The organism is Thalassobaculum salexigens DSM 19539, from assembly GCF_000423805.1.
GTDB lineage: Bacteria > Pseudomonadota > Alphaproteobacteria > Thalassobaculales > Thalassobaculaceae > Thalassobaculum > Thalassobaculum litoreum.
In genome coordinates this window covers 1,140,043-1,310,569 of record NZ_KE384093.1, presented here as the reverse complement: position 1 = coordinate 1,310,569, position 170,527 = coordinate 1,140,043, and the positions used below count along the sequence as shown (strand labels likewise).

At 68.5% G+C, this 170,527-nt stretch carries 155 protein-coding genes, 2 tRNA genes and 1 other RNA gene (1 of these 158 cut by a window edge); 79 read left to right on the top strand and 79 right to left on the bottom strand.

What is annotated here, in order from left to right; translation table 11 throughout:
- The 7 genes from G578_RS29875 to G578_RS0110480 all read right to left on the bottom strand — a co-directional run.
- Positions 1–2,822: DUF4347 domain-containing protein (locus tag G578_RS29875; protein ID WP_038013979.1), on the bottom strand; the 2,822-nt coding region annotated here is incomplete at its 3' end.
- Positions 2,823–3,163: 341 nt separating this feature from the next.
- Entirely contained in the window at positions 3,164–4,258 is a 1,095-nt protein-coding gene (locus G578_RS28365; RefSeq protein ID WP_156907266.1) for a helix-turn-helix domain-containing protein, read from the bottom strand.
- 385 nt (positions 4,259–4,643) lie between these two features.
- Positions 4,644–5,741 carry an NAD(P)/FAD-dependent oxidoreductase gene (locus G578_RS0110500; protein WP_028794196.1) on the bottom strand — a complete coding sequence of 366 codons (1,098 nt, stop codon included), beginning with the start codon at positions 5,739–5,741 and terminating at the stop codon, positions 4,644–4,646.
- Positions 5,742–5,772: 31 nt separating this feature from the next.
- Positions 5,773–6,846 carry an ABC transporter ATP-binding protein gene (locus tag G578_RS0110495; RefSeq protein ID WP_028794195.1) on the bottom strand — a complete coding sequence of 358 codons (1,074 nt, stop codon included), beginning with the start codon at positions 6,844–6,846 and terminating at the stop codon, positions 5,773–5,775.
- Positions 6,847–6,915: 69 nt separating this feature from the next.
- Positions 6,916–8,070, bottom strand: coding sequence for an extracellular solute-binding protein (locus G578_RS0110490; RefSeq protein WP_245565592.1), 1,155 nt, complete (start codon positions 8,068–8,070; stop codon positions 6,916–6,918).
- A gap of 40 nt (positions 8,071–8,110) precedes the next feature.
- The gene (locus G578_RS0110485; RefSeq protein ID WP_211228886.1) at positions 8,111–8,914 is read right to left on the bottom strand and encodes an ABC transporter permease; all 804 of its coding nucleotides are present in this window, start codon (positions 8,912–8,914) and stop codon (positions 8,111–8,113) included.
- On the bottom strand, positions 8,914–9,780 hold the full coding sequence (locus G578_RS0110480; protein WP_028794192.1) for an ABC transporter permease: 867 nt from the start codon (positions 9,778–9,780) through the stop codon (positions 8,914–8,916). Before G578_RS0110480 ends, G578_RS0110485 begins: the two co-directional genes overlap by 1 nt.
- Positions 9,781–9,874: 94 nt before the next feature.
- Here G578_RS0110480 and G578_RS0110475 point away from each other — a divergent pair, with 94 nt between their 5' ends.
- Positions 9,875–10,843, top strand: coding sequence for a LysR family transcriptional regulator (locus G578_RS0110475; RefSeq protein WP_028794191.1), 969 nt, complete (start codon positions 9,875–9,877; stop codon positions 10,841–10,843).
- A 23-nt stretch (positions 10,844–10,866) separates the two neighbouring features.
- Here G578_RS0110475 and G578_RS0110470 read toward each other — a convergent pair whose 3' ends face one another.
- Positions 10,867–11,445, bottom strand: coding sequence for a TetR/AcrR family transcriptional regulator (locus tag G578_RS0110470; RefSeq protein WP_028794190.1), 579 nt, complete (start codon positions 11,443–11,445; stop codon positions 10,867–10,869).
- Between the two features lie 194 nt (positions 11,446–11,639).
- On the opposite strand from G578_RS0110470, the gene G578_RS0110465 reads away from it, so the two are divergent.
- Positions 11,640–12,188 carry a carboxymuconolactone decarboxylase family protein gene (locus tag G578_RS0110465; protein WP_028794189.1) on the top strand — a complete coding sequence of 183 codons (549 nt, stop codon included), beginning with the start codon at positions 11,640–11,642 and terminating at the stop codon, positions 12,186–12,188.
- A 109-nt stretch (positions 12,189–12,297) separates the two neighbouring features.
- Positions 12,298–12,762: a nuclear transport factor 2 family protein gene (locus G578_RS0110460; protein ID WP_028794188.1), complete on the top strand. Its 465-nt coding sequence runs from the start codon at positions 12,298–12,300 to the stop codon at positions 12,760–12,762.
- A gap of 26 nt (positions 12,763–12,788) precedes the next feature.
- Here the strand turns inward: G578_RS0110460 and G578_RS0110455 are convergent, their stop codons facing one another.
- Positions 12,789–15,704, bottom strand: a complete 2,916-nt coding sequence (locus tag G578_RS0110455; RefSeq protein WP_028794187.1) for a beta strand repeat-containing protein — start codon at positions 15,702–15,704, stop codon at positions 12,789–12,791.
- Between the two features lie 258 nt (positions 15,705–15,962).
- Positions 15,963–16,961, bottom strand: a complete 999-nt coding sequence (locus G578_RS0110450) for a helix-turn-helix domain-containing protein (protein ID WP_169400849.1) — start codon at positions 16,959–16,961, stop codon at positions 15,963–15,965.
- Positions 16,962–17,664: 703 nt separating this feature from the next.
- On the opposite strand from G578_RS0110450, the gene G578_RS0110445 reads away from it, so the two are divergent.
- From G578_RS0110445 to G578_RS0110435, 3 genes are all read left to right on the top strand, one after another.
- The gene (locus G578_RS0110445; protein WP_028794185.1) at positions 17,665–18,636 is read left to right on the top strand and encodes an ABC transporter substrate-binding protein; all 972 of its coding nucleotides are present in this window, start codon (positions 17,665–17,667) and stop codon (positions 18,634–18,636) included.
- Positions 18,637–18,735: 99 nt separating this feature from the next.
- On the top strand, positions 18,736–19,776 hold the full coding sequence (locus tag G578_RS0110440) for an ABC transporter permease (RefSeq protein WP_028794184.1): 1,041 nt from the start codon (positions 18,736–18,738) through the stop codon (positions 19,774–19,776).
- An 11-nt stretch (positions 19,777–19,787) separates the two neighbouring features.
- Positions 19,788–20,861, top strand: a complete 1,074-nt coding sequence (locus G578_RS0110435) for an ATP-binding cassette domain-containing protein (protein WP_028794183.1) — start codon at positions 19,788–19,790, stop codon at positions 20,859–20,861.
- Positions 20,862–20,976: 115 nt separating this feature from the next.
- Here G578_RS0110435 and G578_RS0110430 read toward each other — a convergent pair whose 3' ends face one another.
- Positions 20,977–22,734 (bottom strand): hypothetical protein, encoded by a 1,758-nt coding sequence (locus G578_RS0110430; RefSeq protein ID WP_156907264.1) that lies wholly within the window; start codon positions 22,732–22,734, stop codon positions 20,977–20,979.
- Positions 22,735–23,394: 660 nt separating this feature from the next.
- Here G578_RS0110430 and G578_RS0110425 point away from each other — a divergent pair.
- Positions 23,395–25,014 (top strand): dihydroxyacetone kinase subunit DhaK, encoded by a 1,620-nt coding sequence (locus G578_RS0110425; RefSeq protein ID WP_028794181.1) that lies wholly within the window; start codon positions 23,395–23,397, stop codon positions 25,012–25,014.
- Positions 25,015–25,059: 45 nt separating this feature from the next.
- On the opposite strand, the gene G578_RS29480 is transcribed toward G578_RS0110425, so the two are convergent.
- Positions 25,060–25,215 carry a hypothetical protein gene (locus tag G578_RS29480; protein WP_156907262.1) on the bottom strand — a complete coding sequence of 52 codons (156 nt, stop codon included), beginning with the start codon at positions 25,213–25,215 and terminating at the stop codon, positions 25,060–25,062.
- A 48-nt stretch (positions 25,216–25,263) separates the two neighbouring features.
- Between G578_RS29480 and G578_RS29475 the strand changes: the two genes are divergently transcribed.
- On the top strand, positions 25,264–25,434 hold the full coding sequence (locus G578_RS29475) for a hypothetical protein (RefSeq protein WP_156907260.1): 171 nt from the start codon (positions 25,264–25,266) through the stop codon (positions 25,432–25,434).
- A gap of 458 nt (positions 25,435–25,892) precedes the next feature.
- Positions 25,893–27,857, top strand: a complete 1,965-nt coding sequence (locus G578_RS25770; protein ID WP_051244542.1) for a cache domain-containing protein — start codon at positions 25,893–25,895, stop codon at positions 27,855–27,857.
- 48 nt (positions 27,858–27,905) lie between these two features.
- Here the strand turns inward: G578_RS25770 and G578_RS0110405 are convergent, their stop codons facing one another.
- From G578_RS0110405 to G578_RS0110375, 7 genes are all read right to left on the bottom strand, one after another.
- Positions 27,906–28,442 carry a superoxide dismutase family protein gene (locus tag G578_RS0110405; RefSeq protein WP_028794180.1) on the bottom strand — a complete coding sequence of 179 codons (537 nt, stop codon included), beginning with the start codon at positions 28,440–28,442 and terminating at the stop codon, positions 27,906–27,908.
- A 165-nt stretch (positions 28,443–28,607) separates the two neighbouring features.
- Complete coding sequence (locus G578_RS25765) at positions 28,608–30,500, bottom strand: hydantoinase B/oxoprolinase family protein (protein WP_211228885.1); 1,893 nt, start codon at positions 30,498–30,500, stop codon at positions 28,608–28,610.
- Positions 30,500–32,575, bottom strand: coding sequence for a hydantoinase/oxoprolinase family protein (locus G578_RS0110395; RefSeq protein ID WP_028794179.1), 2,076 nt, complete (start codon positions 32,573–32,575; stop codon positions 30,500–30,502). The genes G578_RS25765 and G578_RS0110395 overlap by 1 nt, the downstream gene beginning before the upstream one ends.
- Positions 32,576–32,648: 73 nt before the next feature.
- On the bottom strand, positions 32,649–33,956 hold the full coding sequence (locus G578_RS0110390; RefSeq protein WP_028794178.1) for a TRAP transporter large permease: 1,308 nt from the start codon (positions 33,954–33,956) through the stop codon (positions 32,649–32,651).
- A 68-nt stretch (positions 33,957–34,024) separates the two neighbouring features.
- Positions 34,025–34,540 (bottom strand): TRAP transporter small permease, encoded by a 516-nt coding sequence (locus G578_RS0110385; RefSeq protein WP_245565591.1) that lies wholly within the window; start codon positions 34,538–34,540, stop codon positions 34,025–34,027.
- Positions 34,541–34,720: 180 nt separating this feature from the next.
- The gene (locus G578_RS0110380; RefSeq protein WP_028794176.1) at positions 34,721–35,692 is read right to left on the bottom strand and encodes a TRAP transporter substrate-binding protein; all 972 of its coding nucleotides are present in this window, start codon (positions 35,690–35,692) and stop codon (positions 34,721–34,723) included.
- A gap of 211 nt (positions 35,693–35,903) precedes the next feature.
- Positions 35,904–36,266: a hypothetical protein gene (locus G578_RS0110375; RefSeq protein ID WP_028794175.1), complete on the bottom strand. Its 363-nt coding sequence runs from the start codon at positions 36,264–36,266 to the stop codon at positions 35,904–35,906.
- A gap of 112 nt (positions 36,267–36,378) precedes the next feature.
- Here G578_RS0110375 and G578_RS0110370 point away from each other — a divergent pair, with 112 nt between their 5' ends.
- The 7 genes from G578_RS0110370 (at position 36,379) to G578_RS29470 (ending at position 43,091) form a co-directional block, all read left to right on the top strand.
- Entirely contained in the window at positions 36,379–36,666 is a 288-nt protein-coding gene (locus G578_RS0110370; RefSeq protein ID WP_028794174.1) for an amidohydrolase family protein, read from the top strand.
- A 454-nt stretch (positions 36,667–37,120) separates the two neighbouring features.
- Positions 37,121–38,326: an MFS transporter gene (locus tag G578_RS0110365; RefSeq protein WP_028794173.1), complete on the top strand. Its 1,206-nt coding sequence runs from the start codon at positions 37,121–37,123 to the stop codon at positions 38,324–38,326.
- 65 nt (positions 38,327–38,391) lie between these two features.
- A complete protein-coding gene (locus G578_RS0110360; protein WP_051244538.1) occupies positions 38,392–38,913 on the top strand; it encodes a putative pterin-binding protein in 522 nt (173 codons plus the stop codon).
- 55 nt (positions 38,914–38,968) lie between these two features.
- The gene (locus tag G578_RS28360) at positions 38,969–41,677 is read left to right on the top strand and encodes a hybrid sensor histidine kinase/response regulator (RefSeq protein WP_084618809.1); all 2,709 of its coding nucleotides are present in this window, start codon (positions 38,969–38,971) and stop codon (positions 41,675–41,677) included.
- Between the two features lie 64 nt (positions 41,678–41,741).
- Entirely contained in the window at positions 41,742–42,137 is a 396-nt protein-coding gene (locus G578_RS25755; RefSeq protein ID WP_051244531.1) for a response regulator, read from the top strand.
- Positions 42,138–42,192: 55 nt separating this feature from the next.
- Positions 42,193–42,852 (top strand): GTP cyclohydrolase I FolE, encoded by a 660-nt coding sequence (gene folE / locus G578_RS25750; protein WP_245565590.1) that lies wholly within the window; start codon positions 42,193–42,195, stop codon positions 42,850–42,852.
- Entirely contained in the window at positions 42,849–43,091 is a 243-nt protein-coding gene (locus G578_RS29470) for a hypothetical protein (RefSeq protein ID WP_156907257.1), read from the top strand. The genes folE and G578_RS29470 overlap by 4 nt, the downstream gene beginning before the upstream one ends.
- Positions 43,092–43,260: 169 nt before the next feature.
- On the opposite strand, the gene G578_RS0110340 is transcribed toward G578_RS29470, so the two are convergent.
- The 3 genes from G578_RS0110340 to G578_RS0110330 form a co-directional block, all read right to left on the bottom strand.
- Positions 43,261–44,271, bottom strand: a complete 1,011-nt coding sequence (locus G578_RS0110340) for an NAD(P)H-binding protein (RefSeq protein WP_156907255.1) — start codon at positions 44,269–44,271, stop codon at positions 43,261–43,263.
- A 93-nt stretch (positions 44,272–44,364) separates the two neighbouring features.
- Positions 44,365–45,318: a site-specific integrase gene (locus G578_RS25745; protein ID WP_051244529.1), complete on the bottom strand. Its 954-nt coding sequence runs from the start codon at positions 45,316–45,318 to the stop codon at positions 44,365–44,367.
- Between the two features lie 100 nt (positions 45,319–45,418).
- A tRNA-Val gene (locus G578_RS0110330) sits at positions 45,419–45,493 on the bottom strand.
- 253 nt (positions 45,494–45,746) lie between these two features.
- On the opposite strand from G578_RS0110330, the gene G578_RS25740 reads away from it, so the two are divergent.
- Positions 45,747–46,865, top strand: a complete 1,119-nt coding sequence (locus G578_RS25740; protein WP_245565589.1) for an N-formylglutamate amidohydrolase — start codon at positions 45,747–45,749, stop codon at positions 46,863–46,865.
- Positions 46,866–46,926: 61 nt separating this feature from the next.
- Positions 46,927–47,832 carry a lysozyme family protein gene (locus G578_RS25735; RefSeq protein ID WP_051244527.1) on the top strand — a complete coding sequence of 302 codons (906 nt, stop codon included), beginning with the start codon at positions 46,927–46,929 and terminating at the stop codon, positions 47,830–47,832.
- Between the two features lie 345 nt (positions 47,833–48,177).
- Here the strand turns inward: G578_RS25735 and G578_RS0110315 are convergent, their stop codons facing one another.
- Positions 48,178–50,619: a GcvT family protein gene (locus G578_RS0110315; RefSeq protein ID WP_028794170.1), complete on the bottom strand. Its 2,442-nt coding sequence runs from the start codon at positions 50,617–50,619 to the stop codon at positions 48,178–48,180.
- Positions 50,620–50,951: 332 nt separating this feature from the next.
- On the opposite strand from G578_RS0110315, the gene G578_RS0110310 reads away from it, so the two are divergent.
- The 5 genes from G578_RS0110310 (at position 50,952) to G578_RS0110290 (ending at position 56,444) form a co-directional block, all read left to right on the top strand.
- Positions 50,952–52,040 (top strand): ABC transporter ATP-binding protein, encoded by a 1,089-nt coding sequence (locus tag G578_RS0110310; RefSeq protein ID WP_028794169.1) that lies wholly within the window; start codon positions 50,952–50,954, stop codon positions 52,038–52,040.
- Positions 52,041–52,152: 112 nt separating this feature from the next.
- Positions 52,153–53,223, top strand: coding sequence for an ABC transporter substrate-binding protein (locus G578_RS0110305; protein WP_051244525.1), 1,071 nt, complete (start codon positions 52,153–52,155; stop codon positions 53,221–53,223).
- A 108-nt stretch (positions 53,224–53,331) separates the two neighbouring features.
- Positions 53,332–54,936, top strand: a complete 1,605-nt coding sequence (locus tag G578_RS0110300; RefSeq protein WP_028794167.1) for an ABC transporter permease — start codon at positions 53,332–53,334, stop codon at positions 54,934–54,936.
- A 16-nt stretch (positions 54,937–54,952) separates the two neighbouring features.
- Positions 54,953–55,816, top strand: coding sequence for an ABC transporter permease (locus tag G578_RS0110295; RefSeq protein ID WP_028794166.1), 864 nt, complete (start codon positions 54,953–54,955; stop codon positions 55,814–55,816).
- 94 nt (positions 55,817–55,910) lie between these two features.
- Positions 55,911–56,444 (top strand): transcriptional regulator, encoded by a 534-nt coding sequence (locus G578_RS0110290; RefSeq protein ID WP_028794165.1) that lies wholly within the window; start codon positions 55,911–55,913, stop codon positions 56,442–56,444.
- 6 nt (positions 56,445–56,450) lie between these two features.
- Here G578_RS0110290 and G578_RS0110285 read toward each other — a convergent pair whose 3' ends face one another.
- From G578_RS0110285 to G578_RS0110270, 4 genes are all read right to left on the bottom strand, one after another.
- Complete coding sequence (locus G578_RS0110285; protein WP_245565588.1) at positions 56,451–57,101, bottom strand: LysE family translocator; 651 nt, start codon at positions 57,099–57,101, stop codon at positions 56,451–56,453.
- A gap of 87 nt (positions 57,102–57,188) precedes the next feature.
- Positions 57,189–57,983 (bottom strand): helix-turn-helix transcriptional regulator, encoded by a 795-nt coding sequence (locus tag G578_RS0110280; RefSeq protein WP_051244523.1) that lies wholly within the window; start codon positions 57,981–57,983, stop codon positions 57,189–57,191.
- Positions 57,984–57,992: 9 nt separating this feature from the next.
- Positions 57,993–58,733, bottom strand: coding sequence for a glutamine amidotransferase-related protein (locus G578_RS0110275; RefSeq protein WP_028794162.1), 741 nt, complete (start codon positions 58,731–58,733; stop codon positions 57,993–57,995).
- 13 nt (positions 58,734–58,746) lie between these two features.
- Positions 58,747–59,487 carry an SDR family NAD(P)-dependent oxidoreductase gene (locus tag G578_RS0110270; RefSeq protein ID WP_028794161.1) on the bottom strand — a complete coding sequence of 247 codons (741 nt, stop codon included), beginning with the start codon at positions 59,485–59,487 and terminating at the stop codon, positions 58,747–58,749.
- Positions 59,488–59,675: 188 nt separating this feature from the next.
- Here G578_RS0110270 and G578_RS25730 point away from each other — a divergent pair, with 188 nt between their 5' ends.
- Complete coding sequence (locus G578_RS25730; protein ID WP_051244869.1) at positions 59,676–60,122, top strand: MgtC/SapB family protein; 447 nt, start codon at positions 59,676–59,678, stop codon at positions 60,120–60,122.
- Here the strand turns inward: G578_RS25730 and G578_RS0110260 are convergent.
- From G578_RS0110260 to pdxH, 4 genes are all read right to left on the bottom strand, one after another.
- A complete protein-coding gene (locus G578_RS0110260; protein WP_038013977.1) occupies positions 60,109–60,363 on the bottom strand; it encodes a hypothetical protein in 255 nt (84 codons plus the stop codon). The genes G578_RS25730 and G578_RS0110260 overlap by 14 nt on opposite strands.
- A gap of 5 nt (positions 60,364–60,368) precedes the next feature.
- Entirely contained in the window at positions 60,369–60,740 is a 372-nt protein-coding gene (locus G578_RS0110255; RefSeq protein ID WP_028794160.1) for a hypothetical protein, read from the bottom strand.
- Between the two features lie 28 nt (positions 60,741–60,768).
- Positions 60,769–61,623, bottom strand: coding sequence for a universal stress protein (locus G578_RS28355; protein ID WP_051244518.1), 855 nt, complete (start codon positions 61,621–61,623; stop codon positions 60,769–60,771).
- A gap of 118 nt (positions 61,624–61,741) precedes the next feature.
- Positions 61,742–62,356, bottom strand: a complete 615-nt coding sequence (gene pdxH, locus G578_RS0110245) for a pyridoxamine 5'-phosphate oxidase (RefSeq protein ID WP_038013975.1) — start codon at positions 62,354–62,356, stop codon at positions 61,742–61,744.
- A 274-nt stretch (positions 62,357–62,630) separates the two neighbouring features.
- Here pdxH and G578_RS0110240 point away from each other — a divergent pair, with 274 nt between their 5' ends.
- Positions 62,631–63,104: an RT0821/Lpp0805 family surface protein gene (locus G578_RS0110240; protein WP_028794158.1), complete on the top strand. Its 474-nt coding sequence runs from the start codon at positions 62,631–62,633 to the stop codon at positions 63,102–63,104.
- Positions 63,105–63,264: 160 nt separating this feature from the next.
- On the top strand, positions 63,265–64,254 hold the full coding sequence (locus G578_RS0110235; protein WP_028794157.1) for a DnaJ C-terminal domain-containing protein: 990 nt from the start codon (positions 63,265–63,267) through the stop codon (positions 64,252–64,254).
- Positions 64,255–64,289: 35 nt separating this feature from the next.
- Here the strand turns inward: G578_RS0110235 and G578_RS28350 are convergent, their stop codons facing one another.
- Positions 64,290–65,696 carry a YihY family inner membrane protein gene (locus G578_RS28350; RefSeq protein ID WP_084618808.1) on the bottom strand — a complete coding sequence of 469 codons (1,407 nt, stop codon included), beginning with the start codon at positions 65,694–65,696 and terminating at the stop codon, positions 64,290–64,292.
- Positions 65,697–65,800: 104 nt separating this feature from the next.
- Here G578_RS28350 and fabI point away from each other — a divergent pair, with 104 nt between their 5' ends.
- The 4 genes from fabI to G578_RS0110210 all read left to right on the top strand — a co-directional run bounded on the left by fabI (position 65,801) and on the right by G578_RS0110210 (position 70,178).
- Complete coding sequence (gene fabI, locus G578_RS0110225) at positions 65,801–66,613, top strand: enoyl-ACP reductase FabI (RefSeq protein ID WP_028794156.1); 813 nt, start codon at positions 65,801–65,803, stop codon at positions 66,611–66,613.
- Positions 66,614–66,634: 21 nt separating this feature from the next.
- Complete coding sequence (gene aroC, locus G578_RS0110220; protein ID WP_028794155.1) at positions 66,635–67,726, top strand: chorismate synthase; 1,092 nt, start codon at positions 66,635–66,637, stop codon at positions 67,724–67,726.
- A 148-nt stretch (positions 67,727–67,874) separates the two neighbouring features.
- Positions 67,875–69,632 carry a signal peptide peptidase SppA gene (sppA, locus tag G578_RS0110215; protein WP_028794154.1) on the top strand — a complete coding sequence of 586 codons (1,758 nt, stop codon included), beginning with the start codon at positions 67,875–67,877 and terminating at the stop codon, positions 69,630–69,632.
- A 75-nt stretch (positions 69,633–69,707) separates the two neighbouring features.
- Positions 69,708–70,178 carry a hypothetical protein gene (locus tag G578_RS0110210; protein ID WP_028794153.1) on the top strand — a complete coding sequence of 157 codons (471 nt, stop codon included), beginning with the start codon at positions 69,708–69,710 and terminating at the stop codon, positions 70,176–70,178.
- 168 nt (positions 70,179–70,346) lie between these two features.
- Here G578_RS0110210 and G578_RS25715 read toward each other — a convergent pair whose 3' ends face one another.
- The 3 genes from G578_RS25715 to G578_RS0110195 all read right to left on the bottom strand — a co-directional run bounded on the left by G578_RS25715 (position 70,347) and on the right by G578_RS0110195 (position 73,286).
- Positions 70,347–71,318 carry a hypothetical protein gene (locus G578_RS25715; RefSeq protein WP_156907254.1) on the bottom strand — a complete coding sequence of 324 codons (972 nt, stop codon included), beginning with the start codon at positions 71,316–71,318 and terminating at the stop codon, positions 70,347–70,349.
- Positions 71,319–71,498: 180 nt separating this feature from the next.
- Positions 71,499–72,500 carry a DUF2806 domain-containing protein gene (locus tag G578_RS0110200; RefSeq protein ID WP_084618807.1) on the bottom strand — a complete coding sequence of 334 codons (1,002 nt, stop codon included), beginning with the start codon at positions 72,498–72,500 and terminating at the stop codon, positions 71,499–71,501.
- 51 nt (positions 72,501–72,551) lie between these two features.
- The gene (locus G578_RS0110195) at positions 72,552–73,286 is read right to left on the bottom strand and encodes a TlyA family RNA methyltransferase (protein WP_028794151.1); all 735 of its coding nucleotides are present in this window, start codon (positions 73,284–73,286) and stop codon (positions 72,552–72,554) included.
- Positions 73,287–73,705: 419 nt separating this feature from the next.
- Here G578_RS0110195 and G578_RS0110185 point away from each other — a divergent pair, with 419 nt between their 5' ends.
- The 3 genes from G578_RS0110185 to G578_RS0110175 all read left to right on the top strand — a co-directional run bounded on the left by G578_RS0110185 (position 73,706) and on the right by G578_RS0110175 (position 76,612).
- Positions 73,706–74,215 (top strand): extensin family protein, encoded by a 510-nt coding sequence (locus tag G578_RS0110185; protein ID WP_245565587.1) that lies wholly within the window; start codon positions 73,706–73,708, stop codon positions 74,213–74,215.
- A 228-nt stretch (positions 74,216–74,443) separates the two neighbouring features.
- Positions 74,444–75,106, top strand: coding sequence for an extensin-like domain-containing protein (locus G578_RS0110180; protein WP_051244508.1), 663 nt, complete (start codon positions 74,444–74,446; stop codon positions 75,104–75,106).
- A 210-nt stretch (positions 75,107–75,316) separates the two neighbouring features.
- On the top strand, positions 75,317–76,612 hold the full coding sequence (locus tag G578_RS0110175) for a tetratricopeptide repeat protein (protein WP_028794147.1): 1,296 nt from the start codon (positions 75,317–75,319) through the stop codon (positions 76,610–76,612).
- Positions 76,613–76,853: 241 nt separating this feature from the next.
- Here G578_RS0110175 and G578_RS0110170 read toward each other — a convergent pair whose 3' ends face one another.
- The 7 genes from G578_RS0110170 to G578_RS0110140 form a co-directional block, all read right to left on the bottom strand.
- The gene (locus G578_RS0110170) at positions 76,854–77,801 is read right to left on the bottom strand and encodes an N-carbamoyl-D-amino-acid hydrolase (RefSeq protein ID WP_028794146.1); all 948 of its coding nucleotides are present in this window, start codon (positions 77,799–77,801) and stop codon (positions 76,854–76,856) included.
- A 98-nt stretch (positions 77,802–77,899) separates the two neighbouring features.
- Positions 77,900–79,048 carry a hypothetical protein gene (locus G578_RS0110165; protein WP_028794145.1) on the bottom strand — a complete coding sequence of 383 codons (1,149 nt, stop codon included), beginning with the start codon at positions 79,046–79,048 and terminating at the stop codon, positions 77,900–77,902.
- 5 nt (positions 79,049–79,053) lie between these two features.
- The gene (gene hydA / locus G578_RS0110160) at positions 79,054–80,529 is read right to left on the bottom strand and encodes a dihydropyrimidinase (RefSeq protein WP_028794144.1); all 1,476 of its coding nucleotides are present in this window, start codon (positions 80,527–80,529) and stop codon (positions 79,054–79,056) included.
- A gap of 79 nt (positions 80,530–80,608) precedes the next feature.
- Positions 80,609–81,214: a cyclodeaminase/cyclohydrolase family protein gene (locus tag G578_RS0110155; RefSeq protein ID WP_028794143.1), complete on the bottom strand. Its 606-nt coding sequence runs from the start codon at positions 81,212–81,214 to the stop codon at positions 80,609–80,611.
- Positions 81,214–82,056 (bottom strand): bifunctional 5,10-methylenetetrahydrofolate dehydrogenase/5,10-methenyltetrahydrofolate cyclohydrolase, encoded by an 843-nt coding sequence (locus G578_RS0110150; RefSeq protein WP_028794142.1) that lies wholly within the window; start codon positions 82,054–82,056, stop codon positions 81,214–81,216. Before G578_RS0110150 ends, G578_RS0110155 begins: the two co-directional genes overlap by 1 nt.
- 112 nt (positions 82,057–82,168) lie before the next feature.
- A complete protein-coding gene (locus G578_RS0110145) occupies positions 82,169–82,669 on the bottom strand; it encodes a hypothetical protein (RefSeq protein WP_028794141.1) in 501 nt (166 codons plus the stop codon).
- 147 nt (positions 82,670–82,816) lie between these two features.
- Positions 82,817–84,271 (bottom strand): amidohydrolase family protein, encoded by a 1,455-nt coding sequence (locus tag G578_RS0110140; RefSeq protein WP_028794140.1) that lies wholly within the window; start codon positions 84,269–84,271, stop codon positions 82,817–82,819.
- A gap of 202 nt (positions 84,272–84,473) precedes the next feature.
- Between G578_RS0110140 and G578_RS0110135 the strand changes: the two genes are divergently transcribed.
- On the top strand, positions 84,474–85,064 hold the full coding sequence (locus G578_RS0110135) for a biotin transporter BioY (protein ID WP_028794139.1): 591 nt from the start codon (positions 84,474–84,476) through the stop codon (positions 85,062–85,064).
- Between the two features lie 183 nt (positions 85,065–85,247).
- Here the strand turns inward: G578_RS0110135 and G578_RS0110130 are convergent, their stop codons facing one another.
- Entirely contained in the window at positions 85,248–86,876 is a 1,629-nt protein-coding gene (locus G578_RS0110130; protein ID WP_028794138.1) for an amidohydrolase, read from the bottom strand.
- Between the two features lie 159 nt (positions 86,877–87,035).
- Complete coding sequence (locus G578_RS0110125; protein WP_028794137.1) at positions 87,036–87,812, bottom strand: class II aldolase/adducin family protein; 777 nt, start codon at positions 87,810–87,812, stop codon at positions 87,036–87,038.
- Between the two features lie 204 nt (positions 87,813–88,016).
- Here G578_RS0110125 and G578_RS29465 point away from each other — a divergent pair, with 204 nt between their 5' ends.
- On the top strand, positions 88,017–89,213 hold the full coding sequence (locus G578_RS29465) for an SPOR domain-containing protein (RefSeq protein ID WP_028794136.1): 1,197 nt from the start codon (positions 88,017–88,019) through the stop codon (positions 89,211–89,213).
- 9 nt (positions 89,214–89,222) lie between these two features.
- Here the strand turns inward: G578_RS29465 and G578_RS0110115 are convergent, their stop codons facing one another.
- Genes G578_RS0110115 through G578_RS0110105 form a run of 3 tightly spaced genes read right to left on the bottom strand, consistent with a single transcriptional unit; the run spans position 89,223 to position 91,544 of the window.
- Positions 89,223–89,558, bottom strand: coding sequence for a cupin domain-containing protein (locus G578_RS0110115; protein ID WP_028794135.1), 336 nt, complete (start codon positions 89,556–89,558; stop codon positions 89,223–89,225).
- Between the two features lie 32 nt (positions 89,559–89,590).
- Positions 89,591–90,802 carry an MFS transporter gene (locus tag G578_RS25710; protein ID WP_084618804.1) on the bottom strand — a complete coding sequence of 404 codons (1,212 nt, stop codon included), beginning with the start codon at positions 90,800–90,802 and terminating at the stop codon, positions 89,591–89,593.
- Between the two features lie 22 nt (positions 90,803–90,824).
- Positions 90,825–91,544, bottom strand: a complete 720-nt coding sequence (locus G578_RS0110105; RefSeq protein ID WP_028794134.1) for a hypothetical protein — start codon at positions 91,542–91,544, stop codon at positions 90,825–90,827.
- Positions 91,545–91,734: 190 nt separating this feature from the next.
- Here G578_RS0110105 and G578_RS0110100 point away from each other — a divergent pair, with 190 nt between their 5' ends.
- Entirely contained in the window at positions 91,735–92,673 is a 939-nt protein-coding gene (locus G578_RS0110100; RefSeq protein ID WP_028794133.1) for a DMT family transporter, read from the top strand.
- A gap of 186 nt (positions 92,674–92,859) precedes the next feature.
- On the top strand, positions 92,860–93,162 hold the full coding sequence (locus tag G578_RS0110095; protein WP_028794132.1) for a GIY-YIG nuclease family protein: 303 nt from the start codon (positions 92,860–92,862) through the stop codon (positions 93,160–93,162).
- Positions 93,163–93,345: 183 nt separating this feature from the next.
- Here G578_RS0110095 and G578_RS25705 read toward each other — a convergent pair whose 3' ends face one another.
- Positions 93,346–94,611: an MFS transporter gene (locus G578_RS25705; protein ID WP_051244503.1), complete on the bottom strand. Its 1,266-nt coding sequence runs from the start codon at positions 94,609–94,611 to the stop codon at positions 93,346–93,348.
- A 142-nt stretch (positions 94,612–94,753) separates the two neighbouring features.
- On the opposite strand from G578_RS25705, the gene G578_RS0110085 reads away from it, so the two are divergent.
- The 9 genes from G578_RS0110085 to G578_RS0110045 all read left to right on the top strand — a co-directional run bounded on the left by G578_RS0110085 (position 94,754) and on the right by G578_RS0110045 (position 102,200).
- Positions 94,754–95,161 (top strand): hypothetical protein, encoded by a 408-nt coding sequence (locus G578_RS0110085; protein WP_028794131.1) that lies wholly within the window; start codon positions 94,754–94,756, stop codon positions 95,159–95,161.
- The gene (locus tag G578_RS0110080; RefSeq protein WP_028794130.1) at positions 95,158–95,790 is read left to right on the top strand and encodes an HD domain-containing protein; all 633 of its coding nucleotides are present in this window, start codon (positions 95,158–95,160) and stop codon (positions 95,788–95,790) included. Before G578_RS0110085 ends, G578_RS0110080 begins: the two co-directional genes overlap by 4 nt.
- Before the next feature lie 68 nt (positions 95,791–95,858).
- Positions 95,859–97,019: a DEAD/DEAH box helicase family protein gene (locus G578_RS0110075; protein WP_028794129.1), complete on the top strand. Its 1,161-nt coding sequence runs from the start codon at positions 95,859–95,861 to the stop codon at positions 97,017–97,019.
- Positions 97,020–97,042: 23 nt separating this feature from the next.
- Complete coding sequence (locus G578_RS0110070; RefSeq protein ID WP_028794128.1) at positions 97,043–98,410, top strand: hypothetical protein; 1,368 nt, start codon at positions 97,043–97,045, stop codon at positions 98,408–98,410.
- Between the two features lie 129 nt (positions 98,411–98,539).
- Entirely contained in the window at positions 98,540–99,481 is a 942-nt protein-coding gene (locus tag G578_RS0110065) for a branched-chain amino acid transaminase (RefSeq protein ID WP_028794127.1), read from the top strand.
- Between the two features lie 92 nt (positions 99,482–99,573).
- Positions 99,574–100,395 (top strand): alpha/beta hydrolase, encoded by an 822-nt coding sequence (locus tag G578_RS25700; RefSeq protein ID WP_169400848.1) that lies wholly within the window; start codon positions 99,574–99,576, stop codon positions 100,393–100,395.
- 27 nt (positions 100,396–100,422) lie between these two features.
- Positions 100,423–100,507 (top strand) — tRNA-Leu (locus tag G578_RS0110055).
- Positions 100,508–100,735: 228 nt separating this feature from the next.
- Positions 100,736–101,065 (top strand): hypothetical protein, encoded by a 330-nt coding sequence (locus G578_RS0110050; protein ID WP_028794126.1) that lies wholly within the window; start codon positions 100,736–100,738, stop codon positions 101,063–101,065.
- Between the two features lie 97 nt (positions 101,066–101,162).
- Positions 101,163–102,200, top strand: a complete 1,038-nt coding sequence (locus tag G578_RS0110045; protein ID WP_028794125.1) for a TerC family protein — start codon at positions 101,163–101,165, stop codon at positions 102,198–102,200.
- Positions 102,201–102,221: 21 nt separating this feature from the next.
- On the opposite strand, the gene G578_RS0110040 is transcribed toward G578_RS0110045, so the two are convergent.
- Positions 102,222–103,811 (bottom strand): MBL fold metallo-hydrolase, encoded by a 1,590-nt coding sequence (locus tag G578_RS0110040; RefSeq protein ID WP_156907252.1) that lies wholly within the window; start codon positions 103,809–103,811, stop codon positions 102,222–102,224.
- 17 nt (positions 103,812–103,828) lie between these two features.
- Complete coding sequence (locus G578_RS0110035; protein WP_028794123.1) at positions 103,829–104,149, bottom strand: hypothetical protein; 321 nt, start codon at positions 104,147–104,149, stop codon at positions 103,829–103,831.
- A gap of 185 nt (positions 104,150–104,334) precedes the next feature.
- On the opposite strand from G578_RS0110035, the gene G578_RS0110030 reads away from it, so the two are divergent.
- From G578_RS0110030 to G578_RS0110015, 4 genes are read left to right on the top strand one after another with little or no spacing between them, the layout of a single operon-like run.
- Positions 104,335–105,315: an HlyD family secretion protein gene (locus tag G578_RS0110030; protein WP_028794122.1), complete on the top strand. Its 981-nt coding sequence runs from the start codon at positions 104,335–104,337 to the stop codon at positions 105,313–105,315.
- The gene (rbbA, locus tag G578_RS0110025) at positions 105,305–108,124 is read left to right on the top strand and encodes a ribosome-associated ATPase/putative transporter RbbA (RefSeq protein WP_051244500.1); all 2,820 of its coding nucleotides are present in this window, start codon (positions 105,305–105,307) and stop codon (positions 108,122–108,124) included. Before G578_RS0110030 ends, rbbA begins: the two co-directional genes overlap by 11 nt.
- Position 108,125: 1 nt before the next feature.
- Positions 108,126–109,253: an ABC transporter permease gene (locus G578_RS0110020; RefSeq protein WP_028794120.1), complete on the top strand. Its 1,128-nt coding sequence runs from the start codon at positions 108,126–108,128 to the stop codon at positions 109,251–109,253.
- A 60-nt stretch (positions 109,254–109,313) separates the two neighbouring features.
- A complete protein-coding gene (locus G578_RS0110015) occupies positions 109,314–110,027 on the top strand; it encodes an SDR family oxidoreductase (RefSeq protein WP_028794119.1) in 714 nt (237 codons plus the stop codon).
- On the opposite strand, the gene G578_RS0110010 is transcribed toward G578_RS0110015, so the two are convergent.
- From G578_RS0110010 to speB, 22 genes are all read right to left on the bottom strand, one after another.
- Positions 110,024–111,427, bottom strand: coding sequence for an amidase (locus G578_RS0110010; protein ID WP_051244499.1), 1,404 nt, complete (start codon positions 111,425–111,427; stop codon positions 110,024–110,026). The two genes, G578_RS0110015 and G578_RS0110010, sit on opposite strands and share 4 nt — an antisense overlap.
- A gap of 131 nt (positions 111,428–111,558) precedes the next feature.
- Entirely contained in the window at positions 111,559–112,023 is a 465-nt protein-coding gene (locus G578_RS0110005; RefSeq protein WP_028794117.1) for a DUF3237 domain-containing protein, read from the bottom strand.
- Between the two features lie 29 nt (positions 112,024–112,052).
- Positions 112,053–113,777 carry a dihydroxy-acid dehydratase gene (locus G578_RS0110000; RefSeq protein ID WP_028794116.1) on the bottom strand — a complete coding sequence of 575 codons (1,725 nt, stop codon included), beginning with the start codon at positions 113,775–113,777 and terminating at the stop codon, positions 112,053–112,055.
- 79 nt (positions 113,778–113,856) lie between these two features.
- The gene (locus tag G578_RS0109995) at positions 113,857–114,132 is read right to left on the bottom strand and encodes a sulfurtransferase TusA family protein (RefSeq protein ID WP_084618802.1); all 276 of its coding nucleotides are present in this window, start codon (positions 114,130–114,132) and stop codon (positions 113,857–113,859) included.
- Positions 114,122–114,838, bottom strand: a complete 717-nt coding sequence (locus tag G578_RS25695) for a DUF1194 domain-containing protein (protein ID WP_211228884.1) — start codon at positions 114,836–114,838, stop codon at positions 114,122–114,124. Before G578_RS25695 ends, G578_RS0109995 begins: the two co-directional genes overlap by 11 nt.
- Before the next feature lie 365 nt (positions 114,839–115,203).
- On the bottom strand, positions 115,204–116,127 hold the full coding sequence (locus tag G578_RS0109985) for a LysR family transcriptional regulator (RefSeq protein ID WP_169400847.1): 924 nt from the start codon (positions 116,125–116,127) through the stop codon (positions 115,204–115,206).
- 115 nt (positions 116,128–116,242) lie between these two features.
- Positions 116,243–117,031 (bottom strand): hypothetical protein, encoded by a 789-nt coding sequence (locus G578_RS0109980; RefSeq protein WP_028794113.1) that lies wholly within the window; start codon positions 117,029–117,031, stop codon positions 116,243–116,245.
- Positions 117,022–117,528 carry a hypothetical protein gene (locus G578_RS29460; protein ID WP_156907251.1) on the bottom strand — a complete coding sequence of 169 codons (507 nt, stop codon included), beginning with the start codon at positions 117,526–117,528 and terminating at the stop codon, positions 117,022–117,024. The genes G578_RS0109980 and G578_RS29460 overlap by 10 nt, the downstream gene beginning before the upstream one ends.
- 399 nt (positions 117,529–117,927) lie before the next feature.
- A complete protein-coding gene (locus G578_RS29455) occupies positions 117,928–118,389 on the bottom strand; it encodes a hypothetical protein (RefSeq protein WP_028794111.1) in 462 nt (153 codons plus the stop codon).
- Positions 118,386–118,931 carry a hypothetical protein gene (locus G578_RS28345; protein ID WP_051244497.1) on the bottom strand — a complete coding sequence of 182 codons (546 nt, stop codon included), beginning with the start codon at positions 118,929–118,931 and terminating at the stop codon, positions 118,386–118,388. Before G578_RS28345 ends, G578_RS29455 begins: the two co-directional genes overlap by 4 nt.
- Entirely contained in the window at positions 118,931–119,326 is a 396-nt protein-coding gene (locus G578_RS25685; RefSeq protein WP_051244495.1) for a hypothetical protein, read from the bottom strand. Before G578_RS25685 ends, G578_RS28345 begins: the two co-directional genes overlap by 1 nt.
- A 19-nt stretch (positions 119,327–119,345) precedes the next feature.
- Complete coding sequence (locus G578_RS29450) at positions 119,346–120,167, bottom strand: hypothetical protein (protein WP_028794110.1); 822 nt, start codon at positions 120,165–120,167, stop codon at positions 119,346–119,348.
- Between the two features lie 77 nt (positions 120,168–120,244).
- Positions 120,245–120,802 carry a hypothetical protein gene (locus tag G578_RS0109950; protein WP_028794109.1) on the bottom strand — a complete coding sequence of 186 codons (558 nt, stop codon included), beginning with the start codon at positions 120,800–120,802 and terminating at the stop codon, positions 120,245–120,247.
- A gap of 60 nt (positions 120,803–120,862) precedes the next feature.
- Positions 120,863–122,071 carry a hypothetical protein gene (locus G578_RS28340; protein WP_028794108.1) on the bottom strand — a complete coding sequence of 403 codons (1,209 nt, stop codon included), beginning with the start codon at positions 122,069–122,071 and terminating at the stop codon, positions 120,863–120,865.
- Between the two features lie 60 nt (positions 122,072–122,131).
- Positions 122,132–122,647 carry a hypothetical protein gene (locus G578_RS0109940; protein ID WP_028794107.1) on the bottom strand — a complete coding sequence of 172 codons (516 nt, stop codon included), beginning with the start codon at positions 122,645–122,647 and terminating at the stop codon, positions 122,132–122,134.
- Positions 122,644–124,284, bottom strand: coding sequence for a hypothetical protein (locus tag G578_RS0109935; protein ID WP_028794106.1), 1,641 nt, complete (start codon positions 124,282–124,284; stop codon positions 122,644–122,646). The genes G578_RS0109940 and G578_RS0109935 overlap by 4 nt, the downstream gene beginning before the upstream one ends.
- A gap of 98 nt (positions 124,285–124,382) precedes the next feature.
- Positions 124,383–125,135, bottom strand: a complete 753-nt coding sequence (locus G578_RS29870; RefSeq protein ID WP_051244493.1) for a lytic transglycosylase domain-containing protein — start codon at positions 125,133–125,135, stop codon at positions 124,383–124,385.
- Positions 125,136–125,149: 14 nt separating this feature from the next.
- A complete protein-coding gene (locus G578_RS29865; RefSeq protein WP_169400846.1) occupies positions 125,150–125,539 on the bottom strand; it encodes a hypothetical protein in 390 nt (129 codons plus the stop codon).
- Positions 125,540–125,677: 138 nt separating this feature from the next.
- A complete protein-coding gene (locus tag G578_RS0109920; RefSeq protein ID WP_028794104.1) occupies positions 125,678–126,646 on the bottom strand; it encodes a hypothetical protein in 969 nt (322 codons plus the stop codon).
- A 114-nt stretch (positions 126,647–126,760) separates the two neighbouring features.
- Positions 126,761–128,380, bottom strand: a complete 1,620-nt coding sequence (locus G578_RS0109915) for a hypothetical protein (RefSeq protein ID WP_028794103.1) — start codon at positions 128,378–128,380, stop codon at positions 126,761–126,763.
- Positions 128,377–129,723 carry a caspase family protein gene (locus G578_RS28330; protein WP_028794102.1) on the bottom strand — a complete coding sequence of 449 codons (1,347 nt, stop codon included), beginning with the start codon at positions 129,721–129,723 and terminating at the stop codon, positions 128,377–128,379. The genes G578_RS0109915 and G578_RS28330 overlap by 4 nt, the downstream gene beginning before the upstream one ends.
- 113 nt (positions 129,724–129,836) lie before the next feature.
- On the bottom strand, positions 129,837–130,784 hold the full coding sequence (speB, locus tag G578_RS0109905) for an agmatinase (RefSeq protein WP_028794101.1): 948 nt from the start codon (positions 130,782–130,784) through the stop codon (positions 129,837–129,839).
- Positions 130,785–130,912: 128 nt separating this feature from the next.
- Here speB and ygfZ point away from each other — a divergent pair, with 128 nt between their 5' ends.
- The 5 genes from ygfZ to G578_RS25665 all read left to right on the top strand — a co-directional run bounded on the left by ygfZ (position 130,913) and on the right by G578_RS25665 (position 137,255).
- Positions 130,913–131,839: a CAF17-like 4Fe-4S cluster assembly/insertion protein YgfZ gene (gene ygfZ, locus G578_RS0109900; protein ID WP_028794100.1), complete on the top strand. Its 927-nt coding sequence runs from the start codon at positions 130,913–130,915 to the stop codon at positions 131,837–131,839.
- A gap of 159 nt (positions 131,840–131,998) precedes the next feature.
- Positions 131,999–133,303: a sarcosine oxidase subunit beta family protein gene (locus G578_RS0109895; protein ID WP_051244491.1), complete on the top strand. Its 1,305-nt coding sequence runs from the start codon at positions 131,999–132,001 to the stop codon at positions 133,301–133,303.
- Between the two features lie 17 nt (positions 133,304–133,320).
- Positions 133,321–133,623 (top strand): sarcosine oxidase subunit delta, encoded by a 303-nt coding sequence (locus G578_RS0109890; protein WP_028794098.1) that lies wholly within the window; start codon positions 133,321–133,323, stop codon positions 133,621–133,623.
- Position 133,624: 1 nt separating this feature from the next.
- Complete coding sequence (locus G578_RS0109885; RefSeq protein WP_084618793.1) at positions 133,625–136,663, top strand: sarcosine oxidase subunit alpha family protein; 3,039 nt, start codon at positions 133,625–133,627, stop codon at positions 136,661–136,663.
- Positions 136,656–137,255, top strand: a complete 600-nt coding sequence (locus tag G578_RS25665; protein WP_038013969.1) for a sarcosine oxidase subunit gamma — start codon at positions 136,656–136,658, stop codon at positions 137,253–137,255. Before G578_RS0109885 ends, G578_RS25665 begins: the two co-directional genes overlap by 8 nt.
- Positions 137,256–137,276: 21 nt before the next feature.
- On the opposite strand, the gene G578_RS25660 is transcribed toward G578_RS25665, so the two are convergent.
- From G578_RS25660 to G578_RS0109850, 5 genes are all read right to left on the bottom strand, one after another.
- A complete protein-coding gene (locus G578_RS25660; protein ID WP_051244489.1) occupies positions 137,277–138,290 on the bottom strand; it encodes a hydroxyacid dehydrogenase in 1,014 nt (337 codons plus the stop codon).
- A gap of 11 nt (positions 138,291–138,301) precedes the next feature.
- Positions 138,302–139,471, bottom strand: coding sequence for an iron-containing alcohol dehydrogenase (locus G578_RS0109870; RefSeq protein ID WP_028794096.1), 1,170 nt, complete (start codon positions 139,469–139,471; stop codon positions 138,302–138,304).
- 502 nt (positions 139,472–139,973) lie between these two features.
- Positions 139,974–140,735 (bottom strand): DUF3750 domain-containing protein, encoded by a 762-nt coding sequence (locus G578_RS0109860; RefSeq protein ID WP_028794095.1) that lies wholly within the window; start codon positions 140,733–140,735, stop codon positions 139,974–139,976.
- Complete coding sequence (locus G578_RS0109855; RefSeq protein WP_028794094.1) at positions 140,732–141,190, bottom strand: GlcG/HbpS family heme-binding protein; 459 nt, start codon at positions 141,188–141,190, stop codon at positions 140,732–140,734. Before G578_RS0109855 ends, G578_RS0109860 begins: the two co-directional genes overlap by 4 nt.
- An 11-nt stretch (positions 141,191–141,201) precedes the next feature.
- Entirely contained in the window at positions 141,202–142,611 is a 1,410-nt protein-coding gene (locus G578_RS0109850; protein ID WP_028794093.1) for an FAD-binding oxidoreductase, read from the bottom strand.
- Between the two features lie 354 nt (positions 142,612–142,965).
- Here G578_RS0109850 and G578_RS0109845 point away from each other — a divergent pair, with 354 nt between their 5' ends.
- The 3 genes from G578_RS0109845 to G578_RS0109835 all read left to right on the top strand — a co-directional run bounded on the left by G578_RS0109845 (position 142,966) and on the right by G578_RS0109835 (position 146,028).
- Positions 142,966–143,310 carry a PilZ domain-containing protein gene (locus tag G578_RS0109845; RefSeq protein WP_028794092.1) on the top strand — a complete coding sequence of 115 codons (345 nt, stop codon included), beginning with the start codon at positions 142,966–142,968 and terminating at the stop codon, positions 143,308–143,310.
- A gap of 108 nt (positions 143,311–143,418) precedes the next feature.
- Positions 143,419–144,150, top strand: a complete 732-nt coding sequence (locus G578_RS0109840) for a TerB family tellurite resistance protein (protein ID WP_028794091.1) — start codon at positions 143,419–143,421, stop codon at positions 144,148–144,150.
- Positions 144,151–144,174: 24 nt separating this feature from the next.
- A complete protein-coding gene (locus tag G578_RS0109835) occupies positions 144,175–146,028 on the top strand; it encodes an ATP-binding cassette domain-containing protein (protein ID WP_028794090.1) in 1,854 nt (617 codons plus the stop codon).
- Between the two features lie 21 nt (positions 146,029–146,049).
- Here G578_RS0109835 and G578_RS25655 read toward each other — a convergent pair whose 3' ends face one another.
- Positions 146,050–146,520, bottom strand: a complete 471-nt coding sequence (locus tag G578_RS25655; RefSeq protein WP_051244486.1) for a c-type cytochrome — start codon at positions 146,518–146,520, stop codon at positions 146,050–146,052.
- Positions 146,521–146,566: 46 nt separating this feature from the next.
- Positions 146,567–147,034 (bottom strand): c-type cytochrome, encoded by a 468-nt coding sequence (locus G578_RS0109825; protein WP_245565586.1) that lies wholly within the window; start codon positions 147,032–147,034, stop codon positions 146,567–146,569.
- Between the two features lie 556 nt (positions 147,035–147,590).
- Here G578_RS0109825 and G578_RS0109815 point away from each other — a divergent pair.
- The 21 genes from G578_RS0109815 to lpxC form a co-directional block, all read left to right on the top strand.
- Complete coding sequence (locus tag G578_RS0109815) at positions 147,591–148,481, top strand: DMT family transporter (protein WP_028794087.1); 891 nt, start codon at positions 147,591–147,593, stop codon at positions 148,479–148,481.
- Positions 148,478–149,185, top strand: coding sequence for an N-acetylmuramoyl-L-alanine amidase (locus tag G578_RS25650; protein ID WP_051244484.1), 708 nt, complete (start codon positions 148,478–148,480; stop codon positions 149,183–149,185). Before G578_RS0109815 ends, G578_RS25650 begins: the two co-directional genes overlap by 4 nt.
- A gap of 262 nt (positions 149,186–149,447) precedes the next feature.
- Positions 149,448–150,590: a type III PLP-dependent enzyme gene (locus G578_RS0109805; RefSeq protein WP_028794086.1), complete on the top strand. Its 1,143-nt coding sequence runs from the start codon at positions 149,448–149,450 to the stop codon at positions 150,588–150,590.
- A 125-nt stretch (positions 150,591–150,715) separates the two neighbouring features.
- Positions 150,716–151,122: RNase P RNA component class A (rnpB, locus tag G578_RS28530), an RNA gene on the top strand.
- Positions 151,123–151,545: 423 nt separating this feature from the next.
- Positions 151,546–152,013: a division/cell wall cluster transcriptional repressor MraZ gene (mraZ, locus tag G578_RS0109800; protein ID WP_028794085.1), complete on the top strand. Its 468-nt coding sequence runs from the start codon at positions 151,546–151,548 to the stop codon at positions 152,011–152,013.
- Positions 152,010–153,026, top strand: a complete 1,017-nt coding sequence (gene rsmH, locus G578_RS0109795) for a 16S rRNA (cytosine(1402)-N(4))-methyltransferase RsmH (RefSeq protein ID WP_028794084.1) — start codon at positions 152,010–152,012, stop codon at positions 153,024–153,026. The genes mraZ and rsmH overlap by 4 nt, the downstream gene beginning before the upstream one ends.
- On the top strand, positions 153,026–153,433 hold the full coding sequence (gene ftsL / locus G578_RS28325; RefSeq protein ID WP_051244481.1) for a cell division protein FtsL: 408 nt from the start codon (positions 153,026–153,028) through the stop codon (positions 153,431–153,433). Before rsmH ends, ftsL begins: the two co-directional genes overlap by 1 nt.
- Positions 153,430–155,142: a peptidoglycan D,D-transpeptidase FtsI family protein gene (locus tag G578_RS0109785; RefSeq protein WP_028794083.1), complete on the top strand. Its 1,713-nt coding sequence runs from the start codon at positions 153,430–153,432 to the stop codon at positions 155,140–155,142. Before ftsL ends, G578_RS0109785 begins: the two co-directional genes overlap by 4 nt.
- Positions 155,129–156,592 (top strand): UDP-N-acetylmuramoyl-L-alanyl-D-glutamate--2,6-diaminopimelate ligase, encoded by a 1,464-nt coding sequence (locus G578_RS0109780; protein WP_038013966.1) that lies wholly within the window; start codon positions 155,129–155,131, stop codon positions 156,590–156,592. Before G578_RS0109785 ends, G578_RS0109780 begins: the two co-directional genes overlap by 14 nt.
- Entirely contained in the window at positions 156,589–158,022 is a 1,434-nt protein-coding gene (locus G578_RS0109775; protein ID WP_028794081.1) for a UDP-N-acetylmuramoyl-tripeptide--D-alanyl-D-alanine ligase, read from the top strand. The genes G578_RS0109780 and G578_RS0109775 overlap by 4 nt, the downstream gene beginning before the upstream one ends.
- 3 nt (positions 158,023–158,025) lie before the next feature.
- Positions 158,026–159,114 carry a phospho-N-acetylmuramoyl-pentapeptide-transferase gene (gene mraY / locus G578_RS0109770; protein WP_028794080.1) on the top strand — a complete coding sequence of 363 codons (1,089 nt, stop codon included), beginning with the start codon at positions 158,026–158,028 and terminating at the stop codon, positions 159,112–159,114.
- Positions 159,115–159,118: 4 nt separating this feature from the next.
- Entirely contained in the window at positions 159,119–160,534 is a 1,416-nt protein-coding gene (gene murD / locus G578_RS0109765) for a UDP-N-acetylmuramoyl-L-alanine--D-glutamate ligase (protein WP_028794079.1), read from the top strand.
- On the top strand, positions 160,531–161,658 hold the full coding sequence (locus G578_RS0109760; protein ID WP_028794078.1) for an FtsW/RodA/SpoVE family cell cycle protein: 1,128 nt from the start codon (positions 160,531–160,533) through the stop codon (positions 161,656–161,658). The genes murD and G578_RS0109760 overlap by 4 nt, the downstream gene beginning before the upstream one ends.
- Positions 161,655–162,833, top strand: coding sequence for an undecaprenyldiphospho-muramoylpentapeptide beta-N-acetylglucosaminyltransferase (murG, locus tag G578_RS0109755; protein WP_028794077.1), 1,179 nt, complete (start codon positions 161,655–161,657; stop codon positions 162,831–162,833). The genes G578_RS0109760 and murG overlap by 4 nt, the downstream gene beginning before the upstream one ends.
- Complete coding sequence (gene murC / locus G578_RS25640) at positions 162,830–164,323, top strand: UDP-N-acetylmuramate--L-alanine ligase (protein WP_051244477.1); 1,494 nt, start codon at positions 162,830–162,832, stop codon at positions 164,321–164,323. Before murG ends, murC begins: the two co-directional genes overlap by 4 nt.
- Before the next feature lie 32 nt (positions 164,324–164,355).
- On the top strand, positions 164,356–165,273 hold the full coding sequence (gene murB, locus G578_RS0109745) for a UDP-N-acetylmuramate dehydrogenase (RefSeq protein ID WP_028794076.1): 918 nt from the start codon (positions 164,356–164,358) through the stop codon (positions 165,271–165,273).
- Complete coding sequence (locus tag G578_RS0109740) at positions 165,270–166,190, top strand: D-alanine--D-alanine ligase (RefSeq protein WP_028794075.1); 921 nt, start codon at positions 165,270–165,272, stop codon at positions 166,188–166,190. The genes murB and G578_RS0109740 overlap by 4 nt, the downstream gene beginning before the upstream one ends.
- Entirely contained in the window at positions 166,178–167,056 is an 879-nt protein-coding gene (locus G578_RS25635) for a cell division protein FtsQ/DivIB (RefSeq protein ID WP_051244475.1), read from the top strand. Before G578_RS0109740 ends, G578_RS25635 begins: the two co-directional genes overlap by 13 nt.
- Before the next feature lie 19 nt (positions 167,057–167,075).
- Positions 167,076–168,371, top strand: coding sequence for a cell division protein FtsA (gene ftsA, locus G578_RS0109730; RefSeq protein ID WP_028794074.1), 1,296 nt, complete (start codon positions 167,076–167,078; stop codon positions 168,369–168,371).
- Between the two features lie 234 nt (positions 168,372–168,605).
- Positions 168,606–170,258, top strand: coding sequence for a cell division protein FtsZ (ftsZ, locus tag G578_RS0109725; protein WP_028794073.1), 1,653 nt, complete (start codon positions 168,606–168,608; stop codon positions 170,256–170,258).
- 171 nt (positions 170,259–170,429) lie between these two features.
- Positions 170,430–170,527, top strand: the 5' end (the start) of a protein-coding gene (lpxC, locus tag G578_RS0109720) for a UDP-3-O-acyl-N-acetylglucosamine deacetylase (RefSeq protein WP_051244868.1). Its footprint extends 832 nt past the window's final position; the window shows 98 of its 930 coding nt (coding positions 1–98); it begins with the start codon at positions 170,430–170,432; its stop codon lies beyond the right edge, outside the window.

Sequence of the window (170,527 nt, the reverse complement as noted above, 5' to 3'; positions counted from 1 at the left end):
ACGGCCGTGACGGTGATGGCGACCGACTGGGCGGTGCTGGTGTTGGTGCCGTCGCTGGCGGTGACCTCGATGTCGTAGATGTTGTCGGTGCCGCTATCGGTCGGGGTCTCGAAGTCGGGCGCGGTCTTGAAGGTGACCGCGCCGGTATTGGCGTCGATGTCGAACAGCGCCGCATCGGCGCCGCCGGAGATCGCGTAGGTCAGGCTCGCCCCGGCATCCGGGTCGGAGCCGGTCGCGGTGTAGACTGTGCCGGTCGCGTTCTCCGCCACGCTGGCCGTGCCGCCGGAGGTGACGCTCGGCGTGTCGTTGATCGAGGTGGAGACGACGGTCGTCGTCGCACTGCTGGCGGTCGTGGTGCCGTCATTCACCGTGATGGTGAAGGTGGTCGTCTCGGTCGATCCGGGGGCGACGCGGTTCTCGGCGGGATCGAAAACCAGTTGGCGGATCGCCGCCTGGGCGCTCGCCGGGTCGGTCGCCGTCAGGCCATAGACCCCGGCGGAGGTTTCCGTGAACCCGGAGGCGGTCAGCGAGGCGGCGGTGAAGGCGCCCTTGCCCGCGGTGTCGAGCTGAATGCTGACACTGACGGTGTCGCCGTCCGCATCCGCCAGGGTGACGGCGGAGAACGGCGTGATCGTCGCCGTGTCATCGACCGTCTGGCCGGCGGCGGCGCCGCCGATGGCCGGCGCGGTGTTGGCCGATCCGAGCGTGATATAGGTGTTGCCGCCGCTCTCGGTGACCGAGGCGATGCCCAGCGCGGACAGGTCGCCACCGGTCGCGAAGGTGGTCTCCACCGCGCTGAAATCGGTCGCGTCGGTGTCGACCTCGATGTTCGAGCCGTTGATCCGCACGTTCGCGGCGGTCAGCCCGGTGACGCCGGTCAGCTCGATGGTCTGGCCGCTGGCCAGCTCGGGGATCGAGAAGCTGCCGTTGCCGCTGAGGGCGAAGTTCTCGAAGCCGCTGACCGTGGCGCCGGACAGGTTCGCCCCGGCGCTCATCACAAGCGTGTCGTCCCCGGCCCCACCGGCGAGGGAGCCGGTCACCTCGTAGGTTCCCACATTGACGGTGTCGGCGCCGGTCCCGCCGGTGACGCTCTGGCCGGCGGTCCCCAGGGTGAAGGCGTTGCCGCCGTCCGCCAGGGTATAGGCCTCGACCGTGGCGCTGCCGGTGACGGTCCCGGCATCGGCGAGGACGACCGTGTCGCTTCCCGTGCTGCCCTGGAGATTCGCGGCAGAGAGATCGTTGTGCTGCGCCACCGTCATGGTGACCGAGCCGGAGAAGCTCAGGTTTCCCGCGGTGGTCGCCGCGCCGCCGTTCACCCCGCTGATGTCGGCGCCGTCCGTGGCGGTTATTTTGTCGCCGGAGTCCAGAACGTAGGTCCCGGTCGCCGTCAGCCCGCCGACCTGGACCGTATCGTTATGGCCCTCGCTGGTGACATTGGTCGCCGCCTGGACGTTCAACGTCACGGCGTGACTGCCGATGTCGTCCGTCAGCACGTAGGTCTCGACCTCGGCATGGGCGGCTACCGGGGTCGAATTACCGACGACCAGGGAGACGGTGTTGGTACCCGGCGCCGAGTTGACCAAGTCATGGTATGAATCGAACATAGTAACGCTGGCGCCGTCGCCGAGCGTCAGGTTCTCGATGTTGTTTATCATGCCGGTCTGGGCGGCCGACACCAGACTGATGGTTCCGTTCAACACCAAGGTGTCGTTCCCGGCCCCGCCGTCGATTTTCGCAGGCTGTTCGGGTGACAGGTCTGAGAGAACGAACGTGTTGTCGCCACTGCTGCCCGTGACCTTCTGACTCGCGAAACCAAGCGTGAAGGTGCCGCTATAATTTTCCGAAAGAACGTAGGCCTCGATGACGGACGAACCGGTCACCGCCTCGGTGCCGGCACCGAGCGTGATGGTCTGCTGGATGGCCGCACCGGGCCTCAGCCCGGCATCTCCAATGGTGAAGGCGTTGTGCTGTGCGGCGCTGACCGTCGCGGAAGCGACGGCCGCAAAGGGGTTGGAGTTCTTGACCAGGAGCGTCTCGAAGGACGTCACGGTGGCGCCGCTGATATCCACGCCGCCATCGAGCTGTAGCGTGTCGGTACCGCCGCCGCCGTCGATGGTGGAGCCGGAAATAAAGGTCGGGTCCGAGATGTACAGCGTGTCGTCGCCGTCGGCGAAGATCGAGCCGCTGGTGAGGTTGGTCCCGTCGGTGGTGTCGAAGCCGGCGCCGGTCACAGTGTCGGACACCAGGACGTGGGGATAGCTCTCGAGGCGTCGCGGGTCGAACGGCAGGAAGGCGGCATCGAAGCTCTGCCACCCGGCACCGGGGCCGAGCAGTTCGGACGCACCCTCCACCCGGGCGGCCAATGCGTGGGACAGCGTATCGACGAAGGTCGCCCCCACCTCGCCGACGCAGACCGAGCAGGCGTACAGCCCGATCGCCGCCTCGTCGGACAGCGCTGCGCGGATCACCGTCAGCAGGTCTTGCGACGCCCGCAGGGTCTCGGTGTCGACCATCCGGCCGGCGAGCCGCAGCGCACCCGGCGCGCCGTGACAGAGGATATGCAGCCCGTCGATCCCCCGGGCACCGGCGAGCGCCACCGCGATCTGGCGCAGCGGGTCGCGATGGCGCTTCAGCCGGACGATTGTCACCGGGCGGACGAGGCCGTCCAGCAGGATGCGCGGATCGCGAATGTCGGGATCGAGGAACAGGAATTCGCGGGGCCGGGCAGGCACGGCGGCCCGGTCGCCCGATCGCCGGGGCTCGGCGGTCCCGTGATCCCGCACAAGCGGACCGCGGAACGAGAGCGCTGCGTCGCCGGTCATGCGGCCCGGACCTCCGCGCCACGCCTGTCGCCGGCAAGGCGGACCGATACCGGGTCGCTTCCGGAGCGTTTGTCCAAAGACGTCATGTCCAGGCCTCCCCCGCGAGAACCGCATCGGGGAGGACCTGGTGCGCTCGACATGACCGACTCCCGGTCCACCCCCGGGAGAACCTTGCCGCCTTCGGCGCAAATCAACTTTTCAGGGAGTCCCAGAAATCTTTCGATTGCGTCCCAATCGCGTCGAAATCCGCGCAACGGGAATCGCCGGGCCGGATCGTTTCGATCTGCCCCGGTCGTGCTCTATCTTATTGCCTTTGAACAAAGTCGCCGACCATATCGGCTCTAGGACGATCCGAGCTGACGGCTCCACAGACGCATCTGTTCGGGGATGCTCAGCCCGGTGCCGTCGGGCGGACGCCATGCCGTGCCATCTTGCGTGAACTGGTCGCCGGCCGCCTCGCGAACCTCGCTCGGCGACATGCCGAAGTGGCTGCGGAACAGAACGCTCAGGTGGCTCGGGTTGCTGAAGCCGTAATCGAGCGCGATGTCGAAGATCCGGCGCGTCCGGTTGCGCGGCTCGCTGAGCGCGCGGAAGCAGGCCATCAGCCGCCGTCTCTGGATGTATCCCCGCACCCCGCCCAGCTCCTCGAACATCCGGAACAGCGACGTTCGGGACAGGCCGAATTCGGCGCAGAGGCTGTCGGCGCCGAGGTCGAAATCGCCGAGCCGCTGGTCGATATGCCGCTGCACGGCCATCAGAACCCCGCGGCTGGCCTCGGCCGAGGAGGTGTCCTCCTTCGACAGCAGCGATGCCATGAGGCCGATCGCGGCGTCGGTCAACACGGGCGCATCCGCCCTCGACGCGTCCGGCAGATGCCGACGCAGCGAGATCAGGAAGTCGGCGAATACCTTGCCGGCCGCCGCACCCGGCGCAAACAGCGGGCCGCGCACATCCCGCAGAACCGGCAAGTGCTCCTCGATCACCTCCGGCGGGACGACCAGGGTCAGGATGTGGCTGTCGGTGAGAACCGCGTCCAGCTCAAAGCACATGTTCGCGGCGACAATGCCGTTCGGGACGGTCCTGTACTCCCGCCCACCATGCAGGGAGGCGCCGCCGCCGGTGATGAACGCCTGGACCAGCACATGGCCGACGTCGTTGCGGCGGATCCACCCGGCATCGCGGCGCGACCGCTGGTGAATCATGCGGGTCTCCGCGAACAGCAACCGCCCCATGTGATACTGATGGATGAACGGCAGCTCGGGCATCCGGGAGACGTCGCGCAAGGGTGTCGAGTCGACATACGGCTCCACCGCCTGCCGCAGGCGCGCGAAGTGCTCCACTGGCGTTACTTCGCCCGGCACAATCGAGAACCTAGGAATTCCCTGGTCAGCCATAGAACCTTCGGTTTGATTTGACCCGGCGGTTCCAGATGTCACGCCGGATGGCCTATCAGCAACTCCGACGCGCGATGCTGTCGTCGCATGCGGACATTTCACGGCAGCTCATTCTGAAGATCATGAATGAGATTTCCACTATGAACTCCCGCGCCTGGACAGGATTTTACGAAACTTGCCCCAAAAGAATAATAGGTAAAGTCACCGAGCCGTGGAACCGGTCAACCCGGGTGCCATGCTCACAGGCTGCCATGGGCAGCGCCCCGCGCTCTGCGCCGGCGGCAAGGATTGGAGGGCGGCGAGCCTGCGTCAGGTCAAACGGCTGTCCGGCACTCCGGCCCGAATCGGCGGCGCGCATCGATGACGCGCATCGACGGCAGTGGCGCGGAAGAGCGGCCCGTCGGGATCCTGGGCCAACCTTAGAAACCTAGGAGAAGCGGCCCGGCGAGAGGGCGTCGACGACCCCCGTGGCGAGGCTCGTCGGGCCGCCGAGGATCAGTTCCGACGCCAGCGTCGACAGGGCCGGCGCGGTCTGGACGCCGTAGCCGCCCTGCCCCGCCAGCCAGAAGAACCCGTCGGCGGCCGGGTCCATGCCGACCACCGGGCTTCGGTCGGGAGCGAAGGTCCGCAGCCCCGCCCAACTGGTCTCCACCCGGGTGACCGTGTAGTCGACGGCGCGCTCGAACCGGTCCAGACCTTCGGCCAGCACCATGTCGTCGGCCCAGGCGTCATGCGGTTCCACCGGGTCCTCGTCGGCCGGGCTGACCAGCAGCTTGCCGGCCTCCGGCTTGGCGTACCAGGCCTCGGTCGCCGGGGCGAAGAGCGGCCAGCGGGAGATGTCATGCGCCTCCGGAGCGGGCAGGATCGCGGCCGAGCGGCGCAGCGGGGCGAGCGGAACCTCGGTGGCGCCGGCCATCTGCCCTATGACACCCGCCCAGGCGCCGGCGGCGTTGATGACGATGGCGGAAGAATAGGTCCCGCGATCGGAGGTGACGGTCCAGTGGCCGGACTCGCGGCGGATCTCGCGCACCGTCACGTCGGTCTCCACGACACCGCCGCGCCGGCGCAGCAGCCGGGCATAGCCAGACAGCATCCGGTCCACGTCGATATCCTGGGCGTCCCATTCGATCGCCGCCTTGACGATCGCCTCGGCCCGCAGGATCGGCACCAGTTCCTGGGCCTGTCGGCCGGTCAGGATCTCCATGCCGGTCGATCCCTCGACATAGGCCGTCAGATCCGCCAGTTCCTCCTCGCCCGCCACCAGCATCTCGCCGCGTGGGCTGAGCAGGCTCGCGTCGCTGACCTGCTCGGGCGCTTCCAGGAACGGGGCCGAGGCCAGGTTCAGCGCCCGCAGGGTCGCGTTGCCGTAATTGCGGATCAGGATCGCCGCCGAGCGGCCGGTGGCGTGGTAGCCGATGCGGGACTCGCCCTCCAGAACCAGGACGGAGAGGTCGCGGGCCAGGCAGGCGCCGGCGGTGATGCCGGCGATCCCTCCGCCAACGATGATGACATCGGCCGTGGTCATGAGACGATCCACTTGGGTCGGTGAGAGGGTGTCAGCCCGGCAGCGCCGCGCAGTCCTGCGACCGGAACGCGATCTTGACCGCGCTGCCTTCCGGGAACGGACGTTCGTTGATCATGTTGATCGCCTGGAAGGACCGGTCGCCGGCCCGCACGAAATAGCGCACGGTCTGGCCCTGGTAGTCGACGGTCTCCACAGTCGCGTCGGCGGCGATCATCCCGGTGATGTCGGCGCGCGCGTCCATCAGGGTCAGCTTCTCCGCCCGCAGCACCAGCTTGGCCGGTCCGTCGGAGACGCCGGCCGCCTTGTCCTGCGGCACCGGTACCGTGCCGAACAGCGGAACCTCCAGCGTTGCCGTCTCCGCCCCGCGCTCCCGGCAAACGCCGTCCAGGATGTTGGACGCGCCGAGGAAGTTGGCGACGAACTCGCTGCGCGGCCGGTTGTAGACCTCCTCCGGCGTGCCGACCTGCTCGATCCGCCCGCCGCTCATCACCACGATGCGGTCGGACATGGCCAGCGCCTCGGACTGGTCGTGGGTGACGAAGACGGTGGTCACGCCGATCTGGTGCTGGATGCGCTTCAGCTCCACGCGCATGTCCTCGCGCAGATTGGCGTCCAGGGCCGACAGCGGCTCGTCGAGCAGAAGCACGTCCGGCTCGATGACGATGGCGCGGGCCAGCGCGATGCGCTGCTGCTGGCCGCCGGACAGCTCCTTGGGATAGCGCCCGCCCACATGGGGGAGCTGGACCAGGTTCAGGGCCTCCTCGACCCGGCGGGCGATCTCGTCCTTCGAGACATTCCGGTACTTCAGGCCGAAGGCGACGTTGTCGGCCACCGTCTTGTGCGGGAACAGCGCGTAGTTCTGGAACACGATGCCCAGGTTGCGCTTGTGGATCGGGACGTCGTTGACCCGCTTGCCGCCGATCAGGATCTCGCCCTCGCTCGGGTCGAGCAGGCCGGCGATCATCCGCAGGGTCGTCGTCTTGCCGCAGCCCGACGGGCCGAGCAGGGTGACGAAATCCCCCTCCTGGATCTCCAGGTCGGACGGATGGACGGCGGTGTAGCTGCCGAACCGCTTGACGATGTTCTTGAGGACTACCGAGCTCACCTGGACACTCCCGCCCGTTCACTGGATGCGTGAGGCCCCCTCCGGCAGCTACCGGAGGGGGCTGTCGTCTTAGTAGCCCTTCTGGACCCGGCCGAAGGTCTTGGACCAGTCGGCCTCGTTGCTGTTCCAGTACTGCGGATCGGCGAAGGTCAGGCCGGCAAGCTTGCCGGTCGGATCGAAGGCCGGCAGGGTCGGGATCTTGTCGCCGAGATCGACCTTCTGCGGATCCAGCGCCGGCGGGTAGTTCTGGCCCTCGGCCACGGCGATCGAGGTCTCCGGCGCCAGCATGAAGTTCAGCAGCTCCTCGCAGGGCTCCATCGGCGAGCCCTTGATGACGAACAGGCATTCCTGCCAGCCGTAGCCGTTCGGCGGGTCCATGTAGCCGATGTCGTGGCCCTGCTCCTGCAGCGCGTAGATCCGGCCGGACCAGCCCTCGGTGACGTAGATCTCCTCCTCGGCCAGCAGGCTCATCAGCTCCGCGCCCGAGCCCCAGTACTTCAGGGACAGGTCGCGATGGGCGCGGATGGCGTCCCAGATCGCGTCCATGTCGCTCGCGTTGTTCGGGTCCTGGCCGGTCTGCAGGGCGCCGAACCAGATCCGCGTGCGCCAGTCGCCCCAGCCGGAGATCTTGTCCTTCAGGCGCTCGTCGATGAGGATCTTGGCCCCCTTCTCCTTCATCTCGTCGTCGGAGATGTGCTTGCGGTTATAGGCGATGCCCGTGGTGCCGTAGTCGTAGGGCACGCAGGACAGCTTGCCGTCCGTCACCGCCCGGAACACGTCGACCAGCTTGGGGATGACGTATTTCAGGTTCGGGATGTTGGCCTCGTTCAGTTCCGAGGACAGGCCGAGATTGTGGTAGCGGGCATAGTCGAACACGCCGGACAGATGGGCGATGTTGTACTCGCCGGTCTGACTGGCCTTCACGCGGGACAGATACTCGTCGCCGCCGCCGAAGGTGCCGTCGACCACCTCGATGCCGGTCTGCTTGGTGTAGGGATCGAAGGCGTACTCGCGGAACGCCTCGGAGACCACGCCGCCCCAGCCGTCGAACCGGACCTGGCTGACATTGGCGGCAAGGGCATGCCGGGCGAACGGCGTGTGGACGCCGTAGGCGAGACCGGCGGCGCCGATCAGTCCAAGGAAGCCGCGACGATCCAGGTCGCCGTTCATGTAGCGCTCGCGCAGCCGCTCCAGGCGGGTGGTGGTGTCCATCTTGTCGGTCATGAAACTCTCCTGTTTGCGTCTTGGTGTTCCAAAATCGGTGTCAGCCCCCGCTGCGTTGGGCGAGGCGCCGGGCCACCGCCACTCCCAGCAGCGGCAGGCCGACGGTCATGACGATCATCACCGTGCCGAGCGCGTTGATCTCCGGAGAGATCGAGTTGCGGAGCATGGCGAAGATCTGGGTGGGGATGGTCTCGACCCCACCGGGCTTCCAGAACAGGGTGCCGGTGATGTCGTCGAAGCTGATGGTGAAGGCGAACAGGGCGCCCGCCAGCACCGCCGGCAGCATCAGCGGCAGGGTGATCTGGAAGAAGGTCTGGACCGGGTTGGCGCCCAGGCTCAGGGCGGCTTCCTCGACCTCGCGCTTGATGCCGACCAGACGGGCCTGCACCACGAGAATCACGAAGGGCAGCGTGAAGATGACGTGGCCGAAGAGCAGCAGCGCGAAGCTCTTGTGGATGCCGAGGAAGTTGAGGAACAGCAGCAGCGCAACCGCCAGCACCACCTCCGGCACCAGGATCGGCGCGATCAGCAGGGTGGAGATCGCGTTGGCGCCCGGCACCCGGTAGCGCACCAGGGCGAGGCTGGCGAGCACGCCCAGCGTGGTGGAGATGATCGAGGTCAGCAGGCCGAGCACGATGGAGGTCTCGAACGCTCGCAGGATCGCCTCGTTCTCCGCCAGTTCGACGAACCAGCGGAACGACAGGCCGGTCATCGGGAAGCTGCCGAACTGGCTGGCGTTGAAGCTCAGCAGCACCACCACCGCCACCGGCAGGAACATGAAGACATAGACCAGCAGCGCCCAGCCGCGGATCAGATGCCACCCCAGGCCGCTCGCGCTCCGCATCACCCGAGCCCCTTCATGAGCTGGGCCATGCCCAGGTAGCGGTTGTAGATCGCCACCAGCAGGCCGAGCACGGCCAGCAGCATCAGGCTGAGGGCCGAGCCCAGCGGCCAGTTGAGCTGGGTGATGATGGCCTCGAAGACCAGGTTGGCGAACATGGCGTCGCTCGGCCCGCCCAGGACCAGCGGCGTGATGTAGGTGCCCGCGCCGAGCACGAAGCAGAGCAGCCCGCCGGCGGCGAGACCGGGCAGCGACAGCGGCAGGGTGACCTGCAGGAACGCCTCCCACCGGTTGGCGCCGAGCGAGGTCGCCGCCTCCTCCAGCGTCTGATCGATGCCGTCGAGGCTGACATAGACGTTGAGGATCATGAACGGCAGCAGGAAGTGGACCAGGCCGAGGATCACCGTCGGCTCGTTGTAGAGCATCTGGATCGGCTCGGAGATCAGACCGGTCCACATCAGCGCGGTGTTGAGCGCGCCGGACACCCCGAGGATGTTGATCCAGCTCATCGTGCGGATGATGTAGCTGATCCAGAACGGCAGCATGAGCAGCAGCAGCAGGATCGCCTTGTTGCCGCGCGACCGGGCGATGAAATACGCCGCCGGATAACCCATCAGCGCGCAGACCAGGGTGGTGATCGCCGCGATCCGCAGGGTCGAGAGCAGGATGTCGCGGTAGAACCGGTCGGTGAGCGCTTCCTGCCAGTTGTCGAGGAAGAAGCCGACCTGATCGGCGCCAGAGGCCGTCCGCAGCCAGAAGCTGTAGACCACGATGAAGATAAGCGGCACGAACAGCAGCAGCCCCACCGCGGTCAGGGCCGGCGACAGAAGGATCCAGGGCTGGCGGGCTTCGCGCGCTTCAACCGACATGCGTCAGCCTTCGTTGCTGTGAGCACGGAAAGCTTGCGAAGTCCTTAACCATAGTTCAAATAGATATGACGTATTCTGATTATCGATGAAATCTATGCTCGACATCGACAGGCACCATCAACCGGAGCGGATCGCCCGCGAGCTCGACTGGAACCTGCTGCGCACCTTCGTGGTGCTGGCGGAGAGCCGGTCGGTGACCGAGGCCGCCCAACGGCTCAGCCTGAAGCAGCCGTCCGTCTCCACCGCCCTGAAGAAGCTGGAGGACCGGCTCGGCCGCCGGCTGATCGACCGGTCGCCCGGACATTACGCCCTGACCGACGCGGGGCAGCTGCTCTATCAGGCGGCGCTGGAGATCCACGGCTCTGTGCTGCGGCTGTCGACCCTGATGCGCGAGATCACCGACGAGATCCGCGGCCATGTCACGATCGCCGTGGCGAGCCATGTGGTCTGTCCGCTGTTCGACCGGGTGCTGGCCGAGTTCCACCGGGCCAATCCGGGGGTCAGCCTGTCGATGGATGTGCTGTCCAGCGCCGACGCCGTCGCCGAGGTGATGGCCAAGCGCGCCTCCTTCGCGATCTGCCTGGTGCGCGAACCTAATCCGCAGCTCGAGTACGAGCAGCTCTACCGCGAGTTCTTCGGCCTGTTCTGCGGGCCGTATCACAGCCTGTTCGGCCGCACCGACCTGACCCTGGCCGATCTCGCCGGCCACAACACGGTCAGCTTCGAGACCGACCGGCTGCACGACGCCCTGAAGCCGGTCACGCTGATGCGGGCCCAGGCCGAGCTCGGCCAGCGGATCACCGGCATGTCGAGCAACCTGGAGGAGGTCACGCGGATGATCTACACCGGCATCGGCATCGGGCCGCTGCCGGTGCACGTGGCCGCCCGCGACGTGGCCGACGGGCGGCTGTGGCAGGTTCCGCCCTACGATCCGCTGCCGGCGATCGACGTCTATCTGGTCTGGAACCGGAAGACGGCGAAGAACCGGGCTGAGGAGATGCTGCTCGCCGCCCTGCGCGACGCGATCGCCACGACGCCGCTCGAGGACCGCACCTACCGGTAGGCCCGTGCCATCATGCTGGAGACTTACGCCGCCAGCGCCGCGTCGATGATGCCCTGCGCCATGGCCTTGGCGGTCTTCGCGGCGTCGGGGATGCCGCGGACCTGGGCGGTGACGATGGCGCCTTCCTTCAGCAGGGCGAGCTGTTCCGCCAGGGCGTGTGGATCGCGGGCGCCCGCGTCGGCGCAGAGCTTCGCCAGGTAGTCGACGATCAGCCGCTTGTGCTCACAGGACGACCGGTGGGCCGGGTGATCGGCATCGGCGAACTCGCCGGCGGCGTTGATGAAGACGCAGCCGGAAAAGCCCATTCCCTTGAAGGCGCGCCCCTCGAACCACTCCTCCAGCGCGTCGAACATGGCGAGCAGCCGCTCGCGCGGGTCGGCGGAGGCCCGCTCCATCTCGCCCATCAACCAGTTGCGGAACTGCTCGTCGCGCCGGTGCAGCGCCGCCAGGATCAGCTCGTCCTTCGAGCGGAAGTGCTTGTAGAGGGTCATCTTCGCCACCCCGGCCTCGGCCAGGACCTTGTCGATCCCGGTGGCGTGGAAACCCTGGGCATAGAACAGGCGCAGGGCGGTATCGACGAGCTCGTCGCGGCGGGACTTCACGGGAATCGCTCCTTGTCTCGGGCGTCCATCAATGATGCAGACAGGTCTGTATATAATTCACATCGACGTGATGGGAAGCGGAATCGGAAAAATTCGCAGATGCCTGAGAAAATCGGGCCTTGATAATAGACAGACCTGTCTGTATATATTCGATCACCGCAACGGCGCATCGACGCCCATCAAGGAGATCCGACATGACCCGTATCCCGCTTCCCGCCTCGATCGACGACGCCCCCGCCGCCTCCCAGCCGCTGCTGGAAGGGGTGAAGAAGATGCTCGGCAGCGTTCCGAACCTGTTCCGCCTGACCGCCAACAGCCCGGCGGCGCTGGAGGGCTATCTCGGCTTGAACGGTGCACTGGCCAAGGGCGCGCTGAAGCCGCAGACGCGCGAGCGGATCGCGCTGGCCGTGGCCCAGATCAACGGCTGCGACTACTGCCTGTCGGCCCACACCTATCTGGGCAAGAACCTGGCCAAGCTGGACGACGCCGAGATCGCGGCGAACCGGGCCGGCGCCTCCAACGATCCGACGGCCGACGCCGCCGTCCGCTTCGCGGTGAAGCTGGTGCAGCAGCGCGGCAAGGTGAGCGAGTCCGATGTCTCCGCGGTCCGGATGGCCGGCTACGGCGATGCCGAGATCGTCGAGATCGTCGCCCATGTCGCGCTGAACACGCTGACCAACTACGTCAATGAGGCGTTCGGCACGCCGATCGACTTCCCCGCGGTCCGCGCGAGCGCCGCCTGATCCCCGGCCATGCCGCGGGCCGCCCCTCCCCTCGCGCCCGCGGCATGCCTTCCCATCCGGCGAAACAAGGACCGGCGAAACAAGGACCGGCGCAACAAGGAGACGACCGATGAGCCGACCACCCCTGCCGCCCTTCGACGCGGAGACCGCCGCGCTCAAGGTGCGCAAGGCCGAGGACGCCTGGAACGGGCGGTCGCCCGAGCAGGTATCGCTGGCCTACACCCCCGACAGCCAGTGGCGGAACCGTGCGGAGATCTTCAGCGGACGTGACCGGATCGTCGCGTTCCTGACCCGGAAATGGGCCCGGGAGCACGACTATCGGCTGATCAAGGAGCTCTGGGCCTACACCGGCGACCGCATCGCCGTCCGCTTCGCCTACGAGTACCGCGACGACAGCGGGTCCTGGTTCCGCGCCTATGGCAACGAGAACTGGGAGTTCGCGTCCGACGGCCTGATGCGGCGGCGTGTCGCCTCGATCAACGACCTCCCGATCGCTGAAGACCAGCGGCTGTTCCGCTGGCCCCAGGGCCCGCGCCCGCAGGATCACCCCGGCCTCTCTGCCCTCGGCCTGTAGCGGGCGTCTCTGGCGGGGCCGCTGCGTCAGATCACGTCGAACATGGAGAGGTTCAGGTCGTCGGGGGCGATGCCGACGAACCTCACAATGGCGCCTTGGCCGAAATCCACCTCGCTCTCGCCGGCCTCGTTGACCGTCGCCCCGGCAAGCAGGGTCGCCAGCCTGTCCAGCGTCACCGGCACGGCCACCACGTCGCCCTCGGCGGCCGAGAAATCGGCGATGATGTCGATGCCGTCCTCGCCGACCTGGAACCGGTCCGCCCCGGCGCCGCCGGACAGGACGGCATTGCCCGTGCCGGCGACAAGCGTGTCGTTCCCCAGGTTGCCGAACAGGACGTCGGCGCCGGCGTCCGGCGCGCTCGAACCGGCATACAGAACGTCGTCATCCTGGCCGCCGTAGAGCGTGTCCGCCCCGAGATTGCCGTAGAGCGTGTCTGCGCCGAGATTGCCGTAGACGATGTCGGGATGCTGGCCGCCGAACGCGACATCCGCCTCCTGCCCGCCATAGAGCGAGTCCAGCCCCTGGTTGCCGTAGAGGACATCGCGTCCCTGGTTGCCATAGACCACGTCCTCGTTGACGCCGCCCAGCACCGTGTCGGCCTCGGCGCCGCCGAAGACGATGTCGTTACCGCCGTCCCCCTGCAGGAAATCCGTCCCGGCGCCGGAGCCGACGATGTCGTTCCCGCCGCCACCGGCCAGGGTGTCGTCGCCGATCCCCAGCGAGATGTACTGGGCCGCGTCGTCGCCCACCACGTAGTTGTCTCCGTCCCCGCCGACGATCGAGGCGCTGCCGATCACCGAGACGAACTCGATATTGTCGAGCTGCACGACGCTGCCGCTCGGCAGCGACGAGACGTCGAGCACGAAGGCTTCCGCCTGGGAGCCCGCGCCGGATGGGGTGGTGCCCGAAATGACGAAGGGATCCGGCGGCGCCGTGCCTCCGGCCGACGGCACGATGGTGCGGATGTCGAGCTTGGTGCTGCCGGACAGCATGTCGAGATAGCCTCGCGCGCTGTCCAGCACCGGGTCCGGGCCCAGCGGCCCGCGGGCCTCGATCGCCGTCAGCAGGGTGGAGAGCGCCGAACTGCCGCTCACGGCGGCGGCCGGGCCGGACGCGGTCAGGGAGGTGCCGCCCGGCAGGCTCGCCGTCACGGTGTTGCCGTTGTTGCCGGTGTTCTCGACGATGGCGGCCGAGCCCGTCGTCTGGCCGTTATTGGTCAGCACGCGGCTCGGGTCGCCCGTTCCCGCCTGGGCCGGATTGTCGTCGACCGACAGGCCCGAGCCCCCGCCGCCGCCGGACGATCCGCCCGAGGGAGCCGGGGCGGTGTAGGTGACGCTCCGGTATCCGGTCTCGGGCGTGACCGTGAAGCTTGCGCCCGACGCCAGGCCGGTCGCGGTGATCGTCACATCGGCACTGCCGTTGCCGTCGGTATCGAAGGATAGGGTATCGCCGTTCCGCGAGATCCCCGCGGCGGTCAGACCGGACGCGCCGATCAGGGCCAGACTATCGCCTGTCCCCCAGTCCGCCACCGTGTCGCCGTCGCCGATCACGAACCAGTCCGCGCCGGCCCCGCCCGACAGGGTGTCGGAGCCGGCGCCACCGGTCAGGGTGTCGTTCCCCGCGCCGCCGGAGAGCAGGTCCGCGCCGCCGCCGCCGCCGATATCGTCGGCTCCCGAGCCGCCCGCCACGGTATCGCTGCCGCTGCCGCCGCACAGCTCGTCGCCACCGGCGCCCCCGACGACCCGGTCGTCGCCGGCCTCGCCGCAGAGCACGTCGGAGGCGGCCCCGCCGCTCAGCACGTCGTTGCCGTCACCGCCCGAGAGCGAGTCCTCCCCCGCCTCGCCCAGCAGGGTATCCGCACCGTCGCCCCCCGTCAGGAAGTCCGTGCCGGTGCCGCCCATGAGCCGGTCGTCGCCGGCCTGGCCCGAGAGATCGTCGTCGCCGCTGCCGCCGCTCAGCACGTCGTTGTCGGCGCCGCCGCTCAACACGTCGTTGCCGGCGCCGCCATAGACCAGGTCCGCGCCGGCACCGGCGGTCAGCCAATCTTCGCCGCCGGCCCCGCTGATCGTGTCGCCGCCGGCGCCGCCGGTGACGGTGTCGCCCTTGGAGCCGCCGCGCAGCAGATCCGCGCCGGACTTCCCGCCGATGGTCACGGCGAACCCGGTCGGCGCGATCAGCGTCGCGGCATCGGCGTCGAAGGCGGCCAGAGTGACGCTGGCGGTGCCGGCCGTCAGGCCGCTGACGTCGAGGTTGCTGAGGTCCAGGCTCGTGCCGCTTCGGACATAGAAGCCGAAGCTTCCGCCGCCGACCAGGGCGGTGGTGGTGCCGCCGAAGGTATCGGCGAAGACCGCCGTGGCGCCGTTGGAGACCGAGATCACCTCGAACCCGGTGATGGCGCCCGCATCGCTGAAGTCACCGTAGTTCGTGACCCGGATCATGTCGGTCCCGGCGCCGCCGTCCAGGGTGTCGTCGTCCGCCGCCTCGTTGCCGTAGGTCACCGTGTCGTTGCCGGCGCCGCCGCTCAGCCTGTCGCCGCCGACATTGCCGGACAGCAGATCGTTGCCGGCACCGCCGATCAGGGTGTCGGTCTGATCGGAGCCGATCAGGGTGAAACTGCCGTCGCTCTCCGCCGAGCCGTCCCAGGAGAGGGTCGCCGCACTGGCGGAGGCATCGACGGCCAGGCTCTGGCCGGCGGCCACCGTCCCGTCATGGGTGGTGATGCTCTGCGCGCCGGCGGTGACGGTCACCGTCTCGACATTGGTCAGCGTCGAGGCCCCGAAGGTAACTGTCTGCGCCGCCGACAGGGTCAGCGTGTCGGATCCGGCCAGGCCGTTGATCGTGTCCGTGGCGTTGAGGCTGCCGGCCTGCGACCCGGTGACCGTATCGTTCCCGGTGGACAGGGTCGGCGCGTCGGCGCCCGTGGTCAGCGTGAAGGCTACCATCGAGCCGCCGCCCGACGGATATCAGGATGGTGGCCCTTCTTGCGGCCGACGACCGCGCCAGGCCATGGCCCGGCGCCGCGGAGCGGCCAATTCTCCCAGGTCTGTTCCGACATTGTCCGGTCTGATCGTTATCGGGTCTCCGGACAAAATTGCCCGCATCCGGAGCCCGGCGCCGTACCGGGCGTTTCGGATTTGCGACCGTGCGTCTGTTTTTTGCAGAAGGACGGGCAAGAGCGGGGCTCTCGGCGGGCGGTTCGCTCAGACCGACAGATGATGCAGCCAGCGCTCGTAGCGGCGATCGACATTGTCGAAGTCGCCGATGGCGTCGCCGTAGACATACGGCGTGCGGCGAATGTCCCGGGGCGCCACGCCGTAGCGCGAGCGGAACGCCCGACTGAAGGCTGCATCGCTCGAATAGCCGGCGTCCAACGCGATGTCGTAGATCGGTCGATGGCGTTCCCGGCTGTCGCTCAGGGCGAGCAGCGCACGGCGCAGGCGGCGGTCGCGGATATAGGCGACGACCCCGCCGAAAGGATCGAAGAGCCGGTAGAGTTTCGATCGCGACACCCCGACACGGCCGGCGATCCAATCGGCGGAGAGCGCCGGTTCCGCCAGGTGCGTCTCGATGAAACGCCGGATCACGGTAAGTTGCGCCATGGCCACCCCGGCGGCCTGGGACGGGGCCTCCTCGTCCACGACCGTGTTGAGACACGCCGCCGCCAGTCCGACGGTCGCAGGGGCGATCTCCACCGCCTGCTGAAGGCTCATCTGATCGGCCAGGTTCTTGAGCGAGACCATGTGGTCGCGCAACAGGGTGACGATCGGCTCCTCGCCGCTCAGCACGCGCATATGCTGGTCGTTGGGCGATTGAAGCGCCCCATCGAGCATCTCGCGCGGGATGATGAGGGAGAGGTTCCGAAACTCCGACGATCTGGATTCGAGCGGTTGCGCGAGGTCGACGATGAGCAGGCCGCGCTCCGGCAGAGTCTGGTCGCCGAGCCCCCCACCCCACTGCAGCTGGCCGCGCTCGTAGGCCTGGATCATGTAATGGTCCATGCCGTCGCGCGCCATGATGCCCGAGGTGCGTCGCCAGACGTGCTCGTGGCTTTCGGTCCGCGCGAGCATGAGGGGCCCGAACATGTTGGCGTCGACAAGGGCGTGGAAATCCTGCCCCCTCGCCTCCTTGTCCGCATCCGCTTGAAAAATGCACGAGATGCTGTCGCGCCAGACGTCATACCGCTCCGGGCGGGCCACCATGTCCACGTCGAATACGGTGTTGGGGACCCGCTGAACGCCTGTTCCGCCGTCGGTGACTGGATGCCTCTGCAACTGATGCTCCTGCGTCGTTCCCCGCCCCGAGGAATACGCAGACGCTGGTCCGGGACTTCGTGGTTGGGACCGGCGCCCCATTCTTGTTTTTTTCTAGATAAGAACGTCGTCGGACGGTAGTCCGCCGCCCACCGTGAATACAACCCTATGAGCGCCGTCCGCGATCAAACTGCACGGAACGGCACAGAATCGGGGACGTCCGGCAAAGCCCTGCGCACGTGCGCCGGCCATCGCCCCGATCAGGCTTTTTGATCGTGCGGTCTTGAGCGCTCCGACACCGGGCGTTTCGCGCGGGTAGAGGCGCCGGACCGGGGGAGCCGGTGCCGCGCGAATGGCAAAAATGTGGCAGCGCCGGTTGACACCCGACGGATCAGACTAAAGTGTTAGCCATTGGCGGCGGTCGGGCGCTGTCATGTCTTCCGGGGGCCATCCGTGGCCTCGGAGGCTGCTCAGGCCCCTCGCACGTAATTGCGGCGGCCGCCATGCGCCATCGGTCCAACAGCGGCCGTATCCGGCGCCCCGACGATTCCAACGGTCTCTGCTTGGATGCTTGAGATGTCGGCGCGAGTCAGCGCCCCGGACTCCATCGGGCTTTCAGGCATCGGCCGGAACTGAGTGCAGGAGAATTTACATGAGGAAGTTGGCAATCGGTCTCGCGGCTGGTGCATTCATGGTGCCCGCCGCGGCGAACGCCGACTGCGGCGAGGTCTCGATAACCGAGATGAACTGGGCTTCGGCCTCGGTTGTGACCAGCGTCTCGAAGTTCATCATGGAGCAGGGCTATGGCTGTGAGGTCACGGTCGTGCCGTCCGACACCGTGCCCGCGGTGACCTCGGTCGCCGAGAACGGCGAGCCGGACATCGTCACCGAGCTCTGGCTGAACTCCACCGGCGATGCCTATGCGCGCCTGGAGGACCAGGGCAAGATCGAGCGGGTCGCCAAGGTCCTGTCGCCGGGTGGCGTCGAGGGCTGGTGGATCCCGACCTACCTCGCCGAGGAATATCCCGAGCTGAAGACCATCGAGGGGATCATGGAGAATCCCGAGCTGGTCGGCGGACGCTTCAACAACTGCCCGAGCGGCTGGGGCTGCCGGGTGGTGAGCGATAATCTGGTCCGCGCCCTCGACCTGGAATCCTCCGGTATCGAGGTGTTCAACCACGGCTCCGGCGAGACGCTGGCCACCTCCATGGCCGCGGCCTATGAGAACGAGGAGCCCTGGTTCGGCTACTACTGGGGCCCGACGGTTCCGCTCGGCAAGTACGAGATGACCCGCGTCGACCTCGGCGAGTACAAGAAGGACGTCCACGCGGCGAACCAGAATCAGGATACCGCCGATCCGGGCGTCTCGGATTTCCCGGCGGCTCCGGTCCTGACCTCGGTGACGTCCAGCTTCAAGGAGCGTGAGCCCGAGATCGCCGAGCTGATGAGCAACATCAGCTTCAAGACCGCCACCATGAGCGCGCTTCTGGCGTGGATGGACGAGAACAACGCCTCCGCCGAAGAGGCCGCCGTCCACTACCTGACGACCAACAAGGACACCTGGTCGTCCTGGCTCAATGACGACGCCCGCGAGAAGCTTGCCTCGGTTCTGAGCGCTAGCTGATACGCCGATCCTACGAGCGGGGTCGCGCATGGCGCGGCCCCGCTTTTCTTTTTGTTATCAAGGTCCGACGCCGCGTGAGTGGCGGGAAAGGCATTTTTCGTGGCCACCTATGACGGCATATTCGAAGCCCTGGGGCTTGAGGACTGGTGCGGTTCCTCGGCCAGCTCCGCCCCGATGTCCATGTCCGATCTGGTCGCGCAGAGTTCCGGCGACGGCGGGGGCGAACAGCAGGTCTCGCTATGGGATACGCCGTTCCCCTCCCTCGACGCCCTGAACGACGCCTGCGCGGCCATGCCCCAGTCGCGCGACGTGACCAAGGGTCTGGAACAGGGGTTTCTCAGCATCAAGGACAGCCTGAAGGTCGTCCTCGACCCGGTGACCCAGCCGCTGAGCTGGATGCTCGACGGCGCGCTCTACGGCATGCTGGCCACGCCATGGTGGATCGTCATTCCGGCCCTTCTGCTTGTCGTCTGGCTGGTCTCGCGGTCGGCCGCCCTGGTCACCTTCGTCGGCGTCAGCCTCGCCGGCCTCGCCTTCATCGACCAGTACGACTACGCCATGCAGACGCTGTCGATCATCTTCGTCTGCGCCTTCCTGTGCGTCCTGATCGGAGTGCCGATCGGCATCCTGATGTCGCGCAGCGATTCCATGCGGCGGATGACCACGCCGGTGCTGGACATGCTCCAGACCCTGCCGCCCTTCGTCTATCTGATCCCGCTGATCTTCCTGTTCAGCGTCACCGAATCCAAGCTGTTCGGCATCGCCATCATCCTCTACGCGATCGTACCGGTGATCCGGCTGACCGATCTCGGCATCCGTCTGGTCGACAAGGACGTGATCGAGGCGGCCGACGCCTTCGGCATGTCCCAGCGCCAGAAACTCTTCGGAGTCCAGATCCCCCTCGCCCTGCCGACCATCATGGCCGGCGTGAACCAGACCATCATGATGTCGCTGGCGATGGTGGTGATCGCGTCGCTGGTCTCCGCCCCCGGCCTCGGCGTTCTTGTGCTGCGCGGAATCCGCAACCTCGAGCTCGGTGTCGGCCTCGTCGCCGGCCTCGGGATCGTGCTGCTGGCGGTGATCCTCGACCGGGTCACCAAGTCGGCGCTCCAGCGCATCAACTCCGTCCAGCAGCATTGAGGGGACCCGTCATGACCGAGCAAAAATCTCCCGAAACCCGGGTCGCGCTGAAACACCTCTACAAGATCTTCGGAGACGATCCGGAGAGCGCGATGGAGCACGTCACCCAGGGACTTTCCAAGCCGGAGCTGTTGGACCAGCACAATCACGTCCTGGGCCTGAGCGATATCAACATCGATATCCCCGACGGCAAGATCACGGTCATCATGGGCCTGTCCGGCTCGGGCAAGTCGACGCTGATTCGCCACCTCAACCTGCTGATCCGGCCGACCGCCGGGACGGTCGAGGTCGACGGCGAGAACATCCTCGACTTCGGCGAGAGCAGGCTGCGGACCCTGCGCCAGGAAACCATGTCGATGGTGTTCCAGAAATTCGCCCTGCTGCCGCACCGCACGGTGCTGGAAAACGCCGCCATGCCGCTGGCGGTGCGCGGGTTCGCCAAGGACGACCGGCAGGCCGAAGCGAACAAATGGCTCGACCGAGTCGGCCTCCAGGGTCAGGCCAACCAGCACCCGAACCAGCTCTCCGGCGGCATGCAGCAGCGTGTCGGCCTGGCCCGGGCGCTGACGTCGAATGCGCCGATCATGCTCATGGACGAGGCGTTCTCCGCGCTCGACCCGCTGATCCGCACCGACATGCAGAACCTGCTCCTGGAACTCCAGGAGGAACTGCACAAGACCGTGGTGTTCATCACCCATGACCTGGACGAAGCGCTGAAGCTCGCCGACAAGCTGGTGATCCTCAAGGACGGCTTCATCGTCCAGCAGGGCGAGCCGCAGAAGATCCTGATGAAACCGGCCGATGCCTATGTCGAGGAGTTCATCACCGACATCAACCGGGCGCGGGTGCTGCGCGTCCGCTCGGTGATGCGCCGCGATGCCGACCTGGAGGGCGTGGACGACGCGGTCGACGCCGAGGCGACGCTGGAGGACGTGATCGCGCAGTCGCGGGGCGACAGCTCGGCCTGCTTCAAGGTCGTGCAGGACGACCGGGTCGTCGGTCGCCTCGACATGACCGACCTGGTCCGGGCCCTGGTGCCGGCGATCCCGACCGCCGAAGAGGACGCCCCCCGGCCGGCGGCCTGACCGGCGATCCCGCCAACGAAAGCCGCCAGGTCGACGTTCCGATTGACACGGATACGAACGGCCCTGCGCCGGCAACCGGCGCGGGGCCGGTCCCGACGCCCGAATTCAAATCCCCTCAGGTTGCGGCATGGGCGTGCTCGGCGCCGTCCCGCTGGCCTTGCCGCGGAGCCGCCCGGGACGGATCCTCGAGGTACGCATAGAAGATGCCTTGCGGCTGCCGGTGCGCGTGCGGCGCCCGCATGGCCACCATCCGGCACACTTTTTCGTCGCCATCCCGGGTGACTGCCTTCAGGCAGACATTGGCTTCACCGGACGTCCGGAGGCGGTCCAGGAATTCGGTGGCGGCAACCTTGTCGGTCTCGCCGGCATAAAGCGCATGCATCGGCTTGCCCGCCAGCTCGTCCGGCGCATAGCCGAGCAGGTCGTCGATGCCTTCCGAAAGGAGCTCGAAGCGCGGAACACCACCGTCGTCAGCGCTGATCGTGGCGAAAGCGACATCGAACTTGGCCGCAATCCGTTGCCAGGTCTCGACATCATGGCCGTTGAACTTGGCGTATACCAAAGCGGTGCTGGTCGGCAGGCTCATTTCCGAGACCGGATACTGATAGGCCGACGGCAGTTGATCGAACGGACCGCCGAACAGCGCGCCGACGAAGAAATTCGCGCCTTCCCGCTTCCACATCCGCTGGGTTTTCAGCAGGGCGACATTGCTCACGCCGAAACGAATCCCACTACGCCGCAGCGCCGCGATCATGTTGCGCATTGCGGCCGCGGAGACCGGCGACGTGCAGTCCGGCAGGCGGATGACCACACAACGGAGGCCGGCCGCCCTGAGACGGGCCAACTGGCCGGCCGAGGGTGACTGCGCGCCGGTCAGGTCGATCAGGGCGACCACGTCACGGGCATAGCCCTGAAGCGGCCGGATAATCTCCGCGAGCCGACCCTCCGTCACGCCCTCGGGAATGCCGACGATCTGGAAAAGCAGCGTCTCGCAGAGCTCCCGTGGCGCCTTGTCGAGCAGCGCGATCGCTTCGTTGCGCCGCCGGGTCGTGCTGAGGGTCTCGAAGTGCAGGTTGAAGGACACCATCTGCCGACCGCCCTGCGCCAGACGCCGGCTTTGCGCCAGCAGCGCGACTTCCATGGCCCCGAAATCGAGTTCGGCGATCTCGTCCCGGCCCGGATCCGCGCCCAGTACCCGGTAGTCCTCGTAGGGCTCGCCCTCGATCAGACTGTCCTTGAGCGGAACGCAGTGGAAGACCGCGTTGCGCTCCATCTTCGGCTGCCAGACCGGGCGGAAAGCGAACCGGACCGTACCGGCCGAGAGCGAGGTGAATTCCTGCAGCAGGGCCTCGCGCACGTCATTCGGCCGGGCGAATCTGTGGCCGCCGCCATGCAAGGCGTCGCCGCCATCGGCCGGCGCGCCGCGCGCCTCGTTCCCCTTGTCCGCCCGGACCCCATCGCCCCTGGCGCAGGCCGGCTGTCGATGATCGTCCGACATCGACATATGCTGGGCCTTGGTCAACAGCGCTTCGATGATGGATGCCGGGTTGCGACTCTCGCCCCCCTCCAGGCCTTCCGAGGTGGCGACGACGTTCTGGACCATGAGTCCATCGGCATCGTCCTCGCCGAACAGCCTCCGGTTCACCAAGGTGGCGATCCGTGCCGCTCTGGCTTCCGCAATGTCCGGATTGCCGGAGCCGAAGACGATGAGGTAGGAGCCGTCCCGCGATCGCATGAAGGAATCCTCGGGGCCGAGGATCTCCTCGACCGCCGTTTCGATCAGATGGACGACCAGTTCCTCGGTTCGGCGCCACCGCTGATGGCCGACCCGCGCCTTGAGATCCTCGAGGCCGAGACAGACCACCTGGCCCAAGGTCAGGCTGTCCTTCGCCGGATGGCGCGCGACCCGTGCCTGGACATCCTCGATCGATTTTAGCCTGGCACCCATTGGGCAACCTTCATGTTTTCTTACGGAACGTCACCCTATGAGCCCCGCAATTAACAACCACTTAAAGATAACATTCAGAATAAATTCACCGCTAATGGAGCAATTAACCAATAAAACCCACGTCATTATATGAGATCGATCACAAGAGAGCGCGTCCTGCAGCCCGCTTCACGTCGATCCCCGTCACCGGTTCGGATACCGGATTCCTTGCGGGTGATCTTTCAGGTCCATCTGATCAGCCGCGCGGCCGCGACACCCCGTCGAGCGGGCTCCTCCCGATGACGGACGACACGGATGTCGATGCCGTGACGGTGCCGGAATACGGAAAGCTGTTAGGAAGTGTCGTCCGAATCGATTTGGTCGCGGCCATGGCACACAGCCTCGCGGGAGCACCACCTGGCCGACCAAGATCTCCCCTCGGCACCGGTCGAGATCGATCTGCGACGCGGCGCACGGAACCGCCTGGACACCCCTGTGGGGTCCGCCATAGTGCAACGGATCCCCCGAGTCGCGTCTACCGACTGGGCTTGGCGGCGCTCTGTTTCAACGATCAGGGCGAACGTATCCCATCATGAGGAGGTCCCCGTGAGCCAGTTCATCAACGCCAAGGACGCCATCGTCACCGAGGCCATCGACGGCCTGCTCCGCACCTCCGGCGGCGCCTTGTCCAGGCTCGACGGTTACCCGCACATCAAGGTGGTGATGCGCTCGGACTGGGACCGTTCCAAGGTGGCGCTGATCTCCGGTGGCGGGTCGGGTCACGAGCCGTCGCACGCCGGCCTGGTGGGCCAGGGAATGCTGACCGCGGCGGTCTGCGGGGAGATCTTCGCCTCGCCCTCGGTCGACGCGGTGTTGGCGGCGATCCTGGCGGTGACGGGCACGGCGGGGTGCCTCCTGATCGTCAAGAACTACACCGGCGACCGTTTGAACTTCGGTCTGGCGGCCGAGCGGGCGCGCGCCTTCGGGCTCAAGGTCTCGATGGTGGTGGTGGATGACGACATCGCCCTGCCGGAGCTGCCGCAACCCAGGGGGGTCGCGGGCACCCTGTTCGTGCATAAGATCGCGGGCGCCCTGGCCGAGCGGGGGCGCGATCTGGAGGCGATCACGGAGGCGGCGAACCGGGTGATCGCCGGAGTGGCCTCGATCGGAATGTCTCTCGATACCTGCACGGTTCCGGGCTCTCCCAAGGAGGAGCGGATCGCCCACGGCAAGGCGGAACTGGGCCTCGGCATTCACGGCGAGGCGGGCGTCAGCCAGGTCGATTTCGACGGCGCCCGGCACGCGATGCAAGTGGTGGCCGACAGGCTCGCCCCCTATCTCGGCAAAGGGCCGCACGCGGTCCTCTTGAACAACCTGGGTGGGACCACACCGCTCGAGATGTCGATCCTGGCGGAAGAGCTGATGCGCTCGCCGCTCGGTCGCCACATCAAGCTGGTGATCGGTCCGGCGCCCTTGATGACGTCGCTCGACATGCGCGGGTTCTCGGTCTCGATCCTGCCTCTGACCAGCGACGACGAAGCCGCGCTCTTGGCCCCGGTGGCCCCCGTGGCCTGGCCGGGTGCGGTCGCGCCGGCGGCGGTCGAGGCGATCCCGCTGCCCGACGGGCTGACGCCGATCAAGCCGACGCCGTCGGCCCATGGAGAGCGGCGGGCCTTCATCGAACGCTGCTGCCAGGTGATGATCGCCGCCGAGGCGGAGCTCAACCAGCTCGACGCCAAATCCGGCGACGGCGATACCGGATCGACCCTGGCGACCGCCGCGCGGGCGCTGATCGGCGCGCTCGACCGGATGCCGCTGGCGGACATGGCCCAGCTCTACCGGGCGATCGGCCTGGAGCTGAGCCAGACCATGGGCGGGTCCTCCGGGGTACTCCTGGCGATCTTCTTCTCCGCCGCCGGCGACGCGGCGGCCGACGGCGCGGACTCCGCCGGCGCGCTCATCCGCGGGTTGGAGCGGATTCAGGAGGTCGGCGGCGCCGTGCCCGGCGACCGCACCATGATCGATGCGCTGGCCCCCGCGCTTGCGGCCTTGCCCAACGGCCTGCCCGCCGCCGCGGCGGCGGCGCGCGACGGGGCCGACCGCACCGCCTCGATGACCAAAGCCAAGGCCGGCCGCGCGGCCTATGTGCCGGAGCACAGCCTGCGGGGCGTCCGGGACCCGGGGGCCGAAGCGGTCGCGCGCCTGTTCGAGCATCTGGCGTCTTGAGGGAGGACCGCTGCCCCGTCCCCACTCGGCCCCGTGCAGCTGCGGTCAGCCGATAAGCCGACCTGTCAGGGCGCCGATCGTTGCCTTGTCGAGGCCGAGGATGCCGCCCTGGCAGCCCGCCAGCAGATAGGTGCATACGCCGCCGGCGATATCGGTGGCCAGCGCGGGCTCGGCTCCGGCCTTTTCCAGCTGCGCACGCACCGCCTCGGGTTCCGATCGGCAATAGGGATCGGCACGGACCGGATCGCCGTGGCCGCCGACGTCAACGGCACCGTCGTGTCGAGCGCGAGCGATCTGCTCTCCCGGCTCGGCTCCGACGCCGCGGGCGATACCGTTCTGGAGCTCGGATCGGGCAACACCGTCACCCTGATCGGTGTCTCTCACACCGACGTGACCGTGGATAGCTTCGTACTGACCTGACAGCCTGGTTCGCCGAGCCGCCCCTGACGCCGCCAGATGCCTCGGCGCCCCCCGCCATGTCCTCGTTCCGACCTCGGTTCTGAGCAAATTGGGCATGCTCCCGACCGTAGCCGTCGTCATCGTCTCGGCGTTCTTTACGATCTTTTAATCGCACTCATGCTATTTCAACGTCCGTCAATCGCGTAGGTCTCTTTTAAATACACGCGCCCGCACTACCCCTCAGAGACCACGTTGACCAAACACCCCCAATACGAATTCATGACAACGCACTTCCGAAAATTCGAACTCGAATAATCAAATACACTATTACATTAAAATTTTGATTAGATTTCCACCTAAACGGATTTTTAATTGTTTATGCATGAATTTAAATACTCGTGATTAACATGCAAGCACTACCGACCAAGAACTGACAAATAACCTCGGCCTCTTTGCGCACGCACCCCTAGGATCACGCCATGAACTTCAAGAACCTGCCTCTCACTCAAAAGATGGTGGCTTTCGTTGCGGCCGTCACCATTCTGAACCTGATCTGGGGTGCGTGGACTCTGTTCTCCCAGAAAGACATGCTGACCGACGGCAAGCGGCGGCAGATCACGGCCGTTGTCGAGTCGGCCTACACGATCGCCGCCGGATACGAGGCCCGCGCCAAGGCCGGCGAGATGCCGGTGGACGCGGCCAAGTCGGCGGCGCTGGATGCGATACGAGCACTGCGCTACGCCGACGGCGACTATGTCTGGATCAACGACATGAACCACGTTGTCGTGATGCATCCGATCAAGCCGGCGCTCGACGGCCAGGATGTGTCCGACCTGAAGGACCCGGCGGGCACGTATGTCTTCCGCGAGTTCGTCAAGGCGGTCCAGACGGGCGGTTCCGGGTTCGTCAACTACCTGTGGCCGAAGCCGGGTTTCGAGCAGCCGGTCGAGAAGACATCGTTCGTCAAGCTGCTGCCGGGATGGGGCTGGGTCGTCGGCAGCGGCCTGTACCTGGACGACGTCCAGGCCGAGTTCCGCTCGATCGCGCTTCAGGTCGGCCTGTCGGTGCTTGCCGTCACCGCCGCCATGCTGGGCTTCACCTGGCTGTTCGCGCGAAACGTCGCCCGCCCGCTGACAGCCTCGGTGGCCGCGGTCCAGCGCCTCGCCGAGGAGGATCTGAGCGTGGAGGACGGCGACGGCCAGCGCAAAGACGAGATCGGCGACCTGTCGCGCGCCATTGCCAGTTTCAAGGCCAAGCTGCGCGAGCGTCAGGAACTCGCCCGCCAGCAGGCCGCCGAACAGTTGGAGAAGGAACGGCGCCGCGAGGCCAGCGAGCGGCTGGTGCAGGACTTCTCCGCCACCATGGCCGGCGTCCTCGAGAGTCTCACCGAAGCCTCGAATGAAATGTCCACCACCGCCGAAACGGTGAACCACAGCGCCTCGACCACCACCGACCAGGCCGTCACCGTCAGTGCCGCCGCCGAGCAGGCCAGCGTCAACGTGCAGACCGTCTCTTCGGCCGCCCAGGAAATGGCGGCGTCCATCGCCGAGGTCACCCGCCAGGTCGGCGCCGCCAATTCGGTCGCCGGCGAGGCCCAGGTCCAGGCCAAGGACATCGTCGATACGGTCAGCCGACTGCAGACCGCGACCAGTCAGATCACCGAGGTGGTCGAACTGATCAGTTCGATCGCCGCCCAGACCAATCTGCTGGCCCTGAACGCGACCATCGAGGCAGCCCGGGCCGGCGACGCCGGCAAGGGTTTCGCCGTGGTCGCCGGCGAAGTGAAGGGGCTCGCCACCCAGACCGCCACAGCCACCTCGGACATCACGCGGCAGATCCAGGAGATGCAGGAGGTGTCCGGCGAAGCGACCTCGGCGATCGCCGAGATCGCGGAGGTTATCGAGCGGATCGGGTCGATCAGCACGTCCGTCGCCGCCGCGATGGATCAGCAGAACGCCGCTACCCAGGAGATCGTGCGGTCGGTGGAGGAAGTCGCGGGCGGCACCACCATGGTCGCTGAGAGCATCGCCTCGGTGCGCACGGCGGCTGCCGACTCCCGCGGTGCCTCTGAAAGCGTCGCGAACACAGCCTCCCGCCTAGCCGACCAGACCGCCACCCTACGCTCGGAGATCAAGAGCTTCCTGGCCGAGATCACCCGGGCCGGAGAACGACGGAACTTCGACCGCAAGAAATGCGATCTCGCAGCCACCGTCGAAACCGCCGCCGGTCCGACGACGGGTCGGCTGGTCGATATCGGCCTTGGTGGTGCGCTGTTCGCCGGCCGCGTCACCGGTCGCGTCGGTGACAGCGTCACGCTCGTCGTCGAGGGCCAGCGCCTCGCGGCGCAAATCGTGGAAACCGGGGACTCGACCCGCCTGAGATTCTCCCTCGACGCCGCCAATCAACGTGCCGTCGAGACCGCGGCGGCCCGGATTGCCCTCTGACCCCAGGGGGTGAGCCGGAGATGCTGAACCCGAGAGCCAGGCGGGAACCTATCTCTCGATCACGCCACAGAGGATCCGGTTCCCGGCATCGCCGGAAGGCTGCGACGTGTAGTCATCCGCTCCCGAGTGGACGACTACCGCAGAGCCATCCTCGTCGAACAGGCCCGCCTCCTCGAACCATCCGCCTTCGACCGACAGCCGACTGACAAAGAACTCGGCGTTCAGCGACCCGTTTTCTGCGACGGTGACGTTGGGCAGGTCGCCCGGATGGGGGCCTCCCTCGTTCAGCACGCCGTGCTCGGCGTCGCCGGCCAAATGGCCGCCGGCCGATTTGAACCCGTCCGCTGCATCGCATTTTCCAGTTTCATGGATGTGGAAGCCGTGCTTGCCCTCCGGCAGTCCCTCCGCACTGGCCGCAATCCACATCATGCCGGACGGCGTTGCCTGGAATTCGACGGTGCCGGCCTGTTTGCCGTCGGCGTCCATGAGCGCCGCCGTGGCCGTCGGCCGTTCCGCCGCCAGGGGGGAGGCGACCGTGGCCGCGATGGCCGCGGTACATAGCAGGGTGGAGAAGGTTCTGATCATCGTACTCACCTTTCGTCGGACCGCCCCCCGGGTGCCGTCGCCGACGCTGTCCTGAAGCGGGTGAGGCGTGGTCACCACACCTCCTCCTCTCAAGCCCGCTCCTATCAAGCCCGGCGGCCGGCCGCTCTGTAACGACGTAACAGACTGGACGCCGCACGGTTCCGGCTAGAATGGCCCGACGTCACCTTGAGCCGACGGACTGGTCTGGCGCCGCTTATCGCGCAGAGCCCGTGTCGCTTCGGCATCGACGGTGTCGAGGCTGGAACTGGGATCGTCCGGGTCGCCGGAGAACACCACCGCGTATGCGTCCCGCGCCGCCTCGGTCGAGATCAGCCCGTCACGCCAGTCGCGCCAGACCTCCGCCACCGGCCTGTCCTCCGGCCGCCCCCATCCGCCGCCGCCGGGCGAACTGGCGCTCAGGCGGCCGGCGTCCAGGCGCCTCAGGCCGAATTTCGGCGCCAGCTCCGGCGCGCTCCCGGTCTCCTGCACATGCATCTCGCCCGCGGCCCCCCAGTCGCCGCCGGCGACCCCGAAGCCGGTCTGATAGCGCAGCCCCTCGCCACGGAACGAGTACAGGGCCGGGGTCATCACCTCGACCTCGTAGTCGGCACCGGTGCCGCCCCGCCAGCGCCCGGCGCCGCCGCCGTCGCAGCGAAGATCCTGGCGCACGAACCGCACGGGGTAGAGCCGCTCGTAGGTTTCCACGTTGGAGATCGTGAGTCCCCCGAGCGTGCACAGATGGCCGATCTGGTTGAAGCCGTCGCGCCCCTCGACCGCACCGGCCCCGGCGGCGGCAAGGCCGTGATAGAACACATAGGGCTTGCCCGTGGATCCGTCGGCGCCGATCTCGCGGCCCGACGTCACGCCGAAGACGTTCTTGGCCCAGCCGGCACAGGCCCGGTCGGGTGCGGCCTGATTCAGCGCCCGCCAGACCGCGTGGATGATCTCGTGGGCCACGAAGACCGTGTTCATCGTCGTCGCAGCCCCCTCGGTCGCGTTCACGATGGTGCCCTCGGGGGCGACGATCTCGAGGCTGGAGAACGTGCCTTCGTTGCGCGGGATCGCCGGATCGAAGAACGAGGCGAAGGCGGTGAAGACGGCCGAATGGGTGTTCGCCAGCGTCGAGTTCTTGAAGCCGCGGATCTGCGGATCGGTGCCGGTGAAATCGACCTTCGCCCGCCCGCCGCCGATCGTGAGAGACACGCGCACCCAGACGTCGCGCAGCTCGAAACAGTCGTTGTCGGACCGGTCCTCGCCCCGGTAGATGCCGTCCGGAAGCTCGGCGATCGCCGCGCTCATCCGGCTGGCCGCATGGGCCAGGATCCCGTCGAAATAGTCCATGGCCGTGTCGACGCCGATCTCCTCGACCAGGGCCGCCACCTGCTCGGCGCCGATCCGGGTCGAGCCGAGCATCGCGCCGAGATCGCCCTCCAGCAGGTCGGGCGTCCGGGTGTTCAGCATCAGGAGCTTCCAGAGATCCTGCCGGACCGTGCCGGCCTCGACCAGCTTCAGCACCGGCAGCCGCACCCCCTCCTGCCAGACCTCGGTCGCCTCCGGATTGTAGGTCCCCGCCGCGCCGCCGCCGATATCCGACTGGTGCGCCCGGTTGCAGACGAAGGAGACGAGCCGGCCGCCGACGAAGACCGGGCGGGCGATCACCCAGTCGGGCAGATGGTTGCCGCCGGCCTGCCAGGGATCGTTCAGCAGGAAGACATCGCCGTCGGCGATCGATCCGCCGTGATCGCGCAGCACGGCGCGCACGGCGAACCCGCCGCCGCCGGTGTGAATCGGGATGCCGTCGGCCTGGGCGGTCACCCGTCCGTCGGGCCCGGCGATGAAGCAGGAGAAATCGTGCGCCTGGCTGAAGATCGGGCTGCGGGCCGTCCGCACCATCACATGCCCCATCTGCTGGGAGATGTGGTCCAGCCGGTTCTGGGTCAGAGCGAGCAGGACCGGGTCGTTCGCCTTCGCCGCCTTGGTCGGGCCGTCCTGTCCCTGCGCCATGTTCTGTCCCTGCGCTTGGTGCTGTTCCGGCGTCTTATCTTGTCCCTGCGCCATCACGCGTCTCCCTCCCGGTCCAGGTGGATCAGATAGTTGCCCGCCGGATCGACCTCGACCCGGTCGCGCGGGCCGGCGAAGATCGTCGTCGTCGCCTCCTCGATCAGCAGCGGCCCCTGCAGCGTATGGCCCGGCCGCAGATCGGCGCCGTGATAGACCGCGCAGCGCATCGCCCCGTGCCTGTCGTCGACATAGGCCTCGCGATGATCGATCGCCCGGACATCGTCCGTCGCCGCCGGCATGGCGGCCTCGTCGAGCGGCGGCATCAGCCCTTTGCCCACCACCCGCAGGGCGGTGATCAGAATCCGCCCGCCCGGCACCGTGTGACCGAATCGGCGGTCGTATTCGCGCTCGAAGGCGCCCCGGATGTCGCCGGCCCCCGCCCCCGCCGCGATCGGTATCCGCAGATCCCATTGCTGACCATCGTAGCGCAGGTCGACCTCGCGCTCGGTCGCGGTGTCGGCCGGGTCGAACCCTTCCCGGGTCAGCATCTCCGAGGCGTCCCGTTCCAGGGCGGCGAACCGGTCCTCCACCGGCGCGTCGGCGAGCGTGTCCAGATCCTGGAAATGCACGTCCATGAAATCCTGGCGCACATCGGAATGCAGCATGCCGAGGGCGCAGAACGCGCCCGCCTGACGGGGAACATACACCGCCCGGCACCCCAGACGCCGCGCCACGGCCGCGCCATGCATCGGCCCGGCACCGCCACAGGCGACCAGCATGAAGCGGGCGGGATTCTGGCCGCGCTGGATCGAGATCCGCTCCACCGCCTGGAGCAGATTCTGCTCGACCAGTCGCAGAATACCGGCGGCGGCCTCGGTCTCGCTCAGGCCCAGAGGGTCCGCGACCCGACTGCGCACCGCCTCGGCGGCCAGCTCACGGTCGAGGGTGACCGAGCCGCCGGCATAGGCGCCCGGTTTCAGGCGGCCGAGCACCAGATTGGCATCGGTCACCGTCGGCTCCGTCCCACCGAAGCCGTAACAGGCCGGGCCCGGACGCGCACCGGCGCCGCGCGGCCCCGCGAACAGCATCCCGGCGGCGTCCACGCCGGCGATCGTTCCGCCGCCGGCGCCCACCGTGTGGATGTCGACCGACGGGATCATCAGGTCGTAGTCGGCGACCGACAGCTCGTCCGTGATGGCGATGCGTCCCTCCGCCATCAGCATCACGTCGCAGCTCGTCCCGCCGATCTCCATCGAGATCAGGTTGTCGTGGCCGGCGGCCCGGGCGAAATGGCGCATCGAGCCCACGCCCGCGGCCGGCCCGGAGAGGATCAGGTTGACCGGCCGTTCCGCGATCTGCCGGACGGACACAGCACCGCCGTTCGACTGCAGCATGAACAGACGGTGCGGCAGCCCGCCGTCGATCAGCTCCCGCTCCAGCGCCTGGAGATAACCGACGACCCGGGGCGCCACGTAGGCGTTGACCACGGTGGTCGAGGTCCGCTCGTACTCGCCGATGATCGGAACGATGGCGCTCGACAGCGCGATCCAGTCTCCGCCCCAGGACCCGGCCACCGCGTCGGCCACCAGACGCTCGTGCTCCGGATTGGCGAAGGCGTTCAGCAGACAGATCGCGACGGCCTCGACGCCCTCGGCGCGGAACCGCGCGCCGATCTCGCGGGCCTGGTCGAGATCGACCGGCGCCAGTTCCCGCCCGTGGGTGTCCAGCCGGCCCGCCACCGGACGGCGGAGGTAGCGGGGGACCAGAACCTCCGGATACGGCGTGCGGTGGTCCCATGGATTGGCGCGGATGCCGCGCCGGATCTCCAGGCTGTCGCGAAAGCCCTCGGTCGTCACGAGACCGACCTTGGCTCCCTTGCGTTCCAACAGGGTGTTGGTGGCGACGGTCGAGCCGTGGGCGAAGAACGCGCAGTTCTCCAGAAAGATCCGCTGGTCGACGCCCAGATCCTGCGCCGCCTTGCCGACCGCGTTCATCACGCCCCGCGCCGGGTCTTCCGGCACCGACGGGACCTTGAAGACGTGGAGACGGCCGTCGGCATCGGCGATCACCATGTCGGTGAACGTGCCTCCGACGTCAACTCCAACGCGCCACGGCGCCTTGAGCGAGACCATGCGTTCTCTCCCGTTTATCTCAGCATCGGGCCGGCTCGGCGATCGCCGCCGGCCGCCCTCCAGGCGGAAAGGTTCAGTTCCGGGACGTGGCCACTTCAGGCAGCCAGGTCACCACTTCGGGAAACACGATGAGCAGCACCACCGCCGCGCACATCAGAAGGAAGAACGGCAGCGCCGCCTTCGCGACATAGAGGATGTTCCTCCCCGTGAGTCCCTGGATCACGAAGAGGTTGAAACCCACGGGCGGGGTGATCTGGGACATCTCGACCACGAGGACGACGTAGATGCCGAACCACAGCTTGTCGATGCCCGCCGCCTCGATCATCGGCAGGATCACCGCGACGGTCAGGACCACCACGGAGATACCGTCGAGGAAGCAGCCGAGAACGATGAAGAACACCGTCAGCGCGGCGAGCAGCGCATAGGGCGACAGCTGCATGTCGCGGATCCACTCGGCCAGCCCGCGCGGGATGCCGGTGAAGCCCATGGCCGTCGACAGGAAGGCGGCCCCGGCCAGGATGAAGCAGATCATGCAGCTGGTCTTGGTCGCGCCGATCAGGCTGTCGACGAATGTCGACCACGTCAGGGTCCGGGACAGCGCCGAAAGGGCGAGCGCGCCGACGACGCCGAGACACGCCGCCTCGGTCGCGGTCGCCAGTCCGGCGTAGATCGACCCGATCACGAACCCGATCAGCAGGATGACCGGAAGCAGCCGACGCGAGGCGGCGATCCGCTGCCACAGGGTGTACTGCTCGGTCATCACCGGGACCTTCGCCGGGTTCATCAGCGACCAGACGGCGACGTAGCTCATGAACATTCCGGCAAGCAGGATGCCGGGGATGATGCCGGCGATGAACAACCGGATGATCGACTCCTCGGCGGCCACGCCGTAAACGATCAGAATGATGGAGGGCGGGATCAGCAGCCCCAGGGTGGCGGAGCCGGCGAGCGAGCCGATGATCTGCTTCTCGTCATAGCCGCGCTGGCTCAGCTCCGGGACCGACATCTTGCCGATCGTCATCGCGGTGGCGGCGGAGGAGCCGGACACCGCGGCGAACACGGCGCATCCCAGAATGTTCACATGCATCAGTCGGCCGGGCAGCCGGGTCAGCCAGGGCGCCAGTCCGCCGAACATGTCCTCCGACAGCCGCGTTCGAAACAGGATCTCGCCCATCCAGACGAACAGCGGCAGGGCGGTCAGCGTCCAGGTCGAGATCGATCCCCAGACCGTCGTCGCCATGATGGCGCCGGCCGGCGCGCTGGAGAACATGCTCATGGCCGCGAGGCCGACGATCAGCAGGGCGATCGCGACCCAGAGACCGGCCGCCAACAGGACGAGCAGGCCGATTGCGAGAATGATGGAGGCGGTGGCGATGTCCACGACTGGAAGATCCTCGGGGCTTGGCGGTAACCGGAAAGAGTGGCGTCACGTCAGACCGGACGCCGACGTCAATCCAGAACGGATTCGGTGTTTTCCTTGAAACTGGGCTCGCGCCCGCGCAGGACCCGGACCAGCTCGTCGAAACAGGCGATCGTCATCATGACCAGCCCGAACGCCATGCTGCTCTGCGGAATCCACAGCGGGACGCCGACCAGACCGTCCGACAGGTCGCCGTAGCGCCAGCTCTCGGCGGCGAGACCGTAGGCGTAGTATGTGAAGTACCCGCTGAGGATCGTGGCAACCGACAGCGCCAGAACGACCGACGCGTTATGGAGGTGTTTCGGCAGATGCGACACGACCAGCGTGACGCGGATATGGGTCCCGCCCCTGAAGCTGTAGGCCAGCGCCAGAAAGGTCGAGGTCGCGAGGAAGAAGCCTGAAATCTCGTTGGCCGACGGCACGACGATCCCGAAGAACCGACCGACGATCTGCGCCAGGATCAGGACCCCGATTCCCGCCAGCAGCATCGCCGCGAGCGCGGCACTGGCCAGGTAGAGCCCATCGAGCACACGGCGTATCAGCATTGTAGGACTCCTGTCCCGCGGAGGGTTTCCTGAGGTTCCGGGCCGGACCGGCGACCCGCGCCCCGTGCAGGCGCTGCCCCATCGGACCGCGCCTGCAGAGCGCCGCCCCCCGCCGGAACGGGGGACGGCCCGGGCATCGCGGCCCGCAAGGCAACGTGCCTGTTGGACGGCGTTGGGCGATCACATGCCGCGATAGGCGTCGATCAGCGTCTTGCCGCCGTCGCCGGCGCGCTCCAGCCATTCGCCGGTCATGGTATCGCCGACACCCTTGAGACCCTCCACCAGGGCGTCGCTGGCTTCCGGCACCTTCATGCCGTTATCGGCCAGGGTCTTGACCGTATCGGCCGCGACCTTGCGGGACTCGTCCCAGCCGCGCTTCTCGGCCTCCTCGGCGGCCTGCAGCAGCGCCTTCTGCACCTTCTCGTCCAGCGCGTCGAAGGCCCGCTTGTTCACGAACACCATGTTCTTCGGGTGCATCGCCTTGGTGTCGTAGTAGACGTTCAGGAAGTCCCACGCCTTGACGTCGACACCGGTCGCGCCGGAGGTGAGCATCGCCGAGACCAGGCCGGTCGAGAACGCCTGCGGAACCTCGGCATACTGGACGGTGGTCGGGATTGCGCCCATGAGTTCGGCCATCCGCGACGTTGCCGCGTTGTAGGCCCTGAACTTCATGCCCTCCATCGCGCCGAGGTCCGAGAGCTCCTCCTGCACATACAGGCCCTGGCCCGGCCAGGCGACGGTGTAGAGAGGCATCAGCCCCTCTTCGGCCATCAGCTCCGTGATCAGCGGCTTCTGGGCCTGCCACAGATTCCAGGCGTTGTCGTAGCCGGCGGCGAGGAACGGGATGCCGTCGACCTCCCACAGGGCGTTCTCGTTGCCGTGAACGCTCATCAGGACCTCGCCGATCGGCGCCTGCTGGGAGCGGACGGCGCGCTTGATCTCGGGCATCTTGAAGAGCGACGCGGCGCTGTGGACGTTGATCTCCAGCTCGCCGCCGGACAGTTCCTTAACCCTGTCGACGAACCAGTAGACGTTCTTGGTCTGGAAGTTGCCGTCCGGGTAGGGCGTCGGCATGTCCCAGGTCTCCGCGACCGCGGGAGCTGAAATGCCGAGAATGGCGGCGGTCAGCGCAGTGGATAGCAGCTTGCGCATGATAGGCCTCTCCTTTGCGTGTTCTTTTGTTTCACCGGTGATCGGCTAACGCGGCCGTTGGCCGGCCGCGTGTCGTAGCCGTAACAGCCCAAGGATGAACTTGGAACCTGTCGAACGAGGAACACCGGCCTGGGCAGGTTAGAGCGCCAATTTAACGGATATGAGTGCGGGCACAAGGTGGGGACCGCCAGTCGCGGAACCGATCCTCCCTTCACTGACTTGGTCCACCGCCATGTTTGTGGGAACGCAGGACCGCGGTCGGCCGGCGATCGTGGTCGTGTGTTCGGACCGCGCCCGCGAGGGTCATCGACCGGCGGAACAAGGCTTCGGCCTCGGCGGCGCTCCGGTCGTCCCCGTCGGCCAGGATCCGCTCGCCCAAAATCCGCTCACCCTGGGCACGCAACACCTCGGGGGCGCACCAGTTGTCCGCGCCGGCCTCGATCCGGCTCAGCAGATCGTCGTCGAGAAAGCCCGGATGGAAGGTCGCCATCAGTTCGGGAAGCTGCGCGCCGCATATCGGGTTGCGCCATGCGTAGCGGTCCGGATGCAGCGCCGGGTCGCCGCCGTCGAGCATAAGGCGCTGGCCCCGGTCGCCGCCGACTGACGCGCTCCCCCGGCGTCGCGTCGTCCGCTTCGCGGCGCCGGGCCCCCTCGCCCGCTCAATGCTCACCCCCGAGAGGCCCCCGATGACCCCTGATCCGATCCTGACGAACGGTCGGGTGACGACCCTGGATCCTTCCAATCCGGAGGCCGAGGCGGTCGCGATCGTCGGTGGCGTGATCCAGGCGGCCGGGATGGAACGGGACGTGATGCCCCTGGCCGGGCCCGAGACGAAAACTGTCGATCTCGGCAACAGGCGGGTCATTCCCGGACTCAACGACAGCCATACCCACCTGATCCGCGGCGGGCTCTACTACAATATGGAGCTGCGCTGGGAGGGCGTGTCTGACGTCAGCGTTCGTGGGACGGATTGAAGGGTATTCGCAAGGGAGGGTTTCTGGGGACCGGTCTCGCCCTGAATACCTGGAGTGGCAAGACCACGGGCACCGCCCAGGCTGGCGTCAAATGAGCCGCGATCAGGCTCTCCTGTTCTCCCGTGTCGCCCGGAGTGGCGTCCTTTTCTAAAGCGGCATCGACAAGCTTGTCGGCTGGTCGGTTGCTGTGCAGGAAGGGTGGGCGGTTGCGGCGTACCGGCCGGCCGACCCTCAACCCGGATCGGGGCCGCTCCCATTCTCCAACAAGCCGATCAAATTTAACGATAGTTAACTCATTTTTCATACATGCCCTCCACGTTGATGCAATCAGGGGAGAGGGTGCATCAGACAAATGAGTCAGCAGGAAAGCGTCGAACGGACGGTCGGAAGTGTGCTCTCCTGGGCGCGCCACTCCGCGGGGATGTCTGGCCTTCGGGTCAAGCGGGTCACGGTCATGCTCTGGACCATGATCGTTCTCGCCGTTCTAAGTCAGTTCTACAGATCGTCCAACGGAGTGATCGCCCCGCAGATCATGGCGGACATGCATCTGGACGCCGCCGTGATCGGTCTGTCATCCGGTGCGTTCTTCCTGATCTTTGCGGCTCTCCAGATCCCGATCGGCGTGCTGTTCGACAAATACGGCGCGCGACTGGTCGTCTCGAGCATGTTGGTTTTCTCGATCATCGGCTCGGCCCTGTTCGCCATGGCCCATTCGGTCGAGGCACTGGTCGCCGGGCGGTTCCTGATCGGCCTCGGACTAGCCGGCGGCATGGTCGGTTCGCTGGTGATTCTGGCACGCTGGCACAGCCCCAGCGACTTCACCCGCGCCATGACGATCCTGTTCGCCACCGCCAATCTGGGCAGCCTCCTCGCCACGTCGCCGCTGGCCGCGTCGGCCGACTGGATCGGTTGGCGATCGACATTCCTGGTCCTGGCGGCACTCACCGCCGTGATCGGAATCGTGTTCTACGCCGTGGTGCGGGACACGCCCGCGCCGGTGCACGCCGCGGACAGCAACCGGGAATCCCTGGGCGCCAAGTTCCGCGGGGTGGCGCAGGTCTTCCGGGTCCCGGGACTGTTGTACGTGCTGCCGATGGTGGCGCTCGGCTACTCCTCGGTGATCACGATCCTCGGACTCTGGGGCGCGCCCTACCTGCATGAGGTTCACGGCCTGGACAACCTGGACAGCGGCAAGCTGCTGTCGGTGTTGGCCGTGGCCTTCGTCGTCGGGACGCTGGCGTTCGGACCGATCCAGCGCCGGGCCGGAGGGTTCAGGCGTGTCGTCGTCGCCAGCGCGTCGCTGACCGGACTGATCCTGCTCGCGCTGGCCGCCTTCATCGACTCCCCGCTCGTCGTGACGGTGTCGCTGCTGATCCTCGTGTGCCTGGTCGGCGCGTTCAGCGTCGTCCTCATGGGGCATGGCGTCGCCCTCATCCCCAAGGAGCTCGTCGGCCGCGGAACGACGACGCTGAACTGCGTCCTCATGGGTGGAACCGCGATCCTGCAGATCGGCAGCGGTGCCATCGTCGAGGTTGCCCACGCGTGGTTCGGAACGGCGACGGCGGGCTATGCGGCGTTCTTCGGCGTCCTCGGTGCGCTGATGCTGGGCGCAACCTTGCTGTATCTGCGCGCGCCCGAACCGAAACCGAAATCTGACTGACCCTGTCTACCCGTTCGCAAGAACGGACGGACCCTCGTGCAAGAACCTCGACCAGGAGATCCAAAATGACCGGCACTGCTAGATTTCTGAGCTTCCTTTGCTCACTGAGTGTGGCCGTCCTCGTTTTCAGCGGACCGTCGGGCGCCGCCGAGCTCGCCAAGCCGAAAGGAGAGGTCCTGCTGACCCTCAGCGGGAATGTGTCCAACCAAAATGCCGGCGACAAGGCAGAGTTCGATTTCGACATGCTGCACGCGCTGGGCGTCACCAAGATCGAGACGGCGACGGCCTGGACCCAGGGCACCAAGACATTCGAGGGGATCCTGCTGAAGACCCTCGTCGACGCGGTCGGCGCCGAAGGCTCGACTGCCGAAGTGATCGCGCTCAACGATTACAAGGTCGACATCCCGATGAAGGACTTCACCGACTATCCGGTGATCCTTGCCTATCAGATGGATGGAGAGCGTCTGAAGATCCGTGAAAAGGGTCCGCTTTGGGTCGTCTATCCCGAGGATGACAATCCTAAGCTGAAGAACAAGCAGACCCAGGCCAAGTGGGTTTGGCAGGTAAAAGAGATCCACTTCAAGTAAATCCATGATCCGCTCCAGGCTTTCCAGCGATCAAAGCGAAATGGGGTGAGTCTCAATGGCCACGATGCGCGAATTCAAATGGTTCATAGTTCGCCACAGCCTATTAATCGTGGCATTCACCGCCTGTCTCGCCGGTGTTTTCTTCTCGATTCAGGGGCTGATTCAGCAGCGGGAGCTGATCGAAAAGGAAAGCCGGATCAACATCTGGTTCCTGGCCCAATCTGAAATCGAGTTCCTGCGCTTCACCGAGTCCCTGAAGGACTATGCCCTTGCCCCCGGCTCGGATACCGCGGGCGAAACACGCGAGCGGTTCGAGATATTCTGGAGCCGCCTGATACCGCTGCTCGAAGGAAGGCAGACGGCCGATCTGCGGGCGATCGAAGGGCTTGTCCCTCTGGTCGAGAATATGATCGGCGAACTTGAGGCGCTCGAGCCGTTAATCTATGGGCTGGAAGAGCTTTCCGATCCGCAATTGGCGGGGATCGCACAGAAACTCGACTATCTGCGGACCCCCGTTCACGACATGGTCCGGCGCGGGCTGCTGTATGAGTCGGACGAGGTCAGCCGCGCCCGGGACCTCCACAATGCGCTGTACTACAAGCTCATCGGCCTCTTCGCACTGATTCTGATCGGCGTCTTCACCATTCTCTGGATGCTGTGCAGCCAGATCTTGAAGACCAATCGCGCGGTCACGGAAAAGGAACAGGCTGCCACCCAGGCGATCCGTGCGCGCAACGAGCTCGAACTGGCGATCAATAGCATTTCGGAAGGCTTCATCATCTTCGATCAGAACGATCGGGTGGAGCTGTTCAATCAGCGATATGTCGATCTGCATCCCATGCAGGCCGATGATCTCGCCATCGGCGTGAGTTTCCAGGATCTGCTGCGGAGCGCGGTCCGCAACGGCGGCGTCAAGATACCGGCCGATGAAGTGGAGGACTGGGTCGCCTCGGTCACCGAAAAACGCAGGGCGACCGAGTCGACCAAGTTCGAGAGCCGACTGTCGAATGGCATCTGGCTGCATATCAGCGAGCGGTGGACCAGCGACGGCCGGCTGGTGGGCGTGCATACCGACATCACCGAGTTGAAGGAGCGGGAGCGGCTGGTCAGCGAGAAATCCGAGTTGCTGCGCACGACTCTCGACAACATGAAACATGGCATCGCGGTCTTCGACAGCGACATGCGGTTGATGCTGTTCAATCAGCGCTTCCTCGAGATCAACGAATATGCTGATGACCTGGTCACCGGCAGCCTGGACTATCGCGAACTGATCAAGCACGCCGCCGGCCGCGGGGACCTGGGGCCGGGCAAACCCGACCAGATAGCCGAAGCCCAGATCTCCTCGATCCAGAAGCTGCTGCGCACCCGCACCGGCAGCCAGCGCCAGGTTCGCCATATCGGCGACGGTCGGATCGTGGAAGCCATTGTCGCAGCCCTCCCCACCGGCGGCTTCGTGAAGACCTACGAGGACATCACGGAACGCACAGATGCCGAGGCCGAACGCGCACGATTGACCGAGATGTACCACGCGTCCCAGCGCACCCAGGCCCTCGGCACCCTGGCCGGCGGAATTGCCCACGATTTCAACAACATCATCGGCGGGATCCTGGGCAATTGTTCGCTGATGATCAGCGACCTGCCCAAGAATTCGCCGATACAGCCCCGTCTGACCCAGATCATGGAAGCGAGCACGCGGGCTCGCGATCTGGTGCGCCAGATCTTGACCTACAGCAGAAACGCCGGCTCCGACCGCAATCCTCTGGATCTGCAGAAGGCCGTCAAGGACGGTCTAGGATCTCTGGACCTCCAGTTGCCGGCGAATATCTCGCTGAAAATCGGTCAGCTCCAGCCGTGCATCGCCGAAGCCGACGCGGCACAGATCCATCAGTTGCTCGTCAATATCTGCCAGAACGCCGCCCAGGCGATCGGCGAGCTTACGAGCGGTACAATCACCATCTCGATGGAGAGCTGCTTCCTCGACGGGTCGGCCGACGCGTTGAACCAAATGCAGAGCGGCCACCAGATTTCGATGGGCCGAGGGATCAGCGGACAGGTCAGTGACCTGAAACCGGGAGAGTATGCCCGCATCGGCATCACCGACACGGGACCCGGCATTCCAGCCGAGTTGATCCCGCGGATCTTCGAACCGTTCTTCACGACCAAGCGTATCGGCGAGGGCACCGGCCTCGGACTCGCCGCCGTGCAGGGCATCATCCGCAACCACGAGGGGGCGATCGTCGTCGAAAGCCTCGAGGGCGTCGGGACCCGTTTCGACATCTATCTGCCGATCCTGGAGAAGACGCGCGTTGCCGCAGTCGCGAAACGCTCCGTCGTATCCCCCGCCTCCCCTGGAACCGAGCGACTGATGCTGGTCGATGATGACCGGATTTTGCTCTCGGTGAGTCAGGAGATCCTCACGCGTCTCGGTTACACGGTAGACGGTTTCGTCGATCCCGAGGAGGCCATACGCGCCTTCCGCCGGGATGCCGGGACCTGGGATCTGGTGGTCACCGACCGGAAGATGCCGAAGATCACGGGAGAGGATTTGGCGCTCTCCCTGCGCGAGATCCGAACGGACATCCCAATCCTGATGCTGAGCGGGTTCGTGTCCAACGAGGAACACGAGCAGATCATGTCCTGCGGCGTGACCGCCATCGTCGGAAAGCCGGTCCTTCCCGATGAGCTGCTGAACGCCGTGATGTCCGCCCTCGGACATCGCACCGATACCCCTGAGCGACCGGGACTGGAACGCAAGACGGGCTAGTGCCCGTGACCATCGAGATGACTGTCTGTGACGCCCTGAAGCCGCTTATCGGAGCACCGGGAGAATGACGAAAATCTGTCTGGTCGAGGATGACCCTGATCTACGCGAGAACCTGGCTGTCGTTCTGGGGCGGGCCGACTATGACGTCCGCACCGCGAGCAACGGGGTCCACGCCATTCCGATGCTGCTCGACTGGCGACCGGATATGGTCGTCTGCGACATGCTGATGCCGGACGGCGAGGGGTTCGAGGTCCTGCGCAGCGTCCAGTCGACTCTCCCGGATACCAGCTTCGTGATGATGTCCGGGGCGATCGGAGAGGTTGCGGACGTGCTGGAGGCGGCGCGACTTCTCGGCGCCGATGCAATTCTGCGCAAGCCGTTCACGCCTGACGAACTCCTGGAGACCTTGGCGCAGCTTCGGGATCAAGCCCGAACCGCCGTGAACGTTTCCGCAACGTAAACCACAGACGGCGGCCCGGGTCCGCGCGAGTCTCAAAAGGGATGGAGTGCCTAAAATGACGGATATGCCCGTTTCGATCATGCGCAGTGGCGGTCTTGCCGCACACCAGCTCTCAGACGACGGCGAGTTCGTCGGCGAATCAGGAGAAGACCGGCTCGCCGCTGCGGAGTCGGGCATTCGCGCCTTGCTGCGCGGGATCGGCGAGGATCCGGGCCGCGATGGGCTGCTGGAGACCCCGGCCAGAGTCGTGCGCGCTTTCTCCGAGTATTGCGCCGGCTATGCCGTGGACGCGAAGGCTCTCCTCACCACCACGTTCTCCGAAGTGTCGGGGTATCAGAACCTCGTCATCTTGACCGACATCGATTTCGTTTCCCACTGCGAGCATCATCTGGCGCCGATCGTCGGCAAGGCCCATGTGGCCTATCTGCCGGCGAGTTCGGTCGTCGGCATCAGCAAGCTGGCCCGCGTCGTCGATGCCTATGCGCGCCGCCTGCAGATTCAGGAGCGGATGACGTCGCAAATCGCGCAATGCATCGAAGACGGCCTGAACCCGCAAGCTGTGGGTGTCATCGTCGATGCGGAGCACGGGTGTATGACCCTCCGAGGAGTCAACAAGCGGAGCCCGCGCCTCCGCACCCAGGATTTCAGGGGACTTCTCGCGGAAGACCTGACCATGCAGCAGCGATTTCTCGACGCGATCGGCGCGCGTCCATGACGGAAACGGACGCCGGCCAGTGCCGACCGAATGGCGATACGAACGACGCAGAACCCAGCCCTCAGGCACTCGTGCACGATATCAACAACGTCACAGGGCGCCTTCTGTCGACGCTGTACCTCTGCCTGTCCGACATCGAGCCCGATCACCCTGTTCATGGCCGATTGCAGGTCGCAAATTCGACGTCGCTCGAACTCCGCTCCCTGATCCAGCGCCTGGAAAATGCCCTGTCGGGTTAGAGGCCGTTTGGAAAATCGGCGGTTTGACGTTTCACGCAAGCCCGGGCTGAGGCTTGCGCCTCAATCTCCTTGGCAGCATTCACCGCAGCTGCGAAGCCGCCCGAAAGGAAGCGCGGAAGGTCGCCTTTTGAAGTCACTGGTGATCGGCTGCGACCCGAGACGCTGAACGTCAAAAAACCGCGTGTTCCCCAAGATCGACCGACTCCTCTTGGGCCACGATCTTTGCGTAGAAATCGAAAAGCGTGTCGGCGCCCGTGGACGGTGTCGCATCTGCGTCGTAGCGACCCGTCGCCGGATCGAGCACCAGCATCGACTCGGTTGCGTAGTATCGCCCGATCCGAGCCAGTTCTGCCTTGTCGCGCAGACGCCGCGACACTGTTCCGAGCACACTCAGGCCCACGATTATGGCGTCGAGCAGCCCGACCGGCACCCGCCGCACGCGCGGCGCCTCATTGAGCAGCTCGAAGAGCCGTTCGGCTTGCGCAAGGGGCGTTATGGCGGGGCCCGGACCGCCAATCGGAAGCACCCGGTTCCAGAGAGACGCGTCGTCGAGACAGTCTGCGAGATAATTTCCCAGATCCCTGTCGCTGATCGGCTTGCAGGCCGTGAGCTCACCGTTCCCGAACACAAGATACGGCTTTCCGCGACGAACCCGGTCGACCTGCCCCGACAGCGATTTGAAATACGCGGTCGGCCGCACGATCGAGAATGTCAGGCCGGACCCGATCAGCTCCTCCTCGAAGGCAAGCTTGGCCTTCTGGAACGCCAATCGGGGTCGCTGCACGCAGATCGCCGAGAGCAGGACCATGTGCGAGATGCCTGAGCTGCGCGCAACGCCGAGGGCCTGCGAATGCGCCGTGTAGTCGATGGCCCACGCATCCCTCGGTGCGCCAGAACGGGAGGCAAGACAGGAGACCAATGCGTCGAAGGTCTCGCCGCGAAAGCCATCGCGGGCCAGCGCGGCGGGATCGGTGATTTCGCACGGCCGGATGTCGGCGTCCGGGGGGAGCTGCAGGCGCGCCGTGTCGAGGCTCGCGGGGCGCACAGGGCATATCACCCGGTGCCCTCGCGCAAGAATGGCGCTGACGGTCGCGCGTCCGATCGTTCCGGTGCCGCCGAGCACGACGACCCGCTTGGACCCGCGCGGGACATCGGGGCTTTTGGATGTCGCCTGATCCATCGCAGCAGTGTGAAGGAAGGCAGAGGACATTGGTAGCGAAGCAAGTGCCGCACCGACCGGCAGTCGCTGCGTGAAGGCCTTCGTGGCGCCGGCCTATCTTGCGGGATTACGCAGCGACGGATCCCGGTCGGCAATTATCTCTCGCCCTCCACAGTCCCGCCGTCCGGTGACGGCAACTGACCTACTGATCGCTTCGTGCCGCAGGTCGTGGAAATGCAGGTCTTCAAGGCCTGCGCGCTTCAGGGCGCGCCGCCAAGCGAGCTTCACCGACATTGCCGTCAGCGGGAACACCCGCTCTTCCCCGGAGCGGCTGGTGGCGTCCCTGGCGGCCGATCGGGCCGTCTCACTCAACGGCACCAAGCGGCTTCGCCCGTTCTTCGAGTAGCGCACCAGCGCCAGCCGGCGCCCCATGTCGATATCTCGCTTCTGCAATGCCAGGATCTCGCCCTGGCGCATCGCCGTCTCCAGGGCGAACCTCACCACCAGCGGGACAAACTCGTTCCGACATTTCGCGCAGGCCGCTTCGAGGCGGGCCTGCTCTTCCACGGAGAGCCGACGTGCGCGTCCGGGCGCTGGGCTGGGCCTCCGCACCAGCCGGAAGGGGTTATCAAGCCCCACCAGGCCCCAGGAGCGATGCGCGACGTCCCAGACATGCTGCAACGTGCCGAGATCCCGTCTGACGGTATCGACGGACACCTCAGCCATCCTGCGGTCACGGTAGTCCGACACCACCGAGGGGGAGAGCTTTGACAGCACCAAACCTGAGATCGCGTCCCGTCGCATCTTTCCCAGGCGCAGCGCCTCGACCTCTGAACTGCGCTTGGCTGGTGTGATCTCCCGCTGGTACCGGTCGATCAGGTCACCTAGGGTCGTCTGCGCGACACGGATGCCGGTGTCGTTCGCGAGTGACCGGCGGACGTTCTTCTCCGTCTCGGCCGCCCAGGCGACGGCGTCCTGGTAGCGGTCGAAGGTCTTGGTGATGGGGGCCTTGTTGGCGACACGTACCTGGGCCTGCCAGCGGCGGTTCCGCTTGCGGATGGTGGGCATGGGTGGACCTCACTGTGACACGAAGTGTGACAGCAACGGTCTCCGTCGAGTTTTGGACCTAGCCTGAGCCGGAAAATGTCAATGACATCAACCGGATGCGTGGTGGGCGCGGCTGGGATTGAACCAGCGACCCCTACGATGTCAACGTAGTGCTCTCCCGCTGAGCTACGCGCCCACTGTGCCGGTCTGATCGGCCCCGGGAGGGACCTGTCGGCGGCGGCACTGACGGGAATTCCGTGCCGCGAGCGGCTGGTCTTAATGCCCCTCTCCAAGCTTGGCAACCCTATTTTCACATCCCCGCCTCGCGCCCCGTCCGGCCGACCCTCAGGTGCCCTGGCCGCCCCACCGGACCGTCCCCTCGCCCCGGCGCCGGCGTCCCCGGACGCCCCGGCGACGCGGGTCGCGCTCAGACCGGTGACAGGGGCGCCGTGTTGCTCTATCTGAATGTCATGGACGAGCGCGTCGACAGCCTGCCCGAACCCGCCGAGACCGGCATGCCGGCGAGCGTGGCCGCTTCCGACTCAGCCCCCGGCCCGACCCGCGTGGCAGCCGTCCCTCAGACCGCCTCCCGCGCCGTCTCAACGGTGGTCCCCGCCGTCCCGGACCCCGCCGCCCCCCGCCCCGCTGCCGCCATCGCGGCCGCCGCCTCAGTCACCGCCACAGCCGCCGCTGACGCGCCGCCGCCGCCGGTCACGGTGCGCCGGCCGGTGCGCCAGACCCTGCCGATCGTCGTCTCCTCGCCCCATTCCGGGCGCCACTATCCCGACGATCTGCTGACCCGCACTGGGCTCGACGAGCGCACCCTGCGCTCCAGCGAGGACAGCTTCGTCGACGAGCTGTTCGCCGCCGCCCCCGAGCTCGGCGCGCCGCTGGTCGCCGCCACCTTTCCGCGGGTCTATGTGGACGCCAACCGCGAGCCCTACGAGCTCGACCCGGCGATGTTCTCCGACCCGCTGCCCGACTACGTCACCACCCGCAACGCGCGGATCGCCGCCGGACTGGGCACCATCGCCCGGGTCGTCTCCAACGCCGTGCCGGTCTATGCCGGCAAGCTCGCCTTCGAGGACGCGGTGCACCGGATCGAGGGCTACTGGCGGCCCTATCACGCCGCCCTGACCGAGGCGATCGAGGAGACCCGCAGCCGCTTCGGCTACTGCATCCTGGTCGACGCCCATTCCATGCCGTCCAACGTGCACACCATCGGCGCCGACGGCCGCAGCTATCCGGTGAGCGACATCGTGCTGGGCGACTGCCACGGCACCAGCTGCTCGCCGGTGCTGACCGGCCGGGTCGAGCGGCTGCTCGGCCACCAGGGCTACCGGGTGCGGCGCAACAGCCCCTATGCCGGCGGCTACGTGACCCGGCATTACGGCCGCCCGGATCTCGGCATCCACGCCCTGCAGATCGAGGTCAAGCGCGGCCTCTACATGGACGAGCGGCGGCTCGAACGCACCGCCGGGCTGCAGCGCCTGGCCGCCGACATGCGCCGGGCGATCGCCGGGCTCTCCACCTTCGATCCGCGCCGTCCCCTGGGCGACGCCGACTGACACCTCCCCTCCGAACGATCTGGCACGGCACTTGCTTTACCTTCGGCAAAGGAGGTCCGCCATGCCGATTGCCAAAGCCCTGTTCGCCAAAGCCCTGTCTGCCAAAGCCCTGTCTGCCAGGGCCGTTCTTGTCGCGCTCGCGGCGCTGCTCGTTCCGGCCCTGCTCGGCCCGGCGCTGATCGGCCCGGCCCAGGCCGCACCCGCCGCCCCGGTGACCCCCGAGGCGCATGGGCTCTGCGTGGCCGCGACCCGCCAGGCCGAGATCGACAACCGCCTGCCGCCGCACCTGCTGGCGGCGATCTCGCTGGCCGAGACCGGACGCTGGAGCAGCCCCCACAAGGCAAGCTTTTCCTGGCCGTGGACGGTGATGGCGGAGGGCGTCGGGCGATATCTGCCGAGCAAGGCGGCGGCGATTGCCGAGGTGAGGCGGCTGCAGGCCCGCGGCATCACCAACATCGATGTCGGCTGCATGCAGATCAACCTGTACTACCACGGCGACGCGTTCCGCGACCTGGAGCATGCCTTCGATCCGGGTGCCAACGCCGAATACGCCGCGGCCTTCCTGGCCGACCTGAACGAGACGACCCAGTCGTGGCCGAAGGCGGTCGCCTATTACCACTCCCGCGACGAGGAGCGCGGCCCGTACTACCAGAAGAAGGTCTACGACCTGTGGTACGGCCAGCGCGAGCACCTGGTGGCCAGCGCGGCCGGCCTGCCGATCGTGCACAGCGCCGTCGCCCGCCGGCATATGGAAGACCGCCAGGAGATGCTCAAGGAGCGCGCCAGGCAGACGGAGCTGCAGCGGGTGCGCGCCGCGGCCCGGGCGGCGAACGTGGCCTTCCTGCAGCGCCAGGCGGACCTGACCGAAGCCCGGATGATGTCAGAGTTCGAGGCCCGCAAGGCAAAGGCGCTCGCCGCCTTCCGCGAGCGCAAGGCCAAGCGCGAGGCGCAGCAGCAGGGCGGGTGATCGCTGGCAAGCGATCGTTGGCGGATGACCGCTGGCGGGTGAGGCCGAGCGGACACCGGCCTCGCCCTCTCCCTTCCCTCTTCTCTCTCACCACCCGGATTTAGTCCGGGGCGAGCGCATCGGAGCGCAAGGGCGGCACATCCAGGAACACCCCGGGCGTGGGCCCCGGACTAAATCCGGGGAGTGGGTGTGGGGAGGAAGAAGAACAAGAAACCGAAACGGTCAGATGACGATGCCGAACCGGCGGCGACCTCCGTGGCCGCCGGCCGTCTCATCCCGTCGGAAGCGCCGCCGCCCGTCTCGTCTGCCACCTCGTCTGCAACGCCGCCGCCGGCCGCGCGCGCTTTACGCCCGGAGCATCTCGTTCTCGGGATCGTAAGGGCTCTCCGGGACGATGCGGGCCGGGCGGAGTTCGCCCATGACCCGGACCTGGCATTCGCGGCCGATCTCGGCGAACTCGGTCTTCACATAGCCCAGCATCAGCGACTTCTTCACATGATGGCCGTAGCCGCCCGCCGTGCCGCGGCCGACCACCTCGCCGTCCATGAACACCGGCTCGTTGCCGAAGCTGTCGGCGTCCCCGGCATCGATCTCCAGGGTGCAGTAGGTGTTCGGCACCCCCGCCTCCTGCTGGCGGGTGAGCGCGTCGCGGCCGACGAAATCGCCCTTGTTCAGCCGCACGAAGCGGTTCAGCCCGGCCTCCAGCGCCGAGTTCTCGGCGTTCAGGTCGGTGCCCCAGAGCCGGTAGCTCTTCTCCAGGCGCATGCTGTCCATCGCCCGCAGGCCGACCAGCCCGATGTCGAACTCGCGGCCCGCCTCCATGATCGCGTCGTAGAGATGGGCCTGGTACTCGATCGGGTGGTGCAGTTCCCAGCCCAGCGAGCCGACGAAATTGACCCGCAAGGCGCGCACGGTCGGGCACCAGCCGACCGGGATGTCCTGCACGGTCAGCCAGGGGAAGGCCTCGTTGGAGACGTCGGCATCGGCCAGCTTCTCCAGCACCCTGCGGGCCATCGGACCGGCCAGCACCAGCACGCCGTACTGGGTGGTCAGGTCGGACAGGATCACCGAGCCGTCGCGCGGCAGCTGCTTGGTGAGGAAGTCCCAGTCGTAGTCGTGACCGGCCCCCGGGCCGACCAGGTAGAAGCGCTCGCCGTACAGCCCGTCGGGCAGCCGCGAGATGGTGAATTCCGAGCGGATCGAGCCCGAGGGGTTCAGCGCGTGGCTCAGGCTCATGCGGCCGATCTTCTTCGGGATGATGTTGGCGACCATGTGGTCGAGCCAGGCCCGCGCGCCCGGCCCCTCGACCATGTACTTGGCGAAGGAGGACAGCTCCAGCAGGCCGACGCGTTCGCGCATCGCCGCCACCTCGTTGCCCACATGGGGGAACCAGTTGGAGCGGCGGAACGAGTATTCGTCTTTGCGGGCCACGCCCTCCGGGGCGTACCAGTTCGGGCGCTCCCAGCCGAAACGCGCGCCCCAGACGGCACCGGCGGCATCGAGCCGGCCGTGGATCGGCACGGTCTTGGCCGGCCGCCCGGCCTCGCGCTCCTCCATCGGGAAGTGGTTGACGAAGACGTGCTCGTACGCCTCCTCGTTCTTGATCTTGGCGAAGTTCTTGGAGACCACGCCGAAGCGCCGGGGATCGACGCCGATCATGTCGACCGAGGGCTCGCCGTCGACGATCCAGTTGGCGAGCTGCCAGCCGGCGCCGCCGGCCGCGGTCACGCCGAAGCTGTGGCCTTCCGAGAGCCAGAAGTTCGGCAGGCCGAAGGCCGGGCCGACCATCGGGTTGCCGTCCGGGGTGTAGGAGATCGGGCCGTTCACGATGTCCTTGATGCCTGCGGTCTCGAACGACGGGACCCGGCTCATGCAGGCCTCCACATGGGGCATCAGCCGCTCCAGGTCGCCCGGGAACAGGTCCTTCTCGAAGGTCGAGGGCACGCCGTCGACGAAGCAGGCCGGGGCGAATCGCTCGTACGGGCCGAGGATCCAGCCCATGCGCTCCTCGCGGAAATAGTACTGGCTGTCCGACTCGCGCAGCACCGGCAGCTCCGGGTTCCCGGCCTCGCGGTATTCCTTCAGCGTCGGGTCGACATCGGTGACGATGTACTGGTGCTCGACGGGAATCGCCGGGATCTGCAGGCCGACCATCAGCGCCGTCTGGCGCGCGTAGTTGCCGGTGGCCGACACCACATGCTCGCAGCGGATCGAACCTTTCGAGGTGTGGACGATCCACTCGTTGTTGTCGCGCTCGATGCCGGTGACCTCGGTGTGCTGGTGGATCGTGCCGCCATGCATCCGCGCCCCCTTGGCCAGGGCCATGGTCACGTCGACCGGGGCGATATGCCCGTCGGTCGGGTGCCACAGCGCCCCGATCAGCCCCTCGGCATTGATCAGCGGCCAGAGCTTCTTGATCTCGTCGACGCCGACCAGGTGGCAGTCGACGCCGATGGTCTCGGCCGTGCACTGGTAGTTGCGGTACTCGTCCATGCGGTCGCGGTTGGTCGCGAGCCGCAGGTTGCCGACGCCGTGGAAGCTGACGTCCTGGCCGGTCTCCGCCTCCAGGGTCTTGTACAGCTCGACCGAGTACTGGTGCAGCTGGCCGACCGAGTAGCTCATGTTGAACAGCGGCAGCAGGCCGGCGGCATGCCAGGTGGAGCCGGCGGTCAGCTCGGTGCGTTCCAGCAGAACGCAGTCCGACCAGCCCTTCTTGACGAGGTGGTACAGCGTGCTCACCCCGACCACGCCCCCGCCGATAACGACGACCCGAGCCGTATCCTTCATATCCGTCTCCCGCAACCGCACCGGGCACGCGCCCCGCCACCGACATCGGGCCGGCTCGCCCGTCATGAGCCTCGCCCGTCATGGGCGCAGAGTGCCGTCGATCGCAAAGCCGTCCCGACCCGTAGGCGACGGTCGCGTGTCGCATTTGTGGCAATGTCGCAGGGTTCCGCCGTTCCTGGGGTCCTTCCTTTCGCACCGCAACGACGCGCTTTACAGGCCGCGCACCGTTGTCTTAGGGTTTTGCGAAACAAAGGGCGCGCAATGCCGCGCCGAACAGGGCGTGTTGCTTTAGGGAGAGCGGCACGGCGCGAGTCTAGGGTGGCAAGGGGGACATGGCGGAAAAAAAGACGCCGTTCGTCCAATTCGTAGAGGTCCAGAAGACGTATGACGGGGAGATCCTCGTCGTTAAAGACCTCAATCTCGATATTCAGGCTGGCGAGTTCGTGACCATGCTTGGACCTTCCGGGTCCGGCAAAACGACTTGTCTGATGATGCTGGCCGGTTTCGAGACGCCTACGGAAGGGACGATCATGCTCGGCGGCCGCGAGCTCAATCACGTGCCGCCGCACAAACGTGGAATCGGGATGGTTTTCCAGAACTATGCCCTGTTCCCGCACATGACCGTTGCCGAGAACCTCGCGTTCCCGCTGCAGGTCCGAAAGCTGTCCAAGGCGGATACCGAGGCGAAGGTCCAGCGGGCGCTCGACATGGTCGAGCTCGGCGCCTTCGGCGGCCGGCGGCCGGGCCAGCTTTCCGGCGGCCAGCAGCAGCGCGTCGCCCTGGCCCGCGCCCTGGTGTTCGAACCCGATCTGGTGCTGATGGACGAGCCGCTCGGCGCGCTCGACAAGAACCTGCGCGAGCAGATGCAGTACGAGATCAAGCACATCCACGAGCAGCTAGGGATGACGGTCGTGTACGTGACCCACGACCAGTCCGAGGCGCTGACCATGTCGGACCGGATCGCCGTGTTCAACGACGGCAAGATCCAGCAGCTCGCCACGCCGCCGGACCTCTACGAGCGGCCGGACAACGCCTTCGTCGCCGAGTTCATCGGCGAGAACAACCGCCTGCGCGGGACGGTGAAGGAAGTCAACGGCACCAGCTGCACGGTCGATGTGGACGGCCACATCATCCAGGCGCTGAGCGTCAATCACAACGGCACCGGCTCGCAGACGACCCTGTCGCTGCGGCCCGAGCGGGTAGCGCTCGATCCGGCGCCTGGCAGCATGCCCAACGTATTCGATGCGAAGGTCGAGGAACTGATCTACCTCGGCGATCACATCCGTACACGGGTGAGCACCTGCGGCGATGACGAGTTCATCGTCAAAGTGCCGAATTCCCACGCCCATGCGTCGCTGAGCCGTGGACAGAAGGTTCAGGTCGGCTGGGCCCTGGACGATTGTCGGGCGCTAGACGCCTGACGGTCGCCATTCGGGAGTACGGGCCGGTCGCGACCCCCGTCCGGTCCTCGAACACAAAGACTTCAGGGGCAGTCGCCGGAAACTTCCGGCACAACACAGGGAGACTTGTTCAATGAACCATCTATTGAAGTCGGCGGGAGTCGCGGCGGTCGCGCTTGCGGCGATCGGCTACGCGGGGACCTCCTCCGCGGAGACCCTGACCATCGTGTCCTGGGGCGGTGCCTACACCAAGAGCCAGGTCGAGGCGTACCACAAGCCGTGGATCGCGCAGACCGGCGACACCATCAACTCCGAGGACTACAACGGCGGTCTCGCCGAGATCCGCGCCCAGGTCGAGGCCGGCAACGTGACCTGGAACCTGGTCGACGTCGAGCTGTCCGACGCGGTCCGCGGCTGCGACGAGGGCATCCTCGAAACCCTCCCGACCGACGATCTGCCGGCGGGTGACGACGGCACGGCGGCGGCCGAGGACTTCATTGCCGGTACCGTGCACGAGTGCGCGGTCGGCACCATCGTCTGGTCGACCGTCTACGCCTACGACACCACCAAGTTCGACACCGGCCCGACCACGATCGCCGACTTCTTCGACCTGGAGAAGTTCCCGGGCAAGCGCGGCATGCGCAAGACCCCGAAGGCCAACCTTGAGATGGCCCTCCTGGCGGACGGTGTGCCGTCCGACGAGATCTACGACCTGCTGGCGACCCCGGAAGGTGTGGAGCGGGCGTTCGCCAAGCTCGACACCATCAAGGACGACACCATCTGGTGGGAAGCCGGCGCCCAGCCGCCGCAGCTTCTGGCCGACGGCGAGGTCGTGATGACCACCGCCTATAACGGTCGCCTGTTCAACGCGATCGCCAAGGAGAACAAGCCGTTCGAGATCGTCTGGGACGGTCAGGTCTGGGACATCGACCTCTGGGTCATCCCGAAGGGTGCGCCGAACATGGAGCGTTCCTGGGAGTTCATCAAGTTCTCCACCGACACCCAGCGCCTCGCCGACCAGGCGAAGTACATCTCCTACGGCCCGGTGCGTAAGTCGTCCTTCGACAAGATCCTGCCGGAGATGCAGCCGCACATGCCGACCGCGCCGGACAACTTCAAGAACCCGCTGCAGAACGACTTCGAGTTCTGGGCGGACTACGGCGACGAGCTGAACGAGCGTTTCAACGCCTGGCTCGCCAGCTAAGACCTTTCGGGGAGAGCGGTGCGCCGCTCTCCCCTCCCCATTCATTCGTTTTGCACTTTTTCTCCCCGCTCGTTTGAGCGGCCGACAACCCGATTGCGGGAGACCCCGATGGCGCATGCGGTAGAAGAGGCAGGCCCGGCACGGCCGTTGACCATGGCCGACGGCACGCCCCTGAAGGTGGCTCTGGCCCGCGCCACAAGGCGCAGCAAGATCCGCGCCTTCCTGCTGGTCGCCCCGCTGCTGCTGTTCATCCTGGTCACCTTCATCTTCCCGATCGTCGACATGCTGATGCGCAGCGTCGACAACCCGGAAGTGAACGAAGCCATCCCGCAGACTGTCGCCGAACTGGAGAACTGGGACGGCGAGGGCCTGCCGCAGGACGCGGTCTTCGCCGCCTTCATCCAGGAGATGGGCGACCGCAGCGAGGGGCAGCGACGAAATATCGGCCGCATGGGCGCCCGCCTGAACTACGAGGACGGCGGCTTCCGCTCCCTGATCAACAAGTCGCAGCGCGCCGCCGCCAAGATCCAGGACGACCCGATGCAGTTCGCCCTGGTCGGTTTCGACGAGCGCTGGGAGGACAAGGCGACCTGGCCGACCCTGGACGCCCTGGCCGAGACGCCGGAATTCGCCGAGGTACTGCCGGAGACCGCCGCCCTGCTGCGCAAGTGGGAGACCGGCAACTCGCCCTTCGCCGAGAAGACGCCGAAGCCGGAGACCTACCCCACGCTTCTGACGGAACTGGAGAGCGCGCTGGCGGACGGTTCGCTCGACCGGCTGCTGCCGCTGGTGCAGGCCGAAAGCGCGAAGCTCGCGGCCCTGCTGGAGAAGACCGCCGCCGGCGCAGGCGAGATCCGCGAGAACCCGCTGCGCTTCGCCCTGGTCGGGGTCGACCCGGACTGGGGCAAGCCGAGGACCTGGACGATCATCAAGCAGGTCTCCTCGCCGATCACCTTCAGCTACTACCTGAACGCGGTCGACCGGACGTATGACATCGAAGGCAACATCGTCATGCAGCCGGAGTGGAAGCAGATCTACGTCCAGCTGTTCATGAAGACGATCTACGTCTCCATCGGTGTGACGGTCGCCTGCCTGATCCTGGCCTATCCGATCTCCTACCTGCTGGCGACGCTGCCACCGTCCAAGGGCAACCTGCTGCTGATCCTGGTGCTGCTGCCGTTCTGGACCTCGCTGCTGGTGCGCACGACGTCGTGGATCGTCCTGCTGCAGACCCAGGGCGTGATCAACGACACGCTGGTCTTCCTCGGGATCCTCTCCGACGATAACCGGATCGAGATGATCTACAACATGACCGGCACGATCATCGCCATGACGCATATCCTGCTGCCGTTCATGGTGCTGCCGATGTACTCGGTGATGAAGACGATCTCGCCGAGCTACATGCGCGCCGCCCGGTCGCTGGGCGCCAACCCGCTGATCGCCTTCGTGCGGGTGTACATGCCGCAGACCGTGCCCGGCATCGGCGCCGGCTCGATCCTCGTGTTCATCCTGGCGATCGGCTACTACATCACCCCGGCCCTGGTCGGCGGTCAGGACGGCCAGCTGATCTCCAATTTCATCGCCTATCACATGCAGAAATCGCTGAACTGGGGCCTCGCGGCCGCGCTCGGCACGATCCTGCTGGCCGGCGTGCTGGTGATGTACTGGCTGTACGACCGCCTGGTCGGCATCGACAACATGAAGCTCGGCTGAGCGGAGGGACGGCGATATGGCAATTCCCAGCTACGCAGGTCCCCTCGAGCGGGTCTGGTACTATCTCTATCGGCTGATCTGTGCGGCGATCTTCTTCTTCCTGATCGTGCCGATCCTCGTGATCATCCCGTTGTCGTTCAACGCGGAGCCGTACTTCACCTTCACGCCGGAGATGCTGCGCTTCGAGGCGGAAGCCTTCTCGCTGCGCTGGTACGCCGACATCGTGAACAACGAGCAGTGGCTGCACTCGATCAAGAACAGCTTCATCATCGGCATCGCCTCCACCCTGGTCGCGACCTCGCTCGGCACCCTGGCCGCATTGGGTCTGTCGCGGGCGGAGCTGCCGGCCAAGAGCCTGCTGATGGGCATCCTGATCTCGCCGATGATCGTGCCGCTGATCATCACCGCGGCCGCCATGTTCTTCTTCTACTCGGCCCCCTTCGGCAGCGATTTCGCGCTGGCGCAGACCTATACCGGCGTGATCCTGGCGCACGCCGCGCTCGGCACGCCGTTCGTGGTGATCACGGTCACCGCCACCCTGGTCGGCTTCGACAAGAACCTGATCCGGGCGTCGAACAGCATGGGCGCGGACATGCCGACCACCTTCTTCAAGGTGATCATGCCGCTGATCCTTCCGGGGGTGATCTCCGGTGCCCTGTTCGCCTTCGTCACCTCGTTCGACGAGGTGGTCGTGGTACTGTTCATGGCCGGGTTCGAGCAGCGCACCATCCCGCGACAGATGTGGGCCGGCATCCGCGAGCAGATCAGCCCGACGATTCTCGCCGTGGCGACCCTGCTGATCATCATCTCCACGATGCTGCTGGCGACCATCGAGCTCCTGCGGCGGCGCAACGAGAAGATGCGCGGCGTGACCTACTGACGGCGTTTTCGCGAATCATTCGCAACAAGCTGCTGGACTTTTGGTCCCGGACGCATCATATGAATGGGGAACCGCCACGCCTGGAGGCAGGGGCATGTACCGCGACAATTCTCTCGTTCCCAAGGAAGCCATTCGTCTCGCCGCGCTCGGCCTGCTGGCGGAGGGCGAACGGGTCTATAGCGACCTGTCCGCCGAGGTTCGGGAATTCGCGGCCCGCATCGTCGGCCCGTCCCTCGACCTGCTCGGCACCTCCATCGAGCTGCTGAAGTTCGAGGGGCTGATCGAGGCGGTGCCCGGTCAGGGCTCCGGCGACAACGCCCTGCTCCGGCTGAGCGACGAGGGGCGCGAGGCGCTGTCTGGCTACCTGACCTCGCCGCTGCGCCCGGGCGTGTCCGACCTGAACAAGCTGGTGCTCGCCCTCAAGCTGCGCTTCATCGACCAGCTCGACACCGAAGGCCGCGGCGAGCAGCTGCACGCGCTGGAGGTCATGTACCAGGGCGAGCGCGCCCGTCTGGCCGATCTGGCCGCCCATGAGGAATGGGGCGGCGGCCTGCTGGACGACTGGCTGGGCCACGAGATCGACCAGATCGACCGCCGCATCGAGTGGGTGCGCGGGCTTCGGGGTTAAGCCGGGCTACCGCTCGCTCAGCAGCAGGCGCAGGCCGAGCAGGCCGAAGGCGCCGGCAAATCCGTATCGCAGGATCTTCATGACCGACGGTTTCGCCAGGACGTAGGTTCTGGCGGCCGACGCGCAGAGGCCATAGACCGCGAAGACCGCGAAGGTCATCGCCATGAACACCGCCCCCAGCACCAGGATCGACAGCGCCGGGGCCGGCGCGTCCGCCGGCAGGAACAGCGGCAGGAACGCCAGGAAGAACAGCGTCAGCTTCGGGTTCAGCAGGTTGAGCAGGATGCCGCTCAGGATGATGCGATGGGCCGGGCGCCCGTCGCGCTCGGACGTCACCTCCAGCGCCCCGCCGTCCCGCAGAATCCCCCAGGCCATGTAGAAGAGATACGCCACGCCGAGCAGCTTCACCGCCTGGAAGGCCGCCGCACTGGAATGCAGCAGCGCCGCAAGCCCCACCGCGCAGGCGACCAGATGCGGCACGATGCCCAGCGTACAGCCGAAGGCGGCGATCAGGCTGGCCCGGCTCCCGCGTCCCAAACCGTGGGCCAGCGTGTAGATCACCCCGGTCCCGGGCATGACGCAGACCGCCAGCGACGTCAGCAGGTAGTCCGGTGCGAGTGCAGACGCCAGGGCGGCCCTCAATGCGTCGTCGATCACGATCCCTCTCCTCTCGACGGCTTCAACGGCCGTCAGAAGAGCGGAATCCGCGTTCCCCGGTCTTGAACGAAGTTGCAGGCCCGACGCTCAGGTGCCGGCATAGGCACCGGGCGGGTAGCCGAAGCGGCGGGTGAACAGCCGGGTCATGTGACTCTGGTCGGAAAATCCGCAGGCCGCCGCGACCTCGGCCAGGGGCAGACCGCCGCGGATCTGCCGGCGGGCCAGCTCGATCCGCCGCCACAGCAGATAGGCATGGGGGGTGAGCCCCGTCGCCCGCGCGATCCCCCGCACCACCTGGAACCGGCTGAGGCCCGCCGCCGCGGCCAGCTCGCGCAGGCCGAGGGGCGCCGTCGGATCGTCATCGATCAGCTCCAGCGCACGGCGGATACCGCCGACGGGACCCGGCCCCGCCGCGCGAACGCCGAGCAGCGGCGCCAGCGCCAGGAGGCTCCGCTCCTCGCTTTCCAGGCCCTCGCCATCCGATGCCGCCCAATGGATCGCGGCGATCATGGCCGCGACACGGGCGGCGACCCGCCGGTCGGTCACAACGGGGGCGGTGAATTCGCGGCCGGTGTCGGCCCGCCCATCCACCTCGTCAACCAACGACGCCATTCGGCTCGGCTCGACATACAGCATGGACCAGCGGCGCCCGCCGCCGATCGGTGCGCCGTCATGCACCTCGCCCGGGTTCACGGTGATCACGTCGCCCGCCTCGGCCTCGACCTGGCCGCGTCCGCTGGCGGAGATCTGCGCGCCGTCGAGGATCACGCCGACGCCGAACTGGTCGTGGCAATGGCGGGGAAAGCTGCGGTCGGTATCGGCCAGGACCGCGTCGACCCCGTCGATCACGTCGCGGCGGATCGTGACGGAGCCGCGCTCCACCGGCCGCCCCTACTCCGCCGCGACGGTCTTGCCGGCCGACGCGTCCAGGGCCCGGCGGATGAACCCGGCGATCCAGGCGCCCATGGCGTCGTGGTCGAGCGGCTTCTGCAGCGACGCCTTACCGGCGGCGAACACCTCAGCGCCGACCCGCTGCTCGCGCAGATCGAGCAGGCGGTCGACGATGGGAATGGTCATTTCCGGATGACCCTGGAAGGTCAGGATCTTCCCACCGATCCGCAGCATGGCGTTGGGGCAGAACTCGGTGCCGGCCAGCACCACCGCGCCCTGCGGCGCCTCCACCACCTGATCCTGGTGGCTGACCACCACGTTCGGGCGATCGGGGCCGCCGTCCATCCAGGCCTCGCGCCTGAGCACCGGATGGGTGTGCACGCCGATGCCCCAGCCCTTGTCCGACTTCACCACCGTGCCGCCCAGCGCCTGGGCGATGAGCTGGTGGCCGAAACAGCCGCCGATCAGCACCTTGCCGGCGGCCGCCGCGTCGCGCACGAACTGCTCGGCCCGGCGGATCCAGTCGAGATCCTCGTAGACCCCGTGCGGGCTGCCGGTGAAGACGTAGACGTCGTGATCCTCGACGGAAGCCGGGAACGTGCCCTCGATGATCATCGAGCCGGTGATGGTCGCCTCCGGCAGATGCGGCGCCAGCAGCCGGCGGAACATCTCCAGATACGGATCCAGCACGTCTGCCAGATCCGGCCCGACATGGGCGCATACCATCACGCAGATCCGCATCTCGACTCTCTCCCTAGAGGATGTGCTGGCCGCCGGTCACGAAGATCTCGGTGCCGGTGACATACTCGCTGTCCTCGCTGCACAGGTAGTAGATCGCCCCGGCCACGTCCTTCGGCTGGCCGAGTTTCTGCAGCGGGATGCGCGGGATCAGCACCTCGGTCTCCGGCGACAGCATGGCGGTCTCGATCTCGCCCGGCGCCACCGCGTTCACCCGCACGCCCAGCTCGGCGAACTCGTTGGCCATCTCCCGGGTCAGCGCCGACAGGGCCGCCTTGGAGGTGGAATAGGCCGAGCCGGCGAAGGGATGGATCTCGTGGCCGGCGATGGAGGTGATGTTGACGATCGCCCCCTTGCCCTTGTGCAGCGAGGCGGCGAAGCCGCGCGCCAGCTTCAGCGGCGCGAAGAAATTCACCTCGAACACCCGGTGCCAGGCCTCCAGATCGCCGTTCAGCACGCCGAGCCGCTCCTTGAACGACGATTTCGGCGACCAGCCGGCATTGTTCACCAGGGCGTGCAGCGGCCGGTCGCCCAGCCACTCGTTCGCCTCGTCGATGAAGGCGTCCAGGCTCTTGGGATCCGACAGGTCGGCGGAGATGTGCCAGGCCCGGTCGGGGTCGCGCAGGCATTCCGCCGGCGGCGCGTCGCGCGAGCAGGTCAGCAGCCGCCAACCCCGGCGCACGAAGATCTGAACGGTGGCGTGGCCGATCCCTCGGCTGGCGCCGGTGAGAAGCATGAGTTTTGAGTCGTCTGACATGGGTCGGAGCCTATCCCCATCGGCGCAGGGCGTCACCTGCGCAGACAGGGTGCAACGGCATTTCCCACGGGTTGAGGAACCGGCTCCGAGCCGGACCGTTTCCCGACGATGCGCCACTAGCCGGGAAAGGACGCCCCGTGCAGGATCTCTTGCCGACCATCGGCCAATTCACCAGCAGCGACACAGCCATGTACGCTGAAAGACTGGGCCTCGCCCTGCTGCTGGGGATGGTCATCGGCCTCGATCGGGAGTTGCACCGCAAGCCGGCCGGCCTGCGCTCGCACATGCTGGTGTCGCTCGCCTCGGCTTCCTTCGCGCTGATCGCCATGGAGATCGTCGACTCGGTCGACGGCTGGGACGAGCATGTCCGCATCGACCCGACCCGCGTGCTGGAGGCGGTGGTCACCGGCATCGCCTTCCTCGGCGCCGGCGCCATCATCCGCAACAAGGGCGAGGTGGAAGGCATCACCACGGGCGCCAGCCTGTGGCTGACCGGCGCCCTCGGCGTGGCCTGCGGCGTCGGCCAGCTCTACCTCGCCGGCATGACGGCGGTACTGGGCGTGATCGTGCTGGTGGTGATCGGGCTCATCGAGCGCCGCGCCGAGCGGCGACGGGATTGCGTCAGCGACGAGTGAGCGCCTCGGCCAGCCAGGGCACCTGTTCCGTGGCGGCCGCCGATGCGGCCGCCGCCGTCTCGAACCGGGCGGCGGAGTGGTAGGCGACCGGCGTCCAGCCCCCGCCGTCTTCCGGGTCGCGCCGGAACTCCTCGAAGCCGTAGCTGCCGTCCGGTCGGGAAAACAGATCCACACACCGGTCGTGCTGGCGGTTCTCGACGCTGTCGAAAACCAGCCAGCCCTCGTCCAACCGGCGCGACACCCGGTTCAGCGGACGCTGACGACGCGGAAGGTGTGTTGCTCGCCGTCGTGTTCGGTGATCGACACGTATTCGCCTTCGACGAAGTGATGACGGTCGAACTTGAAGATCATGTCGTCCTCCTCGTCTTCCTCGTGGGTCACGCCGTCGTAGTGGAACAGCCAGCGGTTGCCGCGGCGGTGGACCAGATGACCGGTCTCCTCCGCCGCACCGTCCCAGAACCGCCGGAAGGTGCAGTCGCTGCGCACCTTGGACCACGCGTCATGGTCCAGCGTACCGTCCGCGGTCAGCGGCGCCTTGAACTCGTAGCCGCGAGAGGCGCTGCCCTCGGGAAACTCGGGGCCGCGGGCCAGCTCCAAACGAATGGTTCGCACGCTCATTCCGGTGATTCCTTCACGTTTTTCGTTGTTATCGGGCCAGCATCATGGGCACCGATCCTTCGGTCAAGGCATCGTCCGTGACGCCGCCCATGACGAATTCGCGGACCCGGCTGTGGCTGTAGGCGCCGATCAGGATCAGGTCGGCCTTCTGCTTGCCGGCCTCGACCTCGAGGGTCGCCGCCACGCCGGCCTTGTCCATCGTCGCCTTCACCGCCTCAGCCTTCACGCCGTTGGCCCGCAGGGTATCGGCCAGGGGTTCGGGATCGGCCGACACGTCGCCGTCATCGACTGTCACGACGACCACCTTGCCCGCCTGCAGCAGCAGCGGCATCGCCATCGAGACCGCCCGTGCCGCCTCGGCCGAGCCGTTCCAGGCCACCAGGATGGTGGTGGCGATGCTCTCCAGCTCCGCGTCGGGAACGACGATGACCGGCCGCCCGGCCTCCATCACCGCCACTTCCAGCAGGGCCGCCCGGTCCGGGCTGACATCCCGCGGGGCGCGGGCGCAAATCACCACATCGCTGACGCGCTCCGCGGCCACCTCGACGCCCGGCACTGGGCCGACCAGTTCGCCGAAGGTCGCGCTCAGGCCCTCGGCGCCGGGGGCCGCGCCGACATTGGCGCCGGCTGCCGTTGCCCACTCGTCGAAGTTCTTCCTGGCTTTCGCCGCCTGTTCCTGGGAGCCCTTCTCCGCGGCGGCCATGACCTCGTCGATCATCGCCGCGCCGAAGCCCTCCCCGACGATCGGCAGGACATCGCGCGGATCGCGGCGCAGCACGCGCGCATCGACAAAGCCGCCGGACGCCGCCAGCAGCTTGCCCGCGGCATCCAGGGCCGCACGGTCGCCAAGCTCACCAAGCAGCGGAACGAAGATCCGTTTCATCTCATGCCTCCATGGCCGGTAGTCGATCGGGCGGTCGCCCTCTCGTATGTGGAGGCTAGGTCAGGCGATGCAAACCGACCTTGATGCAGATCAAGCGATATGCGGCCCGTTTTCCGGTTCAGGGATACAGGCGCTGCACGCTCCAGGGCTGGCCTTCGGCCTGGCGGGTGAAGACGAAACGGTCGTGCAGCCGGAACGCCCCGTCGTGCCAGAACTCGATGCGCAGCGGCGACAGCCGGTAGCCGGACCAGTAGGGCGGGCGCGGCACCGCCTCGCCGGGATATTCGCCGCTGAAGCGCTCGACCGACTGCATCAGCGTCGCCCGGTCGGCGAGCGGACGCGACTGCTGCGAGGCCCAGGCGCCGATCCGGCTGTTGCGCGGACGGCTGTCGTAATAGTCGTCGGCCTCGGCCGCGGTCACCGGCGTCACCGCCCCCTCGAAGCGGACCTGGCGACGCAGGGACTTCCAGTGGAACAGCAGAGCCGCGAACGGGTTCACGGCAAGCTGCAGACCCTTCTGGCTCTCGGTGTTGGTGTAGAACACGACACCGCTCTCGTCGTAGTCCTTCATGAGCACGATCCGGGCCGAAGGACGGCCGTCGGAACCGGCGGTCGCCAAGGTCATCGCGTTGGCGTCGTTGACCTCGCTGGCCTCTGCTTCGGCGAACCAGAGCCGGAACTGCTCGAACGGATCGTCGGTCTGCGGCTCGAAAATGGCCTTGTCGTCACTCATGTCACATCCCCTCGATGCCGGTGTCCGGCCTTCAATATGGCGAGAGCGACGCCATATCCAGTTCCGAATTGCCGACCGGAGCGGCGTGGCGATGGAATATCGGTGCGCAAAAAAGAGTTGAAGGAACCGACGGATCGTCGTGGCCGTTACGTTTCTAGCTGCGAGTTCCGCGATCTCCATCGTCGAAGGCGTCGCTGCCCCGGCTTTGGATGGGGAATTCAGGGGAATCAGTCCGGCCGGAAAATGCCGGGCTCATGCGAAAGGTAAGAAGATCATGTTCCGCAAGACCGCAATCGTCTCCGCAATGGCGCTCAGCCTCGGCCTTGCCGCCTGCGCGGACACCGGGGCCAAGCAGACCGGCGGCGCCGTTCTCGGCGGCCTCGGCGGCGCCGTCGCCGGCTCGCAGTTCGGCCAGGGCAAGGGCCAGCTCGCCGCCGTCGCGGCCGGCACCCTGCTCGGCGCGCTGATCGGCAGCGAGGTCGGCAAGTCGCTCGACCGGGCCGACAAGGCCGCGCTGGCCTCGACCACCCAGAACACGCTTGAGAACCAGCCGAGCGGCGCCAGCTCGACCTGGAGCAACCCCGATTCGGGCAATTACGGCACCGTGACGCCGACCCGGACCTATCAGACGAACAACGGCCAGTACTGCCGCGAGTACTCGCAGACGATCAATGTCGGCGGCCGCACGGAAGAAGCCTTCGGCACCGCCTGCCGCCAGCCGGACGGCACCTGGAAGGTGGTCAACTGAGGTCGGTCTGGCGACCCCCTTTACAAAGTCTTGATCCGGGACGACCTCTGGTCGGACACTCACGCTTCGAGTTTCCTGACGAGGTATCTGCGGCAATGGAACGGCCAACGGCCAGGTTCCCGATCATGTCGATCCTTCATCCGCCGACGGGAGTCGGCGGATGAGCGATCCGTATAAGGTTCTCGGCGTCAGCCCGTCGGCCTCCCAGGACGAGGTCAAGGCCGCCTACCGCAAGCTCGCCAAGAAATACCATCCCGACCTGAACCAGGGCGACGACGACGTCGCCCGCAAGTTCCAGGAGGTCAGCTCGGCCTACGACCTGCTGGGTGACCCGGCCAAGCGCAAGAAATACGACCGCGGCGAGATCGATCCGGACGGCCGCGAGCGTCGCGGCCGCGGCAGCTTCTGGTCCAAGGGCTGGAAGTCGCGCAGCGGCCATGCCACCGGCGGCACCGGCTCGGGCCGCGGCAGCACCTTCGATTTCGACGACACGTTCGACGGCGACGGCAGCGGCGATCCGATCGAAGAGATCCTCAAGCAGTGGCGCGCCGGACGGTCCGGCACGGCCGGTGGCCCCTCCGCCGGCGACGCCGGCCCGCGCAGCTCGCCGCGGCGCAACTCCCAGGACCTGCGCTACCGCCTGAAGATCCCCTTCGTGGAGGCGGTGAGCGGCATCAAGAAGCGGGTGACGCTGAGCGACGGCAAGGTCGTCAACCTGACGATCCCGCCGGCGACCGAGGACGGTACCGTGCTGCGCCTGAAGGGCCAGGGCAAGCCGGCCAGCGGCGCCCTGCCCGCCGGCGACGCCTATCTGGAGCTGAATGTCGAGCCGCACGCCCATTTCACCCGCGAGGGCGACGACATCCTGCTGGACCTGCCGATCACCCTGCAGGAGGCCATTCTCGGCGCCAGCGTGACGGTGCCGACCGTGCACGGCTCGGTCTCGCTGAAGATCCCGAAGGGCTCGAACGGCGGCAAGCGCATGCGCCTGCGCGGCAAGGGCGTGCCGGCCAAGGGCGGCGGCGAGCCGGGCGACCAGTACGTCACCCTGCGTGTGATGCTGCCGGAAAACGTGGATGCCGACCTGACCCAGTTCATCGAGAAATGGGGCGCCACCCACGCCTACAACCCGCGCAAGTCGCTGGGCTGAACTGCCGGGTTAGAGTCCCGGGCTGAGGCGACCGGCTACTCCGCCGGCGCGCTTCCGTCGGTCCGCGGCAGCATGGTGATCACGCCCTTGGCCTCCCATTCCGACGCGCGGTCGCGGATCGACTGGTCGATCACGTCGGCCAGCGACACCCCGAGCAGCCGGTCCTCGGCATCGGCCAGTTCGCGCAGCAGGGACGGCACCGGCCCCAGCCGGCCGTCCAGCACCCGGGTCATCATCTTGTTCACTTCCAGCTTGCGCACCAGACCGAGGGTCACGCCGAGGTCGCGGGCCAGTTCGGCCACCGTGGCGTGGCGCAGATCGCGGGTCAGGCTGTAATTGTCCTCGTCGGTGGCGGCGACATAGCCGGTCACCCGCAGGTCCTCTATCACCGAATCCCGGGCGTCCAGCGGCAGGGCGTCGGCCAGGGATTCCGCATCCACCGCCCCGCCGGTCCGCGCCTTGGCCGAGATCACCGCCAGCAGCGCGACCGCCGCCTCCAGCCGCAGGGCCGGCGACAGGGCGGCCGTCACGCCCGGCACCCGCGAGCGCCACCATTCCGGAAACGAGGCCGCGAAGACCGCGCCGAACAGCACGATGGTCCAGGCCATGTACAGCCAGATCAGGAAGATCGGCACCACCGCCACCGCGCCGTAGATCGTCTGATAGGTCGGAAACGAGGAGAGATACCAGCGGAAGCCCCACTTCAGCAGCTCCAGGGCAATCCCGCTGACCGCCCCGCCGATCAGCGCGTCGCGCAGCCGAACCTGGCGCGCCGGCACCAGCATGAACATCACGGTGAAGGCGGCGGTCTGGATCAGCGCGGCGAACAGCCGGTTGAAGAAACCGAGCTGGCCGGTCAGGTCGATCGGCATCACCCCGGCCCCTTCCCAGGCCAGGCGCTGGATCGCGACGAACATGTCCGTGGTCAGCGTGAAGCTGACGGCCAGGAGCAACGGCCCCAGGGTCAGCATGGTCCAGAAGATCAGCAGCCGGGAGACGAGCGGCCGGCTGCGCTGTACCCGCCAGATCCGGTTGAAGGTCGCCTCGATGGTCGCCAGCAGCAGGACCGCCGTCACGCCCAGGGCCACCACGCCGACCGCGGTCAGGTTGGTGGTGTTCTGGGTGAAGTCGGCGATGTAGCTGCGCACCTCCAGGCCGACCTCCGGCACCAGATTCTCGAACAGCATCGCCTCGAACCGGTCCTGGATCGCCTCGAAAACCGGGAAGGCGGAAAAGATGGCGAACGCGATGGCCAGCAGGGGCACCAGCGCCAGCAGCGACGTATAGGTCAGCGCACCCGCTGCCTGGGCCCCCTGATCGGCATAGAACCGGCGCACCGCGTAGAAGGCGTAGTTGCCGACATCGACCGCGATTCGCGTGGCGCGATGGGCCTTCCAGCGGTCCAACCGGCTGGAAGACTTCTTCTTATCCGGTGATTCCATGCGGCGATCCTAACACGTCAAAGCCATCGGCGCGCTTGCTTGCGGGTGTGGATCGATGGTGTAGGATGCGTCACTGCATGCTGATTGGCGATATCGAGGATTTAATGACGAAAGATCCCCGCATCATGGCGGGCAAACGCGGCCTGATCATGGGCGTGGCAAACGACCGTTCCATCGCCTGGGGCATTGCAAAGGCGGCCGCCGATCAAGGCGCCGAGCTTGCCTTCACCTATATGGGCGAGGCCCTGGAGAAGCGGGTGCGACCGCTGGCCGATCAGCTGGGGAGCAGCATGGTCGAGCCCTGCGACGTGAACGACGATTCCAGCGTCGACCGGGTGTTCAGCCGCATCGCCGAGACCTGGGGCAGCCTGGATTTCCTGGTGCATGCCATCGCCTATTCCGACAAGGACGAGCTGAAGGGCAAGTACCTGGACACCTCGCGCGACAACTTCCGGCGCACGATGGACATCTCCTGCTACTCCTTCACCTCCGTCGCCAAGCGCGCCGCCCCGCTGATGAAGGACGGCGGCAGCCTGCTGACCCTGACCTATTACGGGGCCGAGCGGGTGATGCCGCACTACAACGTCATGGGCGTGGCCAAGGCGGCGCTGGAGGCCAGCATCCGCTACCTCGCCGTCGACATGGGCGACCAGGGCGTGCGGGTGAACGGGCTGTCGGCCGGGCCGATGAAGACGCTGGCCGCCTCGGGCATCGGCGATTTCCGCTATATCCTGAAGTGGAACCAGTTCAACTCGCCGCTGCGCCGCAACGTGACGCTGGAGGATGTCGGCGGCGCCGGCGTCTACCTGCTGTCGGACCTGTCGACCGGCGTGACCGGCGAGGTCCACCACGTCGATTGCGGCTACAACATCGTCGGCATGAAGGCGGTGGACGCGCCCGACATCTCCGTCGTCTGACCGGGATCGGGAGCATAGGCCATGGCCAGCAATAGTTTCGGCCAGATCTTTCGGGTGACCACCTGGGGCGAGAGCCACGGGCCCGCGATCGGCTGCGTGATCGACGGGGTGCCGCCGCGCATCCCGTTGAGCGAAGCCGACATCCAGCACGACCTGGACCGCCGCAAGCCGGGCCAGTCGCGCCACACCACCCAGCGCCGCGAGCCGGACGAGGTGCAGATCCTGTCCGGCGTGTTCGAGGGCCAGACCACCGGCACCCCGCTGTCGCTGGTGATCCACAACCAGGACCAGCGCTCCAAGGATTACGGCGAGATCAAGGACCGCTACCGGCCCGGCCACGCCGACTACACCTACGACGCCAAGTACGGCATCCGCGACTATCGCGGCGGCGGGCGCTCCTCGGCGCGCGAGACCGCGATGCGGGTCGCCGCCGGTGCCGTCGCCAAGAAGATCCTGGCCCGGCGCCTGGGCAACGCCTTCTCCGTGCGCGGTGCGCTGGTGCAGATCGGCCCGCACGGCATCGACCGGGCGCGCTGGGACTGGGCCGAGGTGCAGAACAACCCGCTGTTCTGCCCCGACCCGGTGGCGGCCGCCGAGTGGGAGACCTTCCTCGACGGCGTGCGCAAGGCCGGGTCCTCCGCCGGTGCCGTGATCGAGACCGTGGCCACCGGCATTCCGGCGGGCCTGGGCGAGCCGGTCTACGGCAAGCTCGACACCGAGCTGGCGGCGGCGATGATGAGCATCAACGCGGTCAAGGGCGTGGAGATCGGCGACGGTTTCGCCGCCGCGTCGATCCCCGGCCATGAGGCCTCCGACGAGATGCGGATGCAGGACGGCAAGCCGGTCTTCACCTCCAACCACGCCGGCGGGATCCTGGGCGGCATCTCCAGCGGCCAGGACGTGGTGGTGCGTTTCGTGGTGAAGCCGACCTCCTCCATCCTCACCCCGCGCGCCTCGATCGACCGCTTCGGCCAGGAGGTGGAGGTGGTGACCAAGGGCCGCCACGACCCCTGCGTCGGCATCCGCGCGGTCCCGGTGGGCGAGGCGATGATGGCCTGCGTCCTGCTCGACCACCTGATGCGCCACGAAGCCCAGGTCGGGCCGATCGGGTGAGCCGGACGCCGCCGCGCGCCGCATTCGACAGGCCCGACCCACAGACCGAGAGTAGAGTCGCGCGCACTGACGCGGTCACGAAGTGATCCCGTCACCGCACGATCTGCTCTAGACTTCCGCCCTTGCTTCCGTCACCGGTCGAGACCCCATGCGTCGTTTCTTCGTCGGATTTTTCGCCACCATCGGCGTCCTCTGCCTTGTCCTGCTGGTCGGCACGCTCGCCGCCGGGATCTGGTTGGCCGACAGTTTCCAGACCGACGAGCCGCTGCCCAAGCGGATCGTCCTGCAGCTCGATTTCAACGGGCCGATCGACGAATCTCCGCTGCTGCCGGAACTGGCCGGCCTGCTGGACGAGGACGCGCCGCTGTCGATGATCGACTATGTCGACGCGCTCGACCGGGCGGCGGCCGACGACCGGGTGACCGGCCTGTTCGCCGATCTCTCCACCCTCTCCCTCGGCCTCGCCCAGGCGCAGGAGCTGCGGGCCGCCGTGTTCCGCTTCCGCAGCGCCGGCAAGACCGCCATCGCCTTCGCCGACAGCTTCGAGAGCGGCGAAAACGGTCCCTACTACCTGGCCAGCGCGTTCGACCGGATCTGGCTGCAGCCCTCGGGCCTGCTGGGCCTGACCGGGCTTCAGCTCGAATTTCCCTATGCCGCCGGGCTGCTGGACAAGCTCGGCCTGCGCGCCGAGTTCGAGCAGCGCTACGAGTACAAGGGCGCCGCCGGCGCGGTCACCGAGAACCATATGCCCCGCCCGGTGCGCGAGAACATGACCCGGGTCGCGGAATCCCTGTTCGGCCAGGTGATCAGCGGCATCGCCACGGCCCGGCGGCTGGGCGGCGGCTCGGTGCAGGCGGTGATCGACCGCGGCCCGCTGCTGGCCACTGAATCGGTCTCCAACGGCCTGATCGACAGCCTGGGCTATCGCGAGCAGGCCAGGGCCATGCTGGAGGGCGAGAGCGTCGGCGTCGGCCGCTATCTCGACGGCGCCGGAGGGCCGTATGACGCCGGCACCCGGATCGCCCTGGTGCATCTGGACGGCGCCATCGTGCGCGGCGACAGCCAGGGCCTGCTGGACCGGGACAACGCCGCCTCCGGTCCGATCGTCGCCGCCCTGGACGACGTGCGCACCGATCCGGACGTCAAGGCGCTGATCCTGCGGGTCTCCTCGCCGGGCGGCAGCTACGTCGCCTCGGACACCATCCGCCACGCGGTGGAGCGGGTGCGCGAGAGCGGCCGGCCGGTGATCGTCAGCTTCGCCGACGTCGCCGCCTCGGGCGGGTATTTCGCCGCCCTGGGCGCCGATCACATCATCGCCCATCCGGGCACCCTGACCGGCTCCATCGGCACGCTGGGCGGCAAGGTCAGCGCCGAACAGCTGCTGCGCGACTGGGACGTCAATATCGGCCGGATCAGCATCGGCGCGAATGCCGGCATGTTCTCGCCGACCGAACCGTTCACCGACAGCCAGCGCGACCGGCTGCGCCGGCTGCTGGACGCGGTCTATGCCGATTTCACCGCCCGGGTCGCCGCCGCCCGCCGGCTCTCCGCCGACGAGATCGACGCGCTCGCCCGCGGCCGGGTCTGGACCGGCGAGGACGCCCGGCGGGTCGGCCTGGTCGATGCGGTGGGCGGCTATACCGAGGCCATGCAGCTCGCCCGCAACGCCGCCGGCATCGGCCCGGACGCGCCGGTGGAACGGATGCGCTTCCCGCAGGAGGAGGAGCCCTGGGAGCGGCTGATCGAGCTGGTGCGCGACCGCGACTTCACCGCCTCCCTGCGGGTCCTTGCCGGACTGGCCCGCCATGCGCATATCCTGGGAGAGAGGCTGGAGGCGAGCGGCGTGGACCTGAACGGCAGCGGCGCGCGAATCCAGACCCGGGCGCCCGCGCTCGTGGTACAATAAGCCTCGGGGACATCCCTCAGGGGACGAAGGGGACCGACCGGCAGGCGCCGGCGAGGTCCATGGAGAGAGGCTGACATGATCCGGATATCCTTGGTTGCCGCCGTGCTTGCGCTTCTGGTCGCGGGCGCGCCGATCCTGTCGGCGCCGGTCCTGGCGGAGACCAGCTCCACCAAGGAGCGCAAGGAGGAACAGAAGCAGCGCGACAAGGAACACAAGCAGTTCAACCGCGAGATCCAGTACCGCCGGGTCGTCGGGCCGAACGTGCTGCCGATCGGCCCGTTCTCGATCTCGGTCTTCGTCAAGGGCCAGCCGCTGGAGGCCCGTCTCAGGGTGGCCATCGAGGCCAAGGACGTGCAGGCCAAGACCGCCCTGGACGCCCAGAAATGGGCCGTGAACGGCATCGTCTACCCGCTGGCGGTCAAGCTCTACGAACAGGGCCGGCCGAACCGCGATCAGATCGAACTGTTCAAGATGGAAGCCCAGACCCAGCTCTCCGAGCGCTATCCGGACATGGTCGAGGCGGTCTATATCGAGTCGCTGATCTAGAGCCAAATCCGATCAGATGGAAACATCTGCTCGTGTGAATTTGCTCTATCTTTAATGGGTTAGGGGCGACCCACGAGCGGACCGAACGGTCCGCTCGTGTGAATTTGCCCAAGCGCCAGTTCGTTGGTGCACGATCGAAGGACGCGCCCGGGTCTCAGGCGGACGTTGTCAGCCTTGGGTGCCGAGCAGATCCTCGGTCGCCCGGATCGCGGTGGGCAGCCTGTCCTCGAAGCCCTGGAACCAGGGTTGCCGCTGCAGGTCCCCGGCATCGCGGATCGAGCCCAGGGTCCATCCCCGCGAGACATCGCCCTGCATCGTCCCCATGGCCGATTTGATCAGCTGGGCCAGGGGGACGTCGCTGTCCAACTGCTCGGCGAGCCCGTTGCCGCGCGGCGTACTCCATTCGTAGGCAATCTGGGCGGAGGCGCGGGCCGACGCCCAGGCGACACTGCTCTTCTCCTCGTCGCTCACCTGATCCAGGAAGGACATGGCGGCCTCCATCTGCGCCGGCGTGTCGTCGGGATTTGGATCGACGAAGGCACTCTTCTGGCTGGTCGGCCCGGAATAGAGCCCCATCGCCAAGCCCTGCTGCTGGAGCATGATGTTGCGGGCGATGTCCTGTTCCTCCTCGCTGAACAGGCCTTCGGCATTGGTGGCGACGGCATTGAGCGAGCGGCGGTCGAGATCGACCATCAAGGTGTACTGGTCGCGGCCCTCGAAGCTCCCGGCGTCGAACGGCTGACCCTCGGCCGCCATCCGCTCGTATCGGGCATCCATCCGGGTGCGGGCATCGGCGGCGACCTCGGCGCGGGACAGCCCGGACGAGCTCCCCGCCTGACCCGGGTCGGCGACGGCCGCCGCAAGCGCGGACGCCGGTTCGCCGTCGCGGGTCGGGAAGAAGCGGGAATAGTACGCGGCCGGATCGCTGTCGCGCAGGGCCAGCGCCTGGGCCTGGGGCGAGAGCTTGACCAGGACCGGGTCGCCGGCCTGTCCCGTCGTGCGTCCGGCCTGGTTCATGCCCTGGGCCGTTCCCTGGGCCGTTCCCTGGGCCGCCCCCTGGGCCGTCGCATCCGCGTCGCGCATCAGCCGCGCCAAGCTGGCGTAAGTGGAACTGCCGCCATAGACGGATGAAATGGTCATGTTGGCCTCCCTTTCCGGACTCCGGTGATCGGTGCTGGTCGGAAAGGAGGCAAGGGCCATGCCACTCAGGAAAGTACGGGTATACCGCGTCCGCGGGGTTCCGCCGACCGGGCAGAATCCGAGCCTGCGGCCCGCTCCGGGTCGGCAGAGTCTTCCGCCCTGTCCGGTCTGTCGGGCGGTCTACCGCCCGAGCGCGACGATGTCGCAGAATGGGGAGTGGCGGGAGACGACCTGTTCGTCGGCCCGCTCCAGGATATCCGCCTGGGCGGTGTGGAAGCCCTGGCGCTGCAGCAGACGGACCACCTCGACGATGTAGTCGGTGTCGGAGCGCAGCTCCCCCTCCTCCAGCAGCGCCCGGCACAGGGTGGTGCCGAACTCGGTCAGGCGGATGCAGGACAGCACGAGCTGCTTGTCCGGGTGGTCGTGGGTGATGCGCAGCGCCTTGTCGGCATAGAGCAGGTTGGTCGAGAACCGGTCCTCGCGCTGGCTCTGGAACACCCGGTTGAGGTCCCGGTTGGTGCGGATCAGCCCGTATTCCTCCAGGATCAGCATGTCGTCGGAGGTCAGGTCCTTGCCCTCGAAGAAGGACGGCTCCAGGCGCACGATGAAATTGTTCACCGCGAAGGCAGACAGCCGGCGGAACACCGCGATCACGGTCTTGGACAGGCTCGGCAGGCGAACCAGCACGCCGCAGGGCACGGCCCCCGGCCGGCGCACCTCCTGCACCAGCAGCCGGGCCCACAGCCGGGCGAATTCCGGATCGGCGGTGTCGGCGGCGTGGGTGAAGAACGCGGCCGCCCAGTCCTGGTCCGGCGCGCCGTCGACCACCTCCTCGGTCAGCAGGCGCACGGCGCGCTGCAGGATCGCCTCGATATTGCGCTGACGCCGGCTCTCCACGTGGTCCAGCCGCTCGGACACCCGGCTGGCGAGACTGCCGTCGCCGGCCGCCTCGCCGCGGTGCATCTGCAGGCCGCGCACCCAGTCGCGCTGAGCGGCTCCCAGGGCGGCGACCACCATCTCGTTCAATCGGGCGAGTGCGGCCGCCGTGGTCGGCCCGGCCGGCTTCGGCAGACCGAGCGGCGGTGCCGCCCGCTCAGAGCCGTCGGGATCAGGGGCGCTGGGGCCCGCCTGGGTGCCCAGATGGGGGCCGGCAGGAGGTTGATCCCCGTCGAGTGTGCTCATCGTCACCTCTCCCACCAGTAGGCTGTCGATCCCCCGATCCCGGACAGGCTATCACAGACGGCGGGCCGAAATCAGGAACTCGATATTGCCCTCGGGCCCGGTGATCGGCGACGGCACGATGCCGTCGATGACCCAGCCGCCGATGCCGTCGAGCCAGGCCCGGATGTCGTCGCAGACCGCCGCGTGCACGTCGGGATCGCGGACCACGCCGCCCTTGCCGACCTGGGCGCGCCCGGCCTCGAACTGCGGCTTGATCAGCGCCACCAGCCGGCCGCCCGGCTTGACCATGGCGATCGCCGCCGGCAGCACCGTCTTCAGCGAGATGAAGCTGGCGTCGCAGACCACCATGTCCACCGGGTCGGGCACGTGCTCGGCGGTCAGGTGCCGGGCGTTGGTCTTCTCCAGCACGATCACCCGGTCGTCGTTGCGCAGCTTCCAGGCGAGCTGGCCGTGGCCGACATCGACGGCATAGACCTTTGCCGCCCCGCCCTGGATCAGCACGTCGGTGAAGCCGCCGGTCGACGCGCCCACATCGATCGACACCGCGCCCGTCGGGTCGATGGCGAAATGTTCCAGCGCATGGGCGAGCTTCAGGCCGCCGCGCGAGACCCAGGGGTGGTCCTGTCCCCGCACCTCCAGGGCGATGTCCTCGGCCACCTGCTGGCCGGCCTTCTCCAACTTGCGCTCGCCGGAGAACACCTTGCCGGCCATGACCAGCGCCTGGGCCCGGGTGCGGGACTCCACCAGGCCGCGGTCGACGAGAAGCTGATCGAGGCGCCGTTTCATGGGGTCGGTCGGAGGGAAATCGCTGTGTCTGTCATGCGGCTCACCTTACAGATCCGCGGCACCGGGGCCAGCCCAAGGATGCCGCAGGCCGCAGCCTGCCGCATTTCGTCCAGAACCGGCCACCGCCCTGCCGCGTTGCCCCGATACCGATATCGAGGAACGAGTGCGGGAGGGTTGAGGCGATCGCCGATCGGAACGACACACGCGGATCCGGCGGCCTCGGCGGCTTTCTGGCCCGCGCCGCCCTGCCCCTGCTCGGGCTCGCCCTGCTGGCGGCGGCGGTTCACGGCATTCTCCTGCGCTTTCCCCTGCCCGCGCAGCATCTGCCGTTCAAGCCGCTGGACCTGGAGCGTCCGATCGGCCTGGCGACCGGCCTGCAGCTCGCCAATCTGAAGGACGATCTGGATCAGTGCCTCGGCGTGATCGGGGCCTCGGCGCTCGAGGTCCGGGCGATCCCGCCGCGCAAGACCGGGGAGTTCTGCGGCTTCACCGACGCGGTGCAGATCCTGCAGTCGACCGTGCCCTATTCCGGGCCGGTGCGGCTGACCTGCCCGATGGCGGCCGGGCTCTACCTGTGGGAGCGCGAGGTCGTCGCCCCGGCTGCCGAGAAGCACCTGGGCAGCCGGGTGGTGCGGGTCGACCATCTGGGCACCTATTCCTGCCGCCGGATCGGCGGCGGCACGACCGGCCGGCCGAGCGAGCACGCCACCGCCAACGCCATCGACATCGCCGGCTTCCGGCTTGAGGACGGTCGCCGCATCACGCTGGCGAGCGACTGGTCCGACGGCAGCGACGCCGAGCGCGCCTTCCTGCGCGCGGTGCGCGACGGCGCCTGCGACCTGTTCCGGGTGGTGCTGGGACCGGACTACAACGCGGCGCATCGCGACCACTTCCATTTCGACATGGGCCGATTCGGCACGTGCCGGTGACAGGCAAGGCTGGCGCGGCGGTCGGTTATCGGCGCGGTGTCCAGCCCCGAGGCCCCGGCCGCGGCAATCCCGTCTAGAATGCGGATCGAAGGCCGAACCGCCGAACCGCTCTGAAATCCACCACCGCTCGAAGGGAGCAGGACGATCGCCGAACCGACGGGACCACGCATCTCCGGCGGATTTTCAGGAGTCCCGGCACGCGCCGCCCTGGCGGCGCTGGCACTCGTCGTGCTGCTCATCGCGGGCTGCGGGACCGTGGAGCGGTCCCCGGTGCCGGACGCGCGCACCCCGGTCGGACCGCTGGACCTGGAGCGGCCCGTCGGTCGCGCCACCGGGCGTCAGCTGCTCACCGTCAAGAACGATCCCGATCGGTGCCGGGCGACCCTGGCCGCCTCGCGGCTCCAGGTGCGCGCCCTGGAGAACCGACGCAACGGCGCGTTCTGCCACTATTCCGACGTGGTGCAGATCCTGCGCTCCACCGTCCCCTATTCCGGCCCCGTGCATCTGACCTGCCCGATGGCCGCCGCCCTTTATCTCTGGGAGCGGGATATCGTCGCCCCGGCCGCCGTGAAATATCTCAGCAGCCGGCTGGTGCGGATCGACCATATGGGGACCTATTCCTGCCGACGCAGACAGGGTGGCTCCAGCAACCGTCCCAGCGAGCATGCCACGGCGAACGCCATCGACGTCTCCGGCTTCCGCCTGGAGGACGGCCGGCGGGTCACGGTGCTGGGGGACTGGAGTCAGGGGACAACCGCCGAGCGGGCCTTCCTGCGCGAGATCCGGGACCGCGCCTGCGGTCTGTTCCAGGTGGTGCTCAGCCCCGACTACAACGCGGCGCATCGCGACCACTTCCATCTCGACATGGGGGATTGGGGCGTGTGCCGGTGAGGGGGTGAAAGCGCCGCGTGACGGAGCGACGGAGATCCATCACCACCGCCCCAGCTGCCGCCTCTCTGGACCCCGGCGCAAGGCCGCGAAGACGGTTCGAGCAACGAACCCACCGAAGCGAGCGAACGTGATCTCCCGAGCGCGTTAACCGTTTGAAGTCCCGCTCCTCAGGGTCGACAATCGGGCAACCGTCACCATAAGGCGAGACCCATGCTGCAGGACCGATACGGCAACTGCCTCTCCACCGATTCCACCGCCGCGCGCGACGCCTATGTCGACGGCCTCGACCGCTTCCTGGCCGCCCAGTCCGGGGCCGAGGAGGCGTTCGAGGCCGCCGTCGCGGCCGACCCTGATTTCGCCCTCGGCCAGATCGGCCTCGCCCGCATCCGCCAGGCCATGGGCCAGGGCCACGACGTCGCCGGTCCCGCCGGCCGGGCGGCGCAGCTCGCCGAGGGGCTGAGCGAGCGCGAAACCGCCCATGTGACCGCACTCGGCCTGCTGGTCTCCGGCCAGGGGCCCGCCGCCTACAAGGCGATCCGCGCCCATCTGCTGGACCACCCGCGCGACGCCCTGGTCGCCCAGACCTGCACCGGCGTGTTCGGACTGATCGGCTTCAGCGGCCAGCCGGGACGCGAGGCGGAGCAGCTCGCCTTCACCGCCGGCCTGGCGCCGCATTACGGCGAGGACTGGTGGTTCCTGTGCCAGCACGCCTTCTCCCAGGTCGAGGCCGGGCAGACCGGCCCGGCGACGGCGACCATCGAACGCTCCATGGCGCTGAACCCGCGCAACGCCCACGGCGCCCATATCCGCTCCCACGTCTATTACGAGGCGGGCGAGACCGCGGCCGGCTACGGCTATATCGCCGACTGGGTGCGGGACTACGACAAGTCGGGCCAGCTCCACTGCCACATCTCCTGGCACATCGCGCTCTGGGCGCTGGAGCAGGGCGATTTGGAGACCATGTGGCGGGTCTACGACGCCGACGTGGCGCCTTCCAGCGGCGAGGGGTCGAGCGGCGCCTGGGGACCGCCGGTGAACGTGCTGACCGACGCCGCCGCCCTGCTCTACCGCGCCGAACTGGCCGGGGTGGAGGTGCCGGCGGAACGCTGGACGGCGGTGAGCGCGTATGCGGCGCGCTGCTTCCCCAACCCGGCCATCGCCTTCGCCGACGTGCATGCGGCGCTGGCCCATGCCATGGCGGGGAACGGTGCGGCGGTGGCCAGGATCGCCGCCGAGGCCAAGGGGCCCGCGGCCGATATCGTACGCGAACTGGCCGAGGCCTTCGCCGCGATGGCGGCCGGAAACTGGGCCGAGGCGGAGACGCATCTCGCCCGCACCATGTCGAGCCACGAACGCATCGGCGGCAGCCGCGCCCAGCGCGACCTGGTGGAATACGCGCTGCTGAACGCCCTGCTGAAACAGGGCAAGGCGGAGGAGGCCCGGCTGCTGCTGTCGACCCGGCGGCCGCTCAAGGTGGCGAGCGCGGCGGTGAAGGGGTTGACCTGAGGGGGGCGGAAGGCCTTCCCTTCCCTCTCCTCACCCCGTCTTCCCGGACTTGATCCGGGACCCAGAGCGGCCACAGCCGGAAAAGCGGGCCTCTGTTCTGCGACGCTCCAGCACGCCGACAGCCGGGCCCCGGCTCAGGGCCGGGGAGACGGCAAAGGGTGACGGTGCTGCAGCAACGAATAAGGGCGCGACCCGGTGAGAGCGCGCCCCTGATCCGACGGACCCCGAAGGCCCTAAGGCGTCACTCCGCCGCCTCGTCCAGCGGCGGCTCGATCACGCCGGTCTGCGAGGTGATGATGCCGTAATGCTCGATCCGGCGGTGCTTGGCGTAGTTGAACACCGTCTCCTTGCCCATCTTCGCCAGGTCCAGGTCGCAGGCATAGGTGATCAGCTCGTCGCCCAGGGACGACGCGAGCGCCACCATCTCGCCCGAGGGCTGCACGATGCAGGAGCCGCCGATCAGCATGCAGCCGTCCTCGATCCCCGCCTTGGCGGTGCCGATGACGAAGCAGGAGTTCTGATAGGCGCTGGCCTGCATGACGATGTGGTTGTGGAACATCCGCAGGTGGTTCGGCTCCGGCGCCGACGTGTTCACGTCCGGGGTGTTGTAGCCGAGCATGATCACCTCGGCCCCCTTCAGCGACATCACCCGGTAGGTCTCCGGCCAGCGGCGGTCGTTGCAGATCGCCATGCCCATGATGCCGCCCATGGTGCGCCAGACCGGGAAACCGAGATCGCCCGGCTCGAAATAGCGCTTCTCCAGGTGCTGCCACGGACGCTTGCCGTCGTACTCGGAATGACCCGGCAGGTGCACCTTACGGTACTTGCCGACGATCTTGCCGGTGTCGTCCACCAGGATCGCGGTGTTGAAGCGGTGGCCGTCCTCGGTCAGCTCGGCGTAGCCCAGGTAGAAGCCGATGCCGAATTCCTTGGCCTTGTCGAACAGCGGCTTGCACTCCGGCGTCGGCATCTCGCCGCGCTCGTAGTGCATGTCCATCTTGGAGATGTCTTCCTCGTAGTAGCGCGGGAAGAAGGTGGTCAGCGCCAGCTCGGGAAAGACCACCAGGTTGACGCCCCGGTCCTTCGCCTGCTTCAGCAGCTCGATCATCCGGTTCACCGCGCTCACCCGGCTCTCGTCGGGGGCGATCGGGCCCATCTGGGCGGCTCCGATGTTAATGATCCGGCTCATTGCGCGTCAGTCCTCGAAAGATGGTTGGGTTCACGCGCGTAGTCTAAGGGGACCATCGGGCGGCGTGAAGAACCCTTCGGCGGTTCGCGGCGAGGCCGTCAGCCGAGATCGACCAGCCGCTCCGCCACTGCCGCCAGGACCTCGTCGCGGCTCCGCACCGTCCCGGGAATCCGGTCGAGACCGAGCATCGACCGGGTCAGCGGGTCGTCGGCGTCGATGATCGGCATCTTCTGGTTCGGATCCGAGGCGCGCTCGTAGGACGGATGGCCCGGCGGCACGAAGATCAGGTTGGCGGTGACGAGTTGCTTGCCGCCGGGCAGGGCCGCCGGGTGCTTGGGGTTTCGGCCGATATAGCGTGCCGCGATCACCAGCGGGCGCAATCCGACGTCCATCAGCGCCCGCAGAGCGACATCGCCGCTGGTCTTCCCACCCCCGGGGCATTGCGCCAGGAACACGCCGGTCGGCTTCAGCACCGTGACGAACAGGCTGGCGTAGTAGCGCAGCGCGGTCTCGCTGAACTCGGTGAGGTTGGCGTTGGAGGTCACCACATCGTAGCGCCGAGCGGACACGTCCTCCAGGCGCCACCAGGGGAAATGCTCGGCCCGAGGGCGCCGTTCGACGGTCAGGGATTCCGGCTTCTCGTAGTTGACCAGGATCTCCTTGTGCTGCGCACGCATCGTCTCGAAATCGATGCCGCCGAGATCCAGCGACCGGCTGTCCAGTTGCGCATGGTCGAGGAAACGGGTGCCGTAGACGTGCTGGTTCACCAGGCTCTGCAGTAGGTAGAAGCTCTCGGTCGCCTCAACCTGGTCGTACCGCTCGACGCCGGGGTCCTTGGCCAGAAAGAAGGAGAGCAGGCCGCTGCCCGGCCCGATCTCCAGCACCGTCTTGCGCTCGGGAATGCCGCGCAGCTTCAGGGCGATGGCGTATTGCGACAGCATGCCCGACAGCGGGATCGGGATCTCGGCCGAGGGAAACTGGGTCAGGAAGAACCGGGCGTAGTCGACGAAGGCGTCGAGCAGTTCGGCCATGTCGGCATCGCTCAGCCCGCCCAGCTCGGCGACGAAATCGTCGAAGCGGTTGTTGTGCATGACGTCGAGGAGGATCACCAGATCCTCCATCGACTCCACCCGGGTCAGGAACCCGGTCGACTCGAAATACTCCGGCGCATGGATGCCGGTCTGGCGCAGCGAGCGCATGGCCCGCTTCGCCAGGGTCTCCGACAGCCGGTAGGACGCCGCGTCCACGCCGTTCAGCCCTCGGTCTTGCCGGCCTCGATCTTGCCGGTGATCGGGTTGAACGGGGTCGGGAACTTGCCCGAAGGCTTGATGTAGTCGTAGGGCGCCCGCGCCAGGAATTGGCCCCAGCCGGCCTCGCAGCCGACCTCGCCGTCGTTCCAGACCACCTTGCCGCGCGACAGGGTCACCGCCGGCCAGCCCGTCACCTCCATGCCCTCGTAGGGCGTGTAGTCGGTGTCGTGGTGCAGCATATCCTGGGTGACGGTCTGCTTCTTCTCGGCGTCCCAGATGACGATGTCGGCATCGGCGCCGATACCGATCCGGCCCTTCTTCGGATACAGGCCGAACAGCTTGGCCGAGTTGGTCGAGGTCAGGGCGACGAAGGTCTGCAGGTCGATCCGGCCCTTCGCCACGCCCTCGGAGAAGGTGATCGGCATCCGCGTCTCCAGACCCGGCACGCCGTTGGCGATCTGGCTGAATGGCGCGTTGTCGCCGGCCCAGAACTTCCCGTCCGGCGCGTCGATGTTGTACGGCGCGTGGTCGGAGGTGACGTTGCCGATGGTGCCCATGCGCACATGGTTCCACAGCGCCTGCTGGTCGGCCACCGAGCGCGGCGCCGGCGAGCACAGGACGCGCGCGCCCTGGCGCTGGTCGCCGTCGAGATCGTCGGCGGTCAGCACGAAATACTGCGGGCAGGTCTCGGCGAAGACCTTCACGCCGCGCGCCTGGGCCCGGCGGATCTCCTCGGCCGCCTCCTCGCAGGTCACGTGGAAGATCTGGATCGGCAGGTCCATCAGTTCGGACAGCATGATGATCCGCTGGCAGGCCTCGCGCTCGACCAGCGGCGGCTTGCACCAGGCGTGGTACTTGGTGTTGCCGAAGCCGTTCCCGACCAGCTTCTCGGTCATGTACATGATCGCGTCGTGGTTCTCGGCATGGACGCAGACCAGCGCCTGGTGCCGCCGCGCGGTCTCAAAGATCTTCAGGATCTGCTTATCGTCCACCCGGTTCTTCGGGTAGGTCATGAACAGCTTCAGCGACCGGTGGCCGGACTCGATCAGCTCCGGGATCTCGGTCTCCATCACCTCGTCGGACGGGTCGTTGAGGATGATGTGGAAGCTGTAGTCGATGCAGGCCTGCTTCGCCTTATCGTGGTAGTCGGCGACCATGTGCTTCACGCCCTTGCCCTTCTCCTGGGCGGCGAAGGCGATGACGGTGGTGGTGCCGCCGCAGGCAGCGGAGCGGGTGCCGCTCTCCCAGGTCTCGGCGTTCTGGCCGCCGCCCGACGACGGCTGCTGGATGTGGCAGTGGCTGTCGATCCCGCCCGGCAGGACGTAGCGGCCGGCGGCATCGATGGTGCGCGCGGCGGAGCCGGAGAGTTTCTCGGCCAGGGCGACGATGCGGCCGTCCTTGATGCCGATATCGGCCTGCTGCGTGTCGGCCGCGTTGACCACGGTCCCGCCCTTGATGATGACGTCGTACTCGCTCACCTGTGTACTCCCGGAAAATCGGTTGATCCTTGCCGAAAGTTAAGCACGCCTCGCCAGGTCAGCCCATAGGCGCAATGGCTCAACCCGTCGCTTTGACGAGGAGATCGGCCGCCTCGCGCAGTAGTTCCGCCTTGGCCTCGGCGTAGCGGGTGCGGTCCGCCTCCGACGGGATCGAGCCGAGATTGGCGTCGACATTCAGCAGGATCGACCGGCAGGACGCCTCCAGCAGGTTGGCGCCGGCATAGACGTCGCTCAGAATCGTCGGCCGGCAGATCGCCCGCGCCTCGGTCGCGATCATCAGCCCGGCCACGCAATGGGCGGCGGCGGCCACCGGCACGGCGGTGGAGGTGAGCGCCGCCTGCCCCATGGCGGCCTTGCGGGCGGCGATCTCCGCCTCGGTGCCCTTCGGCATCTTCAGGGTCGCCATGTAGGTGGAGAAACAGTCGATATCCGCCACCAGACTGGTCTTCAGCTCGGCGATCACGGTGCGGCCGCGCTCGATCTGCGCGGTGAAGGGAGCGGGGTCCTCCGCCTTCTTGACGGACACCTCCAGCGCCATCACCACCAGCGCCATGCCGGCGGCGGCGGTGTAGGCGCTGACCGAGCCGCCGCCCGGCACCGGGGCGTCGCTGGCGATGGCGTCGAGAAAGCCGCCGATGGGTTGCTCGAAGGTCGCGTCGGTCATCACGGATGCCCCTGCAGTCTCATGCATTTCAGAAGGTTGGCGAAGATGATCGCCGAGGTCACCCGGCCGACCCCGCCCGGCACCGGGGTGTAGGCGGCCACACCCTCGGCCGCCTCGGCATCGAAATCGCCGACCAGCTTGTCGTCCTTGTAGGCGATGCCGGCATCCAGGATGACGTGCCCGTCGGCGACGTTGCCGGCGTGCAGCAGGCCCGGCCGGCCGGTGGCGGCGAAGACGAAGCGGCACGGCGCGATGGTCGCCGCCAGATCCGTGGTGCGGCTGTGGGCGACGGTCACGGTGGCGCTGCGGTTGATCAGCATGGCGGCCAGCGGCTTGCCCACGGTGGGGCCGCGTCCGACCACGGCGACCCGCTCGCCCGAGAGCCCGCCGACGGTCTCGGCCAGCCGGATGCAGGCCTGCGGGGTCGCGGGACAGATCGCCTCGGCCTCGCGGCCCTGCTGGATCAGGCCCTGGTTCAGGGTGGTCAGCCCGTCCACGTCCTTCTTCGGATCGAGGATCGACAGCACCCGGTCGTGGTCCAGCCCGTCGCGCACCGGCAACTCGACCATCACGCCGTGGATGGATGCGTCATCGTTTGAGGCGCGGATCAGCGCCTCGAACGCCGCCTGATCCTTGTCCGGGCCGAACTCCACCACCTCCATGGCGATGCCGAGATTGCCGGCCTGCTTCACCTTGGAGCGGACATAGGACAGCACGGCCGCGTCGTCGGTGGCGACGATCACCCGGATCGTGGGCTCGACGCCTCTCGCCTTGTGCGCCTCCACGCCGGCCGTCACCTCGGCCTTGATGGCGTCGACAATGTCCTTGGCTTCGATCTTCATCGCTTACCCCGTGCCTGCTCCGCGATCATGCAGATCGCATAGCGCGCCTTTTAACGCGGCCTTGGTGCGGGCGCGACCCCCGGTGTCGGAGATGGGGTGAAGCGACGGTTCGTCAGCCCCGCCCGGCGAGCCGGATGACCAGCACCAGGACGATGCCGTAGAGCACGTGGCCGACCAGGGCGACCCAGGTGATGCCGGTGAAGTTCAGGAAGAACGGCAGCCCGGCGATCGCGGTGATGCCGCCGATGGCGAAGACCCACAGGCCGAAGCCGTAGACCGCCGCCGGCACGAACCAGCCGCCGATGCCGCCCAGGACCTTCTCCCAGAGGGGCTTGAAGATGAACAGCCAGCCGACCGGATAGCCGATCAGGCCGACCAGATAGAAATGCACGAAATAGCCGGCGAAATCGCCGTTCGGCAGCCCGAAGGTACCGAGCAGGCTCTTGGCCAGACCGTGGGGCGACAGGTTGGCCCAGCCGAGCGCCGGGCTGACGAGCTGTCCCCACAGGTCGAAGGCCATGGTGGCGACGGCGCCGGCGAGGAACATCAGCCCCACGGTGGCGGCGGTCAGCGGCGGGACGGTCGGGCGGCTGTCGGTATCGTTGGTGGCCATGGCGCTGCGGGCTCCTGCGTTGCGGGCGTCGATCGCATCGACGTCCCGCCCCTAATGAGCCGCACCCGCGGTCGGTTACAATCACCTCGCACGGTCTTCAACCGGTTGTGACGGGCGGTGAGCGTCGGCCCACCGCCCGTGTCCGTCCTACTCCCGGGTCTCGAAAACCATCGGCGTCATGGTGTCGATGTCGCGGCCGGCCCAGTCGCGCTGGCGCACCCCGGAGATGGTGATCTCCTGAAACGCGTTCAGCTTGGCCGACACGTCGGCCACGTCGATGCTGTCGACCTCGCCCTTGGAGACCACCTTCTGACCGTGCACCCAGACATCCTCCACCGCGCGGTCGCCGGCGGAGTAGATCAGGCTGCGGATCGGGTCGCGCAGCGGCTGCATGTAGGGATGGCCGCAATCGACCACGGTGAAGTCGGCCTTGCAGCCCACCTCCAGCCGGCCGATGTCGTCGCGGCCGATCAGAGCGGCCGCCCCCGCCGTCGCGGCGTAGAATATCTGCTCCGTGGTGGCGTTGGTGAAGTCGCCGGCCATCAGCCGCCCGGCGATCATCGCCACCTCCATCTCGTGGATGAAGTTGTGCGGGAAGGTGTCGGTGCCGAGGCCGAGCGGGATGCCCGCCTCCATGTAGCGACCGACATGGTTCAGCGCGATGCCGCGGCGCCAGAACACGTTCGGGCAATGCGCAACCCCCGCGCCCGAGGCGACCAGCCGGCCGAAGTCGTTCGCCTGCGGCCAGTGCAGCCAGGGATGGTCGTTGAGGAAGATGCCGTGGGCCACGATGGTGCCGTCGGTCAGCACGCCGAGATCGTCCAGCCACTCGATCGGCGTCATGCCGTGACGGCGGGTCATCTCGTTGAACTCGACCACGCTCTGGGCTGCGTGAATGTGCATGGTGATGCCCCGGTCCATCGCCTCCTTGTGGGAGGCCTGGATCAGCTCGGCGGTGCAGGTGTCGATCTGCGACGGGCCCATCATGCCGGACATGCGGCCCGAGGGGTGGGCGTCGGCCTCGTCGATGGTGGCGATGGCGCGCTCCATGGCCCGCTCGCCGGCGGCCTCGTCCCAGTCGTAGACGACGGAATGGCCGTCCTTGGTGGTCCAGGCGGCCGAGCGGTACATCGGGCAGAGCACGCCGCGGATGCCGGTCGACGCCACGTCCTCGACCCAGCCGTCGCGCGCCATGGACAGGTCGCAATAGGTGGTCACCCCGCTCTTCAGCATCTCGTGGATGGCGAAGCGCATGGCCGGGCTGGCGCCCTCGGGCAGCATGCGGAACACCGGCATGTACTCGTAGAGCGAGGACTGGCCGAGCTTGGGCGAGCCCAGCTCCTCGTTCAGCCCCTTGTTGCCGGGTTCGGAGGCAGGGTGGGAATGGACGTCGATGAAGCCGGGCATGACCATCTTGCCTGCCCCGTCCAGGGTGACGTCGGCCTCGCCGTCGAAGCCCTTGCCCACATGGATCAGCGCGTGGTCGCGGAAGGCGATGTCGGCGCCCTTCAGATAGACATGGCCGCCGGTGCCCTCGGCACCGCCGTCGGGATCCCAGGCGATCACCCAGTCGCAATTCTTGATCACCGTCGTGCGGCTCATGGTCTTCCTCGTTCTCGATTGCAGTTGCGGCTCGATTGCAGATCCGGTCGGCGGGGGCTCCCGCGGCGGCAGCGAGTGTGCGGGGCGGGACCGGCCGCGTCAAACCGGAGAAATCGCCTTAAGTGACGTCGGGTCACCGTTGACAGGCCGGCGCCGTCTTCCGACCGTTCGCGTCTCGACAACCTGCCAACGGAACTCTGGCATGACCGCTTATCCCACCCTTCTCGACACCGCCCTGCCGGTCGACGGCCGCACCCGGCGCCTGCTGCGCGACGCCGGGCTGGCGCTCGCCGGCTCGGTGCTGCTGACGCTCTCCGCCAAGACGCAGATCCCGTTCTATCCCGTGCCGATGACCATGCAGACCTTCGTCATCATGGTCCTCGGCATGGCGCTCGGCCCGCGCCTGGGGACGGCCACCGTGATGCTGTACCTGGCCCAGGGCGCGCTCGGCCTGCCGGTCTTCGCCGGGACGCCGGAAAAGGGTCTGGGGCTGGCCTATATGGCCGGGCCGACCGGCGGCTATCTGATGGGCTTCGTCGCCGGTGCGTGGCTGTGCGGCGCGCTGGCCGAACGGGGCTGGGACCGGTCCTGGCTGAAGACGGTCGCCGCCGCCGGCCTCGGCCATGCGGCGGTGTTCGCGGTCGGCTTCGCCTGGCTGGCGGTTCTGGTCGGCGCGGAGACGGCGTTTGCGGCCGGCGTGGCGCCGTTCTGGGCGGCGACGCTGCTGAAGACCGCGCTGGCGGTGGCGGTGCTGCCGCCGGCCTGGGCGGTGCTGCGGAAGGTGCGGGGGTAACCTCCGACCCCTTCCCACCCTTTCCCGTCTTCCCGGCCTTGCGCCGGGATCGCGGGAAGGGGCCGCTGCGGCGCCGGGGATCGATCCCGGCGCTCCATCGCGCGGCGGTCGGGGTCCCGGCGCAAGGCCGGGAAGACGGGAAGGTGCTGGGGCGGGGGCCCGCGCCTACGCCCCCCCTGCTGCCTAAGCCGCCTCGCCCTGGCGGTCGTAGGCCAGTGCGCCGCCGAGCACCGTCAGGTCGCACTGGGCGTCGATCCAGGCTTCCGGCTCGGTGGCGAACAGGTCGGTGTCGAACACCGCCACGTCGCCGAGCCTGCCCACTTCCAGCGTGCCCTTCAGCCCTTCCTCGAACGAGCCGTAGGCGCCGTTCACGGTGTAGGCGCCGATCGCCTCCTCCACGGTGATCCGCTCCTCGGGGCCGATCACCGTGCCCCGCGAAGTCTTGCGGGTGACCATGTTGTAGATGCCGCGGAACGGGTTGGTCTGGGACACCGGCCCGTCGGAGCTGCCCGAGGGGTGTAGGCCGGCATCGATCCAGCTGCGCATCGGATAGCTCGCCGCCGGCCGCTCCGGGCCGAGCGCGTCGAGATACAGGTCTCCGAACTCGTACAGGAAGATCGACTGCGGTGCCGGCAGCACGCCGGCCTTGGCCATGCGGGCGATCTGGTCGGTCGACAGGAAGCCGCAATGCTCGATCCGGTGGCGGCGGTCGGACTGGACCTGGTTGCCGATCGCCTTCTCGTAGCCGCTGAGCACCTGCTCGATCGCCGCGTCGCCGATGGCATGGGTGGCGATCTGGAAGCCGCGGGCGTGGTAGTCGGCGATGTAGCCGTGGATCTCCTCGTCGCCGTAGATGAAGATGCCGAAATTCTCGGAATCGTCGGCATAGGGCGAGGACATGGCCGCGGTTTTGCCGCCGGCCGAGCCGTCGGCGAACAGCTTCATCGGCCCTGTGCGGACCCACTCGTCGCCGTCGCCGGTCATGAAGTCCATGTCGAGGATGCGGTCCGGCCAGCCGGTCGCCCCCGCCAGCGGCATCAGATACATGCGCTGCGGCAGACGGCCCTGGCGGCGGGCGAAGAGATAGGCCTGCCAGTCGCGGTAGCCCTCGCGCAGGCCGACCCCCGGATCGGTGCAGGAGGTGAAGCCGTAGGACAGGTTGAGTTTCGCGCCGGCCTCGATGCCGTCGACGAAATCGTCCATGCCGGCCTTCGGAAAGGCACGATACACGAGCTGCTGGGCGGTCTCCTGCAACAGGCCGGTCAGCTTGCCGTTCTGCGCCTCCACATGGCCGCCGGCCGGATTGGCGATGCCTTCGCGGACCTGCGCCAGTTCCAGCGCCTTGGAGTTGGCCACGCCCATATGGCCGCAGGTGCGCTTGATGTAGACCGGGTTGTCCGGCGCCACCATGTCCAGCTCTTCGCGCAGCGGATGGCGCTTCTCGGCCAGATTGAAGTGGTCGTAGCCGCGGCCCATGATCCACTCGCCCGGCGCCAGGGTGTCGGCCCGCGCCTTGATCGCGGCCAGAATGTCGCCGATCGAGGTGATGTCCTCGCCCTTGAGGTTGACCTCCAGGGTGCCCATGCCGACGGCCATCATGTGCTGGTGGGCGTCGTTCAGCCCCGGCACCGCGAGGCGGCCGGCGAGGCCGATCTTCGTCGTGTCCGGACCGATCAGGTCGGCGATCTCCGACGCCGTGCCGGTGGCCAGGACCCGCCCCTGCCAGATCGCCACCGCCTCGGCGAAACCGAGTCCGGGGCCAAGAAAGACCTTTCCGCCCGACAGGACGGTATCAGCGGCCACCCGCGTCATGCACGCATCTCCTAGAATCTAGAATGGGGTATCCAAGTCGGCCGAACGACCGAAGCGGCCCCGTCGCACGGACGGGGCCGAAGATCGTTCACGACCCAGCTTGCTACCGGATCGGGACCCGGCCCGGAGGCCGGATCAGGACCCGGCTCGGTGGCCGGGTCAGGCGTCGTAGCCCGGGCTGTAGCGGTCCATCATCCGGCGCATCGCCGGCCAGGCGCGCTCGCCGAACGGCTTGGAGCCGTCGCCCCAGAACTGGTCGGCGGTGTGCTGGCAGACCTCGTCGGACGGGATGATCAGCTCCTGGCCGGTCTGGGCGGAGAGCTGGGCGACGCAGGCATGCTCCAGGTTCTGCAGGATCTCGAACGCCTCGCCGATGGTGCGCCCGCAGGCCAGCAGGCCGTGGTTGCGCAGGATCATGGCGTAGCGGTCGCCGAGATCGGCCTGCAGGCGCTCGCGCTCGTCCAGGTCCAGGGCGATGCCCTCATAGGTGTGGTAGGCGAGATGGTCGCCGTAGAACATCATCGCGTTCTGGGTGATCGGCAGCAGCCCTTCCTTCTGGGCCGAGACCGCCATGCCGGCGCGGGTATGGGTATGGGCGACGCACATCACCTCAGGGCGCGCCATGTGCACGGCGGAGTGGATGGTGAAGCCGGCCTCGTTCACCTCGAAGGGCGTGTCCATGACGGACTTGCCCTCGGTGTCGATCTTCACCAGCGACGACGCGGTCACCTCCTCGAACATCAGCCCGTAGGGGTTCAGCAGGAAGTTATGGTCCGGTCCCGGAAGGCGGGCCGACAGGTGCGTGTAGATCGAGTCGGTCCAGCGGTAGAACGCCACCAGGCGGTAGAGACAGGCCAGATCCACACGGATCAGCCATTCCTCCTCGCTCACCTGCTCGCGCACTGACGGGATTTCTGCCTCATAGGCAAGGGCCATGGCGGCCTCCTCGGCTGAGGGACGGGAATTCTAGGGTTGGCGCCGAGATTGGCGGGTGCCGCGGGGACGGTCAATCCATCAAAGTTCCGACCATGGTGCCAACACTTTGCGTGGCGCCAGTCTTGCGGTTTCCTTGACACGAACCGCAAAATATTGATGATTCAGGACGAATCCGTGCTCCCCAGTGGCGAGAGGCCGATCCGCATGGCGCAGCGCCGCCCGCTCCTTCTCCTGGCCATCGCGACCGCCCTGCTGTCCGGCTGTTCCTCGGTCGGCAGCATCGGCGACAGTCTCGGCGGCAGCACTCCCGAGGACCGCCTGGCCCCGGCCCCGGCGCCGATCTATGCCGCCGGCGACACCTTCGTGTACACCGAGAATGGGCAGCCGACCCGCGAGCAGGTGGTCTCCGTCGCCCCCGACCGGGTGGTGTGGACCAACGACAGCGGCCTGATCTGGACCAAGGACGCCGCCCTGGTCACCCCGCAGCTGCGCTGGTCGTCGCATCCGGAGCTCGGCCGCGGACAGCAGACCATCATCGGCTCGCCCGAACAGCTCTTCCCGCTGCAGGAAGGCAACGTGATCGCCTACTCCGTGCGCGGCTCGGCCGAGAACGCGCCGGCCGGCTGGCAGGAGGAGCACCGCTGCGCCGTCACCGGTCAGGAGGACGTGCAGGTCCCCGCCGGCACCTACACGACCTTCCGCATCGACTGCCAGCGCAAGGACTTCCTGGACAGCTACTTCTATTCGCCGGTGGTACAGAACTACGTGCTGCGGGTCCGCGATTTCGGCACCGGCCAGTCGCGCAAGGAGCTGCTGTCGGTGACCCTGGCCAACGACCGCACCCGCGAGCTGCCGGCCACCGTCGCCGCGACGCCGAACCCGGTGGACGGCCCGACCGTGCAGCAACCGGTCACCCCGCCCGTCGCCGTCATGGGCGCCGCCCCGACGCCGGCGATGGCCACGGACAGCATGGCCAAGGAGCCGATGGGCACCGAGGCCGAGCGGGCCGACGCCCTGATCTCGCGTCTGGAGGACGTGGTCTCGCGCCTGGAGAAGGTCGCCGGGCTGGATGCCGGCGGCGCCGCGGCTGCGGCCGGCGGTTCCACCGCGCCCCGGACCGCGGCCGCATCGGGCGGCGGGTCGTCGGGACCCTGGGCGGTGCATCTGGCCTCCTACCGGTCCCAGCGCTCGGCGCAGACGGGCTGGACGGTCCTGCAGCGCCGGTTCCCGGCCCTGGGGGACAAGAAGATGGTCACCAGCGAGTTCGACCCGGGCAACGGGCGCGGCACCTATGTGCGGCTGATGGCCCAGGGCTTCCCGAACCGCGACGCGGCCATCCGGTTCTGCGCCCCGCTGAAGGGGAAGGGCCAGTTCTGCGACGCCCGCGGCCCGTTGCCCTGACCTGTACCGTCAGACCACCGGGACGTAGTCGTACTCGCCCACGCCCTGCATGATCAGGAAGCTGACCGAGGTCTCGCCCGCGTTGGTCACCAGGTGCGGCCGGCCGGCGACCACCTCGTAGCTCTTGCCGGGGGCCAGCTCGACGGATTCCTTCGGGTTCATCAGGTAGATCCGCAGCGTCCCCTCCAGCACGTAGAAGGTGTCGCCCACATTGGTGTGGGTGTGCCACGGCACCTTCTGGGTCGGCGACAGTCGGATCTCCTGAATGCGGAAGCCGGGGCGCTCCAGATGCCGCGCCCGATACTCGGCCTCGTAGAGGTGGTCGGCGTCCTTGACCGCTTCCATGGCGGATCTCCCTTTGTGCTGTTGGGCTTGCCCTACCCTACCGCGCCGCGCGCCCGCATCCAGCCCCGGATCAGCGACAGCAGCACGAAGCCGGCGCAAATGCTGGCCATGTAGAGCATGAGCCCGGTCGGCACCCACGCCTCGATCGCCCAGCCGGAAAGCGGCGGGCCGAACAGGTTGGCCAGCTCGAAGGTCATGACGAAGGCGGCGTTGGCGGCGACCAGCTCGCCGCCGCGGTAGCGCTCGCCCAGCATGGTGACGCCGACGGTGTAGAGCCCGAAGCTGCAGCCGCCCCAGATAAACAGGATCGGATAGGCCGCCAGGGAATCCGCCCGCAGCAGCCAGGCCACCAGTCCCGGACAGGCGATGCAGATCGTGCCCAGCACCAGCAGCATGCCGCGCCGGTTCACCCGGTCGGCGATCCAGCCCAGGGGGATCTGCAGCGCCACGTTGCCGGCGAACACCGCCGTCAGCAGCGTGATCGCCGTCTCCGACGGCATGCCGAGGCGGATGCCGTAGATCGGCAGGAAGGTGAAGAACGCGGCGTCGATCAGCCCGACGGTCAGCACGGCGGCGAAGATGGTCGGCGCCTCGCGGGCCAGCCGGATCACGCTGCCCTTGGTCTCCAGCGCCAGGGGCGGCGCCAGCTTGCGGATCAGCGCCAGCGGCAGCGCGGTCAGGGCGGTGACCGCCGCGATGGTCACGAAGGGTGCGGGCCCCTGGGTCCCGATCAGGGTCAGGATGAGCGGCCCGAGCGCGAAGCCCGATGCGATGGAGGTGATGTAGATCGACATCACCAGCCCGCGCCGCCGCTCGCTGACGATGGCGTTCATCCAGGTCTCGCTGACCACCCAGTGGATCGAGACCCCGGCGCCCATCAGGAAGCGCAGGACCATCCAGGCCCAGAGATTGTCGATGAAGGCCATGGCCAGGGCCGACAGCGCGGTCAGCAGCAGGCCGCCGACCATGGCCGGACTGGCGCCGAACCGGCGGACAAAGACGGTCGCGTTGGGCGCGACCACCAGCACGCCGAGCGAGGTCATGGCGGAGTTGATGCCGATCATGACCGGGTCGACCTGGCGCGCCTCCAGGGTCACCGCGATCAGCGGCACGAAGCCGCCGACCGCCAGGCCGATCGCCATCGAGGAGGCGTAATGCGCCAGCAGGCTGCGCATCACCTGGGCCGGCGACAGCGTGCCGTCCCGGTCGTCCCCGGTTTGCTTCATGGCCCCGGTTGGTGTCATGACCGGGTCACGCGCCGGCGGCTCATGGATAGGTGCAGCGTTCGGCCGCCACCTGCGCGAAGCCGCGCGCACCGGCCTTCACCAGGAAATGGTGCTCCACGCCGTCATGGACGACGGACTGCTGCAGCGGCAGGGTGCCCGCGACCTCGGTGCGCTGGCCGTCGATCCGGGTGAAGACCAGGGTGACCGGCTTGTGCGGATCGAACCAGGCCTGCGGCAGGCCGGCATCGGTGACCTCCGAGTCGCCGCTGCCGGTGACCGCCACCGCGTCGTTGGCGAAGGTGACCGAGGTGTTGGCGCCGTCGTACAGCGGGGTGCGGACCAGGAAGCGCTTGGTCTCCACATCCTCGCAGTCGCGCTTCTCCTCCGCCGACTTGATGTAGAACGCCAGGCGCTGGGGATCGACCCCGGCCTGCAGACGCTCGGACACCAGGTCCAGCAGCTCGCGCCGCGCGCCGGTCGGCACGTCGGCGTTGTAGCGCTTCTCCCATTCGTCCAGGGCCAGCTTCGCGCGTTCGACCTCGACCCGCAGGTTGGCCGCCTCCTGCTCGCTGGCCGCGCGGGCCTGCTCGAACTCCAGGAGCTGTTCCTGATGCATGCGGCGCTGACCCTCGATGTCCTCCGCGCCGAACTCGTAGGACACCGTGGCCGCCGCCAGAACGACGCCGATATAGATGACGAAGCGGATCACGCCGCTCCACACCCGACGCCGATAGCGCCGCTCGCTGTCGTAAAGGCTCATATGCTGTTTCCTCGCCGAGGGAAGACCGAGTTTGCCACTTCCCCGCCCGCGCCGGTGTTCTAGCCGGTCACGCCGCCCGGGTGAAGGGGGACCAAGGCGACGGGGTGGAACGAGCGGGTGAAACGACGTGGTGGAACGATCGGGTGATCCTCCTTTCCCATTGGGGCAGCCGTGTGTCACTTTCCGCCCCATGTCGATCAGCCCCAAGCCTCCCGTATCGGCGCCCGATCGGGCCCCCGCCGCCGTCGCCCGTGCCGAGGATGTCTCGGAGAACGCGGTGCGCGGCATCGGCCTGCTGATCACCGCGGAGCTGCTGTTCGCCACCATGGACACCCTGGCCAAGATGCTCGGCCAGGAGATGCCGGTGCCGATGGTCGCCTGGGGCCGCTACGCCTTCCATCTCGGCTTCATGCTGATGTTCTTCCCCGGCCGGCGGCTGCTGCCGCTGCTGCGGGTGCGCCAGGTCAAGCTGACCCTGCTGCGCGGCGTCCTGCTGCTGACCGCGACGATGAGTTTCTTCACCGCCATCCGCTACATTCCGCTGGCCGATGCGGTGGCGATCGGATTCGTCGCCCCGCTGTTCGTCGTCGCCCTGTCGATCCCGATCCTCGGCGAGACGGTCGGCCCGCGGCGCTGGGCGGCGGTGCTGATCGGCCTGGTCGGCGTGGTGGTGATCGTGCGGCCGGGTTTCGCCGACGTGCACTGGGCCTATGGGCTGATGATCTTCATGGCGTTCATCTTCGCGGTCTTCGTCATCGTCACCCGGATGCTGACCCGCACCGAGGAGACCCTGTCGATCCTGTTCTACGCCGCGCTGATGGGCACGGTGGGCACCTCGCTCATGCTGCCGTTCTTCTGGCAGACCCCGACCTGGGAGCAGCTCGGGGTGATGGCGGCGATGGGGGCGATCGGCGGCGTGTCGCAATGGCTGATGATCAACGCCTACAAGGTGGCGACGGCCTCGACCCTGGCGCCGTTCCAGTACGTGCAGATCACCTTCGCGGCGTTCTGGGGCTATGTGGTGTTCGGCGACATTCCCGATATCTGGGTGATCTGCGGCGGCTCCATCGTCGTCGCCAGCGGCCTCTACGTCATCCACCGCGAGGCGACCCTGGCGAAAAAGGGGTAACAGCGACGGGGTTTCCTCCCTCCGTCTTCCCGGCCCTGCGCCGGGAGCCAGACGTCGGCGTGATGGAACGCCGGAGGCCAATCACCGAAGCCGCGGCTGCCCTTTTCCTGGATCCCGGCGCAGGGCCGGGAAGACGGGGAGGGGGGGCCGTGGGAAAGCCGCTCACGCCCTCCCATGGCTCACCACATGAGAGTCTGGGTCTATATCCTCGCCAGCCGGCGGAACGGGACGCTGTATGTCGGCCTGACCACCGACCTTGCGCGGCGCATCCGCGAGCACAGGGAGAAGCGGCTGGCGGGGTTCACGTCGAGACACCACGTCACCAGGCTGGTCTATGTCGAAGAGCAGGAGCGTCTCGACCACGCCCTGATCCGCGAACGGCGTCTCAAGCGCTGGCGGCGCGACTGGAAGCTGGATCTGATCGAGCAGCAGAATCCGGACTGGCGGGGCCTCTCCTACGACATCCTCGGACCGCCGGACAGCGGCTGAGGGTCGATACCCTATCACCCTTCCCCGTCTTCCCGGCCCTGCGCCGGGATCCAGACGTCGGCGTGATGGAACGCTGGAGGCCAATCACCGAAGCCGCGGCTGCCCCGTTCCTAGATCCCGACGCGAGGCCGGGAAGACGGGACAGCGAGGCTGGAAGACGGGTGGAAAAGGAGGCGTGTCCCCTTACGCCGCCGCTTCGTTCTTACCGCCGTCCTTCTTGCCGCCGTCCTTCTTGCCGCCGACGCTGAACACCGTCAGCAGCGACACCACCATGAAGCCGGCGATCACGTAGAACACCAGGGCCGGCTCGCCGCGGTCGAGCAGGAAGCCGAACATCAGCGGGGCGACGATCCCGCCCAGGCTGAAGCCGGTCGACACGAAGCCGAACACCTTGCCCATCGATCCCGCCGGGGTGACCGAGCGCACGATCATGTCGCGGCTCGGCATGATGATGCCGTGGGTCAGGCCCTGCAGTGCCATCAGCGTCACCAGCATCCAGATCGGCAGCGCCACCGTGCCGACGATCAGCACCGCCACCGCCGTCGCCAGGAAGCAGCAGGCCGCCACCCGGTTGTGGTTCGAGGTGCGGTCGGCGATCACCCCGCCCAGCAGGATGCCGAGCGAGGAGCCCACCAGATAGAAGGTCAGGCCCAGATTGGCGGAGTCCACCGGCGTGCCGTGCACCCGGTTCAGGGCGGAGACCAGGAAGTTGTTGATGCCGCCCGAGCTCAGCGCCAGCAGCAGGAAGAACAACAGGCACATCAGGATCGCCGGGTTCAGCATGATCGACCCGCCGGCGCCGGCGGCCGTGCCGTCGCCGCCCTTCTTCTTGCGCTTGTCGGAGCCCGGCGCGTGCTTCAGCGAGCGGCCGAACACCACCAGCGCCAGGGCCGCTACCATGCCCGCCGCGCCGCAGGCGGTCACCCCGGCCTGCCAGCCGAATTCCTGGGCCAGCCAGACGATGGTCATCGGCACCGCCGCGAAGCCGGCGAAGCCGGTGAAGGTGTGCAGCGAGAAGCCGCGCCCCATGCGCTTCTCCGACACCGAGGCCGACAGGATCGCATAGTCGGCCGGGTGATAGACCCCGTTCGCCGCCCCGGCCAGTACCATGCAGGCCAGCATCGCCCAGTAGGTGCCGGTGATGCCGATCAGCACGAAGGCGAGGCCATGCGCCGCCAGCCCGCCGATCAGGATCCATTTTGCCCCGACCTTGTCGACCAGATAGCCGAACGGGATCTGACTCACACCCGTCGCCGCGTTCGCCACCGTCAGGATCAGCCCGAGCTGCACGTAGCTCACCCCGAACGCGTCCTTCAGGATCGGGAACAGCGGCGCCAGCAGCAGGATGTAGAAGTGGCTGAAGAAATGGGCGGTGCCGATCAGCGAGATGACCTTCATGTCATCGCGGAACGATCCGGCGTCCTCGACGGTTGTGGTTGCGGCGGTCATGGGGGCGGTCGACGAATAGTTGGCTGGGCAACGAAAGTGCGCCCGGATCGGCCCGAGGGTCAAGAGGGCGGGTCGAGGGAGTCGGCCCCCGGCGGCCGGCAAGACGCTTGCTCCGTCTCCCCTCCCCCGGTAGGGGAAGGCGATGAACCGGACCGTCGTCGTGCTGGGATTCGCCGTGCTGCTCTCCGTCGCCATCCTGTGGGCCGGCGGCATCGGGCTGGTGTCCTACCGCCAGTGGCACGACACCCATGTCCGCATCGAACGCAAGCGCGACGCCGGGAAGGCGGAATGCACCAAGACCTATGTCGAGGAGGACGCCAAGATCCGCTGCATGCACCTGTTCGATACCCAGTACGTCATGGAGATCAACATCGCCCGGGCGACCCGGGTGCTGATCGCCGCCGGACCGCTGGTCGGCCTGCTGATCGCGCTTCTGGTCGCCGGGCGCTCGGCGAAGGCGCGGGCCGGCGCCCAGGCCCTGCGCGACCGCTCCGCCGCCCGCCGCCGCGCCGACCGCACCCCCACCCGGCACGAGACCGACCCGACATGAGCCGCACCCGTGCCGACGAGCCGCCCCGCGCCTGGCAGCGCATGCTGAGCGGCCGCCGCCTCGACCTGCTCGACCCCTCGCCCTTCGACGTGGAGATCGAGGACATCGCCCACGGCCTCTCCCGGGTGGCGCGCTGGAACGGCCAGACCTCCGGCGCCTGGGCCTATTCCGTGGCCCAGCACTCGGTCCTGGTCGAGCGCATCGCCACCAGCATCGACGGCACCCTGGCGCGCAAGTGGCGGCTGGCCGCCCTGCTGCATGACGGGCCGGAATACGTGATCGGCGACATGATCACCCCGTTCAAGGCGATCATCGGGCCGGATTACAAGGCGGTGGACAAGCGGCTGTCGGCGGCGATCCACATCCGCTTCGGCCTGCCGGCGGAGCTGCCTGCCACGGTCGAGAAACTGATCAAGCGGGCGGATCGCGTCGCCGCCTATTTCGAGGCGACCCAGATCGCCGGCTTTGATCCGGCGGAAGCGCGCAGGATTTTCGGCGCGCCCCGCGTCAAGCAATCGGTCACAATCGACCCGGTTGGCCCGGAAGATGCAAAGACGCTTTACTTGAAAAGGTTTCGCATGCTGGCAGGGGTTCCTGCCTCCAAGAACGGCGGCGTGCATGATAATTAAGGCAAGGGCAAACTAATTCGGCGCAGGTTGAAGGCACCGCAGCCGATCCTATAACAGGATCAGGACCGATGACGCAGACGACGCATTCAGCCACCAAGGACGGAGAGGCTGCCGGCCACCTCAATACCCGGTACTGGCCGGCGACCTTCGAGGAACGCGGCGTGGTGGTGCCGTTCACCACGCCGATGCTGGCCTTCGCGCGCGCCCGGTCCAACGGCAATGGCGGGCTGGAGGTGATCGTGCCCGGCCTGTCCGGCAGCAGCGGCGTCTACATCATCGGCTGGTCCGGCGTGCGCGAGGTCTTCCGCATGTCCGTGCACGACCGCGCCTTCCACGACATGATCGAGACCCGCAAGGCAGCCACCCCGCGCGAGATCCGGCGCTGCGCCCATGAGATCGCCATGACCGGGCTGTCCGGGCCGGACGCCATCGACGCGGCGGAACGGGCGGTCGAGCAAGAGGAGAACGAACGCCTGCTCACCAACTACTACCTGGTCAACTCGGTGGTGAAGAGCCTGGCGAAGACCGATGTGAAGCTCTCCGTGGCCGAGCTGTCCTCCACCGCCGGCCAGAAGAAGGTGCGCGGTATCATGGCCGGCATCGCCAGCGACCTGCGCGTGTCCTCCGAGCAGCTCTATGCCGATATCGAGAAATGGTCGGACATGATCGCCCCGGTCGGGGTCGCCTCGATGCCGCACGAATGCCGGCTGCGGCGCCTGATGACCCGGCTGAAGGCGTTCCGGATGAACATCACCGCCTGGGGCCGGAACTCCAACGCCGACCCGGACGGGCTGGCCTTCCTGGTCGCGGACGTGGCCCTGCTGACCCTCGATGTGGGGCGCGACGTCCTGGGCGAGATCGACGACCACGCCAACGATTTGCAGACGGCGCTGGCCAAATGGAGTACCGTCGGCCCGGAAATCGCCGACGGGATGAACCGGATCTCCTGGCTGCTGGACGGCTGGGACCACGTCATCGGTCTGTGGGAAGAGGTACTCGACGGCGCCCTCCACGAGCAGAAGGATGCGCTGGAGGAAATCGTGCGCATGCTGCCCCTGGTCCCGACCAAGGAACTCGATGCGCAGCAGGGCAAGGCCTGGGGCGACCTGGAGAATGCCATGCGCAAATTCGTGAAACCGCTGCAGAACTGGCAGTCCGGCCATACCGACATCGAGCTGCAGCTGCGGATCGAGCGGCGCCGGGCCGAAGCGATGAGCGAGGCCGGCTGAACCCCAGCGAAGGCGAGAGCGACATGAGCGACACCTCCCTGGACAACATGGCGAACAAGGTCTTCGAGATCCCGGAGGCCGAGTTCGAGAAGCTGGTCGGCGCCCTGGAGCTGCGCCGCCTGCGGCCGTCCCAGCAGGCGGCGTCGATCGCCATGCTGACCCAGATCCGGCCGCGCCTGCGCCTGATCCGGCCGGAGCGCAAGTTCACGCCCATGCGGCTGTTCTGCCGTCCGTTCGAGGACCTGCTGTACAACCCGAACACCCCGCGCAAGGCGCTCGGCCGCATCCCGCGCGGCGCCCTGAAGCCGATCTGGGCGGAGGCGGAGGGCCTGCTGGGCGACGCCGGCCTCGCACCCGTGCTGGAGGCGCTGAAGGGCCTGGATCCGAGCGACGACGAGGCGGTCGACGCCGCCGGGCGGCCGTTCTGGGCGGCGACCCATGCGGCGCTGAAGGGCCTGTCCGATGCCAGCGCCAAGGAAAAGGGCGGCCGCGCCAGGCTGCAGGAGAAACTCGGCGGCCCCGAGGTCCTCGCCTCGCTCGACGACATCGTCACCGCCCTGGCGATCGCGGCGCCGCTGACCGAGATGCGGCGCCTGCTGCCGCCGCCGCCGATCGACGACATCAACAACGCCTCCCTGCAGGTGGTCGTTGCCGGGCTGACCCGCACGGCCGCCATCAACCGCGACGGCCTGCCGATCCTGGTGCTGTCGCTGATGGCGCGGCTGCAGTCGCCGGCCATGCTGCCGAGCCTGATCGAGCGGCTGATCGAACAGGGCGCCGGCGACCTGATCAAGTCCATGGGGGGCCAGGTCGGCGAGGCGGTGGCCAGCCAGCAGGAAGACCGGATCATCGACATCCGCGCCGATGCCGAGATGAAGAAGGACGACCCGGTGACCGTGGCCCGGGCCCTGGGCAACGAGCTGAAGACCCTGCAGCGCGAGGCGGCGGCGGCCGATGGCGGCGGGCGCGGCGTCGCCCGGCAGATCGAACGGGTGAAGGTCGAACTCGGCCGCCTCGCCCGCGAGACCATCGTGTCGGGGGCGGCGCCGAAGACGGTGGCGGCGATCGAGGCGCTGGACGCCCCGCCGGACAACGCCACCAGCAACCGTGACCGGTTCCGCGCCATCGAGGAACAGATCATCTCGCTGCGCCTCTGCCGGCAATACGCCGGCGATGTCGGCCTGGAGGGCGAGATCGCCACCGCCATGAAGCAGATCGGCGCCAAGCTCGACGAGCGCTCCAACGACCTGCTGCAGCGGCTGGCGGCGAACGACGCGACGGTGTCGACCGTCGACCTGTTCTGCACCGTGCGCCTGGTCGAACTGACCGAGGGGTCGGAGAAGGCGGACAAGCTGCGCGAGAAGGGAATGGCGGCGCTCCAGGACCAATGAGCCGTCTTGCCGCGGCCCGGCCACGGGCATAAATTGGCCGCTCCCAATCGAGTGCTCTGCCGTGTCCGGGTTTCCTTGGGAGGGCCCCGCCAATACTCGGCCGCACCAAGATCAAAAGGACCTCAGATCATGGCGACCCCGAAATACGTGTTCATGGACGACCGTATCGTTCCCTGGAACGAGGGCACGGTTCACGTCGACACCGCGGCGTTCAAGTTCGGCTCCGCCGTCTTCGAGGGGGTGCGCGGCTACTGGAACGCCGACGAGCAGGAGATGTACCTGTTCCGCATGGCCGAGCACATGAACCGCCTGGTCTTCTCCCAGCGCTTCATGCGCTACGACGAGATCATCACGCCGGAATACGTGACCGAGAAGACGATCGAGCTGATCCGCGCCAACGGCATCCAGGGCGAGAACGTCCACATCATGACCACGACCTATGTCGCCGGCCATGGCGGGCAGAACGTCACCGGCCCGATCAAGCTGGCGATCACCGCCCAGGAGCGGCCGCGCACGGCGAAGATCACCGACGGCATCTCGGCCCAGGTCAGCTCCTGGATGCGGGTGCCCGACAACGCCATGCCGATGCGCGCCAAGGTCAACGCCAACTACCAGAACGGCCGGCTGGCCACCCTGCAGGCCGTTGCCGACGACTACGACACCGCCATCCTGCTGAACAGCCGCGGCAAGGTCGCCGAGGGCCCGGGCATGTGCTTCTTCCTGGTCCGCGACGGCGTGCCGATCACCCCGCACACGTCCAGCGACATCCTGGAGAGCATCACCCGCAGCACGGTGCTGCAGCTGCTGGAGGAGATGGGCACCCCGGCGGTCGAACGCGAGGTCGACCGGTCCGAGCTGGTGGCCGCCGACGAGGCGTTCTTCTGCGGCACCGCCTGGGAGGTGACTCCGATCACGTCCATCGACAAGCTGGCGGTCGGCACCGGCAAGGTCGGCCCGCTGACCAAGAAGCTGCAGGAGCGCTATTTCGACGTCTGCCACGGCACCTCGGGCGCGCATCCGGAATGGCGCGCGCCGGTCTATGGTGCGGCCAAGGCCAACGCGGCCGAGTAACCCTCCGCCCGACCGATCCGGACAGGCGCGGCACCCCCGGGTGTCGCGCCTTCTTGTTCCGGGCGCCGTATCCACGCCCCAGGGAGCTCCGCTTGACCCGACCCGACATGACCGCCCGCGCGCTGGGCCCGGCCCGGCTGCACTCGGTGGCCGCACGCGCCGCAAGCGCAGCTCCCGGCGCCGCCTCGGCCGATAGCCGTCCGCCGGTGCTGCTGGTGCACGGCGCCTATCACGGCGCCTGGTGCTGGGACGGCTGGGTCGAGCGGCTCGATGCCGAGGGCTGGGCGGTCCATGCCCTGGACCTGCGCGGCCATGGCGGGCTGGCGCCCGACGCAGCGTTCCGCACCGACGGGGCCGAGGAGATGACGGCCGACGTGGTCGCCGCCATCGACGCGATCGGCGCGCCGCCGCTGGTGGCCGGCCATTCCATGGGCGGCCTGCTGGTCGTGCTGGCCGCGCTGAAGCGCCCGGTGGCGGGCCTGCTGCTGGTCTGCCCCTCGCCGCCTGGCAACCTGCCCGGCGCCGCCCGGGTGCCGCTGGTCGACGAGAGCGCGCTGTGCCCGCCGCTGAGCGCGGCCCAGGCCGGCGAGCGCTACGCCCCGCATCTGGCACCGGAGGCATTGGCCGCCATGGCCACCCGCCTGAGTGCCGAGAGCCCGCGCCTGCTGAACCAGCGCTACGACCTGCGCATCCCGGTCGATCCGGCCGCCCTGCCTTCGGGCCTGCCGATCCTGGTGGTGGAGGGCGGCCGCGACGACCCGGCCCGCCACCCGCCCGGCCAGGACGAGGCCATCGCCCGGTTCTACGGCGCCGGCCATCTCCGCCTGCCCGACGCCCCGCACAACCTCATGCTCGGCCCCGGCTGGCAGGGCTGGTTCACTGCGATCTGGAACCGCGTTACGGATATGCTGTAGACAGACAGCCGATCCGACACCGCACACGGCCCCGTGGCGGAACTGGTAGACGCACGCGACTTAAAATCGCGAGCCTTCGGGCGTGAGGGTTCGAGTCCCTCCGGGGCCACCAATCCCAAGCGGACGATAGCCGCCGGGATCCGGGTCTCGGGTCGCTGGGGATTGGGACTGCGATTTGGAAGCGGCATTCTTGCATGGCTGGCCGCCCCGCCGTGAGGGACACGCGGGGCTAATCTGAGCGGGTCGGCATTCCCGGAACGCCTGGGACTCACCACATGACGACGACCACCAGTGGCGGCTCATCTGGCGGTCCTTGTCCTGAGCCGTTGAAAGCCTCCCCATGTCATCCGTGTTGACCGAACTCCTCATCGGCGTCCTGCTGCTGGGCGGCGGGATCCTCGCGCTCGTGTTCACGCACCGGTTCGTCGCCAGGGCGACACTGTCCGACGACGACTACTTCGTGCCCGCGATGGCCGGCACGCTGATCACCAGCCTGCTCGCCTGCGGCATGGCCTTCCTGATCGAGGCGGCCCTCTCCGCCCACATGCTGCGCGAGATCGCGATCGCGGTGCCCGTCGGCCTTGTGCTGCTCGTCGTGGCGCGGGCGCTCTGGCAACGCCACGAGGCCCGGGCACGCCGCGTTCCTCCGGCCCAGGCGATGCCCCTCTAAGGCAGATCCGCCCTGGCGCCACGCCCCACCGCGAGAGCCGCCGGTGCTCCCGCGGTGCCGGCGCCATCGCCCGACCGACGCCGGCAGGGACCATCCGATGGACATACTGTTCGCGCAGGTGATCGGCGAGCCGCTGTGGATGTGGCTCGGCTTCCTGGCCTTCGTCCTCGCCCTGCTGGCATTCGATCTCGGCGTCCTGCACCGCCGGACCCACGAGATCGGCATCGCCGAGAGCCTGAAGCTGTCCGCCTTCTATATCGGCCTGGGCGTGGCGTTCTCCGGATGGATCTGGCACCGGCTCGGCACCGACGCGGCACTCGACTACCTCACCGGCTTCGTGGTCGAGCAGAGCCTGGCGATGGACAACATCTTCGTCATCGCCATGATCTTCGGCTTCTTCGGCATTCCCCGTATCCACCAGCACCGGGTGCTGTTCTGGGGCATCCTCGGCGTCATCGTGCTGCGCGGGGTGATGATCGTCGCCGGCGCCGCGGCGATCACCCAGTTCGAGTGGGTGCTGTATCTCTTCGCCGCCTTCCTCATGATCACCGGGGTGAAGATGCTGTTCGCCGCCGAGATCACCTATGACATCGCCCAGAATCCGGTGCTGCGGTTCATGCGCCGGCACCTGCGGGTGACCCGGCAGCTCCACGGCGATCGCTTCTTCGTGCGCCATAGCGACCACCGCACCGGCGCCGAGGTTCTCTTCGTCACGCCGCTCTTCCTGACCCTTGTCATGGTCGAACTCGCCGACGTGGTCTTCGCCGTCGACTCGATCCCGGCCATCTTCGCGATCACCACGGAACCCTATGTGGTCTACACCTCGAACATCTTCGCGATCCTGGGGCTGCGCTCGCTGTTCTTCGCGCTGTCGGCGATGATCCATCGCTTCGCCTATCTGCGATACGCCCTGGCGCTGATCCTCGTGTTCATCGGCGCCAAGATCTTCGCCGCCGACATGCTGAACCTCGCCAAAATACCGCCGGCGGTCTCCCTGTCGGTCACCCTGGGGCTTCTGGCGGGCGGGATCGCGGTGTCCCTGTGGACGACGGCGCGCGAGGCGCGGCACGCCTCCGTCGGCGCGCCTGCGATCTCCGAACGGCCGCGCGTCCGGCCGGACGTGGCGGAGAAATGAGCGACGGACGGCCCACTCCCGCTACGCCTCCCCGGTCTCCTCCAGGGCGCGGCGCAGGCGGCGGATGATGGCGGCACGGCCGCGCTCGTCGGCGGCCCCGTCGACCCGCTCGGAGACGTCGAGCAGCAGCTTCGACAGGTCGTTGTGCCAGTCCAGTCGGGCCACCTTCTCCGGCGGCAGCCGGCGCGGCCGCCCGCCTTCGGCGACCAGGGTGCCGACGCCGTTCAGCTCGTACAGGTCGTCCAGATGCGGTGCCGCGATCCGCGCGTCGGGAAAGCGCGCGGCCAGCCGCACGTGCAGCGCGGACAGGGCGGTCTCCTCGCCATGGGTCAGGAAGATCGTGCCCGAGACCGGCCCCCTACCCTCGATCCAGGCGACCAGCTCGCTGGCATCGGCATGGCCGGAATACAGGTCGAACAGCGCGATCCTGGCCTTGACGTCGATCTCCTCGCCCTGGATGCGGACCCGCTGCGCGCCGTCGAGCAGGATGCGCCCCAGGGTGCCCTGGGCCTGGAAGCCGGCCAGCATCACCGTGGCGTTGCGCCGCCACAGATTGGCCTTCAGGTGGTGGCGGATCCGGCCGGCGTCGCACATGCCGCTGGCGGCGATGACCACGAAGAAGCCGGTGAAGCGATTGATCGCCTTGCTCTGGTCCACCGTTTCGGTGAAGCGCACCCGCCGGGCGTTCAGGGCGGCGCGCAGGGTGTCGCCCTGCTCGATCTCGTCGGCGTGACGCTCGAAGATCTCGCTGGCGCGGGTCGCCAGCGGAGAGTCCACGAAGATCGGCGCCGAGGGCACCTCGCCCGACTGCATCAGCAGGTGCAGGTCGACCAGCAGCTCCTGGGTACGTTCGACCGCGAAGGACGGAATGATCAGCGGGCCGCTCGCCTCGGCCGCCTTGCGGACCTCCTCGGCGAGCATGGCGCGGCGCTGGTCGACCGAGACCGTCGGGCGTTCCCGGTCGCCGTAGGTGGATTCGCAGATCAGGTAGTCCACGTCGCGCGGCCCCTGGGGGTCGGGATGCAGCAGCTTGAAGCCGGGACCGATATCGCCGGAGAACAGCAGCCGGAGCGGCCGTTCGGCGGTCCGCTCGATCTCCATCTCGACCGAGGACGATCCCAGCAGGTGCCCGGCGTTCCAGAACCGCGCCCGGATCCCGGCGGCGACCGGGGCCCAGTCGCCGTAGCCGGCCGGGCGGAACAGGGTCAGGCAGTCCGCCGCGTCGCGCCGGGAGTAGATCGGCGAAACCGGCTCGCGGCCGCGCTGGGCATTGCGGCGGTTCAGCCGCTCGACCTCGACCTCCTGGATATGGGCGGAATCCGGCAGCATCACCGAGCACAGGTCCACCGTCGCCCGGGTGGCGTGGATCGATCCGGCGAATCCCTGCCTGACCAGCTTCGGCAGCAGGCCGCTGTGGTCGATATGCGCGTGGGTCAGCACGACCGCGTCGATCGCGGCGGGATCGAAGGGGAAGTCGCCGTAATTCAGCTCCCGCTCCGATTTCGAGCCCTGGAACAGCCCGCAATCCACCAGGATCCGGGCGGCACCCGTCTCGATCTCGTAGCAGGAGCCGGTGACGCAATGGGCGGCGCCGTGAAACCTGAGCTGCACCTGAGGCCGCCCGGCCTTCAGGAGCCGCCGGGCACCGGCGCCGACGGGACGTAGAGCCAGTTCCCGATCAGCCCGCCGGCAACCGCGCCCAGCAGGGCGCCGGCACCGCCGTGCAGCACGAGGTCGGCGGCGATCGCCCCGACCAGCGCGCCGCCGGCGATCGCGACCAGCTGGTCGGTGGTGAGGACGAATGTGGAATCGACCTGCTGCTCGACCTGCTCGATGACCTTCTGCGCCGCCGGACCGGCGTCGGAACCCGCCTGCTGGGCCGCGGCCGGGAGACTGACGAACAGCAGCGCTGCCGCCGCGAGAAGAACCGTACGTAGCAACGTGACCATGACGTGACCTCCGTTTTCCTGATCTGACCGATCCTAGCAGGTCGCGGCCACCACGAATTGATTTGCATCAATGCGGCCGATACCCTCCACCGGCGATTTGATGCAGCGCAAAATCAACCGCCGCCAAGCCTGATAGGCTTGCCGCGAGATTTGGCGTCACAACCTTTTCAGGAAGTCTGCATCCCATGCGAAAGAGCCTGCCGGTTCTGCTCGTTCTCGGCGCCGTGGCCGCCGCCGTCTGGTACTGGCACGCCCGGGAGCACGACGATCTGCCGGCCGGCCTGGTCAGCGCGAACGGCCGGACCGAGGCCGAGCGGATCGACATCGCCGCCAAGTTCCCGGGACGGCTGGACGCGGTCCTGGTGCGCGAAGGGGAGATGGTCGAGGCCGGCAACGTGGTGGCCGTGCTGGATGCCGCCGAGGTCGATGCCCGGCTGCGCGAGGCGGAGGCCATCGTCCGACAGACCGAGGAGGGCCTGAACGAGGCGAACGCCGTGCTGGCCCAGCGCGAGAGCGAGCGGATCTTCGCCGAACGCGAGCTGCACCGGGCCGAGCAGCTGGCCGAACGCGGACACACCGCCGCCGAGACCGTGGACCTGCGCCGGGCCGAGCATGCGACGGCGGTCGCCGCCGTCGCCTCGGCCCGCGCGGGGATCGCCCGGGCCAAGGCGTCCATCGAGGCCGCCAGGGCCACCGTGGAGCGGATCGCGGCGGACCGCGACGAGCATTTCCTGCGGGCGCCCCGCGCCGGCCGGGTGCAGTACCGGCTGGCGGAAACCGGCGAGATCGTCGCCGCCGGCGGCCGGGTGATCTCCCTGCTCGACCTGACCGACGTCTACATGACGGTCTATCTGCCGACCGATGCCGCCGGCCGCCTCCCCTACGGCGCCGAGGCCCGGCTGGTGTTCGACGCGGCCCCGGAATATGTGGTCCCGGCCGCCGTGACCTTCGTCGCCTCGCAGGCGCAGTTCACCCCGCGCTACGTGGAGACCGCGAGCGAGCGCGAGAAGCTGATGTTCCGGGTCAAGGTGACGATCCCGCCCGAGGTGCTGGAGCGCCACCGGGCGATCGTGAAGACCGGGGTGCCGGGCGTCGCGTATATCCGCGTCGATCCGGACGCGGCATGGCCCGAGGACCTGGCGGTGCGGCTGCCCGATGCGCCCTGATCCGGCCACGACTGACCCGGCCCGTACCGATCCGGCCCCTACCGATCCGGCACCCTGCATCCGCCTGGAGGGCGTGTCGCACCGCTACGGGCCGACCGAGGCGCTGTCGGACATCTCGCTCTCCCTGCCGCCCGGCAGCAGCCTGGGTCTGATCGGTCCGGACGGGGTCGGCAAGTCGACCCTGCTCGGCCTGATCGCCGGCATCCGCCGGATCCAGCAGGGCAGCGTCACCGTGCTCGGGGCGGACCTGGCCCGGGCCGACCGGCGCGCCGCCGTCAGCGGACGCATCGCCTACATGCCGCAGGGCCTGGGCCGGAACCTCTATCCGACCCTGTCGGTGGCCGAGAACGTCGATTTCTTCGCCCGGCTGTACGGCCAGTCGCCGCAGGAGCGCGCGCGGCATATCGACGAGCTGCTGGACGCCACCGGCATCGCCGCGTTCCGCGACCGGCCCGCCGGCAAGCTGTCCGGCGGCATGAAGCAGAAGCTCGCCCTGTGCTGCGCCCTGGTGCACGACCCGGACCTGATGATCCTGGACGAGCCGACCACCGGCATCGATCCGCTGTCGCGCGTGCAGTTCTGGCGCCTGATAGACCGGATCCGCGCGCGCCGCCCCGGCATGAGCCTGGTGGTCGCCACCGCCCAGATGTCGGAGGCGGAGACCTTCGACACGATCGTCGCTCTCGACCACGGACGCGTCCTGGCGCGCGGGACTGCGCGGGAGATCCAGGAGGCGACCGGCACCGCCACCCTCGACGAGGCCTTCGTGGCGCTGCTGCCCACGCCCGTGCGGGCGCCGACCGACGGCGCGCTGCCGCCGCGCAGGGCCGTCGACGGGCCGCCGGCGATCGAGGCCGAGGGCCTGGTCAAGCGGTTCGGCGACTTCACCGCCGTCGACCGGGTCAGCTTCCGGATCGAGGCCGGGGAGATCTTCGGCTTTCTCGGCTCGAACGGCTGCGGCAAGACGACGACCATGAAGATGCTGACCGGCCTGCTGGCGCCGACGGAGGGCGAGGCCCGGGTGTTCGGCTCGCCGGTGACCGCGCTGGGCAACGACGCGCTGGGCAACGACATGCGGCGAAGGGTCGGCTACATGTCGCAGTCCTTCTCGCTCTATGCCGAGTTGTCGACCCGCCAGAACCTGGACATGCATGCCGACCTGTTCGCCCTGACGCCCGACCGCAAGCGCCGGCGGGTCGCGGCGCTGCTGGAGCAGTTCGATCTCGGCGAGGTCGCCGACGCGCGCCCGGACCGCCTGCCAATCGGCGTGCGCCAGCGGCTCCAGCTCGCGGTGGCGATGCTGCACGAGCCGGACATGCTGATCCTGGACGAGCCCACCAGCGGGGTCGATCCGATCGCGCGGGACCGGTTCTGGGACCTGCTCTACGACCTGTCACGCAACGGCGGGGTGACGATCTTCATCTCCACCCATCTGATGGAGGAGGTGACCCGCTGCGACCGGGTCTCGCTGATGCATGCGGGACGGGTGCTGGCGGTCGGCGCGCCGGAGACCCTCCGCGCCGAGCAGGGGGCGGCGTCGCTGGAGGAGGCCTTCATCCGCTATCTGGAGCAGGCGGAGCCCCAGGCCACGGAATCTTCGGCCTCGGCGCCGTCGGCCGCGGAACCGCCGCAGGAAGCCGCCCCGTCGCCGGGCCGGACGTCGGATGCCGGACCCGTCGGAATCTTCTCGCCGCGGCGCTGCTGGGCCTTCGCCCGGCGCGAGGCGCTGGAGCTGTGGCGCGACCCGATCCTGCTGAGCTTCGCCCTGCTCGGCCCGCTGATCCTGATGCTGGCCATGGGCTACGGCATCTCCTTCGACGTCGACAGCCTGACCTATGCCGCCCTCGACCAGGACCGCTCGCGGGAAAGCCGGATGTTCCTGCGGCAGCTCTCCAGTTCCCCCTACTTCGCGGAGGCGCCGGCGCTGAGCGGCTTCGCCGATCTCGACCGGCAGATGAGCGCCGGCCGCATCGCCCTGGCGGTGGTGGTCCCGCCGGGCTTCGGGCGCGATCTGCTCGCCGGCCACAGCCCGGAGCTCGCCGGCTGGCTGGACGGCGCCAATCCGGTGCGGGCGGAGACCATCCGCGGCTACCTGGAGGCCGCCTTCCAGGGTTATCTGGAGGAATACGCGATGACCGAGACCGGGCACGCCGCGGCGCTGCCCCCGGTCACCGTCGAGACCCGGTTCCGCTACAATCAGGCGTTCCGCTCGACCGACGCGATCGCGCCGGGCGTGCTGATGATGCTGCTCATCATGATCCCGGCCATGCTCACCGCCCTCGGCGTGGTGCGCGAGAAGGAGCTGGGCTCGATCACCAACTTCTACGCCGCCCCGGTACGCCGCATCGAGTTCCTGATCGGCAAGCAGCTTCCCTATATCGGCGTGGCGATGCTGAGCGTCGCCTGCCTGCTCGCACTGATGCTCGGCCTGTTCGGCGTGCCCTTCGCCGGCGGCCCCGTCGCCCTGCTCGCCGGCGCCCTGCTCTACACCACCGCGGCGACCGCGTTCGGGCTGGTGGTCTCGACCTTCGTGCGCTCGCAGATCGCGGCGATCTTCGCCACGGCGATCATCGTCATGATCCCGGCGGTGAACTTCTCCGGCATGATGTATCCGGCAGCCGCCCTGGAGGGGGCGGCGCGGGTGATCGGCCACGGCTTCCCGTCGCTGTATTTCCAGAACATCGCCACCGGTGTGTTCAACAAGGGCCTGGACCTCGCCCGACTCTATCCCAACCACCTCATCCTCGCGGGCTTCGTCGCGGCCTACTGGGTCGCCGCGTCGGTGCTGCTGCGCAAGCAGGAGGACTGAGATGACGCGCCTGCTCCGGAACACGGTCCGACTCGGCGTGAAGGAGCTGTACAGCCTGTCGCGCGACCTCGTCCTGGTCGGGCTGATCGCCTACACCTTCACCGTGGCGATCTACACCGTCGCGCGCGGCCAGCAGACCGAGCTGAGCAACGCGGTGGTGTCGGTGGTCGACGAGGACCGCTCGGTCCTGTCGCAGCGGATCCGCGGGGCGCTGCTGCCGCCGCATTTCCGGCCGGCGGAACTGATCGGGCTCGACGCGCTCGACCGGGTCCTCGACAGCGGCCGCGCCTCCTTCGCGCTCGACATCCCGCCCGGCCTGCAGGCCGACGTGCTGGCCGGCCGCGCGCCGACCATCCAGCTCAACGTCGACGCGACCGCCATGACCCTGGCCGGCAACGGGACGCGCTACATCAGCAGCATCATCCAGGCCGAGGTCGCCGACTTTCTCGGCCGTGCCGAGGACCAGGTCGCCGCGCCGGCCACCCTGACCGTGCGCGCCCGGTTCAATCCGAATCTGGAGTCGAGCTGGTTCACCTCGGTGATGCAGGTCATCAACAACCTGACGACCCTGGCTGTGATCCTGTCCGGTGCCGCGGTGATCCGCGAGCGCGAGCACGGCACCCTGGAGCATCTGCTGGCGATGCCGGTGCGGCCGGCGGAGATCGTGCTGGCCAAGATCTGGGCGAACGGGCTGGTGATCCTGCTGGCGGCCATCCTGTCGCTCACCCTGGTCGTGCAGATCGGCCTGGGGGTGCCGGTCGCCGGGTCGCTCTGGCTGTTCGCGCTGGGCGCCGGGATCTACCTGTTCGCCATCACCTCGCTGGGCGTCATGCTGTCGACCATCGCGACGACCATGCCGCAGTTCGGCCTGCTGGCGATCCCGGTCTTCGTCGTCCTGAACCTGTTGTCCGGCGCCACCACGCCGCTGGAGAGCATGCCGGAGCCGCTGCGCACCGTGATGCTCGGCTCGCCGGCCACCCATTTCGTGACCTTCGCCCAGGCCGTGCTGTACCGCGACGCCGGGATCGGGATCGTCTGGCCGGAGATGCTGACGGTGGGCGGGCTCGGCGGTGCCTTCTTCGTCTGCGCGCTGATCCGGTTCCGCGCGACCATCGCCGCCGCCCGGTAGCGCGCACCCCGCCGGCCGCGCGCTTGACGGCGGGCGTCCGGCCTCCATCTTCGTCGCCGCATGACCCAGCTTTCCCCCTTCCCCTCCCCCGCCCTTGCCGTCGTCATCGGCGCCGGCGGCGGGATCGGCGCCGCCCTGCTCTCCGCCCTGCGGGAAGCCGGCCGGTTCGAGGACGTGATCGGCCTGTCGCGGCGCGGCGATCCGCCGCTCGACCTGCTGGACGAGCGCTCGATCCGCGCCGCCGCCGAGCGCATCGCCGGCCACCGCGCCCCGCCCCGGCTGATCCTGGACGCGACCGGTTTCCTGCATGACGGCGACTACCGGCCGGAGAAGTCGTGGCGCCAGCTCGACCCGGACCACCTCGCCCGCGCCTTCGCCGTCAACGCCACCGGCCCGGCCCTGCTGATGAAGCACCTGCTGCCGCTGCTGCCGCGCGACGGCAAGGCGGTGTTCGCAACCCTGTCGGCCCGGGTCGGCTCGATCTCCGACAACCGGATCGGCGGCTGGTACGCCTACCGGGCGTCGAAGGCGGCGCTGAACCAGTTGGTGCGCTGCGCCGCGATCGAGCTGCGGCGTACCCACCCGCAGGCGGTCTGCGTCGCCCTGCATCCGGGCACGGTGGACACCGGCCTCTCGGCCCCCTTCGCCAAGGCGGGGCTGGAGGTGCGCCCGCCGGAGGTGGCGGCGGCCGACCTGCTCGCCGTGGTGGACGGGCTCACACCCGAGCGCAGCGGCGAGCTGGTGGACCAGAACGGCGAGACGGTGCCGTTCTAGCCGACGATCACCGGGTCGATGCTGCCGCTGATCCAGCGGGCGAGGCCGGTCATCCGGGCGTCGTCGCCGTCCTGACCCATGACCTGGACGCCGACCGGCAGGCCGTTCACCGCCAGCATCGGCATGGTCACCGCCGGGGCGCCGGCGAGCGAGCTCGGCGTGTTGAACACCGCGTCGCCGGTCGGCAGCTTGGCGAGCGGCTGCCCCGGCACGTCGCCCGGCCACAGCGGCGCCGGACCCGGGCAGGCGAAGGTCAGGAACGCGTCGGCCACCGAGGCCAGCGCCCGCCACGCGGCCCGCAGCTGCTCCCGGCGCAGCAGCAGGTGGCGGTAGTCGTCCGGTCCCAGCGCCTCCACCGCGCCGATCCGCGCCTTGATTCGCTCGCTCACCCCCTCGCCCTTGGTGTCGATCAGGTTGCGCAGGGTCCAGCGGTTCTCCCAGGCGGTGATGGTGTTGGCCAGATCGCCGGCGCCCACCAGCGCCCGCTCCAGGTTCTCAATCAGCGGATGGTCGCCGCGGCGCAGGATCTCCACGCCGGCCGACCGCAGGTGGTCGAGCAGACCGTCCATCGCGCCGTGGCTGTCGGCATCGGTGCGGGCCCAGCCGTCGGTCTCCAGCAGGATCAGCCGGTTCGGCTTCACCGGGGCCGGCGTGGTCATCGGTCCCTGGATGCCGGCGCGGCCCGGATCGCCGCCGCAGCGGCTCGCCACCTCGATGGCGACCTGCCACATGTCCTCGATCGAGCCGGCATGGGGGCCGTGGGTGCTCATGGAGGTGGCCTGGCGCTCGCCGCGATGGATGCCGCCCTGGCTCGGCTTGAGCGCGAAGTTGCCGCAGAACGCCGCCGGCCGGATGATCGAGCCGCCGACCTGGGAGCCGATGGCCGCCGGCATGAACCCGGCCGCCACCGCCGCCGCCGAGCCGGAGGACGAGCCGCCGGGCGTGCGGGCCGGGTCGAACGGGTTGGTGGTCGGTCCCGGATGGTTGCCGCCCAGCTCCGCCGTGACGGTCTTGCCGAAGATCACCGCCCCGGCCCGGCGCAGCGCCCAGACCGCCGCGTTGTCGTGTTTCGGGAAATTCCCCGTCATCGCCGCGCAGCCGAGCTGCGTCGGCATGTCCTTGGTTTCCAGCAGGTCCTTGATGCCGACCGGCATGCCGTCGATCGGCGACAGCGGCTTGCCGTCCTTCCAGCGCGCGGTGCTGGCGTCGGCGGCGGCGCGGGCCGTCTCCCGGTTCAGGGCGGCGAAGGCCTGGACCACCGGCTCGCGGGCGTCGACCGCCTCCAGGCAACGCTCCAGATAGGCGCGCGGCGTGTCGCGTCCCTCGGCGAAGGCGGCGGTGGCGTCGAACCAGGTCAGGGCCTTGAACTGACGGGGGTCATAGCGCGTGGCGCCGGTCATGACGGTCTCCAATGCAGGCGGGGAACGGGTCGAAAGGTGGGTCCCCGTCAGCTTGGCAAGCCGTCAGCCGAAGATCAATCCACGCACTTGCCCCCGAACTCGCCCCCGGACTTGACCGCGCGCGTGCGCGCTTACAGGACCCTGAACACCCGATAGACCGGCCCTTCCGGCTTGCGGTCGCCGGTGGAGACGAAGATCGACCGGGTCAGCCAGGCATAGGGGCCGTCGGTCGCCGTCTCGAAGAACGGGGCGGTGCGGAAATACAGCTCCGAGGGATCCACCGGCTGGCCGGCGGCGAGCCGCTCCATGACCTCCTTCGGGCCGTGTCGCAGGCCCTTGTAGGTCATGTAGATGCGGTGGCCGTCGTCGGTCTCCATGGTCAGCCGCACGTCGAGCTGGGTGACCCCGTCGATCCGGTTGAGGATCCAGTCTCCGCCGCCGTCGCGCACGGTGCCCTTGAGCCCCGGCCCCTCGAAGGTGCCGCCGGTCACCCGGGCGATGCGGCGGTCGCCGTACTGGGTAATGCCGATCGCCACCAGCGGCATCTCGACGTGGAGCTTCAGTTCCATGACGAATTCGGTCTGGATCTCGGACATGCGGGTCTCTCCCTTTGTTACGTTTCTTATCAGTCCTTCCAGACCAGAAAGTCGAAATCGACGCCCTGGTCCGCCTGGGTGACGGAGTTCATGTAGAGGTGACGGTAGCCGCGCTTGTGGATCGGCTGCACCTCGGTCGGCCTGATCTCCTCCAGGCGCCGGGCGATCTCCGCGTCGTCCAGCAGCAGGTCGATGGAGCGGTTCTGCACCGAGATCCGGATGCGGTCGCCGGTGCGCACCACGCCGAGCGGTCCGCCATCGGCGGCTTCCGGGGTGACGTGCAGCACGATGGTGCCGAAGGCGGTGCCGCTCATCCTTGCGTCGGAGATGCGGACCATGTCCTTCACCCCGGCGCGGGCCAGCTTCTTGGGGATCGGCAGGTAGCCGGCCTCGGGCATCGCCGCCGGGCTCTTCGGGCCGGCGTTCTGCAGCACCAGGAAGTCGTCGGCGGCCACGTCCAGCTCCGGATCGTCGATCCGCGCCGCCAGGTCGGCCAGGTCGGAGAAGACGACCGCCCGGCCCTCCTTCTCGAACAGGGTCGGATCGGCGGCCGAGCGCTTCAGGATCGCGCCGCGCGGGGCAAGCGAGCCGAACAGGGCCACCAGCCCGCCCTTCTCCTGGAACGGCGCGTCGAAGGGGCGCACGATGTCGTGGTCGACCCAGGTCTTGTCGGCGTCCAGCCGCTCCTCCAGGGTCTCGCCGGTGACGCTGACCGTGTCCAGATGCAGCAGCGGCCGCAGGGCGTGCAGCACGCCGACCAGCCCGCCGGCGGCGAACAGGTCCTCCATGTAATGCGCCCCGGTCGGCTTCAGATCGACCAGCACCGGCGTCTCGTCCGACATCTCGTTCAGCCGATCCAGCGGCACCGGAATGCCGAGCCGCCCGGCGATGGCCGTCAGGTGGACGATGGCGTTGGTCGACCCGCCGATGGCGAGCAGCACGCGCAGGGCGTTCTCAACCGATTTCGGCGTGATGATGTCCTTCGGCAGCAGCCGGTCGTCGCCCTTGGCGAGCGCAAGCTGCATCGCCCGCGCCCCGGAGGCCTCGGCGGCGCGCAGCCGGTCGGCATGGACCGCCGGAATGGACGCGGTGCCCGGCAGGGTCATGCCAAGCGCCTCGGCGATGCAGGCCATCGTACTGGCCGTGCCCATCACCGCGCAGGTGCCGGCGGTGGTGGCCAGGCTGCCCTCGATCCGCTTGATGCCCTCGTCCGACACCTCGCCGGCGCGGTACTTGCCCCAGAACCGGCGGCAGTCGGTGCACGCCCCCAGGCGCTCGCCGTCATAGGGCGAGGTCAGCATCGGGCCGACGGCGCAATAAACGACCGGGACTTCCGCGTTGGCGGCGCCCATGAGCTGGGCCGGCAGGGTCTTGTCGCAGCCGCCGATCACCACGACCGCGTCCATCGGCTGGGCGCGGATCATCTCCTCCACGTCCATGCTCATCAGGTTGCGGTACATCAGGGAGGTCGGATTGAGGAACGTCTCGCCCAGCGAGATCGTCGGGAACTCGATCGGCAGACCGCCGGCCGCCAGCACGCCGCGCTTGGTCGCCTCGACCAGCTCCGGCATCAGGCGGTGGCAGTTGTTGTAGCCGCTGCCCGACGAGCAGATCCCGACCACGGGCTTGTCCAGCATCTCGCGGCTGTAGCCCATGGACGAGGCCATGGAGCGCCGCAGGTACAGGCTGAATTCGTTGTCGCCGTAATTGGTCAGGCCGCGTCCGAGGCCCTTGGGCGTTTCTTTGTCGGTCATACTTGGTTCCTCCCGCGCGCACCTTAGTCGCCGGACGTGCGGATTGGGAAGGCGCGGAAATGCCGCGCGCCGGCCCGCGCTACGCCGTGCGGCGCAGGACGAAGCGCAGAACCTCGCCCTCCTCGGCGCTCACCAGCTCGTGGCCGGACTGGCGGGCGTAGTGCCGGAAGTCGAGCATCGCCGCCGGGTCGGTCACCAGCACCTCCAGCAGGGCGCCGATCTCGACCTGGGCGATGGCCTTACGCGCCTTGAGCACCGGCAGCGGGCATTTCAGGCCGCGCACGTCCAGCGACCGGGCGATCGGCTCGGCCGTCTCGGATCCGGGCGCGTCGGGGGTCGGCTGGTCAGCGCTCATGCGGCGAGTCCTGCGCAAGTCTGGTGGCGGCACCCGTCGGCCGGGCGTCGGCGATCTCGCGCACCATCTTCGCCAGCAGGGTCTGCGTAAAGCCCCTCTCTTCGGTCGCCACCACCACGAAGGCCCCGAGCCCGCCTATCACGTCCATCTCGTAATGCTCGTCCAGCGGCTCGCCGCTCGGCCCGGTGCGCACGTTGCGGTTGGCGACCACCAGGCCGTTGATGGTGATGCCGTCGGCCACGGTCATCGAGCGGATCAGGGCGAGCGGCCGGCCGCCGATCTGCGGGCCGTCGCCGGACAGGTCGATGACCTTGCGCGCGCCGTCGATGTCGTTGGTGCGGATCAGGTCGGCGGAATAGGCGATGGCCTCGCTGATCGAGTTGTAGCCGTACGCCGCCCGAGGCGCTGCCACCAGGCGCGCGCCCCAGGCCAGGGCATCGTCGCGGTTGGCGATCACCGTCCAGTCGACGATGGTGTGCTGGCTCTGCGGCGCGCCCCACTCGACGAAGGCCACGGCGATGCGCCCGAGCGGGCCGGCGGCGATCACCTCCTGCACCCGCTGGTCGGCCAGAGCGGCGGCGTAGCCCTGGCGCTGAAATCGGAGTTCCTCGTCATCGATCGAACCGGAGCCGTCGGAGGCGAAGACCAGTTCCAGATCGACCGCCGTGCGGGCCGCCGCCATCGGCGCTAACACCAGCGACGCCAACAGAAAAATCCCGGTCAAGCCTGTGGATATTGACGAGGCGGCAAAGAACCCGCCAGCGGGCCAAGACCCGCGCTTTCCCCGGGATCGGGGTGCTGCGGGAATTTTCACCTTAAAATTTGCGGATAAATCAAAAAAACGCGTGCAGTTCGAAAACCCTAAAGTTGTCCACATCACATCCACAGCCCCCGTGAGTCGGTGGTGGTCAGACAGTGCTCAGGGAATTGAAGGTTCCAGTTTCGCACCGATCAACTCGCAATGCCGTGAGGAATGTCACGGCGGGCAAAGTACGGGACGAATGGCGATGGAGCGGCAGCGGGATCAGGCCGGGGCCGGATCAGACCCGGCCGGTTCAAGACTGGGCCGGATCAGGCCCGGCCGGCGATGCGGTCGGCGTCCGCCTGGGCGCGTTCGTGGACGAAGTCCAGCACCGCGCGGATCCGCGCCAGCTTCGACAGGTCGCGGTGGACCAGCAGCCAGAGGTCGACCCCCGGGATCTCGCTGCCGGGCAGCACGCGGACCACGTCGCGGACCTCCTCGGCGACCATGCAGGGCACCAGGGCGATGCCGATCCCGGCCCGGGCGGCGGCGAGGCGGGCGCTGGCCGGGTTGGTGGCGAAGGCCGGCGGCCGCCCGCCCATCTGCTGACGCAGCCAACTCACTGGCGCGTTCTCCGGGAACCCGTCCAGCCAGTCGATGACCGCGTGATCGGCCAGATCGCCGGGTGCCTGGGGCGCGCCCCGCGCCTCGAGATAGCCGGGCGACGCGTAGAGACCGAAGCCGAGCGTGCCGATGCGCCGGATCACCAGGTCGCCCTGCTCGGGGCGGGCCATGCGGATGGCGACATCGGCCTCGCGGCGCGACAGGTTGAGGAAGCGGTACTCGTTGACGACCTGCAGGCGGATGCCGGGATGGCGGTCCTGCAGCAGCGGCAGGTTGCGGATCAGAAAGGGGCCGATCAGCGATTCGGTGGAGGTGACCGCAACCGTGCCGGTCAGCCCGCGATCCTCGGCGTCGAAGGCGCGGGCCAGGCCGAACATCTCGGTCTCGATGCCGCGGGCCCGGGCGGCCAGCTTCTCGCCCGCCTCGGTCAGGCCGTAGCCGTCCTGGCGCCGGTCGAACAGCCGGACCTCGAAACGGGCCTCCAGCGCGTCCACGTGGCGGCTGACCGTGGCCGGATTGACCCGCAGGGTGCGCGCCGCCGCCGACAGGCTGCCTTCCGCCGCCACCGCCAGGAAATAGCGCAGGTCATCCCAGTTCATGCTGCCGGAGCTCATGTTGCCAGTGCTCATGTTTCCAGTGCTCATGGGCCAGTGCTCATGGGCCAGACGCGCCGCCGGACATGCCGGTCACCTCGGTCGATATTTGCAAAACCGGCTCCCATGATCTGCCCGTCGCTTTGCAGGATCAAGGGATCCGTACGGGAGGGACTCCGGACGGCGGGGCGGCCGAATAGGTTCGGGTATCGGGCAGGGTCGCCATCAGCGCGCGCAGTCCGTCGTCGAGTACCGAAGCCAGCAGGTCCGGGCCGGCGACGAACAGCCCGGCCCGGCCCACGGCCAGCGCCACGCCGACCGGCGAGGTCGGCAGGCCGCCGTCGCCGCGCGAGACCCGGTGGTCGGCCTGCCAGAGGGCATCGCCGGTGCGCAGGTCGATCAGCCGGGCCCGCAGATCGATCCGCGCCTCGCTCCAGACCAGGGCGAAATGGCGCGCGGATCGCAGGGTAAGGGCGAGTCCGTGCGGACATCCGGCCCGTTCGGCGAAACGTTTTCGTGCCGCCGAGGTGGGATTGGTGCGTCGATTCTTTTGCCGCGGGTGTTCGACGGCGGCAAGAAAGGGGGCCGGATCGGCAGCCGGTTCGGACGCCAGATCGAGCGCCCAATGGCGGGTCAGCCGGTCCCGGGCATCCGGCCCGATGACCCCGGCCACGCGTCCGGACAGGTGACGGGCGAGCGCGCGCTCCGCCGATCGGGCGCTGATCTCGCCCCGCACCGCGGCGGGCAGGATCACGACACAGGCCGGCGGATCGTGCCAGAATCCCGCCGTCACCCGATGCGCGACCGGCGGCGGGCCGGGGGCCGAGACGCAGGCGCCAAGGCCTGCCACGAGACTGACTCCGAGCCCGGCCGCGCATCCGGCCGCGCGGCAGAGCCGGGCGATGCGCCGCAGGGCGGCGGCGGGCCGAGTCAGCCGCATCGTCCGATCCGCCCGAGCGCGATCCGGGACGTCAGCGGCCGCCCGTCGACGCGGAGATCGGTGAGGAAAAGCCGTTCCCCCTCAAGCGCATAGGCCGCCGTCACCTGTCCGGAAACGGGGCGTCCCTGCGGTATCAGCCGGGCCAGTCCGCCGAGCAACCGGCGATCATAGGCGCGGCTCACCAGGGTCACCAGCGCCCCGCCCCGCAGTCCGCCCGGCAGCCCGTGATGCCGCCGGATCCGCGCCGCCAACCCCTCGCCCGCCTCCGGCGCGTGCCCATCCGCACGGCGGAGCAGCGGCGAAAACACGGCCCCAGCCCCGGCCCCAGCCCAGTTCCAGGGCCTGCCGGCCGGATCGTCCAGCCGCCACAGCCGTCCCCCCGCCATCAGCGCAACCGCCAGCCCGCCGCAGCGCAGCAGGTGACCGGCAAGCCGCCGCCGATCGGCCTCCGCCCGTGGCCAGAGCAGGGTGACGTCCGGTCCTTCGCCCGCCGCCACCGCCCGCAACACCGCCTCGCCGACCGCGTCGCCGCCCCCCTCCGGCGCCGTCCGTCGCGGCGGTTCCGGCGCGCCCTCCCCCGCCCACTCCTCCGTCCTCTCCCCTGCCGCCCGCGATGCAAGCGCCCCTGTCGGTTCCGACGCCGCGCGGACACCGGGTATCGGCGGAGCGTCCGTCGACGGAGGCGCGGGCAGCCGGATCTCCGCCAGCGTCAGAGAGGGCGTCCTGCCCGCCGGATCCGCCGTCGCCGCGGCGGGCGGTTCCTCACGCTGTCCGGCCCGGCCCGGCGGTTCCGGTCGGAAGAGAAGCAGCCACGCCAGGCCCGCGGCCAGCACAACCGGGGCCAGCACAACCGGGGCCGTCATCGCCAGACGGTTCGCGGCCCTGTCCGCGGACATTCACCGTATGCCGGCAAGGAACCGGCTCTCCATCTCGCGTGCAAGATCGCGCAGCTCACGGGACAGCCCGTCACCCGCCCCGGCGCCCTCCCGTGTGAGTTTGGCGGCGCCGGTCTCGTTGCGGTCGACCGCCTCCGGCGCGTGTGCCGAGCCGGACGCGTCAGGGTCGAGCGATACCGTCGCGCGCGGCGCCGGCGGCGGTGCCGGATCGGCCGGGTCCCCGTCTACCGCAGCCACCGTCGCCCCAGGAGGCTCACCGCGCAGGGGCTCTCCGCGCAGGGGCTCTCCGCGCAGAGGCTCCCCGTGCAGGGGCGCCTCCTCCGCCGGGCGCGGCGGCGACACCGGTACCGCGTGCTCCACCGTCGTGACGGCCGGGAGCGGGTCGGCCGCATGCCATCGATCCGCCAGGATCAGGTAGGCCAGGGTGGCGCCGACGACCAGGTTGAACAGGACGAACCTCATGTCGCTTCCCCCGGCCCTGGCGCCTCCCCGTCCGGCACCGCCCGGTCGGGCTCCCTGGCGGCCAGGACGAGGAGAACCGCGCGCAGCAGCGCCGCCAGCGGCAGCCCGACGATGCTCGTGGCGAACGCCATGGCGAACCGCCGGGTCAGCGCCCCAACGAGTCGGCCGGCCGTCTCCGGTCCCAGCGCCGCGGTGGAAAGGCTGGCGATGCCGAGGCCGATCCCCAGCAGGGTGAAGGTGAGGGCAAGGGTCGCGATGCCGGCCGACGCCTGCAGCCCGACGATGTGCCAGGACCGATCCCCGGGATCGCGCCAGAGGCGCACCACGGCGATCAGCGCGATCAGGGTGAGGAGGAGGATCGCGGCCAGGAAGACGGGACCGACCACCCGCTCCGTGCGGGCCACGAGCGCCGATACGCGGTCCCCGGTCAGCACGACGCCGAGTGCCAGGGCACCGCTGAGACCGGCCAACAGGATCGCCGTCGAGCGGGCGGCATCGTCCAGCGTGAGTCCGAGGCCCCCGACGGGGCGGCGCGGGGGCATCACCGGCGCCCCATGCGGGCCGCCATTACCCGCGCCGTCGAGATCCCGATCCGCTCGAGCCACAGGTCCAGGACCGCCCTGTCCAGCTCGATGGAGGCATGGGCAAGGAAGGTGAGGTCGTAATCGGCGAAGGCGCGGCGGGCGATCGGCCGGGTGTCGGCGGCCGTCCTGGGGTCGCGCAACGCGATGCGTTCCAGGTCGATCAGCCGGCGCCGCGCGATCTCCGCCGCCTCCGATCGTCCGGCCGGATCCCGGCCGGGGTCGAGCAGCGCCCCAATCAGTCGGGCCCGCTCCCGTTCCATGTTCTCCAGCGGATCGGCACGCGTCTCGCCCCCCGCGACAAGGATGAGGCCCAGGACCAGTCCCAAACCTGCCACCCACAGCGTTTTCGGCATCACGGCATCCTCCGTCGCGTCAGTTCGGGGCTATGAAGAAATCGACGGCCGCGCTCACATCGCGCAGCTCGGGGCGCCCGGCCGTGTCCCGCGATCGGGCATCCACCTCGTCCGCCAGGGCCATGGCGTCGAGGGCGACGAGCTTGGCCATGTAGGACAGCATCAGGTCCTTCTGGTCGAGCAGCGCCAGGTCGGTCTCGGCCTCGGCCACCAGATGCGCGAGATAGTCCGGCTTGCCGATCGCCCGCCCGTCGATCTGCGGCGCGGCGTTCATCGGGTGGGCGTCGATCGCCCGCGCCAGATCGGCGATGGCGGCCGCCTGTCTGCGGTATTCACGGCCGTACCGGCTTTCCTGCGCCGTGGCGGAGGCGAACAGCTTCATGTCGACCGACGCCTGCGACGCCGCGAAACGCTCCATTGCCGCCGCGCGCTGCCCGGCCAACGCCGCCGGCGCTTGCGGTCCGCCCGGATCGCCGGTCCGCTCGATCCGAGCCAACAGCCGCCGGTACAGAGCCAGCCGGGTCTCGACCTGCTGGCGTTCCAGATCATGACGCGCCCCCAGGAGGGATACGTAGTCCTGCTTGGCGCGCAGAAACGCATGGCGCTTCTCGTCCCGAAGGGCACCGCGCGCCGTTGCGGCCGCCGCCTGCATCGCGCCGAGAGACGCCGCCGTCCCCTCGATCGCCGCCGCCTTGTCCTGCAGGGCGTCCGCCAGCGAGGAGTCCCGGAAATCCCGGTCCACCGCCTTCTCCAGATAGCCGATCGGAAGACGGACCAGCTGCTCGCTCGCCACCGGCGTCCAGCTCGGCAACTCCTCCGCCCAGGCCGCCCCCATCGGCATTCCACCCAGGACTCCAACGAGCATCGCGAGACGCAACAGCGCCGAAATCGCCCGACCGCAGTTGTCGCGTACCGCCATCATCGGCCCCACCGGTCGATCCGGGCGAGTTCGTCGGCCAGCCGGCGCGGTACATTCACCCAGTCCCCCGCCCTGACCCCTGCCGGATGCGCTTTCAGGATCAGGCCCATACTGTCGATGAAGGACGTCCCGTCGTCGAAGAACAGGTCGCGGCCCGCAAAGGCGTCGGCGAAGCGCTCCAACCCCTCCCGGGCGCCGGCGACGTCGCCGCCCTTCATCCGGCTCTGCACCGCCACCGCGTAGACCCGCATCCGGTCCTCCAGATCCAGGTGGGCGGCATCGGGTCCCAGATCGGCTTCGCAGCGCTCAAGGGTGCGGGCGACCGCGAGATAGCGGGCGGCCTCTGCCGCCGCCCGCGCCTGGCGTTCCAGGGCCAGGCCCTCGTCGCGGCAGGTCCGGTAGGCGCGCATCGCCTCGACCTCGGCGAACCGGGCCTGGCGATAGCCGATCCCTTCCGGCGCCATGCGGGGCGCAGCGACACAGGCGGCGAGCAGGGCCGCCAGGCCGAGCGCCGAAGACGCTGCGGTCAGGATCGAACGGTGTCGGGTGCTGCCCATGTCTGGCACCTCCGGCGAACGGTCTCGTCACCGGAGCCATGGGCGGGCCAGAGCCGGATTTCAGCGCGCCGGGATCACCCGGTGAAGAATCTCGCGCACCTCCACATCCTGATCGTGCAATCCGTCGACCAGCGCATCGATTTCGGCGCTGGACAGCAGGTCGATGGCGCCGAACGCCTGGGCGACCTGGGGACGGTCGCCGTCGGCGAGGACGAGCAGGCCGCGCACGTCGATGCTCCGACGCACCCAGTCGGGCGGCTGCACCCGAACTTCGGCGGCCTCGCCCGGCGCGAGGATTCCCACGGCCAGCTCCGTATGGCGGCGGCGCGAGGCGTATTCCCGCACCCCGCCCTGGACCGCGCCATAGAGCCAGATCCGCACCGGCCGCTCACCGGCATTGGTCGCACGGAACGCCACCGCGCAGACCTCGCGCGGACCCTGCGGCCCCGGATCGGCCACGTCCGCCGGTCCGCAGGCGTCGCCGACCGGCCGGGACTCGAGCACGTCGAAGGAGACCCGGGCGGGCGCGAAAACCGGCACGCTCCCGGCCGACGGCGCCGCCGGCTGCCCGGCTGCCAGTTGTCCGGCGGCTGGTGGCATCTCGGTCGCCGGCTGCGACCGCGGGGTCTGCCAGAGCCCCCAGACGATGGCGGCGCCCCCCAGCAGCAGCGCGACGCCGAGGACCCCGCCACCGCGTCCCGCCCTGCCCCAATCCACCGGGCCCCGGACCACCGGTGCGACGAGGCCGAGATGGGCCAGCGCCTCGTCGACCGACCGCACCGCCAGCGGCGCGGCCCCGGCCGGCAGATCGTCGGCGTGCTCGACCGCGGCAACGGCGAGCACGGGCGGGCCGGTGGCCAGGAGTGCCGCCGAGCGGCGCGCCTTGTCCACCACACGCGCCACCGGCCCAACCTTGAGGTCGGAATCCACCGTGCCGGTCGCCCAGACGATGCCCTCGGCCGGCGCATCGTCCTCGGCCAGCCGGTCCGCCAGCTTCAGCCGGTGGGCAAGATAGAACCCGAGCTGCCAGCTCCGTCCGTCGTCGATGGGGCGGTCCACATCCACCCGGTACACCCGCTGGCCGGTATCACGTTCGACCACGCCGGTCGGCCGCCGCACGAAGGCGTCGTAGTCGCCGGAGATCGGCAGGGCGGTGGCGGTGCCGGCGAGGCAGACCACCGAGCGGAGCGCCGGATCCTCCGCGGTGATCCGGCGGACCGTGCTCGGCCCGGCGGTGGTTGCGATGACCACCCGCAGACGTCCACTCATGTCCCCGGACTCCGCGCCAGGCGCGTACCGGGTCGGCGCGCGACCGGCGCCGTCCAACGGTCACACGAGGTAGAGCCGGGCATCCGCATCCGCCAAAGCGACCAGGATCGGATCCGAGTTGTCGACGAGTATCTGGACCATGCCGTCGACCGGCGGCGGCAGGGCGAATACCAGCGGTTCCGCCCCGTCGCCGACCGCGATCAGGCGCGACGCCGTCGCCGTGGGGTCGTCGAAGGTTATGGCGAGATAGCTCTGGCCGGGCGCGCCCAGGGACGGGACGACCCGCAGACGGGCGCCGTCGGCGTGGCGGTCGATGCCGTCTTGCGGGGTTGCCGCCGCCGCCTGCCGGGGGAAGGCCACGGAGGCCGCATCGGCCAGCAGGGCGTCCAGATCAGCGTCGGGCACGATCCCGCCCGGCAGGGCGCGGCCGGTCGCCAGAGCCGACCAGATGGCCGAGACCGACGGCCGGGACGGAGCACGGCAATCCGTCAGGCCCCGCGCCACATCCAGGGCCGAGAAGATCGTCTCGGCCGTCCGGCGCCCGTCGCCCTCCAGATCCCGCCACCGGTCGGTCATGCGGTACCGCCGTAGAGCGCCCGGAAGCCGGTGCGGAACCGGACCGTGTCCTGCGCGAACGTGTCGTCGGACAGCCGGCCTTCGGCGGCGGTACGGACATGCTGCAGCCGCACCAGCAGACGACGCACCAGGGGCGCACCGGCCGCCATGCCGTTCACCGCCGTGGCCGACCGTCGGTCCTCGGGGCCGAAGCCGGACCGCCCGACGCCGCGCAGCGCCTTGCGGGCATCGCCGATCAGACCGGCGACCTCCGGGCCAACGACCTTTGGGTCGGCCAGGGCGGCCACCATGCCGACCACACCGCCGGGCCGCAACGCGATGACATTCGATCCGTCCGCCTCGCTGGGCAGACGGTCGCGCAGGCCGCTCAGGTCGGCCGCCGGCAGCCGGGCCAGCACCTCCAGCGCCGCTTCCGTCCGATCCGCCTCCACCAGGACCGCGAGGGCGGCCAGGGCCATGCGTTCGAGCCGCCCCTCCAGGCCGCGCCACTGGCCGAGCCGCTGGTCGTAGGATTCGCACTCCCGCAGGTCGATCAGGCCGGTCACCTCGGCCTGCGGCGCGTGGCGGCGCAGCGCCTGACTAAGGCGGGACTGGACAGCGCCGAAGGTCGCCGCACGCAGGACCGACACCGCCAGCACCCCGGCATGGGATCCGAGCCGGGCGATCAGGTCGAGCTCGCCGACCTCCCGTCGGGTCAGGAACTTGACCGCCGCCGCCGGCTCGCTCTGCAGCGCGCGGAGCTCGTCAGCTTCCTCGTCATGCACCTCCAGCAGCGCCAGCACCGTGCCGGGATCGACCTCCCCGGCCTCACGGTCGGGGCCGACCGACCGGGCGGTGTCGATGGCGTGGCGCTCGAAGGCGGCCTGTAGGGCGGTTCGCAGCATGCCGACCCGTTCGGTTACCATGCGGAAGCCCCGCAGCTCCGTCGCCTCGTCGTCGCCGGCGGTGACCGTGCCGTACCAGTAGTCCATCACCGCGCGGTCATCGAGGTCGTCGATGCCGAAGCCGGATCCGCGGCTCGCTTCCAGAAACGCGATCAGCCGGGCGAAGACCCGCAGGCTCTGCGCGGTGGAAAGGTGCTCCCTGAGATGGTCATAGAACAGCCGCGACAGGGCGTTGGCGTGGGTGGCGGCGCGCTGGGCCTCGAAGGGGGCGTCGAGCCAGGCACGGATCTCAGCATCGACCGCCCGGTAGCCAAGGGCGGTGACCATGAGTTCCAGCAGGGCGGCCAGAAAGCCCATCCGCCCATAGCTCACGGTGAAAGGCGCGTCGGGATAAGCGATCGTGACCCCGTTGCTCTCCAGCCGGAAGTCCTGATCGAAAGCGTCACAGTGCCGGCCACCTTCCTGAATCAGCGCCCGAAACGCCGGGCCGCGGGCGACCTGCACCCCGAAGAACAGCGCCGGCCAGCCGTGCCGCCCCCCCACCGCGTCGGCCACCCGCAGCAGATGGCAGAGCTCCAGCATCGGCTTGCCGTAGGCGCGGGCGGCGACCGTGCGGGACAGGGCGCGCATCACGGTCGGCGCGTATTTCGGACCGCCTCCCAGATCGGCGTCGGCGACGGTCCGGAAGGCCGCCTCAAGCGCCGGGCTGATCGAGCCTGCGAGCAACGCGCGTTCGGTGGAGATGCCGTCCATTCCGGGGTCCTGAACACAGCTTGGGCGGGAGCCGGGACTGGAACTGTAATCAAGACCATCGGATATTGCACGCATTGGCATCAGGCCCGCCGATTTTCTCAACCATCGCCCAGCAGAACGCGGAATCGGGCCTTGCGGTCGGCGATCCGGTCCAGCAACGCCCCGGCGCCGATGGCATCGCCGCGCTGCCGGTCGCGCCCGCCGGCCGCCGCGAGAGCCGCGTCCGCAAGGACCATGAAACGCCGGCGCAGGTCGGAGCGGTCCGCGTCCGGTCGCTCGATGCGCGCCGCCTCCGCCTGCCGCGTCGCGCGTCTCTCCAGGCCGGCAGTGGCCTCGGCGACGCGGTCGGCCAGTGCGATCGCCGTGGCGTCGCGGGCATAGCGCCGCTCGGCGGCCAGCACCTTGTCGACATAGGCGCGGGTCGCCGGGATCACCCGGGCGGCCCGCCCGCTCCCCACGCGGGAGCCGCCATTGTAGTGGGACAGGGCAAGGTCCCAGCGGCCGTCGTACCGCTCGATCAGCGACTGCAGGAAGGCCACGCCGAGCTGGATGTTCAGACGCGGGTTCCACAGGTCCTCGGCCGCCACGCCGAACTCTCCACGGGCGGTAGCCGGCATGATCTGCATGACGCCGCGCGCGCCGGCGGAACTGACCGCGTCGGCGACGAAATCGGATTCCGCCTCCGCCACCGCGAGCGCCAGGGAGGCCGGCACTCGCGCGCTGCGCTGCGCCTCCTGCACCACCATGCGCCGCACCTCCTCGCGGGATGCGGCCTCGCTGCGGGCTGCCGCCGGCGCAGTGCCGATTGCCACAACGGCACACACCGCCAGTACAAGAACGATGGACTTCATTTCGACACTCCCCGTCACAGGTGGTTCAGCCAGTCGGCATCGAGGGGCGTGACGACAACCCGGCCCGCGAATTGGGCCCGGGCCGCGAGAACCCGCTCGAGCGGCAGCCCGGGATCGACGGCGAGTACCACCGCCCCCGCGACCGCGGCCGGGTCGACGGCGCCCCCCTTGCGGTCGAGGAACCGGCCGCCATGGAACAGCACCAGCCGCTCGTCCGCGCCCACCGGACGCCCCCGGCCCTCCCACCGAGCAGCGGTCTGCAGACGCGGCGCTTCGGGGCCAGCGGCCGGCGCGCCGTCCGGAGGACCGACAGAGATCAGCACCAGGACGAGCAGGCAGAAGAAGGCCATGGCCAGCGCAAGGCCGATCTCGGTCATGGCATCGCTGACAGCTCTGTCGTCCACGGGGGCCCCTACGATCGGTCATTCCGGTCCATGGAACGGCCAGGGCGGATATCGGACAGGGCGATTTCTACCAGGGCGATTTCTACCAGGGCTATTTCTGCCAGGGCGATTTTTGGCCAGGCCGCAGACCGGGTTCCGTCAGTCCGGGCCCGCGGCGGGGGCGGGCAGCACCCGCTCGATCCGGATGTCGCCGCCGCGCACGCTCAGCACGGTCTCGCGCTGCGGGTCGAGGCCCATATCGACCAGCAGCAGGGTCAGCCAGCGCTCGACCTCGCGGGCGCTCGCCGTGGTCACGTATTCGTAGCGCCGCAACGCCGTCCCGCTGCGCAGCAGGCCGTAGCTGCGAAATCCCGGGAACCCGTCCGACATGACGCCGATGATGGACAGAGCGTCTTCCGTCGAGAGATTGCGCAAGGTCACGGTGTAGACCGTTTCCAACGCCCGCACCCCCGCCGTCACGGTCTCTTCCGGGGGCGCCAGGGCCGCGAGCTTGCGGGCCAACACCGCCCCCAGTTCGCTCGCCAGATCGCGGGCCCTGGTACCGACCGCATCCGAGGCGCAGGCGGCGGTGAGACAGCGGCCGGTGGTGGTCACCGTCTCGGTCGGCAGATCGAAGGCTCCGAGGAAGCGGTTGCTTCGGGTATCGAAGACCTCGCCGGACAGATGGAGGTCGATCCGCGTGGCGTAGCGGAGGTCGCGATAGGTGCTCTCGATCCGGAACAGGACGGCGGCCTGCACCCGCGCGGAGGCGCGGTCGGCGCCATCGGCCAGCTTGGCCGCTTCCAGCACATCCACCTTGTTGCGGTAGGGCCGCGCCGCCCAGCCGAGATCGGCGGCGATCGCCTCCTCGTCGACCACCCGGAACCCGCGGCGGTCCAGCGCCGCCTGCAGCTCGGAAACCACCCGGCGGAACGCAGGATCGGAGCGCGGAACCAGGTTCTCGTGGCCGTCTTCCCCAACAACCAGGACCGTCACCGGCCTGCTTGCATGCGAGCGTCCGGGTTCCTGGGCATGGCCGCGGGTCGCCGCGGAGGCGCAGGAGATCAGCATGCCGCTCGCGAATACCAGTGCCACCGCCCGGCTGACCATCGCCACCACCTTCCTCATCGCATCGCCCTCCCGGCCTCCCTGGCCCCTCCAGCGGACGGGGCGCGGCTCTCGATGGAGCCATGGAAGGCCGAGGGCGGTTTTCGTCACATCGGCGTGCCGCTCCCCCGACACTCACTCGCCGGACCGGGTGCGATAGGGCAGCACCGCCAGGCTGACCCGGCTCAGATCCAGCGCGGCGAAGGCATCGAGAAACGCGCTCATCTGCACCGCAATATCCAGGCTGCCCTCCGGCGTCGTCCCGGCCGCCGGCGCCAGGGCATCCGCGGCGAAAGGCACGGCGCTGGCCACCACGAGGAGCGCCTCGACCGTTTCCTGCGATCCCGGCAGGGGCGCTGCGGTGACCTGGGCATCGTCCGGACCGGGCAGATCGGCCCGCCTTTCCGCCTCCAGCAGCCTGGCCCCGCGGCCTTGCGGGGCGATCCGAACCACCGTGTCGTCGGCCTGCCAGGCATAGGCGGCAATATAGGCCCGACCGCCGCGCACCATCACACGGGCCCGCAGCGGCTCGCCCGGCCGATAGAGCGCCCTGTCGACCGTCGCGTCCAGAAGTGGCGCGCCGCCGCCGCCGACGCGGGCCACACGGCCGGCCAGTTCCTGGACCTCCGCGCCCGCCGCCGATCGGTCGCGCCAGATCTCCTCATGGGGCACGCCCCGCGCGATGCTGCGCATGGCCGCGGCGACGTCCTGGGCGGTTCCGCCGGTCTGGCGACCCCCGCCGGTCCCGAGACCGTCCTCGACCAGCGCCGCCCGGGCAAGCACGCGGGCGGCGAACCGGACCTCGCGCGGATCGGTGCGCTGCGCCGGCGAATAGGCGCCGACCGCCCGGTACAGCCCCAGCCCGACCCGCCCACCATCGCGGGTCAGCGGCAGAAAACCGTTCGGAATGGAGGTCAGCGCGACGCGCGCCGTGCCGTGCGCCTCCGCCGCACCCAGCGCCGCCCGCGCCTGGACGTCGACCCGCGCGCCCTGATCCCACAGGTCGAGTTCCAGGCGGACGATCCGCGCGGGCGGGGCCTCGCCAAGCCGGCTCAAGGGACGCGCGACGTAGAGCGGCGGGGTCGCCAGGCGCCGGACCAGGTGTTCCGCCACCATCGCGGCGAACCAGTCGGCGGCGGGGCTGTACCGGCCGCGGCGCTCGATCCGGGCCGCGACCGCCGAGGCCGGATCGGCCGCCAGCCGCAGCGTCTCCGCCAGCGCCACGCCGAGCCGACGGGCGCCGGTGCGCGCCTGAACAACATCGGCGCGTTCGAGATCCGCGGCCAGCGGGATCGGCGGCATCGTCGCCAGGACCTCCCCCAGCGCGCCGTCCTGCACGCCGATCAGGGTCGCCGCCACCGAGACGCCGTCGCTCTGCTCCGACACCATCAGCACGACCAAGGCGTCCACCGCCGCGGCCGCCAGCAGGTCTCTGGGCGGCCCGTCGGCGAAGCTCTCAGCCTCCTCCCAGACCGCCGGCAGGTCGCGCCGGGTCAACACACTCGACGCCGCCGGCGCGGTGTCCAGCAACGCGGCGGTGAGCGCCCGCTCGACCCGGATCAGCAGGGTCGCCGGTAGGCCGCTCTGGTCGGGATCGAGCGGATGCAGGGCGATCCGCGCGCCCTCCGGCACCGGGGCCCACAGGCGCAACGCCGGCTCGGTCAGCGACCGCGTCCAGTCATCCCCCGCGACGGCCGGCGCACTGAGCAGGGTCAAGGCGATCAGCAGCGGCATCACCCGGGCGAGGACGGTCATCGCCACATCTTCTCCACCGCCAGTGCATCCGGGGCGACGGCGATCCGCATCACCGCCTCGGCGATGTCAGACACCCCGCCGCCCTGCCAGCGGTAGCGGATCTCCAGGTCGAAGGTATTGCCGGCCACCTTGACCACCCGCCGCTCGCTGATCTCCTTCATGCGCTCGGCGAACTCGACCTGAGGTGGGTTGCCCCGCTGATCCCAGACGGTCCCCTGGCGCAGGTAGTAGCTCTCGATGGTCCGGCGCACATCGTCCCAATGGATCTGCAGGAACAGCTGGGCATCGGCGATCGACGGCCCGAGGGCGGGATACCGGCCGGATGGGACCCCGGCCGGAGGCGTCCTCTGCGGTGAGGCCCCCAGCGCAGGTTGCGCCAGCGGTGCCTGCGGTGCCCGTCGGCGCACATCCGGCACCAGCACGGTCTTCGGATCGCCCAGCACGCTGGCTTTCTGCACCCGGCGGTACAGCCGCCGGGCGGCATAGCTCAGCTCGTCATCGAGATAGGTCTCGACCTCGCCCAGGGTGACCGCACCGTCGCCGTTCCCCCCGCGTCCCCGGTCGGCCGCTCCGTCGAACAGCGCGTCCATCACGTGTCGGGTGAACAGTCCCAGCCGCCGTTCCTGGTCCCAGCTCGCCACCTGATCGCCTTGGGCCGCGCTGATCACCGACAATCCGGTGGGATCGGCCGGGGCTTCGGTGCGGATATAGACCGGAGAGGCCGAGCGCAGCAGCCAGCCGGCGGCCGAATTGCCCGAGAAGCAGGCGTCCAGCATCACCAGCGTGGAGCGCGCCTCCAGCCGCGACAGGTTGGCCAGCAGCAGATCGAGGGAATACCCGTTGATCTCCGGCGTGGCCGGGTCGGCATCGACCGGCAGCAGATAGCCGCGCTTGTCCCTCAGTCCCGGCACGCCGTGGCCGGAGTAGTAGACGAACACGTCGGACACGCCCGACTTCACCCAGGCCCAGAGCTTGCCGCGATGGTCGGCGGCGTTGCCGAAGACGGAGAGCATCTCGGCCTGGGAGGCGTTGCGCAGATCGATGATGTTGCCGGCGCGGTAGCCGAGCACCTCGGTCGCCAGCCGGCGGGCCGCCAGGGCGTCGTTCTCGGCATACAGGACTTCGGGCAGGCCGTTCGCATAGCGCCGATTGCCGATGATCACCGCGATGGCGTCGCGGTTCTCGACCGCCGCGGTCCGGTGCGCCGGCTCGGTCTCCACCGGCAAGGACGGTCCGCCGATCCGTTCCCCGCCGATCCGCCCCGCATCAAGCGCCCATGCCGGCCCGGCCACGCACAGAAGTGCGCTGAAGCCGGCGACCAACCGAGCGATGCGACGCGACATGGGCGACCAGTCCCCGCTCAAGCTTCCAGGGTATCGGATCCGCAGCTTATCGAATCCAAACACTCATGGCACGCCTAGAGAGAGAATTGTATAATTTACGCAACCATACCGAATTATACCGTCCGGTTCGCGAAGGCCTCCGCCAGCAGGCAGAGCTGCTCGAACAGGATGGTCGCCCCCAGCAGGGCGGTGTTGCCGCTCGGATCGAAGGGCGGGGAGACCTCCACCATGTCGCCGCCGATGAAATCCACGCCGGAGAGGCCGCGCAGCAGCTGCAGGGCCTCGGCCGCCGTGAAGCCGCCGAATTCCGGCGTGCCCGTTCCGGGGGCATAGGCCGGATCGCAGGCGTCGATGTCGAAGCTGAGATAGGTCGGCCCGTCGCCCGCGACCTTCAGCGCCTCGGCGATCACCGCGTCGAGGCCCATGGCGGGGATCTCGTGCATGTAGATCACCCGCATCCCGCTCTCATGGCTGAACGACCACTGGTCGCGGTCGTTGATGCCGCCGCGGATGCCGATCTGGATGGTGCGCTTGGGGTCGAGCACGCCTTCCTCCGCCGCCCGGCGGAACGGGGCGCCGTGGTGGAAGCGCGAGCCGAAATAGTCGTCGCCTGTATCGGCGTGGGCGTCGATATGGATCATACCGACCGGCCCGTCCTTGCCGATCTGCCGCAGGATCGGCAGCGAAATCGAATGGTCGCCGCCGACCGACAGCGGGACCAGCCCGGCTTCCACCACGGTCTCGTAGTAGCGGTCGATCTCGCCATGGGCGCCTTCCAATTGGAACGGCCGTTCGATCACGCAATCGCCGATATCGGCGACCCGGGCGAGGTCGTAGGGGCACACGCCGGTCGCCTGGTTGATCAGGCGCATCAGGCTGGAGGAGTTGCGGACCTCGCGCGGGCCATGGCGGGCACCCGGCCGGTTCGTCACCCCGCCGTCATAGGGCACGCCGATCATGGCGATATCCACCTCGCTCCAGTCCTCGGCGAACGGCGCGCGCATGAAGGTCGGGATGCCCGTGTAGCGCGGACGTGCGATCGGATTGTCGGACTGGGCCATGGCTTATCTCCTGTCGAAATCGACGAGAGTTTGGCGAGGCCGCGGGCCGGAGGCAATGGCGCGAACGCGCTGCGCACTTGCGGCCCCTCCCCGCGCGCCTTACGTCTACTCCCGCACCGGAGGAACCCATGGCCAACGCGTATTTTCACATATTCGACGACCGCGGCGTGATCCGCATTGCAGGCGAGGACCGGGCTTCGTTCCTCCAAGGACTGGTGTCCAACGACGTCCTGAAGGTCACGCTGGACCGCGCGGGCTACGGCGCGTTCCTGACCGCCCAGGGCAAGTTCCTCTACGATTTCTTCCTGATCGAGACCGGCGAAGCCCTGCTGATCGAGACGGCCGCCGACCGGATCGAGGAATTCTTCGGCAAGCTGCGCCTGTACAAGCTGCGCTCCAAGATCGAGATGTCGATCGAGTCCGGCGACTGGATCGTCGCCGCCGTGTTCGGCGCCGACGCCTTCGACGCGCTCAACCTGCCCGGAGATCGCGGCGCGGCGAGCGGCTTTGCCGAGGGCCTGGCCTTCGTCGATCCCCGCCATGCCGACGCGGGTGCGCGGGTCCTGCTTCCGGAGGTCGCCGGCCCGGCCGCGCTGGAGGCCGCCGGCCTGAAACTGACCGACCGGGCCGCGTACGACCGCCGCCGCGTCTCCATCGGCCTGCCGGACGGTGCCAAGGACATGGCGGTGGAGAAGACCGTGCTGCTGGAAGCCGGGTTCGAGGAGCTGGGCGGCGTCGATTTCGACAAGGGCTGCTACATGGGCCAGGAACTCACCGCCCGCACCAAGTATCGCGGCCTGGTGAAGCGCCGGCTGATGCCGATCATCATCAACGGTCCCCTGCCCGCGCCCGGCACCGAGATCACCCTGGGCGGCCGCGAGGCCGGCGAGGTACGCAGCGTCGTCGCCAATAACGGCGGCGGCAGCGAGGGCGGCGGCATGGGTCTGGCGATGATCCGCCTGAACCGCCTGGACGAGGCCCTGCGCTCCGGCGACCCGCTGACCGCCGGCGAGGCGACGGTGATCCCGCACAAGCCGGACTGGGCCACGTTCTAGACACCCGACTTCCGGCCGCATCCCCCCGAAACCGACGTCCCCCGTCGCACCCGGCATATCCGTGCTGCACGTGCGATATACTCTGCGCCCTGGATGCTCTGCGCACTGACGCCGGCCAGCGCGGCGTGTATGAGTGCCTTTTTACTCGGGGGTTGATGAATGAACGCCAGCGCCGGACGCCAGGGGACGACCACAAGCGGGCCGACCGCCAAGCAGCGCTATTCCATTTTCGCCCTGGCGAAGAACGCGCTGAGCTATCACGAGGGCTGGCAGCAGGCCTGGCGCTCGCCCGAGCCCAAGAAGGCATATGACGTCATCATCGTCGGCGGCGGCGGCCATGGGCTGACCACGGCCTACTACCTCGCGAAACTGCACGGCGTGCGCAACGTGGCGGTGCTGGAGAAGGGCTGGATCGGCGGCGGCAACACCGGCCGCAACACCACCATCATCCGGTCGGGCTATCTCTGGGACGAATCGATCAAGCTCTACGACCACGCCCTGAAGCTCTGGGAAGGCATGAGCCAGGAGCTGAACTTCAACGTCATGTTCAGCCAGCGCGGCGTCATCAACCTGGCGCACAGCGAGCATGAGTGGCGCGAGATGCGCCGGCGCTACGAGGCGATCCGTCTGAACGGCGTCGATATCGAGCTGGTGCTGCCGGACGACATCAAGAAGCTGGTGCCGATCATCAACATCGACCCGGACATCCGCTACCCGGTGAAGGGCGGCATCCTGCAGCAGCGCGGCGGCACCGCCCGCCATGACGCGGTCGCCTGGGGCTATGCCCGCGCCGCCGACGAGCTCGGCGTCGACATCATCCAGAACTGCGAGGTCACCGGCTTCGAGCGCGCGCCGGAGGGCCAGATCATCGGCGTGCAGACCACGAGGGGTTTCATCGCCGCCAACAAGGTCGGCTGCGTGCCGGCCGGCCATTCCGGCGTGCTAGCGGAGATGGCGGGTTTCATGCTGCCGATCCAGGCCCGCCCGCTGCAGGCGCTGGTGTCGGAACCGATCAAGCCGGTGATCGACAAGGTCGTCATGTCGAACGCCGTGCACATGTATATCAGCCAGTCCGACAAGGGCGAGCTGGTGCTGGGTGCGGGAACCGACGCTTACAACTCCTATGCCCAGCGCGGCTCGCCGAACCATCCCGAGCACCTGATGGCGGCGACGGTGGAGCTGTACCCGATCACCTCTCGGCTACGGATGCTGCGGCAATGGGGCGGCATCGTCGACACCTGCCCGGACGCCTCGCCGATCATTTCCAAGACGCCCGTCCCGGGCCTGTACTTCAACTGCGGCTGGGGCACCGGCGGGTTCAAGGCGACGCCCGGCTCCGGCCATGTCTTCGCCGACCTGATCGCCCATGACCGCCCCAACGCGCTTGCAGCACCCTACTCGCTCGACCGGTTCCGCACGGGATACCTGGTCGACGAGCACGGTGCCGCCGGCGTCGCCCACTGAGCGGGAGGAAGACAGAGATGCAACTGATCCCCTGCCCCTGGTGCGGTCCGCGCGACGACGCCGAATTCCACTACGGTGCCGAGGCCCATGTGGTCCGCCCCGCCGTGCCCGCCGATTGCAGCGATGCGGAGTGGGAGGCCTATCTCTACCTGCGCCGCAACACCAAGGGGCCGTTCGCCGAGCGCTGGATGCACACCAACGGCTGCCGACGCTGGTTCAACGTGATCCGCGACACCTACACCCACGAGATCTTCGCCAGCTACAAGCCGGGCGAGCCGATGCCCGACATCGCTCAGCTCACCGCCAAGAAGGACGCCTGACGTGAGCCGCCAGCCCAATCGCATCGCCCCCCATGCCACGCTCGGCGGCGGGCGCATCGACCGGTCCAGGCCGCTCGGCTTCCGTTTCGACGGCAAGAGCTACACCGGCTATGCCGGCGACACCCTCGCCTCGGCCCTGCTGGCCAACGACGTCCATCTGGTCGGCCGCAGCTTCAAGTACCACCGCCCGCGCGGCATCCTCGGCCTGGGGGCGGAGGAGCCGAACGCGCTGATCCAGCTCGCCCGCGGCAACCGCAGCGAGCCGAACCTGCGCGCCACCCAGATCGAACTGTTCGACGGGCTCGACGCGTCCAGCCAGAACCGCTGGCCCTGCCTGAAATACGACGCCGGCGCCGTGAACTCGACCCTGCACCGGCTGTTCCCGGCGGGCTTCTACTACAAGACCTTCATGTGGCCGGCCTCGATGTGGCTGACCTACGAGGAGGTGATCCGCAACGCCGCCGGCCTCGGTAAAGCCCCAGAAGGCCCGGACCCGGACCGCTACGAGCACATGCACACCCACCCGGATGTGCTGATCGTCGGTGCGGGCCCGGCCGGTCTCGCCGCCGCCCTGGCGGCAGGGCGCACCGGCGCCCGGGTGGTCCTGGCCGACGAGCAGGCGGAATTCGGCGGCTCGCTGCTGTCCGAGGACGACGTGTTCATCGACGGCAAGCCCGGACCCGACTGGGTGGCCGAGGTGGTGGCCGAACTCGCCTCGATGCCGGAAGTGACCCTGCTGCCGCGCACCTGCGTGCATGCCTATCTCGACCACAACTACCTGCTGGCCGCCGAGCGGGTGACCGACCATATCGGCGCGGTGATCCCGAACACGCCGCGCCAGCGGCTGTGGAAGATCCGGGCCAAGCAGGTCGTGCTCGCCACCGGCACGCTGGAGCGGCCGCTGGTGTTCCGCGACAACGACCGGCCGGGGGTCATGCTGTCGACCGCCGCCCGCGGCTACGCCGTGCGCTACGGCGTGACCGCCGGGCGCAAGCCGTTGATCGTGACCGGCCATGACGACGGCTACCGCACCGCGCTGGCCTATGCCGCGCGTGGGGCGCAGGTGGCCGCCATCGTCGATCTTCGCCCCGAGCCTTCCGGTCCGCTGGTGGACGCGGCCCGCGAGAAGGGCATCGACATCCTGGCCGGCCATTCGGTCGCCGGCGCCCATGGCGGGCACCGGGTCGAGGGCGTGGACGTCGCCGAGATGACGACCGACGGCTCCGGCCTCGCCAAGGTCACCCGGCGGATCGGCTGCGACCTCGTCGCCATGTGCGGCGGGTTCAACCCGACCGTCCACCTGTTCAGCCAGAGCCGCGGCAAGCTGCGCTGGGACGCCGAGCTCGACGCCTTCGTGCCCGCCACCGTGCATGACCCGAAGCACGCCCCGCAGGCCTCGGTCGGCGGATGCGCCGGGACGATGACCATCGCCCAGGCGGTCAAGGACGGTATCAAGGCCGGACTGGACGCCGCCCGCGCGACCGGTAGCACCGCCCGCCAGCCAGCCGCCCCGAAAGTGGACGAGCCCGGCATGGGCGAACACCGGACCGTCTGGGTCCTGCCCTCCGACAAGCCGGTCGGCCACAAGGGCAAGCACTTCGTCGACTTCCAGAACGACGTCACCGCCGCCGATCTGAACCTGGCGGCGCGCGAGGGCTACCGCTCGATCGAGCATGTGAAGCGCTACACCACCACCGGCATGGGCACCGACCAGGGCAAGACGTCGAACGTCAACGCGCTGGCGATCGTCGCCGCCACGCTCGGCACCGACATTCCGGCGGTCGGTACCACGACTTTCCGCCCGCCCTACACGCCGACCACCATCGGTGCCTATGGCGGCCGCAACATCGGCAAACTGTTCGACCCGGAGCGCACCACGGCGGTCGACGCCTGGCACAAGGCACACGGCGCGAAGTTCGAGCATGTCGGCCAGTGGATGCGGCCCTGGTACTACCCCAAAGCGGGCGAGACCATGCGGCAGGCGGTCGACCGGGAGTGCATGGCGGCCCGCAACGCCGTCGGCATCCTGGACGCCTCGACCCTCGGCAAGATCGACGTGCGCGGCAGGGATTCGGCCGAGTTCCTCAACCGGGTCTACACTAACGCCTGGCTGAAGCTCGGCATCGGCAAGTGCCGCTACGGGCTGATGCTGAACGATGCCGGCTTCGTAATCGACGACGGCGTGACCACCCGGCTCGCCGACGACCGTTTCCACATGACCACCACCACCGGCGGCGCGGCGCGCGTGCTCTCCCATCTGGAAGAGCACCTTCAGACCGAATGGCCGGACCTGGAGGTCTACCTCACCTCGGTGACCGAGCAGTGGTCGGTCGCCTCCATCTGCGGCGCCAAGTGCCGCGAGCTGCTGGCCGAGCTGTGCGACGACATCGACCTGTCGAACGACGCCTTTCCGTTCATGGCGATGAAGGAAGGCACCGTCGCCGGCATCCCGGCCCGGGTCTACCGGATCTCCTTCACCGGCGAGCTGTCCTTCGAGATCAACGTGCCCCGGCGCTACGGCATGGCGCTGTGGGAGGCCCTGATGGCGGCGGGCGAGAAGCACGGCATCACCCCCTACGGCACCGAAGCGATGCACGTGCTGCGCGCCGAACGCGGCTTCATCATCGTCGGCCAGGAGACGGACGGGTCGGTCACGCCCTTCGATCTCGCCATGGACTGGATCGTGTCGAAGACCAAGACCGACTTCATCGGCAAGCGCGGCCTGTTCCGGCCCGACCTGATGCTGCCCGACCGCAAGCAGCTCGTCGGCCTGCTGACCGAGAACCCGAACGAGGTCCTTCCGGAGGGCGCGCAGATCGTGGAGGAGGTGAAGCCGCAGCCGCCGATGGTTATGCTCGGCCACGTCACCTCGTCCTACTATTCCGCCAATTGCGGCCGCTCCATCGCCATGGCCCTGGTCAAGGGCGGGCACGGCCGCAAGGGCGACACCCTGTCGGTGCCGCTGGCCGGCAAGACGATCAAGGTCACCGTGACCGATCCCGTGTTCTTCGATCTCGAGGGGAGCCGCCGAGATGGCTGATACCGCACCCCAGGCTTTCAGCCCGCTTTCCGGCCATACCGGTCCCGTCGGCGGCTCGCACCATGCGGGCGTGGTGCTGCGCGAGGTCGCGGGCCTGAGCCTGATCAACCTGCGCGGCGATGCCGAGAAGGCCTTCGCCGGGCATGTGGAGACCGTGCTGGGCGTCGCCTTGCCGACCGCGCCGAACATCGCCGCCCGCACCGAGGGCCTGTCCCTGCTGTGGCTGGGCCCGGACGAGTGGCTGGCGGTCTCCGAGGACGGGGACAGCCCGGCCCTGTGCGCCCGGCTGGAAGAGGCGATGTCGCGCGTTCACCATGCGGTGGTCGATCTCTCGGACAACTACGCGGTGATCGAGCTCTCCGGCCATGCCGCCCGCTGGGTGCTCGCCAAGGGCTGGCCCCAGGACCTGCATCCGTCCGCCTTCAAGCCGGGTCAGTGCTCCCAGGGATTGCTCGGCCTGGCCCAGATCGTCCTGGAGCAGACGGCGGAGGACGCCTATCGGCTGTTCGTCCGCCCGTCCTTCGCCGCCTATCTCTGGGACTGGCTGGTCGACGCCTCAGCCGATGTCGGCGTGCGCGTCGCCCCCGCCTGACGCGCCCACCTGACGTAGCCGCTACCCGGCCAGCAGCCGGGTCGCGCGCTGCTTGGCCCGTTCCCAGGCGTCCGGATTGCGGATATTGGCCGGCTGCTCGGCGTTGAACACCTGCAGCATGGTCCGCGCCACCGTCATCGCGCTCTCCTTCATGAAGCCGCGGGTCAGGCCGCCGACATGCGGGGAGAGGATGATGTTGTCGAGCTGGCACAGCGGGTTGTCCGCCCCAACCGGCTCGACCTCGAACACGTCCAGCGCCGCCGCCCGGATCCGGCGAGTGCTCAGCGCCTTGTGCAGCGCGTCCTGGCTGACGATCTTGCCGCGCGCGGTGTTGATCAGGCAGGCGTGGGGCTGCATCGCCTCGAACGCCGCGTCGTTGAACATGTGGTGGGTCTCGTCGTTCAGCTCGGCATGGACCGAGACGTAGTCGGCCCGCGCCAGCAGATCGGCTAGGTCGGAGACCATCTCGATGCCCAGATCGTTGGCCGCACCGGCGTCGACATAGGGGTCGTAGGCGATCACGTCCATGTCGAAGGCGCCCATGCATTTGCGTGCCATCTCGGTACCGATCTGGCCCAGGCCGACGATGCCGAGCACCGATTGATCGAGGTCCTTGATCGTGTTGGTCTCGCTCAGCCGGTCGGACCAGCCTTTGCCGGAGCGCACCATCGCGTCATGCTCGAAACCATGGCGCGACAGGCTCATCATCATGAACAGCGCATGCTCGGAGACCGGGATCTTGCCGAAGCCCGGGTTGTTGACGACGATCACCCCGGCCTCGGTCGCCGCGGCGATGTCGATGGCGTCGGTGCCGCGGCCGGACGAGCAGATGACCAGCAGGTCCTCAGCCGCCGCGATGACCTCGGCGTCCACCTTGTTCGGATAGCGGCCGCAGATGCCATGGGCGCCCTTGGCCGCTTCCAGCACCGCCTCGCGCTCGGGGCGGAGCAGCAGCTCGACATCGACATGGGCGCGAAGATGCTCCTGCCCGCCCGGATGGTAGAGCGGATCGATCAGTAAGGCTTTGTGACGCACGGAATTTCCCTTCAGTCGAGCGTTCCCTCCAGGGCGTTCCTCAGGACCGTCGCCATGTCCGAGGCCGTCATCGGCTTCGGATTGCTGCCCGTGGACGGGTCTTTTTCGGCGGCCGCTGCGATTTCATCGACCCGGTCCGGATCGACGCCCAATTCCTTGGCAGTATGAGGGATATCGAACGCTTTGCGCAGGTCCAGAATCCACTCCATGACCCCGTCGACACCGGATTTCTTCAGACCGAGATAGGCCGAGATCCGCGCGCACTTGTCGGCGATGACGTCGCGGTTATGGGCGATCACATACGGGAAGAAGACGCCGTTGGTCAGGCCGTGATGGGTGTCGAAGCGCGCGCCCACCGGGTGGCTGAGCGAATGGATCGCGCCCAGCCCCTTCTGGAAAGCGGTGGAGCCCATGGACGCCGCCGCCAGCATCATCCCGCGCGCCTCCAGATCGCGGCCGTCCTCGACCGCCCGGGGCAGGAACTCCTTGATCAGCCGCATGCCCTCCAGCGCCACGCCATCGGAGAACGGGTGCAGCTCCGGCGAGCAGAACCCCTCGAAGCAGTGAGCCAGCGCGTCGATCCCGGTCCAGGCCGTCAGGTTCGCCGGCAGGCCGACGGTGAGCTGCGGGTCCTCGATGACGATGGTCGGCATCATCTTGGCATGCAGGAAGATGCGCTTCTCGTGCACCTCCTCCTCGGTGATGAGCGAGGCGCGCCCGGTCTCCGACCCGGTCCCGGCCGTAGTCGGCACGGCGATGATCGGCGCGATCTTCGAGCCGTCGATCGCCGCCGGACCACCGGACCTCACATGCAGTTCGAACAGCGGGCGCTCCTGATGCGCGGCCATGGCGATCGCCTTGGCGACGTCCAGCGCGGAGCCGCCGCCGAAGCCGATGACGCCGTCGAAGTCGCCGTCGCGGAACATTTCCGCGCCCTCGAGCACATTGGCGCCGATCGGGTTGCCACGAACGCGCGAAAATACCTCCGCCGCCATGCCCGAATCCTGCAGGTCGTCGCGGGCGCCGGTAATCATCGAGTTCCGGACCAGACCGGCGTCGGTCACGATCAGCGGCCGGCGGATTCCCGCGTCCCCGCAGGCATCGGCCAGCTTGTCGATCTCTCCCACACCGAAACGGATTTCGGTCGGATAGCGCCACACGCCGCTCGGGAAATCAGCCATCACGGCTCCTCCATCCCTCAGTGTTTGATTCCTGTCGTTTGGCAGTGACCGTAGCGCCCGCTCACGACGGCTACAAGCAGCTACGCGGTTCCCGAATTTTCCGGATATCGAATGCCGAAACCGAGCTATGCGGTTTATGCCTGCCTGCTTTGCAGACTTCACGCGATCTTAACTGCAAATCCTGCTTGATGTTCCCGCCACGTACGTTAAATGGCGTTTCTAGACGGTAAACGCCGAACAGTGTGTGAGACCGTACGTTCATAGGGACCCCATGGGGGGGTTCCGTGACCCCCAGAGGAGGCGACCATGACGAAGGATGAAATGATCCGGACCTATAATCGAAATGCCGCCTCCTGGCCGGCGCTGGTCTTCGTGTACGGCATTCTGCTCGGCACGATGGTCCTGTCGGCGTCGGCGATCTCCTGAGCTGACGGGCGGGCCTGGCGCCTGCCCTCCCCTCACAGACCGGCATTTCAAGCCCGCGACCGGTAACGGTCGGGGGCTATTGCCGTGGGCGGTCCGCGCCGCCGGACGCGCCCACCCGACCGATGCCGGGAAGGCGCAAGGCCGGCTGCGCGATGTCCAAGCCGATGCCGAGACCGAGCAGATTGACCTCGATCCCCTCCGTCGGCGCGACGATCAGGCCCGCCAGCCCCAACAGGCTGACCTGCAGGCCGCCGCCGCTGGGCGCGCGGCCGATCGGATCGCTGAGCGGCCGGAAGTCCTTGCCGATCGCGGTCGGCGGCAGGTCGAGGCCGAGATCCGGCACCCGGCGCGACACGAAGGCGACGAAGGTGTTGCTGTTCGGTCCGGGGAAGGTCCGGTAGGTCTCCGGCCAGGGATAGGCGGCCACCGCCGCGCGGATCTGTGGGATCAGGGCCGCCGCCCTGTCGCCGCGGATATCGGCCAGCACTGTCGGCTCCCGGCCGAACCAGCGGTGGTCCGGACCGTCGTAGTTCTGCCGCACCACCCGGCCGCCGCCCCAGCCCATCACGTCCCACCGGTCGTAGCGCGCGGCATTCGCGTCCTTGACGGCGATCCAGGCATGGACGGCGAAGATGCCGCGCCAGCCAAAGGTCGGCGCGGCGTAGACCTGAACCACCGCCTCCGGCGTCGACTGAGGGTCCGGCGCCAGGCCCGCGGAACTGCGGTCGGCCCGATGCCAGGGCTCGCTGGCCCAGGAATGGCTCGCTCCCTTGAACAGCAGCGGTCCGACCATGGCCACGGCCGCGACCGCCAGGGCGAGCTTGGCGACCGCGCTCACGCCGATGGCGCCCCGGTTTCCGCCGTCAGCCCGGCAGCCCGAATGCCGGCGACGGCACAGGCCTCGTCCTGGTCCGAGGCGTCGCCGGAAATGCCGACCGCCGCGATCACGTTGCCGGCCGTGTCTTTCACCAGCACGCCGCCGGGAGCCGGTATCAGCCGCCCGCCGATCATGCCGTTCACCGCATCGAGAAACACCGCGCCCTTGTCCTTCACCCGATTGGCCAGCTCCCGGCTGCCGAACCCCATGGCGAGCGCCCCGTAGGCCTTGCCGATGGCGATTTCCGGCCGGTGCATGCTGGCGCCGTCCTGCCGTTCGATCGCACGGATATGGCCCCCGGCATCGAGCACGGCAACCGCCAGCGGATTCAGCTTCCGCGCGGCGGCCTCGGCGAAAGCCCCGGCGATGATCGCCCGGGCCTCGTCGAGGGAGAGGTCGGAGGTGGGGATGGGCAAAGGGCGCCCCCTCAGTTCATCCGGAACAGCTTGCCCGGATTCATGATGTTGTCCGGGTCCAGCGCCTGCTTGACCGCGCGCATCACCGGGATGGCTTCCGGCAGTTCGGCGGCCAGGAACTCCATCTTGCCGTAGCCGACCCCGTGCTCGCCGGTGCAGGTGCCGTCCATGGACAGGGCGCGCAGCACCATGCGGTCGCTGTGCTCCTTGGCCAGGCGCATCTCCTCCTGGCTCTCCGGATCGATCACATAGACCAGGTGGAAGTTGCCGTCGCCCACATGGCCGACCAGCGGCGCCAGCAGGCCGGTCTCGGCCAGATCCTTCTTGGTCTCCGTGATGCATTCGGCCAGCCGCGAGATCGGCACGCAGACGTCGGTCGGCCAGCCCTTGGCCCCCGGACGCAGGGCCAGGGCGGCGTAGAACGCGTTGTGCCGCGCTTCCCACAGCTTGTTGCGGTCTTCCGCCTTGGTCGCCCATTTGAAGTCGGTCCCGCCGAACTCGGCGGCGATGCCCTGGACGGTCTCGGCCTGCTCGACCACGCCGGTCTCCGAGCCGTGGAACTCGAAGAACAGGGTCGGCCGGGCGGTGTAGCCCTCCAGCTTGGAGTAGGCGATGCAGGCCCCCATCTGGCTGTCGTCGAGCAACTCCATGCGGGCGACCGGTACGCCGGACTGGATGGTCAGCACGCAGGTGCTTACCGCACTCTCCAGGTCGTCGAACTGGACGACGGCCGAGGAGATCGCCTCGGGGATGCCGTAGACCTTGAGCTGGATCTCGGTGATGACGCCGAGCGTGCCCTCCGAGCCGACGAACAGGCGGGTCAGGTCGTAGCCGGCCGCCGACTTCTTGGCCCGGCGCGCGGTCTTGACCACCCGGCCGTCGGCCATGACCACGGTCAGGCTCAGCACGTTGTCGCGCATGGTGCCGTAGCGCACGGCGTTGGTGCCGGACGCACGGGTGGCGCACATGCCGCCGATGGAGGCGTCGGCCCCCGGATCGATCGGGAACATCAGGCCGGTGTCGCGCAGATACTCGTTGAGCTGCTTGCGGGTCACGCCGGCCTGCACGCGGACGTCCAGGTCATCGGCGTTCACCGCCAGGATCTTGTTCATCTCGGAGACGTCGACCGACAGACCGCCGCGCAGGGCAGCCACGCCGCCTTCCAGCGAGGTACCGACGCCGAACGGAATGACCGGCCACTTGTGCTTGGCGCAGATCGTCACCGCCTGGGACACCTCTTCGGTGCTGCGGGCGAAGAAGACGGCATCCGGCGCGACGGTCGGGTGGTAGCTCTCGTCCGTGCCGTGGCGGTTGCGGATGTCCTTGCCGGTCACGATCCGCTCGGCCCCGAACGTGGCGGCCAGTTCGGCCATGGCGGCGTCACGGGCGGTGGCGTTGGACGGCTGGACATCGACCTGCATGGTCTTCAACTCCTTTTCGGGACCGGAACGGCCCGAGTGACTCAACTCTACGGACTGGACCGACGACGCTAATGATTGCGGCGCGCGGGAACAAGGCGGCAGCACCTTCTTACTTCCGCCGCGGCCAGCGACCAAGCATCGCATATCGGGCCCGGCCGCTCTGCAGTACTTCGGCGATCCGCCGGCCGCTCGACACAGGCAACGACAGGTAGATCAAGAACGCGGCCCACAACCGAATATCCGCATTGGTGACCGGAAGTTTACCAAATCTTCAGTCACCGGCGCGCAGAATGCGCCCGAAATCCACTCGCGCAACGGGCCATCGGCCTCAATGGACTATCAGGAAGTGATCTCATGTGGTCTGCGATCAAATCCGTCTTCTCCGGTGACAGCGACCGCCGGGTTGCCCCCCGGGTGGCCGCGATCGGCACGGTGACCATCGACAGCAGCAAATTCGCGCTCGAGAACTGGAGCCAGTCCGGCATCCTGATCTCCGGCCATGACGGCCGGCTGATCAAGGGACAGAAGTTCAAGATGACCGTCGAGGTCCGTGACGACAGCCGGGTCATCGTCTTCAACGCCGAGGCCGTCGTGGTCCGGGCGGCCGGAGACAAGCTCGCCGCCCAGTTCCACCGGATCGACAAACATAAGAAGCAGGCGATCGTCGAATATTTCGCCCACAAGACCGGCAGCCGTTGACCGCTCCGGGAATGGAACCGCCCCGCCACCGTCGGCGTTGACCCCTGGAAGCGCGGACGCCAAACTCCCGCCGCCTTACCAAAAGCAAATTTACGGGTCGGGGACGGCGTGAGCATCTGGGGAAAGATCATCGGAGGTGCCGCCGGTTTCGCGATCGGCGGACCGATCGGCGCGCTCCTGGGCGTGGTCGGCGGCCATGCCATCGACCGCTATGCCGACGACCAGACCATCGACGAGGAGGCGGCGACCAAGAAGATCGCCTTCACCATCGGCGTGATCGCCCTCGGCGCCAAGATGGCGAAGGCCGACGGCGTGGTCACCCGGGACGAGATCTCCGCTTTCCGCGACGTGTTCAGCGTGCCGCCCGAGGAGATCAAGAATGTCGGCCGCGTCTGGGACATGGCGCGGCAGACCAGCGACGGCTTCGAAGCGTATGCCCACCAGATCGCCCGGCTGTTCAATCCCGGCTCCCCCGTCCTGGAGGAGCTGATCGGCAGCCTGTTCCATATCGCCCGGGCCGACGGCGTGATCCATGAGAACGAGGAGATCTACCTGCGCCGGGTCGCCGAGATCTTCGGCTTCAACGACGTCGCCTTCGACCGGCTGCGGACGATCTATGTCGGCGACAACGGCGACGACCCCTATTCGGTGCTCGGCGTCGACCATGCCGCCTCGGACGAGGAGATCCGAGCGGCGTATCGCCGGCTGATCCGCGAGCACCACCCGGACCGCCTGATCGCCCAGGGCCTGCCGGATGAGTTGATCTCCAAGGCGACCGGGCGTATGGCGGCCTTGAACGGTGCCTGGGATCGGATCAAGAAGGCCCGGAACATCTCCTGACCTGACCAGATGAAAGCCTGATCGATGGCAACTGCGACCGACCGTGCGGCCCCTCCGGCCGTCGCCCTGCGTGGGGCGGGTCTCGGCTTCGGCGGAAACCCGCTGTTCTCCGGCATCGACCTTCCGGTGGCGAAGGGCGACCGGATCTGCCTGGTCGGCCGCAACGGGTCTGGCAAGTCGACGTTGATGAAGGCGCTGGCCGCCGAGATCGACGTCGACAGCGGCGACCGGTTCGTCAAGCCGGGCGCCCGTGTCGTCTATCTGCCGCAGGACCCTCGCCCGCCGCGCGATATGACCGTTTTCGAATATGTCGAGGGCGGCCTGCCGCCGTCGTCGGACAACGCGCCGCGCGACCATCTGGTGGAAGCCGCGATTTCCGGCCTGTCGCTGGACGGCGGTCGGACCATGGGTGGGCTGTCCGGCGGTGAGGCAAGGCGCGGCGCGCTGGCCCGGGCGCTGGTCTCCGAGCCCGATGTCCTGCTGCTCGACGAGCCGACCAACCATCTGGATCTGCCGACCATCGAGTGGCTGGAGGACATGCTGGAGGGGCTGGAGGCGGGCCTGCTGATCATCAGCCACGACCGCGCCTTCCTGCGCCGTCTGGCCAACCGCACCCTGTGGTTGGAGCGCGGCCAGTTGCATCGGCTGAACGAGGGCATCGACGCCTTTCCCGACTGGGCGGAGAAGCTCATCGCCGACGAGGAGGTGCAGGCGCACAAGCTGAACCGGCAGATCGCCGAGGAGACCCGCTGGCTACGCGAAGGGCTCACGGCCCGGCGTAAGCGCAACATGGGCCGGGTGCGCGGCCTGCTCGACCTGCGCCAGGAGCGGGCCGAGCGGGTCAAGCGGCCGGAAGGCATGAAGATCGACGCCGGCGAGGCCAGCCGCAGCGGCAGTCTGGTGATGGAGGCGATCAACCTCACCAAGCGCTTCACCGACGAGCGCGGCGTGGAGAAGTCGGTCGCCGACGACGTGTCGTTCACCGTGCGGCGCAAGGACCGGATCGGCATCATCGGCCCGAACGGCGCCGGCAAGACGACCCTGCTGCGCATGCTGCTGGGCCAGGAGGAGCCGGACAGCGGAAGGGTGAAGACCGGTTTCGGCGTCGAGACCATCTATTTCGACCAGAAGCGCGAGCAGCTCAACCCGGCGGACACCCTGTGGTCGACCCTGTGCCCGGGCGGCGGCGACAGCGTGGAGATCCACGGCAAGAAGAAGCACGTGGTGTCTTACCTGCGCGATTTCCTGTTCGCCGACCGGCAGGCGACAGCCAAGGTTGCGACCCTGTCCGGCGGCGAGCGCAACCGACTGCTGCTGGCCAAGCTGTTCGCCCAGTCGCACAACCTGATGATCCTGGACGAGCCGACCAACGACCTGGACGTGGAGACCCTCGACCTTTTGCAGGAGGAGGTCTCCGACTACGACGGTACCGTCCTGCTGGTCAGCCACGACCGCGATTTTCTCGACCGGACGGTCACCTCGATCATCGCGGTGGAGGGCGGGGGCCGGATCCGGGAATATGTCGGCGGTTACCAGGACTACCTGGCCGAGCGCCGACGCACGGAGAAGCCGGCCGAGACCACCTCCACCAAGACCGCAAAGGCGAAGCCGGCCGCCGAGAAGCCGCGCACCCGCAGCACCAAGATGTCCTACAAGGATGGACGCGAACTGGAGCTCCTGCCGGAGCGCATCGCCAAGCTGGAGGCGGAGATCGTCCGGCTCGGCGAGGAACTGGCCGATGCCGACCTGTTCAGCCGTGACCCGAAGACCTTCCAGACCAAGAGCGCCCGGATGGTCGCCGCTCAGGAGGAACTGGCCGCCGCGGAGGACCGCTGGCTGGAACTGGAGGCGCTGAAGGAGGAATTGGCCGGGTCCTGACCGCCACGCTCAGAGCGGGCCTCAGTCCTCCTTGAAGTCCTGGTGGCAGGCCTTGCGGGTGCCGGCGAGCCGGCCGAAGGCGGCCCTTGCGTCCCCCTTGCCCGCGTCGGCCACCGCCGCCAGCACCGAGGCCCGGGTTGCAAGCTCATCGGCCTTGGCCTCGAACTCCGGCCAGTGGCGCCAGATATCCTGCTTCGCCTCGCTCGGATGGCCGCTCGACCCCTCCGGAAACAGCTCGAGCATGTCTCCGCCCGCCCGACGCTCGATCCGCGCGGCCACGGCCGAGATCGCCTCGGGGTCGTAGGACGTCTCGCCCTTGAACATCCGGGCCAGCCGCTTCGCGTCGTCGCCGAGCGCCTTCATCAGGTCCATGCGCTGCTTGAAGATCCCGGTCGCTCCGTCATGAGCCTGCACGGAAGGCGCCGGCACCAGGGCCGCGGCAAACAACACGCAGAGACCGGCGGAGGCGGCGAATAGTGGAGATCGGCGCATGGGACCGCTCCTCTGACAGGACTGAGCCGAACCCGACCGGCACCGGTCATCCGCCGGCGGCGCGGGCGTTGATCGCATCATGGCGCGCACGGATCTCCGCCGGCCATGTGCTCTTGATATAGGACAGCACCGCCAGGATGTCCCGGTCGCTCAGGACGTCTGCAAATCCCGGCATGTCCGTGGCATAGGCGGGGTCCTTCATCAATGCCGCCGGGCCCTGCTTCGTCAGCGCGAAAAGCACGCCGTCCGGGTGGTGCCACGTATGACCGCTCGGATCGTGCGGCGGCGCCGGCAACCGGCCATCGGCGCGGCGCTGCTGCCAGTTGGGCTGACCTTCCAGCGCGGCGCCATGACAGGCGGCACAGGCCTCGCGATAGATCCGCCGTCCGTCGGCGACCAGCACGGGGTCTGTCGGGTCCAGGCGGATGGCGCCGCCGTCATCCTCCCCCGGACCGGTCAGCAGAAGCACACCGACGGCCACCATGAGGAGAAGCACACTGACCGCCAGAACCACCGTTCTTCCCGACATCACCCCTCCGTCCACCCGCAAGCACACCACAGCGTTCGGGCATAGCCTGTCGCTTCCAGTAACGGGAAGGTCAACCCGGCGCAAAACGGCCGGGAACACCCGGCTCTTCACGAAACCGCCACATTTATGGGTGAAAGACAGCATCACTCCTGGGACGAAACTTGCCGAGCAGCGACGGAATCCGGCGCCGCGGCACGTTCTGAGCCAAAATCTCTGACCCATGGACACAGACATGCTTTCGAGCGCAGCCCTATCGCCCTTCCTCGCCATGTTACTCATGGCGGCACAAGGCAATCTGCCCGACCCCGCCCCCGATGCGCGCCGCGACTTCGCGCCGGCCGTGATCGTGTCGGCGCCGATCGAGGCCCCCGCCTCTCCTCGAGCCCCGGTTCCCTCCGAGGTGAAGGAGAGGGAGAGGAAGAAGGCCGCTCCAAAGGCGCAGTAGCGGCACGGATCCGCTTCCATCACAGCGCTGGACGGCACGGGAAGTTGACCCTATCACTCGGCCCATGCTTCTAGTCATTGCTGCAGCGCAAACACCGTGAGGCCGATCGACATCCTGCTCGCGGTTGCGGTCAACATCGCGTGGGGCCTCAATTTCGCGGTCACGAAGCTCGGTCTTGGCGAAATGCCGCCCATGCTTCTCGTTGCCCTGCGGTATGCGCTTACCGCGCTGCTGCTGAGCCCGTGGCTGAAATGGCCGCACGGCCAGTTTCGCCAGGTCGCGGCGATCTCCTTCACCCTGGGTTTTCTGCATTTCGCGCTGATGTTCACCGGGCTGAGCGGCATCGACGCCTCGGTCGCGGCCATCGCCGTGCAGATCCAGGTGCCGTTCTCCGCCCTGCTCGCCTTCCTGATCTTCCGCGACAGGCTCGGCTGGCGGAAGGCACTGGGCGGCGCGCTCGCCATCGGCGGCATCGTGCTGATCGCCGGCGCGCCCCATGAGGCGCCCGATCCGTTCTACCTGTCTCTGACGATCCTGGCGGCCCTGTGCTGGGCGGTGTCGGCCATCCAGGTCAAGCGGCTGGGCCAGATCGACACCATGACCCTGAATGCCTGGATCGCGCTGCTCGCCGTGCCGCAGCTCCTGCTGGGCTCCGCCGTCATCGAGGGCGACCGCTGGGGCGAGGTGCTGGATGCCGGGTTCTGGGGCTGGGCCTCGGTCGTCTACATGGCGGTGGCGGTGACGGTATTCGGCTACGGGTTGTGGTACCGTCTGATCCAGCGCTACCCCGTGACGACGATCATGCCGCTTTCGCTGCTCGCCCCGACCTTCGGTGTCGCCGCCGGGATCTTCATCCTCGGCGAGCCGGCGACGCTGGAGAAGTTCATCGGCGGCGCCCTGACCCTGATCGGCGTGGCGATCGTGATCCTGACCCCGCCGGAGAAGCCGGCAGAGGTTGCGGCGAAGACGGATTCCGCCGAAGCATGATCGAGCGTCCCTCCCCGAATCACGGCGAGCGCCGCGGCCCTGTCGACATGCTGCTGCTGCATTACACCGACATGGTGCGGGCGGAGGACGCGGTCACCCTGCTCTGCGATCCGGCGGCCCAGGTCAGCGCCCACTACGTGGCCGGCGAGGACGGCCGGGTCTGGCGGCTGGTCGACGAGGACCGCCGGGCCTGGCACGCGGGCGTCGCGTGGTGGACGGGCGAGACCGACATCAACTCGCGCTCCATCGGCATCGAGATCTCCAACCCCGGTCACAGCCACGGCTACCGCCGCTTCCCCGAGGCGCAGATGCTCGCCGTCATGGCCCTGTGCCGGGACATCATCGCCCGACACCGGATTCCCGCGCACCGGGTGCTGGGACACAGCGACGTGGCCCCTGGTCGCAAGATCGATCCGGGTCACCTGTTCGACTGGCGCGGACTGGCGCGCGGCGGCATCGGCCTGTTCCCCGACCGACTGGTTCCGGCGGTGATGGCGGAGGCCGACGCGGTGGCCGCCCTGACCCGCATCGGCTACCGTACCGGCGCCCCGACCTTCGACGACCCGGTGTCGCGCATGGCGCTCAACGGCTTCCGCCGGCACTGGGAGCCGCTGGCGCTGGGCCAGCCATACGATCCACGCGGAGCGGCCATGCTGCAACAGCTAGCAGAAATGTGCCCCCCACCTGAAAAACCGTTTGCATAACAGATCGTTCGTTCATACGTTCCGATCACCGACGCAAACGCACGTGCCCCTGGCCCCACAGCGGTTAAGCAACGACGAGAGGCGTCTCTTTTCACAACCCCGTCCCTTAGGTGGGCGGTTGCGAAGGGGGAACCCCACGATGCTGCAACCCGAAGCGGGCGTGCGCGCCCGTCTCCGTACCTCAACCGATACCCGTCGTCCGATTCCGGCGTCAAAGCCGCTGCTGAGCCTTGTGCCGGCCGCGACACCGCCGCGCGGCGAAGTGACGGACGCGATCCGCGACTATTTCGCGGCGACCGCCCATGAGCACCCGGTCCTCGCCGTCGACCTGTCGGTCGTCGAGTGGAACTACCGGGCGCTGGCCCGGGCCCTGCCGGAGACCGCGATCTACTACGCGGTGAAGGCGAACCCGGCCAATGGCGTGGTCGACCGGCTGGCCGCTCTCGGCTGCCGCTTCGACGTGGCCAGCCGCGGCGAGATCGAGCTGTGCCTGGCGCGCGGCGTCGACGCCTCCCGGCTGTCCTTCGGCAACACCATCAAGAAAGAGCGCGACATCGCCTTCGCCCATTCGGTCGGCGTGCCGCTCTTCGCCTTCGACGCCGAGGAAGAGCTGGAGAAGCTCGCCCGCAGCGCGCCGGGTGCCGAGGTGTTCTGCCGTATCCTGACCTCCGGCGAAGGGGCCGACTGGCCGCTGTCGCGGAAGTTCGGCTGCACCCCGTCCATGGCCGCCACCCTGCTCCGCAAGGCCGCCGAGATGGGCCTGACCCCACGGGGCGTGTCCTTCCATGTGGGCTCGCAGCAGAGCGATCTGGCCCAGTGGGACGGCGCGCTGGCCGAGACCGCCGCCCTGTTCGCCGAGCTGGCGCAGGACGGGATCGAGCTCGATCTGGTGAATATCGGCGGCGGCTTCCCGGCCCGCTACCGTGACGACGTCGCCGAGGCGGACGCCTATGGCAACGCCATCATGGCCGCCCTGGAGAAGCACTTCGCCGGCATGGGCATCACCACCATCGCCGAGCCGGGCCGCGGCCTTGTCGGCGACGCGGGCGTCATCCGCTCCGAGGTCGTCCTGGTGTCCAAGAAGGACGCCGGCGAGGACGAGCGCTGGATCTATCTCGACATCGGCAAGTTCTCCGGTCTCGCCGAGACCATGGACGAGGCGATCAAGTACCGGCTGACCGCCACCCGCGAGGGGACGGAGCTGACCGGTGCCACCGGTCCGGTGATCCTGGCCGGCCCGAGCTGCGACAGCGCCGACATCCTGTACGAGAAGGCCGGCTACGGCATGCCGATGTCCCTGCGGGCGGGCGACGAGGTGCTGATCCTGGCGACGGGTGCGTATACCTCGACCTACTCCTCGGTCGGCTTCAACGGCTTCCCGCCGCTGGAGACCGTCTGCGTCTGACGCACCGGCCCTGCATCCTGTTCAGGAGACGCCCGCCCTCACCGGCGGGCGTTTTCGTATCTGCCATCGTTCGGACGCCGCCTTTGCTTGACGCGTCGCGGGGGGAGGCTTACCTCTCGCCGCGTTCAGACGGTCGGGCGGCCGCCGGCACCCGCAAGGGTGTGGGAGGAAAGTCCGGGCTCCACGGGAACACGGTGCCGGGTAACACCCGGCGGGGGCGACCCCAGGGACAGTGCCACAGAAAGCAAACCGCCCCTTCGTCTGGATTTCGATCCAGGACCAAGGGGTAAGGGTGAAAGGGTGCGGTAAGAGCGCACCGCGAGACCGGTAACGGGATCGGCACGGTAAACCCCACCGGGAGCAAGACCGAATAGGGATGACCGGCTGACTCGAAAGAGGGCAGCGGACGCGTTCCCGCGTCGTCGTCCGGGTAGGTCGCGCGAGGCGGTCGGCAACGACCGTCCCAGATGAATGGCCGTCGCCCCGGGCTCGTCCCGGGGGACAGAACCCGGCTTACAGACCGTCTGAACCTTTCGCTTTTCCCAGCCGGACCCCATGCCGTCCCAGGCGAGTGTCCCATGCCATCCCATTTGGGCCTGCCCAGCCCAAAATGGAACATATCATGAACAGTATTCGTGAAACGTCCTTTTATCGCGCCGAAACCCTCTGCTTTCTCGCCTAACGGTTTTTCTTCGCTTCACAGAACGAACGCCCAGCCGGACCCGGAAAACACCTGTAAAACCCAAAGAGTGCGGGTCTGTTCCCATTGACCCCCATAATGTCCCATGATATCCCATCATATCCCATGAATGACGGTGGGCGCTCCACGCCCGTCGTCGTTCACCGGCCCGATCCGTATCGGGGGACACGCTCGGAACCGGTCACGGGTGCAAGGAGGTCGAGGCCGCAAGGTCGTAGGGGAATAACGCCGGGCAGCCGGCACGCGAGGGCACGGGTGGCGGTTTTTCTGTCCACATTCGCGAACAGGATCGACAAGAAGGGCCGGGTCTCGGTTCCTGCGACGTTTCGTGCCGCCCTCGAGCAGGAGCGCTCCGGCGGCGTCATCCTGTATCCATCGTTCAAGCACCCCTGCCTCGAAGGATGCGGGGACGAAAGGATCGAACAGATCGCCGAATCCATCGACGCGCTCGACGCGTTCTCCGAGGAAGCGGAAAACCTTCAGACCATCCTGGCCGACAGCGTGCGCCTCACCATCGACGGCGACGGCCGCATCATGCTGCCCAAGGATCTGGCCGACTTCGCCGGCATGGGCGAGACCGCGATGTTCGTCGGCCTCGGCAAGAGCTTCCAGGTGTGGGAGCCCGCCGCGTTCGACGCCCACCGCAACGCCGCCCGCCAGCGCGCCCGCGACAAGGGTGCGACCCTGCGCATCGTCAAACCAAGTGACGGGGGCGGGCGATGACTGGCTCCCTCCACATCTCCGTTCTGCTGGCCGAGGTCGTGACTGCCCTCGCTCCCAAGGCCGGCGACTGCCATCTCGACGGCACCTTCGGGGTCGGCGGCTATACCCGCGCGATCCTGGAGGCCGCCGATTGCACCGTTCTCGCCGTCGATCGCGACCCCGACGCGATCGCCCGCGCCCAGACCCTGGCCCAGGATTTCTTGGCGCCGGAAAACGGTGGGCCGAACGGCAGCCGGCTCATCCCCCTGCACGGCCGGTTCGGCGAGATGGACAGCCTGGCCCGCGCGGCCGGCTACCCCAATGTCGATGGTGTCACCCTCGATCTCGGCGTCTCCTCCCCCCAGCTCGACGAGGCCGAGCGCGGCTTCTCCTTCCGCTTCGACGGCCCGCTGGACATGCGCATGGAGCGCGACGGTCCGACGGCGGCCGACGTGGTGAACGAGGCGAGCGAGAAGGAACTGGCCGACATCATCTTCCACCTCGGCGAGGAGCGGTATGCCCGCCGCGTCGCCAAAGCGATCGTCACGGCACGGACGACGACGCCCATCCGGCGGACCGGCGAGCTTGCCGAGCTGGTCCGCCGGGTGGTGCCGTCCGCCCCGGCCGGTTCCTCTTCCAGGGGCAATATCGATTCTGCCACCCGTACCTTCCAGGCCCTGCGCATCCACGTGAACAGGGAACTGGAAGAGCTCGACCAGGGCCTGGACGCCGCCGAGCGGCTGCTCGCCCCGGGCGGTCGGCTGGCGGTGGTGTCTTTCCATTCGCTGGAGGACCGGCGGGTGAAGACCTTCCTGCGCCAGCGCTCCGGCCGCACCGCGAACCCGTCGCGCCACACCCCCGACGCCATCGCCGGCAAGCGTGCCGAGCGCGCGCCGACCTTCACCCTGACCAGCACGCGTCCGATCGCTCCCTCCGAGGAGGAGATCGCGCGCAACCCCCGCGCCCGCTCCGCCCGTCTGCGGGTCGGTCACCGCACGGATGCCCCGGCCTGGACCGGGCAGGAGGCAGCGTGATGCGTCGCGTAACGATCCTTTGGTTCCTCGTCGCCGCCTGTCTCGGCGTCGCCCTGTTCCTGGTCAAGTACGAGGTCCAGGACCGCGAGGAGAAGCTCGCCGCCCTGCACCGCGAGATCCTTGCCAACCAGGAAGCGGTTCACGTGCTCGAGGCCGAGTGGTCCTACCTGAACCGGCCGAGCAACCTGGAGGCGATGGTCCGCCGCCACCTCGACCTGGTGCCGCTGGACACCACCCGCCTCGGCCGGATCGAGCAGTTGCCGATCCGCCTGCCATCGTTCGAAGAGGCTGGGACGATGACCGCTGGGATCCGCGAAGCCGCGGCCGCCACCGACGACCTGCCGGCGTTCGCGCCACCGGCGCCGCTGCCGCGTCCGATCACCATCTCCGCGAAGGTGCGCCGATGACCGACTTCCCCCAGATCCAAGCGGGTAAGTCGGTGCGCCTGGAGGGCGTGACCAAGCAGGCGCTGGAAATCGGCCGTAACCGTCTCATCCTCGCGGGCTGCCTGCTGACGCTGGCCTTCACCGCCGTCGCCGGGCGCGTGGTCGAACTGTCGGCGCTGCGCGATCACAACGAGCCGACGGTGCCGACCGCCGCCGCCGACGCCGCGCTGCAGACCGGCCGCGCCGATATCGTCGACCGCAACGGCCTGCTGGTGGCGACGTCCCTGCGCACGCCGTCGCTCTACGCCGACCCGAGCGAGGTCTTGGATCCGGCCCGTGCCGCGCGCCGGCTGACCACCGTGCTGACCGATCTGGCGGTACCCGAGGTCGAGGCCAAGCTGCGGGCCAACCGCCGCTTCGTGTGGCTGAAGCGCAGCCTGACCCCGCACGAACAGTACCGGGTGAACGCGCTGGGCATTCCGGGGCTGCATTTCATGGACGAGTGGAAGCGGATCTATCCGCAGAGCTCGCTGATGGCCCATGTGGTCGGCTTCACCGATATCGACGACCGCGGCATCTCCGGCGTGGAGCGGTCCTTCGACGACGTGCTGCGCGACGGCCGCGAGCCGTTGCACCTGTCGATCGATCTGCGCATCCAGCACATCGTGCGCCAGGAACTGGCTCATCAGATCAGCCTGTTCGAGGCGATCGGCGGCACCGGCATCGTGCTCGACGTCGATACCGGCGAGACCGTCGCCATGGTCTCGCTGCCCGACTTTGATCCGAACATGGCCGCCGAGATGAGCGACGATCAGCGCTTCAACCGCGCCACGCTCGGCGTGTACGAGATGGGATCGACCTTCAAGATCTTTAACACCGCCATGGCGCTGGACGCCGGCACGGTGACCCTGCGAGACGGCTACGACGCCAGCAAGCCGATCAAGATCGCCCGCTTCACCATCAACGACTTCCATGGCGAGAACCGCTGGCTCTCGGTGGCCGAGATCTTCAAGTACTCCTCCAATATCGGCTCGGTGAAGATGGCGATGGACGTCGGCACCGAGCGCCAGAAGGAGTTCATGGGGCGCATGGGCATGCTGCAGCCCATGTCGCTGGAGTTGCCGGAGCGCGGGTACCCGCTGGTGCCCTCGCCCTGGCGGCCGATCAACACCATGACGATTTCCTTCGGTCACGGCCTCTCGGTCAGCCCGATGCACCTCGCCGCCGGCGTGGCAACTGTGGTCAATGGTGGCATCAAGCGGCCGACGACCCTGCTGAAGACCACCGGCCGCGTGCTGGGCGAGGAGGTGCTGAAGCCGTCCACCTCCGAGGTCATGCGCAAGCTGATGCGGCTCGTCGTCATGGACGGCACCGGCCGCAACGCCGACGCCGAGGGCTACCTGGTGGGCGGCAAGACCGGTACGGCGGAAAAGGCTGGCGGCGGCCGCGGTTACGCCCGCAAGTCGCTGCTGTCGTCCTTCGTCGCCGCGTTCCCGGTGAACGACCCGAAATACGTCATCCTGATCATGGTGGACGAGCCGAAGGGCCAGAAGTTCAGCCATGGCTACGCCACCGGCGGCTGGGTCGCGGCCCCTGCCGTCAAGCGCATCGTCGAACGCGCCGCCCCCCTCCTTGGTGTGGCGCCGGTGGACATGGACGCGCCCGAGATTCGCCGCGATCTGCTGGTCGATTTGCCTGATGCTGGAGGTAAACGACTTGCGTCTTTCTGATCTCATCAACGCCCAGAGCGCGGCCCCGGCGGTCCTGGTTTCCGGAGACCCGGAAATCGTCGGCCTGACCGCCGACAGCCGCGAGGTGCGCCCGGGTTTCCTGTTCGCCGCCCTGCCGGGCTCCAAGCTGGACGGCCGCGCCTATATCGCCGATGCCGTCGCCAAGGGTGCTGCCGCCGTGCTGACCACCCCCGACATCGCCGAGTGCGCGGTCGGGCTGGTGCGCGATGCCAACCCGCGCCGCCGCCTCGCCCGCATGGCCGCCTGCTTCTACGGCCCGCAGCCGGAAACCGTCGTGGCCGTGACCGGCACCAACGGCAAGACCTCGGTGGCCGAGTTCACCCGTCAGATCTGGAACGGTGCGGGCTATTCCGCCGCGTCGATCGGCACGCTGGGCCTGACCGTCGATGGCGAGACCACCGGCCCGAGCCTGACCACGCCGGATCCGATCCATCTGCATCAGGTGCTGCACGATCTGGCCGATGTCAGCGTCGATCACGCCGCCCTGGAGGCGTCCAGCCACGGGCTGGACCAGGCGCGCCTGGACGGGGTCGAGATCAAGGCGGCCGCCTTCACCAACCTGACCCGCGACCATCTCGACTATCACGGCGACATGGACGCCTACCGCACCGCCAAGCTCGGCCTGTTCGACCGGGTCATGGCGCCGGGCGGCACCGCCGTGCTGAACATGGATTCCGCGGAGTTCGACAAGTTCCGCGAGGCGGCCGAACGCCGTCAGCACCGGGTGATGTCCTACGGCATGCGGCCCGGCGCCGAGTTGCGTCTGGTCGAGCGCCGGGCCCGCCCCACCGGCCAGGAGCTGGAGATCGCCGTCGGCGGCCGCTCCCACGTGGTCGAGTTGGCGCTGGTCGGCGACTTCCAGGCCTGGAACGCGCTCGCCGCCCTAGGCCTCGCGATCGGCAGCGGAACCCCGATGCAGCTCGCGCTGGAGGCCCTGCCCCGCCTGACCGGCGTGCGCGGCCGCATGGAACGGGTCGCGGTGCTGGAGAACGGCGCCGCCGTCTATGTCGATTACGCCCACACCTCGGACGCGCTGGAGACGGTGCTGAAGGCGGTGCGGCCGCACACGGACGGCGAACTCTGGTGCGTGTTCGGCTGCGGCGGCGACCGCGATCCCGGCAAGCGGCCGATGATGGGCAGCGCCGTCGCCAAATACGCCGACCGGCCGATCGTCACCGACGACAATCCACGCTCCGAGGACCCGGCGCTGATCCGTGCCGCCACCCTGGCCGCCTGCAAGGGCGGAGTGGAGATCGGCGACCGCCGCGCGGCGATCCATGAGACGGTCGCGAGGCTCGGTCCCGGCGACGTTCTGGTGATCGCCGGCAAGGGCCACGAGCAGGGTCAGGAAATTCGGGGCGTCAAACACCCGTTCGACGACGCCACCGTGGCGCGCGAGGCGATTGCCGTGCGGGCAGGTGACGCATGACCGCGCTTTGGACCCGCGACGCCGCCGTCGAGGCGACCCAGGGCCAGGCCCACGGCCCCGACTGGTCGGCCAGCGGCGTGACCATCGACAGCCGCAAGATCGCGGCCGGCGACATGTTCGTCGCCCTGCCCGGCGAGCGGGTGGACGGCCATGACTATGTCGCCGCCGCGCTGCAGGCCGGTGCCGCCGCCGCCCTCGTGTCCCGCGTGCCCGAAGGGCTGGAGGATGCGCCGCTCCTGGTGGTGACGGACGTGCTCGAGGGGCTGGAGGATCTGGCCCGCGCCGCCCGTGCGCGCTCCCAGGCCCGGATCGTCGCGGTGACCGGCAGCGTCGGCAAGACCGGCACGAAGGAAATGCTGGCCGCCTGCCTCGCCGTCCATGGCAGGACCGTGGCGAGCGTCGGCAACCTGAACAACCATATCGGCGCACCGCTTTCCCTGGCCCGTCTGCCGCGGGATTGCGACTTCGCGGTGTTCGAGCTCGGCATGAACCACGCCGACGAGATCAGGCCGCTGACCCGTCTCGTCGCGCCGCACGCCACGGTCATCACCAATGTCGAGCCGGTGCATATCGAGTTCTTCGACGGCATCGACGGCATCGCCGACGCCAAGGCGGAGATCCTGGAGGGCCTCGAGCCCGGCGGGGCCGCCGTTCTGAACGCCGATAACGCCAGCTTCGAGCGGATCCGCGCCCGGGCCCGGACGCTCGGCGTGGACCGCATCGCCACCTTCGGCCAGGGCGCCACCTGCGACGTCCGCGGCCTCGCGATCGAACCCGGCACCGACGGCACCCGGGTCACCGCGACCGTGGCCGGTGTGGAGATGCACTGGACCGTCGGCGGCATCGGCCAGCACTGGGGTTTCAACAGCCTCGGCGTGGTCGCGGTTCTGCACGCCCTGAAGCTCGACATCGCCCCCTGCCTAGAGCGTCTCGCCACCGTATCGGCCATGCGCGGCCGCGGCGGGCAGATCGCCCTGGCCACAGCCGATGGCGGCAGCGCGCTGCTGATCGACGAAAGCTACAACGCCAGCCCGCCGGCGGTGCGCGCCGCGCTGTCCGTGTTTGGCGGAACCCGGGCCGCCCGCCGGATCCTGGTGCTCGGCGACATGCGCGAACTGGGCGAGACCGCGCCCACCGCCCATGCCGGGCTGAAGGATGCCGTCGAGGCTACCCAGCCGGATGCGATCTACCTCTGCGGCGATGCCATGGCCCATCTGCGCGACGCGCTGGGCCCGGATCGCGTGACCCTGTGGACACCGACCGCCGGCGCCCTGGCCGACGCGGTCGCGGACAACGTGAAGGATGGCGACGTGGTGCTCATCAAAGGATCGCTCGCCATGGGCATGAAGGCGATTGTCACGGCCCTCGAAGCGGCCGGCAAGGACGAGACCGGCACGCCGGCCTCGCGCATTCGGGCCGGGGGACGCTGAGCCATGCTGTACAATCTCCTCGCTCCCTTCGCCGACGAGTTCCAGGCCTTCAACCTGTTCCGCTATCTGACCTTCCGCACCGGCGGGGCGACGATGACGGCGCTCTTCCTCGCCTTCGTGCTCGGTCCGGCGGTGATCCGCTGGCTGAAGAGCCGGCAGGCCGATGGCCAGCCGATCCGCGAGGACGGGCCGGAAAGCCACCTGCTGACCAAGAAGGGCACGCCGACCATGGGCGGCCTGCTGATCCTGATCGCGCTGGTGGTCTCCACGCTGCTCTGGGCCAACCTGTCTAACCCCTATGTCTGGGCGACCCTGATGGTCACCCTGGGCTTCGGTGCGATCGGCTTCTCCGACGACTGGCTGAAGCTGACCAAGAAGAACACCAAGGGCCTGCCTGGCAAGCTGAAGCTCGCCTTCCAGATCGCCATCGCGACCGCGGCGGCCCTGGCCATCACCTCGACCTTCGACGAGCCGCTGACGTTCAGCCTGGCGGTGCCGTTCTTCAAGGACCTGCTGCTGAACCTGAGCTGGTTCTTCATCCCGTTCGCGGTGTTCGTGATGATCGGCGCGTCGAACGCGGTGAACCTGACCGACGGGCTCGACGGGCTGGCGATCGTGCCGGTGATGATCGCCGGCGGCGTGTTCGCGCTGATCTCCTACCTGGTCGGCAACGCGGTCTTCGCCAACTACCTGCAGATCCACCACGTCGCCGGCACCGGCGAACTGGCCGTCGTGTGCGGCGCGCTGATCGGCGCCGGCCTCGGCTTCCTGTGGTTCAACGCCCCGCCGGCCATGGTGTTCATGGGCGACACCGGCTCGCTGTCCCTGGGCGGCGCGCTCGGCACCATCAGCGTCATCACCAAGCACGAGCTGGTGCTGGCCATCGTCGGCGGCCTGTTCGTGCTGGAGACCGTCTCGGTCATCGTCCAGGTCGCCTCGTTCAAGCTGACCGGCAAGCGCGTGTTCCGCATGGCGCCGCTGCACCACCACTTCGAGAAGAAGGGGTGGCAGGAGCCGACCATCGTCATCCGGTTCTGGATCATCGCCATCATCCTGGCGCTGGTCGGCCTGTCCACGCTGAAGCTGAGGTAGCGCCATGGTGAGCCTCGACTTCGCGAAAGACAGAACCTACGCGGTGATGGGCCTCGGCAAATCCGGGGCCGCGGCCGCACGCGCGCTGGCCCGGGCCGGCGCGAAGGTCCTCGCCTGGGACGACACCGAGGCCGGTCGCAGCCATGTCACCGGCATGGCCGGCGTGGAACTGGTGGATCTCGCCGCCCGCGGGCTGGCAGAGGTCGACGCGCTGGTCCTGTCGCCCGGCATCCCGCACACCTATCCGGAGCCGCATCCCGTCGCCGCCGACGCGAAGAAACGCGACCTGTCGATCATCGGCGATGTGGAGCTGCTGCTGCGCGCCCTGCCGGACCGCCGGGTCGTCGCCATCACCGGCACCAACGGCAAGTCGACCACCACCGCCCTGATCGGCCACATCCTGGCCGAGGCCGGGCTGAGGGTTGAAGTCGGCGGCAATCTGGGCCGACCGGCACTGGAGTTCGAGGATCCGGGCCGCGACGGTGTGCTGGTGCTCGAACTCAGCTCCTACCAGCTGGAGATCACCCCGTCCCTGGCGCCGACGGTCGCCGTCTGGCTGAACATCACGCCCGACCATATCGAGCGCCACGGCAACCTGGCCGGCTACATCGCCGCCAAGCGCCGGATCTTCGCCCACCAGCTTCCGGGCTCGGTGGCGGTGGTCGGGGTCGACGACGAGCCGTCCCACGAAATCGCCGAGAAGCTGCGCCGCGACGGCTACCGGCTGATCGAGATTTCCGGACAGGAACAGGTGGTCGGCGGGGTCTATGCCGATCACGGTGTGCTGATCGACGCCCGTACCGGCCAGCCGCGTCGGATGCTGGAGCTCGACCGCGCCCCGGCCCTGCCCGGCATGCACAACGCCCAGAACGCCGCAGCCGCCGCCGCGGCCTGCCTGGCGCTGGGTCTCAACCGCGACATCATCGCCGCCGCCATCACCGGCTTCCCCGGCCTCGCCCACCGCCAGGAACGGGTCGCGGTCTCCGGCGCCGTCACCTATGTGAACGACAGCAAGGCGACCAACGCCGACGCCACCGCCCGGGCGCTCGCCTGCTACGACACGATCTACTGGATCGCCGGCGGCCGCGCCAAGGAAGGCGGCGTCGAGCCGCTCGCGCCGCTGTTCAACCGGGTCAGACGCGCCTACCTGATCGGTGAGAGCGCGGGCACCTTCGTGCGCCAGATCGGCGACGCCTGCCCGACCGTGCTGTGCCGCACGCTGGACAGTGCCGTGCGACAGGCCCATGCCGACGCCCAGGCCGACGGTATCCGCGGCGCGACGGTCCTGCTCTCCCCGGCGGCGGCCAGCTTGGACCAGTTCCCGAACTTCGAGGTCCGCGGCCAGCAGTTCAGCGATCTGGTCCACGACCTGACCGGTAACGGCGATGACGGCGCGTCGGCGCAGCGGAGGGCCTCATGAGCGCCATCGCCCGCACCGACCGTTCCGTTCTCGGCCGCTGGTGGTGGACCGTCGACCGCTGGACCGTGGGCGCGATCCTGCTGATCGTGCTGATCGGCTCGCTGCTGATCCTGGCGGCCAGCCCGGCCGTGGCCGAGCGCATCGGCGTCGACAGCTTCTATTTCGTGCGCCGACAGTTCCTGATCCTGCCGGTCGCCGTCGCGGTGATGATCGCGGTGTCCATGCTGTCGCCGCAGCAGGTCCGCCGTCTCGCCACCGTCGGCCTCGCCGGCACCATCGTGTTGCTTGCCCTGGTCCCGGTGATCGGCACCGAGATCAAGGGTGCGGTCCGCTGGATCAGCATCGGCGGCTTCTCCCTGCAGCCCAGCGAGTTCGCCAAGCCGTTCATGGCCGTGGTGACCGCCTGGATGTTCGCCGAGTGGCGCCGCGACCCGGCCTTCCCCGGCCATCTGATCGCCATCGGCCTCTACGCCCTGCTCGTGGTCCTGATGCTGTCCCAGCCGGATTTCGGCATGACCGTGATGATCAGCGTCATCTGGTTTGGCCAGTTCTTCCTCGCCGGCCTGCCGATGATCTTCGTCGGCGGGCTTGCATGCCTGGGCGCGGTCGGTGCGATGGGCGCCTATCTGGTGTTCCCGCACGTCGCCAGCCGCGTGCACCGCTTCCTCGACCCGGCCTCGGGCGACACCTATCAGGTCGACCGCTCCCTGGAGGCCTTCGTGAACGGCGGCCTGCTCGGGACCGGTCCCGGCGAAGGCACGGTCAAGGCCTACCTGCCGGACGCCCATGCCGACTTCATCTTCTCGGTCGCCGGCGAGGAGTTCGGCGGACTCGCCTGCCTGCTGATCATCACGCTCTATGCCTTCGTGGTGCTGCGCGGCTACGCCAAGCTGCTGTCGGAGACCAGCCTGTTCGTGCTGATCGCCGCCGCCGGCCTGCTGACCCAGATCGCCCTGCAGGCGCTGATCCACATGGCTTCGGCCGTCAGCCTGATGCCGGCCAAGGGCATGACCCTGCCGTTCATCAGCTATGGCGGCTCCTCTCTGATCGCGCTCGCCTTCGCCATGGGCATGGCGCTCGCGCTGACCCGCCGCCGCGGGACCGATCGGGAGGTGCTGGCATGAGCCCGACTCTCCAAGATGGCAACCGTCCGATCGTCCTCGCCTCCGGCGGCACCGGCGGCCACGTGTTTCCGGCCAAGGCCCTGGCCGAGCTGCTGGCCGCGCGCGGTCATCGCGTCGCGCTGGTCACCGACACCCGCGGCAGCGCCTTCGACGATGCGTCCGCAGGCATCGAGGTCCACAAGATCCGTGCCGGCGGCATTGCCGGGCGCGGGATCGTCCCGAAGATCAAAGGCGCCGCGAAGCTGCTGCTCGGCTGGTTCGACGCGCGCCGCCTGATGGGCGAGCTGCGCCCCGCCGTCGTCGTCGGCTTCGGCGGCTACGCCAGCGTGCCGACGGTGCTCGCCGCCGGCGGACGCGGCGTTCCCGTCGTGCTGCATGAGCAGAACGCGGTGATCGGCCGGGCCAACCGAATGCTGGCCAAGCAGGCCTCCGCCATCGCCACCTGCTTCGAGCGGGTGGAGAAGATCCCGGCGGGCGACCGCCGCAAGGTGGTGCTGGTCGGCAACCCGGTGCGCGAGGCGATCAAGGCCGTGCGCGACATGGGGCCGGCGCCGCTGACCGAGAAAGGCCCCCGCGAGATCCTGGTGACCGGCGGCAGCCAGGGCGCCACCGTCTTCGCCGAGCTGATCCCGGCGGCCATCGCTCTGCTGCCCGACGCCCTTCGCGCTCGCCTGCGCATCGCCCAGCAGGCCCGCCCGGCCGAGGTCGACCAGGTGATCGCCGACTATGCCGCCATGGGGGCGACCGCCGACGTGCGCCGATTCTTCGACGACATGCCGGAGCGTCTGCGCGCGGCCCACCTGCTGATCTGCCGCTCCGGCGCCTCCACCGTCGCCGAGAACACCGTCGCCGGACGCCCGGCCCTGCTGGTTCCCTACCCCAGCGCGATCGACGATCACCAGACCGCCAACGCCCGCGCCATCGAGGCGGCGGACGGTGCCATCGTTCTGCCGCAAGCCGACCTTACGCCCGCGCACCTCGCTGAGTTGCTCACCGATCTGCTCGACGACACCGACCGGCTGTCCGCCATGACCGCTGCCGCCCGCGCCTATGGCCGGCCGGACGCCGTCGAGGATCTGGCGGCCCTGGTCCTGTCGACCGCCGGCATGGTCGAGACCGCCGCAACCGGCGCTGCCGCCACCCAAGCCCCCGCGACCCGGAGCGCCGCCGCATGAGAACCATTCCCCTCACCATCGGCACCCTGCATTTCGTCGGGATCGGCGGCATCGGCATGAGCGGCATCGCCGAGATCCTGCATAATCTGGGCTACCAGGTGCAGGGCAGCGACATCGCCGAGAACCCGAACGTCAAGCGCCTGAAGCAACTCGGCATCCCCGTCTTCATCGGCCAGACCGCCGAGAACGTGGCCGAGGCGGCCATCGTCGTCATCTCCACCGCGATCAAGCCGGACAATCCCGAGCTGATCGCCGCCCGCGAGCGGATGATCCCGGTCGTCCACCGCGCCGAGATGCTGGGCGAGCTGATGCGGCTGAAATGGTCGATCGCGGTCGCCGGCACCCACGGCAAGACCACGACCACTTCCCTGGTCTCGGCGGTGCTGGACGGCGGCGGGCTGGACCCGACCGTGATCAACGGCGGCATCATCAACGCCTACGGCACCAACGCCCGCCTCGGCGAGAGCGACTGGATGGTGGTGGAGAGCGACGAGAGCGACGGCAGCTTCGTGAAGCTTCCGGCGACCATCGCCGTGGTCACCAACATCGACCCGGAGCACCTGGACTTCCACGGTTCGTTCGAGAACCTGCAGCGGGCGTTCGAGAGCTTCGTGCAGAACATCCCGTTCTACGGCTTCGCCGCCATGTGCCTGGACCACCCCACGGTGCAGGCGCTGATCCCACGAGTGTCCGACCGGCGCATCGTGACATACGGCTTCGGCCCGCAGGCCGATATCCGCGGGATCGACGTGGATATCACCGCCGCCGGCTCCCGCTTCACCGCGCTCATCGCCGACCGCGCCCACGGCGAGGCCCGGCGGATCGAGAACCTGCTGCTGCCGATGTACGGCCGCCACAACGTCCAGAACGCCCTGGCCGCCATCGCCGTGGCCGCCGAGATGGGCATTCCGGACGAACAGGTCCGCACCGCACTGGAAGCCTTCACCGGCGTGAAGCGTCGCTTCACCAAGACCGGCGAGGCCGGCGGCATCACGGTGATCGACGATTACGGCCACCACCCGGTCGAGATCGCCGCCGTGCTCTCCGCCGCCCGGGCGGCAGCCGGCGACGGCCGGGTCGTCGCGGTCGTGCAGCCGCACCGCTACACCCGCCTGCGCGACCTGTTCGAGGATTTCTGCTCCTGCTTCAACGACGCCGACGCGGTGGTCGTGGCCGACGTCTATGCCGCCGGCGAGGCACCGATCGACGGCATCGGTCGCGACGCCCTGGTCGCCGGCCTGCGGTCGCGGGGCCATCGCCGGGTCATGGCGCTGACCGATCCGGTCGAGCTCGCCGCCATGGCGGTCGACCTGTGCGGCAGAGGCGACATGATCGTCTGCCTGGGGGCCGGCAGCATCACCAACTGGGCCCAGGCCCTGCCGGACCAGATCGCCCACATCCTCGGCCCCGAGGCCGCCGCCGAAGAGAGCGGCGCCGGTCCGCTGCCCTTCCCGCTGCGCCGACCGTCCGGCGAAGGCGGTGCGGCGTGATCACCCTGGCCAAACCACCTCGGCGAACCGCCATGACCAAATTGATCGACCGACTGCCCGAGCTGCGCGGCGCATACCGCGAGGACGCGCCGCTGGCCCCGCTGACCTGGTTCAAGGTCGGCGGTCCGGCCGAGGTCCTGTACCGGCCGGCGGACGAGGCCGACCTGATGGACTTCCTGGCCGGCAAGCCGGGCGACGTCCCGGTGACGGTGATCGGCGTCGGCTCCAACCTGCTGGTGCGCTCCGGCGGGCTGGACGGCGTGGTCGTGCGGCTGGGCAAGCCCTTCGCGCAGATCTCGGTGGACGGCGAGCGGGTTACCGCCGGTGCCGCCGCCCTGGACGTGACCGTCGCCGCCACCGCGCAGAAGGCCGGCCTGACCGGGCTGGAGTTCCTGTCGGGTATTCCCGGCTCCATCGGCGGCGCGCTGCGCATGAACGCCGGCGCCTATGGCAGCGAGGTGCGCGACGCCCTGATCTCCGCCCGCGCGGTGGACCCCCTCGGCCACGCCCACACCCTGAGCGCCGACGACCTCGGCCTGTCCTACCGGCACAGCGACCTGCCGGAGGACTGGATCGTCACCAGCGCCACCTTCCGCGCCCGGCCGGGCGATGCGGAAACCATCGCCCAGACCATGCGCGACATCCGCGACGCCCGCGAGGATACCCAGCCGCGCCGCGTGCGCACGGGCGGGTCGACCTTCGCCAACCCGGAGGGCGGCAAGGCCTGGAAGCTGATCGACGAGGCCGGCTGCCGCGGGTTGCGGATCGGTGACGCCATGGTGTCGGAGCTGCACTGCAACTTCCTGCTGAACATGGGCGACGCCACCGCAGAGGAGATCGAGAGCCTGGGCGAGGAAGTCCGCCGCCGGGTGAAGGACACCAGCGGCATCGAGCTGCGCTGGGAGATCCGCCGCATCGGCAAACCGGCTAACACGGGAGAGCAGGCATGAGCCGGGCCGAGACCCATGTGGCCGTCCTGAAGGGCGGCTGGTCGCCGGAGCGCGAGGTGTCGCTCTCCTCCGGCCGGGAATGCGCCAAGGCGCTGCGCCAGGCCGGCTTCAAGGTGACCGAGATCGATGTCGACCGCGCCATCGCCGGCAAGCTGGAGGCGATGCACCCGGATGTGTGCTTCAACGCCCTGCACGGCCCGGTCGGCGAGGACGGCACGATCCAGGGCGTGCTGAACGTGCTCGGCATCCCCTACACCCATTCCGGCGTGCGCGCCTCGGCGGTGGCGATGGACAAGCCGACGGCGAAGGACGTGTTCGCCCGTCTCGGCCTGCGCTGCCCCGGCGGCAAGGTGGTCACTCTCGATGCCTTCGAGACCGGCCATCCCATGGATCCGCCCTACGTGATCAAGCCGATCGACCAGGGCTCCAGCGTCGGCGTGCATATCGTCAGGGAAGGCGACAACTACCGGCCGACCGGCGACGACTGGACCTTCGGCGACCGGGTGCTTGTCGAGCCGTTCATCGACGGCCGCGAGCTGACCGTCGCCGTGCTCGACGGCGAGCCGCTGGAAGTGACGGAGATTACCTCCGACCGCGGCTTCTACGATTACGAAGCGAAATATGCCGAGGGCGGCTCGATCCACCTGCTGCCGGCGCCGGTCCCCGCCACCATCCGCAAGGAGGCGCTGGAGATGGCGCGACGCGCCCACGAGGCGCTCGGCTGCCGCGGGGTGAGCCGCTGCGACTTCCGCTACGACGACACCCAGTCGGATCCGGGCACGCTGTACCTCCTTGAGATCAACACCCAGCCCGGCATGACCCCGACCTCCCTGGTGCCGGAGCAGGCCGCCTTCCGCGGCATCTCGTTCCAGGACCTGGTCGCCCGCATGGTGGAGGGGGCCCAATGCGACTACTGACCCCCTTCTCGGGCTCGAAGAAGGCCCCGGCCAAGGCCAAGCGCGGCAAGGTGGCCCCCCGCCGCCACCGCCCGGCCCCGGCCTGGCGCGGTCACCTGCTGCGCTTCGGCGTCGCGGCCGTGGTGATCGTCGGCGCCGGCGGGGCGATCGGCTGGACCGTCCAGTCCGGCCACCTCACCCGCGCCTGGTCGAATGTCACGACCGGCGTGCTGCAGGTCACCGCCGATGCCGGGCTCGCCATCAACGACGTGCTGGTCTCCGGTCGCGAGAACACCAACCGCGCCGCCCTGCTGGAGCAGGTGGGCGTGCAGCGCGGCACGCCGATCCTCGCCATCGACCTCGCGGAGATGCGCGCGCGCGTCGTCGACCTGCCCTGGGTCAAGGACGCGCGGATCGAACGCCGGCTGCCCGATACCCTGCATGTGACGCTGGTGGAACGCCGGCCGCTGGCCCTGTGGCAGCGCGGCCGCGACTTCACCCTGGTGGATCAGGACGGCGTCGCGATCGACGGCCAGGACATCCGCAAGTTCCACGACCTGCCCATCGTGATCGGCGAAGAGGCCCCGAAGCGCGCGGCCGGCGCCCTGGCAATGCTGTCGAGCGAGCCGGACCTGCTGCAGCGGGTGCGCGCCCTGACCTGGGTCAGCGGCAGGCGCTGGACCATCCGGCTGAACAACGGAATGGACGTGGAGCTGCCGGAAGTCGATCCGGCCGGCGCCTGGACCCATCTCGCCAGCCTGGCGCGCGAGCACGGCGTGCTGGAGCGCGACGTGGTGACCATCGACCTGCGCATTCCCGACCAGCTGATCATGCGGGTGACCCCGGCCGCGCGCGAGCGCGCCCGGGCGCCCGGCGAAAACACCTGACGAGAAGAAGGAAACGACGGTGAGAAAGCCCCTGGGCAAAGCACGAAGCGGACTGGTCGCCGCCCTCGACATCGGGTCGAGCAAGGTGTGCTGTTTCGTGGCCAAGATCGGCGATCCCTCGTCGAACCCGCTGCTGGCGGGCGCCGGGCTGCCGTCGGGCTCGATCCGCGTCGCCGGCATCGGCCACCAGGTCAGCCGCGGCGTGAAGGCCGGGCGGATCACCGATGTCGACCAGCTCGAAGCGTCCATTCTCAATGCCGTGCACGCGGCGGAGAAGATGGCCGGGGCCGAGCTGCGCTCGGTGCTGGTGAACATCTCCGGCGGCTGGCCGGCCTCGCAGACCGTGGGGGTGGAGGTCTCGGTCGCCGGTCACGAGGTCGGCGACAGCGACCTGCGCCGGGTGCTCGACCAGTGGCGCCACCTGGAGGACCTGGAAGGCCAGGACCTGATCCACTCGATCCCGATCGGCTTCACCATCGACGGCACCAACGGCATCCGCGACCCGCGCGGCATGTTCGGCGAGACCCTGGGCGCGCATATGCACGTGGTCACCGCCAACAGCGGCGCGGTGCGCACCCTCTCCACCGTACTGGGACGCTGCCATCTGGACATGGACGCGCTGGTCGTCTCGCCCTATGCGTCCGGCCTGTCCTGCCTGGTCGACGACGAGATGGATCTGGGCGTCACCGTCATCGACATGGGCGGCGGCACCACCAGCTTCGCCGTCTTCTTCGACGGCAACGTGGTCTATACTGACTGCATCCCGGTCGGCGGCCACCACGTCACCAACGACATCGCCCGCGGGTTCTCCACCCCGATCCTCGCCGCCGAGCGGATCAAGACGCTGTACGGCAGCGCCCTGCCCTCGCCGCTGGACGATCAGGAGACGATCGACGTTCCGCCGATCGGCGAGGAGGACCACGTCCAACCCAATCACGTCTCCAAGTCGCTGCTGGTCGGCATCATCCGGCCGCGGCTCGAGGAGACTTTCGAGCTTGTCCGTTCCCGCCTGGAAGCCAGCGGGTTCGACAAGATCGCCGGCCGGCGCGTCGTGCTGACCGGCGGTGCAAGCCAGCTGCCGGGCGCGCGCGAGCTCGCCCAGCTCATCCTCGACAAGCAGGTCCGCATGGGCCGGCCGATCCGCGTCCAGGGCCTCGCCGAGGCTGCGGGCGGGCCTGCCTTCTCCACCTGCGCCGGGCTGCTGGTCTACGCCGCCAACCCCCACCTCGACACCCCGCGACTGGCGCCCGCCCCGCAAACCGAGTCCACCGGCCTGTTCGGCCGCATGGGCTCGTGGCTGAAGGAGCATTTCTGATGCGCGAACGATCCCCGCACTCCCCCGCATCCGCCCGCCCCATCACCGTCCAGCCCTCGGTCGGTGCCCACGGCTCCTGCTGGCGCCGTCAGGCGACGAGCGTCGTTTCGCGCGACCCGCACCACTCCCCCGCCGCCGACGCGCCCGGCGACGGACCCTCGACGAAACAAGACCCCCGCGGCGACGGCCGCTCCCCCCACCAAGACCAGAATTGACGTTACCCCGGAGGCACCGATGACCATCAACATCACCGTTCCCAACGAAGACAACGAGCTGGCCCCGAACATCACCGTCGTCGGTGTCGGCGGCGCCGGCTGCAACGCCGTCAACAACATGATCAGCGCCAATCTCGGCGGCGTGAACTTCATCTCGACCAATACCGACGCCCAGGCGCTGAAGCAGTCCATGGCCGAGCGCCGCATCCAGCTCGGAGCCGAGGTCACCCAGGGTCTCGGCGCCGGCTCCCGTCCGGATGTCGGCCGTGCCGCCGCCGAGGAGTCGATCGAGGACATCCTCGACGCCCTGAACGGCGCCAACATGTGCTTCATCACCGCCGGCATGGGCGGCGGCACCGGCACGGGTGCCGCTCCGGTGATCGCCCGGGCGGCGCGCGAGCGCGGCATCCTGACCGTCGGCGTGGTCACCAAGCCGTTCCACTTCGAAGGCCAGCACCGCATGCGCCTGGCCGAGGGCGGCATCGAGGAGCTGACCAGCTACGTCGACACGCTGATCATCATCCCGAACCAGAACCTGTTCCGCATCGCCAACGAGAAGACGACCTTCGCGGACGCCTTCAACATGGCCGACGACGTGCTGCACTCCGGTGTGCGCGGCGTCACCGACCTGATGGTCATGCCGGGCCTGATCAACCTCGACTTCGCGGACATCCGCACGGTCATGAGCGAGATGGGCAAGGCGATGATGGGCACCGGCGAGGCCAGCGGCGAGAAGCGCGCCATCGACGCGGCCGAGGCCGCGATCAACAACCCGCTCCTGGAAGACGCCTCGATGAAGGGCGCGAAGGGCGTGCTGATCAACATCACCGGCGGCTTCGACATGACCCTGTTCGAGGTCGACGAGGCGGCCAACCGCATCCGCGAGGAAGTGGACAGCGACGCCAACATCATCTTCGGCTCGACTTTCGACGAGAAGATGGAAGGGGTGATGCGGGTCTCCGTGGTCGCCACCGGGATCGCCGCCGAGGGCCAGGTCGCCAAGCCGCGTCCGCAGCTCTCGGTCGTCACCCCGCGCCCGGTCAAGCAGCCGGAGCCGGAGCCCGTGCCGGAGACCGCGATCCGCGCCGAGGCGGCCCCGATGGCCCCGGCCCAGAAGCCGGCGGCGTCCATGTCCACCCTGGACATCACCCGCCAGGCCGAGAGCGGCATCGGCGAGCTGTCCTTCCCGGACTCCGATGATTACGCCGAGGTGGCCTCCCTGGACGACTCGGCCGAGCAGACCCGGGAAGCCGCCCAGGTCGAGGAAGCCGAGATCGTCGATGCCGCAGCCCCGGCCGTGGCCAAGGTGGCCTCCGACGCCTTCGTCCCGTCGGCCTCCACGGTGCCCCAGCGGCGCCCGGACATGACGCCGAAGGCGGCCGATCCGTTCCGCGGTAGCGACATGGTCAACGCCAGCCGCCCGGAAGCCGCAGAGCCCGCGCCGAAGTCCCGTGGCGCCGGTCTGTTCCGGCAGATCACCGGCCTCGGCCTGAAGAACGACAAGCCGGCGGAAGCCCCCGCTCCGCAGCCGCAGCAGGCCCAGCGCCCGGCCGCGGCTTCGGCCTCCCAGCCGCGCCTCGGCGCACTCAACCCGGGCGATCGGGTGCGGGCCAGCCAGAACGAAGACGAGATGCTCGACATCCCGGCCTTCCTGCGGCGGCAGGCCAATTGAGCATCGCCTTGTAACTCTTTGATAAGGAACCGTAATTACGGTAACAGTCTGTAACAAAGAGTGAATTTCGCGACCCCGGTTGGATTGCTACATCTACCGGGGTCGCTTTTTGTCCATTTCGGATATTTGAGTAGACCCCGAACATGGAATGATTGAGGCCCGACAGTGATCATGGCGACACGATTCCCCGGACACGCCGAAGCGTCCCGACAAAAGACGCTCAAGCGCGCCATTCCGTGTCGCGGCGTCGGCCTCCATTCGGGCAAGCC

What these genes read in the sequence shown, in the direction of transcription:
- G578_RS0110500 (WP_028794196.1), bottom strand. Translation starts at nt 5,741, where the DNA reads ATGACCACGGCCGATGTCATCATCGTTGGCGGAGGGATCGCCGGCATC.
- G578_RS0110490 (WP_245565592.1), bottom strand. Translation starts at nt 8,070, where the DNA reads ATGACCGACAAGATGGACACCACCACCCGCCTGGAGCGGCTGCGCGAG.
- G578_RS0110485 (WP_211228886.1), bottom strand. Translation starts at nt 8,914, where the DNA reads ATGCGGAGCGCGAGCGGCCTGGGGTGGCATCTGATCCGCGGCTGGGCG.
- G578_RS0110480 (WP_028794192.1), bottom strand. Translation starts at nt 9,780, where the DNA reads ATGTCGGTTGAAGCGCGCGAAGCCCGCCAGCCCTGGATCCTTCTGTCG.
- G578_RS0110475 (WP_028794191.1), top strand. Translation starts at nt 9,875, where the DNA reads ATGCTCGACATCGACAGGCACCATCAACCGGAGCGGATCGCCCGCGAG.
- G578_RS0110465 (WP_028794189.1), top strand. Translation starts at nt 11,640, where the DNA reads ATGACCCGTATCCCGCTTCCCGCCTCGATCGACGACGCCCCCGCCGCC.
- G578_RS0110460 (WP_028794188.1), top strand. Translation starts at nt 12,298, where the DNA reads ATGAGCCGACCACCCCTGCCGCCCTTCGACGCGGAGACCGCCGCGCTC.
- G578_RS0110455 (WP_028794187.1), bottom strand. Translation starts at nt 15,704, where the DNA reads ATGGTAGCCTTCACGCTGACCACGGGCGCCGACGCGCCGACCCTGTCC.
- G578_RS0110450 (WP_169400849.1), bottom strand. Translation starts at nt 16,961, where the DNA reads ATGGTGGCCCGCCCGGAGCGGTATGACGTCTGGCGCGACAGCATCTCG.
- G578_RS0110445 (WP_028794185.1), top strand. Translation starts at nt 17,665, where the DNA reads ATGAGGAAGTTGGCAATCGGTCTCGCGGCTGGTGCATTCATGGTGCCC.
- G578_RS0110435 (WP_028794183.1), top strand. Translation starts at nt 19,788, where the DNA reads ATGACCGAGCAAAAATCTCCCGAAACCCGGGTCGCGCTGAAACACCTC.
- G578_RS25770 (WP_051244542.1), top strand. Translation starts at nt 25,893, where the DNA reads ATGAACTTCAAGAACCTGCCTCTCACTCAAAAGATGGTGGCTTTCGTT.
- G578_RS0110405 (WP_028794180.1), bottom strand. Translation starts at nt 28,442, where the DNA reads ATGATCAGAACCTTCTCCACCCTGCTATGTACCGCGGCCATCGCGGCC.
- G578_RS25765 (WP_211228885.1), bottom strand. Translation starts at nt 30,500, where the DNA reads ATGGCGCAGGGACAAGATAAGACGCCGGAACAGCACCAAGCGCAGGGA.
- G578_RS0110395 (WP_028794179.1), bottom strand. Translation starts at nt 32,575, where the DNA reads ATGGTCTCGCTCAAGGCGCCGTGGCGCGTTGGAGTTGACGTCGGAGGC.
- G578_RS0110385 (WP_245565591.1), bottom strand. Translation starts at nt 34,540, where the DNA reads ATGCTGATACGCCGTGTGCTCGATGGGCTCTACCTGGCCAGTGCCGCG.
- G578_RS0110380 (WP_028794176.1), bottom strand. Translation starts at nt 35,692, where the DNA reads ATGCGCAAGCTGCTATCCACTGCGCTGACCGCCGCCATTCTCGGCATT.
- G578_RS0110375 (WP_028794175.1), bottom strand. Translation starts at nt 36,266, where the DNA reads ATGCTCGACGGCGGCGACCCGGCGCTGCATCCGGACCGCTACGCATGG.
- G578_RS0110370 (WP_028794174.1), top strand. Translation starts at nt 36,379, where the DNA reads ATGACCCCTGATCCGATCCTGACGAACGGTCGGGTGACGACCCTGGAT.
- G578_RS0110365 (WP_028794173.1), top strand. Translation starts at nt 37,121, where the DNA reads ATGCTCTGGACCATGATCGTTCTCGCCGTTCTAAGTCAGTTCTACAGA.
- G578_RS0110360 (WP_051244538.1), top strand. Translation starts at nt 38,392, where the DNA reads ATGACCGGCACTGCTAGATTTCTGAGCTTCCTTTGCTCACTGAGTGTG.
- G578_RS28360 (WP_084618809.1), top strand. Translation starts at nt 38,969, where the DNA reads ATGGCCACGATGCGCGAATTCAAATGGTTCATAGTTCGCCACAGCCTA.
- G578_RS25755 (WP_051244531.1), top strand. Translation starts at nt 41,742, where the DNA reads ATGACGAAAATCTGTCTGGTCGAGGATGACCCTGATCTACGCGAGAAC.
- folE (WP_245565590.1), top strand. Translation starts at nt 42,193, where the DNA reads ATGACGGATATGCCCGTTTCGATCATGCGCAGTGGCGGTCTTGCCGCA.
- G578_RS29470 (WP_156907257.1), top strand. Translation starts at nt 42,849, where the DNA reads ATGACGGAAACGGACGCCGGCCAGTGCCGACCGAATGGCGATACGAAC.
- G578_RS0110340 (WP_156907255.1), bottom strand. Translation starts at nt 44,271, where the DNA reads ATGGATCAGGCGACATCCAAAAGCCCCGATGTCCCGCGCGGGTCCAAG.
- G578_RS25745 (WP_051244529.1), bottom strand. Translation starts at nt 45,318, where the DNA reads ATGCCCACCATCCGCAAGCGGAACCGCCGCTGGCAGGCCCAGGTACGT.
- G578_RS25735 (WP_051244527.1), top strand. Translation starts at nt 46,927, where the DNA reads ATGCCGATTGCCAAAGCCCTGTTCGCCAAAGCCCTGTCTGCCAAAGCC.
- G578_RS0110315 (WP_028794170.1), bottom strand. Translation starts at nt 50,619, where the DNA reads ATGAAGGATACGGCTCGGGTCGTCGTTATCGGCGGGGGCGTGGTCGGG.
- G578_RS0110310 (WP_028794169.1), top strand. Translation starts at nt 50,952, where the DNA reads ATGGCGGAAAAAAAGACGCCGTTCGTCCAATTCGTAGAGGTCCAGAAG.
- G578_RS0110305 (WP_051244525.1), top strand. Translation starts at nt 52,153, where the DNA reads ATGAACCATCTATTGAAGTCGGCGGGAGTCGCGGCGGTCGCGCTTGCG.
- G578_RS0110300 (WP_028794167.1), top strand. Translation starts at nt 53,332, where the DNA reads ATGGCGCATGCGGTAGAAGAGGCAGGCCCGGCACGGCCGTTGACCATG.
- G578_RS0110295 (WP_028794166.1), top strand. Translation starts at nt 54,953, where the DNA reads ATGGCAATTCCCAGCTACGCAGGTCCCCTCGAGCGGGTCTGGTACTAT.
- G578_RS0110290 (WP_028794165.1), top strand. Translation starts at nt 55,911, where the DNA reads ATGTACCGCGACAATTCTCTCGTTCCCAAGGAAGCCATTCGTCTCGCC.
- G578_RS0110275 (WP_028794162.1), bottom strand. Translation starts at nt 58,733, where the DNA reads ATGCGGATCTGCGTGATGGTATGCGCCCATGTCGGGCCGGATCTGGCA.
- G578_RS0110270 (WP_028794161.1), bottom strand. Translation starts at nt 59,487, where the DNA reads ATGTCAGACGACTCAAAACTCATGCTTCTCACCGGCGCCAGCCGAGGG.
- G578_RS25730 (WP_051244869.1), top strand. Translation starts at nt 59,676, where the DNA reads ATGTACGCTGAAAGACTGGGCCTCGCCCTGCTGCTGGGGATGGTCATC.
- G578_RS0110255 (WP_028794160.1), bottom strand. Translation starts at nt 60,740, where the DNA reads ATGAGCGTGCGAACCATTCGTTTGGAGCTGGCCCGCGGCCCCGAGTTT.
- G578_RS28355 (WP_051244518.1), bottom strand. Translation starts at nt 61,623, where the DNA reads ATGAAACGGATCTTCGTTCCGCTGCTTGGTGAGCTTGGCGACCGTGCG.
- pdxH (WP_038013975.1), bottom strand. Translation starts at nt 62,356, where the DNA reads ATGAGTGACGACAAGGCCATTTTCGAGCCGCAGACCGACGATCCGTTC.
- G578_RS0110240 (WP_028794158.1), top strand. Translation starts at nt 62,631, where the DNA reads ATGTTCCGCAAGACCGCAATCGTCTCCGCAATGGCGCTCAGCCTCGGC.
- G578_RS0110235 (WP_028794157.1), top strand. Translation starts at nt 63,265, where the DNA reads ATGAGCGATCCGTATAAGGTTCTCGGCGTCAGCCCGTCGGCCTCCCAG.
- G578_RS28350 (WP_084618808.1), bottom strand. Translation starts at nt 65,696, where the DNA reads ATGGAATCACCGGATAAGAAGAAGTCTTCCAGCCGGTTGGACCGCTGG.
- fabI (WP_028794156.1), top strand. Translation starts at nt 65,801, where the DNA reads ATGACGAAAGATCCCCGCATCATGGCGGGCAAACGCGGCCTGATCATG.
- aroC (WP_028794155.1), top strand. Translation starts at nt 66,635, where the DNA reads ATGGCCAGCAATAGTTTCGGCCAGATCTTTCGGGTGACCACCTGGGGC.
- sppA (WP_028794154.1), top strand. Translation starts at nt 67,875, where the DNA reads ATGCGTCGTTTCTTCGTCGGATTTTTCGCCACCATCGGCGTCCTCTGC.
- G578_RS0110210 (WP_028794153.1), top strand. Translation starts at nt 69,708, where the DNA reads ATGATCCGGATATCCTTGGTTGCCGCCGTGCTTGCGCTTCTGGTCGCG.
- G578_RS25715 (WP_156907254.1), bottom strand. Translation starts at nt 71,318, where the DNA reads ATGACCATTTCATCCGTCTATGGCGGCAGTTCCACTTACGCCAGCTTG.
- G578_RS0110200 (WP_084618807.1), bottom strand. Translation starts at nt 72,500, where the DNA reads ATGAGCACACTCGACGGGGATCAACCTCCTGCCGGCCCCCATCTGGGC.
- G578_RS0110195 (WP_028794151.1), bottom strand. Translation starts at nt 73,286, where the DNA reads ATGAAACGGCGCCTCGATCAGCTTCTCGTCGACCGCGGCCTGGTGGAG.
- G578_RS0110175 (WP_028794147.1), top strand. Translation starts at nt 75,317, where the DNA reads ATGCTGCAGGACCGATACGGCAACTGCCTCTCCACCGATTCCACCGCC.
- G578_RS0110170 (WP_028794146.1), bottom strand. Translation starts at nt 77,801, where the DNA reads ATGAGCCGGATCATTAACATCGGAGCCGCCCAGATGGGCCCGATCGCC.
- G578_RS0110155 (WP_028794143.1), bottom strand. Translation starts at nt 81,214, where the DNA reads ATGACCGACGCGACCTTCGAGCAACCCATCGGCGGCTTTCTCGACGCC.
- G578_RS0110150 (WP_028794142.1), bottom strand. Translation starts at nt 82,056, where the DNA reads ATGAAGATCGAAGCCAAGGACATTGTCGACGCCATCAAGGCCGAGGTG.
- G578_RS0110145 (WP_028794141.1), bottom strand. Translation starts at nt 82,669, where the DNA reads ATGGCCACCAACGATACCGACAGCCGCCCGACCGTCCCGCCGCTGACC.
- G578_RS0110140 (WP_028794140.1), bottom strand. Translation starts at nt 84,271, where the DNA reads ATGAGCCGCACGACGGTGATCAAGAATTGCGACTGGGTGATCGCCTGG.
- G578_RS0110135 (WP_028794139.1), top strand. Translation starts at nt 84,474, where the DNA reads ATGACCGCTTATCCCACCCTTCTCGACACCGCCCTGCCGGTCGACGGC.
- G578_RS0110130 (WP_028794138.1), bottom strand. Translation starts at nt 86,876, where the DNA reads ATGACGCGGGTGGCCGCTGATACCGTCCTGTCGGGCGGAAAGGTCTTT.
- G578_RS0110125 (WP_028794137.1), bottom strand. Translation starts at nt 87,812, where the DNA reads ATGGCCCTTGCCTATGAGGCAGAAATCCCGTCAGTGCGCGAGCAGGTG.
- G578_RS29465 (WP_028794136.1), top strand. Translation starts at nt 88,017, where the DNA reads ATGGCGCAGCGCCGCCCGCTCCTTCTCCTGGCCATCGCGACCGCCCTG.
- G578_RS0110115 (WP_028794135.1), bottom strand. Translation starts at nt 89,558, where the DNA reads ATGGAAGCGGTCAAGGACGCCGACCACCTCTACGAGGCCGAGTATCGG.
- G578_RS25710 (WP_084618804.1), bottom strand. Translation starts at nt 90,802, where the DNA reads ATGACACCAACCGGGGCCATGAAGCAAACCGGGGACGACCGGGACGGC.
- G578_RS0110105 (WP_028794134.1), bottom strand. Translation starts at nt 91,544, where the DNA reads ATGAGCCTTTACGACAGCGAGCGGCGCTATCGGCGTCGGGTGTGGAGC.
- G578_RS0110100 (WP_028794133.1), top strand. Translation starts at nt 91,735, where the DNA reads ATGTCGATCAGCCCCAAGCCTCCCGTATCGGCGCCCGATCGGGCCCCC.
- G578_RS0110095 (WP_028794132.1), top strand. Translation starts at nt 92,860, where the DNA reads ATGAGAGTCTGGGTCTATATCCTCGCCAGCCGGCGGAACGGGACGCTG.
- G578_RS25705 (WP_051244503.1), bottom strand. Translation starts at nt 94,611, where the DNA reads ATGACCGCCGCAACCACAACCGTCGAGGACGCCGGATCGTTCCGCGAT.
- G578_RS0110085 (WP_028794131.1), top strand. Translation starts at nt 94,754, where the DNA reads ATGAACCGGACCGTCGTCGTGCTGGGATTCGCCGTGCTGCTCTCCGTC.
- G578_RS0110080 (WP_028794130.1), top strand. Translation starts at nt 95,158, where the DNA reads ATGAGCCGCACCCGTGCCGACGAGCCGCCCCGCGCCTGGCAGCGCATG.
- G578_RS0110075 (WP_028794129.1), top strand. Translation starts at nt 95,859, where the DNA reads ATGACGCAGACGACGCATTCAGCCACCAAGGACGGAGAGGCTGCCGGC.
- G578_RS0110070 (WP_028794128.1), top strand. Translation starts at nt 97,043, where the DNA reads ATGAGCGACACCTCCCTGGACAACATGGCGAACAAGGTCTTCGAGATC.
- G578_RS0110065 (WP_028794127.1), top strand. Translation starts at nt 98,540, where the DNA reads ATGGCGACCCCGAAATACGTGTTCATGGACGACCGTATCGTTCCCTGG.
- G578_RS0110050 (WP_028794126.1), top strand. Translation starts at nt 100,736, where the DNA reads ATGTCATCCGTGTTGACCGAACTCCTCATCGGCGTCCTGCTGCTGGGC.
- G578_RS0110045 (WP_028794125.1), top strand. Translation starts at nt 101,163, where the DNA reads ATGGACATACTGTTCGCGCAGGTGATCGGCGAGCCGCTGTGGATGTGG.
- G578_RS0110035 (WP_028794123.1), bottom strand. Translation starts at nt 104,149, where the DNA reads ATGGTCACGTTGCTACGTACGGTTCTTCTCGCGGCGGCAGCGCTGCTG.
- G578_RS0110030 (WP_028794122.1), top strand. Translation starts at nt 104,335, where the DNA reads ATGCGAAAGAGCCTGCCGGTTCTGCTCGTTCTCGGCGCCGTGGCCGCC.
- rbbA (WP_051244500.1), top strand. Translation starts at nt 105,305, where the DNA reads ATGCGCCCTGATCCGGCCACGACTGACCCGGCCCGTACCGATCCGGCC.
- G578_RS0110020 (WP_028794120.1), top strand. Translation starts at nt 108,126, where the DNA reads ATGACGCGCCTGCTCCGGAACACGGTCCGACTCGGCGTGAAGGAGCTG.
- G578_RS0110015 (WP_028794119.1), top strand. Translation starts at nt 109,314, where the DNA reads ATGACCCAGCTTTCCCCCTTCCCCTCCCCCGCCCTTGCCGTCGTCATC.
- G578_RS0110010 (WP_051244499.1), bottom strand. Translation starts at nt 111,427, where the DNA reads ATGACCGGCGCCACGCGCTATGACCCCCGTCAGTTCAAGGCCCTGACC.
- G578_RS0110005 (WP_028794117.1), bottom strand. Translation starts at nt 112,023, where the DNA reads ATGTCCGAGATCCAGACCGAATTCGTCATGGAACTGAAGCTCCACGTC.
- G578_RS0110000 (WP_028794116.1), bottom strand. Translation starts at nt 113,777, where the DNA reads ATGACCGACAAAGAAACGCCCAAGGGCCTCGGACGCGGCCTGACCAAT.
- G578_RS0109995 (WP_084618802.1), bottom strand. Translation starts at nt 114,132, where the DNA reads ATGAGCGCTGACCAGCCGACCCCCGACGCGCCCGGATCCGAGACGGCC.
- G578_RS0109985 (WP_169400847.1), bottom strand. Translation starts at nt 116,127, where the DNA reads ATGAGCACTGGCAACATGAGCTCCGGCAGCATGAACTGGGATGACCTG.
- G578_RS0109980 (WP_028794113.1), bottom strand. Translation starts at nt 117,031, where the DNA reads ATGCGGCTGACTCGGCCCGCCGCCGCCCTGCGGCGCATCGCCCGGCTC.
- G578_RS29455 (WP_028794111.1), bottom strand. Translation starts at nt 118,389, where the DNA reads ATGAGGTTCGTCCTGTTCAACCTGGTCGTCGGCGCCACCCTGGCCTAC.
- G578_RS28345 (WP_051244497.1), bottom strand. Translation starts at nt 118,931, where the DNA reads ATGCCCCCGCGCCGCCCCGTCGGGGGCCTCGGACTCACGCTGGACGAT.
- G578_RS25685 (WP_051244495.1), bottom strand. Translation starts at nt 119,326, where the DNA reads ATGCCGAAAACGCTGTGGGTGGCAGGTTTGGGACTGGTCCTGGGCCTC.
- G578_RS29450 (WP_028794110.1), bottom strand. Translation starts at nt 120,167, where the DNA reads ATGCCGATGGGGGCGGCCTGGGCGGAGGAGTTGCCGAGCTGGACGCCG.
- G578_RS0109950 (WP_028794109.1), bottom strand. Translation starts at nt 120,802, where the DNA reads ATGGGCAGCACCCGACACCGTTCGATCCTGACCGCAGCGTCTTCGGCG.
- G578_RS28340 (WP_028794108.1), bottom strand. Translation starts at nt 122,071, where the DNA reads ATGAGTGGACGTCTGCGGGTGGTCATCGCAACCACCGCCGGGCCGAGC.
- G578_RS0109940 (WP_028794107.1), bottom strand. Translation starts at nt 122,647, where the DNA reads ATGACCGACCGGTGGCGGGATCTGGAGGGCGACGGGCGCCGGACGGCC.
- G578_RS0109935 (WP_028794106.1), bottom strand. Translation starts at nt 124,284, where the DNA reads ATGGACGGCATCTCCACCGAACGCGCGTTGCTCGCAGGCTCGATCAGC.
- G578_RS29870 (WP_051244493.1), bottom strand. Translation starts at nt 125,135, where the DNA reads ATGAAGTCCATCGTTCTTGTACTGGCGGTGTGTGCCGTTGTGGCAATC.
- G578_RS0109920 (WP_028794104.1), bottom strand. Translation starts at nt 126,646, where the DNA reads ATGAGGAAGGTGGTGGCGATGGTCAGCCGGGCGGTGGCACTGGTATTC.
- G578_RS0109915 (WP_028794103.1), bottom strand. Translation starts at nt 128,380, where the DNA reads ATGACCGTCCTCGCCCGGGTGATGCCGCTGCTGATCGCCTTGACCCTG.
- G578_RS28330 (WP_028794102.1), bottom strand. Translation starts at nt 129,723, where the DNA reads ATGTCGCGTCGCATCGCTCGGTTGGTCGCCGGCTTCAGCGCACTTCTG.
- speB (WP_028794101.1), bottom strand. Translation starts at nt 130,784, where the DNA reads ATGGCCCAGTCCGACAATCCGATCGCACGTCCGCGCTACACGGGCATC.
- ygfZ (WP_028794100.1), top strand. Translation starts at nt 130,913, where the DNA reads ATGGCCAACGCGTATTTTCACATATTCGACGACCGCGGCGTGATCCGC.
- G578_RS0109895 (WP_051244491.1), top strand. Translation starts at nt 131,999, where the DNA reads ATGAACGCCAGCGCCGGACGCCAGGGGACGACCACAAGCGGGCCGACC.
- G578_RS0109890 (WP_028794098.1), top strand. Translation starts at nt 133,321, where the DNA reads ATGCAACTGATCCCCTGCCCCTGGTGCGGTCCGCGCGACGACGCCGAA.
- G578_RS25665 (WP_038013969.1), top strand. Translation starts at nt 136,656, where the DNA reads ATGGCTGATACCGCACCCCAGGCTTTCAGCCCGCTTTCCGGCCATACC.
- G578_RS0109870 (WP_028794096.1), bottom strand. Translation starts at nt 139,471, where the DNA reads ATGGCTGATTTCCCGAGCGGCGTGTGGCGCTATCCGACCGAAATCCGT.
- G578_RS0109850 (WP_028794093.1), bottom strand. Translation starts at nt 142,611, where the DNA reads ATGCAGGTCGATGTCCAGCCGTCCAACGCCACCGCCCGTGACGCCGCC.
- G578_RS0109845 (WP_028794092.1), top strand. Translation starts at nt 142,966, where the DNA reads ATGTGGTCTGCGATCAAATCCGTCTTCTCCGGTGACAGCGACCGCCGG.
- G578_RS0109835 (WP_028794090.1), top strand. Translation starts at nt 144,175, where the DNA reads ATGGCAACTGCGACCGACCGTGCGGCCCCTCCGGCCGTCGCCCTGCGT.
- G578_RS25655 (WP_051244486.1), bottom strand. Translation starts at nt 146,520, where the DNA reads ATGCGCCGATCTCCACTATTCGCCGCCTCCGCCGGTCTCTGCGTGTTG.
- G578_RS25650 (WP_051244484.1), top strand. Translation starts at nt 148,478, where the DNA reads ATGATCGAGCGTCCCTCCCCGAATCACGGCGAGCGCCGCGGCCCTGTC.
- rsmH (WP_028794084.1), top strand. Translation starts at nt 152,010, where the DNA reads ATGACTGGCTCCCTCCACATCTCCGTTCTGCTGGCCGAGGTCGTGACT.
- ftsL (WP_051244481.1), top strand. Translation starts at nt 153,026, where the DNA reads ATGCGTCGCGTAACGATCCTTTGGTTCCTCGTCGCCGCCTGTCTCGGC.
- G578_RS0109785 (WP_028794083.1), top strand. Translation starts at nt 153,430, where the DNA reads ATGACCGACTTCCCCCAGATCCAAGCGGGTAAGTCGGTGCGCCTGGAG.
- G578_RS0109775 (WP_028794081.1), top strand. Translation starts at nt 156,589, where the DNA reads ATGACCGCGCTTTGGACCCGCGACGCCGCCGTCGAGGCGACCCAGGGC.
- mraY (WP_028794080.1), top strand. Translation starts at nt 158,026, where the DNA reads ATGCTGTACAATCTCCTCGCTCCCTTCGCCGACGAGTTCCAGGCCTTC.
- murD (WP_028794079.1), top strand. Translation starts at nt 159,119, where the DNA reads ATGGTGAGCCTCGACTTCGCGAAAGACAGAACCTACGCGGTGATGGGC.
- G578_RS0109760 (WP_028794078.1), top strand. Translation starts at nt 160,531, where the DNA reads ATGAGCGCCATCGCCCGCACCGACCGTTCCGTTCTCGGCCGCTGGTGG.
- murG (WP_028794077.1), top strand. Translation starts at nt 161,655, where the DNA reads ATGAGCCCGACTCTCCAAGATGGCAACCGTCCGATCGTCCTCGCCTCC.
- murC (WP_051244477.1), top strand. Translation starts at nt 162,830, where the DNA reads ATGAGAACCATTCCCCTCACCATCGGCACCCTGCATTTCGTCGGGATC.
- murB (WP_028794076.1), top strand. Translation starts at nt 164,356, where the DNA reads ATGACCAAATTGATCGACCGACTGCCCGAGCTGCGCGGCGCATACCGC.
- G578_RS0109740 (WP_028794075.1), top strand. Translation starts at nt 165,270, where the DNA reads ATGAGCCGGGCCGAGACCCATGTGGCCGTCCTGAAGGGCGGCTGGTCG.
- G578_RS25635 (WP_051244475.1), top strand. Translation starts at nt 166,178, where the DNA reads ATGCGACTACTGACCCCCTTCTCGGGCTCGAAGAAGGCCCCGGCCAAG.
- ftsZ (WP_028794073.1), top strand. Translation starts at nt 168,606, where the DNA reads ATGACCATCAACATCACCGTTCCCAACGAAGACAACGAGCTGGCCCCG.